The 230686-nt window shown below is 30.8% G+C and carries 191 protein-coding genes, 7 tRNA genes and 3 pseudogenes (1 of these 201 cut by a window edge); 79 read left to right on the forward strand and 122 right to left on the reverse strand.

Annotation, left to right across the window (positions count from 1 at the left end; translation table 11 throughout):
- The first annotated feature begins 555 nt into the window (after positions 1-555).
- The 22 genes from rfbB to BLT88_RS04250 all read left to right on the forward strand — a co-directional run bounded on the left by rfbB (position 556) and on the right by BLT88_RS04250 (position 25979).
- Positions 556-1602: a dTDP-glucose 4,6-dehydratase gene (gene rfbB, locus BLT88_RS04145; RefSeq protein ID WP_091953183.1), complete on the forward strand. Its 1047-nt coding sequence runs from the start codon at positions 556-558 to the stop codon at positions 1600-1602.
- A gap of 3 nt (positions 1603-1605) precedes the next feature.
- Positions 1606-2484 (forward strand): glucose-1-phosphate thymidylyltransferase RfbA, encoded by an 879-nt coding sequence (rfbA, locus tag BLT88_RS04150; protein WP_091953185.1) that lies wholly within the window; start codon positions 1606-1608, stop codon positions 2482-2484.
- Between the two features lies 1 nt (position 2485).
- The gene (rfbC, locus tag BLT88_RS04155) at positions 2486-3058 is read left to right on the forward strand and encodes a dTDP-4-dehydrorhamnose 3,5-epimerase (protein WP_091953186.1); all 573 of its coding nucleotides are present in this window, start codon (positions 2486-2488) and stop codon (positions 3056-3058) included.
- Entirely contained in the window at positions 3051-3923 is an 873-nt protein-coding gene (rfbD, locus tag BLT88_RS04160) for a dTDP-4-dehydrorhamnose reductase (RefSeq protein ID WP_091953188.1), read from the forward strand. Before rfbC ends, rfbD begins: the two co-directional genes overlap by 8 nt.
- Positions 3924-3949: 26 nt before the next feature.
- Positions 3950-4942, forward strand: a complete 993-nt coding sequence (locus BLT88_RS04165; RefSeq protein ID WP_091953190.1) for an FAD-binding oxidoreductase — start codon at positions 3950-3952, stop codon at positions 4940-4942.
- 10 nt (positions 4943-4952) lie between these two features.
- Positions 4953-5726, forward strand: coding sequence for a glucose-1-phosphate cytidylyltransferase (gene rfbF / locus BLT88_RS04170; protein ID WP_091953191.1), 774 nt, complete (start codon positions 4953-4955; stop codon positions 5724-5726).
- Entirely contained in the window at positions 5717-6790 is a 1074-nt protein-coding gene (gene rfbG / locus BLT88_RS04175) for a CDP-glucose 4,6-dehydratase (RefSeq protein WP_091955647.1), read from the forward strand. Before rfbF ends, rfbG begins: the two co-directional genes overlap by 10 nt.
- On the forward strand, positions 6790-8115 hold the full coding sequence (gene rfbH / locus BLT88_RS04180) for a lipopolysaccharide biosynthesis protein RfbH (RefSeq protein WP_091953193.1): 1326 nt from the start codon (positions 6790-6792) through the stop codon (positions 8113-8115). Before rfbG ends, rfbH begins: the two co-directional genes overlap by 1 nt.
- Positions 8116-8118: 3 nt before the next feature.
- Positions 8119-8661, forward strand: a complete 543-nt coding sequence (locus tag BLT88_RS04185; protein ID WP_172824248.1) for a dTDP-4-dehydrorhamnose 3,5-epimerase family protein — start codon at positions 8119-8121, stop codon at positions 8659-8661.
- Between the two features lies 1 nt (position 8662).
- Positions 8663-9553 carry an NAD(P)-dependent oxidoreductase gene (locus tag BLT88_RS04190; RefSeq protein ID WP_091953197.1) on the forward strand — a complete coding sequence of 297 codons (891 nt, stop codon included), beginning with the start codon at positions 8663-8665 and terminating at the stop codon, positions 9551-9553.
- Positions 9554-9602: 49 nt separating this feature from the next.
- Complete coding sequence (locus BLT88_RS04195) at positions 9603-10145, forward strand: DapH/DapD/GlmU-related protein (RefSeq protein WP_172824250.1); 543 nt, start codon at positions 9603-9605, stop codon at positions 10143-10145.
- Complete coding sequence (locus tag BLT88_RS04200; protein ID WP_091953200.1) at positions 10130-11443, forward strand: lipopolysaccharide biosynthesis protein; 1314 nt, start codon at positions 10130-10132, stop codon at positions 11441-11443. The genes BLT88_RS04195 and BLT88_RS04200 overlap by 16 nt, the downstream gene beginning before the upstream one ends.
- Complete coding sequence (locus tag BLT88_RS04205; RefSeq protein WP_091953201.1) at positions 11436-12362, forward strand: glycosyltransferase family A protein; 927 nt, start codon at positions 11436-11438, stop codon at positions 12360-12362. The genes BLT88_RS04200 and BLT88_RS04205 overlap by 8 nt, the downstream gene beginning before the upstream one ends.
- A 7-nt stretch (positions 12363-12369) precedes the next feature.
- The gene (locus BLT88_RS04210) at positions 12370-13587 is read left to right on the forward strand and encodes a hypothetical protein (protein ID WP_091953203.1); all 1218 of its coding nucleotides are present in this window, start codon (positions 12370-12372) and stop codon (positions 13585-13587) included.
- Positions 13580-14581, forward strand: a complete 1002-nt coding sequence (locus BLT88_RS04215) for a glycosyltransferase family 1 protein (RefSeq protein WP_091953204.1) — start codon at positions 13580-13582, stop codon at positions 14579-14581. Before BLT88_RS04210 ends, BLT88_RS04215 begins: the two co-directional genes overlap by 8 nt.
- A 203-nt stretch (positions 14582-14784) precedes the next feature.
- Entirely contained in the window at positions 14785-15849 is a 1065-nt protein-coding gene (locus BLT88_RS04220; protein ID WP_091953206.1) for a glycosyltransferase, read from the forward strand.
- Positions 15850-15935: 86 nt separating this feature from the next.
- Complete coding sequence (locus tag BLT88_RS04225) at positions 15936-17834, forward strand: alginate lyase family protein (RefSeq protein WP_172824252.1); 1899 nt, start codon at positions 15936-15938, stop codon at positions 17832-17834.
- A 162-nt stretch (positions 17835-17996) separates the two neighbouring features.
- Entirely contained in the window at positions 17997-19358 is a 1362-nt protein-coding gene (locus BLT88_RS04230) for a nucleotide sugar dehydrogenase (RefSeq protein WP_091953209.1), read from the forward strand.
- Between the two features lie 17 nt (positions 19359-19375).
- Positions 19376-20557 (forward strand): glycosyltransferase family 4 protein, encoded by a 1182-nt coding sequence (locus tag BLT88_RS04235; RefSeq protein WP_091953211.1) that lies wholly within the window; start codon positions 19376-19378, stop codon positions 20555-20557.
- A gap of 570 nt (positions 20558-21127) precedes the next feature.
- The gene (locus BLT88_RS04240) at positions 21128-22534 is read left to right on the forward strand and encodes an undecaprenyl-phosphate glucose phosphotransferase (RefSeq protein ID WP_091953212.1); all 1407 of its coding nucleotides are present in this window, start codon (positions 21128-21130) and stop codon (positions 22532-22534) included.
- Between the two features lie 271 nt (positions 22535-22805).
- Positions 22806-23579, forward strand: coding sequence for a polysaccharide biosynthesis/export family protein (locus BLT88_RS04245; protein WP_091953214.1), 774 nt, complete (start codon positions 22806-22808; stop codon positions 23577-23579).
- Positions 23580-23591: 12 nt separating this feature from the next.
- Positions 23592-25979 carry a polysaccharide biosynthesis tyrosine autokinase gene (locus tag BLT88_RS04250; protein WP_091953215.1) on the forward strand — a complete coding sequence of 796 codons (2388 nt, stop codon included), beginning with the start codon at positions 23592-23594 and terminating at the stop codon, positions 25977-25979.
- Positions 25980-26218: 239 nt separating this feature from the next.
- On the opposite strand, the gene BLT88_RS04255 is transcribed toward BLT88_RS04250, so the two are convergent.
- Positions 26219-27274, reverse strand: a complete 1056-nt coding sequence (locus tag BLT88_RS04255) for a nucleotidyltransferase family protein (protein ID WP_091953217.1) — start codon at positions 27272-27274, stop codon at positions 26219-26221.
- Positions 27271-28014, reverse strand: a complete 744-nt coding sequence (locus BLT88_RS04260; RefSeq protein ID WP_091953218.1) for a tyrosine-protein phosphatase — start codon at positions 28012-28014, stop codon at positions 27271-27273. Before BLT88_RS04260 ends, BLT88_RS04255 begins: the two co-directional genes overlap by 4 nt.
- A gap of 312 nt (positions 28015-28326) precedes the next feature.
- Between BLT88_RS04260 and BLT88_RS04265 the strand changes: the two genes are divergently transcribed.
- Positions 28327-29178 (forward strand): N-acetylglucosamine kinase, encoded by an 852-nt coding sequence (locus BLT88_RS04265; protein WP_091953220.1) that lies wholly within the window; start codon positions 28327-28329, stop codon positions 29176-29178.
- A gap of 201 nt (positions 29179-29379) precedes the next feature.
- Here the strand turns inward: BLT88_RS04265 and murF are convergent, their stop codons facing one another.
- Both murF and gldJ read right to left on the reverse strand, forming a co-directional pair.
- Positions 29380-30639, reverse strand: coding sequence for a UDP-N-acetylmuramoyl-tripeptide--D-alanyl-D-alanine ligase (gene murF, locus BLT88_RS04270; RefSeq protein WP_091953222.1), 1260 nt, complete (start codon positions 30637-30639; stop codon positions 29380-29382).
- Between the two features lie 65 nt (positions 30640-30704).
- Entirely contained in the window at positions 30705-32387 is a 1683-nt protein-coding gene (gene gldJ / locus BLT88_RS04275) for a gliding motility lipoprotein GldJ (protein WP_091953223.1), read from the reverse strand.
- Positions 32388-32586: 199 nt separating this feature from the next.
- Here gldJ and porU point away from each other — a divergent pair, with 199 nt between their 5' ends.
- From porU to BLT88_RS04310, 7 genes are all read left to right on the forward strand, one after another.
- The gene (porU, locus tag BLT88_RS04280; RefSeq protein ID WP_091953225.1) at positions 32587-35982 is read left to right on the forward strand and encodes a type IX secretion system sortase PorU; all 3396 of its coding nucleotides are present in this window, start codon (positions 32587-32589) and stop codon (positions 35980-35982) included.
- Positions 35983-36029: 47 nt separating this feature from the next.
- Positions 36030-37184, forward strand: coding sequence for a type IX secretion system outer membrane channel protein PorV (gene porV / locus BLT88_RS04285; RefSeq protein WP_036784981.1), 1155 nt, complete (start codon positions 36030-36032; stop codon positions 37182-37184).
- Positions 37185-37258: 74 nt separating this feature from the next.
- Positions 37259-37741 (forward strand): cytidine deaminase, encoded by a 483-nt coding sequence (cdd, locus tag BLT88_RS04290; protein WP_036784984.1) that lies wholly within the window; start codon positions 37259-37261, stop codon positions 37739-37741.
- Between the two features lie 59 nt (positions 37742-37800).
- A complete protein-coding gene (locus tag BLT88_RS04295; protein ID WP_036784987.1) occupies positions 37801-38187 on the forward strand; it encodes a group III truncated hemoglobin in 387 nt (128 codons plus the stop codon).
- 98 nt (positions 38188-38285) lie between these two features.
- Entirely contained in the window at positions 38286-39350 is a 1065-nt protein-coding gene (locus BLT88_RS04300; protein WP_091953226.1) for a 3-oxoacyl-ACP synthase III family protein, read from the forward strand.
- A 172-nt stretch (positions 39351-39522) separates the two neighbouring features.
- Positions 39523-41058 carry a glutamine-hydrolyzing GMP synthase gene (guaA, locus tag BLT88_RS04305; protein ID WP_091953228.1) on the forward strand — a complete coding sequence of 512 codons (1536 nt, stop codon included), beginning with the start codon at positions 39523-39525 and terminating at the stop codon, positions 41056-41058.
- A gap of 5 nt (positions 41059-41063) precedes the next feature.
- Positions 41064-42668: a LysM peptidoglycan-binding domain-containing protein gene (locus BLT88_RS04310; RefSeq protein WP_231960073.1), complete on the forward strand. Its 1605-nt coding sequence runs from the start codon at positions 41064-41066 to the stop codon at positions 42666-42668.
- Positions 42669-42774: 106 nt separating this feature from the next.
- Here BLT88_RS04310 and BLT88_RS04315 read toward each other — a convergent pair whose 3' ends face one another.
- The 66 genes and pseudogenes from BLT88_RS04315 to BLT88_RS04635 form a co-directional block, all read right to left on the reverse strand.
- On the reverse strand, positions 42775-43290 hold the full coding sequence (locus tag BLT88_RS04315) for a hypothetical protein (protein ID WP_036784995.1): 516 nt from the start codon (positions 43288-43290) through the stop codon (positions 42775-42777).
- Positions 43291-43389: 99 nt separating this feature from the next.
- Complete coding sequence (gene ccsA, locus BLT88_RS04320; protein ID WP_091953231.1) at positions 43390-46596, reverse strand: cytochrome c biogenesis protein CcsA; 3207 nt, start codon at positions 46594-46596, stop codon at positions 43390-43392.
- A 103-nt stretch (positions 46597-46699) separates the two neighbouring features.
- Positions 46700-48136, reverse strand: coding sequence for an amidohydrolase (locus BLT88_RS04325; protein ID WP_091953232.1), 1437 nt, complete (start codon positions 48134-48136; stop codon positions 46700-46702).
- A 206-nt stretch (positions 48137-48342) separates the two neighbouring features.
- Positions 48343-49881: a phospholipase D family protein gene (locus BLT88_RS04335; RefSeq protein WP_091953235.1), complete on the reverse strand. Its 1539-nt coding sequence runs from the start codon at positions 49879-49881 to the stop codon at positions 48343-48345.
- A gap of 99 nt (positions 49882-49980) precedes the next feature.
- Entirely contained in the window at positions 49981-52047 is a 2067-nt protein-coding gene (scpA, locus tag BLT88_RS04340; RefSeq protein WP_091953237.1) for a methylmalonyl-CoA mutase, read from the reverse strand.
- Positions 52040-53395 (reverse strand): methylmalonyl-CoA mutase subunit beta, encoded by a 1356-nt coding sequence (locus BLT88_RS04345; RefSeq protein WP_091953238.1) that lies wholly within the window; start codon positions 53393-53395, stop codon positions 52040-52042. Before BLT88_RS04345 ends, scpA begins: the two co-directional genes overlap by 8 nt.
- The gene (locus BLT88_RS04350; protein ID WP_036785011.1) at positions 53395-53715 is read right to left on the reverse strand and encodes a septum formation initiator family protein; all 321 of its coding nucleotides are present in this window, start codon (positions 53713-53715) and stop codon (positions 53395-53397) included. The genes BLT88_RS04345 and BLT88_RS04350 overlap by 1 nt, the downstream gene beginning before the upstream one ends.
- Entirely contained in the window at positions 53716-54321 is a 606-nt protein-coding gene (gene udk / locus BLT88_RS04355; RefSeq protein WP_036785012.1) for a uridine kinase, read from the reverse strand.
- A gap of 51 nt (positions 54322-54372) precedes the next feature.
- The gene (locus BLT88_RS04360) at positions 54373-55683 is read right to left on the reverse strand and encodes an AarF/ABC1/UbiB kinase family protein (protein ID WP_091953240.1); all 1311 of its coding nucleotides are present in this window, start codon (positions 55681-55683) and stop codon (positions 54373-54375) included.
- Between the two features lie 6 nt (positions 55684-55689).
- A complete protein-coding gene (locus BLT88_RS04365) occupies positions 55690-56349 on the reverse strand; it encodes a TetR family transcriptional regulator C-terminal domain-containing protein (protein WP_091953241.1) in 660 nt (219 codons plus the stop codon).
- Between the two features lie 119 nt (positions 56350-56468).
- Positions 56469-56759 (reverse strand): hypothetical protein, encoded by a 291-nt coding sequence (locus BLT88_RS04370; RefSeq protein WP_036785019.1) that lies wholly within the window; start codon positions 56757-56759, stop codon positions 56469-56471.
- Between the two features lie 28 nt (positions 56760-56787).
- A complete protein-coding gene (locus BLT88_RS04375; protein ID WP_091953243.1) occupies positions 56788-57633 on the reverse strand; it encodes a hypothetical protein in 846 nt (281 codons plus the stop codon).
- 73 nt (positions 57634-57706) lie between these two features.
- The gene (locus tag BLT88_RS04380; RefSeq protein WP_091953244.1) at positions 57707-57964 is read right to left on the reverse strand and encodes a hypothetical protein; all 258 of its coding nucleotides are present in this window, start codon (positions 57962-57964) and stop codon (positions 57707-57709) included.
- 84 nt (positions 57965-58048) lie between these two features.
- Positions 58049-58852 carry a bacterial transcriptional activator domain-containing protein gene (locus BLT88_RS04385; protein ID WP_091953246.1) on the reverse strand — a complete coding sequence of 268 codons (804 nt, stop codon included), beginning with the start codon at positions 58850-58852 and terminating at the stop codon, positions 58049-58051.
- A gap of 7 nt (positions 58853-58859) precedes the next feature.
- A complete protein-coding gene (locus tag BLT88_RS04390) occupies positions 58860-59372 on the reverse strand; it encodes a hypothetical protein (protein ID WP_091953247.1) in 513 nt (170 codons plus the stop codon).
- 11 nt (positions 59373-59383) lie between these two features.
- The gene (locus BLT88_RS04395; protein ID WP_091953249.1) at positions 59384-60385 is read right to left on the reverse strand and encodes an NAD(P)H-dependent glycerol-3-phosphate dehydrogenase; all 1002 of its coding nucleotides are present in this window, start codon (positions 60383-60385) and stop codon (positions 59384-59386) included.
- Between the two features lie 18 nt (positions 60386-60403).
- Positions 60404-63649 (reverse strand): HAD-IB family hydrolase, encoded by a 3246-nt coding sequence (locus BLT88_RS04400; RefSeq protein WP_091955648.1) that lies wholly within the window; start codon positions 63647-63649, stop codon positions 60404-60406.
- Positions 63650-63654: 5 nt separating this feature from the next.
- A complete protein-coding gene (locus tag BLT88_RS04405) occupies positions 63655-64815 on the reverse strand; it encodes an alpha/beta fold hydrolase (protein WP_036785032.1) in 1161 nt (386 codons plus the stop codon).
- Between the two features lie 5 nt (positions 64816-64820).
- Positions 64821-65756, reverse strand: coding sequence for an alpha/beta hydrolase (locus BLT88_RS04410; RefSeq protein ID WP_091953250.1), 936 nt, complete (start codon positions 65754-65756; stop codon positions 64821-64823).
- Positions 65757-65759: 3 nt separating this feature from the next.
- On the reverse strand, positions 65760-67592 hold the full coding sequence (locus tag BLT88_RS04415; RefSeq protein ID WP_091953252.1) for a wax ester/triacylglycerol synthase family O-acyltransferase: 1833 nt from the start codon (positions 67590-67592) through the stop codon (positions 65760-65762).
- Positions 67593-67782: 190 nt separating this feature from the next.
- Positions 67783-67856: transfer RNA gene (locus BLT88_RS04420), tRNA-Thr, on the reverse strand.
- Positions 67857-68077: 221 nt separating this feature from the next.
- A complete protein-coding gene (locus BLT88_RS04425) occupies positions 68078-69379 on the reverse strand; it encodes a deoxyribodipyrimidine photo-lyase (RefSeq protein ID WP_091953253.1) in 1302 nt (433 codons plus the stop codon).
- A gap of 90 nt (positions 69380-69469) precedes the next feature.
- A complete protein-coding gene (locus BLT88_RS04430) occupies positions 69470-69934 on the reverse strand; it encodes an SRPBCC family protein (RefSeq protein ID WP_091953255.1) in 465 nt (154 codons plus the stop codon).
- A gap of 1 nt (position 69935) precedes the next feature.
- Positions 69936-70397, reverse strand: a complete 462-nt coding sequence (locus BLT88_RS04435) for a TspO/MBR family protein (RefSeq protein ID WP_091953256.1) — start codon at positions 70395-70397, stop codon at positions 69936-69938.
- The gene (locus BLT88_RS14125) at positions 70394-70567 is read right to left on the reverse strand and encodes a Lacal_2735 family protein (RefSeq protein ID WP_036785043.1); all 174 of its coding nucleotides are present in this window, start codon (positions 70565-70567) and stop codon (positions 70394-70396) included. The genes BLT88_RS04435 and BLT88_RS14125 overlap by 4 nt, the downstream gene beginning before the upstream one ends.
- A gap of 5 nt (positions 70568-70572) precedes the next feature.
- On the reverse strand, positions 70573-71046 hold the full coding sequence (locus tag BLT88_RS04440) for a glutathione peroxidase (RefSeq protein ID WP_091953258.1): 474 nt from the start codon (positions 71044-71046) through the stop codon (positions 70573-70575).
- Positions 71047-71061: 15 nt separating this feature from the next.
- Positions 71062-71745 carry an SDR family NAD(P)-dependent oxidoreductase gene (locus tag BLT88_RS04445; protein ID WP_091953259.1) on the reverse strand — a complete coding sequence of 228 codons (684 nt, stop codon included), beginning with the start codon at positions 71743-71745 and terminating at the stop codon, positions 71062-71064.
- Positions 71746-71750: 5 nt separating this feature from the next.
- Positions 71751-71966 (reverse strand): hypothetical protein, encoded by a 216-nt coding sequence (locus BLT88_RS04450; RefSeq protein ID WP_036785050.1) that lies wholly within the window; start codon positions 71964-71966, stop codon positions 71751-71753.
- A gap of 78 nt (positions 71967-72044) precedes the next feature.
- A complete protein-coding gene (locus BLT88_RS04455) occupies positions 72045-72269 on the reverse strand; it encodes a hypothetical protein (RefSeq protein ID WP_036785052.1) in 225 nt (74 codons plus the stop codon).
- A gap of 3 nt (positions 72270-72272) precedes the next feature.
- A complete protein-coding gene (folE, locus tag BLT88_RS04460) occupies positions 72273-72971 on the reverse strand; it encodes a GTP cyclohydrolase I FolE (RefSeq protein WP_091953261.1) in 699 nt (232 codons plus the stop codon).
- A gap of 58 nt (positions 72972-73029) precedes the next feature.
- Complete coding sequence (locus BLT88_RS04465) at positions 73030-73296, reverse strand: TIGR03643 family protein (RefSeq protein ID WP_091953263.1); 267 nt, start codon at positions 73294-73296, stop codon at positions 73030-73032.
- Positions 73297-73304: 8 nt separating this feature from the next.
- Positions 73305-73748, reverse strand: coding sequence for a hypothetical protein (locus tag BLT88_RS04470; RefSeq protein ID WP_091953264.1), 444 nt, complete (start codon positions 73746-73748; stop codon positions 73305-73307).
- Positions 73749-73837: 89 nt separating this feature from the next.
- Positions 73838-75328, reverse strand: coding sequence for a cryptochrome/deoxyribodipyrimidine photo-lyase family protein (locus tag BLT88_RS04475; RefSeq protein ID WP_091953266.1), 1491 nt, complete (start codon positions 75326-75328; stop codon positions 73838-73840).
- Positions 75318-76850: a cryptochrome/photolyase family protein gene (locus tag BLT88_RS04480; RefSeq protein ID WP_091953267.1), complete on the reverse strand. Its 1533-nt coding sequence runs from the start codon at positions 76848-76850 to the stop codon at positions 75318-75320. Before BLT88_RS04480 ends, BLT88_RS04475 begins: the two co-directional genes overlap by 11 nt.
- A gap of 1 nt (position 76851) precedes the next feature.
- On the reverse strand, positions 76852-78162 hold the full coding sequence (locus tag BLT88_RS04485) for a DASH family cryptochrome (RefSeq protein ID WP_091953269.1): 1311 nt from the start codon (positions 78160-78162) through the stop codon (positions 76852-76854).
- Complete coding sequence (locus BLT88_RS04490) at positions 78144-78272, reverse strand: DUF2256 domain-containing protein (RefSeq protein ID WP_091953271.1); 129 nt, start codon at positions 78270-78272, stop codon at positions 78144-78146. Before BLT88_RS04490 ends, BLT88_RS04485 begins: the two co-directional genes overlap by 19 nt.
- Before the next feature lie 7 nt (positions 78273-78279).
- Complete coding sequence (locus tag BLT88_RS04495; RefSeq protein ID WP_091953272.1) at positions 78280-79701, reverse strand: SDR family oxidoreductase; 1422 nt, start codon at positions 79699-79701, stop codon at positions 78280-78282.
- Positions 79702-80325: a flavin reductase family protein gene (locus BLT88_RS04500; protein WP_091953274.1), complete on the reverse strand. Its 624-nt coding sequence runs from the start codon at positions 80323-80325 to the stop codon at positions 79702-79704.
- Between the two features lie 661 nt (positions 80326-80986).
- Positions 80987-81973 (reverse strand): T9SS type A sorting domain-containing protein, encoded by a 987-nt coding sequence (locus BLT88_RS04505; protein WP_091953276.1) that lies wholly within the window; start codon positions 81971-81973, stop codon positions 80987-80989.
- 18 nt (positions 81974-81991) lie between these two features.
- Positions 81992-83449 (reverse strand): glycoside hydrolase family 30 beta sandwich domain-containing protein, encoded by a 1458-nt coding sequence (locus BLT88_RS04510; protein ID WP_091953277.1) that lies wholly within the window; start codon positions 83447-83449, stop codon positions 81992-81994.
- A 16-nt stretch (positions 83450-83465) separates the two neighbouring features.
- Positions 83466-84908 carry a glycoside hydrolase family 30 beta sandwich domain-containing protein gene (locus BLT88_RS04515; RefSeq protein ID WP_197675652.1) on the reverse strand — a complete coding sequence of 481 codons (1443 nt, stop codon included), beginning with the start codon at positions 84906-84908 and terminating at the stop codon, positions 83466-83468.
- A 15-nt stretch (positions 84909-84923) separates the two neighbouring features.
- Entirely contained in the window at positions 84924-86651 is a 1728-nt protein-coding gene (locus BLT88_RS04520; protein WP_091953279.1) for a SusE domain-containing protein, read from the reverse strand.
- Positions 86652-86662: 11 nt separating this feature from the next.
- Complete coding sequence (locus tag BLT88_RS04525) at positions 86663-88141, reverse strand: RagB/SusD family nutrient uptake outer membrane protein (RefSeq protein WP_091953281.1); 1479 nt, start codon at positions 88139-88141, stop codon at positions 86663-86665.
- A 20-nt stretch (positions 88142-88161) separates the two neighbouring features.
- Positions 88162-91128, reverse strand: coding sequence for a TonB-dependent receptor (locus BLT88_RS04530; RefSeq protein WP_091953282.1), 2967 nt, complete (start codon positions 91126-91128; stop codon positions 88162-88164).
- Positions 91129-91376: 248 nt separating this feature from the next.
- Positions 91377-93011, reverse strand: a complete 1635-nt coding sequence (locus BLT88_RS04535) for a DUF6377 domain-containing protein (protein ID WP_091953284.1) — start codon at positions 93009-93011, stop codon at positions 91377-91379.
- 257 nt (positions 93012-93268) lie between these two features.
- Positions 93269-94291: a UDP-glucose--hexose-1-phosphate uridylyltransferase gene (locus BLT88_RS04540; RefSeq protein WP_091953292.1), complete on the reverse strand. Its 1023-nt coding sequence runs from the start codon at positions 94289-94291 to the stop codon at positions 93269-93271.
- A gap of 24 nt (positions 94292-94315) precedes the next feature.
- A complete protein-coding gene (gene galK, locus BLT88_RS04545) occupies positions 94316-95464 on the reverse strand; it encodes a galactokinase (RefSeq protein ID WP_091953293.1) in 1149 nt (382 codons plus the stop codon).
- 16 nt (positions 95465-95480) lie between these two features.
- The gene (locus BLT88_RS04550) at positions 95481-96371 is read right to left on the reverse strand and encodes an aldose 1-epimerase (protein ID WP_091953295.1); all 891 of its coding nucleotides are present in this window, start codon (positions 96369-96371) and stop codon (positions 95481-95483) included.
- Between the two features lies 1 nt (position 96372).
- The gene (gene galE, locus BLT88_RS04555) at positions 96373-97404 is read right to left on the reverse strand and encodes a UDP-glucose 4-epimerase GalE (protein ID WP_091953296.1); all 1032 of its coding nucleotides are present in this window, start codon (positions 97402-97404) and stop codon (positions 96373-96375) included.
- Position 97405: 1 nt separating this feature from the next.
- Entirely contained in the window at positions 97406-99052 is a 1647-nt protein-coding gene (locus tag BLT88_RS04560; RefSeq protein WP_091953298.1) for a solute:sodium symporter family transporter, read from the reverse strand.
- A gap of 18 nt (positions 99053-99070) precedes the next feature.
- Positions 99071-100726, reverse strand: coding sequence for a glycosyl hydrolase 53 family protein (locus tag BLT88_RS04565; protein WP_091953299.1), 1656 nt, complete (start codon positions 100724-100726; stop codon positions 99071-99073).
- Positions 100727-100729: 3 nt separating this feature from the next.
- On the reverse strand, positions 100730-103078 hold the full coding sequence (locus BLT88_RS04570) for a glycoside hydrolase family 2 TIM barrel-domain containing protein (protein WP_091953301.1): 2349 nt from the start codon (positions 103076-103078) through the stop codon (positions 100730-100732).
- Complete coding sequence (locus BLT88_RS04575; RefSeq protein WP_091953303.1) at positions 103079-105601, reverse strand: hypothetical protein; 2523 nt, start codon at positions 105599-105601, stop codon at positions 103079-103081. It abuts the gene before it with no gap.
- A gap of 52 nt (positions 105602-105653) precedes the next feature.
- Positions 105654-105824, reverse strand: coding sequence for a hypothetical protein (locus BLT88_RS14220; RefSeq protein WP_172824254.1), 171 nt, complete (start codon positions 105822-105824; stop codon positions 105654-105656).
- 13 nt (positions 105825-105837) lie between these two features.
- Positions 105838-107796, reverse strand: coding sequence for a T9SS type A sorting domain-containing protein (locus tag BLT88_RS04580; protein WP_091953304.1), 1959 nt, complete (start codon positions 107794-107796; stop codon positions 105838-105840).
- Position 107797: 1 nt separating this feature from the next.
- The gene (locus BLT88_RS04585) at positions 107798-108457 is read right to left on the reverse strand and encodes a T9SS type A sorting domain-containing protein (RefSeq protein WP_091953306.1); all 660 of its coding nucleotides are present in this window, start codon (positions 108455-108457) and stop codon (positions 107798-107800) included.
- A 104-nt stretch (positions 108458-108561) separates the two neighbouring features.
- Complete coding sequence (locus BLT88_RS04590; protein ID WP_091953307.1) at positions 108562-109293, reverse strand: GDSL-type esterase/lipase family protein; 732 nt, start codon at positions 109291-109293, stop codon at positions 108562-108564.
- Between the two features lie 8 nt (positions 109294-109301).
- Complete coding sequence (locus tag BLT88_RS04595) at positions 109302-110438, reverse strand: SusE domain-containing protein (protein WP_091953309.1); 1137 nt, start codon at positions 110436-110438, stop codon at positions 109302-109304.
- 17 nt (positions 110439-110455) lie between these two features.
- A complete protein-coding gene (locus BLT88_RS04600) occupies positions 110456-111565 on the reverse strand; it encodes a RagB/SusD family nutrient uptake outer membrane protein (RefSeq protein ID WP_172824256.1) in 1110 nt (369 codons plus the stop codon).
- A 1241-nt stretch (positions 111566-112806) separates the two neighbouring features.
- Positions 112807-116556, reverse strand: a complete 3750-nt coding sequence (locus BLT88_RS04605) for a T9SS type A sorting domain-containing protein (RefSeq protein ID WP_091953312.1) — start codon at positions 116554-116556, stop codon at positions 112807-112809.
- 18 nt (positions 116557-116574) lie between these two features.
- A complete protein-coding gene (locus BLT88_RS04610) occupies positions 116575-117663 on the reverse strand; it encodes a hypothetical protein (protein ID WP_091953313.1) in 1089 nt (362 codons plus the stop codon).
- Between the two features lie 407 nt (positions 117664-118070).
- On the reverse strand, positions 118071-122066 hold the full coding sequence (locus BLT88_RS04615) for a two-component regulator propeller domain-containing protein (RefSeq protein WP_091953315.1): 3996 nt from the start codon (positions 122064-122066) through the stop codon (positions 118071-118073).
- A 388-nt stretch (positions 122067-122454) separates the two neighbouring features.
- Complete coding sequence (locus BLT88_RS14465; protein WP_091953316.1) at positions 122455-122706, reverse strand: GIY-YIG nuclease family protein; 252 nt, start codon at positions 122704-122706, stop codon at positions 122455-122457.
- A gap of 79 nt (positions 122707-122785) precedes the next feature.
- Positions 122786-122962 (reverse strand): annotated as a pseudogene (locus BLT88_RS14470) (GIY-YIG nuclease family protein); the annotation flags it as partial.
- A gap of 155 nt (positions 122963-123117) precedes the next feature.
- A complete protein-coding gene (locus BLT88_RS14475; protein ID WP_197675653.1) occupies positions 123118-123363 on the reverse strand; it encodes a GIY-YIG nuclease family protein in 246 nt (81 codons plus the stop codon).
- A gap of 263 nt (positions 123364-123626) precedes the next feature.
- Positions 123627-123821, reverse strand: a complete 195-nt coding sequence (locus tag BLT88_RS04635; RefSeq protein ID WP_091953321.1) for a hypothetical protein — start codon at positions 123819-123821, stop codon at positions 123627-123629.
- A gap of 222 nt (positions 123822-124043) precedes the next feature.
- Between BLT88_RS04635 and BLT88_RS04640 the strand changes: the two genes are divergently transcribed.
- From BLT88_RS04640 to BLT88_RS04655, 4 genes are read left to right on the forward strand one after another with little or no spacing between them, the layout of a single operon-like run.
- Positions 124044-124799 carry a hypothetical protein gene (locus tag BLT88_RS04640; protein WP_091953323.1) on the forward strand — a complete coding sequence of 252 codons (756 nt, stop codon included), beginning with the start codon at positions 124044-124046 and terminating at the stop codon, positions 124797-124799.
- 2 nt (positions 124800-124801) lie between these two features.
- Entirely contained in the window at positions 124802-125224 is a 423-nt protein-coding gene (locus BLT88_RS04645) for a DUF5675 family protein (RefSeq protein ID WP_091953324.1), read from the forward strand.
- Positions 125202-125447 (forward strand): hypothetical protein, encoded by a 246-nt coding sequence (locus tag BLT88_RS04650; protein WP_091953331.1) that lies wholly within the window; start codon positions 125202-125204, stop codon positions 125445-125447. Before BLT88_RS04645 ends, BLT88_RS04650 begins: the two co-directional genes overlap by 23 nt.
- 1 nt (position 125448) lies before the next feature.
- Positions 125449-125646 (forward strand): hypothetical protein, encoded by a 198-nt coding sequence (locus BLT88_RS04655; RefSeq protein WP_091953333.1) that lies wholly within the window; start codon positions 125449-125451, stop codon positions 125644-125646.
- 962 nt (positions 125647-126608) lie between these two features.
- Here the strand turns inward: BLT88_RS04655 and BLT88_RS04660 are convergent.
- From BLT88_RS04660 to BLT88_RS04670, 3 genes are all read right to left on the reverse strand, one after another.
- Entirely contained in the window at positions 126609-127409 is an 801-nt protein-coding gene (locus BLT88_RS04660; protein ID WP_157691127.1) for an ImmA/IrrE family metallo-endopeptidase, read from the reverse strand.
- A complete protein-coding gene (locus BLT88_RS04665) occupies positions 127393-127791 on the reverse strand; it encodes a hypothetical protein (protein ID WP_091953336.1) in 399 nt (132 codons plus the stop codon). The genes BLT88_RS04660 and BLT88_RS04665 overlap by 17 nt, the downstream gene beginning before the upstream one ends.
- Before the next feature lie 119 nt (positions 127792-127910).
- On the reverse strand, positions 127911-128381 hold the full coding sequence (locus BLT88_RS04670) for a hypothetical protein (protein ID WP_091953337.1): 471 nt from the start codon (positions 128379-128381) through the stop codon (positions 127911-127913).
- A gap of 184 nt (positions 128382-128565) precedes the next feature.
- Here BLT88_RS04670 and BLT88_RS14225 point away from each other — a divergent pair, with 184 nt between their 5' ends.
- From BLT88_RS14225 to BLT88_RS04690, 5 genes are read left to right on the forward strand one after another with little or no spacing between them, the layout of a single operon-like run.
- Complete coding sequence (locus BLT88_RS14225) at positions 128566-128739, forward strand: hypothetical protein (RefSeq protein ID WP_172824258.1); 174 nt, start codon at positions 128566-128568, stop codon at positions 128737-128739.
- Positions 128740-128742: 3 nt separating this feature from the next.
- Positions 128743-129168 carry a lecithin retinol acyltransferase family protein gene (locus BLT88_RS04675; protein WP_091953339.1) on the forward strand — a complete coding sequence of 142 codons (426 nt, stop codon included), beginning with the start codon at positions 128743-128745 and terminating at the stop codon, positions 129166-129168.
- Positions 129155-129640 (forward strand): Pycsar system effector family protein, encoded by a 486-nt coding sequence (locus BLT88_RS04680; protein ID WP_091953340.1) that lies wholly within the window; start codon positions 129155-129157, stop codon positions 129638-129640. Before BLT88_RS04675 ends, BLT88_RS04680 begins: the two co-directional genes overlap by 14 nt.
- A 10-nt stretch (positions 129641-129650) precedes the next feature.
- Entirely contained in the window at positions 129651-130637 is a 987-nt protein-coding gene (locus tag BLT88_RS04685) for an adenylate/guanylate cyclase domain-containing protein (RefSeq protein WP_091953341.1), read from the forward strand.
- Positions 130637-131296 carry a hypothetical protein gene (locus BLT88_RS04690; protein WP_091953342.1) on the forward strand — a complete coding sequence of 220 codons (660 nt, stop codon included), beginning with the start codon at positions 130637-130639 and terminating at the stop codon, positions 131294-131296. The genes BLT88_RS04685 and BLT88_RS04690 overlap by 1 nt, the downstream gene beginning before the upstream one ends.
- Positions 131297-131323: 27 nt before the next feature.
- Here BLT88_RS04690 and BLT88_RS04695 read toward each other — a convergent pair whose 3' ends face one another.
- The 18 genes and pseudogenes from BLT88_RS04695 to BLT88_RS04780 form a co-directional block, all read right to left on the reverse strand.
- Entirely contained in the window at positions 131324-132703 is a 1380-nt protein-coding gene (locus tag BLT88_RS04695; RefSeq protein WP_091953344.1) for an RNA-binding domain-containing protein, read from the reverse strand.
- Positions 132704-132785: 82 nt separating this feature from the next.
- Positions 132786-133448, reverse strand: coding sequence for an ATPase (locus BLT88_RS04700; RefSeq protein WP_091953345.1), 663 nt, complete (start codon positions 133446-133448; stop codon positions 132786-132788).
- Between the two features lie 98 nt (positions 133449-133546).
- A complete protein-coding gene (locus BLT88_RS04705; RefSeq protein WP_091953347.1) occupies positions 133547-134233 on the reverse strand; it encodes a hypothetical protein in 687 nt (228 codons plus the stop codon).
- Between the two features lie 40 nt (positions 134234-134273).
- Entirely contained in the window at positions 134274-134552 is a 279-nt protein-coding gene (locus BLT88_RS04710; protein ID WP_091953348.1) for a helix-turn-helix domain-containing protein, read from the reverse strand.
- 255 nt (positions 134553-134807) lie between these two features.
- Entirely contained in the window at positions 134808-134969 is a 162-nt protein-coding gene (locus BLT88_RS14480; protein ID WP_091955651.1) for an RteC domain-containing protein, read from the reverse strand.
- A 6-nt stretch (positions 134970-134975) separates the two neighbouring features.
- On the reverse strand, positions 134976-135155 hold the full coding sequence (locus BLT88_RS04720) for a hypothetical protein (RefSeq protein ID WP_091953350.1): 180 nt from the start codon (positions 135153-135155) through the stop codon (positions 134976-134978).
- A gap of 24 nt (positions 135156-135179) precedes the next feature.
- Complete coding sequence (locus tag BLT88_RS04725; RefSeq protein ID WP_091953351.1) at positions 135180-137108, reverse strand: T9SS type A sorting domain-containing protein; 1929 nt, start codon at positions 137106-137108, stop codon at positions 135180-135182.
- A gap of 4 nt (positions 137109-137112) precedes the next feature.
- A complete protein-coding gene (locus tag BLT88_RS04730) occupies positions 137113-138150 on the reverse strand; it encodes a T9SS type A sorting domain-containing protein (protein ID WP_091953353.1) in 1038 nt (345 codons plus the stop codon).
- A gap of 79 nt (positions 138151-138229) precedes the next feature.
- Positions 138230-139450 carry a glycosyl hydrolase 53 family protein gene (locus BLT88_RS04735; protein WP_091953354.1) on the reverse strand — a complete coding sequence of 407 codons (1221 nt, stop codon included), beginning with the start codon at positions 139448-139450 and terminating at the stop codon, positions 138230-138232.
- Between the two features lie 3 nt (positions 139451-139453).
- Positions 139454-140200, reverse strand: a complete 747-nt coding sequence (locus tag BLT88_RS04740) for a GDSL-type esterase/lipase family protein (protein ID WP_091953356.1) — start codon at positions 140198-140200, stop codon at positions 139454-139456.
- A 26-nt stretch (positions 140201-140226) separates the two neighbouring features.
- The gene (locus BLT88_RS04745; protein ID WP_091953357.1) at positions 140227-141060 is read right to left on the reverse strand and encodes a SusE domain-containing protein; all 834 of its coding nucleotides are present in this window, start codon (positions 141058-141060) and stop codon (positions 140227-140229) included.
- Between the two features lie 29 nt (positions 141061-141089).
- On the reverse strand, positions 141090-142652 hold the full coding sequence (locus BLT88_RS04750) for a RagB/SusD family nutrient uptake outer membrane protein (protein ID WP_091953359.1): 1563 nt from the start codon (positions 142650-142652) through the stop codon (positions 141090-141092).
- Between the two features lie 19 nt (positions 142653-142671).
- On the reverse strand, positions 142672-145629 hold the full coding sequence (locus BLT88_RS04755) for a TonB-dependent receptor (protein ID WP_091953360.1): 2958 nt from the start codon (positions 145627-145629) through the stop codon (positions 142672-142674).
- Positions 145630-145838: 209 nt separating this feature from the next.
- Positions 145839-149834 carry a two-component regulator propeller domain-containing protein gene (locus BLT88_RS04760; RefSeq protein ID WP_091953362.1) on the reverse strand — a complete coding sequence of 1332 codons (3996 nt, stop codon included), beginning with the start codon at positions 149832-149834 and terminating at the stop codon, positions 145839-145841.
- Positions 149835-150222: 388 nt separating this feature from the next.
- A complete protein-coding gene (locus BLT88_RS14485) occupies positions 150223-150474 on the reverse strand; it encodes a GIY-YIG nuclease family protein (protein WP_091953316.1) in 252 nt (83 codons plus the stop codon).
- Between the two features lie 79 nt (positions 150475-150553).
- Positions 150554-150730 (reverse strand): annotated as a pseudogene (locus BLT88_RS14490) (GIY-YIG nuclease family protein); the annotation flags it as partial.
- Positions 150731-150885: 155 nt separating this feature from the next.
- Positions 150886-151131: a GIY-YIG nuclease family protein gene (locus BLT88_RS14495; protein WP_197675653.1), complete on the reverse strand. Its 246-nt coding sequence runs from the start codon at positions 151129-151131 to the stop codon at positions 150886-150888.
- A gap of 47 nt (positions 151132-151178) precedes the next feature.
- Positions 151179-151253, reverse strand: a tRNA-Pro gene (locus BLT88_RS04780).
- 191 nt (positions 151254-151444) lie between these two features.
- Between BLT88_RS04780 and trxB the strand changes: the two genes are divergently transcribed.
- Positions 151445-152392, forward strand: a complete 948-nt coding sequence (gene trxB / locus BLT88_RS04785; protein ID WP_091953363.1) for a thioredoxin-disulfide reductase — start codon at positions 151445-151447, stop codon at positions 152390-152392.
- 82 nt (positions 152393-152474) lie between these two features.
- Here the strand turns inward: trxB and BLT88_RS04790 are convergent, their stop codons facing one another.
- The 6 genes from BLT88_RS04790 to BLT88_RS04815 all read right to left on the reverse strand — a co-directional run bounded on the left by BLT88_RS04790 (position 152475) and on the right by BLT88_RS04815 (position 160107).
- Positions 152475-152921, reverse strand: coding sequence for a KTSC domain-containing protein (locus BLT88_RS04790; protein WP_036785079.1), 447 nt, complete (start codon positions 152919-152921; stop codon positions 152475-152477).
- 177 nt (positions 152922-153098) lie between these two features.
- Positions 153099-154067 (reverse strand): M28 family peptidase, encoded by a 969-nt coding sequence (locus BLT88_RS04795; protein ID WP_091953370.1) that lies wholly within the window; start codon positions 154065-154067, stop codon positions 153099-153101.
- Positions 154068-154200: 133 nt separating this feature from the next.
- Complete coding sequence (locus BLT88_RS04800) at positions 154201-156009, reverse strand: acyl-CoA dehydrogenase family protein (RefSeq protein ID WP_036785081.1); 1809 nt, start codon at positions 156007-156009, stop codon at positions 154201-154203.
- An 18-nt stretch (positions 156010-156027) separates the two neighbouring features.
- Positions 156028-157218, reverse strand: coding sequence for an acetyl-CoA C-acyltransferase (locus tag BLT88_RS04805; RefSeq protein WP_091953372.1), 1191 nt, complete (start codon positions 157216-157218; stop codon positions 156028-156030).
- A gap of 4 nt (positions 157219-157222) precedes the next feature.
- Complete coding sequence (locus tag BLT88_RS04810; protein ID WP_091953373.1) at positions 157223-159628, reverse strand: 3-hydroxyacyl-CoA dehydrogenase/enoyl-CoA hydratase family protein; 2406 nt, start codon at positions 159626-159628, stop codon at positions 157223-157225.
- Between the two features lie 23 nt (positions 159629-159651).
- Positions 159652-160107: a MarR family winged helix-turn-helix transcriptional regulator gene (locus BLT88_RS04815; RefSeq protein ID WP_091953375.1), complete on the reverse strand. Its 456-nt coding sequence runs from the start codon at positions 160105-160107 to the stop codon at positions 159652-159654.
- A 170-nt stretch (positions 160108-160277) separates the two neighbouring features.
- Here BLT88_RS04815 and BLT88_RS04820 point away from each other — a divergent pair, with 170 nt between their 5' ends.
- The 4 genes and pseudogenes from BLT88_RS04820 (at position 160278) to BLT88_RS04835 (ending at position 164642) form a co-directional block, all read left to right on the forward strand.
- Complete coding sequence (locus tag BLT88_RS04820; RefSeq protein ID WP_091953376.1) at positions 160278-161207, forward strand: ABC transporter ATP-binding protein; 930 nt, start codon at positions 160278-160280, stop codon at positions 161205-161207.
- 3 nt (positions 161208-161210) lie between these two features.
- Entirely contained in the window at positions 161211-162536 is a 1326-nt protein-coding gene (locus BLT88_RS04825) for an ABC transporter permease (RefSeq protein ID WP_091953378.1), read from the forward strand.
- On the forward strand, positions 162537-163412 hold the full coding sequence (locus BLT88_RS04830) for a mechanosensitive ion channel family protein (RefSeq protein WP_091953379.1): 876 nt from the start codon (positions 162537-162539) through the stop codon (positions 163410-163412).
- Positions 163413-163489: 77 nt separating this feature from the next.
- Positions 163490-164642 (forward strand): annotated as a pseudogene (locus tag BLT88_RS04835) (sigma-54-dependent transcriptional regulator).
- Between the two features lie 67 nt (positions 164643-164709).
- On the opposite strand, the gene katG reads toward BLT88_RS04835, so the two are convergent.
- A complete protein-coding gene (gene katG / locus BLT88_RS04840; protein ID WP_091953381.1) occupies positions 164710-166908 on the reverse strand; it encodes a catalase/peroxidase HPI in 2199 nt (732 codons plus the stop codon).
- Positions 166909-167195: 287 nt separating this feature from the next.
- Between katG and BLT88_RS04845 the strand changes: the two genes are divergently transcribed.
- The 3 genes from BLT88_RS04845 to BLT88_RS04855 all read left to right on the forward strand — a co-directional run bounded on the left by BLT88_RS04845 (position 167196) and on the right by BLT88_RS04855 (position 168496).
- Entirely contained in the window at positions 167196-167837 is a 642-nt protein-coding gene (locus tag BLT88_RS04845; RefSeq protein ID WP_091953382.1) for a peroxiredoxin, read from the forward strand.
- 90 nt (positions 167838-167927) lie between these two features.
- Complete coding sequence (locus BLT88_RS04850; RefSeq protein ID WP_036785105.1) at positions 167928-168236, forward strand: co-chaperone YbbN; 309 nt, start codon at positions 167928-167930, stop codon at positions 168234-168236.
- 2 nt (positions 168237-168238) lie between these two features.
- Positions 168239-168496 carry a hypothetical protein gene (locus BLT88_RS04855; RefSeq protein ID WP_091953384.1) on the forward strand — a complete coding sequence of 86 codons (258 nt, stop codon included), beginning with the start codon at positions 168239-168241 and terminating at the stop codon, positions 168494-168496.
- Positions 168497-168615: 119 nt separating this feature from the next.
- Here BLT88_RS04855 and BLT88_RS04860 read toward each other — a convergent pair whose 3' ends face one another.
- Both BLT88_RS04860 and BLT88_RS14230 read right to left on the reverse strand, forming a co-directional pair.
- Entirely contained in the window at positions 168616-169116 is a 501-nt protein-coding gene (locus BLT88_RS04860) for a cupin domain-containing protein (protein WP_091953385.1), read from the reverse strand.
- Positions 169113-169271 (reverse strand): hypothetical protein, encoded by a 159-nt coding sequence (locus tag BLT88_RS14230; RefSeq protein WP_172824260.1) that lies wholly within the window; start codon positions 169269-169271, stop codon positions 169113-169115. The genes BLT88_RS04860 and BLT88_RS14230 overlap by 4 nt, the downstream gene beginning before the upstream one ends.
- 164 nt (positions 169272-169435) lie before the next feature.
- Between BLT88_RS14230 and BLT88_RS04865 the strand changes: the two genes are divergently transcribed.
- Genes BLT88_RS04865 through BLT88_RS04880 form a run of 4 tightly spaced genes read left to right on the forward strand, consistent with a single transcriptional unit; the run spans position 169436 to position 174590 of the window.
- Complete coding sequence (locus BLT88_RS04865; RefSeq protein WP_091955653.1) at positions 169436-170290, forward strand: PPK2 family polyphosphate kinase; 855 nt, start codon at positions 169436-169438, stop codon at positions 170288-170290.
- Positions 170287-171114: a 3'-5' exonuclease gene (locus BLT88_RS04870; protein WP_091953387.1), complete on the forward strand. Its 828-nt coding sequence runs from the start codon at positions 170287-170289 to the stop codon at positions 171112-171114. Before BLT88_RS04865 ends, BLT88_RS04870 begins: the two co-directional genes overlap by 4 nt.
- A 51-nt stretch (positions 171115-171165) precedes the next feature.
- The gene (locus tag BLT88_RS04875; protein WP_036785115.1) at positions 171166-171651 is read left to right on the forward strand and encodes a hypothetical protein; all 486 of its coding nucleotides are present in this window, start codon (positions 171166-171168) and stop codon (positions 171649-171651) included.
- A 20-nt stretch (positions 171652-171671) separates the two neighbouring features.
- The gene (locus tag BLT88_RS04880) at positions 171672-174590 is read left to right on the forward strand and encodes a glycoside hydrolase family 3 N-terminal domain-containing protein (protein ID WP_091953389.1); all 2919 of its coding nucleotides are present in this window, start codon (positions 171672-171674) and stop codon (positions 174588-174590) included.
- 119 nt (positions 174591-174709) lie between these two features.
- On the opposite strand, the gene BLT88_RS04885 is transcribed toward BLT88_RS04880, so the two are convergent.
- From BLT88_RS04885 to BLT88_RS04910, 6 genes are all read right to left on the reverse strand, one after another.
- On the reverse strand, positions 174710-175762 hold the full coding sequence (locus tag BLT88_RS04885; protein ID WP_091955654.1) for a lysophospholipid acyltransferase family protein: 1053 nt from the start codon (positions 175760-175762) through the stop codon (positions 174710-174712).
- A gap of 5 nt (positions 175763-175767) precedes the next feature.
- Positions 175768-176688 carry a bile acid:sodium symporter family protein gene (locus BLT88_RS04890; protein WP_091953390.1) on the reverse strand — a complete coding sequence of 307 codons (921 nt, stop codon included), beginning with the start codon at positions 176686-176688 and terminating at the stop codon, positions 175768-175770.
- Between the two features lie 75 nt (positions 176689-176763).
- Positions 176764-177405 (reverse strand): DUF4159 domain-containing protein, encoded by a 642-nt coding sequence (locus BLT88_RS04895; RefSeq protein WP_091953392.1) that lies wholly within the window; start codon positions 177403-177405, stop codon positions 176764-176766.
- A 45-nt stretch (positions 177406-177450) separates the two neighbouring features.
- Positions 177451-178158 carry a 16S rRNA (uracil(1498)-N(3))-methyltransferase gene (locus BLT88_RS04900; RefSeq protein WP_091953393.1) on the reverse strand — a complete coding sequence of 236 codons (708 nt, stop codon included), beginning with the start codon at positions 178156-178158 and terminating at the stop codon, positions 177451-177453.
- A gap of 51 nt (positions 178159-178209) precedes the next feature.
- On the reverse strand, positions 178210-179331 hold the full coding sequence (locus tag BLT88_RS04905; RefSeq protein ID WP_091953395.1) for a GTP cyclohydrolase: 1122 nt from the start codon (positions 179329-179331) through the stop codon (positions 178210-178212).
- Positions 179332-179349: 18 nt separating this feature from the next.
- On the reverse strand, positions 179350-180498 hold the full coding sequence (locus BLT88_RS04910; RefSeq protein WP_091955656.1) for a transporter: 1149 nt from the start codon (positions 180496-180498) through the stop codon (positions 179350-179352).
- A 172-nt stretch (positions 180499-180670) separates the two neighbouring features.
- Here BLT88_RS04910 and BLT88_RS04915 point away from each other — a divergent pair, with 172 nt between their 5' ends.
- The gene (locus tag BLT88_RS04915; RefSeq protein WP_231960074.1) at positions 180671-180916 is read left to right on the forward strand and encodes a DUF4834 family protein; all 246 of its coding nucleotides are present in this window, start codon (positions 180671-180673) and stop codon (positions 180914-180916) included.
- A gap of 84 nt (positions 180917-181000) precedes the next feature.
- On the forward strand, positions 181001-183442 hold the full coding sequence (locus tag BLT88_RS04920) for a YfhO family protein (protein WP_091953397.1): 2442 nt from the start codon (positions 181001-181003) through the stop codon (positions 183440-183442).
- Here the strand turns inward: BLT88_RS04920 and BLT88_RS04925 are convergent.
- On the reverse strand, positions 183434-184924 hold the full coding sequence (locus BLT88_RS04925; protein ID WP_157691129.1) for a helix-turn-helix domain-containing protein: 1491 nt from the start codon (positions 184922-184924) through the stop codon (positions 183434-183436). The two genes, BLT88_RS04920 and BLT88_RS04925, sit on opposite strands and share 9 nt — an antisense overlap.
- A gap of 610 nt (positions 184925-185534) precedes the next feature.
- On the opposite strand from BLT88_RS04925, the gene BLT88_RS04930 reads away from it, so the two are divergent.
- From BLT88_RS04930 to BLT88_RS04940, 3 genes are read left to right on the forward strand one after another with little or no spacing between them, the layout of a single operon-like run.
- A complete protein-coding gene (locus BLT88_RS04930; protein WP_091953400.1) occupies positions 185535-186725 on the forward strand; it encodes a glycosyltransferase family 4 protein in 1191 nt (396 codons plus the stop codon).
- Complete coding sequence (locus BLT88_RS04935) at positions 186722-187981, forward strand: glycosyltransferase family 4 protein (protein WP_091953402.1); 1260 nt, start codon at positions 186722-186724, stop codon at positions 187979-187981. Before BLT88_RS04930 ends, BLT88_RS04935 begins: the two co-directional genes overlap by 4 nt.
- A gap of 7 nt (positions 187982-187988) precedes the next feature.
- Positions 187989-189482, forward strand: a complete 1494-nt coding sequence (locus tag BLT88_RS04940) for a lipopolysaccharide biosynthesis protein (RefSeq protein WP_091953404.1) — start codon at positions 187989-187991, stop codon at positions 189480-189482.
- On the opposite strand, the gene BLT88_RS14325 is transcribed toward BLT88_RS04940, so the two are convergent.
- The 10 genes from BLT88_RS14325 to BLT88_RS04990 form a co-directional block, all read right to left on the reverse strand.
- Complete coding sequence (locus BLT88_RS14325; protein ID WP_036785134.1) at positions 189477-189782, reverse strand: DUF6122 family protein; 306 nt, start codon at positions 189780-189782, stop codon at positions 189477-189479. The two genes, BLT88_RS04940 and BLT88_RS14325, sit on opposite strands and share 6 nt — an antisense overlap.
- Before the next feature lie 123 nt (positions 189783-189905).
- Positions 189906-190487: a Crp/Fnr family transcriptional regulator gene (locus BLT88_RS04950; protein WP_091953405.1), complete on the reverse strand. Its 582-nt coding sequence runs from the start codon at positions 190485-190487 to the stop codon at positions 189906-189908.
- 34 nt (positions 190488-190521) lie between these two features.
- The gene (locus tag BLT88_RS04955; protein ID WP_036785135.1) at positions 190522-191118 is read right to left on the reverse strand and encodes a WbqC family protein; all 597 of its coding nucleotides are present in this window, start codon (positions 191116-191118) and stop codon (positions 190522-190524) included.
- A 5-nt stretch (positions 191119-191123) separates the two neighbouring features.
- Positions 191124-192827 carry a signal peptidase I gene (gene lepB, locus BLT88_RS04960; protein WP_091953407.1) on the reverse strand — a complete coding sequence of 568 codons (1704 nt, stop codon included), beginning with the start codon at positions 192825-192827 and terminating at the stop codon, positions 191124-191126.
- Between the two features lie 80 nt (positions 192828-192907).
- Positions 192908-193609 carry a 4-hydroxy-tetrahydrodipicolinate reductase gene (gene dapB / locus BLT88_RS04965; RefSeq protein WP_091953408.1) on the reverse strand — a complete coding sequence of 234 codons (702 nt, stop codon included), beginning with the start codon at positions 193607-193609 and terminating at the stop codon, positions 192908-192910.
- A gap of 1 nt (position 193610) precedes the next feature.
- Complete coding sequence (locus BLT88_RS04970) at positions 193611-194192, reverse strand: DUF5683 domain-containing protein (RefSeq protein WP_091953410.1); 582 nt, start codon at positions 194190-194192, stop codon at positions 193611-193613.
- Positions 194193-195077 (reverse strand): ParB/RepB/Spo0J family partition protein, encoded by an 885-nt coding sequence (locus BLT88_RS04975; RefSeq protein WP_091953412.1) that lies wholly within the window; start codon positions 195075-195077, stop codon positions 194193-194195.
- Positions 195078-195842, reverse strand: a complete 765-nt coding sequence (locus tag BLT88_RS04980; protein ID WP_091953414.1) for a ParA family protein — start codon at positions 195840-195842, stop codon at positions 195078-195080.
- A 186-nt stretch (positions 195843-196028) separates the two neighbouring features.
- Positions 196029-197495 (reverse strand): aminoacyl-histidine dipeptidase, encoded by a 1467-nt coding sequence (locus BLT88_RS04985; RefSeq protein WP_091953415.1) that lies wholly within the window; start codon positions 197493-197495, stop codon positions 196029-196031.
- A gap of 98 nt (positions 197496-197593) precedes the next feature.
- Complete coding sequence (locus BLT88_RS04990) at positions 197594-198226, reverse strand: NAD(P)H-dependent oxidoreductase (RefSeq protein WP_091953417.1); 633 nt, start codon at positions 198224-198226, stop codon at positions 197594-197596.
- Between the two features lie 110 nt (positions 198227-198336).
- On the opposite strand from BLT88_RS04990, the gene BLT88_RS04995 reads away from it, so the two are divergent.
- Positions 198337-199611, forward strand: a complete 1275-nt coding sequence (locus BLT88_RS04995) for a DUF2851 family protein (RefSeq protein ID WP_091953418.1) — start codon at positions 198337-198339, stop codon at positions 199609-199611.
- A 67-nt stretch (positions 199612-199678) separates the two neighbouring features.
- Here the strand turns inward: BLT88_RS04995 and BLT88_RS05000 are convergent, their stop codons facing one another.
- From BLT88_RS05000 to uvrA, 5 genes are all read right to left on the reverse strand, one after another.
- Positions 199679-202105 (reverse strand): zinc-dependent metalloprotease, encoded by a 2427-nt coding sequence (locus BLT88_RS05000; RefSeq protein ID WP_091953420.1) that lies wholly within the window; start codon positions 202103-202105, stop codon positions 199679-199681.
- A gap of 126 nt (positions 202106-202231) precedes the next feature.
- Positions 202232-204685 (reverse strand): thiamine pyrophosphate-dependent enzyme, encoded by a 2454-nt coding sequence (locus BLT88_RS05005; RefSeq protein WP_091955657.1) that lies wholly within the window; start codon positions 204683-204685, stop codon positions 202232-202234.
- 384 nt (positions 204686-205069) lie between these two features.
- A complete protein-coding gene (locus BLT88_RS05010; RefSeq protein WP_231960076.1) occupies positions 205070-207835 on the reverse strand; it encodes an aminopeptidase in 2766 nt (921 codons plus the stop codon).
- Positions 207836-208074: 239 nt separating this feature from the next.
- Positions 208075-208782 (reverse strand): TIGR00730 family Rossman fold protein, encoded by a 708-nt coding sequence (locus BLT88_RS05015; protein ID WP_036785162.1) that lies wholly within the window; start codon positions 208780-208782, stop codon positions 208075-208077.
- 50 nt (positions 208783-208832) lie between these two features.
- Positions 208833-211655 (reverse strand): excinuclease ABC subunit UvrA, encoded by a 2823-nt coding sequence (gene uvrA / locus BLT88_RS05020; RefSeq protein WP_091955659.1) that lies wholly within the window; start codon positions 211653-211655, stop codon positions 208833-208835.
- Between the two features lie 111 nt (positions 211656-211766).
- On the opposite strand from uvrA, the gene BLT88_RS05025 reads away from it, so the two are divergent.
- From BLT88_RS05025 to rpoC, 22 genes are all read left to right on the forward strand, one after another.
- Positions 211767-211994 (forward strand): PspC family transcriptional regulator, encoded by a 228-nt coding sequence (locus BLT88_RS05025; RefSeq protein WP_036785163.1) that lies wholly within the window; start codon positions 211767-211769, stop codon positions 211992-211994.
- A 3-nt stretch (positions 211995-211997) separates the two neighbouring features.
- Entirely contained in the window at positions 211998-212996 is a 999-nt protein-coding gene (locus BLT88_RS05030) for a TrkA family potassium uptake protein (protein ID WP_091953423.1), read from the forward strand.
- A gap of 501 nt (positions 212997-213497) precedes the next feature.
- On the forward strand, positions 213498-215090 hold the full coding sequence (locus tag BLT88_RS05035; protein WP_091953425.1) for a sodium:alanine symporter family protein: 1593 nt from the start codon (positions 213498-213500) through the stop codon (positions 215088-215090).
- Positions 215091-215097: 7 nt separating this feature from the next.
- Positions 215098-215991 (forward strand): helix-hairpin-helix domain-containing protein, encoded by an 894-nt coding sequence (locus BLT88_RS05040; protein WP_091953426.1) that lies wholly within the window; start codon positions 215098-215100, stop codon positions 215989-215991.
- 20 nt (positions 215992-216011) lie between these two features.
- On the forward strand, positions 216012-217178 hold the full coding sequence (locus tag BLT88_RS05045; protein WP_091953428.1) for an acyl-CoA dehydrogenase family protein: 1167 nt from the start codon (positions 216012-216014) through the stop codon (positions 217176-217178).
- Between the two features lie 336 nt (positions 217179-217514).
- Positions 217515-217712: a 30S ribosomal protein S21 gene (gene rpsU, locus BLT88_RS05050; protein WP_036785174.1), complete on the forward strand. Its 198-nt coding sequence runs from the start codon at positions 217515-217517 to the stop codon at positions 217710-217712.
- A 103-nt stretch (positions 217713-217815) separates the two neighbouring features.
- Positions 217816-218703, forward strand: a complete 888-nt coding sequence (locus BLT88_RS05055; RefSeq protein WP_091953430.1) for a tyrosine-type recombinase/integrase — start codon at positions 217816-217818, stop codon at positions 218701-218703.
- Between the two features lie 3 nt (positions 218704-218706).
- Positions 218707-219015, forward strand: coding sequence for a ribosome-associated translation inhibitor RaiA (gene raiA, locus BLT88_RS05060; RefSeq protein WP_036785180.1), 309 nt, complete (start codon positions 218707-218709; stop codon positions 219013-219015).
- 106 nt (positions 219016-219121) lie between these two features.
- Positions 219122-219195: transfer RNA gene (locus BLT88_RS05065), tRNA-Thr, on the forward strand.
- Between the two features lie 42 nt (positions 219196-219237).
- Positions 219238-219319, forward strand: a tRNA-Tyr gene (locus BLT88_RS05070).
- Between the two features lie 14 nt (positions 219320-219333).
- Positions 219334-219406, forward strand: a tRNA-Gly gene (locus tag BLT88_RS05075).
- 18 nt (positions 219407-219424) lie between these two features.
- Positions 219425-219497 (forward strand) — tRNA-Thr (locus BLT88_RS05080).
- A gap of 60 nt (positions 219498-219557) precedes the next feature.
- Positions 219558-220745 carry an elongation factor Tu gene (gene tuf / locus BLT88_RS05085; RefSeq protein WP_091953431.1) on the forward strand — a complete coding sequence of 396 codons (1188 nt, stop codon included), beginning with the start codon at positions 219558-219560 and terminating at the stop codon, positions 220743-220745.
- 78 nt (positions 220746-220823) lie between these two features.
- Positions 220824-220895 (forward strand) — tRNA-Trp (locus tag BLT88_RS05090).
- 20 nt (positions 220896-220915) lie between these two features.
- Complete coding sequence (gene secE, locus BLT88_RS05095; protein WP_036788111.1) at positions 220916-221113, forward strand: preprotein translocase subunit SecE; 198 nt, start codon at positions 220916-220918, stop codon at positions 221111-221113.
- A 2-nt stretch (positions 221114-221115) separates the two neighbouring features.
- Positions 221116-221667 carry a transcription termination/antitermination protein NusG gene (gene nusG, locus BLT88_RS05100; RefSeq protein ID WP_036785183.1) on the forward strand — a complete coding sequence of 184 codons (552 nt, stop codon included), beginning with the start codon at positions 221116-221118 and terminating at the stop codon, positions 221665-221667.
- Positions 221668-221744: 77 nt separating this feature from the next.
- Positions 221745-222182, forward strand: a complete 438-nt coding sequence (gene rplK / locus BLT88_RS05105) for a 50S ribosomal protein L11 (RefSeq protein WP_036785185.1) — start codon at positions 221745-221747, stop codon at positions 222180-222182.
- Positions 222183-222202: 20 nt separating this feature from the next.
- A complete protein-coding gene (gene rplA / locus BLT88_RS05110; protein ID WP_036785187.1) occupies positions 222203-222892 on the forward strand; it encodes a 50S ribosomal protein L1 in 690 nt (229 codons plus the stop codon).
- Positions 222893-222911: 19 nt separating this feature from the next.
- Entirely contained in the window at positions 222912-223430 is a 519-nt protein-coding gene (gene rplJ, locus BLT88_RS05115) for a 50S ribosomal protein L10 (protein WP_036785190.1), read from the forward strand.
- A 49-nt stretch (positions 223431-223479) separates the two neighbouring features.
- Positions 223480-223851 (forward strand): 50S ribosomal protein L7/L12, encoded by a 372-nt coding sequence (rplL, locus tag BLT88_RS05120; protein ID WP_091953433.1) that lies wholly within the window; start codon positions 223480-223482, stop codon positions 223849-223851.
- 147 nt (positions 223852-223998) lie between these two features.
- A complete protein-coding gene (rpoB, locus tag BLT88_RS05125; RefSeq protein ID WP_091953434.1) occupies positions 223999-227808 on the forward strand; it encodes a DNA-directed RNA polymerase subunit beta in 3810 nt (1269 codons plus the stop codon).
- 103 nt (positions 227809-227911) lie between these two features.
- On the forward strand, positions 227912-230686 hold the 5' portion of the coding sequence (rpoC, locus tag BLT88_RS05130; RefSeq protein ID WP_091953436.1) for a DNA-directed RNA polymerase subunit beta'. Its footprint extends 1500 nt past the window's final position; only the first 2775 of its 4275 coding nucleotides appear in the window; its start codon is at positions 227912-227914; its stop codon lies beyond the right edge, outside the window.

Below are 230686 nucleotides of genomic sequence, written 5' to 3' on the forward strand. Positions count from 1 at the left end.
GGCAATTTGAATTAAAAGAAGTAATTTTTTTTATTTTTAAACATTTTGAATGCTTTTTGTTTTAATGATGTTAGTAAAAAAAACTGCTGGTTACCAAAATTCAAGATCAAATCATTCGGTGTTTTGATCTAGTAAACCGCTTTCGTTTGTTTGATAAGAGATTAGATGTTACTCTATTAAAATTGGTAGTGAAAGAAATTTTGGTACAGTAATATGGTTTCTGGAAAAGCTTTGGCTTGAAATCATAGATTTACTAAATCGTAAATTATATAGATTTTAGTAAAATTAAGATGTTTAAAATTTTAGATTAATATTTTAATAATAAATTTTTTCATTTTTCATAATTCTCGTAGGTAAAGCATGAATTTTTTACTCTATGTCCAAAAGTTAGTAATAATTTAGTAGGTTTGCATTTTAAATTTTATAGTCATTTAGCACGATTTTACTAGCGTTAGTAAGAAATGAAAAGTAAAGAAATTTTAGATTTTTTTTAATATATTTCATTACTTAAAATTAACAGAATATTTATATTTTAAAAGGTAAAATAAATTAAATATGAAAAATATACTAATAACAGGCGGAGCAGGATTTATTGGTTCACACGTAGTAAGATTATTTGTAAATAAATATCCCGACTACCATATTTATAATTTAGACGCTTTGACCTATGCGGGAAATTTAGAAAATTTAATAGATATTGAGTCTAAGGAGAACTATACATTCTTGCATGGTGATATTACAGACGAAGTCTATATAAATACTGTTTTCACTAAATATCAATTTGATTCGGTCGTTCACTTGGCAGCCGAATCGCATGTAGATCGCTCCATAACAGATCCTTTGGCATTTGCAAAAACCAATATTTTAGGGACGATGATTTTATTAAATGCCTTTAAAGTACTTTGGAAGGATAATTGGGAAGGTAAACGTTTTTATCATGTAAGTACAGATGAAGTATATGGATCTCTGGGAACTACAGGCTTATTTGAAGAAACTACTTCTTATGACCCTAATTCTCCTTATTCGGCATCAAAAGCAAGTTCAGATCATTTTGTAAGAGCTTACGGAGAAACTTACGGCCTGCCTTATGTAATTTCTAATTGCTCAAATAATTATGGGCAACAGCAATTTCCGGAAAAGTTGATTCCTTTATTTATAAATAATATTTTAAATGATAAGGCTTTACCGGTATACGGTGATGGAAATTACACCAGAGACTGGTTGTATGTAGTTGATCATGCCATTGCAATTGATTTGGTTTATCATAAAGGGTTGAATACTGAAACTTATAATATTGGTGGTTTTAACGAATGGAAAAATATTGATTTAGTAAAATTATTATGTCAACAGATGGATCAAAAGTTAGGGCGCGCAGCAGGTACAAGTGAAAAATTAATTACGTATGTGAAAGACCGACCAGGTCATGATTTGCGCTATGCCATTGACGCCTCAAAAATAAATAAAGAATTAGGCTGGAGTCCAACGGTAACTTTTGAAGAGGGATTGTCAGAAACAATCGATTGGTATTTAAGCCATGAAGATTGGTTAAACAATGTAACTTCTGGGAATTATCAAAATTATTATAAAGCACAATATAAATAAAATATGAAAGGAATTGTATTAGCAGGTGGTTCGGGTACACGATTGTATCCAATTACAAAAGGAACCTCTAAGCAATTATTGCCTATTTATGACAAGCCAATGATTTATTACCCACTTTCGGTTTTGATGTTGGCGGGAATCAAAGATATTTTAATTATCTCAACACCTACAGATTTGCCTAATTTTGAGCGCCTATTGGGTGACGGAAAAGAATTGGGTATTACCTTGCATTATAAGGTACAACCCTCGCCAGACGGTTTGGCACAAGCTTTTATTATTGGCGAAGAATTTATAGGAAACGATGCTGTATGTTTAGTTTTAGGGGATAATATTTTTTATGGTCATGGCTTTACAGATTTGTTGGCGAAAGCAGTAAAGAATTTGCGTAAAAAAGAAAAAGCAACGGTATTTGGGTATTATGTAAATGATCCAGAGCGCTACGGTGTGGTCGATTTTGATAAGGCAGGGAAAGCATTATCCATAGAAGAAAAACCAACAAGACCAAAAAGTAATTATGCGGTGATTGGTCTTTATTTTTATCCGAATAATGTGGTACAGATTGCTAAGAATATAAATCCAAGTGATCGTGGCGAGCTAGAAATTACATCGGTCAATCAAGAATATTTAGAACAAGGAAACTTAAAAGTAGAAGTTATGGGGCGGGGTTATGCTTGGTTAGATACAGGTACTCATGAATCCTTATTAGAAGCATCCAATTACATACAAACCATTGAGAACCGTCAAGGTTTGAAGGTTGCATGTCTGGAGGAAATTGCCTGTGAAATGGGCTATATCTCAAAAGAGGAATTATTGAGTCTGGCAGAACCTTTAAAGAAGAATGGGTATGGGCAATATTTAATAGAACGCGCAAAAGAACTGTAACATGAATTTTAAACGATTATCCATACCAGATGTTATTTTATGTGAGCCAAATGTGTTTGGTGACGAACGTGGTTATTTTGCTGAAACTTTTCGACAAGATAAATTAAATAAATTTTTAGAGTTTACGATTAATTTTTGTCAGGATAATGAATCTAAATCGTCTTATGGTGTATTAAGAGGTCTTCATTATCAACTGCCACCCTTTGCACAAACTAAATTAGTTCGTGTTATAAAAGGGAAAGTGTTAGATGTGGCTGTTGACATTCGTAAAGGTTCTCCTACTTTTGGAAAGCATGTTGCGGTTGAATTGACAGAAGAAAATAAAAGGCAATTACTTGTTCCTAGAGGATTTGCACATGGTTTTGTAGTGCTAAGTGAGGAAGCCATTTTTGCGTATAAAGTTGATAATTATTATAGTCCTGAATGTGATCGAGGATTGGCATTTAACGATGCAGTAATTGGAATTGATTGGCAGCTTGCCATTGAACAGCTAAAATTATCTGATAAGGACACAAAGCAACCTTTGTTAAAAGATGCCGATTGTTTTAATTTTGAAATAAATTTATATGAATAAAAGGAATATTTTAGTAACTGGTGGCAATGGTCAATTAGGTTCTGAATTGAAAGAATTGGCTCCAGCATATTCAAATTATCATTTTATTTTCACGGATGTTGAAAATTTAGATATTTGTGACCACAAAGCGGTAGCCACTTTTATTGATAAAAATAACATTCACACAATTATAAATTGTGCAGCGTATACGGCTGTTGATAAAGCTGAGGAGCAATTTGAATTGGCTGATAAAATCAACCATTTGGCGGTAGCCAATTTTTCGCAAATTGCTAGAGATAAAAACATACAACTCATTCATATTTCTACGGATTATGTGTTTGATGGTACAAACCATAAACCATATACTGAAAAAGATAGTCCAAATCCGCAAAGTGTATATGGACAAACAAAATTAGATGGTGAATTGGCAATGCAACAGATAAATCCTGAGAATTCAATTATTATAAGAACTTCATGGGTCTATTCTAAATTTGGTAACAATTTTGTAAAAACCATGTTACGATTGGGTAAAGAGCGCGATCAGTTGAGTGTGGTAGCTGACCAAATAGGTACACCAACCAATGCTGCTGATTTAGCGAAGGCTATATTAACTATTTTACCTAAAATTAAAAATGAAGATATTGAAATCTTTCATTATTCAAATGAAGGGGTTTGTAGCTGGTACGATTTTGCAAAAGCTATTTTTGAAATCAGTGAATTACCTATTGAAGTGAATCCAATCGGCACTTCACAATATCCAACACTAGCTAAACGACCATTTTTTTCAGTGTTGTGCAAAAATAAGACGAAGGAAAAGTATAATATAAATATACCATATTGGAGGGATTCATTAAAAATCTGTTTACAAAAAATGAAAATCTGCTAAAAATATCAGAATTTAAAGATTTATAGATGTTCGAAATAAGTTTAAAAAACAATAAAACATTTACCTGCGCTTCAAATACTACCATATTTGAAGCGGCCAAAACAGCCGGAATTTTTTTAGAGCACAGTTGTCTTACAGCAAGATGTAGAAGTTGTGTTGTTAAAATTGCAGAGGGTACTACAAAAAATAAACTAGACGATCTGGTGTTATCTGATGATGAAAAGCGAAAAAATTTTGTGCTTTCTTGTAATGCGATGCCAACTACAGACTTAATGCTAGACGTGGAAGATTTGGGTAATGTTACCTTGTATGACAAGAAAATTGTACCCGCTAAAATTCAATCGATTCAAAAACTCACGCATGATGTGATCAAAGTCAGTTTACGATTACCACCGAATGCTAATTTTAAATACAATTCGGGACAATATGTCAATCTAATCAAAGGAAACCTCAAAAGAAGTTATTCAGTAGCCAATGCCTTTAAAGAAAAAACAAGTTTGGAGTTCTTTATCAAAAAATATGAAAAGGGATTGATGAGTCAATATTGGTTTGAGGAAGCCAAGGAGAATGATTTGTTAAGAATGGAAGGTCCTTTAGGGTCTTTTTTTCTAAGAGAATCTAATTATGAAAACATCGTTTTCTTAGCAACAGGCACAGGTATTGCGCCTATCAAAGCAATCCTTGAGAACATTCGAGAGTCTACTTCTGACTTTAAACATAAAAAGTTTTTTGTTTTTGTTGGAGCTCGATATAAAGAGGATTTATTCTGGGAGCCAAATCTTGAAAATAAAAATATAGAAATTAAATATATTCCTGTACTTTCGCGTCAAAAAGAAGATTGGTCAGTAGAGAAAGGATATGTACAAGATGCAGTTTTAAAACAAAAGATCAATTTAGAGAATACACAAGTTTATGCTTGTGGTTCTAATGAAATGATTCAATCAGCAAAAAAAGTATTTATGCAAAACTCTTTGAAAGAAAATAATTTCTTTTCAGATGCCTTTGTAGAAACAAATTAAAAAAAGAAATATGAAAGCAGTAATTTTAGCAGGTGGTTTAGGAACGCGATTAAGTGAAGAAACTGTATCAAAACCAAAACCGATGGTCGAAGTAGGAGGAAAACCAATTTTATGGCATATTATGAAAACCTATTCTCATTATGGGATTAATGATTTTATAATATGTTGCGGCTATAAAGGATATGTTATCAAGGAATATTTTGCGAATTATTTTAAACACCAGTCAGACATTACGTTTAAAATGATTGATAATAAGATGATTGTGCATGAAAAAAGAGCAGAACCTTGGACCGTTACTTTAATTGACACTGGTGATAATTCTATGACGGGTGGAAGATTAAAACGAGTTGCAACCTATTTGAAAGATGAAGAAGCATTTTGTTTTACGTATGGCGATGGTGTTGCTGATATCGATATTAAAGCATTATTAGCTTTTCATAAATCTCATGGAAAAGAGGCTACATTGTCAGCTGCTTTTCCTCCAGGTAGATTTGGAGCTTTAGATATACGTGAAGGTCAAGTTATGAAGTTTCAAGAAAAACCGAGAGGAGATGGGGCTTTAATCAATGCTGGTTTTTTTGTATTATCGCCCAAAGTACTAGATAGAATAGAAAACGACGGTACGGTTTGGGAGCAAGAACCCTTAAAAGCATTGGCTGCAGATAAGCAGTTAATGGCATTTAAACACGAAGGGTTTTGGCAGCCTATGGATACGTTAAGAGACAAAACGCATTTGCAAAAATTATGGGATACTAATAAAGCACCTTGGAAAGTATGGAAGTAACAAAAGGAAAAGTAAACAAAAAATTTTGGAAATCTAAAAAAGTATTCTTATCCGGTCATACTGGATTTAAAGGTTCTTGGGTTTCTTTATGGTTGCAATCTATGGGAGCAATTGTTAAAGGGTATTCATTAGAACCAAATACAAAACCAAATCTTTTCACAGAAGCAAATGTTGAAGAAAACATGAACTCTGAATTTGGTGATATTAGAAATTTGAATCAAATTTCTAAATCGATGCTTGACTTTAATCCAGATATTTTAATTCATATGGCTGCACAACCTTTGGTGCGTCTTTCATATCAAGAACCTGTAGATACCTATACAACAAATGTTATAGGTACTGTTAACGTGCTGGAAGCTGCTAGAAGTTGTCCTAATTTGAAAGCTATAGTTTCTGTAACTACAGATAAATGTTATGAAAATAATGAATGGGATTGGGGTTATAGAGAAAATGAACCCATGGGAGGGCACGATCCTTATAGCAGTAGTAAAGGGTGTGCAGAGTTAGTAACTTCAGCATATAGACGCTCTTTTTTTAATTCGGAAGACACTGCTTCTTTAGCATCTGCAAGAGCGGGTAACGTAATAGGAGGTGGAGACTGGGCCGATGATAGACTAATTCCAGATATTTTAAAAGCATTTGAAAAATCGGAGTCTGTCGTTATTAGAAATCCAATATCTACTCGACCTTGGCAACATGTATTAGAGCCTCTTTCGGGATATTTAGTATTAGCTCAAGAGTTATTTGAAAACGGAAAGGAATATGCTGAAGGGTGGAATTTTGGACCCAAAGATGAAGATTGCCAACCCGTAAACTGGATTTTAGATAAAATGGTGTCTAATTGGGGTGAAGGAGCAAGTTGGGAGTTAGATAAAAATAACAATCCTCATGAAGCAGGTTTTTTAAAATTAGATTGCTCAAAAGCGGCTAATAGATTAAAATGGCAACCAAAGTGGAGTTTACAACAAACTCTAAAACTAATCATAGAATGGCATCAAGTTTATGTAAATAAAGGCGATGTAAAAGAACAATGTTTAACAGAAATTAAAAAATATTCAAATTAATGGAATCTCAAGATAAATTAAACTCACTAAGAGAAGAAATAGCAAGTTTAGTCACTAAATATGCTGCAGAACAATATAAACCTACCACATTTGTTAAAGGGGTGACTTTGATTCCACCTTCTGGAAAATTATTAGGGGAAGAAGAATTACAAAATATGGTTTCAGCTTCTTTAGATGGCTGGTTAACTACAGGAAGATTTAATACTGAGTTTGAACAAAAATTAGCCGCATTTTTAGGTGTAAAATACTGTTTATCTGTAAATTCTGGTTCATCCGCAAATTTAGTAGCTTTTAGCACACTAACTTCACCAAAATTAGGAGATAGAGCTATAAAAAAAGGAGATGAAGTAATTGGAGTTGCAGCAGGTTTTCCAACTACGGTGAATCCAATTATTCAATTTGGTGCAGTACCTGTATTTGTAGACGTAGATATTAAAACACATAATATCAACGTAGATTTAATTGAGGCTGCAATTACGCCTAAAACAAAAGCAATTATGTTAGCGCATGCCTTAGGGAATCCTTTTAATGTGGGCAGAGTAAAAGAAATTTGTGATAAGCATAATCTATGGTTAATTGAAGATACCTGTGATGCTTTAGGAGCTGAGTACAACGGTCAAAAATGTGGAACTTTTGGAGATATTGGTACCTTAAGTTTTTACCCAGCACACCATATGACGATGGGAGAAGGAGGTGCTGTTTTTATGAATGATCCACAATTAAAAGTGATTGCAGAATCTTTTAGAGATTGGGGAAGAGATTGTTATTGTCCACCAGGCTGTGATAATACTTGTGGTTGCAGATTTGAGCAAAAACACGGGGATTTACCTTTTGGATATGACCATAAATATGTGTATTCACATTCTGGGTATAATTTAAAAATAACGGACATGCAGGCCGCTTGTGGGTTAGCGCAGTTAGGGAAATTAGAATTTTTCATCGAAAAGAGAAGAAGTAATTACACCTATTTAAGAAATAAATTAGAATCATTAACTGATTTTATCCATTTACCAGTACCTACTCCTAATAGTAATCCTTCTTGGTTTGGCTTCCCAATTACATTAAAAGATGATTGCGGTGTCTCAAGGGTAGATGTTACGAAGTTTTTAGATTCACATAAAATTGGGTCTCGATTGCTTTTTGCAGGAAACTTATTAAAACAGCCTTATTTTAAAGATGTTGAATATAGAGTGGTGGGAGATTTAACGCATACAGAAAAAACAATGAATGACACATTTTGGATTGGGGTACAGCCAGCATTAGATGAAGTTCATTTTGACTTTGTAGCTGATAAAATGGAAGAGTTATTTGGGTTAAATTTTTAATTGATGACTTTAGAAACTACTATTTTAGAAGGTGTTTTTATTATTAACAACTTCAATGCTTCTGACGAAAGAGGACTTTTTGTTAAGACCTTTAACAAAGAAACTTTTGAGAATAATAATATACCATTTTCTATTAGAGAATCTTATTTTTCTTTAAGTAAAAAAAACGTGATCAGAGGGATGCATTTTCAAATGCCCCCTCATGATCATGAAAAATTAGTTTATGTACCCATAGGGGCAATATTGGATGTTGTACTTGATTTAAGAAAAGAGTCTGAAACTTATATGAAACATTTTAGTGTAGAATTAACTGATAACAATTACAAGTCAATTTTTATACCTAAAGGTTGTGCTCATGGTTTTAAGGCTTTGGAGGATAACACTATAACAGTTTATAATGTAGCCACAGAATACAATGCCAATGCTGATATGGGTATTAAATATGATTCCTTTGGTTATAATTGGCAATTAGAAGCACCAATATTATCAAATCGAGATATTGATTTTTTAACCTTTAAAGAGTATATGATTAATAATCCTTTTTAGAATGTGTAAAAGAATTTTAATAACAGGAAGTACAGGATTTGTTGGTAAACACTTAATTCCAAAATTAATTGAAAATGAATATGAAATTTTAGAAATTACAAGAAGTATATCTAAATCAGATGATTTTTTTGGAAATAAAACACAAAAAATTGAGGTTAATGATGCTAATTTTAATCAAAAGATTAAATTTTTTAAACCAGAAATTGTAATTCATTTAGCATCCTATTTAACTTCTTCGGATGAATGGACAGATGTTGAAAAACTTGTTGATACTAACATTCTTTTTTTGTCAAAAATATTAGATGCTGTAAAAACAAATGAGTTAAAATTATTTGTAAATACCGGAACATTTGCTGAATATTTTAAAGGCGATGGTGAATTACTTCCCGCTTATTTTTATGCTGCAACTAAAACGGCTTCGAGAGCTATAGTTGACTATTATGCAAATGCTTATAATTTTAAACAGACAACAGTAGTACCCTATACAATTTATGGAGGTGTTGATACTCAAAAAAAAATAATAGATTTAATTTTTGATTCTACCAATTCTAAAGAGCCTTTGCAACTATCACCAGGAGAACAAGTGTTAGATTTTATTCACATAGATGATGTAGTTAATTTTTACTTAAGCTTAATAGATAACATAAACATATTGCCTAATACAAGTGAGTTTAAATTGGGTACAGGTATAGGAACCAACTTAAAAGAATTGGCAAAAATAGTAGAAGAAGTTTCTGGTGAAAAAACAAATATTAATTGGGGAGGCAAGCCTTATAGAAAATCGGATGTTATGTATGCTGTAGCGGACCAACGACAAAATAAAAATATTTTAGGTTGGTTTAATAAAATAAATATTGAGCAAGGAGTTAAAATTAAAATTAATGATAAGTAAATTACTGATTTTTTTCAAAAAGGGTTATACTTTTTTAACAAGAAGGATAATGATTTTTTTTTATTCGTTTCAATTTAAAAAAATTGGCAAAAATTCAGTTATACATAAACAACTAATTTTAAATTTTAAAGAGGGAATATCAATTGGAGACAGAGTAGTTTTGATGCCTAATAGTAGAATTGAATTGATTACAAAATATGCTAATGAAAAATATCAACCACAATTAATTATAAATGATTTTTCACAAATTCATCAAAATTGTCATATTACATGTGCAGAAGAAATCAAAATTGGTAAAAATGTAATTATTGTAGCTAATGTTACAATAACAGATATTATACATCCTCATGAGGATATATCTATCCCAATAAACAAAGCAAAAATAAAAACATTTCCTGTAGAAATTGGTGACGAAACATATGTCTACAATAATGCTGTTATTCTCCCAGGAGTTAAAATAGGTAAACACTGTATTATTGGAGCAAATAGTGTTGTAAATTCTAATATTCCTGATTATTCAATTGCGGTTGGAAATCCAGCAAAAGTAATTAAACAATATAATTTTAAAACAAAAAAATGGGAAAGGGTTTAATCTCTAGGAAAATTTCTTTTGGATTTATTGCGGGAATTACAAGTATAGGAATCGATGGTATTGCTGGGTTAATAGTTTTACCAATGTTAATTAAATTTCTAAGTGAAGAAATTGCTGGTATTTGGTTATTTTTTATATCCTTTACAGTTTTAATACGCCTTGGGCAAGCTGGTTTAGCACCTGTCGTAACTCGTATATCAGCAAAATTAAAATCTACGTACCCTTCATTAGAGGTTAATAATAGTATTTGGGCTACTGTAAAATGGAGCTATAGTATTGCTACTTTATTAGTTATTTTAATTTGTTCTGTAATTTATGTGTTTTATATTTATTTTGTTTTAAAAGAGCAAAACTTTATATTTCAAGGTACTTTATGTTGGTTGCTTTTGTCTGTAAGTTTTATGTTACGAATTTATTTTATTAAATATTTTCATCTAATAAATGGCTTTGGCGAGGTAGGTTGGGATAAGTTTATACAAATTTTTATAGCTCTAATTAATTTAATAGGTTTTTACTTTGTATTAAAATTAGATTTTGGTTTTTGGTCTTTAGGAGCTGTTTATTTATTATCAGGTATAATTTTTTCTTTCTTTGCTAAAACTACGTTTAATAGGCTTAATAAAGGGTACATAATTACTAAAAGCTCGTATACTACAGTTAAAGAGGTCATGAGTATGTTTAGTGAAAGTGGAAAAATTCTTATGTTAAACATTACTTCTTTTATAGTTTTACAATCTAATTTCTTTGTGATAGAACGTTTAATTGGTTTAGAAGTTATACCCTATTATGCTGGACTTCAAAGAGTAACTACACTTATTTTAGCAGTTTCAGGAATGGTTACCACAATGATGTATCCTTTTATTTCACAAAAATTTGCTCAAAATGATGTAAATGGAATGCTACAACTTGTAAAACGAAATGTAGTAATATCCTTAAGTGTTGCAACTTTATTGAGTGTTGTAGTTTTTATAGCTGCCCCAATACTATTTCCTTTATGGCTAGGAGAGGGCTCTTATTTAGGAGCCAATATTTTTGGACCCATGCTTATCTTGGTGGTTTTATATGTTAACCACAATGCATTTGCTAATTCCATTATTGCTACAGGAGCAAATACGTTTATAATACCAGCAATTATAAACGCCTGCTTAACTTTGCCATTATCCATATTTGGAGGGATACAATATGGTTTGCAAGGAATAGTAGTTGCTAATTTAATAGCGTTAGTTTTGCCTTCATTTTATGTTGTAGTATGGTCTATTAAATACCTTAAAGCACTAAAATTAAATTATAATGATTAAAACTTTAAATGACAATAAGCTATTTTCAATAGGTTTACCTGTAGTTAAAGACGTTTTTTTAACAGAAGCTATTAAGTCTTGTTTAAAACAAACGTACACTAATTTTGAAATAGTTTTAGTTAATAATGCAAAAACAGCTGATTTTAAGGATAAAATAAGAGATATTTATAATTCTTTTAACGATGATAGAATTAAATATCATGAAAATGAAGTGCAATTAGCCATGATAGATAATTGGAATTTGACGTTGAAACTATCTAGTGGCGATCTTTTTTCTATTTTATGTGATGACGATTTATGGGAATCAAATTATATAGAGGAGATGGTAAAATTATCTCAACAAAATTTAAATTGTAATTTATTTCATTGTAGAGTTAAAATTATTTATGAAGGTAGTGATAGAGCTATTTTATCATCTTTATGTTCTGAGTTTGAAAATTCATTTGATTTTATTTATCATCGTATAATGGGCTATAGAAAAATGTATTTATCAGACTTTACAGTAAGGGTGAATGCTCTAAATAAAATAGGGGGATTTTTTGCAATGCCTGATGGTTGGGGTAGTGATGATTTAACATGGTTTAAACTAAGTCTTGAAGGAGGTGTGGCGTATACATCAAAAATTTTATTTATTTATCGTAATCATAAAAACAATATTAGTAATACTGTAAATATCAAAAATAAATGGAATAGTATTCCCAAATATGCAGATTTCATTAAAAAATATATTGTTGGCAAAGATTTAAATAAAAAGGATGAAATACTACAAAAATTGATATTGGATGAGCTACCAAATTATAAAAAACGTGGTTTTGCTTCTTTGTATCATAAAAAAATTATGAGTTACAAATATTTGCCATCTAGCTTAAAAAAAATTATTTCAAAAATTTCTAGATTAATAATTTTTACAATAAAATAGTATTTAAATGAAAGTTAAAGTAAAATCAATTAAATTTTTTTTTCTCACGTTTGTAATATTAGTATTTACACATTTCTTTTCTTTTAAAGGAATTAATATTCAAGTTTACAAAGGATTAGAAATTATTTTGTTGTTATTATTTTTATGGATAACAATTACTGGCAGTAGGTATAATATAAAAATGCATTTTAAAAATTATGTGTACCTTTTTATACTATTACCACTTATTAGTATAATACCTGCTTACATATCTCATAATCAAGATATTTCTTTATCCATTTACATGTGGCGATTTGAATTAATATGGTTGTTATATTTTGTTTTGCATAGAATTAATATCTCAGCTACTGATGTTATTAGGTCGATTATAGTGCTGGCAGTCTTATATGTGACAATTTCTATCATTCAACAACTAACTTATCCATCTTATTGGTTTTACACTAGAGGAGACTCTGTATTAACAGGTAAAGAAATTGAAATTAGATTAGGGTTTTATAGGTACATGATTAGCGGTATTGATATCTTAATTATTGCTTTTTTTATAATATTTCAAAAGTTTATTTTAAAAATTAATCTTCTAAATAAAACAGCTATTTTATGTTATTTTTTTCTGATTGGGATTTATATATTTATGACAAGACAAGTACTATTTGGTGTGATCATAAATATTCTTTTAGCATTTTTACTTATAAAATCATTTAATAAAAAAATAGCATTATTCATAGGAATAATAATTGTAACACTTATAGTTTCTATGAATGTTGAGAGTTTATTTGGGGAGTTGATAACCTCTGCACAAGACGATACTACGAATGATAACTATGTAAGATTTCAATCTTATAATTTCTTCTTATATGATTATTGGGATGGTTACGGTACTATATTATTTGGTAATGGTCCAGAACATCAAAGTTCAACCTATGGCAAGGAAATTCAGAAATATAAGGATTTTAATGGGTTCTATAGAAATGATATCGGTATAATAGGTGCTATTAATAAAAATGGCGTAATCTATGGGATAACATTTCTTCATCTTCTTTTCTGTATTTATTTTAGACATAGAAGAAGTTTAGAGATTTATCAAAAACAGTTCTTATTGTATACGACAGTTTTATGTATCATGATTTTTCCATTTAGTCAAACTTTTGCAACAGTGGTGTTTGTAGTTTTTTTATATTTAATAGATCAAAGTATTCACACAAAAAAAATAAAAAAAATTGTTTAAAGTATTTATTTTTCCAAATAGCGTAAGAAAAAACCAAAGTAATAATCCTTATTTACAAGAGTTTGCTTTTGTATTAGATAAGCAAGTTAATGTTACAAATTATTATAAGTTTAATGTTAATAATGATATTGTATCCTTATTTATAAATCTATTTACTGATTATCATATTATAAATTGGCCAGAAAATATACCCAACCACAGGTTTGGATTGGTCCAGTATTACTTATTTAAATTGGTTTTTAATATTCGATTATTTTTAGGTAAAAAAAACATTTTTATTTTACACAATAAAACAGCTCATAATATTAAAACTAAAAAATCTTTTGAAGCTTTAGCATTCTGCATTAAAAAAGCACATTTAATATTTACTCATAGTCTTGAGGGTGTAGATTTTGTAAAGAAAAACTTTAATAGAACCGATGTAAAATATTTCCCTCATCCAACGTATTCTAATTTAGATTATAAAGCTCAAGACATAAAATATGATATTATCATTTGGGGTACAATACATCTGTACAAAAATGTTGATGGTTTTATTAAATATTTTAATAATGAAGAATTTTTTAAAAGATATAGATTACTTGTTTGTGGTTATTGTCAAAATAAAGAATTAGAAAATTCTATTTTTAGTGAAGTAATTAAAAATGAAAATATAACTTTCATAAATAAAAGATTATGTGATGAAGATATTGTAAATAATATTAATCAATCAAGGTTTATTTTATTTACGTATACTGAGGATTCAGTTTTAAGTTCCGGTTCTTTAATATTTAGTTTGCCTTCTGAGAAACAGATAATAGGACCTAATGTAGGGAGTTTTAAAGAACTGTCTAATAATAAAATAGTATCATGTTATAATTCTTTTGAAGATATTCCTAAGCTTATAGATAAATTAAAAAGTAATAACAAAAGTAATAATTTAGTTAGTAATTACGTCTCAAAATATACATGGTCTAATTTTGGTTCATTTGTAATAGAAAGTTTTATCAAATGATTTTAGGTAAATTAATTTATAAGTGTCAATTTTAATATGTTTTTGAATGGAAATTTAATAGTTTTTTTTTGTGTAAAAAAAAATAATAAAATTGACAATTTTACATCACTTGTGATTTCAAATAATATTTACCAGGCCTTATAATTTGTATAAACAAAAACATAAAGTTAATTAAGAACTGGTTTCTTTTAACAATTTAAATAATGAAAAAAGTAATACTTGTATCAAATAAGCTATACAAATATAGAGCTCAAGTCTATTCTGAATTTATAAACTTATTCAAGGAACAAGATATTGATTTTAAGGTTGTTGTTTCTACCGCATGCAAAGAAGATAATTTTGGTCTGCTAGAAGATAAGATTACTTTTGTAGGGTCAAGCTTTTATAAGCTACATAAATACCTAAAGTACGAAAAACCTGATGTCATTATTAATTTTTTGCACCCCACCAATAGGTCAATATGGTTTTTGTATTTTTATACTTGGGTTCATAAAACCCCAAACATCTATTGGAATCATGGAATTAACCTACAAGATCCTAATAATAAGTTAAAATTATTTATTTATAGTTTTTTTCACAAAGCGTCAAGTGCAATTCTACTGTATACTAAAAACGAATTAAAGTATATAAAAAAGAAGCATCATTCAAAGACATTTTATGCAAACAATACAATTAATTTTAAAATGATTCCTGATGTGCAAGAAAGTGTTTCAACTATTAAAAGTCAATACCATTTAAATTTCGAAAAGTATGCACTGTTTGTTGGTAGGGTTCAAGAAAGAAAAAAAATAGAGGTCCTTATTGAAATTTTTAAAAGTGGTGAATTTGAACAATATGGTTTAATTATTGTTGGGCCAGGATTTTCTGAAGAAAATTCAACACAAATTAGCAGTTCAAAAAATATTTCATATTTAGGGGCAATATATGATGATTTGGAAGTTAATAAAATCTTTAAAGCCTCAGATGTTTTTTGTATACCAGGAACAAATGGATTAGGTATCAATCAAGCAATGTTTTGGGGATTACCTTGCTTAGCTTTGAATGTTCGTCATAGTCCTGAAATTATTTACCTTGAAAATGAAAAGAATGGCTTTATTTGTAACACTAATGAAGACTTGAAAGATAAACTGCTATTAATCTTACAAAATAAAAAGCTTTACAGTGAATTTTCTCAAAGTGCTAAAGAAATAATAAAGGAAAAGGCAGATATCTCAATAATGTTTAGAGGTTTTCTAGAAGCTGTGAATTTTGTAATGGAGTTGAAATAGAATTTAGTATAACAAAAATTTTAATTAATAAATTTTTAAACAAATTGCTAAGTATGTTAAAATGGTATTTTTTTAGATTAAAGACGATGTCTCTTCTGGAGATACCATATAGATTTAAACAAATTCTTCAAAAGAAATTTGAATCATTCTTTGTTGTTGGTGAAACTTTAGGTACTATACTAATACCTAAGACAAAAAAGATATTAAAAATAGGTGAAATAGATACTCCTATCTTTGACGATGAATTTTCCGTGTTTGGAAAAAAAATAAATTTTTTTGATTCACAAATTGATTGGCATAAAGACGTTTTCTCTGGTGAGAAGTATGCTTTGACTTTTTCAAAAAACATTAATATTAGAAAAAGTGCAAATCTTTCTGCAAAAAATGTATGGGAAATAAATAGACTACAGTTTTTAATTCATATTGCTATAAATTATAATAAAACAAAGGATGAAAAATTTTTAGATAAATTTATTGAATTGAATGAATCTTGGATTGAAGCAAATCCTTATTTGTTGGGTGTTAATTGGTATAGTAATATAGAAGTAAATATCAGATTAATAAATTGGTTCTTTTGTTGGGAATTATTAGATGCTGAAGAATTAATGAATAAATCTAAAATTTTTAAGGAATTTGTAAATACTAAATGGTTACCTGTTATTTATCAACATTGTAAATACTCATTTAATAATCCATCTAAGTATTCTTCTGCTAATAATCATTTAGTCTCAGAGTATTCAGGATTATATTTAGCTACTTCAGTTTGGGGATTTAAAGAGTCAGAGTTTTGGAGAAGCTATGCTAAGGATGGCTTGGAAAAGGAGATACTAAAACAGCACTCTAACGGAGTAAATAAAGAAGAGGCTGCCGAATATATACAATTTATAACTGATTTCTTTTTGCTTCCCTTTATAATTGGCGAAAAATGCAATGATTCGTTTTCAAAAGAATTTCAAAAGGCATTAAAACAAATATTAGATTACATCCTGGTATTTACGGATGTTAATCTAAATTTTCCAAAATATGGTGATGAAGACGACGGGTATGTTCTTAATTTCTCGGAAATAGGTCACTTTAATAACTTCAAATCTTTATTGGTTTCTGCTTCAATCATTTTTAATGATGAATCATATTTGTCTGCAAAGTCTGAATATGACATAAAAAATAAATTACTTTTTTCTGATGATGGTTATTTATTATTTGAAAAATTAATGGATAGAGAAAAGAAAGAATTAGTAACAAAATTTTATCCAAAAGAAGGACATTTTATTTTTAGAAAGTTAATAAAAGATAAAGAGATATATGCTCATTTAGATATAGCCCCTTTAGGCTATTTATCAATAGCAGCTCATGGCCATTCTGATATTTTATCATTTTTAATTCATGTAAATGGTAATCCTTTTTTTATTGATTCTGGAACTTATAGTTATCACACTGAAAAAAAATGGAGAAAATACTTTGTGAGTTCTCAAGCACATAACACGATTACTATAGATGATGAAAATCAAGCATTTCATGCTAGTGATACCCTGTGGCTAAATCATTATAAACCTAAAGTTATTTCTTGTGTTCAGCAAAGAAATATCGAACGTGTTGTAGGAACATATAATCAAAAGTCAAACGTACAGCACATCCGATCATTTGAATTTAATAAAAAAATAAATGAATTTTTAATTGAGGATAATATCATTATTAGAGACAACAAGGAGCACAAAATTTTTATGCCATTTCATTTACATCCAACGATTCAAATAACAAAGAGCACTATAACCAATTATACTTTATCGCACGCCTCAGGTGCTGCTGTTAGTTTACATTTGGATGACCAATTGAAATGGAATTTGGTTAGAGGTAGTGCGGAACCTTTTTTAGGCTGGTATTCTGAATCTTTCATGAAAAAAGAACCTACTTCGGTGGTTTTTGGAGAAATGATAGTAAAAGAAAGTTTAAAAATAGTGACAAGAATAAAAGTTACAGAATATTAAATGATTGGCATTATTATTGGAATAAAGTATAATTCAAAAAATAAAGAAAGGTTTGTGTTATTTGTGGGAGTTATTATGTTATTCTTAATACAATGTGATACTTTTGAAAATATATTTAGTCAAGTCGTTTTTAGCAATGAATTAAAATATTAAAAAAAAATTATGAATATAAGTATTTTTGGTCTCGGTTATGTAGGCTGTGTAAGTTTGGGCTGTTTAGCAAATAATGGTCATCATGTTATAGGAGTTGATGTTAGTCAAAATAAAGTAGATTTAATTAACAAGGGTAAACCTACAATTATTGAGAAAGATATTGATACAATTATTGCAGAACAGCATAAGCTAGGAAGTATTTCTGCAACAACAGATGCAATGGACGCCGTCATTAAAACAGAAATTAGTATAATAGCTGTAGGAACACCGTCTTCACCACAAGGTCATTTAAATTTAAAATATATTTTTAAAGTTGCCGAAAATATAGGGAAAGCAATACAAAACAAAGATGAGTTTCATATCGCTGCAATTAGGTCTACTGTTTTGCCAGGAACTTGTGATAAAGTAGCTGAGATTATTGAAAAAGCATCAGGAAAAAAGAGAAATGTAGGTTTTGCCATCGTTGATAATCCAGAGTTTTTAAGAGAAGGTAGCGCTGTTCAAGATTATTACAATCCTCCTTTAACGTTAATTGGTTCAGATAATATAGATGCAGCTAACAAAGTAGCTGACTTGTATCGAAAACTACCTGGTGAAATTGTTATAACAGATCTAAGGGTTGCTGAAATAATGAAATATGTAAATAATACTTATCATGCCTTAAAAATTTCATTTGCAAATGAAGTTGGAAATGTATGCTCAGAGTTGGGAATAGATTCTCACAAAGTGATGGAAATATTTTGTAAAGACAAACAATTAAATATCTCAAATTATTATTTTAAACCAGGTTTTGCCTATGGAGGTTCATGTTTACCAAAAGATTTAGGTGGTTTTAAAACATTGGCTCATGATTTGTATGTGAAAACACCCGTAATTGATGGGATTGGCATTACAAATGAAAATCAAATAGAGCGTGCAACAGATTTAATTTTAAAATACCCTAATAAAAAACTAGGTTTTTTAGGTTTAAGTTTTAAGGCAGGAACCGATGATTTACGTAATAGCCCAGCTGTTCGTGTTATTGAATTGTTACTTGGTAAAGGTGCCGATATTAAGATTTATGATAAAAACATTAATACCACTATGTTAACAGGAACCAATAAAGATTATATTGATGCAAGAATTCCTCATTTATCAAACCTTTTAGTGAAAGATGTAGACCATTTAATCGAAACTTGTGATGTGTTAATTGTAAATACGAATGAAGATGAATTTAAGTCTAAATTAGTTTTAATTGAAGATAAAATAATCATTGATTTTGTGAGGTTGGATGATAGGTTATTAGATTATGAAAACTATGTGGGGATTAATTGGTCAACTAAAAAGAATAATAATGACACCTATTTTTCGAGTGAAGATACGGTATTGTAAAAACTAAAAATTTACTTATGACAAAGATTAAAGGAAAACATGTGCTTTTTATCGTAGAGAATTTACCCGTTCCTTTTGATAGAAGAGTGTGGCAAGAAGCTACAACATTGAAGGAGAATGGGATGGAAGTTTCGATTATTTGCCCTCAAATGAAAGGATATACAGAGCCTTACCAAGTACTAGAAGGTATTGAAATTTATAGACATCCGCTGCCTTTTGAGGCAAGAGGCGCGCTAGGTTACTTAGTAGAATATGGAGTTGCTATCTATTGGGAAAAAAAACTGGCCAGAAAAATATTCATAAAGAAACCCTTTCATGTGATACACGGTTGTAACCCACCTGATTTAATATATCTTACAGCAAAGAAGTATAAACGAAAAGGGGTTAAATATGTCTTTGATCATCACGATATTAATCCTGAATTGTATATCGCAAAATATGACAAAAAAGATTTTTTTTATAAGTTAATGTGCTTTTTTGAGAAAAGAACTTTTCAGAATGCAGATGCAAGTATAGCAACAAACGAATCGTATAAAAATATAGCCATTACTAGAGGAGGCATGAATCCTAATTTGGTTCAGGTTGTTCGCAGTGGTCCAAAATTAGATAGATTACAGCTCCAGGAACCTATTTTAAAATATAAAAAAGGAAAGAAGTATTTATTAGGGTATTTGGGTGTTATCGGTGAGCAAGAGGGAATTGATTTATTATTGGAAAGTATGTTGCAAATTGTTAAAATAAGACAAGATGTGCAATTGGCTATTGTAGGAGGTGGTTCAGATTTAGAATTATTAAAAAAACTTTCTAAAGAAAAAGGTTTAGAAACGTATGTAGATTTTTATGGCAGAGTGTCTGATCAAATGCTTTTAGATGTTTTAAATACAGCGGATGTTTGTGTGAATCCAGACAAACCTACAGAAATGAACAATTTAAGTACAATGAATAAAATTATGGAGTATATGGCATTAAAAAAACCCATAGTACAGTATGATTTAAAAGAAGGTAGATTTTCTGCTAATGAGGCATCTCTATATGCAAAAGATACAACAGATTTTGCGAATAAAATCATGCAACTTTTGAATGATGCTGAAAAAAGAACTGAAATGGGAACATTTGGCTATAATCGAGTATTAAATGAGCTTTCCTGGGAGTTTGAATCCGAGAAATTGATTTCCTTTTATGATAATTTATTAAAATAAAGTTCTCTTCAATAAGACAGTATTTAAATTAGATGGAAAATTGGCTATTTCAAAAGTAAGAGATTTTTTATCAATTATTAGGGTAAATATAATGGGGGAATAATAGCATCTAAGACCATTGAAGTATATAAGTCAGCAAATAAAAAAGATTTTTTTTAATGGTGATATTCTAATCATAAGTTATATTTAACGAATCAAACCGTAATAATTATTCCAACTATATTTCTTTTACACAATTTTAGAGGGGCTAAAAAAAATATTTCTAATTCAAAATTTCCAAATGAATTCAAGATTAACTGTTTATTAAGAAAAAGTACACAGGTAATTATTACATCAAAATATTTATTTTGTGAAATTAAGTCTAATTGAATTCTGGTTATTTTTTATTTAAGTATTCTATTTGTTTGGAATCAATTTAAAAAATAAATACTTTTTGTTAAGTTTGTGTCGAGTTAATAAGAAAAAATGAATAGATTTGAAAAAATTTATATTAAATTCAAAGATGAAAATAAATTATTTTTTATAAGAAGTAATAAATTTTATTATAATTCATAAGCGAGCTATTTTAATATGTCAAAAAATAAATCACGAAAAGGAAAATCTAAATTTACGCCGTTTCTATTCTCTGCAATAGATGTATTTCTTTTAATTACTTCTTTTTTCTTAGCAAATCAATTAGTTTTTGATGGCATTTCTCCAAATATTATTTTTTATAGCAGCAGTGCGTTAGTATTTAGTGTTATTTGGATAATCATGAGTTTGAAATTTAATTTATATGAGATACCAAGAATTATATATACATACAAGGTGCTATCCGAAAACATATATGCACTTTTTAACTTCAGTTTACTAATTGGAGGGATCCTCTTTTTTAGCGCCAGCACGATGCTTTCACCGTTATTTATGGCCTATGTGCTGTTGTTTTTTTTATTAGGGCTATTATTTTGGCGATTTCTTGCTATGTACATCATAAAAACATATAGAAAACAAGGGAATAATTACAGGAGTATATTATTGGTAGGGCTAAATAAAAATATAGCAACGCTTATTGATGAAATTTATTTAAAACCTAAATATGGTTATAAAATTGCAGGATTATTTACAGATGCTAATGTTAAAAATAACCTTAAGGAGATTTATAAAGGTGGGCTATCTGAAATTACAGCTTTTTTGGAAAATAATTATGTGGATGAAATCATCATATCACTTCCACATCATGCCGGTAAATTAATCAATGATTTATTTCGATATGCAGATAATAACATGATTAGAGTGCGTGTGATTCCTGAGTTTTCAGAGTATTTATCACAAACATTTTCTATTGACTATGTGCAGAACATTCCGATCCTAAAATTAAGAAGTGAGCCTTTAAATAGTATTACGAATCGGACTTTGAAAAGATGTTTTGACATCCTTTTCTCACTCATAACAACATTATTTATATTTACTTGGTTATTTCCAATCATCGCAATAATTATTAAACTAACAAGCAATGGACCTGTCTTTTTTGTGCAAAAAAGAACCGGTAAGGATGGTATCGCTTTTAATTGTTTTAAATTTAGAAGTATGTCTGTGAATAGTAATTCAGACAATCTCCAGGCAACAAAGAATGATGCCAGAGTTACGGATTTCGGTGCCTTTATGAGAAAAACAAGTATTGATGAACTTCCACAGATTATAAATGTACTATTAAATCAAATGTCATTAGTAGGGCCCAGACCACATATGTTAAAGCATACGGATGAATATCGAGTATTGGTAGATAAATTTATGGTACGACATTTCGCAAAACCGGGTGTTACCGGTTGGGCGCAAATCAATGGGTTTAGAGGAGAAACCAAATTGTTAAAAGATATGGAGAACAGGGCGGCTGCGGATATCTGGTATATTGAAAATTGGAGTTTCTTTTTGGATATTAAAATCGTACTATCGACCGCTTGGTCTATGTTTTTTAAGAAAGATGAAAATGCGTTCTAGAATTGTATTTATGTTATATTGTTTTAAAAGGTATTTAGAAATAAATTAGGTAAAATAGATAATACAAATAAAAAAATTCATTGCAAAATAATTCTTTACATTATTAAATTTCTTTCCAAACATGAAACATAAAGAGTTTAAAAATATTGAAAACTGGGGTAACATAAAAAAAACACAATCTTTAATATATGGGTTACATTTCTAGTTTAAAATCCTCCATTTTTGCTAGGTAACCTTTATTTTTTTAATTAATTTCGCATAAATTAAATCCATGTCCAAATTCAAACTTATATTCCTTCCTTTTACGTTGTTATTTTTTCTTAGTTCATGTGTTTCTAACAAAGACTTAATATATCTCCAATTTGATGAAATTGATCAATCAAAGGTAAATAATGATTACCAGTTAACATTTAAACCAGATGATCTATTGCAAATTATAATCTCATCAAAAGATTTGAAGGCCTCTATTCCTTTCAACTTGCCTGTATTTGCAAGTTCAGCAAGCTCAGGGAGTGCTCAAGGAGTGCCGAAGTTACAATCGTATTTGATTGATGGCAATGGCATGGTTGAATTTCCGGTTTTAGGGAGACTAAAACTAGGAGGACTTACGAGAATTGAAGCTATTGAGTTAATTAAATATAAATTGTATCCTAAGTACTTGAAAGATCCGATTGTCAATATACTAATAACAAACTTTAAAGTAACAGTTATTGGGGATGTTAAACAACCAAAAGTATTTCAAATCGATAATGAAAGAGTAACAATTTTTGATGCCATAGGAATGGCAGGAGATCTAAATATTTCTGGATTAAGAGAGAATGTTACCCTTGTGCGAGAGGAGTTGGGAAAAAAAACTAAATATAGTTTTGATTTAAGATCAAATAAGATAATGACATCACCAGTCTATTATTTGCAACAAAATGATGTGATTTATATACAACAGAATAATGCAAAAATTCAAGATGCTGCATATACAAGAAATACCGGTTTATTTATTTCTCTGGCATCGGTATTAATTTCCCTAATTACTATAATAACGAGATAATAAAGTTGTAATATGAATAATTATATTGAAGAAAACGATCAGATCGATATTAAATACGAGATACAAAAATATGTTTCTCATTGGCGTTTATTTGTCGTTGGCGGTTTAATTTCTATTACAGGGGCTTTTATCTTTATAAGATATACTACACCTACTTATAAAGTTGATGCTACAATTATGATAGAGGATAACAAGCAAGCTGGTATTTCTACAGAATTGGCTGCATTTGAAGATCTGGGAATCATTGGTGGAGGTTCATCAAACAATCCAGAAAATGAAATTGAAATTATCAAGTCAAGAAAGATTTTAGGTAGAGCTATAGATTCTTTAAATTTGGATGTTTCCTATTTCAGAGACGGAAGGATTCGAAATGTTGAATTATATGATAAAACCACTCCTATTATTTTTGATTGGATTTATAAAAATACTTTGCTAATAAATAGGGACACCTCAGTTGTGGTTTCGATATCAGAAAATAATAAATTTAGCCTTCAAGATATAAAAGGTGAGTTTAAAACGGAACATAGCTTTGGGGAGGAGGTTCAAACAAAGCTAGGTGCGTTTAGAATACGTATAAATCCAAATTTTGAAATTGGATTAGATAATAAAACTCAAATCGAAATTCTTACTAGTCTAATCCCAAGAAATAGATTGATTGATTATTATTTGAAGGTTCTAAATATTACTGCAATTGATGATATGTCACCTGTGCTTAAATTAAGTCTAAAAACTAATGTTAGAGAGAAGGGCCAAGATTTAATCAATGAATTGATTAAACAATATAATATAGATGGTATTAAGGATGAAGGCTTAGTCTCGCAAAAGACTTTGAGTTTTATTGATCAGCGATTAGTATCCATTGGTGAAAATTTGAAATTGGTTCAAGATGACGTTAAAAATTATAAGGTAGAAAACAGTATATCTGGTCTATCGCGAGAGGCTGAATTAACTTTAGAAGGGCTCTCTGAAACTAATCAGGAGTTGATTAAAATACGAACTGAATTGGAGGTGGCCAAATGGGTGAAAGAATCTTTAAAGAGTTTTTCAGGTAAAGAGGAGATATTGCCACAAAATTTGGGTTTTTCAGATATTGGGATATCAAATTCAATACTAAACTTTAATGAACTTGTACTGCAAAAAAACAGTTTAGCTGAAGATGCTGGGGTAATGAATCCGCTGATAGTTCAGTATAGTCTTCAGATTAAAGCTCTAAAGTTAAATTTAATACAAAGTATATCGAACCTTATTGTTTCTTTAGAAATGAAATTAAATCGAGTAAAAAATGAGGCTTCAAAAATAAATACTAAAATAGAGGCGATACCATATTTAGAAAGAGAGTTTATTGATATCGCCAGAGAACAAGAAATTATTTCTGGTTTGTATTCATATTTGTTGAAAAAAAGAGAGGAAACTTCAATTTCTTTGGCAGTAACAGTTCCAAATGCAAAAATAATTGATGAAGCTTACGGCTCTTTAATTCCTGTTGCACCAAATAAGAAATTGATTTTGGTTGGTTTTTTCATTGTAGGACTGCTAGTTCCTTTTGGATTTATTTATATAAGAAATTTGTTAGATACAAAAATTCATTCAAGAAAAGACATTGAGGAGTTAACGACTATCCCTTTCTTAGGAGATGTCCCTCATTCTGATTCGGATAGTAAGGTGGTAATTAATAATGACTCAAGAACGGGAATCGCAGAGGCATTTAGATTAATTCGCACCAATTTAAACTTTATGTTACCAAATAAAGTTGATACTGCGGGTAAAGCGATTTTTGTTACCTCTACAACCAGTGGAGAAGGAAAATCTTTTGTTTCTATTAATTTAGCGGCTGCGCTTTCTTTATCAAATAAAAAAGTACTATTATTAGGGATGGATTTAAGAGCACCAAAAGTTACAAAATATTTGGGACTAGCAGAAAGAAAAGGGGTTACAAACTATATTACAAATAGTGCACTGAATTTAAACGATCTTAAATTTTCAATTCCAGAAATTCCAGGCTTAGATATTATTTCCTCGGGTGTAATACCTCCAAATCCTGCTGAATTACTCTTAAACCCAAAGATTGCGGCATTATTTAACGAAGTTAAAAAGGACTATGATTACATCATCGTAGATACGGCTCCGGTGAATTTGGTAACAGATACTTTATTAGTGTCTAAATATGCAGATATGACCTTATATGTTTCAAGAGCTAATTATTTAGACAAAAGGATGTTAAATGTTGCACAGACTTTATATACAGAGAAAAAACTAGCAAATATGGCGATTGTTTTAAACGATACAGGTACTACGAAAGGCTATGGCTATGGCTATGGCTATGGCTATGGCTATGGCTATGGCTACGGAAATGGATATTTAGATGAGGTTAAAAAACCATGGTACAAACGAATTCTCTAGGAGTATAGGAAAATAAAGAAAAGGAAGCAATTTGCTTCCTTTTTTTTGTAAAACCAGTCATAAAATCTTTGAAAATAAGAACTCTTTAGGTAAACAAAGTTGGTTGCAGTTTATAGGATAATGATCACTACATTAGGATAGATGGCATTTCTAAGAGCACTATTATTAGGATAACTTCTTTTCAGGTTCGTTTACGCTAGTTCATTTTTTATTATTATGTAATTCAATAAAATTTTAATTTAAACTCTCTTATTAATTTTGTCAAAATAATAAGACCTAAACTCTTTTTTGTATAGTAGTTTTACCAACTTCTTAGCTTTCTTTTTAAAATCAGTGATGAAATCACAATACATTTTATTTAATTTAAATAAAATTGGGTTTTTAGTAAAAAGAAAGATTAACGTTATCTGATAACTAACGATAAGGTTTTTTTCATAAACCAAACTATCAGCATCAAAAAGTATTTTTGAGGAACCTATATATGTGCTAAATAGGTCAAAATGATATTTGTGTGATTTTATTGCATTTAAAGTGTTTTCTTTCAGTGATAGTTTTAATAAATCATAACTATTTCTGAGCGTTAAAGATTTATAACAACTTCCTTGATCACTAAATTGTTTGTTTATACAATTATGTACGATTTGGTTTTTTATGGAAGGAATGCTAAAGTTGTCAAATTTTCTTGATCCATCTGAAAAAAGTTTATAATTATAAGTTTTAGAGTATTTATTTAAAATAACTTTATCATGAATTTCTATAGCAGCAATACTGCCTTTTTTTACCATTTTTGGATAATGTCTTGATTCAAAAATAATATGCTTTTCTTTCATAGCTGTATTATAACCGTACTCTCTTAGTAGCTTCACTGTTTTTACAAGATGTTTGTCGTCTACCAAGAAGTCAATATCACCAATCATCCTTTCACCAATATTTCCATACAGATTTTCTATTAAGAAACTAGTTCCTTTGAGGAAAATTGGGATAATATTATTTTCCAACAAAAGAATATTAATTTCTTTGGCTTGTACTATGATTTCTAAATTCCTGTCATGATTTAGATGATAAATAGATTCCATATGTTGCACTAAATCTTTAGGAAGTAGATGAAGAAATGCTACCTCTTTAAGATTACAATATAAAGCAGGAAATACAAGATGTGCAGTTGAAACCTTTACAACGGATTCCCAATCGACATCTTCATTTTTCAAAATCGTTAAAACCTTGCTTCTATTTTTTTCTTCATGAGAAAGCGTAAGGCATTTTCCAATAAAACAGAGGGTTTCTAAATAATTCATGATTTCAAAAATTTGGTATTATTCAAGAGCAGGGATTCTAAATTTTTTAAATTCTTGGTAGTCCCAATTTTTTGCAGTAAATGCAAATGATTTTGATGATGTGCATCAGTGCCTACAAAATCGTACATATGTTCTTTTAAAAGTTTGTCGGCAGTTTTTTGCACATGTTTTCCATAGTGTTCGGTTAAAGACAATAAATTTAATTGAAACAAGCAACCTGCTGTTTTTAATTTATAATACTCTTTAAAATTATGGTGGTAAAAATTGTAACGCTCAGGATGTGCTAAGACAGGTCTGTTCCCTTTTAATTGAATTTCAAATAATAGTTCATAGAGATTGATAGGAGCATTAAAATAAGACATTTCTACAAGAACATAGTTGTCTTTTAAAGTGAGCAGTTTATCCTTTTCTAAAATTGCAGAAAATTGCTCATCCAGCATGTATTCAGCAGCGGCATCAATCGTAATATCCGTCATGTTTCTTTCTTGCAATGCCGCTCTAACTTCTTTTAAGGCACGTTCAATTATTTCTGGGGTATTAGGGTATACATCGCCTAAAACATGCGGGGTGGTTATGATATTTTTAATTCCATACGAAGCCATTTTCTGAATCAATGCAATGGAAGTTTCCAAATCTTTGGCACCATCGTCAATTCCGGGGAGTAGATGCGAGTGCATATCTACAAATCCTTTTGGAAAAAATTCATGTAAAGGAATTTCCTTTTTCTTGAAAAAAAACATGTTATTAGATTTACAACAAATTTACAATTTTCATTACTAACTTGTATATCTTGTTCAGCTTGTTTTAAAATGTTTTTAATGGGTAATTAGACAACTTCCGGTTTTTTATTCAACTCGTGCTGGGATCGCATGCGTGAGAATGTTTTATTGAAACAAAATGCATACATTTTAATCTAAAATTGCCTTTGAATTGAAAGAATTGAATCAAAATTCTTCAAAAGAGGCTTAAATAGTTGAAGCGAAAACGATTGAAGTTTTGATAGCTATTGTATACTAATTTTAGTTGTAATATATTTGATTAAAATTGATATTATGATTTTAATTGCAGACGGGGGATCAACAAAAGCGGATTGGATTGCTATAAATGACGATAAGCAGGAAGAATTTAGAGTAAGAACCTTGGGGTTAAATCCTGCCATTGTTCCGGAAGAAGAATTGCACAATAGAATTATCAACATGTTTCAGTTGATAAAGGTGAAAGATGATGTGGAAGAAATTCATTTTTATGGCGCAGGTTGTGGAACGCCAAAACCAATTGAAATTTTAAAAAAGATCTTGGCTTCTATTTTTGTTAATGCAAAAATATTGATTTCTGAAGACATGTTAGCTGCTGTGTATGCCACAGCTGGTAAAAAGCCAGCCATTGTATGTATTTTAGGAACAGGTTCTAATAGTTGTTATTTTGATGGGAAACACATAAAGATGTTAGTGCCTTCTTTAGGCTATATTTTAATGGATGAAGCGAGTGGTAATTACTTTGGAAAAAGGTTGCTCATCGATTATTTTTACAACCAAATGCCTTTAGAGATTGCACAAAAATTTAAAAAGGAGTTTAATTTAGATCCAGATTACATTAAGAAAAACTTGTATAGAGTTCCAAACCCGAATATGTATTTAGCGTCTTTTGCAAAATTTATGTTTGATTTTAAAGACAATGCCTACATTAAAGGAATTATTACTCACGGATTTCAAGAGTTTTTTAAATATAGAGTGTTACCTTTCAATAAAACAGCCGATACACCAATCTATTTTATAGGGTCGATAGCGCATTATTTTAGAGATATTCTTGAAGAAATTGCAGAAAATAACAATCTAAAAGTGACCGATGTGGTGCAAAGACCCATTGATAAATTGTTAGAATATCATAAAAATAACATTCATTAAGGTATTTTAGTGTTGTTTTAAGTACCGAAGAACCGTTTCTGTTAGATCATCATATGCAGGCGCTAGACCTAAAATTAATTTGGATATAAAATAGCAAATAAGTTGTAACGAGCGGTAAAATTAGATATTGTCTAAGAAGGCTTCGTTGCCGTCAAACCGTCAATATAATGCCAATCTAATGCAATATTAATGCTGTGGATATCAATCAATAAAATCCAAAATTCTTTCTAAACGCATTCCTCGAGAGCCTTTAATTAAAATGGATTGCTGTGTGAGTCTATTTTTTTTGAGATACGCTTCCAGTTGTTCATAGGTTCTAAATTGATGCTTTTCAGTTGTAGTTTGATAAAAATATTCACCTACAAAAAAAGTGTGATCAAATTTAAAAGAAGTAGCTAAATCAACAATCGCTTGATGTTCAAGTAAACTTTCAGCACCCAGCTCAAACATATCTCCCAAAATAACAACGCTATCCGCTGACTGTATTGCAGCAAAATTTTCTAAAGCCACCTGCATGCTAGAGGGGTTGGCATTATAGGCATCTAAAATAATTTCATTCTTCTTTGTGGTTATGATTTGGGAACGGTTATTTTTAGGAACATAACTTTCTATAGCTTCTTTCATCGCTGCTTCAGAAACGTTAAAATAGGCGCCAATGGTAATGGCAGCAGCAAGGTTTGCATAATTATAGTTGCCAATTAAATTACTTTGTATGCTTTGACCTTTGTAAGAAAGTTTTACATATGGATTTAAGGATAAGAATTGTAGGTCAGCAGTTTTAAAATGGATGGTTTGCAATCCTTTGGTTTTTTCTAGCTGAAGCGCATCATCAGGATTTACAAAAGCAATTTTGTGGTGTTCTTTTAAGTAAGTATACAGTTCGCACTTTCCTTTAATCACACCTGTGAATCCTCCAAAACCTTCTAAATGTGCTTTTCCGAAATTGGTGATGTAACCAAAATCAGGTTCACAAATAGTGCATAGAAATGCTATTTCTTTTTGATGATTCGCACCCATTTCTACAATGCCCAATTCAGTTTTATCGGTCATAGAAAGTAGGGTTAATGGCACTCCAATATGGTTGTTTAAATTCCCTTTTGTAGCTTGTGTATTGTGTTTTTTACTCAGAACCACATAAAGTAATTCTTTCGTGGTAGTTTTGCCATTGCTACCAGTTAAACCAATGATAGGGATATTTAATTGTCTCCGATGATAATTTGCGAGCGCTTGTAAGGTCTTTAAAACATTGTCAACTAAAATAATAGCCTCTTTTGTTTGGTATGCTTCTTCATCAACAATAGCAAAAGCTGCACCTAGTTCTAGTGCTTGTTCCGCGAAACTATTTCCATTAAAATTTTCACCTTTTAAAGCGAAAAAAAGGGTGTTTTTTCGAATGTTTCTGGTGTCTGTATCTACAAGAAAATGTTGACGATACAATTGATAAAGATTGGCTATTTTCATTTTTTAAATATAAAAAGCCTCATTATATCTGACAATAATGAGGCTTCAATTGTAACAAATATATTTTATCTACTAGGGTTCCTGGCTTTTCTTTTGCCAGAGGTCATCGGACCTACCTTGTCAGATACACATCTAAAACCAATATAATTTGTGGCCATGTATTCTGGTAAATATCTTCTTTGCGCTGGGTCTAACCAATATTCTCTATCAGACCAAGAGCCACCTTTATAAACTCTCGTATTATTGCTAATTAAAGTAGAACGTTTTTTTGCATCGGTTGTTAAAACTTCTTCCCCGGTAACAGAATTTCTTATTCTTTGGGGACTTTTAGGCGAGTTGTACATACTTGGTCTTGACATAAATTGGTCTTCATCATCCTCGTAAAAACGAGAAGAGTTTAAATCTCCATCGCCAAGATCAGCATTGTTCGCTACTTTAAAGTTTCGTCTTAAAGAAGCATCCTTTTTTGTAATCGGAATGTATTTAATGGTTCCTGGTAATTGTCTAGGAATAATTTGTCCATTCGGTAACGTATCATATTCTACGATGGCGCCTGCATCATTTGCAGCAATGACGATATTACCATCGGCGTCAATCATTTTTTTAGTAAATAAATTCCCTCTGTAATAATTAAAGTCATTCGCTTCATTATCAATCAAAGGTCTGTACACATCTGATACCCATTCTGCTACATTCCCGGACATATCATACAACCCAAAACCATTTGGCGGATACGATTTTATTTTATTAGGGATATCGGCACCATCAGAACTCCAACCGGATAAACCGCTATATTGCCCTTCACCTTGTTTAAAGTTTCCTAATTGATCTCCTTTAGTTCTTTTGTTTTTAGATCGAGAATATTTCTCATTCCAAGCATATTTTTTTCGTCCTCTAATATTGTTGTATTCTCTGTTTTCTATGTTCGCTTTTGCTGCAAATTCCCATTCAGCCTCTGTAGGTAATCTAAAACGCTGCGCTAAAATACCATCAGCTTGCGTAATTTTTCTTCCTTGAAAAGCATCTCTACTTAATTTTGGATCTCCTCTTTTTCGCACAGTTCTTCCTACCCCTCTTTTATAAACGGTGGTGTCTCCGTCAAATAATTGAGAATCATCGGTTAAAAAAACATCTGTATCAAAAAAGTTGTTGATCGTGTCTGTTTCAAAAATATTTTTGATATGACCTTTATCAATTAATGTTTTTAGGTTGACGGCATTGGTGCGCCACTTGCAATATTCATTTGCTTGCAACCAACTAATACCCACCACAGGGTAATCTGAATACGCTGGATTACGGAAATAGTTTTCTGATAAAATATCAGTATTTCCTAAACTTTTTCGCCACGCCAAAGTGTCTGGTAAAATAGCACTGTATATATGCTTGTAATTTTCTTCTGAAGGTGGAAAAACATTCTTCATATATTGTACATATAAAAAATATTCTGAATTTGTAACCTCTGCTTCATCCATAAAAAAGGAACGAACATGCAGTTTTTTAGGGGTGGTGTTCCAATCAAACATAACGTCATCTTGTACTTGCCCCATGGTAAAAGAACCTCCTTCTACAGCAACCATACCTAGCGGTGGTTTTTGACCAGCATCCGATTTTCCTTTGATAAAGTTACCATATCTCGCATCGTTAAATGGCAAACCTGTAAGTCTCGATTTGGTATTATCAGAACTTTTACAATTAAAGAAGAATAGTGTTGTTAAAACAGCGAATGTTATTTTAAATATGTTTTTCATTTCCTAATTTAAAAATTGATAGGGTTTTATTATAGTGATGCAATTTACAATAATTATAATTTCTTACAAGGAAATTATAAAAATTAACGCATCCTTTTTTACACTCATTCTTATTAACGGATGCTTTTATACTTTAGTATAATTTATCTTTCTTTACAGTAAAATATCTAATAATTATTTGCGTTATTTGAATACTTATATGAAAAAACAGTTAGTACTTCTTTTTTGCGGATTTTTAATACAAGTTAACCTTGCTCAGGTCAACAATTCTGTGCTATCTTCAGGTGATTGGTTTAAATTTTCCATAGACACGACTGGTGTTTTTAAAATTGATAAAAATTTATTGCAGCAAATTGGGGTTTCTACCAATGGCTTAAATCCGAAGAAACTACATATTTACGGAAATGGTGGCCAACTTTTACCGGAGGCAAATAGCGATTTTAGATTTGATGATTTACAAGAAAATGCCATTTATGTAGCAGGAGAAGAGGATGGTACTTTTGATAACAAGGATTACATTCTTTTTTATGCAACAGGTCCGCATGACTGGGAGGTAAATACAACGAGTAATTCCATAAAACACAGGCAGAATATTTATACGGACAAGGGATATTATTTTATAACAGTAAATAATACGGATGGAAAAAGAATTACTCAAAAAAATCCAAATACAAATACCCCAGCTGCCCCAATAACAATTTTTGATGATTATATTTTTCATGAAAAAGAGGAGAAAAATATTATAGCCGTGGGCACACAATGGTTTTTTGAAGAAGATTTTAATATACAAAATACACAAAGTTTTAAAATTCCTTTTCCGAATGCAGTGGCAAATGAGAACTTAAATGTAAGAGTTAGAGGGGTGTCTAATTCCGTCGTTTCATCTTCGATGGTAGTGAAAGTGAACGGACAAGATTTGCTAACCCTTGATTATGCAGGAATAAATTTAAGCTCTTTAACAAAAGCATATGCAGTAGAAAGAAACGCTAATATTTCAAATAGTGCTGAAAATATAGAGATTGAGATTACTTTTAATAATAATGGAAATCCATCCGCAAGTGCATTTTTAGATTACATAGAAATTGTTGGGAAAAAACAATTGACGTTTAGTGATTTTCAGTTTTCATTTAGAAGTTTTGCACAAGCAACTGCAACAGGAACAGTAGAGTATCAAATAAGTAATGGGAGCGCTGCTTTTCAGGTTTGGGATGTTACGAACCCTATTGCTCCGCAAATCATTACCAATCAGAGTGCGGCAAACAATTTTACCTTTAAAGACAATGCAGGTGTTCTAAAAGAATATATAGTTTTAGATGATTCTGATTTTTACAAACCAGAAATCATAGAAAATGCTAAAGTTAAAAATCAGAATTTACATGCTTTAAAGGACATTAATTATATTCTAATAACAAATTCGGAACTTTCTGCGCAAGCACAAAGGTTGGCAGATTATCATCAGGTGAATTCGAATATTACCACTAAAGTAGTTTTGATTGATGAAATTTATAATGAATTTTCTTCGGGTTCAAAAGATATTACAGGAATTCGAGATTTTCTAAAAAAAGTATATACTAGAAATTCATCAGAAGAAACAAAACTAAAATATGTCTGCTTTTTTGGGGATGCGTCTTATGATTATAAAGACAGAATTCAAGGAAATAATAATATTGTTCCAGTAAAACTATCCACCAGTAGTTTCAACTTAGCATCATCATGGGTAACGGATGACTTTTTTGTAATGCTAGAAGACAATGAAGGGTCCATGTCCACCGCCCATACAATTGATGTTGCCTCCAGTCGAATACCGGTTTCTACAGTTTCTGAAGCAACTCTCGTAGTTGATAAAATTTTAAGGTATTACGACAAAAAATCCATTGGAGATTGGCGCAACACCATAACCTTATTGGCAGATGATATAGATAAAGCAGGAGAAGAAGTTATTGAGCAAGGAGTAGAGTCTATTGCGGATGAAATAAAAAATAATAAGAAGATTTTTAATGTTAATAAAATTTATTTGGATGCTTTTGTACAGGAAAATTCTTCGGGTGGAGAACGATATCCAGAAGTTAACAAAGCAATTACCAATGCCATTGAAAAAGGAACTTTATTATTTGATTACTTTGGTCATGGAGGGGAAGATGGTTTTGCAGCAGAAAGAATATTAACCGTTCCCCAAGTTAAGGGTTTTAATAATCCCAATTCATTGCCGCTTTTAATTACGGTTACCTGCGATTTCTCTAGATTCGACAACCCTAATAGAATTACAGCTGGCGAACTCACTTTAAAAAATGCAACAGGTGGTGCAGCAAGTATGATTACAACGACTAGAGAGGTTTATATTTCAACTGGTCAGCGTTTCAATGAACAATTAATTCGAAAGTTGCTAGCCTTTAATGATGAGAATTTAACAATTTCAGAAGCTTTAATGGCGACTAAAAACCAGTTTTCTAGTAACCAAAAATTCTTTATTTTTTCTTTTGGAGATGCTGCTATGAAATTAGCAATTCCGAAACCAAATATTCGCATCACAAAGATGAATGATGTAGCCGTAACACAGTCGTTAGATACGATAAAAGCCTTGTCTAAAGTAAAGTTTGAAGGCGTGGTAACCGATGAATCAGATGCAGTTTTAACCAATTTTAATGGCACACTTTCTACCACCGTTTTTGATAAGTTAATTGACAAAACAACGCTAGACAATGATGGCTTTGGTATTAAAATGCCTTTCGATACACAAGATAGTAAGTTGTTTAGAGGGAAGTCTACCGTAGAAAACGGCGTTTTTAGTTTCGATTTTATTGTGCCGAAAGATATTAAAGTTGCGTATGGACCAGGAAAATTAAGTTTTTATGCAGAAAATGGCGAAATAGACAAAGCTGGCTACAATTTTGATGTGGTTGTTGGTGGAATAGATGAAAACGCTCCAGAGGATACTGTTGGACCTGAAATACAGTTATTTATGAACGATGAATCGTTTATAGATGGAGGTAACACCAATGCATCTCCGAATTTAATTGCTGTTTTGTCTGATGCTAGCGGAATTAATACCTCTATAACTGCCGTAGATCATGATATAGTGGGCGTTCTAGATGGAGATACTTCAAATCCAATTATTTTAAATGATTTTTATCAAACTGAATTAAACGATTTTTCTAGTGGAAAAGTTACCTATACGCTCAGAGATTTAGAGGTGGGCCGGCACACATTGAAATTAAAAGTATGGGATACTTACAATAACTCCTCAGAAAGCACGTTAAATTTTGTGGTTGTGAGTGACGCCATTTTAAATTTAGAAAATGTGTTAAATTATCCAAATCCTTTCGTAAATTATACAGAGTTTTGGTTCAATCATAACAAGCCAAATGAACCTTTAGAGGTTCAGGTTCAGATTTTTACAGTTTCTGGTAAATTGGTAAAAACTATCAATCAAAATGTTCAAACTACAGGTAATTTATCAAGAAGTATTACCTGGAATGGTTTAGACGATTTTGGTAATAAAATAGGAAAAGGAGTATACGTTTATAAAGTAAGAGTAAAATCAACAGCCAGCAATCTAGTGTCAGAGAAGTATGAAAAATTAGTAATACTGCAATAAAAATTAGATATTTGCTGAACTAACTAAACTAACGAGAAAAACAGAAAATGAGGAAATTAGGATTTTGTATGGCACTTTGTGCTTTAGTAAGTTTAAAAATAAACGCTCAAACCGATACACAACAAACGGGAGGAATTACAACTGCAACTCCGTTTTTGTTAATTGTACCTGATGCTAGAGCAGGTGGAATGGGAGATATGGGAGTTGCCACAACGGCAGATGCTTTTTCTTTATTTCATAATCCAGCAAAAATAGTTTTTAGTGATAGACAAATAAAAACAGGACTTACCTATTCGCCTTGGTTACGTAATTTAACTGATGATATTTTTATAGGAAGTGGTTCCTACATTAATCGATTTAGTGAAAATTCAGCTTGGGGTGCCGATTTTAAATATTTTTCTTTAGGTCAAATAGATTTAACAGACAATCAAGGAAATCCTAACGGAACGATAAATCCGAATGAACTCGTTGCAACAGGCTCTTATGCTTTAAAATTAAGTGAAACCTTTTCTATGGGAGTTTCTTTAAAATATATACGTTCTAATTTAGCATTTAATGGAACTGCCGGAAATACCTTGCAGCCGATCAATTCTTTTGCGGTAGATGTTTCTGGATATTATCAGTCTTTTGAGCAAAATTATGGCAATTTTAACGGACGTTATAGAATAGGGTTTAACATTTCTAATATTGGTCCAAAAGTTTCTTATGTTCCTGGTCAGGAAGATTTTATACCAACAAATTTAAAGTTTGGTGGTGGTTTTGATTTTATCTTGGACGATTACAATATCATTTCAACTACTGTTGAATTTACAAAATTATTAGTACCTACGCCACCAATTAGAGATGGCGATGGGAATGTTATTGACGGAAAAGAGGATGAAGATATAGGATGGATTCAAGGGATGTTTAGTTCTTTTGGTGACGCACCAGGTGGATTTAGTGAAGAGTTAAAAGAATTTACCTATGCTTTAGGAGCAGAGTATTTATACAACAATGCATTTGCTTTAAGAGCAGGATATTTTCATGAGAGTGAGGACAAAGGAAATAGACAATATTTTACGCTAGGAGGCGGATTTAAAACCAACGCTCTAAATATAGATTTATCTTATTTAATTAATTCTTCTGATGTGAATAATCCATTAGAAAATTCATTACGTTTTTCTTTATCTTTTGATTTAGGAGAAATCTATGATAATTATTAATAGTGATAAATTTTTATTAAATTTACAAGATACAAAGCAGTCAAAAAAGACTGCTTTTTTTGACGCTATTATTTATGAGAAAAATTGAAATATCGACATCAGTAACTGTTTACACTGATGTATCAGAACTTTCTTCAGAAGATAAAATGTTAATGGACAAAGCTGTAGAAGCCCGAAAAAAGGCCTACGCACCGTATTCTAAATTTAAGGTTGGTGCAGCATTGCTATTAGAAAATAACCAAATTGTTTTAGGAAATAACCAAGAAAATGCGGCGTATCCATCAGGTATGTGCGCAGAACGCGTAGCTATTTGGAAAGCAGGTTCAGAGTTTCCGGGTGTAAAAATTTTAAAATTAGTTATTTCTGCAAGTTCGTCAATCACAAAAGTTGAGAGGCCTGTAGGCCCTTGTGGTGCTTGCCGACAATCTTTATCAGAATATGAAATTAAACAAAAACAACCTTTTGAAGTTTTGTTTATGGGCGAAGTAGGTGAGATTGTAAAAACAGCATCATTACTGTCATTATTGCCTTTTTCTTTTGATAGTTCTTATTTGTAAAAGAGTATTTTCTAATTAAATGTTAACTGTTGCCTTGACTAAAGAATCTCTTTTAAAATATGAAATCAGACATCACTTCAAGAAAAGACATTCAACATATTATTAAAAAATTTTATGATTGCTTATTGGTTGATGAAAAAATGATCCCTTTTTTTAAAGATATTATTGCTGAAAAGCATTTAGAGCAACATTTAGAGAGTATCACAGATTTTTGGAACGACATTATTTTTGATACAAATACATATCAAAACAATGTCATGCAAAAACACCTTGATAAAAATGCTTTTGTGAATTTTAAAAAAGAACATTTCACCATTTGGATATCGTATTTTTTTGAAACAATTGAGACCTTTTATTTAGGTGATAATTCTGAGAGAATGAAGTCTAGGGCGCAATCTATCGCGACAGTGATGCAATTAAAATTGCATTTATATGAGGGAAAATAAATGTTATTTCTGAGGTTAGATTTCGTTTTTTCATTGGATGTAATCTTCTTTTCATAATTAAACGGCGTAATTTTATACAAATTGATAATTAGATAAAAATGAACTCATCAAGAATTACGGGTACAGGAACTTTTATTCCATCTTTAAAAAAAGAGAATGCAGATTTTCTAGAAGATGAATTTTTAAATAATGACGGTTCTACGTTTTCATCTGATAATGATCTTATTATCGAAAAATTTAAAGCAATTACAGGTATTACAGAAAGGCGATATGCAAAAGATGAATACACCACTTCAGATTTGGCTTTTTTTGCCGCCCAAAAAGCAATAGAAGATGCGAACCTGCATAAAGAGGAATTAGATTATATTATTGTAGCACATAATTTTGGTGATGTAAAGCAAGGCACCATTCAAGGAGATATGTTGCCAAGTATAGCAACAAGGGTAAAATATAAATTGGAAATTGAGAATCCGAATTGTGTTGCCTATGATATTTTATTTGGTTGTCCTGGTTGGATAGAAGGTGTTATTCAAGCACAAGCTTTTATCAAAGCCGGCATCGCAAAAAAGTGTTTGGTTATCGGAGCAGAAACTTTATCAAGAGTTATTGATAAGTATGATCGTGATTCAATGATATATAGTGATGGAGCAGGAGCATGTATCGTAGAAAAAACGGAAGAATCTGATTCTGGAATTTTAAGTCATGCAACACAAACTTTTGCGAAAGACGAAGCCTACTTTTTACATTATGGAGGGTCTTATAAGCAAGAGGAAGACCAAAATGTGCGGTATATAAAAATGTTTGGACGTAAGATTTATGAATTTGCAATTACCAATGTTCCGGCTGCAATGAAAGCTGCTTTAGAAAAAAGTGGTCTTGAAATTGATGATGTAAAGAAAATATTGATTCATCAAGCCAATGAAAAAATGGATGAAGCTATCATCAAACGATTTTATAGATTGTACAAAAAACCAGTTCCAAAAGGAGTAATGCCTATGAGCATTCATAAATTAGGAAACAGTTCTGTGGCTACTGTGCCAACTTTATTAGACTTAGTTTTGAAAGGGAAAATTGAAAATCAGCAGCTAAACAAGGGAGATGTAATTATGTTAGCTTCTGTTGGTGCGGGTATGAACATCAATGCAATTGTTTATAAGGTTTAAGGTTGATTTATTTGTAAATTTAATGATGTTTTTAGGTGTCTCTGTATCCGGAATTTAGAAACACCAGAAATTGTTTGTCCCAAAAAGCTATATCATTTTGAGGAATTCTAATTTATCTTAAAAAATATCAATTTCAGTATTTAAAATTTAATCTGAAATAGTATTTTTGCGCATGCAACAACACAACGTACTTATATTAGATTTTGGATCGCAATACACGCAATTAATTGCAAGAAGAGTCAGAGAGTTAAACATTTATTGTGAAATTCACCCGTATAATCATCCACCAAAAGAATTAGAAAATTTTAAAGCAATCATCTTATCAGGAAGTCCAAATTCTGTAAGAGGAGAAACTGTTTTACATCCAGATTTATCAGAAATCAGAGGTAAAAAACCTTTGTTAGCGGTTTGTTATGGAGCGCAATATTTAGCACATTTTTCTGGTGGAAAAGTAGCGCCTTCCAACACAAGAGAATACGGAAGAGCAAATTTATCCTTTATAAAAGAGGAGGAAACTTTCTTTCAAAATATTTCTGAAGGAAGCCAAGTTTGGATGAGTCATTCAGACACAATTAAAGACTTACCTACAAATGGTGTTCTATTAGCAAGTACAAAAGATGTAGAAAATGCTGCTTTTAAAATTGAAGGGGAACAAACATTCGCTATTCAATTTCATCCAGAAGTATATCATTCTAAAGACGGAAAGCAATTATTAGAAAATTTTTTAGTAAAAATTGCAGAGGTGGCACAAACTTGGACACCAGACTCTTTTGTAGAAAGTACAGTGGCAGCAATTAAAGAAAAAGTGGGCAATGATAAAGTAGTTTTAGGGCTTTCAGGAGGAGTAGACTCATCTGTAGCAGCTGTTTTATTGAACAAAGCAATTGGTAAAAATCTATATTGTATTTTTGTAAATAATGGATTACTGCGTAAAAATGAATTCGAAACCGTATTAGCAAGATACGAAGGTATGGGCTTAAACGTTAAAGGTGTAGATGCATCGGCACGTTTTTTGCAAGCCCTAAAAGGTGTTGTAGATCCTGAGAAAAAAAGAAAAGCAATTGGAAACGCTTTTATTGAAGTTTTTGATGATGAGGCACATAAAATTACGGGTGTAAATTGGCTAGCACAAGGAACTATTTATCCAGATGTAATTGAATCTGTTTCCGTAAACGGCGGTCCATCTGCAACCATAAAAAGTCATCATAATGTGGGAGGTTTACCAGATTATATGAAGTTGAAAATTGTGGAGCCTTTGAGAATGATTTTCAAAGACGAAGTAAGAAGAGTAGGTGCTTCTATGGGAATCGACCCTGAATTATTAGGACGCCATCCTTTTCCTGGTCCAGGATTGGGTATCAGGATTTTAGGAGATATTACTGCAGAAAAAGTTCGTATTTTGCAAGAGGTAGATGCCATTTTTGTAAATGGATTAAAAGAAGATGGTTTGTATGATAAAGTATGGCAAGCCGGCGCTATGTTATTACCGGTAAATTCTGTTGGAGTTATGGGTGATGAAAGAACGTATGAAAAAGTAGTCGCTTTAAGGGCGGTGGAAAGCACAGATGGAATGACTGCAGATTGGGTAGATTTACCCTATACGTTTTTGCAAAAAACATCAAACAAAATAATAAATCAAGTAAAAGGTGTAAATAGAGTTGTGTATGATATTAGCTCGAAACCACCTGCAACAATAGAATGGGAATAAGATATATGAAGCATTTAAAATTTTTTATTTTTCTGTGTATTTTAACGTTCACAGTTTCTTGTGGTCAACAAAAAAAATATATTCAGTACAAGGTTAAAAAAGGGGAAACGATTAGTGTTATTGCTGCTAATTTGAGCATGAAAAAGAAAGATTTATTGCGTTTAAATCCAGATGTTGTAAGTGAACCTAGAACAAATTCTTTTATTGTTGTTCCAGAAAAAAAGCTAAATAACTACAAAAACAAAATAAAAGAGCGTCCAAAAGATATTTCTGATGCTGAATTGACGGAAGATGAAATTATAGATGAAAAAGTGAAACTTTTAGAGGAGCTAAAAGAAAAGTTTGTTGTTTATGAAGTAAAAAAAGGAGATACTTTTTACAGTTTTAAGAAGAAATTTAATGTTACTAGAGGAGAATTATTAATCTTAAATCCTGAACTAGTAGAAGGTTTAAAAGTAGGTCAAATTTTAAAAATTAAAGAAATTCCGGTAGGTGTAGTTTCAGATGAAATTTTTTATAATGATTATCTGCAACCAGAAACCACTTTAAAAATAGCATTGTTATTGCCTTTTAGAACAGATAAATATAATAATGATACCATTGCTGCGCAACAGATATTTAGTAAAAACGCAACTTTAGTAAACATTGCAACCGATTTTTTTATGGGTGCAGAAATAGCTGTAGATTCTCTAAGAACAAAGGGTATAGATATAGAATTAAATGTTTTTGACACAGGAGCCAGAAGAGCAGATGGTATAAGACGTATTATTTCAGAGAAAGACTTGGGTAGTAATCATGCGATAATTGGTCCATTATATTCAGAGGAAGTACAAATGGTAGCTAACAATGTGAGCGTACCTGTTATTTTTCCAGTATACTCTAGTAGTCAATCAAACTTTTCTTCCGCTAATATTATAAAAACTTCACCAGAGAAAAGTGTCTTTAGAGAAGAGTTGGAGAGATATATCAAAGAGAAGTTTGGTTCGGGGAATATTATTATTGTGAGTGATACTAAATTTAAAAATATACAAACTAGTAGACTTTTAAAATCTTCATTAGAATTTGAGGATTCCATTTATAATGTGAATATCTTAACTCCGGACAAAGGATATATAGAAAAGTCTAGATTCCTAGAAGTCTTAAAACCAAATACAAAAAACTGGGTTATTTTAGCAACTGACAACAATGTAATTGTCGCAGATGCGATTAATAGTTTAATAAGTTTGCCAGAAGAAACTACTGCTAGAGTTCTTACTTTTGACAAAGCAGCAGTTTATGACAAGATTGATAATAGAAAATTAGCTCAGGTTGGTTTTACGTATGTAAGTGAGGAGTTTATTGATGAAAATTCTTTGTACTCAAGCGTTTTTAGAGAACAATATTTAAAAAAGAATAAAGCATTACCTTCTTTTTATGCAACCAAAGGATTTGATGTGACCTATGACATTATAGTGAGATTAGCATCTGGAAACGATTTAAAAACAACTTTTAAGCAAGGAGTATCTTCGAGAATAGAAACAAAATTTGATTACAGAGCGAGTAATACAGAAAATCGAGGTTTGTTTATTGTACAGTATAATGAAGATTTAACGTTAACCAAGTTGAAATAAGGTTTGGTTCGGCTACTAAAGTTATTGCGCTTAAATTTCTAAATGAATACTAATAAAAAATCCGCTTTTAGCGGATTTTTTATTAGTATTAGAAAATGATGAAAGGTTAGATTTTTTTCATCTGTTGTTTCATCATTTGCATTTGTTCTTTTAACATGCCATGTTTGTCTAGTTTTTTAGCTTCTGCCATTAAATTAGTGGCTTCACGCTTACGTCTTTTCGTCATCGCGATTCCTGCTAATTGCAATTTTGCCATGGCCAAATCATGATTCATTGATAAACCTAATTTTACGGCTTTCCGTAAAAATTTTTCTGCTTGTGTTATGTTTGTTTGACTTAACATTATCCCTTGTAAATAGTTGTAATACCCTTGTTGCTTGGTGATCAAAGCAGTTTCTGGATTTTTGATGTAGCTTAACCATTTTTGAGTTCCTGGGAAATTTTGTTTACGCAATTGTAAAAACGCTAGTAAAATGAATTCATTTTTAAAATAAAATAAAACAAAAATTCCAGCTAATAATAAGATAGAAATTCCATTCAAAATATTTCCTTGGCTAAATTGGTAAACGGACCAAATTGTTATGAAACCAGCTAAAATTAATTTTATATTTTTATTAAACATGTGTAATTTTTCTTTTTTTGTTATCTCGAGCGAAATCGAGAAGTTGTTTGTTTTCTATTGAAAAGCAAAAATACATTTTTCTCTTAAAAATGTAATGATTTACTTCTTGTAATATTTTTTGTACTTAAACCAAGAGAATGTTCCTAGAATCGCTACAAACCCAATAGAATAATATACAGAGGTAGGAGTGATTACTTGATCTCCACTTGCATAAGAATGCAATCCAGATAAGTAAAAATTCACTCCAAAATAGGTCATCATAATAGAGAAATAAGCAATGATGGTCCATAAATTAAAAGTATATCTTCCTCTTAAACCAGGGATTAAGCGCATGTGTAAAACAAAAGCATAAATCATAATAGAAATTAAGGCCCAGGTTTCTTTAGGATCCCATCCCCAATAACGTCCCCAGCTTTCATTGGCCCACATACCACCTAAAAAGTTTCCGATAGTTAACATAATTAAACCAACAGTAATAGCCATTTCATTAATAATGGTAATTTCTTTGATGTTCATGTCCATTTTCTTTTTGTTACTCTCTTTTGTAAATAAGATTAAAAAGAGCGAGAAAATTCCTAAAATCATTCCTAAAGTTAAAGGGCCATAACTTGCCACAATTATAGAAACATGCACTAATAACCACCATGAATTTAATACCGGTTGCAAGTTGGCAATTTCTGGGTCTAACCAATTCTGACTTGCGAAAAATAAGATAATAGCAGTTACAAATGTTGTTGCCGTGATGGTTAATGCAGATTTTCTTCCTAAGAAAAAACCAAAAAGCATGGTAGTCCAAGCCACATAAATGATGGATTCGTAAGCATTGCTCCAAGGTGCGTTTCCACTAATGTACCATCTGCTAATTAACCCAGCAGTGTGCAATAGAAATAAGCCAATAACCAAGACAATTAAAAGTTTAACAGCACGATTAATCCATTTCTTGGTAACAAATATTTGTGCAATTACAAAACCTATTAAGAGTAAACTGGCCAAGCCATAATAGCGAACTAATTTGGTAAATACATTGTATTTATTGTAGACAATTTCTAATTCAATTTTTTTATCTGAAGGATATACGGCAGCTCCGTATTTCTTCTGGTATTTTTTAATGCCATCTAAAATGTCATTTGCTTTGGAGTAATCATTTGTCTTTTTAGCAGTCTGCAATAATTGTACGTACAGCGGTAAAGATTTTTGCACAAAAACGGTATCTGCAGGCATAAAACCTTTTGTTGAAGTGGTTTCTGGTTGAGAAACCCATGTATTGTTTTCATCATTAGGAATTGGATAAATTTTTAAAATGCCACCTCCAATTGCATTGTATAATAATCCTAGACGTCTGTCAATTTTTATAAGGTCTTTTTCAAAATTATTTTTAATATTATTTTTTTGAGCTTCAGCAACCAGTTCTCTAATTTTATACTCACCTCTATCGGTGAAAAAATCAGATAGTCGCGCATATTTAGTACTATCAGCAATACCTAACTGCTTTCTAATTTTTGTGTTTTTTTTCTCTAAATAGATTGCAGGTACTTCATACCAAAGTCTTGAGTTTTCAATAATTGATAGCAAAACCTGACTAGGTTCCATGCCATGTAAAGTTTCTGTCTGACTAACTTTTCTTACTAATTCTGAAGCAAAAGTGTGTGCAGGTTTCATACGACCTCCTGCATCTTGTATAACAAGTTTATTAAAGCTTTCTGCGTGCGCTAAAGAAACCAAATTTGCTTTTAAAATAGAATCTATTTGTTGGTCGCTGATTTTTTTAGAAGTATGACTTGTAGGTAGTTTACTTGCTTGAGATTGTTCAGTTTCGTGTTTATGATCTGGATCATCATGATCATGATCATGATCTGTAGTTTGTGAAAAACTAATACCAGACAGAAATAACGCAACTACAACAGACATGGTTAATTTCTTTTTTCGGATCTTTTTTAGCGTATTTTTTAAATCATCAAAACGCGTATTTTTTGCAAAGAGAATACAGATTAAACCAATGTAGAGAAAAGAATACCCTAAATATGTAATAAAAGTTCCCCAAAAATCATGGTTAACAGATAAATGAGTTTGTTCTTTTTCACCAGACAAATCATAACTAGATTGAAAGAGTTTATACCCTTTATGATCTAAAATATGATTCATAAAAATGCGATAATCAAAACTTTCATCTGGCTCAATTACAGTAACTTCACTTGCATAAGATGCTGCACTTTCTGAACCGGGATATTTTTCTAACTGAAAGTCATTTAACTTAACGCTAAATGGAGTTTCTTTAATTTTAGCTCCGTACCACATTCTGAAATTTAAAGTATCAACCGTAAATTCTTTAAAATTATCATTGTTAAATTTTCCTCCTGAAAGTTCGATTCTTTTGGTCTGGTCATTGCTTGAAATATCCAAAACTAAGACATCTAATTTTTTGTCATCTTTTGGTCCACTTATAGTTTTCATAGTTCCTTTTGTAGGATATTGAGGAACAACAAAAGGCAATCCAGTAACATTATAAAGAGAACGCAATTTAAAATCTTGAATACTATCTTTTATTAATTTTCCAGTTTGTCTGGTTGCCATCACTTGAAAATCACCATCGGATTTCGTTACAATTTTTAAAGAATCATTTCTTTTAAAAATATTTATAGAGGCATTATTATCTGGTGCTTCATATCCGACTAAAATATTGTGAATGTTCTGAACAGTCCCTGCTTTTATATAATGTTCATGTCTATTTCCGCTTGAGGATTCAACTAAAAATAAATGTTCAACACCATTTTCATCTTGCACTAATTTTTTCTCCGCCCAAGGAATATATTTTACCAAATCAATGCTATATTCTTTTTCTCTAAAGTCATCTGAAAAAGACCAAGAATTAGAGCCCCAAGCGGATAATAAAATGGGCTTATGAATTTTTTTTTGTTCTTTATTATTATCAACAATTACATTGACAAAGGTAGTTTCTGATAAAAATTGATTGGTAGTTTCTCCTTCATTAATTAGCATAATGCCTTCGTAACCTATATATCTGGTTACAGCGGCACCAATAATGATGAATAAAAAAGAGAGATGAAACATTAAAACGGCCCATTTCTCTTTGTTATACAATCTATATCTAAAAATATTTCCAAAAAAGTTAATGATAAAAAACACCATAATAGCTTCAAACCACCAAGCATTGTAAACTAGCGCTTTAGACGTTTGTGTTCCAAAATCATTTTCTATAAAAGTGGCAATCCCCATTGCTGTGGCAAAAAGAATAAATAATATTGCCGTTAAACGTGTAGAATAGAGGAAATTAAAAATGTTTTTCATCCGAATTAATTGCTTTTAAAAGTCTTGCAAATTTAAGGATAAATCATTAATTATAAGATTGTTTTAAATGTTAAAAGTTGAGATTTCTCTCAACTTTTAATAATTATTTTTTATTTGGAATTGGAGGTGGTCCATCAGGTACAATTGCCTTATAAACCGCATCCCCTTTTCTTTTTTTGTATTCATCTTTTACTTTCGTAACCAACTTAGGGTTTTCAAATAAATCGAGCATGGTCATAGACATTGCTTTAGAAGCATAAATCATTCCTTTATGGCCAATACTCATTCCGCCGCAAGCCACAACAGCCCAGGAATGCCATGGAGTATCTTTAGGTGCAGTAGTTACACCAAGATTAATATTAGCAACATTCCAACTTACATCTCCTACATCTGTTGAACCACCGCCTGGGTGCTCTCTCGTTTCTTCTAAGGGGTTTATCTTACTATCCATTCCAAGTTGCTCTTTTCCAGTAACTTCTTGAATTTTTTTACCAAAAGAAATTTCATCATTGGTATAAGTAATCGGACCTAAGAGTTCTAAATTATTTTGCATAATTTCTCCTCCAGATCTATTTACAAGAACTTCATATATTCCAGAAATCAAAGATACTTTATACTCTACATTCGCTAAAATTGCTGCTCCTTCAGCCATTTCAACTGCTCGTTTGTATACAGGCATCATTCCAGAACGCTTTGTGTCTCTCACTCGCATCCATAATCTGGAATAGTCTGGAACTACATTTACAACTTGCCCTCCGTCTTGAATATGATAATGCATTCTTACCGTGGGTCTAACATGCTCTCTATAATAATTGATCCCTGCCGTATATAATTCTAAAGCATCAGAAGCACTTCTACCGTTCCAAGGATCTGCAGATGCATGAGCAGCTTGACCAAAAAACTCTATCTTAAAGTCTACTAAAGCTAACGAACTTTGCACATCTGCTTGAATAGATGCAGAAGGGTGCCAACTGATATTTACATCAACATCATCCCATAAACCGGCCTTAACCATCCAAATCTTACCAAAGAATTTTTCTTCTGATGGAGTTCCGAAAAATTTAATTGTTCCTTTAATTTTACCTTGTTCAATGAGTTCTTTTATTGCAATGGCAGCTCCTAAACTTCCAGAACCAAATAAATTATGACCACAGCCATGTCCATTTCCCTTTTCAATTAAAGGGTCTTTGGTAGGTTTTGCTTTTTGAGATATTCCTGGTAAGGCATCAAACTCTCCTAAAACACTAATTACGGGACTTCCGCTTCCGTAAGTTGCTACAAAAGCAGTAGGCATTCCTGCAACACCTTTTTCTACACTAAATCCATTTTTTTCAGCGTAGTCAGAAAGAATTTTTGATGATTGTGTTTCTTCAAAAGCAGTTTCAGCTAATTCCCAAATTGAATCGCTAATTTCGATAAGGTTCTGTTTATGTTTTTCTATAGACTTGATCAATTGTTTTTTATTTTTTGACAACTTTTGACCTTGCACAAATGGAATTGTAAAGGATAGAAGTAAAAAAAAGATGATATATTTTCTCATAATTAAATTGGTTTCTTCAAATATACAAAAACTTGACTTAGAGATAACGATACCAATATGGAGTGTAGAAAAAAAAATTTACGAAAATTTTAGTGTTGGTCTGAACATAAAAAAAACACAAATTGTTCTAATCCAAAAGCAAAGCTTTTATCTTATATGCATTTGAAACTTCATTTTTTAAAATGAAGATCTATTATAAAATGAAATTAGAGTATTTTTTTAGGAATCACTTTTCTTGTCCAAGTTTTAAACCGTTTGTATTTTCCTACTTTAGAATCAGGATTAAACGTTGCGGTGGTTTCCCATGAATTTTCTGGTTTAAATTCTTCTTCCATACCTTTTAAAACTCCTTTTGTAACTTTTTCAGAATCAACAATAACAATACATTCTGTATTTAAATTAGCACTTCTTGGATCTAAATTAAAAGTACCAATTACGGTGGTTTTACCATCAATAACCATTGATTTTGCATGCAAACCGAAAATCGGTTTGTGTTTTAGTTTTACTTGTAATTCTCCAGTCATTATTCGAGTTCGCTCTGCTGCATCTGGTCTAAACTCAAAAATTCGAACCCCAGTATCTAGTAATTTTTGTCTATCCGATTGATAGCTACTAAAAGCCTCTACATTATCTGTGGATGCCAAACTATTGGTTAAAATTCTAATTTTAACTCCACGATCTGTTGCATCCTTAAATAGATTTTGACTTAATTCTGTGGTGATTAAATAAGGGGTTTGAATTTCTATGGATGATTTTGCGTTTTTCACTAAATTAAGCAGCGCTGATGTAGAATTTCCGCCACCTGTAAAGCTTTCTGTTTGATTATTTTTACCTGGTATATCAGAAATGAATTCTACATTATCCAACCAAACAAGACCACCAGAATTTTTAATATTAGAAAATGCTTTCGGTAAATTTTTTATTCGGTCTCTTATTTGCGGCCAAAAATTCTCTGGGTTGCAAGCATATTCATGAAGATTTTTAAAAGGATTTTCTAAAGTGCTATTTTTTAGCTTGTCTTTAATAACTATTCCTGCATCTGCACTCAATGGACTATTCCAAAATGCATTGAAAGATTTTTTCACTTCACCAGATTCTTTTCCAATCAAAAGAATATCTCTGTCTCGAAAATTGTATTCATGGTCATAATCAAAGTATTCATCTGCAATGTTTCTTCCACCAGTAATAACAACTTTGTCATCAACAATAAAGGTTTTATTGTGCATTCGTTGATTAGCAGACTTAAAATCAGTTGTGAATTTCCCTAATTTTTGAAATATGTTTTTCCCTAAATTAACTCCAGGATTGTAAATTTTTACTGAAATATTTTTATGAGAACTGAACAGTAAGATATCTTCTGCGTCCGCGTCTACCATAATATCATCGACAATAATTCTTATTTTTACTCCACGATCAGCAGCTTTTACCAAATAATCACAGGCAATAAGACCTACATTATCGGTAGAAAAAATAAAGTATTGAATGTCAATCGTTTTTTCTGCATATTCAGTTAACCAAGCTCTTGCTACCATAGAGCCACTGCCATCTTCCAAAACATAAACACCCGTTTTGTTTTTCATTAGGTCAGATACATCTTCTAACTCTTTAGTGAGAGTGGTGGTCTCATTTCGGTGAATACTAGAACAGAAATCTGTTTCTAATAAAGGTGGTTTTTTTTCAGAACAAGATATAAATACCAAAAATGCAAGGATATAGATTTCTTTAATTTTAAAAATAGTATTCATTGTAAGTGTTTATTTAAAGATTATGTTCCTTATCTATTCTTGAATCTGGCTAAAATTCAAGCTATTTTATGCTTTGTATTGGTAAAAATGTAATTTTTTTTATTCTTCAGCAATACTATCAATTAAAATAGTGATTAAATCAATAGCAGCTTGCGCGATTTTCGTTCCTGGACCAAAAACACCAACTGCTCCGGCATCAAATAAAAATTGGTAATCTTGAGCAGGAATTACCCCGCCAACAATCACCATAATATCTTCACGTCCATGTTTTTTGAGTTCTGCAAGAACTTGAGGAACTAATGTTTTATGACCTGCTGCTAAAGAAGAAATGCCTAAAATATGCACATCATTCTCAACGGCTTGTTTGGTTGCTTCTTTTGGCGTTTGAAACAAAGGGCCAATATCCACATCAAAACCTAAATCGGCATAACCCGTTGCAACAACTTTGGCACCTCTATCATGTCCATCTTGACCTAATTTGGCGATCATAATTCTAGGACGTCTTCCTTCTAAATCAGCAAATTGATCTGCTAATTTAGAGGCCTTTTTAAAGAGTTTATCGTCTTTTATTTCTTTACTATACACACCAGATATGGTTTTTGTAACTGCTTTATGTCTGCCGAAAACAACTTCTAAAGCGTCAGATATTTCGCCTAAAGTAGCTCTTTTTTTTGCTGCTATTACCGCTAAACCTAATAAATTTTCTTCACCTGATTTTGCAGCATTGGTTAAATTTACTAAACATTTTTCAACTTCATTGCTATTTCTGTCTGCTTTTAACTTGTTTAACCTTTCAATTTGAGATTTACGAACTGCTTCATTATCCACTTCTAATATATGTAAAGGATCTTCTGTTTTAAGTTGATATTTGTTGACACCGACAATTACGTCATTACCACTATCAATTCTTGCTTGTTTTTTTGCTGCAGCTTCCTCAATACGTAATTTAGGAATTCCTTTTTCAATGGCTTTGGTCATGCCTCCTAGACTTTCAACCTCTTTGATTAAGTTCCATGCTTTGTCTACAATTTCTGCAGTCAGTTGTTCAACATGATAACTTCCGGCCCAAGGATCAACTGTTTTTGTAATATGTGTTTCTTGTTGCAGGAATATTTGTGTGTTTCTGGCAATCCTTGCCGAAAAGTCGGTGGGTAAAGCGATGGCTTCATCCAAGGCATTTGTGTGTAAACTTTGCGTACCACCAAAAACGGCAGCCATAGCTTCTATGGTTGTTCTAGCGACATTATTAAAAGGATCTTGTTCTGTTAACGACCAACCACTAGTCTGACAGTGTGTTCTCAAAGCTAACGATTTCTGATTCTTTGGATTGAACTGTTTTACTATTTTTGCCCACAACATTCTTGCTGCTCTTAGTTTTGCGATTTCTGTAAAATGATCCATACCAATTGCCCAAAAGAAAGATAATCTTGGAGCAAAAGAATCAATATCCATGCCTGCTTCAATTCCTTTTTTGATATATTCTAATCCATCAGCTAAGGTATATGCTAATTCTATTTCAGCAGTGGCGCCAGCTTCCTGCATATGATAACCAGAGATAGAGATGGAGTTGTATTTTGGCATATTATTGCTGGTATACTTAAAAATATCAGCAATAATTTTCATAGATGGAGAAGGTGGGTATATGTATGTGTTTCTAACCATAAACTCCTTTAAAATATCATTTTGAATGGTTCCAGAAAGTTGTTCAGGTGCAACTCCTTGCTCTTCTGCGGCAACAATATAAAAAGCTAAAATGGGCAAAACTGCACCATTCATGGTCATAGAAACTGACATTTTATCCAGAGGAATTTGATCGAATAAAACCTTCATATCTTCCACAGAATCTATGGCAACTCCGGCTTTACCAACATCTCCTTGCACGCGTTCATGATCAGAATCATAACCTCTATGTGTTGCCAAATCAAAGGCAACAGACAGTCCTTTTTGACCTGCTTCTAAATTTCTTCTATAAAAAGCATTGCTTTCCTCGGCAGTAGAAAATCCAGCATACTGCCTAATTGTCCATGGTCTTCTTACATACATCGTGGAGTAAGGGCCCCTTAAGTTTGGTGCAATTCCTGCAACAAAATCTTCATGTTTGAAATTTTGTAGGGGTTCTGATATAGAACTTTTTAGTTTGATATGTTCAACCGGTTTTCTAGGCATTTTCTTGGGATAACCTTTCTTTTTCTTGATTTTCAGAAAGACGTTTTCTGTTAATTGGTATCAGTAATGTTTTTATATTTCGTTGTTTTACAAAGGGGTATAATTCTAAATCAGATTTCATTTGATCATTTTTATTCTGCAGTAGGTTTGTACCCAATAAAACAATATTTTTATTTTTAAAATTATCTTCTTCTTTTAAAGCACTTTCGTTTATTTTCTTTTGAATGATTCCGGCTTTTAATTGATGTAAAAACCCACCTGCTTTTTCTATTTGTTTAAAAAGAGTTAGTGCATTTTCTGCTAATTGTTGTGTAATCGCTTCGATATAATAAGCGCCATCAGCAAATTTTTGTGCTTCTTGTAAATAACTTTCCTGTTGTAAAATCAGAAGTTGATTCCTCGCAATTCGTTCGCCAAATTCATTTGATTTATGATAAATAGCATCATACGAAACATTAGAAATTGTATTTGACCCGCCTAAAATTCCGCTCATAGATTCAGAGGTAGTACGTAACATATTTACGTTATAATCATACAATGTCTTGTTGCGCAAACTTGGTTGTGAAAAAATATGAGTTTCATTATTTTTTATATCATATTCATTTAAGAGTGTTTCCCATAAAATTCTAAAAGCTCTTAATTTTGCAATTTCAAAAAAATAGTTACTTCCCGCAGAAAATGTAAAATGAACTTTAGGACCAATATCCTTACCAAAATAATTTAAATATTCATTGGCATGCGCAAGTGTGTATGCTAGTTGTTGGGTAATTGTTGCTCCTGCATTTTGATATAAATCACCAGAAACTGATATACAATTTTCGGCAGAATGAACAATGGTTTCTAGCTTTTTATAATCACCTTTTAAACTGACAAACCAATTACCGCTTTCAGCTAAATTACCAATGATATCCGTTTGGAAAAAACAGTTTTCTGAATTGCAAAAATTAGAGAGCTCTATTTGAAAATCAGCATCTAAAAAAGTAAATTGAAAATAAGTTGTTGTCGAATTTAAATTGACATTATTTAAAACTTTGTGATAATCAAACTTTTTTGAAGCTTTAAATTGAATCGCATTTGCGCCTCGCTTCAAAGCATCCAAAGCTAAAGAGTTTGCTATTTTTTCGTTATCAATAAAAATAGTTTGACAAATATTGAAACCTTTTTCTGGTAAGTTTATTTGTGTGTTTGTTCTGTCTTCTTTGGTATAAAAAGGTTTTACAATAATACCTTCATCAGTTTTCCACAGTAGGGTTTTATTATAATCTTCGCCTTTTAAGTCTACTTGAATTTTTTGTTTCCATGCAGCAGCAGATATTGGTTCAAACTCATCAAATAGAAAAGTACTCATTATTTTTTTATAGTGTCAAATTCAATAATATAGATATCTTCGTTTTCTTTTTTCATTAAATATTTTTCTCTAGCAAAACGCTCTAATTCCAAAGAATCTTCTAGCTTTTTTATAGTCTCTTTGTCTTTTGAGATTTTACCCTCGTAAAATGAAATCGTACTTTCTAAGTCTTTAATTTCTTTGTCAAATTTTCGGTGAATAAAATAGGAGTTTTCATCAAAAAAAAGCATCCAGATAATAAACGGTATTAAAATAACTACAAAAATATTTGTAAGAATTTTAAAGATAGGACTTTTTTTTAAGCGTTGAAAAAAACTCATTTATAGACGTTCATTGATTACACTTCTTACCACATCAATAGCAACAGTATTGTATCGGTCATTCGGGATTATGATGTCAGCAAAGTTTTTTGTAGGCTCAATAAATTGTTGATGCATAGGTTTTAAGGTGGTTTGGTAACGATTTAAAACTTCATCAATATCTCTGCCTCTTTCTGTAATATCCCTGCGGACTCTTCGTATTAAACGTTCATCGGTTTCTGCATGTACAAAGATTTTTATATCAAACAAACGCCTTAATTCTTCGCTATTAAAAATTAGAATGCCTTCAACAATTACTACTTTTCTAGGATGTGTTTTTACAGAATCCTCGGTTCTATTGTGTGTTACAAAAGAATAAACAGGTTGTTCTACAGTTTCTCCTTTTTTTAAAGCTTTCAAGTGTTTGATTAATAACTCAAAATCGATAGCTCTTGGATGATCAAAATTTATTTTTGTTCTCTCTTCATAAGAGAGATTAAGCGTTTCTTTGTAATAAGAATCTTGCGAAATCACGCACACTTCGTCAGTTGGTAACTGTTTTATAATTTGATTTACAACGGTTGTTTTTCCGCTGCCAGTTCCTCCTGCAATTCCAATAATTAGCATATAAGTTTGATTGTTTTTTTTGATAATTATACTACTAAAATAATAAAGATTTTACAAAGTAGTAAAATTATTAATTTTTATGTCTTGCGCTTTTAAATCGAACATTAAATTATACAAACCAAAAAATGTTCTATTCATATAAATAAAATGTTTGGAACCCCTGCTTGCGTTGTAAGATCTTAATTCTGTATTTTTAGAATAACGTTCACCAAATTCTGATATTTTTCCAAAAAATGCTGCATCAGAAAAATCAAAGATTTCTTTGTGAAAGGGCTGTGTGAAAATTGAAAGCATTTCATGAAACATGGCGCTGAAAAATTCAAACTCTTCCTTGCTATCCTCTTTACTCAATATTTCTAGTTCAAACATTTTTTCCTCAAAAAGAACTTTATCAGAAAGTGTTTCTTTTTTTGCCAATACAAAATAAGGATTGTAAAACTCTAAAGGAATGGTTTTCATGCAACCAAAATCTAGTGCAATTAATTTACCTTCTTCAGAAACTAAGAAATTTCCAGGATGAGGATCTGCATGCACTTTTTTTAAGTTATGAATTTGAAACATATAAAAATCCCATAATGCTTGACCTATTTTATTTGAGGCTTCCTGATTTGTTGAAGTATTTGTATATTCTGATAAATGAACACCTTGCATCCAATCCATAGTAATAATTTGTTTGGATGACAATTCTGGATAATAATTAGGGAAATCAAGATTTGGAATATGTTTACAAGCATTCACAATTTCCTGACTTTGCTGTACTTCTAAAATATAATCTGTTTCTTCTAATAATTTATCTTGAACTTCAAGGAAATAGGCGTCGGAAGTTTTTCCTTTCATATTAAACATTCTAATAACAAAAGGTTTTAGCAAAGCTAAATCAGATTTTATGCTATCTGAAACTCCGGGGTATTGAATTTTAACAGCCAGTTTTTTACCCTCTCTTTCTGCTTTATGCACTTGACCAATGCTTGCAGCATTATAAGCTTTAACATTAAATTTATCATAAATTTCAGATGGAAATTTTCCAAAACTCTTTTTAAACGTTTTTAGAACTAAAGCCTCAGATAGTGGAGGTACAGAAAATTGGGCTAAAGAAAATTTTTCTACGTAGGCTCTGGGTAAAATACTTTTTTCCATACTCAACATCTGAGCAACTTTTAAAGGACTCCCTTTTAAATCTTTTAGGCTGTCGTAGATGTCTTCGGCGTTAGACTCATTTAATTTTTTTCTCGCAGTTTCTTCAGAATTGGTGATTTTGTCACCGTAATATTTCAAATAATTTACACCAACTTTTGCACCTGTCTTTACTAATTTTGATGCACGCTGAATTTTCGTAATCGGAATTTTACTGGCTTTTTTCATACTTATTTAGTACTTTTTTTGAATTTTTTCTTTGTAAACAAACTTACCCAAGTCAAAGGCGTTTTTTAAAAATTTGTTTTCTATAAGTTCGAAGCTCGTATTGATTGATTTTTCTATTAAAATATCTGTTTTTTCAAAAGAATCTGAGGTGTCTTCTAACCAGAATTGTATGGTTAAATATAATTGAATCCAAGCGGATTCGTTGATGAGTTTTTTTTGTGCTTTTTCTAAACCTTCTATGGGTAAAATACTTTCAGACAAATCTAAATTATCGATATAAGCAATAAAACTTTTCTTTAGACTAGAAAGAGTATTGAAAGATTTAAGTTGATTTTTACATCCTTTTAAGGCAATTAGTATGTATTCTCTGTTTAAGTTTAAATTTTCGAAAAAAGTAAAATAAAAACTAATAAGTTTGTTCTTTTTGTCAAAAGAAACAAATTCTTCGCTCTCACTTAATACTTCTAAAGAATTTTTGAAAAGTTCTTTGAAAATTGCCTTTTCAACTTTTTTTAAAGATTTAAAATGTAAATAAAAATTACTTTCTTCTAAATTTACTATTTGACAAAAATCTTCTATATCTTCTGGTTTTGTTTGGTTTTCTATAACAAAATCCATGTATAATGTTAGGATGTCAATTTTAGAAATGTTGTGCTCTTTTGTCATGTTTAGATTTATACAACAAAAATACAAAAGGTTTTATGTTTAAAATAGAAACGAAGTATATAAAAACAAAAAACCAAGTTAAAATTTAACTTGGTTTTTAGAATTGTGGAGTCTGATGTTTATGCAAATATTTGCGTAAATCTTTTTTTACCTTTTACAAAATGATTTTTGTAAGTTTCTAGGGCGTCAAAAACCAAATTTTGTTGATTTTCTAGTAGCTTAACACTTCCTTTTAAGGCTTTGCTAGTAACGTTTTGCCATTGACTTGCAATAGTAATGGTTTCTGTAACTAATTCTTCTGTTGTGTTTAAAGCGTAATCATTTGCAGTTTTGACAGATGTTTTTGCAGTTTCGACAACATTATTTACTTTTTCTGTAAAGTTTACTTTTTTTATTTTTTTAGTGCTCATAATATTTTCTTTTAATAATTTTTAATGATTATAACTCTCCTTTTAAAGCTAATTCTGCTTGCGCTTTCCAAGCAGCTAAATCATAAATTTTTGCATTGATTCCTGAATCATTTAATAAGTTAGTTAAGTCTTTTACTGTTAATTTTGAAATTTGAACATAGGCTGTAATATTTAAATCATTCAAACTTTTCTCTAATACAGGACCGATTCCTTTAATAACTTTTAAATCGTTAATAATATCTGTCTTTTCAACTACTATTTTTTCTTCGGCTACCTCTTTTTTAACTACTGCTTTCTTTTTTGGAGTTGTTTTTTTTGTTGGCGTCTTTTTGCTAGTACTTTTTTTTGTTTTTGCTCCCGTTACATCTTCAACTTTGTCTTTAACATCATCAATGATGTCCTCTGTATAGTCTTCAATTTTATCCTTTACATTTTCAATAGTATCGGAAATATTCTTTTTTAATTTAGCAGACATCTTTTCTGCTTTCTGAACTAATTTATTATTAGAAACTTCTTTCTCAATTTTATCTTTCATTACTTCAGCTTTCTCAACTAAAGGATGTTCAGTAACTTTTTTCTTAGCTTTTTCAACCATTTTCGGATCGTATCCAACCAAAGTTTTCAAACGTCCTGTGCTATTTTCTAATTGCCCTTTAATAGATTCAGCAGTTTCAACAACCAAATTAATTTGCTGTTTTGTTAATGGTTCTGCTTTCTTTATTAATTTAGCAGTTAATTTCTGCCATTTTTCACCAGTTTTTACTGTAGTTTCAATAGCGTTAAAAGAAGCGTCAATTAAATCATTATTTATTTTTTTAACGATTGCTTTTGCTTTCCCTAGTGTGTTTTCTTTTTTTGACTTTTTAGTTGCCATAATATTGATGTTTAATTTTTATTAATATTTATACTGCAAATATAATTTGTGCGAGTTACAAATGAGTTGCAGGTTAGTTTTTGCTTAAAAAATCTAAAGTTTTATTAAGGTTTGCCCAAATCATTTCTTTTCTTTTTTCAAGATTATTAAAAAAACGGTCTTGTTGTTTAGCAGCGAAGTTAAAACTGCTTTTTAATCTTTTAGAAGTTATTTCTTGTAAATTTTCTGCTGTATCAAGTGCTTTTAAAAACACTTTTTCGGTAGCTTTTAAAGCAAGTTGATTCATCTTTAGTGTATCCTCTGTATGATTAATTTTAGAAATTGTTTTCATCCTTTTTTATCTTCTATTAATTTTAATACAAATATAAAAATGTGCAGTTGCAGATGAGTTGCAGTTAATGTAACTAATTAGTATTTAGTTTATTAGTTCTATTTCTTTTAACAGTTGTTTAGTTTCGGGAAGAGGAGCGATTCCGTATTCTTCTTCTAGAATCACTTCGCATTTCATATATGTTTTTATGGCTTGAGGTCTGTTGCCTTTGGCTATATATGCGCGCATTTGTATTCTGTAGGCATCCTCCCAAGTTGCATCGATGGCTAATGCATTTTGCGCTAAACGGATGCTTTCTAGAGGGTTTTCTTTAAGAATAATTTCTGCTAATGTAATATACGTTCCTAAAACCAAAAGTTGCATTTTTTCCCTTTCTCCAGAGGTCCAGTCTTCATAAATTCTATTCGGTAAATAAGAACCTTTATATAAGTTTAATGCTGCTTTATAGGCTTGTTTTGAAATAGTGGTGTCTACTGTTAGTGCTTCATTACCTATAATAATATACTTTTCTAAAGCTTCAACATCGATCCAGACTTTTTCCAGATCAATCTGATAACTAACTCCTTGTCGTATAATATAGATAGCTTCCATTCTAGAAGCTCTTTCTGGTTCTAAAACTTTATTAATTCCATGCAGTGCTACTTTAAAATCACGGTCATTCCATTCTTCCCATAAACCATCAATGATTTTTTCTTTATGAAGGGCATTCCGTTGGCGATTAGAAATTAAATACTGTAATAATTGAATGGTTTTATCTCTTCCCCATTCTTTAGAGTCTATTTTTTCGTGATTTCTCCAAACACAAAAATTACCTAATGTTTCAATGCGAATTTGAGCATTTGCTTGAAAATTTTGTAAGGCTAATAGTTTTGGAAGAAATTCTGACATCGCGTTACTATTTTTTCTTTATAGTATCAAATTTTGTTGAAAGCTTTTGAATTTCTGCAGATAAAGCGGCTATTTGGCTTTGTATTTTGTTGAAATCAGATCTAGAAGCGTTTCTCCATTGATCAATATGTACTTTTTCTGAAATTTCTTCACCGATGGTAATTATTTTATCTTGAATTTCATCTTGCAGATGTGTAAACTGTTTTTTAGGATCTTTTAAAGTATTTCTAATTACTTTCGGTCCAACATCCTTAATAGTTTTCCACATAGAGAGACTTTTATGAATGATACTTTCTTGCTCTTCAGAGCTTTCATGTTTAGTAGCTTCTTCAGTTAGTTCGCCTAATTTTTGTTGCATAAAAGAAAGGGCATCATTAAAATCAGAAAAGCGTTGTTCCTCACCATCTTGAACATGTGAAATTTTTCCACGCCATTGTACTTCAGATTCACCATTTTCTTCAAAAATTCGTTGTTGAAAACGCACCAAAAAAGAAGCTGTTTGTTCTTGTTTTTTTGTCATTTTTTTTAATTTTATCCAGGTTCTTTTTCTGAGCCTATTTCATATTTCAGTAAGCCTCTAAAAGCTTCATTTACAGTATTTCCTTCATATAGGACTTTGTATATTTCTTTAGATATGGGCATATCAACATTGTATTCTTTAGCCAGTTCCATTATAATTTTGGCTGTTTTAACGCCTTCTGCAACTTCACTCATTTCATTAATAATTTCCTCTAGGTTCTTGCCTCTTCCTAATTGAAATCCAACATGATGGTTTCTGCTTTTTGCACTAGAACAAGTCGCCACTAAATCTCCCATGCCAGCTAAACCAGCAAAGGTTCTTTCTTTGCCTCCCATAGCAGTTCCCAATCTTGTTAATTCTGATAACCCCCTTGTAATAATTGCAGCACGTGTATTATCCCCGGCATTTGCCCCATCTCCCATTCCTGAGGCAATCGCAATAATATTCTTTAAGGCTCCACCTAGTTCGCACCCAATAACATCAGAATTTGTATAAACACGAAATAAACCAGAACTAAAAACAGATTGTAATCTTGAGGCAATTGTATTATCAACCATAGCAATTACGGCGGCGGCGGCATTTCCGAAATGTATTTCTCTTGCCAGATTTGGGCCGGTTAAGACGCCTGCAGGATGACCAGGCATTAACTCTTGAATGATTTCGGTCATCCTCATTTTTGTACTAATTTCTAATCCTTTTGCTAAGTTTATAATTGGAATCCAGGGTCGAATGTGAGGTTTTGCTTCTTCTAGTACTTTTCTAAAACTTTGTGCTGGAACCCCCATAACAATCACATCAGCTTCCTCCACAGTTTCTTTTATCGAATTTGATGCTTTTAAAGAGGTTGTTAGTTTAGCATTTGGTAAATACTTTTCGTTTGTATGATATTCGTTGATTTCTTCCACAGTTTTTGAGTTTCTAGCCCAAATAATAGTTGAGCTGTTTTTTGCGGTTAAAGAAGCAACAGTAGTTCCCCAAGAACCACCGCCTAATAATCCAACTTTTAGTTTCATAAAATCTTATTTTGGTAGTTAATTTTCCAATTCTTTTAAATACAAATCTCTTACATCGTTTACGTATATATCTATATGTTTTGGTTTCCATTCAGAAGTGTCAACAGGATCAAGAACAACCACTTCAATATGAGTTGGTTTAAACATTTTGGTTCCTTTTGGCATCGCCATAAATGCATTTTTTATTACAATGGGCACAATTGGAACTCCTGCATTCATGGCTAAATGAAATGCTCCTTTTTTAAATTTACCTAATTTTTTACTTCCGCTTCTAGTACCTTCGGGGGCAATAGCTATAGATGTTCCGGTTTTTAGAGCTTCTACGGCAGGTTTCATTGCGGCAATTGCCTTTTTTTTATCAGAACGATCAATAAAAATTGCACCCATAGCTTTAAAAACAGGTCCCAAAGGGGTATACTCTAATTCTTTTTTAGCAACACCTGCAATGTCTTTTCTCAATATTTTTAATAGGATGAAAAAATCGGCTGAACTTTGATGATTAAAGCAGAAAACTGCCGGTCTATGGTCTTCTAAATTATGTTGTCCGCGTATTACAATATCTAAACCAGCTAACTTAGTCCCTAGATCACCAATACTTGCTATCGTTGTATTTGCGCCTTCTCGTCTAGACATGGAAAGCGATCCTGAAACCAAGCCTTTTAAGGCAGATGGATAAATACTCGCTGCTGCTAATCCAGTTCTTAATCCGTTCACAAAAGGGATTCTTTTGTTTTCTTTAAAACGAAGAATTTTCCAATCGTTTTCAAATGCTAATTGCGATAATTTATGATCAGGATTCGTTGCTATTGGTTTTCCAACAATTTCTAAAAGGGGATAATCATCGATACTATCTGTGTAGAAAAAACTTTTTGACAAATCAATATTATTTGTTTTTGCAAATGTTCTTCCAGCTCTGGCTTTTCCTTCAGACCAGCACATTTCTGAAATTACTCCGGTAAATTTCCCTTTTTTGACTTCCATTTTTGTGCAAAAAATATCTTTAATACCCAATTCATTCGCCACAGGAGTTACTTGATAGCTCGTGGCGGCAGAAATAATAACAACTTGATGCCCTTTTTCTAGGTGTGAAGCAATTAAAGTTTTTGCTTCTGGATAAATTGTATTTGCTAAATGATCGTGATAAACTTCTTCACCTAAATCAATAAATTGTTTCTCTTTGATACCTTTTACGCCTAAAGCAGAAATTTTTGTGAGTGTTTCAAAGTCTCTATTTCCTGCGGCATACACCAAAATTGTTGCAAATTGCGAAAGCAATTCTTTTGCAGTAGATTTTCCGCTTAGCAAGCGTGATTTTAAAAATTGTTTAGCAGAAAAATCATTGATCAAAGTTCTGTCTAAATCAAAGAAAGCAGCTATGTGTTTTCCTTCTTCATCTTCAATAATCCTTTCTGGAACACTAGCTAAATCTGCTCCGGGAACAACTTTTCTTTCTTCAGTTTCTGTATTGATAGACTTCTTTGTGTTTACAATTTCTATTTTTTGTAAAAAATGTAAGCGATCTGTAAGATTCTCTAATAGATTCATCCAAATATCTAATTCTTTGAAATTTATTTTTTTATTAAAGGGCGTAAGTTTGCTATTTTTTGCGAGTCTTAATGCGCTTATCAAAAAAGGTTTAGAGATACTTTCTAATCTACTAATTCTATTTTCCCAATGTAATTCTTTCCCTTTAAAAAGACATAATTCGATAAATTCAGTATCAGAAAATTCATCATCTAAATCCCAAGTATTCAATGTATGGCATACGACTTTGTTGGCTTCTAGATAAATAAGCAATAACCCTTTAGAAACAAACATTTCTTGCTTTGCTAATAAATTTTCTATATCTCCATTTGGATCGCTAAGGATTGCTCTCCAGTTTTGATCAAATAAAGTTAATTCAGCCTCAATTTCACTGCTAAATTTTGGTTTGTTTGTATAGAAAAATTCAAACTTGAAAAGGTTTCGAAGACGCATTATTTCTTTCCAAAAAGAGATAACTCTATCAGTCGTTTTTTCGTCCTTTATTTTAACCAAAGCCATTTCTATAAATGCTCTGTGATATAAATGGGCAGCAGCCATATTTGCATAATAGGTTGCTGGTAAAAATTCAGTCGAAGATAAACTATATTGTGTTTTATAACCGGCCTTATTTTTCTGAATAATACCAGAACTTTGTAATAAATTTAGTGCTTTTTGGACGGAGGCACCTATGCTTTTTCCACGTTCAATTAACACATCTTTCTTTCGTTGTTCAAGATAATTCATCAATCTAATAACATTGAATTCTATTTCTTGTTTTGTAAGCGAAAAATTGTTTAACAGTACATTACATACTAGAGAAACTGTCGTTACTGGAGTGATCATATTTGCTTTATGAATCAACTCAAAAGCAAAACGTGGCAACGTATTTTTATCTGAATAACTGTCTTCTTCAATATCTGGAATTATGGCATTGTGATGAGCATCGGCATCAACAGGTTCACCAAATCTAATTGCTGCTTTTCCGTATTCATTGCCTAGCTTTCTGAAATAGTTGATAAAGGTGCCAATATCTTCGGAGTTTTTTGTTTTTCCTTTCCCTTCTTCCGTCATTTCTTTTACATCGGGAATCAGATCGTATACAATAGAAACTGGCACATACTTTATATTTCTTGTACTTGCTTGCTCACCTTCCATGATGTATTTTAAAATCCCCATTTGTGGATACACTATTTTACCAGTTCTAGAGCGCGTCCCTTCTATATTCCAGGTTAAGTGATCGCCGTTTTCAATCATACAAGAAATATAATGTCTTAAAGCTGCTTTGTAGATTGGGTTGTCTTTAAAACTTCTTCTGATAAAAATTAAACCCGAATTTTTCCCGAGTTGTTTAAAACCAGGAACGGCTAAATTAATGCCGCCAAAAGTATATGGAATAGGCATTCCAAAACGAGCTAAGGTGGTTATTAAAACAACGGTGTCTAAATATGTCTTATGTGTTAAAATAAATGCAACAGAGTTTTGTCGCATTAATTTCATGAGTTTTTTTATTTCTTTAGGATCAATATCTATCTTATTATTATATGCTTTGGATAGCATAAATTGGAATCCTTTTACAGAAAGCATTTTTGCTATTGGGTGTTGTTGTGAAAACAACTCAGCAATACAATCTGATGCTTCTTTTTGAACTTCAGAAAACTCTAACTTTTGCTCTTCAGCAATTTGTTTAAGTTTTTCTTGAAATTTAGAATGATTGATAATGTTTTGTATACTATGCTCCATAATCATCAATTAACAAAGAGGTTTTTAAATTTTGATAATCCTTTTTGTTCCCAAAATTCTGGAAAAAATAAAGATTCTATTTTTGGTAAAAATCCTTTAGGTTTTTTTCCAGTAATGGTAGCATTTAGTGCGTTGGCAACAGTCAATAAAACAGAAGCATTTGCTCCCATTCCACAATGACTTCCAAAGACCTCTATATTATTAATATCATGTCTTAGTGTTTCTGCTTCCATACAATGTTTCCATGGCAATAATCCGTCCGTTTTAGTGTAAATACAAGTGATAGGAACCTCAGGAATTAATTCGAGTTCTTTTAAAAATTTGGCATTCCTTTCTTTCAGATGTCTGCCTCGTAAAAATTCTAAAATTTTTACGAGGGGTGTTTTCATGTTTTTAACACCCCAAACAGGGGAGCCAATTGTAACTAGTTGCTCCACTTTTTCTGGGTATCTATTCGCTATTATTTTTGCAAAAATACCACCACCACTCCAGCCAACTAGACTAACTTTTTCTTGGTGTCGCTCATAAATATCATCTAATTTTTCAATCAGTTTTGGTAAAGATTTTGAATTGATTGTATTGACACCTAAATCCCATTTATATGTTATAAATCCTACTGATTTTAAATAATTTCTTACAAATGTTGTAGATAAATCATTTCCTAGATAAGGAGGCATTAATAATACAGGTTTGTTTTTACTTTCTTTATGTTTCGGTATTATTGGGTAAATACCAAATATTGTAACCCATTCTATAATACATCTTCCTTCTAGAACCATATTGAAAAGGGGAGGAGCATCTATCCTCCGATTGATAACTTCTACAAAATCCACAAACTTTTTTAGTACTTTTTGTGATACTTCATTCGTTCCATTTTCCAAAGGAACAATATCATCAATCCTTTTAAGAACGATCTCTAAGGTTACATAATCTCTATCTGGCCCAAAATCTTCACAAACAGAAATGCAATCGTATAGTAAAGTATTAACCTCTTTTACATTTAGCTCTTTGTCGTCGATAAGTCCAATAATCATTTTTTCAAAAGGATGATTTTCAAACTTTTGAATGACTACTTTTTTTGCTTCTAACAAATCCATACCTTTTGTTAGCACAACTTTGAGAGCTAATTCAGTAAAAGTTTTATATAACGTCTTATTTTTTTCCATTTATCTTAAGCTTGAATCGTTTGTTGCAGCCAGTTTAAAAGATCTTTTTCAACTTCTATTTTATTAAGTTCATTTAGCATTTCGTGCCTGCCTCCTTTATATAATTTTAAAGTCAGATCTTGGATAGCTGCCCTTCTATATTTAGCAGCAACTTTTGATACTCCTTTTCCCATTTCTCCGACAGGATCTTGATCACCAGAAAAAATAAAAATAGATAAATTTTTTGGGGTATTAACAAAAGTTGTCGCGCTGTTAACTTTCTTACTTCCTTTTAAAATATCTAAAAAGATACTCAAAGAAAAATCCTCAATCCTTAAAGGATCTTCTTGAAACAGATCAACTTGTTTTTCATCCCGACTAATCCAATCTACTTTTGTTCTGTTAGGTTTAAATTTTTTATTGAATTGTGTGAAAAATAAATTTTTAAGCAATTCATTACTTCTATGTTTTCCGTTTATTTTTCCTAAAAATTTTGCGCTTAAAAGCCCAAAATTGCCCAGTCTTTTCATAAAGCTAGCAGTTCCTGATAAAATTAAAGCCTCTAAATCATTACCGTATTTTGCAGCATATTCTCTGCTTAGTAAGGAGCCCATGCTATGTCCAAACAAAATTATTTTTTTATTTGGATGTTCTTTTTTGATGATTTCTGTAAGTTGGCGCATGTCATTTAATGCATCAGAAAAATAATCATCACCATCATAAAAACCTAAAAAGTCATCATTTTTTGCTGATTTACCATGAGCTCTATGATCATTAGCATAGACTTCATAACCTGCATCTTGAAATGTTTTTGCTATGGGTTGGTATCTGCCTGCATGTTCGCCAACTCCATGTGAAATTTGTATAATTCCTTTTAAAGCAATGTCTTTGTTGGAAGGCCACTTGTAATAAAAAATGGTCACATCGTCAATAGTTTTATATGTGTTTGTCGTAAAACTCATCAATTAATTTTCTAAAAATTTAGACAGTAATTGTGTTAACTTTTCTGTGTTCTTTTTAGTTCCAGATAGTTTTATTCTTTCTTGAATTAAAACTTCTTCTAATAATAACTTCTTTTTATAAAGATTAAATAAAGTAGTATCCTCTATTTCTATTTTTACTAAAGGTTTCACTGTTTTTTTCTTTCTTATGGCAACAGCATCTTTTAGGACTTCAAGTTGATAATTAGCTTCGTTTTTATTTAAATCTAGCTGAAAATCATATTGGCCGATGGCTTGTTCTCTTAATTTTTCATGCTCATTTAAAAATTTTTTAAAAGCCGAAAAGAAAGCCATACTTTTTTTCTTTTCAATCTTTGTAGTGGTTTTTTGTTTTCCTTTTGTTAAAATGATTTTTTCTAATTCATTTGCAGATTCTCTGATATATCTAGAAAACTTATCCGCGTCTGGCATTGTTTTAGCATCAGAAGTCGTTGTAATAGAAACGATACCATTGTAACTAAATGCGGCAATAATCAATCCAAACCCATCTAAAACCGGAGTTAATCCAAAAATACCAACAATTTTATGACCTTTTAAATACAAAGGGTTTTGTGGTCCAGGAACATTCGTAATGGTAACATTAAAGGGTGGTCTGTGAAATTCTTTAATATTGTATCTCGTGTACAAACCTGCAGCTAAATTTGCTAATCCAAAAGGAACTGCATCTGCCATTTTAGAAAGGGCTTTTGCACCAACAGCTTTATGTCTAGATTTACCCATGTTAGTTTGCTCCTGAATATATTCTAAACGTTTAATAGGATCTTTAATGTGCGTAGCAATTTTAACTAACATATTAGAAATCTGATTGTCCATTTTTTGTTTATCTCCTTTTACACGAATAGAAATTGGGACATTTGCAACCAAAGGTTGAACTGGTAATTTTTCTTTTTCTTCTAAATATTTTCTGATTCCACCTGCACAAATAGCTAAAATTAAATCGTTAACACTAACGTCCATGATTTTACGCAGCGTATTTATTCTATCAAAAGCTAAAATTGCAGTTCCCCAAGTTCTTCTTGGAGATACAGATTCATTAAAAATGGTTTTAGGAGTAGAAAAAGAATTTTTATGAATTGACTTTTTACTATTCAATTGACTCTTCATTTTTCCTTTGAGTAAAGAAAATGCAGTTTCACCAATTAATTTAGGAACTTTTAAAGGATTTTTAAAAAAGCCGTAAGAACTTTTTAGTAATAAACTAATTCCGTCAGGCAGAGGTTCTGGCTCATATGGTCTTGTTGGAGCAGGTTTTTTGTTTTTATCTTCCTTGTTTTTATCAAATAAAATTCCCATAATTCCAACGCCAGAGCTTCCATCAATCATCACGTGATGAATTTTAGAGACAATAGCAATAGAACCTTTAGGGACTTGTGAAACTTCATCTAAGCCTTCAATAAAACTAATTGACCATAAGGGCCTTCTTAAGTCTAAGGGGCTGCTAAAAATAGCGGAAGTCATTTCTCTTAATGTCTTCCAGTTTGATGGGTCAGGAAGTTTTAATCTATTGATATGTAAATCAATATCAAAATTTGGGTCATCTACCCAATAAGGGTAGTCTAAATTTAATGGAACATTTAAAAGCCTCTTTCTGAACTTTGGAATTAAATGAAGCTTGGAAGCCACTATTTCTTTAAAATCATTAAACTCAATAGATCCTTCTACTATTGTTAAAGTTGCAACATGCATTGGGCTTGATGGAGATTCTGCATATAAAAATGTTGCATCTTGCCCAGATACTTGCTGAATAGAAACGTCTAGAGCATCTTGTAAAAGATCTTTTATTATCTTTTTGGCCATGTATTTTTAAAATTTATGTATTCGAAGTGACAAGAAAATTTGATTAAAAAATTTTTGGTTTAAAATTTTCTACACCCTGCAAGATAAAGAAATTTAGTTAGATTTTCTAATCTGAAAGTAGTAGAATTTTAGGGATGTTTATTTAAAAAGAAAGTCTCAAAAAATATTTTTTTGAGACTTTTAAAATTTGAGCCGATGGAGGGACTCGAACCCACGACCTGCTGATTACAAATCAGCTGCTCTAGCCAGCTGAGCTACATCGGCGTTTAAATTTGAGAGGGCAAATAAAGAGCAAAAATTGATATATTACAAGATAAAATTGATTTTTTTTTGATAAAAAAAAGGCTTAACAATTGAAGGTGCAAATTGAAATAATATTTTGCTTATAATATATTTTATCTGACTACTGTTTTCATACAAAGAACATATTAATTATTAATTAAAAACACACTGGTACATCTTATTAATATATTCAAATGACAAAACTATTGCAACGCTTCTTTATAGGTTTTTAGACAACGTTCTCTTGCAAATTTATGTTCGACTATTGGGGTAGGGTAGGTGAGTTCTTGGAAATCAGGAGCCCATTTTTTAATATATTCTAAATTTTTATCAAACTTTTGTATTTGTGTTGTAGGGTTAAATATTCTAAAATAAGGAGCTGCGTCAACACCGCAACCTGCAACCCATTGCCAGTTTCCAATATTACTAGATTGTTCATAGTCATGTAATTTTTCGGCGAAATAAGCTTCACCCCATCTCCAATCGATGAGTAAATGTTTGCAAAGGAAACTACCTACTAACATTCTAACTCTATTGTGCATAAAGCCAGTTTTATTAAGTTCCCTCATGCCTGCATCAACCAAAGGATAACCAGTTTCTCCTTTACACCAAGCATCAAAATTCTTTTCATTATTTATCCATAAAATCCTATCATATTTAGGCTTAAAACTATCTTTATTAGTCTGCGGAAAATGCCATAAGATTTGCATGAAAAATTCACGCCAAATTAATTCTTTTAAAAAAGTGATGTTGTTGCTTTTCGATCCCTTATCAACCATTTTACGCACACTTACAGTTCCAAAGCGCAAATGAGTTCCTAATCTTGATGTACTGTTTTTTGCAGGGTAGTTTCTTGTTTCTTCGTACGCATCAATAAGTTTGGTTGAAACTTTAAATGATTCAACTTTTATAGCAGATTCTGTAAAACCAACTTCTTCTAACGTTAAAAACGGATGATTTTTATTTTGGATAAAATTTTCTAAATTTTCTTCCGACGGGAAAAACTGAATCCCTTTAAAATGAAAAGCTTCTAGCCATTTTTTCGAATAGGGAGTATATACTTTATAAGGTGTTCCGTCTTTTTTTACAATTTCATTCCTTTCAAAAATTACTTGATCTTTATACGTTTTAAATTGTATGTTTTCAGATGCTAGAAAATCTTTTATTTCTAAATCTCTTTTATTGGCATAAGGTTCATAATCATGATTGGTGAAAACGGTGTCAATGTTATATTTTTCTAATAAAGAATTATAAACTTCTATGGGTTTTCCGTGATATATAGCTAACGAACTGCCTATTGCTGTAAGTTGATTGTTGATGTGTTCTAATTGTTGATGAATAAACGAAACACGAGCATCATCTTTTGGAAGTTTATTGAGAATTTCTTCATCAAAAATAAAAAGAGGTAAGACTTTTTTATCCGATTTTAAAGCATGTAGTAACCCACAATTATCATCTAAACGTAAGTCTCTTCTAAACCAAAAAATATGTATTGATAATTTCATAAATGTAAAAAAGGTGTAAAATTTTAAATGTAAGAATTAATGAAAAATAATAGTTTTTAACTCTTAATACATTTTAATCCGTTTCAGTCTTTATTTGTATTCACCAAAAAGTTCAATCAATTTTGTTTGTCTGTAAGCAAAAATTTCTTCTAATTTTGGTTTTACCAATATGGGATGTAACATTTGTCCTAAAATTCCTAAAGGCACTTTGTAGTCAATTATATCTTCCATTTCTACACCGCCATCGATTTCATTAATAAAATGCTTATGATGCCATAGTGCATATGGTCCATACATTTGTTCATCTACAAAATACTTCTTATTTTCTACGTGTGTAATTTCAGAAACCCATTTTGTTTTAATCCCCAAAAGAGGTGTTACTATATATTGAATAATTTGTCCTGTATATAAAGGTTTGTTTATCTTAGAAATAATGTTAAAACTCATATAATCTGGGGTGATTATTTTTAAGTTTTTTGGATTTGATAAAAAATTCCAAGCTTCGTCTAAAGAAATTGGTAGTTTTTGTTTTTTATGAAGTGTGTAGATTTTCATCTTAATTATGAATTAGAATATAAAGGTTTAATGAAGTTGCAATGCACAGCCAAATCATATAGGGTAGCAATAAAAATTTATAGTAGCTGGTATTCTTACTCAATTTAAAGAAATAATAAAATATCAGTGATGTTAACAACACAATTGTTATCAAACCAAATAATACGAGTCGCTGATTAAAGAAAGTGTAGTTCCAACTAACGTTTAAAATAAACTGCACGAGAAATACGAATATCAATTTTGAGCGGTAATCTTTTGTAAAAAGTTTTCCTAGATAAAGGGAAAAACAGATCATTATAGAGGTCCATGCAACTCCAAAAACCCAACCTGGAGGTGTCCAGCTAGCTTGATTTAAGTTCGTGTACCAATCTGTCATTGGGCCGTTATTCATTAACCAGCTGCCAATGGCTAACCCTCCAAAATTAAGTATTAAAAAGAGAAAGGTTAATTTAACTTGTTTCATTTTTTTGATTGAATTTGTTCTATCTTTTTTAGAACATTGTCTGCTTCTAAATACTTTTTGTCGCTATCCGTTCTATTAATGGATTGTAATTTATACGCTTCTTCCATTATCTTTTTGTAAGATTCTTGTAATTTTTCTAATTCACTTTTCTTTTTAAATAAACCAAACATAAAATTTATGAATTTAAGTGTTTTGTAATTTTTGAATTTAAAGGCTTTGTGATTGAAAAATAATAATCAATCAGTTGTCCATCTGGAGAAACTAAATATTTTTGAAAGTTCCATTTTACAGAAGAACTTTTTTTAGAATTCAATTTTTTTGATGTTAGCCATTGATATAAAGGATGTTGGTTGGTGCCCTTTACCTCAATTTTTTCAGTAATTAAAAAAGAAACTCCGTAATTGACTTCACAGAATTCTTTTATTTCTGATGACGATCCTGGTTCTTGACTTCCAAACTGATTGCAAGGAACTCCTATAACAACTAAATTGTCTTTATAGGTATTTTGTAATTCCTCTAAACCTTTGTATTGAGGGGTAAAACCACATTTAGAGGCTACATTTACAAAAAGGATAAATTTTCCTTCAAAATCTGATAAAAGTATAGGTTTATTCTGGAGACTTTTCATCTCTATATCATAAAAATTCATTTTGATGAGGTTTAATTAAATTTTAAAACTAACAATTCCGCAGTCTAATTCAAAAATCTGACCTGAAATCGAACTTGCTTTTTCAGAGATTAAAAAAGCAGCTAAGTCAGCAACTTCTTTTGGATCTAAATATTTTTTTAAAGGGTGACGTTCTGTAATGTTTTCTATCATTCGTTCATTACGCAATAGTTTAGAGGCTAATTCTGTATCCGTCACAGTTGGTGCAATTGCATTTACACGAATTAAAGGAGCCAATTCTGCGCCTAAAGACTTTGTTAAACCTTCTACTGCTGATTTCGCAGCAGCTACACTTGCATGAAAAGGCATTCCTAGTTTTGCAGCAACCGTGCTAAATAGTAAAATAGAAGGCTTACTTCCATTCTTCAATAAGGGTAAATAATATTGTATAGCCTTTACTGCACCAATGACATTAATTTCAAAATCGTTTCTAAAATCTTCTAATTTTAGGCGTGAAATTGGTTTTAAATTTATACTTCCAGGGCAATAGATTAGAGAATCTATAGCCTCAATTTCCGGCAGATCATCCGAAAGGATATCACAAGAAAAGTGAGTAAGGTTAGTATGGGAAAGCAAAGGAGCTGATCTACTTATATTTATTACTAAATTTTCATCAACTAAAGATTTGATAATTGCATTTCCAATTCCTTTGCTTCCTCCGATAACTAAAATTTTTTTCATACTTTTTAACGTCTTCCTTTCAAGCGCTTTTCAATTTTTTGTTTAACAGCTGTTAAGCGCTTCATTTGATCCATTATCTCTGGATCTTTCTCTAATTTGTATACTTCATTAAGCTCTAGTATTAAAGCTTTTACCTCTCTTGAGGCCAATATTCTATCGCTTGTAGTTTTAAATGAAAATTTTCTATTCTCAAATTCTAAAGCTCTTTCTAATACATCCATTACTTGTTTCTCTGTTTTATTCTATATTTTTTCGAATATAAATATAAAAGTTAGAAAAGCAAGAAAAATCTGAACTTATTATGCAGTTAACGGTTTACCTTTTAAACGTTTTTCAATTCTTTGCTTAATTGTGGTTAAACGTTTCATAATATCCATAATCTTTGAATCTTTATTTTCTTTATATATTTCATTTAGACTTAAGATTAAAGATTTAGCTTCTCTAGCGGCCATGATGCGATCACTAGTTGTTGGAAATCTCATTTTCCTTGTTTCAAATTCTAATGCTTTGTGTATTAAATCCATAAATTAATAATTTAAAGTGTTTTGCAATTCTACTATTTTTGATTGATTTTCAAATTTACCTCCAAAATAGGAAGTTGTCGTAGAAGATGAATCGTCCTCTACGCCTCTTGAAGAGACGCATAGATGCTTGGCATCTATAATTACCGCCACGTCATCTGTTTTTAAAATAGTTTTTAATTCTGTTGCAATTTGATTTGTTAATCTTTCTTGTACTTGGGGCCTTTTCGCATAATATTGTACGATTCTATTTATTTTTGATAAACCAATAACTTTTCCTGAAGAAATGTAAGCAACATGAGCTTTACCTATTATAGGTACAAAATGATGTTCACAATTAGAATAGAAAGTAATATTCTTTTCAACTAACATTTGATTGTATTGATATTTATTATCAAACAATGCAACTTTTGGTTTGTTAGCTGGATTTAAACCAGAAAATATTTCATCAATATACATCTTGGCAACCCTTTTAGGAGTTCCTTTTAAAGAATCATCGGTTAAATCCAAACCCATCACATCCATTATTTCTTCAAATAATAGAGCTATTCTTTCTTTTTTCTCATGATCAGAGAGCTTAAAAGCATCAGCTTTCATTGGAGTATGTAAACCTGTAAATAAATGAGCATCTCCCACTTCTTCAAATGAGTATCCATTTAATTTTTCTGATATTTCTGTCTGTTTTAATCCTACTTGTGTAATCATTTTTTGTCTTTTTTATTTGCTGTGTTTAAGCACTCAAACCTTAAACCAAAGCACGTTGTTATCTTTTCGCTATTGAGTTATTTGATATTGATCTTTGTCTTGTACATTTAAATCTTCCCTCTGCAAATGTTCTTAATTTTTCATGTTTTGTGTTTCTGCCTTGAACTCTTTTTCTCCACATTTTGAAACTTTTAAGTTTCATTTCTTTGCGCATTAAATTAATAACTTCTTGCTCTTTCAATCCAAATTGGAATTCGATTGCTTCAAAAGTAGTTCTATCTTCCCAAGCCATTTCAATAATCCGATCAGTTGTTGTGCTATCCATATTTGTTATTAAAAAGTTGAATTAGTAGAACTATAGAATTCATAGTTTGAAGTATTTTCTATCTTCATTTCTATTATTTTATCAATAAACTTTTTGTTTTCTTTCAATAATTTGTTATTTTTAAAACGAACAAAATTTCCACAAGCATGTATGCTTAGACCAGCAGTTTTGTAAGTATGCAATTGGTAAAAAGGAATTGCCCAGCTAAAGTTTTTCAATCCTTTAGTTATATGAATTATAATTCCTTTTTCACGTATCTCTATGTTACCATAGTTTATGTCAGAAACAGCATTCATATACTTTGTAAAACCTGGACTGACCTCCTCTATGATCATTCTTTTTGAGCCTACGCCTCCCATTTTTATGGCTTGTAAGAAAGAATAAGATTTGCCAAGTAAATCATTAAAAATCTCTTTTGCTTCTTGATTTCGATATGTTGTATTGTAAATCATAACTACATCAAATATATTAATGTTTAACCATATTTAGATATGCTTAAACAAAAATTAACATAATATTATAATTTACTAAAGGGAGGTTGTTAATTGTTTTTAAGCAAACTATTTCTGTTAGAAAGGGTGTGTTTTTTTAGAATTCGTAAACTTTCTTTTTTCACATTAGCATTTTTTTTCATGTTCCAAAGTGTATCACTTGCCTTTTTTCTCGCAATCTTAATATCTACAATTGGTTTTGGGTAATCGATGCCAAGTTCTAAATTGTTAAATTGTTCGTCTAAGGGGGTCATTAAGTATGGCTCATGTAAAAAAGGAATTGATAAATGTGCCAGTTCAGGGACCCATTTTTTTATGAAACTGCCATCTTCGTCATGTTCTAAACTATTTTTTACAGGATTGTATATTCGAAGAATGTTTATACCAGTTTCACCCGCATTCATTTGTAATTGAGGAAAGTGAATTCCGGGTTCAAAATCTAAAAATAATTTAGATAAATGTTGAGAGGAGGCTTGCCAAGGTTGCCATAAAATATGCGTAAAAAAAGAAACTAACATGGCCCGCATTCTGAAATTTAAATAACCGGTTTCTTGCAAACAACGCATGCATGCATCAATTAAAGGAAATCCAGTTTTTCCTTCTTCCCAAGCCTTTTGATATTTTACAGAAATACTTTTCTTTAATTTTTGATATCCTTTATTGATACTAGCATTCTCCATGGTATGTTCCATTTCGAATTTCTGTATAAAATGTGCCTGCCAGCGCAATCTTGAGATAAAAGCTCCTAGATGTCTTTTATTAGCTTCTGTTTTGTGTTTTAGAGCCTCTTGAAATATTTGTCGAATAGAAACATTTCCCCAAGCAATATATGGCGATAATCTACTGCAACTTTCTCTTGCCAAACTCGGTTTTGAAATATTATACATATATTTTTCATGGCGTTTCTGAAAAAAAGTATCGGCATATCTCCAAGCTGTTTTTGTGCCCCCTTTTTGAAAATATTTATGTTTTGGCGTTTCTAAATTTACAATATGAAAATATTTTTCTAGTTTAGTAATTTCTTCAATAGAGATAAAATTCTTTGAATTAAATTGGTTAGTAATTAGAGAGTCATACATGTAATCATCCCACTTGTCAAACCAATCTTCTCTATTTAATAAACCTCTTAAAATTCCATTATTATTGTTTTCCACCCAATTTATGGAGTTGTTTCTACAGTATCTGGTAAACTCTTTATCTCTATTATAGGTTGTTAATAAACCAGTTTCTTGATGAGAAAAAACAGTATTTATAAAATAGCTATCAAATAATTGATTGAAGGCACTCACAACTTCTGTTTGAACGCAAAGAATTTTGGTATTGTACTTTTTTAGGTCAGCATTTAAATTTACCAAAGACTCTTTTATAAAGTTCCAGTGACGTGTGTCGTAATGTGGGTCTTCGATTAAAGAATTTTCAAAAACATACAAGAAAAGTACACGTTTGTTTGCTTTTAAAGCATTTTGAATTGCTTCATTATCTTGCAAACGTAAATCACGTTTAAACCAAACAATATGTATTTCTTCTTTATTAATATTCATCTAAATTTTCTATAATATGATTTGCTTTCTCTTTTATCCTCGCTCGGTCTTCGGAAGACATTTTGTTTAATAGACTATACATCATTTTCATTCTAAAATTAGAGGATAGTTTCTCTTGTTTTTCGTCCAGAAAATTCCAATAAAGTGTGTTAAAAGGACACGCATCGTCTTCGAATTTCTTTGCTTTTTTATATACACAACTTTCACAATAATTACTCATTTTACTAATGTAACTTCCACTTGAAACATAGGGCTTCGTTGCAATTTTTCCACCATCTGCAAACTGACTCATTCCGCGTGTATTTGGCAGTTGAACCCATTCAATGGCATCTACATAAATACCTAAATACCAAGCATCGATTTCATCTGGATGTATTTGAGTTAATAAGGCAAAATTTCCGGTAATCATTAATCGTTGAATATGATGTGCATACCCATTTTCTAAAGAATTATTGATTGCATTTTTAAGACAGTTCATTTTTGTTTTTCCCGTCCAAAAGAATTTGGGTAATTTATTTTTATTATCTAGAAAGTTTTCTTTCTTGTATTCAGGCATTAACATCCAATACATCCCTCTCATATATTCTCTCCAACCTAGAATTTGTCTTATAAAACCCTCAACTTGTGAAATGTCAATAGCATCTTGTTGCTTTCTGTATGTTTCAAGAACGGTATCAATTATTTCTTTAGGAGAAATTATTTTCGTGTTCATGGCGAAAGAAATTCGACTATGAAAAAGGTAGATTTTATCTGTATGCATGGCATCTTGATAATCACCAAAGTGTACCAATAAATGTTCACAAAAATAATTTAATTGCTGAATTGCTTGTTTTCTAGAAATAGGATATTCAAAATATTTAGAATTGATCTTTCCAATCGTTTCTATTTTTGCTTTTTTTATATCAGAAAGAATATCTTCAACGTTTGTGTCAAAGTTAATTTCTTGCGGAATTAGAGTATCTCCTTTCCACTTTTTTCTATTGCTGGCATCGTAATTCCATTTACCTCCTTCAGGTTGTTTGTCAATCATTAGGATTTGATGTTTTTTACGCATATTGCGATAAAAATTCTCCATTAAAAACTGTTTTTTACCTTTAAAAAAAGTTTCTAAATCCTCTCTTTCTGTATAAAAATGTTCACTTGAAAAGACCCTAGAATCAATAGGTAAATTTTTACAAAAAATTTTTATTTGCTGATCAAGCCGATATTCATCCGGAGATAAATATTCAAATTTTTCAATGTTATTTTCTTCAATTAAAATAGTAAGATTTTCAACTAAACTTTGTGTGTTTTTTTTATCATTTATATTAAAATAGATAACAGCATGATTTGCTATTTTTAGTTCTTTGGCAAAGTTTCTCATGGCTGCGAAAAAGCCAGTAACTTTTTGAATATGATGGGTTACGTAGTCTGTTTCTTGTCGCATTTCAAATATGCAATAGATAACATTACTATCAGTCTCTCGGAACCAAGAGTGCTGGCTGTTTAGCTGATCTCCTAAAATTAAGCGTAATTTTTTCATTCTAAAATAAAGTTTTTTCTAACCATAATTTTCTAAATTTATGATTGCTATCATAACGTTCTGCTTGCAGTTGTGTATTAAATTTACGGTCTCTAGGATCATTTCCAACTCCTGCAACATACATCCAATTTCCATAATTGCTGTGAACGTCATAGTCTAATAAAACAGATTCAAAATATGCTGCTCCAATTCTCCAATCTAATAAAAGTTCTTTTGCAAAATAGGAAGCTACATTCTGTCTTCCTCTATTACTCATCCAGCCAGTTTCTTTAAGTTCAATCATATTGGCATTCACAAAATCATCTTTAGTTTCACCATTAATCCATTTTTGGATGTTTTTTTTATCAGCCTTCCATTCATAATCTCTATCTAAAATACCACCAATTTTAAAGATTTTAGCATCATATTTTAAGGAAATATATTTGAAATAGTCTCTCCAAATTAATTCAAAAATAACCCAATAGGTAGATTGATTTTTACCAAATTCCTCTTCATAATTTTTTACATTCCAATAGATTGTTTTGGCAGAAATACTACCATTAGCCAACCAAGGTGAAAACTTTGTAGAGTAATCATTACCCACCATTCCATTTCTAGTTTTCTTGTAATAACTAACTTTTTTGCTTTCAAAAAAATAATAATTCATCCTTTCTAATGCAGCAGTTTCTCCACCTTTAAATGGGAATGCAGTTTTGTTGGTAATATCAAAATCATCGAAGCCTAATTTTTGTAAAGTTGGAATTTCTGTGTGATTCTGAACTAAATTGTCTTCTGATAACTTTAATACACTAACTTCTTCTGAAATGGTAACATATTTTTCTAATTTTTTTCTAAAGGCCGTAAAAATATTAGGTATGTTATGAAAATCATTAGAAACTGTTTCAGGGTGATATAAAAACTGATTATAATTTTCTGTAAAATCAATATTTTCATTTAAAGATTTTTTGATAAAATAGTTTGTTTCGACCTCTTCTCTCGTCCATTCTTTTTGCGTATAAATTTTATCTACGGATAAATCATCACATAATTCGGGAATTTTATTTTCTGGAGCGTCAAAATAGGTAAGAAGTGTAATATTTAAATTTGCGAGATTTTGTTTTAAATTAGTAATGGTTTCAATTAAAAACTGCGCTCTAAATTTTTCAGTTTTCTTGAATCCAAAATTGTCTTTTTCAAAATATTTAGGATCAAAAAAATACACAGCAATTGTATGTTGATTTTCATCAATTGCTTTTTTAAGAGAAATATTATCATTAACTCTTAAATTATTACGAAACCAAACTAAGGCTTTTTTTATCTGTTGCTGCTGCATTTTTTACTACAATATTTTACGTTTTCCCAGTTCTTTTCCCATTTTTTGCGCCATGTAAACGGCCTATCACAAATAGGACATATTTTGGTTGGTAGGTTTTGTTTTTTCAAAAGTTTATCATTTTACAATTTTATTTATCATTCCGTTAAAAATAAACCAGTGAAAAGGTACAACCGCATACCAATACAATCTACCAGCTAATCCAACAGGTCTAAACGTTGCAGTTTGATTTAAAACACCATTTTCAATTTTAAATTCTAACCAAGCTTCACCAGGTAAAATCATTTCTGCGTAGAGTAGGAGTTTACCTTTTTCTTTATCTGAATAAATAACTCTCCAAAAATCTAATGCATCGCCTGCATTTAATTCTGTAGGATGTCTTCTTCCTCTTCGCAAACCGGCACCTCCAAAAAATTGATCTATAAACCCTCTAATTTTCCATAAAATAGTTCCATAATACCAGCCTGTTTCTCCACCAATTGCCCAAATTTTATCTAAGGTTTTTGTTTTGTCTTTTATGTTTCTCTTTTTAAAATCTTTAAAACATCCATACTTTGGAACATTTATAAATTCATTCACATAATTTTTTAATTTTCCACTACTTACATAGGAATCTTTCCAACTAGAAATGATACTATTTTGTTCAATCTTTTTAAAGGCTAATTGCACTGCTTCTTTATAAGTAATAGGGTTAACACCTAAAATTTGATTGATGTTGCTCTTATTACCAATAACTTCTACACCCATAGAATTTACTAAAGAACTTGCCAATTTATAAGATGTTGAGGTAACAAAATATAACCAATAAGAAGACAGTTTTGGGGTCATTACAGGTACTGTTAAAATCCATCTTTTAAGTTTTCTTACCTCTGCAAATTGTAAGAGCATTGTTTTGTAAGTCAATACTTTTGGGCCAAAAATATCATAAGAGGTATTGTACAATTCTTGCTTATTTAAAGAGTTGTGTAAAAATGATAAAACATCTCTTACAGATAAAGGTTGTGTTTTTGTATTTAGCCATTTGGGCGCAATCATAGCAGGTAGTTTTTCTACCAAATCTCTAATAATTTCAAAAGAAGAACTCCCTGAACCAACAATAATACCTGCTTTAAAAGTGGTTAAAGCGTAATTAGTTGAACTTAATGTATGTTCAACATTTTTGCGAGATAATAGATGTTTGGATAGTTTTGTATCGTTTGTAATACCGCTTAAATAAATAACTTGTTTTAGATTGGTAGTTTCTGCAAAACGTTTAAAGTTGAAAGCACATTTTTCTTCTAAAATATGAAATTCTTTGGCGGAATTAGACATAGAATGTATCAAGTAATAAGCAATATCTATATCTTTTGGAATACCTTCTAAAGAAGTTGCATTTAAAAAGTCTGCTTCAATTAATTCAATATTTTTTTGTTCTTTAAAGTAATTTTCAGCTCTTTTTTTATCTCTTACAGGACATATAATTTTATGACCATCATTTAATAACAAAGGTATTAAACGCTTGCCAATGTAACCAGTAGCTCCTGTAACTAGAATTTTCATTTATTTTATAGGTTTAGGTCTTTGATATGAAAGTTGCTTCTTAAATTTAGGAATAGCATACGTATCTAAACCATTGATTGTGGCCACATTTCCTTTTGATAAATTGATGAGACCATCTTCTTGTAATAGCTCATTTTTAACATATAGTTCCTGAATTTGAGCAACAATTAACATGACATCGTTAGACGGTACATAAACTTCTTCAACAAATTTCATGGCCATTTGTACTGGTGCATTTTTTACAAAAGGTGCTTTAAAATCTCCTTTAAATTCTGGTTCTAAAATGGTCATATCAAATTCAGATATATCATCAGGATATTTAGCCGAGGTATGGTGAGCATCTTCAATGACATCTTCCCAAATATGATTAATTGTAAAATAACCAGTTTCTTTTAAGTTTCTATGTGTGTTTCTTGGAACAGTAGTGGGTCTTAAAATAAAACCTAGTGTTGGCGGATTTGATCCTAAATGAGTCACAGAACTAAAAACAGCAACATTTGTTTTTCCTTCAGAAGATATAGAACCTAGCAGATTTGCTGATTTAAAACCTGAACAACTATTTATTAAGTTTATTCTATAAATTTTGTTTAGGCTATTAATGTCTTGTTTATTAAAAAATTGCATTTAGAAGTATTATCTGTTCTTAACAAAGATACAATTTGTTTAATATAGTGTTTGTTTTGTTAAACAAAAATTAAGTTAAAGTTTGATTCTAGAGATTTTTTTTATAAGAATTTATAGTCTCTAATTTTTTATCCAAAAGAATTATAGATGTCAGATTTAAATATTTTTTTAGTAGTAGTATTTCCTTATATGGTAAATCAAATAAAGCGAGAAGAGTTGAACAATTTGTTCAACTCTCACTGTTTAATAGATGATTTCCGGTTAAAAACTTTTTACAGGATAAGAGGATATAATCGATGATTATACTTTGTATGGATTTAATATCATTTAATTACCTAAGTCAGTCAAACAAGAGTTTTTTCGGTAGTTTCCAATTCTATTTGTGCCTTCATTTCTATTACATAAGCACCAGACTTAGAACCTGTAATAATTTTAAATCTTATGATACAGAATCATTGGGACTAAACCTTGCTTAGTATCTGCATGGTTTGTAGTTATAGCAGAAACACTGTTACCTCCAGAAATTATAGAGGTCATCACTTCATTTTGACGATTAAAATAAATTTGACACGTCCCTTTGAAATAATCTACCCTTTTAGAGCGCTTACAATCAATAAAAGTAAGCTAAAACAAAAACCACTTGCCATTGTTTTTAAATATTTTAATTAATAATTATTTTTTTTGATGATTCATTGCCATCACTTTTAAGTCGAACTAAATAAATTCCTTGATTAAGAGAGTTTACGTTTATAAGATATTCATTGTTTTGAGCACTGTTAAAACTAGTTTTTATAATTTGTCTTCCAGAAATATCAAAAACTTCTACTGTTAATTTAGTGAAAATTTCTTGAGTAGTTATTTTAATTCCTTGTCGTTTTGCATAAAAAACTTTAATATTTTCAATCAAAGTATTTTTTGAATTTAGGGTATAATTACAGCCATTAAATACATTGTAAATATTTTGTTCAGAACTTAATATTGTTTGAATTCTATTATTATTTGCAACAGTTCCACAATTGCTATCAGGAGTTTCTTCGTTACCCCAACCTTGACCATTTAAAAATTTATATTCAAAAGTAATTGGGTAATCGGCGGGTGTTGGTAACCTCAATGTTGTACTATAAATGTTTTCATTTACGTCGGATAGATTAAAGTTATCTGGGCTCCAACCATTAAATTCTCCAGCCATATAAATACCATCTGCGGAAATGCTGGATTCATTGGACATGTCAACATTAAGAGTTACTGAAAATCCAGTACCTTCTGGATTACAACCGTTAAAGGGAACAGTTTCTAGTATTACATCATTTCCAGAATCATTTATGTAAATAAAACGATTTCCATTTGAAGGTGCACAAGGGTAACTTGCCTGTTCTTCTGTACCCCAAGCATTTCCATTTAAAAATTTATATTCCTGCCAACCAGGATTTAATTGAACAACTGTTGAATATATGTTGGTATTGCTCTCTTGTGTCAATTCGTTAGCGTCTGTGGACCATCCATTAAGCGAGCCTGCCAGATGAACACCGTTTTCACTTATAGTTTCGTTGGACATATCAACTCTTATAGTAACGTTTACTTGTGAAAATATAGGAGTATTAAAAAATAATACTATTAATAATAATTTGATTGTGTAATTTTTTTTCATGAATTTAAATTTAAATAATTAATATATTAGTGTTTGAATTGCATGTGAAGCAATTGATAATGATACTTCACGATTATTTACAATTAATTTATAGTTGATTTCGCTGTCAGTTTTGTTCATTACAACAGTTGTTATTTTACCATCTAAGTTTTGAAAACTGGTGGATTCTAAGGTACTTCTTGTACAAGTAGTACTAATTCTTTTGGCGTTAGGTTTTATAAATTTGGAAAAGTGACCTATGTAATAATAAGATGGTGTATAAATAAGTTCCTTAGTTCTTAAATCAGCATGAATAGGAGCAAAGCATAAATTGTTTACGTGATTTGGCCCTCCAGTTTGATCTAACAGAATATTCCAATCTGTCCAACCAACAGTACCACTGTTAAAATCGTTAATCATTGAGCTTCCATAACGCTCTGCGTTAGACCATCTGTTATAATGATTTTCATCAAATGACTCTTGACACCCTTCAGTAAATAATAAATTCTTATCTGGATAAGATTCTTTTATATTTTTCAGATTGTCATATTTAGGTTCTCCGCCAGTCCATGTTTCATACCAATGAAATCCAATTCCCCAAGCATATTTTGAGGCCTCTGGGTCATCAAAAATGGTGTTGGCTCTATGTGATATCAAATCTCTATTATGATCCCAAACCACAATATTTTTATCTTGGAAACCTACTTTTTCGAAAGTTGGACCTAAATAGTTTTTTAGAAAATCTTTTTCTTCTTCTGCCGTGTATATGCATGATTCCCAACGTTGTTTTGCCATCGGTTCATTTTGTATCGTAACTCCCCAAATAGGAATTCCTTCTTTTTCGTATTCTTGAATGAATTTCACAAAATAGTCTGCCCAAGGTTGGTAGTATTCTTTTAAAAGTTTACCACCTTGTAACATATTTTTATTTGATTTCATAAAGGCGGGCGGACTCCATGGGCTAGCGTAAAAAATCAAATCTTCACCAATAATTTTTTGTGCTTTTTTAATCATTGGAATGCGATGTCTTAAATCTCTACGAATAGAAAAACTTTTTAATTTAGGGTCATTATCATCTACATAAGTATGACTCCCTGAACTAAAGTCACAACTGTGAATACTCGTTCTTATAATATTATAATTATTGCCAGTATTTCCATAATAGGCAGTCAATAATTCTTCTTGTTTGTTTTTAGGGAGTTTTGCAAAAACTTCTGCAGAGGCGTCTGTAATAGCACCACCAATTCCTAAAAAAGATTGAAATTGTTTCTTTGGATTTACTAAAATTGCAATTTCAGTTTCTAAAGGCTGTTTCATATCTGTAAACACCTTTTTATCTGTTAGAGAAATCTTTAAATTAGTGTTTTCTGTTGTGGTGTATATTGTTAAATTTTTTGCTTTAAATTCTTCTTTTTCAGGTTTTAATTCTTCTTTCTTTTTGCCAAAACAAGACGTAAGAAATACAATACACACAATATAAATTGTTGTTTTTTTCATAAAAGATATTTTTAATTTACCAGACTAATGTTGCCACTGAGCCTGCTGATAGGGTCATGGAAATTGGTTCTTGAGTGACATTAATATTAAAGGATTTTTGAATATCTGTGTTATTTAAAACAATAACTACAATTTTATCTTCAGGAGTTAAAAAAGCGACATTAGGTAACTCTAGAGATGTGTTACTTTTAATTCTTATTGATCCTTGAGGTACGTATTTTGATGCATGTGCAATTATATAAAATGCTGAGTTTTTTGTTACATTATTTCCATCAATAGTTAATGCCCCTAAACATTCTGTACAACCACCATTTGTAAATGGTTTATTTTCTGGGTCGGCTGCAAGATTCCATTCTAAAATGGTTTTACTCCAATTTCTTGATGCACCGATTATTAGTTCGCGAACATGCCAACGAATATCCGCAGGGAAATCTCCAGGCGCTTGAACCCATTGTTCTGTAAAATAAACATCTTTATCAGGATGGGCATTTTTAACAAAACTCATATTGTCTATTGTACCAGCATATAAATGAAAAGCAGAACCAGACACATATTGTTTTATGTTATTATCATTTAAAATTGAAATAGGGTAATTAGGATTGTCTAAATTATGGTCAAAAAGAATAATTTTAGTGGTTATTCCTTCTGTAATAAATAATGGACCTAAATGATTGCTAATAAAATCTTTTTGTTCATTGGCTTCCATTAACATACTAGGATTATTATATGGGTTTTCTGGTTCATTTTGAACGGTTATAGCCTCAATAGCTATGCCTTCATTTTGCATTGCCTCTATATATTTAACAAAATAAGTAGCATAAGAAGTATAATATTGATTTTGTAATTTACCACCAATTGAACTTCCGTTTGTTTTCATCCAACTTGGTGCGGACCAAGGAGTGGCTAAAATTTTTATACTAGGATTGATTGCTACAATATCTTTTAAAACAGGTATTAGATTGGAGTTATCCGCAGATATTGAAAAGTTTGTTTGATTTGTATCCGTTTGCCCTGGAGGTAAATCGTTGTATGAAAAAACGTTTGAATCTAAGTCTGATGCACCAATACTTATTCTTAAATAACTTACACCGATTCCGTTTTCTACAGAAAATAACTCCTGTAATAATTCATTTTTTGCTGATGAAGACATAGCGTTGATATGCATTGCACTTCCCCCGGTTAGTGTAAAACCAAAGCCATCCATTGATTGATATGTTTCATTTTCTGAAACATTTATGGTAAAATCAGTATTATTTCTAATAGGAAAAATATTGCTTTCTTGCTTAGTAAGTAAATTTAATTTATCTGGTGTTGTCAAATAAAAACTCGCAGAAACTTGCTCAATTTCTGGGGGAGGATAGGTTTTAAGTGTTGCGTCTTCACAAGACGCTAAGGTCACGACAACCATGAATAATGTAAATAGTTTTATCATTATTTCGGTTTTTTTTATAATTTTCATTTTTTATAACTTTAATTATTGTTTTTCAAATAGATAGGTGCCACTATTGAAATTATTTTCTAATTCTATTGTTACCTCATAAGAGCCATCTTCAGTAATATTAATGATATTTGAACCACCTCCATTAATTAGATTTCCACTTAAACTATTTGGTGTATCAGAACCAAAATCTAAATCCCAAGGGCTAATGAATTTCATATCATAGTTGGATATTAAATTCGTTGTAATTTTATAAGTATTTGGGTGCACGTAAGTCATAACTAATTCATCACGAGTATCCCAATCGTTCCAATGAAATAGTTTTAAATTATAATATGTCCAAGTTAGTTTAGCAGCATTAAAATCAAAATATAATTTGAGTGATCTATCACTATTTAAGGTAAAAGATGCATTTGAGTTTTCTAAAAGAAGTACATCGTCAGAAACTTTATCACCATTTGGTGTATTTGAATTTGCTAAACTTGATGCAATGGAATAACTTTCTCCTGAGCCATCTGCTAAAGAATTTAGAGTATAGGAAGTAGAGGCTTGCATTGGTATAAATTCATCTAATTGAAAGGAATCACCATCTTTTGAGAACTCTTTAATCATACTTCCATTTTCAAATAGGAATAAAGAATTTGGAGCTGTAATTGGATTGATTATGGTGTTATCTCTTTCAAAAGTGTAGAAATATCCATTTGAGTTGAGATTTAATGTAACTATAAATTTACCTGTTTCATTAGAAGGGATATCCTCAAAGCTCACACCTTGTGAAGCTGCATCATTTTCAAGAATAACTGTATTTTCAGAACCTACAATTCTTTTTATTAAGTAAGCCCAATCACCATTTGCTCTAAATACAAAACCGCCAGTATTTACCAAATTAACTGAGTTTTGCCAAATACCTTGGCCTATATAATTTAATGATTCATCACCACCCCAACCTCCTGAGATTGGGTTACCGACCATACCAAAATAATCAATCTTTAGTAATTCATAAGTGTTATTATCGAGATTAATTTTAATTCTATAAGTGCCATCTAATTCTGCAGTAATTGGATTACCAGCTTTTTCTATTGCAGCATTTTTCCCACCATATTGTAAGCTGGGTACAGAATTTTCACTATAAAATTCAAAGGTTCCACCAGCTTTTAAACTCGTGTAAACTTCGTGTATATTGGATAAATTACCATTAGCATCAGTTAATCTTTTAAGTTTTATTGCATCTTCTAAATTCCCGTTATCTTCAGTTGCGCTCCCAGATAAGAAAAGTTGATTTGGTATAATTTCATTTTCAAATCTTTTAATTTTTATGATACTAGATACTCGAGTTGACTTACTTAAACTATTTGCCTTTACACTCCATATTATTTCTGATTCTTGATTGGCAGGATAGCCTGCATAAGATAATATTTCGTCAATTTTTTGATATGAAATTATTGCAGTAAGGTCTTTACCGTTACTTGCAGAACTAAATTCATATAAAGGTTTACTGAAATTAGTATCACTTGTTTCATGAATAGAAACCTGATATGAAACCCCAAATCCAACCGAAGATTCTGCTGCTAACCAGCTAAAAGTAATAGTTTCATTTGGCGTTATTTGGTCTAGTACAAAGCTTTGGTTATTTTCTGGAAGTTCAATAACTGGAGTACTTAATTCCCATAAACCTTCAGGTTCTAAATTACTTTCTTGCTCACATGAAATTATAAAAAAGGAAGTTACTAGAAGTAAGATTATATTTTTACTGAATTGTTTCATTTTTAAATCTTTTATAGTGGGTTTTGAACTAATGCAGGATTTCTATCCATCTCTTGCTGAGGTATTGGAAGTAATTTTTTTGCTTCGGTTATATTATAATTTATGGGGTTACCTGTTCTTAAATCAATTTCTACTAAATTATTCATGGTAGTCATTAATTGTTTGTTTCTAATTAAATCATCCCATCTATGTCCTTCTAAGAATAGTTCTAATCTTCTTTCTTTTAAAATTATATTCCTTAAAATATCTTTTGATGATTGTTGTGCTTGAGTTAAGTTTGGCAGTGCAACTCTGTTTCTAATTCGATTGACTTCAATTACAGCTTGACTCAGTTGATTAGATTCATTTAATGCTTCAGCTTTTATCAATATAATATCTCCAAGGCGAAGTAAATATTGACGGTCTGCACTTGCAAAACCATTGGCATTTTTCCATTTATAAGAAAACGGAATTGAAGTTCCTGAAATATTCCCCCAATATTCATCAACCCAATTCACGCTTTCAAATAATATTGAGGCATTTTTTCGAATATCATCTCCTTCATCATTAAAGGTATTAACAATATCAACAGAGGGAGTTACAAATTTTCGCCAAGAATCTCCAGAAATTGAAGGTGGTAATAATAATTGAGGTCCGTAATTGCCTTCATTTCCACCTAAGTATTGTATTTCTATTATAGATTCAGCATTATTGTAATTATTACTATCAAATAATTTTGGATATTCAATTAACTGGTAATTGGCTTCGCTATTTTCTAGTGCATCAATAAAGTTTAAAACCTTAGTGTAATTTGGAGCAGGTCTTTGTATTTCTACTTTAGCACCTAATGCATTTGCAGCACCTGAAGTTGCACGCGCTTTGTTAATACTTGCATCGTTGCCATAGGTGTCTGGTAAAAGCGTAACTGCTATTTCTAAATCTTCTATTATTTGAGTATAAACTTCATCAATAGATGCTCTAGCAATATTAACATCTTCGGCATTTGTAGATACTATTGTTTTAGTGATTAGTGGCACACCACCCCAAAGTTTTACCAGTGTAAAATAATGGTAGGCCCTAAGAAATAAAGCCTCCCCTTTAATTTGTTTTTTTCTTTCTTCGGTAAGTGTAGCGTCAGAAATTAAATCTACTCTTTCTATTACTAAGTTAGCTTTTGATATTGCATTATATATGTTAGACCAGTGTGTAAATAATCTTGAATGCGTGGGTGTTATTCCTAATAAATCTATCTGAAAAATTTCTGGATTATCACCACCTGCATAATTATTATCAGACCTTACGTCTTGGAATAAGATATTATCCCAAACATAATATTCAGAAGACTGAAAAGATTCGTAAGCACCTACTAATGCAGCTTCTATTTGATTTTTTGTTTCATAAGCATTTCCGCTTGTTTCCTCAGAAATTGGACTTAAATCTAAATAGTCTTCACAAGATGAAAAAAAGAATATTTGAAATAATATGAGTATAGTTAATTTATATATTTTCATAATTCAGAAATTTTTAAAACTTAAAATTTAAAACTTGCACCTAAAAGAATATTTCTTGTTTGTGGATAGGTGCCAAAATCAATACCTCTAACAGTATTGCTACCTCCAAAAGCATTTACTTCAGGATCCAATCCAGAATAATTTGTAAAAGTGAATAGATTTTCACCAGTAGCATAAATTCTAATTGAGTTGATATTTAATTTCTTAATAATAGATTTAGGTAAATCATAACCAAGAGTAATTGCTTTTACTCTCATATAAGAAGCATCTTCTATAAATCTTGTTGATATTCTAGAATTATCTGTATTACCAAAACTTGCTCTAGGAATATTTGTGATGTCTCCTGGTTGCCTCCATCTATTTAAAACTGAAGTCGATTGATTTTTAGGATCTGACATACCTTCTAGCTCAATTCTTGTAGCATTTAGCATATCATTTCCTTGTGAACCTTCTAATAAAATTGATAGATTTATACCTTTATATGAAATTGAATTAGAGAACCCATAGATAAAATCTGGATTGGCTTCACCAATAATTGTTCTATCTTCTGAAGTAGGAGTAAAAGTTGAATTTCCATTTTTATCAACATAATATGCATTACCAGTTTGTGGATCTACACCGCCAAAAATATAACCATATAAGACTCCTAAAGATTCTCCCTCTCTAACCAAACTAGCTTCTCCTCTTCCGCCAGCAATCCCTCCTTGAAATAATTCTTGACCCACTAAATTAATTACTTTGTTCTTGTTCCAAGAAATATTGAAGTTTGTTTTCCATTTCAGATTTTCTTTATCAATATTTACGGTATTAATACTAAATTCTAAACCTTTATTTTGAAGTTCACCAATATTTTGAATAGCATTATTAAATCCCGATGATGTTGGTAAAGGAGCATTTAATAGTAGGTCTTTAGTATTTTTAATGTAAGCATCTACTGTTAGGTTAATTGTATTCGCTAACATTGAAATGTCTATTCCAATATTGGTTTGAGCAGATTCTTCCCATTTTAATTTAAGGTTTTCTATGGATGCAGGGAATGTTCCTGGTTGCGCAGTGCCACCAATAGGATAGTTAGCTCCACTACCAACTCTGCCTAAATAAGCATAATTCGTAATTTGATCATTACCCACTAAACCCCATCCAGCTCTTATTTTAAGATCATTTATAAATGAAATGTTTTCCATGAATTTTTCATTAGAAATTCTCCATCCTGCAGAAAATGAAGGAAAATACCCCCACCTGTTTTGAGGTCCAAAAATACTAGAACCATCTATTCTTAAGTTTAGAGTTAATAAATATTTATCATTAAAACCATAATTTACTCTTGAGATAAAAGAAGCATTTGCTTTTTCAGATTTTGTTGCAGAAGCATTAAATATTTCTGAACCACCATTTGGAGTGGTAACACTTTCAGTAGCAAAATTTCTTGTTTCTATTGAATTATTTTCCCATAAGAATTTTTGAGTAACAGCACCTATTAAGCCTTCTATTTTATGTTTAGAAAAATCTTTTTTGTAGCTTAAGGTATTTTCTATGATGTAAAACTTATTGCTATTTGTATTGTTTATTGATTGTCCTTTTATTGCTCTACCATAACCCGTTCTAACAGGATCTAGAAAGGAATCATAAATACCGTTGAAATTATCTACCCCTAAATTCACTTTATATGTGAAGTTCTTTAAAAACTGTGCTTGTAAATATAAATTTCCTAAAAAACGTTGACTATTATATTCTCTTTGTAAACCATCTGTTGAAGCTAAAGGGTTTTCCCAATTTTGAAAAGGATTACTGGTATAAGAACCATCATCGTTAAAAATATCAATAATACTAGGTGTAGTTAAGGCGCCTAATAAAACCCCTCCAGTATTTACATTATTATTTTCATTTACATCCACATCTCTGTATGAGGTATAAGCAATTCTTGAACCTACTTTTAACCAATCATAAATTTCTTGATCTAAATTAATTTTAAAATTAAATCTTTCTAACTCAGCACTTCTAACAGCTCCTATTTGAGCGGTATAACCTGTAGATATGTAGTAGTTTGTTTTTTTGCTTTTACCAGAAACAGACAATTGATAATTCTGAGATAAACCATTTTGAAAAATCTTGTTTTGCCAATCTGTAATGGCAGTAAAATTTTCCCAATTGGTATTTAATCCCATTTCTGTCATTAAATCTCTATATTGCTCACCATTCAAAACCGGTAGGGTTTTCCATACTTGAGAAAATCCTGTGTAGGCGTCAAAAGTTACCAAAGGTTTAGATGTCTTTCCTTTTTTAGTAGTAATTAATACAACTCCATTTGCACCCTGTGCTCCATAAATAGCAGTGGAAGATGCATCTTTTAAAATAGTTATTGCGTCTATATCTTGTGGGTTGATAGACCTTGTACCCGTTGTTGGCACACCATCAACAACATATAAAGGTTCACTACCTGCGTTTATGGAGTTAGTTCCTCTGATTCTTACACTAAAACCTTGAGAAGGCTTACCAGAACTTGATAAAACCTTTACTCCTTTGGCTTGGCCTTGTAAAAGAGCACCCAATTGACTATTTCCTCTAGACTCTAAAGTTTCTGCCTTAACTGTTGATACACTACCAGTAATATCTTTTTTTACCTGTGCACCATACCCAACAACAACTATTTCATCGAGCTGTTCAGCATCTTCTTCAAGTATAACCTCTACAAACGTTCTTCCATTTACATTTATCTCTTTAGTTTTCATCCCTAAATAACTAAATATTAAAACAGCATTGTTTGGTATGCTTTTTTTAAATTTGAAGACACCGTCAAAATCTGTGGTTACCCCATTTATTGAACCTTTGAGAACTACAGATACTCCAAAGAGTAATTCATTTGACTTATCTGTAACTTTCCCTTGAAGCGTTGTTTGTGAATATGCAAAAGTTGAAATGACTATAATTACTAATGAAAGTATTAATTTTCTAATCTTCAAACTTTCATTTACATTAAATGTATTCATGATTAATTTTATAATTATCATATAGTTTATGCTTATTTAACTTTATTCTAGAGTATTTTAACTTTCGAGTAAAATTAAATAAGTAGGTGAGTTTAAAAAGAAATTAAATAATAAAAAGTAGTGTTTTGTAGTTTATTTTTTATTTAAATAAATGTAATTGAAGTAGTTATATATTATTGTTGATTTAATAAAGTAGTAAGTTTATAAATCTTAGTAGTGTTTAAATAAATAAAATAAAACTATTTATTCTAAGATATTTTTTTTACTTCATCTTCAAAATTATCTCTAGTATGTAAAGAATTGTTTTTTAGTTTTACTCTGTAGTTGTAAATGGTACTTACGGAATATCTTAAGATAGTTGCAATTTGATCGCTATTATTTATGCCTAATCTAATTAGAGCGTAAATTCTTAATTCAGTATTTAAAAGTTCCCCTTTTTTTAATGTTACCTGTTTGTCTTTTTTTAATAGTGTATTAAATTGTTCAATAAAATTTGGATAAATATGCAAGAAGGATTCATCAAAGTTTTTATGAAATATTTTAATTTCAGTATCGATAACTTGTTTGGACTCTGTTATTTTTAATAATTCATCTATTCTGTCTAGTTTGATATGTTTTTTTACCAACTTCCTATACAAATCTAACTTATTAATATAGTCTGAATATAAGTTTAAAAAAGTACCAACATATTTTTCCTTAACTAAATCAGCTTTTAAAAGCTTTTGATACAAGTCTTTTAATTCATTATTTGAATTATTTAGTTGGCTATTTAAGTTTTTTAGTTCTGCATTATTATTTTTCAATTGTTTTCTGGCAATAGATAGGTTTTTATTTTGTTTGTAGATAAATATTAAAGTAAAAAACAAGAAAGCAGCTAGAGCACTTATAAAATATAGTGAATTGGTAAGTTTATTTTTCTGATGATCACTTTGCTTTTCATAAGCTTCAGTAATTAGAGTTAATATTTTTGATAAATTAATGAATCTTAATTTCGAATTAAAAAACTTAGCATCATCTAAAGAAAAATTAATATACTTATGTGCTTTGTATATTTTATTCTCTTTATAGAATATCATTGCAAGCTTTGATAAGGAAGCGTTATCTTTTACTGAAGCTTCAATATCAGAAATGGCAGAGAGTATTAAATATTTTTTTTCTTGAGTTGTATTTTTAGCCAATTCATATAATAAAGACCTTTCAAAAGTAATTAATGAAAATAATCGAGTTCCACTTTTTTTACCCTTAATGCGTATTTCGTTTACCTTTAAAGCTTCATCCAATTGTCTATTATCTCTTAACTCTTTTTCTTTTAGTCTTAAAATTTCATCAGAACTTTTTGGAAGTATGTTAGATAGAGAATCTTGATATTTATTATACAATTGATAATAAATATCTTTATTCTTTTGAATAGAGGAATAATAACTAAGTTCAGAATAACCTTCTTTTAAAGAAAAGAAATAACTCGAAAGTAATTCAGAAGGGATTTTTTTTCTTTGAATTTCATTCAAAATATCTAAAGATTCTTTATATCTCCCAGATTCCATTAGAATTTTTGCAATTAAAATTTTCGATTCAGAAATAAATAAGGGGTTATTTATTTTACTTGCTAATTTTTGGTTTTCTAAAGAATAATATAAGGCAGCATCAAAGCTATAATACTCAAGTTCGTAAATAAGTTTTTTTGTAATAAGAAATCTTGTTTCATCCTTTAGAAGCGAGTCAGCCAATATTGTTTTGTAATTGTCAATTGTTTTTTCTTTACCATTGTCAAAAATCAAACGATTGTTCATCTTAGATTCTAACGTTATTAATAACGAATCTATATGATTAGAAGCATACGAATAATTTGCTAAAAGAGTAAATACCAGAAAAAACTTAAACATAAATGTATTACTGATTAATGGTCACAAAATAATATTAAATTATTAATTATGGCTATTTAATTTTAACTAAAATTAATTCGAATTGATACATAAAATGCTTGTTTTCAAAGCTCTTTTTGAGATGAATCTTGTTTTTGTATTATTTTTTTATTCTGATATTAATTTTAATTACATCATTTTCAGTACCTGTACATATTAAAAGCTAGTGTAATAATTTTGCTGTATTTGAAGCGTTAAAGTCTTATTGAAACTCATGACTAAATTAAATCTCTTAATCTTTTAGCCGCTATTTCTGCGGTAATATCTCTTTGAGGCGATCCAAACATTTCATAACCTACCATAAATTTCTTAACAGTTGCAGATCGTAATAAAGGTGGATAAAAACTCATATGAAAATGCCAGTGTTCATTTTCTGCTCCATTTGTTGGAGCTTGATGAATGCCACTTGAATAAGGAAAGGAAACATTGAATAATTTATCATAAGCTTTTGTAATTACAGAAATTATTTCAGCATAGTTTTTGACTTCTACATAAGAAAGTTCAATGATATTTTTTTTCGCTTTTTTAGGCACAATCATAACTTCAAAAGGCCAAACGGCCCAAAAAGGAGTTAAGGCTACAAAATTATTATTTTCATAAATAACTCTTTCTTTTGCTTTTAATTCTTGTAATACATAATTACCTAAAAGGCTTCGTTTCTTTTTACTATAATATAATTTTTGATGCATATCTTTTTTATAGACTTCGTTTGGTAAGCTAGACTGACTCCAAATTTGTCCATGAGGATGCGGATTGCTGCATCCCATTACAGCCCCTTTATTTTCAAAAATTTGCACATAGTTGATCATTTCATTTTTACCTAATTCTGCATATTCTTTTTGCCAAGCATTTACCACTTTTGTAATCTCTTCAACTTCCATTTCAGCTAAACTTTTAGAATGGTCTGGACTAAAACAGATTACCTTACAAATACCGGTTTCACTTTTGGCAATTAATAAACCGTCATTTACTTCGAATGCAGGTGAGTCTTTTTGAAGAGCAGCAAAATCGTTGGTAAATATAAAAACATCTTTATAGTCGGGATTTATTTCACCATTAATTCTGGTATTGGTTGGGCACAAATAGCAATTTTCGTCATAAGAGGGTCTTTTTTCTGCTGAAATTTCTTCATTCTGACCTTGCCAAGGACGTTTTGCTCTGTGTGGAGAAACCAAAACCCATTCTCCAGTTAAAATATTATATCTTTTATGAGAATAATCTTGCAAATTTGTATTTTCCATTGGTGTTATTTTCTTTCTGATTACTTAATTTACGATATGTGTTCCCTGCGATAGTGCTACAAAATAGACAGAACATTCGTTATCAAATGTGTTCTTAAAAGCCTTTGAAGTTGCCTCTGCAAAATTCTTTGCTTCATTTTTAGAAATTAAGTTAATAGTGCATCCACCAAAACCTCCTCCCATCATTCTAGCTCCTAAAACATAGTTGTTTTTTTTAGCTTGTGAAACTAAAAAATCTAACTCCTCACAGCTTACTTTATATTGGTTAGATAATCCGTCATGCGATTGATACATTAAATGGCCTAATAATTCTAAATCATTGTTTTCAATAGCTTTTGCTGCTTTTCTAGTTCTAGCAATCTCTTGTATTACATATAATGCTTTTTGAAAATTAGTAGGAGTAACTTGATCAAGTATTTTTTCTAAATCTGCTTCTGTAGCATCTCTTAAAGACTTAACCTCTAACAATTCAGAAATATTTTCGCAAGCAGAGCGTCTATCATTATATGCACTATCAGACAAGCTATGCTTTACATTTGTGTTTATTAGCATTAATTGATGGTCCTTAAAATCAATTTTATAAGGCTTAGATGTTGTTGTTCTGCAATCTAAATGTAAGGCATGGTCTTTAATGCCAAACATACTTGCATATTGATCCATAATACCACATTTAACACCTACATAATTATGTTCTGCCTTTTGTGATATTAAAATCATTTCGTGTTTGGTTAAGCCCAAATTAAAAAGTTCGTTTAAACCAAAAACAACAGAATTTTCTAGTGCTGCTGATGAAGACATGCCTGCACCTCCAGGAATATCTCCTTTAAAAGCAATATTAAAATTACCAATAACTTTATTTTTATTTTGTATTTCTGCCACCACCCCAAAAACATAATTTTCCCAGTTTCCTTCTTTAGAGGGTTTTAGATTTTCTAAATCAAACGTTATTTTACTTTCTTTGTCAATAGCGTAGGCAACACATTCATTTGTGTCACTTTTTTGTATGGCTGCAGCAATACCTTTATTAACGGCTGCCGGAAAAACAAAGCCTTCATTATAATCTGTATGTTCTCCAATAATATTGATTCTTCCAGGTGAAAAAATCAATATAGGATCGGCTTTAAAAGTTGTTAAAAACGCTTCTTTAACTTGTTTAATTAATAGAGTATTCATTTTGTAAGCGGCTTTATTATGAATTCAATTTCACATTCCATGTTGTAGAATGTTTTTGATTTGGAGCTAACTGTTGCAATCCAATGTTGTTGTTAAAGCTGTTAGAAACGCCTGTCATTGGTTCAATTGCAATAAGTGGCAAATCTTTTGGAGTGTATAATTGTAAATAGTTTTCTGATTGATTGGATGAAATTTCTATATGATGGTCTGGTGTTAAAAAATTAATAGTATTAGCATTTAAGATGAAACAATCGTCTAATTGTTGGTCTTTAATTTTAAAGTATTTTTCGGTTTTATGCGCAATTACTTTTTCTGTAATTAAGTTTTCGTTGAATTTAATTTTTTGATTGCTTTCAAACTCTAAAGTGCTCCTAGATAGTTTGTCACAAAAAAAATAAGGATGCCAACCCAAAGTAAAAGGGAAGGTTTTGTGATCTATATTTTTAATCATTACAGATAGCCTAATCTCATTTTCAAATAGTGTATAAGTTAATTGAAGATTAAACTTGTAAGGAAATCCTAAATTTTCATTAGTTTCTTCATAGTTAATTATAACTGAGGCACAGTTTACATTTTTTGTTTCTTTTACAACGTTAAATTTTTTATTGTAAACTAAACCATGCAAAGTATTATTGCTATTTTCATTGCAATTTAATTGATATTCTTTATTTTGATAGCTATATTTTCCCTCTGCCATTCTGCCTACAAAAGGAAACAAAATTGAAGAAGCATACGAGGTACTATAATCAAACTCTGGAATTTCTTTGATTAAAGTAATGGTCTTAATTTTTAAATCTTTAAGTCTTCCACCTTCATTTAAACTAATTTTTGCGGAAGTAGTATTGCTTTTATTTTGCAGTATAATAATAGGTAACCCTTCTTCTGTGGTGCTTTGAATTGTAAACATATTATAAGGTTTGGTGTCTAGCTTTTTGTTCCCATAACCAAGAAGAAGTAATCATTTCTTCAAGACTTTTATTTGCTTTCCATAATAATTTCTGTTCGGCTAATTTAGCGTTTGCATATAATGAAGGTACATCACCATTTCTTCTTCCCACAATTTCGTAGTTTAATTTTTTATTTGAAACTTTCTCAAAAGTTTTAATAATTTCTAAAACAGAATATCCATTTCCTGTTCCCAAGTTAAAAGTTTCAAAGTTTTTTTCTTGTTTTTGTTGTAACTGTCTTTTTAGTGCTTTAACATGAGCTTTTGCTAAATCTACAACATGAATATAATCTCTTATAGGAGTGCCATCTGGAGTAGGGTAGTCGTTGCCGTAAACGGATAGCTTTTCTCTCAGCCCAATAGCAGTTTGTGTAATATAAGGCATTAAGTTATTAGGAATACCAGTTGGTAACTCGCCAATTAATCCTGATTCATGAGCTCCTATAGGGTTAAAATAACGTAAAGAAATCATATTGGATTCAGCATTTACTTTAGATAAATCTTCTAAAATTTCTTCTGCTATTTTTTTGGTGTTTCCATAAGGAGAAAACGGTCTTTCAGTTTGGTTTTCTTCTGTAATTGGAAGTTTTTTTGGATTGCCATAAACCGTTGCAGACGAAGAGAATATAAAATTGATATTTCCTAATTCTAATTGAGAAATTAAAATATTGATGAGGCTTACTAAATTATTTTGATAATATAAAAGAGGTTGAGCAACAGATTCTCCTACGGCTTTATATGCGGCAAAATGAATGGTAGCCTCGATATCTTTATTATATTTTAAAACATTTTTAACATGATGAATGTCTTTTAAGTCACATTCACAAAAAGTAGGCTTTACACCCGTTATTTTTTTAATATTATTTAAGGTTTGTGCATTTGAATTTGATAAATCATCAATAATAATTACCTCAAAATTATTTTGAATTAACGCTACAACTGTGTGAGAACCAATGTAACCACAACCTCCAGTAACCAATACTTTCTTTTTCATATTATGCAAAATATATATAGATGAATACCACAATTAAACTTATACCTATTCCAGTAATATGAACATATTTCCAAGGAGCAATATTTACTTGTTGCGTGTACTTTTGGCGGAATGCAATTTTTCTAGGTTTCAACTTACCTATAACTAACATAATTAAAATATTTAGTACAAATAATATTGCCATGATGTCTAAAAAGTGCGGATAGGCTTGTGATTTGATTAAAGCCAATTCAGAGGATTCAGTTATTCCTTGTAGGTTAGCATCTGTTAAAGCAGCATTTATAAAATAAGGTTGTAGTAAAAATTGGCTAATAATATACAATGCACAACCGGATACCAAACCAATTTTAGCAGCTATTGCAGGTACTTTTTTAGTAGTGAATCCAACCACAATTATCGTTAATATTGGAATGCTATAGATACCGTTTATTTCTTGTAAATAATCAAATAGACTCCCGGCATTTGCAATTAAAGGAGCTATACACATTGCCGCAATGGCTAGCAGAACTCCAAAGGTTTTTCCATATTTAACTACAGTTTTTTCATCTGCATTTGTATTTATATGTTGTTTGTAAACGTCAATTCCAAATAAGGTTACAGAGCTGTTTAAAACACTATTAAATGAACTTAATATGGCACCAAATAAAACGGCGGCAAAAAATCCAACCCACTCTTTTGGTAATACTTTTTTAACCAACATTGGGTAGGCGCTATCAGCTGTTTCTAGATTGCCTTCAAAAATATGATAGGCAATTAAGCCTGGGAGTACCACTATTATTGGTCCTAAAATTTTAATAAATGAGGCTAATAATAATCCTTTTTGCCCTTCTTTTAAATTTTTTGCTCCTAAAGCTCTTTGAATAATTTGCTGATTTGTGCCCCAATAGAATAATTGCACCAACATCATCCCTGTAAAAATGGTATAAAACGGAACCGGATCTGTTTTACCACCAATAGAGTTGAATTTTTCTGGATTTTGAGTTGTTAGTATATGTAATCCATCAAAGAAATCGCCATCACCAATGAGCAATAATCCAAAAAAAGGAATGAGAACACCACCAATTAATAAACCAATGGCATTTATTGAATCTGAAACGGCAACCGCTTTTAAACCTCCAAAAACAGCATAAATAGATCCAATTATACCTATTCCCCACACACAAATCCATATAGATTGAGTATGTGTAACCCCTAATAAAGAGGGTACATCAAACATGCCACTAATTGCTAATGAACCAGAATACAAGATAACAGGTAAAAGTACAACTACATAACCTGTTAAAAATAATATTGAGGTTAGTGTTTTTGTAGTAACATCAAATCTTTTTTCTAAAAAACCAGGAACAGTGGTAAGACCGCTTTTTAAATATTTCGGGAGCAGATAAATGGCTGTAACTACCATGGCTATGGCAGCTAATGTTTCCCATACCATAACAGATAAACCACTGGTGTAGGCAGCTCCATTTAAACCTACAATTTGCTCTGTAGATAAATTGGTAAGCAATAATGAACCTGCAATAACGCCTGCGGTTAAACTTCTCCCTCCTAAAAAATAACCATCAGATGAGGTTTCAGCTGTTTTTCTTGTTGCTAAATAAGAAATTACAGCAACTAAGATTGTGAATGCTAGGAATGTGAATATTTGCATGTTATGGGATGTTGAAGGTTATTGTTTAATTATCTTTTTTACAACATTATGGTTAATGTTTAAGAAATAAATACCCGTTGCTAGTTTAGATAAATCCAATTCTAACTTATGTTGATTCCCTTTTTTATCAATTAACAAATTTCCATTTGTATTGTACAATTTCAAACTATTTATTGGGGTTTCTGTTGAGTTCACTGTAATTAGATTACGTGTAGGATTTGGAAAAATATATAAAGCATCAGTTGAAAGATTAACTGTATCCGCACTTAGGGCTGACTTATCTATAAATGCATCCATGGCAACTGAGGGGCTGCCATCAGCATCCCAAGCTCCTTTGGAGTAATTCACAAATGGGCTTCTTGCAATGGGTTCCCAATAAAAAACTCCTAAACCTTCTGCTTGTTTAGTTTTTTCTATCATATAAGTAATATATTGATAGGTTATGTCTGGTCTACTATTAGAAAAACCAATTTCTACCAGCATTACATCTTTGTTATAACGCGATTTTAAATCAATCATGTTATTAAAAGTGGCATCCACATAAGTTTTCCAATTGTTTTCATCAGGATATAAAGACATGCCTATAATATCAAACTGATTCTGTTGAAATCCATTACTGATTAAACTATCGATACTCCATCTAAAGAACGAGTTATCATATCCATTAGAAATGTGTAAAATTGTTTTAATGCTGCTATTAAATGTTTTTACAGCATTGGCACCGGCATTTAAAAATTTAGCATAATTAGCAAAACCTCCGGTAGATGCTTTTCCAGTGGTCCATAACATACCATCATTGGTTTCGTTTCCTATCTGAATCCATTTAGGGGTAATGCCTTTGGCATCTAAAGCGTTTAGAATAGCCGTTGTATGGTTAGCAACTGCTGTTTCTAATTGCGATAAAGAATAATTAGTCCAGGCTTCAGGTTTGGTTTGTTGACCTGGATCTGCCCACCAATCACTATAATGTATAGAAATTAAAATATCTTGATTGTTAGCATGCGCCTTTTCTGCTTTAACTACCATATCATCGATATCACACCAGCCATTGGCATTGGAGTTTTCTGGATTTACCCAAACTCTCAGACGCACAGCATCTATATCATATTCTTTTAATAAGGGCAATAATTCTTTTGTATTGCCATCATTATCTTTCCAAGTATAACCTTGGTCTTCCATTTCTGTCATCCAACTTATATCTGCCCCTTTTGCTATTGTTTTGGCGCTAAAATTGTAATCATTTGAGTTTTCTAATTCTGTTTTTGGAGAGTTCCAATAACCAGCCCACGCATTTTCTACCCAACCGCCGCTCTGATATAAAATGGCTTTTACTTGATAATAATGACCTGCAGGTAAATCTTCTGAAGGTTTATGAACACTTCCCACAAAGAATGCCGCAGATTTTTCTACATTAGTGCCTGCTTGTTGATTATTTAATGTAACTCCATTAATATAACTAACATATTGGTTGTTACTGTCTAAAATTTCTAAACCTATAAAAATGTTATTCCCAGTGGATCCTGCTTCACTGGTATATTTAAAATTAACAATTAAATCTGAGCCTAATAAGGGACTTACCTGAAGCGGATTTTCATTGAACCCAGTAATTTCTATAGATTGAGACACTAAAATGTTTGAGAAACACAACAGAAAGATTACAATAATTTTTTTCATTTTTTATTGAATTGAAATTATATCATTAAAATTTGTTTTACTTGTCGATGCAGTAATTTTTAGATTTTTAGATTTTTTTGATACTTTTAAAAGTATGCTTGCTGTACCAGCCTCTAATTTTACAGGATTTTCACCTATTAATTCTGCATTACCCTCTAAAGTAAATTTTACACTATCTAAAGAATTTGTTATAATAGTTTCATTTTCGTCCATAATATTGGCGTACAGTAAAACTACATCATTATTTTTTTTATCAATTTCATAACTGCTTTTATCAATTTTTAATTCAATTTTCTTTGCTTTCTTTGGACTTTTTACAGTATGGTTTACAACTATTTTATTATTGATAAATCCTTTTGCTTCTAAATTTCCCTTCTGATATTTTGACAGATTAAAAGTAAATGGAGGATGGTTTATTTTATCTGAAATTCTATTATTATCAGGTTTTTGTTTCCCTAAGGATTTTCCATTTAAGAAAAGTTCAACCTCTTCGCAATTGCTAAAAATACGAATATCTAAAGGGCTATCTTCTTTCCATTGGTTGGCAATATAAATCATTGGTTTGCCATTGGGATTGTCTGCATCTCTTTGGCTTTTGTAAAAATAATACATTGGTTTGGGAATACGAAATAAATCCATAATTCCTGAGGCCTCTAAATCATTGGCATAACCTCTGTTGTAGTCGAACATTGCCCAGTAACCGTCAGAAAACGCAGGTGTTTTTAAATTATCATTGTGGGCTTCTTGTATGTTAGTAGCCTGTTGCAGTAAAGCTTTTTCTCCTGCCGAGCGCAACTGTCTACTAGATCTTTCTTGTTGTAACAAATCACCCCACGAATCCTGATGTAAACCAGCATTCATAGCGTAATATTCCCAATCTCCATATTCAGAAACATTGTAAGGCTTTTTTAAGTTTTTATCATAGTGTTTTAGGCGATGTTGTCTTGCTTGTAAGTAAATATCATAGCCATAAGATTGCCAGCCTGCAGTAAAGTTTTGATTTCCAGGATATTCTTCTTTAGCAATTATAGTTAAGGAATCTATAAAGGTTTCTGGCATCCAAGATTCGTTTAAAGAAACTTCCCAAGCCATCACAGATGCATGATTTCGGTCTCTACGAATTAAATCTTTAGCGGTTTGAAAAATATGTTTTTGAAATGCTTTATTTTCACTAAAGTACTGCCAGCCTAAAATGGCGTTGATATTAATTAAACCCAACTCATCACAGGCATTCATAAATGATTTGCTTTGCGGATAATGCGATAGTCTTACATAATCAAATCCAGCATCTTTAATCTTTTTGGCATCTCTGTAGTTGGCATTGTCAGAAAGGGCGTAACCAATATAAGGGTATTCTTGATGACGATTTACGCCTCGTAAAAATGTTTTCTTACCATTTAAGTAAAAGTCTTGACCTTTAAATTCCATTGTTTTGATACCGATTGTCGTTTTCTCAGTATCCACAACTGTATTATTTGCAGTAACTACTGTTTTTAAAACATATAAATTTGGAAAATCGGGACACCATAATTTAGGGTTTTCAACAGGTAATTCTAAGACTATTTCTTTATCAAAATTTGCCGCTAAATTAATCTTTTTGCTCCTTATATTTTTTACGATACTATCATTAGAAATTAAAGAATGTGAGATGTAGATAGTTTTTGATGTGCTATTTTCATTTCTAAGATGCGTTTTAATTTGTATAGTGGCTTTTTCTTTTGAAACGTTATTATACTGTACAAAAATGCCACCACTTGCAGTTTTATTTTCTAGAATTGGATCTGTAATATAGAGTTTATTTTTAGTAATCAACCAGACATTTCTATAGATACCTCCATACGTATTGAAATCTAATTTTTCCAGAGGTTTAGGTCCTGTTATTGGGTTGTCTTTATTGTTTAGTTTTATAGCAATAGTGTTTTCTTTATAAAAATTAGCAACGTCAGAAAAATCAACCACAAAAGGCAAATAGCCCCCATGATGTGTGATAAGTTTTTTGTTGTTTACCCAAACTTCTGCAATATTCATTGCGCCCTCAAAATGCAAAAATAATTTTTTCCCCTTTTTAGAGTGTGGTAGTAAAAATTCTTTTTTGTACCAACTGATACCTTGCCATTGATTATTTACAATTTTAGGCTCAATTTGTGGAGTATGTGGTAGACTTATTTTTTGCCAAGCTGTAAATGCTTCTTCATTTATAAAGGTATGATCGGAGACATCTTCATTCTCTACTTTTGTAAAATACCAATCTGAATTAAATTTTTCTTTACTTGAGCTAAAATTGGTGTTTTTTGCACATCCAATGATACTTGAAATAAGTACTATAAAAATTGTGGGGTGAATTATTTTCATTTATTGTAAAACTATTTTATTGATAAATACTTGTTGTGGTTTTTTATAACTTTCTTTTTTTATTCCAGGACCAATTGAAATTTGAATGGCTTCAATATCTTTAACATCAAATTTTGAATCTGCTAAGGAGTTTAAAAAATAGGATTGGAAAGAAGGAAATGGTTTTGGTAATACTACTTGCGAAACCTTTTCTAGTTCATGAAATGGGATGATAATATCTTTCTTATTGGAAGTTAATTCAATAACTTTCCCAAAAACCTGTCCGTTTTTTAATTGCAGGCCAACTTGAACTTTCTGCCTTTTTTTAGCTCCCGTAAAAGCGGTTAAAACTATGGAAGTAGTCTTTACCAAACTATTTTGCGAACGCTTTGCAATGTCATTCAATAAAATTTTAAAAGATAAGTCTGGTAGTTTCTTTATTAAGCTATCAGTATAAATACTTAGATAGTCTTTTGAAGCTACTTTATGCAATTTTTTTTCAATCTTATGTTGCATTGCATACCATTGTCTTGGCCATAGAAAATTTTTGGAATTGTCTTTAATAGCGTCATATAAAACAACATTAGGTTCATTTTCTACAATTTTTGTGCTGTAGGTTTGGGTACTTACAAAGTCCCAATTTGCAGGATGTTCAGATATCTTTTCTGGAAATGTAATTTGTCTTTTATCTGTATGTACAACAATGTAGTAATTAAAAAGTTCTTTGTGTATTTTAGTAATAGGAATTATCACTTCATAAGTGAAATTATCTTTTTGAATCATTTCAAAATTATCTGTCTTTTGATATCCAGAAGGTAAAACAACTTCAACTGTATTTATTTTATTAGGGCTTACAATTTGAGCTTTAATGTTAAGATTTTCTCCTTTTTCAATTTCATGTAAAGGATGATGAACTACATAAGTTTGTTCAATTTTTTGAGTTATTGTTGCAAATTCACTTAATTTAATATTCCCTAATTTTTGATTGATTTTAAAATCAGAGGTTAATTTATCAGCAGAAATTATATAGGTTCCGGGTGCTATTGCAACAGTTTTATTTTTAGCTTGATTATAATATGAATTCCCATTATTAATGCCTTGTACAAAAAAACGATTTCCTAAACTTTTCAAATCAATTGAAATATTATTTACGTGATTTTGCAAAACAGCAACTGTTTTTTTTAGGCTTGCTTTTTCAAAAGGATCTTTTACCCAAAGTACATCTGGTAAAATTTCAAGACGCCAAATGCCTTCTTCAATCTTATCTAAAAAATAAGCCCCATTTCCTAAGTAATTTATAATTTTTGAATTGCCTACACCTGCAATATGTTTCAATTTATTTATTTTCTTTGGATTAGCCGTTGTTGTATTCGTGTAGAAAAATTTAGTTTCTGAATTATAAAGAGCAACATCATTTTCATAATTTAATGTTGTGTTAGAAAAACTGTTATTTTCAGGAAAACGATCAAAACTCTTTCCATTCGGTATTTCGCGAAAAACCTCCCCAGCAATTTTTAAAGAAATTGCTTTGGAAGGTGTGTACGCTAAATTCAAATAATGGGTTTGATATTCTGTGTTGGCATATGCCAAGTCTATAGCATCGTAAGCAAATTGAGTGGCAAATTGAAATTTTGCCTCTCTAAAACTTCTAGCCATTGCAGGAAAAATTACGGATGAATTTGTGTCTCCCGAATCAAATTCATAAATAATTCTAGTTTTATTTTGAAATGCTTTTTTCTCTTGAAAAGGAATTTGATATTGGTCTACATTTGGTAAAAAATTATTTTTCAATTGGCTATTATGTACCAAACCTGTTGGATACCATTGAAATGTGCAGCCTTGTATAGGAGCTTTTAAATAATCATCTACAAACTCAGATCTTTCAGATACATTATAAAAAATGGGATTTTTAAACCCAGCGTTTCGTATTATTTTTATCATTTTATTAATGTAGGCGGTGGCCACTTTTCCTTTATTATGAATGGGTTCGTTATTAATTTCAAGTGCAATAATGTCTGGATCATGCTTATAGGCAATTTTTGTATAAGGATTTATATGATTTAATAATTGTGTAAAATAGCGTTCTTGTTTTTTTAATACTTCAACATCAGCATAGGTTTGCCATTTTTTTAATTTGGCACTAAAACCAGCTACATTAAAATCTTTTTCAGGATAGCCGTTGCCACCAACTTTAAAAGGAGTTATTAGGGTTTTAATTCCTCTTTCTTTTAATTTGGCTAGTGTGTAATCTAATGCATCTAGTTGAGGTGTTTTTATTAAATTCCCTAAGCTATCTGTAATTTCCATGTCCCAAATATGCACTCGATAAGCATCTAAACCCAATCGAGTAATGTGATATATATCTTTATCAATGGCTTGCTTATGATTTTTGTCTAAATAGTTTATCGCCCTAAAACCGTGTGCAAAAGGCAAGGTATAATTTACGCCAAACAAACGAATTTCTTCATTATTCTTAAGGTATCTAAAAACCCCTTTTTCATCTACATAAGTACTTGCCTGACCAATTGTTATAAAATGAGACAAGAGATATAAAAATGTAAAAAGGGGGTACTTTACCATGCTATAATTTTAATATTTAAAAACCTGATCCTGGATCTGAAGGTACAGAATTGGCTTGTGCCTTTTGTGGATTTAAAATAAGATAGGTGCCTAAAGCCGTTAATGCGGCATATTTACCGTAATTTCCTATTTTTTTGATGGCTTTTTTACGTGTAATTTTTTCGTTAGGTTGCTTACTTTGTTTCATCAGAGTTGTTGTTTTATTTTAAAATTATTTTTTTATTTAAATTTCCTTCTTTGGTTTGTATTTGAACTAAATACACTCCTTTTGATAATTGAGGTAGCCTAATATCATTCATTTTTATATCTGCAGAGAAAGAAGCAGTAAAAACTGCTTTACCCAATGTATTAAACAACTTTAAACTCGCCTTACCACTTGGAAGTCCTACAACTCTTAAATTTGTATCATTTGTTGGATAAACAGCAACATGCTGCAAAATGATGTTTTCTGTTTGTAGTGCGTTGCTGGAAGTAACTATATAAAATCTTCCAATTCCATTTGCAGCTTCATTTAAAGTAATTTTCACCTCATTATTTGTGAATAGTGTAAAGGTATTTTTTACTTTATCTTCTAAGTACACCTTGGTGTCAGATGATAAATTTAAAGCACTTAAAGAAAAAGTAAGTTCTTGGTTTGCTTTTGCTTCTAAACCAATAGGTATTGCAACAGACTCCATTTCAGAAAGTGGTAGAGCTTGTTTTCCAAAAGAAATCCCTTGATTATCATCAACCAAGTGAGAATAGATTCTTAAATCAGATGATACGCCATCAAACAAACCTATATCTAAACCTGGATCTAGACTTTTAGTAGCCTCATCATAAAAATGTATTGCCGTGCTTTTTGTAGTTGCATTATTAGAAACAGATAAATTGATACTTGGTAAGTTAGTTTTGTAAAAGGTAACACCTGTTTGATGACTTTGCATTGCTTTTGTAATAGCCACTGTTGTAGATGCTAATTTTGAATTCACAAAAAATGCTTGTCCTGGTTGTATGTAACCAGTTGTTAGTGCTTCATAAGCACTTGTTGACGCGTTAAAGATATAAATAGCCTGATTTGCATCAGCTAATTTATCTGTACCACTAGTACCATTTTCAGTAATAAAAGCAGCAACATCCATATAAGAAGGATAAGAATTCCCAATTAGATTCCAATTATTTACTCCTTGGTTAATTGCTGGACTTACAGAACTTGGCATAGTACCTGTAAAACTAAAATTACCAGAGCTAACTCCTGGATTTGTATCTTTTATTAAAGCATAACCAACTCCAGTTCCAAAATTTTGTGCTGTAGCTCCTCCTTGAAAATATCTCCAATGGCCACCTTCACCTGCAATATTTGGAGAAGTTAAACTTGTGTTATCATACCAAGAAATTCCTCTATTTGTAGTAAAATCTGAACCTGATGCAATATCGTTATTTGTAATCCAAGTATCATCATATTGTTCGCCATTAACAGGACTTGAGACCAAATGCCAATTTGTATCTGAAACATTAACAATATAAGTAATGTTTCCTGTTGATGTTCCAGTTACTTTTAGAGAACCACCAGCATTTAAGGTTAAAGAACCTGCACCATTAACAGTTAAATTATTTGTATTGGCGCCAGTTGTTGACGAAATCACTGCATTTTGACTTGCAGGGATTGTTACATTTGTAGTTGCATTTGGCACATCAACATCCCAATTAGAAGTTGTAGACCAATTTGAATCTGTGGTTCCAGTAAAATTTGCAAAATTTGTTAACTGTATCCAATCTCCAGGAAATTGAGCATTTAAGTAATTAAAACTACTATCACTTAACGTAATTTTAATTCTATACACAGTTTGTACTCCATCAGAACCATTTGGTAAATTATAAAAAGGAATTGTACTTGTAGGAATTACTAGGGAAAATGAACCTGCTACACTAGTTCCTGCTGGGGCAGGATTTAAATCTGCACTTGCAACAGTAGAAATACTTGTCCAATTTTGTTGCTGATTTTCTATAGCACAATAGATATAACCAGATGCTCCAATTGTATATTCATAATCTACTTGAATGGTATTACCAATTAAGCCTTTGGTTAACGTTGCTGATGTAAAAGAAATGGATTGTGCATTTGTAATCGATACAAAAACTATAGCAAATAGTAATATTATTTTTTTCTTAATCATCATCTTATTGCTTTATAAATTTTATGTTTTTTGAAGCATTTTCTGATTGAATTTTTAAAATATAAACACCAGTTTTTAAGTTTGAAACATCAATTTTACTATCAATTAAATTTGATGTAAATACTTCTTTACCTAACAAATTTGTGATTTTTATATTAGAAATATTCAAGCTGTTTTCACTTTTTATAAACAGATTATTTTGGGCAGGGTTTGGATATATTTTTACATTATTCAAAAAATCATCATTTACACTTGCAGTAGAAGCTGTTAAATTAATTTGTGTTGCAGGATATTGACCTGCTAACCAAGTACTTTGATCTGGGGTTTGTTTTAACTCAATATTAATTTTATAATTTAAGTTTCCTGTTAAGTCTGCTGTTGGAGTTGTTCCTTCAGGAATTGCTAAATCAAAAGAGCCTGTTACATCTGTTCCTGCAACAGCATTTGCCAATTCTACACCCACAACTTCTGCTGTCCAAGTCCAATCATCTAACAAATTAATAGCACAATAAATGTAACCATCTGCTGCTATTGTATATTTATAATCTACTTTAACTGTACTACCAATTTCTGCAGTTGTTAATTCTGCCGATGTAAATTCAATGGATTGTGCATTGATAAAAGTTGATACTAATAATGCGATAAAAAGTAATTTTGTTTTCATAATTTATGGTTTTTATTAATTTGTGTTTACGTTTTTTTATAAAAAGAGAGTTTCCTAAAAGGTTTCCCTCTTTTTGTTTACTAATTCAAATAAAGTGCTGTTTATTAAATACTATTCTTAATCATTTCTGACCAGATTTCATACCCTTTTTCATTTAAATGAACACCATCAGTAGAAAAATCCATATTCATTTTCCCATTCAGCAATACAAAACGTTGATGAAGATTTATGAATGTAAATGGTTTTTCAAATGATGAATTTTCTAATGCAGCATTCAAATCTTTAATTTTAGGAATTAAATTGTCTGTAGTTGTTGGTAAAACAGTTTGAACAAAAATTTGGGTATTTGGACTTTTTGTGTTGATTTCAGCCACAATTTTTAAAATATTTTCGTGGATTTTTTCAACAGCATCAGGATTATGAAACAAATCATTTATCCCTATTAAAAGAAATACTTTTTCTGGTTTATAAAAAGTTATCTCATTTAATCTAGCTAAAATACCTTCTGTTGTATCACCAGCGATTCCTCTGTTTTTTGCTTTGGAATTATCAACTTTTGATGCCCAGTCTTCACCTTGTTCTGTAATACTATTTCCAATAAATACAATATCACCTGTTTCTAAAGGATTTGCTTTGAATTCTGCAATTCTTTTTGGGTAATGTGTTTTTGTCCAATTAGTATGATTAGAAATTACAATATCATCTAATGGATATAAATTATCAGGTATTACAACTTCTTCTACTTCAATGATGTTTTCTTCATTGTTTTGACTGCAAGAATTTAAAGACAATATCAGCAAAAAGATAAAAGAAGGTTTTAGTATATAGTTTTTCATTTCTGTTTTTAATTTAGTGTGATTGTTTTATCAACAGCGTTTATAGTTAGTGTGTAAGTTCCAGCAGTTCCTAAAAAATTAAAGTTAGAATCGCCACCACCATCATCTTCAAAATTAGAATCGATTGTAAAACCTTGATCTATGTAATAAGCGAAGTTATTATCAGTATCGTACGTTCCAAAGGTTTGGAAAAATCTAAAGATTTCATTAGATAGTGTAATTGATGCAGACCAAATGTCTGGCGTGTTTTCAACAAATTCAACTGTATCTGAACTAAAAGCCCAGCCTCCAGGAACAGCTCCCCCAACTGCCCAAAGAGAGCTAGATTCTTTTAGATCAATGATTTTATTTTTATTGTCTATAGTAATTGTATAAATACCAGGTGTTCCATTAAAATTAAAGTTATCACCAGCAGGTACATTTTCTAATCTTGCATCTATGGCATACCCACGATCTTCATAGTAAGTGTAATCTTGACCAGAATTCCAATCTCCAATAGTGGTAAAAAATCTAAAATGTGCATTGCCTAAGCGCACCTTTACCTTTAACACATTTGCTTCACAAGGCATTTCAAATCCCGGAAAATTCCAACCCATATCAGTGATGCCTTCACCTAATACATAAAGGGCATCACAAGAGCCTGTATCTGTTATTTCTATCCAAGTAAAATTGATGGTCTCAAAATCTGATAAAGTTTCTAAGGCATCTGCAGTGCCAACAGTTGCTTTTACACGTATAAACATTTGCCCGGTATTATTTGGTAGTCCAGCGCTATCTGTAGTGCTAGGATCTCCATCTAAATCCAATTGATTGGCGTAGTCTAAAAGATTTGAAATTAATATTGGGTAGTTATTTTGGTTGGTAGTGCCAATAACATCAAATGATGTAAAACTAGCATCTAAAGCACCATGAATTTCATAAGTAACATTGGTGGCTGTACCAAAGTCTGCAGCATCCCATATAATACGGTCTGCAATATTATCTTTTGTTTCATTAGAAATAAGATAATTAGCGGCAAAAACACTTTTAATTTCAATACCATCAATATCAGCTTGAGCAACAAATATGGGTGAGTTTTCCTCTTCACAAGAAAACATAGAAATGATAAGAATAAATGCAAATGATTGTAATAATATTTTTTTCATTGTAGTATAATTTGTTTTTAATAACCTGAATTTTGTTTAAGATTAGGGTTTGAGGCTAAACTTGCACTTGGTATTGGAAAAACACTTCTAGTTGTTGCTAGTGGAATTCCTGAAACGGAGTTGCCTTTCCAAGACCAATTATAACTACCTCCGGTATATTTATTAAACCTAATAAGGTCTTGTCTTCTATGTCCTTCCCAATGGAGTTCTACCAAACGTTCATTTAAAATTAAGTCTAAATCTAAGTCTGTTGCTGTAATGGTGTTGTTGTTATTTGCTCTAAGTCTTAGTCTGTTTATAAAATCAACTGCAATATCTAGAGAGCCGCCGCCACCTCTTAAATAGGCTTCTGCATACATTAGGTACACGTCTGCCAATCTAAACATTGGAAAATCTGTGTCAACAATTTCATTGGCACTACCATTTGTGCCTAAACTTGTTTTATTAGACCATTTGCCAAGTATATAGCCAGTACCGTTATTGCCAATACTTGTAATTTCTATGGGTCTATTTTCACTAATGCTTGTGTTTCTATTGTCTACACTGTAAACGGTGCTTTCTAATACTTCAGAAAATTGACGTGATATGCGCAGTGCACCACCCCAACATCCATTAATTACTATTAAAGGATCATTAGAAGCCCCTAAAGAAGCACCACCTCTAATTCTTATGGTAGAACCGGAACCTGGCGCGCCACCCGTATTTATGGTTAAACCTGCAACTTTACCATTTAGTAAGTTTTCTGCGGTGGTAATATTACCCTTGTTAAAATCTTTTGCGGTTAATGCAGTTACTGCACCTGTAGCATCTTTTACAGTGGTAGACCCATAGCCAATAATTACAATTTCGTCTAGTTTTTGTGCATCTTCATTAAGGGTTATATTTAGCCGAGAAGTTGTTGCTAATATTTCTTTGATTTTGTACCCTAAATAAGAAAATACTAATGTTTTGTTTTTAGCTACTGTTATTTGATAAGTGCCATCAAACGCTGAGATATTTCCTGTTGATGATCCTTTAACTAAAATACTTACTCCCGGAAGCGGTTCATTTGTTTTTGCATCTGTAATTACTCCTTTTACCAAAATTTTTTGTGAATAACCAAACAGTGAAACACAAAAAAGAACCATTATTACGAGTTGCTTTTTAAAGGTTTGTAATTTATTGGATGTAAAAATCCTCATAATGTTTTTGAATTTGTGTAAATTGATATGATCAAGAAGCTGATATAGCACTGCTCATTTTGGCTTGCAAATTCGTAGTTATCACAAAATAACAAAGGGGTCAAAATCGTTAAATAGGGGTAAGAATCTCGCAAAATGTTACAGAATAGCTAATGTTTGAGATAATTTGCTGTAGTATTAATTTTTTAATGAGATTTCTAATAAACTTTTGGTGTTGTAATGCCTCAATAAAAAATAAATAGTTTTTTTACTTTATGTAATTGTGGTACATATTTTATTGGTAAAAGGGTAGCATTATATATAGGTATAAAGTAATGTACTGAAGATAAAATAAAGTTACTTTATGCAAGGGTTTAAGCATTTACCTAATTATTGTTTTAGTAGCTTATTTGGCGCTCATCTTTATAAAAACACTTTTATCTTTGAAGTTAGTGTTCATGTTTGTGCAAGTCTACGTGATAAAAAGTAGGCATAACTTGGGAAATTATATCCTAAAAATACTTTTTTACAGTTTTTAATAGCTCTCAATTTATATTAAAATCCTTTAGATTGTTAGGTTAAATTATGGTTTAATATGGCCATACTTTCTAAAATTTATGTATCTTTCTTTTGAAAGCAATCTGCAGCAAAAAACCTTTCTTTTTATAGGTTTTGTAAAAATACTACAACTTTTATAAATTTATACTAGTATATTTAGTAGAATATACTATTACTTTTAGTAAAATATACTAGTATATTTACAAAATAGATACTGACGCGTGTTGCAAAACATACTATAATTTGTTTAAATAGATACTGAAGTTTGTAGTAACTTCTTCTGTACCTCCCATAGCACCAAAACAAGGTTAAACGCAAATTGTTAACAACTATAATGTTTTAGCCCTTTTAGATACAATTTGTAGTTTAAAACGATGCTGTTTTTACCAGGCAATTTGGTAAAAAGTATACTTATATGTAACGGCTGTATTGTGCAAAGCGCTTTGGAGTGTAGTTTGATGTATATATACTTTTATAAAGGGCATGGTTAAGTTTTGTATTGGTTTAATAATGTAAACATTATTTTATAGGATAATGCCTTGGTTTTTAAAAAGTAATTACAATAGCATATAAAAAAAAGCGAAGTTTTTTAAGACTTCGCTTTTTTATGGATATCACAAATTGTAAAGAGGTTTAGAATAATTTTACATTTATTCTATAATTAACTTTTTATTTGTTGTTTTACCATTACTATTTACTTGTAAAATATAAACACCAGTTTTAAGCTGTAAACCTTCACCAATTTTTATGGTACGTGCACCTATTTGGTTAGAAAGCTGTTCTTTGTAAATACTTTTGCCAAGAACATCAAACAGTTCTAGTGTTACCAAACTACTCTCTTTAGTTGATATACGTATATTAAAAACACCACTTTTACTTGGGTTTGGATATACATGAATATCATTGTCTAACGCCATCTTATCTGTGTTAAGTGCTGTTCTTGATTGATTAGTATTAGTATTCAAAGTTACAGTTCCATCATAAACCTCAGTACCTAAAGGCGTAGTGTCCTTTGGGTTATTGGTTACAATAACTTGTATCTTAGATGGCTCATTTTCAAATTGGTGTAATCTAAGAATAACCATTCTACCTGCTTTTAAATGATGGAAAAATTCTTGTTTCTCTCTCATAACACCATCAAAACCTGGTATTATTTTACTGCCATCTATTCCATTTACTGCTATATGATAATCATGAGCTGTAACACCTGATGCTTTGTAAGCAGTTCCTATGTGATTAAGATCAAACATTTTATTGATGTCATAAACAGTTTTAATATTCCATCTGGTTTTATAGCCGTGTACTCCTTTTTGCGCAATCCAAGGCAAACGGACTTGCCAAGGCTCATAAAGTGAGCTATCGTTATTATTTAAATCCTCTATTTTAGGATCATCTTCTGTATTAAAAGCATGTATTTTATCAGTATTGACAAAAAATGGTATTTCAGGAGATTGTGGGACATTATCTAGGTGGCGAATCCAATTTTTAGGAAACCATTTTTCTAAATTAGGGTCCTTTTTACTATCGAAATGATAGAATAAAAAATGGTTTTTATTCAAATTAGCTCCAAATTCATCTTTAATTGTCCAATCAAAACGGGCATCAAAATTATTTTGTGGTGAAAATCGTTTATGCTCACCAACTTCAACTCCATCAACCTTGAATCTTGGTCCTGTTTTGGTATTTATAGAAGTTGTGAGATCATGAGCACCGTATGTATATGTACTCAAAATATCTTGAATTGCTAAAATTTTATAATCGTCTTTTGTAGTTGAACCCATATGGTCTCCTTTTATTGATTTTAGTACTTCAAATTGATTATCATTTAAAGGATAATAATTTACAACACCTAAATTCTGGCCAGCAGTACTAATTATTTGATCTACTTTACTGTTAGTATTTCTAACTTTAATTTTTACAATAATTTTACTGGTTTCATTAAATTCTGCTTTTACATAATAAGTCCCATACGGTTGTTGCTCAAAAAGACAATGTTTACCAGTGCTTATTTGTTCTGCATTATTAAATTCTAAATTATCGGCTTTATACCATTTTATATAAGAATCTCCGCCAACATTCTTTAGTTCATTATCTGTTATTCGTTTACTCAATCTACGTTCAGATAAATACCAATCTGGTTCATAATGTGTAAAACTATGTGGGTCAGCATCTAAAACGGACAAGGTTACACTCTCTTGTTCACTCAACGCATATGTTCTAACTACATTATGGTCTTCATATCCATAATTTAATCCATAATCATCTTTCAGTTGATCGCTCTGGCTGCTTAAAAACCAACGATTTCCATTTCCTTTTTGTTCTGATAGTCTTACTTTTCCTTTAAATATTCCAACATTATTTGCTTTGAAAATTTCTGTAGGATTATGGCTAAAATCCTTAGAATTGTTTTCGTTCGGTGCAAAAATAAAACGCAAGTCTACATCTATTAATTCTTTACCTGCAATAATAACAGGTGTTCCTTTAGTTTTATTACGGGTATATTGCAATGTTATTTCATGATAGCCGCCTCCGCTAAATTTATCAATAATAAAATCGTTATTTTCATAATATACTTGTTTTCTTTTAGTAGTTATAAATCCATTATTATCTTCGTGGGTATATACCAATTCAAACTTTCCAGGAACATCATTAATATGAGGTAGATTATTTACTGAATAAATAACATTCGTCTGATGCCTTGCAACAAAAGAGGGACCATTTATTATGCCATAAAAATTTATTTTTGGATCTTTTCTATGATCTTCGGTTAATTGATTATAAACAACACCATGTTTTTTACCTTCGAGAGGTGATAAAACAGCAATTTTTATTGTCTCATTGTAATCATTGTTTGGATGAATCAATTCTAATTCTGAAGAATTATGAAATACAGGTTTATTATTAGCACTTGGACTATAAACAATTGGTCTTTTATGATTAAACATATTTTGCTCTGTCCTGTAATCAAAAGTTTCATTATCTATAGATTCAGTACTGTTTTTATGGATATATAAATTTTTATCCATAATTTCAGTTAGCTCGAAATCATAATACTCGTTAGGATCAATAAACTCACCTATTTTATTTATACTTTGTTGTAAGCTGTAATTGATATCACCAGGATGATTAGGTTCAAGTTTTTTCCACTCATCACCAGTTACATAGGTAAAATTAGTATTGCTAGGTATATTTTCACCAGAGATTTTTGATTGAGCAAAGTTTTTATAAATTAATTCATCTGGATCTAAACCGGCTACTCCTTTTTTACCTTCTTCATAAGCCTTTAAAATCTCTACATTTAAACCTTCCTTTTGGTTGTTTCTTTGTTTGGGTAAAACCGCAAGGTCTCCAGAAAATTTATTTTTATTGGGAAAACCTTCTGCTAAATCAAAATCGCTTTTTAATTTATAAGCAGATAAAGGTTCATTGTTACTAGGAGAATTGTTGTAAAGATGATCTCTTCGTGAATTTGCAATCCAAGATATGGTGTATTCTCCTTGGTTTTCTGAAAATGTAGGGTATTTATGATTGCCATTGGCCCAACTTTCTGGATAGCTTCTCATTTTTACACCATGTACATTACTGTCGTAGAAAAGAAATGGCTTATGAGCACCTTGTTTTACAGCATTTGACATAAAGAGACTTTCACCTGCATAACGTTGTATGGCAAGATCTGTAAGACCTTCTAATCTATCAAAGCCAACATTAGATTTAAAGACAACTGAATCTCCTTCAAAAACAACAATATCATCATTTGGGTAATAGGTGTGTTCTGGAGTTGTATTACCTCTATATACTTCAATTGAATATAATGGTTCGGTACCTTCAAAATCTTCTTTAGTTAATTCTTTTACTCCCGGTATTTTTATACCTATAATGTCATCTAATGTAGCACCATCACTGAATGTAAGTTTTATAGTTACATCCATATCGGTTTTAATTTCTCCCATTATGTGCCAATCTCCTTGACCGTCATATGAAAATTTAGTATCTCTATTTTTTACTGCTTTTTTAAAGAATTTTAAATCGTTACTATTAACAGTTCTGAAGTACAAATCCTCGCACCGAGAAAATAGATCATGAGTACACCACCAGACATCTTTTTTTAAGTATGTGTAGCCCGTATTGTTATAATTTCCGTTTGGATTTCCAGTAGCTTTAAATCCATACATAAAAGAAGAATCAGGTGCAGCGTGATTATCTTCATATTCTAGACTATCAAAGACATCTACTTGTATAGTTCCTGTACCTGTTTTGTTAATTCCAAATTGGCTGTTTTTATTAAATTTTAAGCCTTTCTTAATATTTAATTCCTGGGTTGTTGTTTTTTGTTGCCCTAAGCAGAAATTGCAGACACAACAACAAAATAAATAGGCTATTATTTTAATATTTTTCATCATATTATGTTTTAATAGTTATTATTTATTTGCTTGTTCTAACTTTTCTAAACGTTTAGAGAGCTTTTCAATTAATTTATTTTGAGCTTCGATTTGCTTTTCTTGTGCAATGGTATGCAGGGTTAATTCTTCTATAGTTTTTACAACGCGCTTGGTCATGTCTTTTACGGTGAAGCCATTTTCTTCTACTTCTTTAGCAGAAGGCATGGTGTGTAAATGCCCATTTTCTTTTATGTTTTTTTCTACATTAGCAAGACTTGGTAATTTGTAATCATTATAAAAAACATAATCTGGCCATTCTGTTAATTCAGCAAGAGCAAAATCGGTACTTACAATACCCTCTTCTACCCAAAGCAAGTAGTCTCTGTAGTTATCTTTTGTTGTAGAACCAAAACCTTCTTCGGTACCATTTTCTTCAGATATATAAACACGTCCATCAAAATGTGCTAGTGCGCCTTCAATTTTTTTATCGGTCCCTACTGTAAGGCTAGCAACATCTATACTACCTTTTAATTTCATATTTCCTTTTGTGTTTAATGCGGCAACTGGCGTTTTATGATAGACACCCCAAACCCAGCCCCTATTGCTATGGTCGGTCATATTCGTTTTAATAGCATAACTAGTAACAGGGCCATAGGAGTAATAATCGCCTGTTCCCATATGTATTTTGTATGCAGAACTATTCCAAAATTTAAGACCTATACCATTTCCTGGTTTCAAACTTATATCTTTATTTGATTTAATTCCACCATAAACTTCTAATCTTCCATCCCAATTAAGTTCCATTCTCCGATTACCATAATTAGTATGGTCTGTATTATCAGCAAATCTAAAATCTAGTTTATTTCCATTTTTTACAAAAAGCCAAGCAGAGTTTGCATCTTGAACCCTTAAAGCTGATTTGTTATTGCTGTTGTCGTCATTTATAATCCAAGTGTCTTTTTTGGTACCATCCCTGTCACCATAAGATTGTGCATATAATATACTCTGTGTTAAAAACAGTAAAATGACCCATAAAGAAGTGTTTTTTAGTTTTAGTAATAATTCAATTATAGAATTTTTGTTTTTTGCATTTTGGGGGAATCTCAAATTGTTTTGTTTTAAATTCATGTTTACAATGTTTTATAATTAGAACACAAATAAATGTTAAATTCATGTTAACCAAGGGTGTGATATTCGTTTAATAAGGTAGTTAAAATCGTATATTTTAATAATTGTATAATATTTTTATGGATTTTTTTGTATTTTAATATTAAACTGGTTAGGTAATTTGTAACTTAATATCAAAGTAGCTTTTAATTTGTGTTTATAATAAATACATGGAGGTTGGTAAAAATATCTATTTTAATTTTTAAAGTTTTTTAATGTAAACTGTATGAATAGGTTTTATTCTTTTTACCTCAAAAAAATATACTCTCTAGTTTATATAATTTATAAAGCGGCGTTTCTTATTGGTATAAACTAGGTAAGGGAATTGCCTTGCAATTGTATAGTTTATTATGATAGGCCCTTAAAAATTATTTTTTTAGATAGTAAGAAGGATTTTGTTTGAACTTGTTTTTAAAGAGCTTACTAAAATATCTTCTGTCTGAGTACCCCACTTTATAACAAGTATCTGCTATAGAATAGCCCATTTCTTCTATGAGCTGTTTGGCTATAGATAACCTATAGTCTCTAATAAATTCTGTATACGTAAGCCCAGTTAAAGATTTAATTTTTTTGTACATCGCAGAATGACTCATATGAAGTTGTTTTGCTATAATAGGGGCTTTTACATTGTTGGTTTCTAAGTTTTTTTCTAAAATTAGATATAAGCGCTCTAAAAAGATTTGATCTTTTGAGTTTACTGTAACTTCTTTTGGGTTTAATAAATTGTTTGAAACAAATTTTTCTTTTAAGAGTTTTCTGCCTTTTAAAAGGTTTTTAATTCTGCTTTTTAAGAGATCTTCATTGTAAGGTTTTGTAATGTATGCATCTGCGCCAGTTTCAATGCCTTCTTTTTTGGCTTCAGATGTGGTTTTTGCTGTTAATATTATTATAGGTATGTGGCTTGTGGTAGTGTTAGATTTTATAATTTTTGTGAGTTCTATACCATCCATTTCGGGCATCATTACATCAGTTATAATAAGATTAGGAAAAGAGGTGTTTGCCAATTTTAGCCCTTCTACGCCGTTGTAGGCTTGTTTTATAACATAATCTTCTTCCTCTAAAATTTCTTTTAAAGATTCTTGAATTTCAATATTATCTTCAACAATTAAAATAGTTTCCTGCTTATTTTTCCTTTCTAAAATTTTCTTTTGCAATAAATTTTCTGATTGCTCTTCTTCAGGATTTTCGTCATTTATACTCAAATTAAAATGCTTATTTCCTTTTAATAATCTTACTTCAAAAGAACTTCCTTTTTTAAATTGACTTGTTACAATTATTTTTCCTTTATGTAATTCTATAATGTCTTTAACTATAGACAAGCCTAAACCAAAACCTTTGTTATTTTGTGTATGAGTATATTTTACTTGATAAAATCGGTTGAATATTTTTTCTTTATCATTTGCAGATAAACCAATACCTGTATCGTTTACATATATTGTAATTTCATTTAATGATGTTTCAATCTTAAGATCAATTGATCCACCATCATCTGTAAATTTAAAAGCGTTTGAAAGCAAGTTAAAAATAACTTTTTCGAGTTGGTTTTTATCAAACCATAAAGGAATTTTTTTCTCGTTACTTTTAAAACGATATTTTATATCTCTGTCTGAAGCGATATCTTCAAAAGATAAAAAAATTTCTCTTGTAAATGAAACAAAATCAGATGTTGTTACATTTAAAACAACATCATTCGTTTCTAGTTTTCTAACATCTAATAACTCATTTACTAGTCTTAATAATAAATTGCTATTTCTTCTAATGGTATGCGAAGCCTTTATTTGTCTTTTATCTTTTTCTTTATTAGGATTGGTATCAAACAATCGGTTAATAGAACTTAAGATTAAAGTAACAGGTGTTCTAATTTCGTGAGAAATATTGGTAAAGAATTGCTGCTTTGCATTGTATAATTCTGTGTCTTTTTCGAGTTTAATTTTTTCTAATTCAAGGCTTGCTTTTAATTTACCCCATGCAATAAGATATCTTCTAAACAAATAGATGGCTATTGTAAAAAGGATAGCGTAAATGGCATATGCCAAATTGGTTTGCCAGTAAGGCTTTAGAATGTTTATTTGTAAACTAGTAAAGTTATTGCCCCAGTTGCCACTTAATGCTCTACTTTTTACTTTTAGTGTGTAATTACCGGGAGCTAAATTTGTAAAGGTAGCAGTTCTATCGGTTCCAATATTTCTCCAATCTTCATCAAAGTTTTCCATTTTTATGGAATATTCATAGTTTTCTGAGGTTGGGAATTTTAGGGCTGCAAATTCAAAGGTAATTACGTTATGAAAATAGTCTAAAGTAATCTCTTTCGTTAGGGTTATGTCTTTTTTTAGTATTTCATTGACACCAACACCTACTTCTTTGTTAAAAATTTTAAAACTTTTTATTATAACTTTGGGTTGTGAACTGGTATTGTTTACCAACTTAGGGTCAAATTTTGTAACACCATGTATGCCTCCAAAATAGAGAAAACCTGCTTTGTCTTTATAACCAGAGTTGATATGAAAATCTCCTTTTAGATTTGTAAAAGTTTTAAAGGTATTGTTCTCATAATCATATTTTATGATTCCTTTTTTACTTCCAAACCAAATATTAAAATCATCGTCTTCTATAATTGATGTAATGGTTTTGTACTTTATGTTTTTAAAATTTTCAAAACGTTGTATCTTATTTGTTTTTAAGTTCATTCTATTGATACCAGCACCAGATGTGCCTATCCATAAATACCCTTTTGTATCTTTTAGCAGTGAAAAAATATTATTACTGCTTATAGATGTAGTGTCTGTTTCTTTGTAATTAAAGTGTATAACTTTATTTTTATAGATATCAAAAAGCTCCAAACCACCGCCATAAGAAGCTAACCAGATGTTGTTTTTATCTTTTAAAATAGAGATTATATTTTTGTTAATACCTGTATTTTGCCTTGAAAAGGTGTTTGCTTTTCTATCAAAATAATTTAAACCACCACCCCAAGTGGCAATCCATAAATTATTTTTTTCGTCTTCTACAATATCTCTGACATCATTAAAACTAATTGATTGGTTGTTGGAAAATGTATTCTTGTATGATGTAATATCTTTTGTTTTATCATTAAACCTTATTAACCCATTGCCAAAGGTGCCTAACCAAATATTATTATCTTTAGACTGGAATATTTTTTGAATGTATTTGGCACCAAGAGTTTTATTGGTGTAGTATTTTACTTTTTTATTTTTCTTATTGTAAATGTTTAAACCGTTGCCATCTAACCCCAAATAAATATTTCTATCATTTTGAAAAATTGATAAAACAGGACTTGGATTTTTACCAATTATATCACTAGAAATGATTCCTGTTTTATTTTTTTTATCTAAAACACTAACTCCGTTCCAAGCAGTTCCTATCCACATATTAGAAGCTTCATCTTCTGCAATAACATAAATGGCATTGCCAGATAAAGAGCCGTAAAGCTGTGCATTATTGGTATAATTGCGTATAATAGGTTCTTTACTATTAGGGTATTGAATTTCTAATAAACCATAACCATCTGTGCCTATCCATAAATTATCTTTACTGTCTTTCTTAAGAGAACGTGTAATTTTAGTTTTGTCTTTTAAGAGTTGATGATGACTCAAAAAATTAGATATTTTTTGCATTTTTAAATCCACAACAAGCAATCCATTACCAGAGGTGCCCAATAAAATTTCATCTGAATTTAGCTTTGTAATTGCATTAATAGGACTTGTAATTTGGTTTTTATTTTGAGATATACTTGTGAATTTTTTAGTTTTTGAATCAAATAAAAACAAGCCATTAGCAAAAGTACCAAGCCATAAGTTGTTGTTTTTGTCTTGGTATATGCTGGTTATGTTTAAAGAATTTTGCTCTTTAAAAGGGAAATTGTAAAATATGTTCTTATCATGATCAAATAAACTCAACCCCTTTTCTGTACCAATCCAAAAAAGTCCGTCTTCCCTTTCTGTTAAAATATTTATTCTGTTAGAAATGATAGAAAATTCTTTTTCTTGTGAGTTTTTGTAAGATATAAATTTATCATTTATGCGATCATATAAATTTAAACCACCCCCGGAAGTAGTTAACCAGATTCTATTTTTACAATCTAGATAAAGACTAGAAATATTATTAGACTCTATGTTACTATTTTGTTTATTGTAAATTTTTACGTTATAGCCATCGTATCTGTTCAAGCCATTTTGAGTACCAATCCAAACAAAACCTTTTTCTTCTTTTATAATTCCTGTTATCCTAGAACTTGATAATCCTTGAGATTGATCTATTTTTAGGAAAGTGGGTTGGGTTTGACAGTAATATTCAAAATGAATTACAGCTAATAATATGCAAAGCGTAAATTTCTTTACTGTCAAAATAAATAGAGGTTAAATGAATACTAAAAATTAAATGTACAATGTTTAGAAAGTATTAAAGGTAGACAAATTCATTTTTATGGTGTGTTAAAATGAGATTATATACTAAAAAGCACCATGTTTTATGATAAAAATACTGCATATACGCCTAATTTCTTCTACTGTAATTGCTGTAACAATTCTTTTTTAGTGAAATAAAAATTTATTTAATTCGGCGATCTTTTTTTGGTTTGCTATTTGTAGCATAATGTAATTAGTCTTTAAAATTCCATGGGGTTTGCAGGATTTTTAAAACTAAAAAACCTTGATAAGAATATCAAGGTTTTATGCAAATTGTATGTTTAAAATAGACGGGGTGGCAGGATTCGAGCCTGCGACTTTCACGCTTTTAGCGTGACGCGATTTCGTTCAAAAATCTTTTAGCACCTATTTTTTTTATTTTCCTTTCAAGCATTAATGCTTCAGATTTTGAATTTATTTCTATTTTATAAATGATGTTCCAATCCTTTGCTTTAGCAGTAAACCCTTTGTGATTGTAGACATGTTCTTTCACTCTGTCTTGTGCATTTTTGCTTGAGTATCCGACATAATACTTTTGTAATTGCTTAGAAAAAAGAATATAAACAGTGCATATTATTATAAAATAAGAAAAGCCAAAATCTTAGGATTTCAGCTTTTTTGTCGGGTTGGCAGGATTCGAACCTGCGACCTTCACGCTTTTAGCGTGACGCGATTTCGTTCAAAAATCTTTTAGCACCTATTTTTTTTATTTTCCTTTCGAGCATTAATGCTTCAGATTTTGAATTCATTTCTATTTTATAAATGATGTTCCAATCCTTTGCTCTAGCAGTAAACCCTTTGTGATTGTAGAGATGTTCTTTCAGTCTGTCTTGTGCATTTTTGCTTGAGTATCAAACATAATACTTTTGTAATTGCTTAGAAAAAAGAATATAAACAGTGAACATTATTATAAAATAAGAAAAGCCAAAATCTTAGGATTTCAGCTTTTTTGTCGGGGTGGCAGGATTCGAATCCTGCGATCTTCACGCTTTTAGCGTGACGCGATTTCGTTCAAAAATCTTTTAGCACCTATTTTTTTTATTTTCCTTTCGAGCATTAATGCTTCAGATTTTGAATTCATTTCTATTTTATAAATGATGTTCCAATCCTTTGCTTTAGCAGTAAACCCTTTGTGATTGTAGAGATGTTCTTTCAGTCTGTCTTGTGCATTTTTGCTTGAGTATCCGACATAATACTTTTGTAATTGCTTAGAAAAAAGAATATAAACAGTGAACATTATTATAAAATAAGAAAAGCTAAAATCTTAGGATTTCAGCTTTTTTGTCGGGGTGGCAGGATTATAACTACCACTCTAATATCTTTAATTATCAATTAGTTACAAGTTGTTTCCTTTTTGAGGTAACCGAATAGGTAACTTTAATGATAAGAACTTTCGTTTTGAATTGCTTTGTACAAAAGTGGTGCAAATATAGAAACCTTATATATACAAAGCAACATAAATTTACGCAAATTTTATGATTTATGAAAGGAGTTTTATAACTAATTAATATACAGATTAATGATGTCAATTTCTATTCCAGAATATTCTGAAAATTCATTAATAGTAATAAATTGATGTGGCTTTTTATCCAAGTATTCTTTGATATCATTCAGTAACTTACGTCCATACCTTTCACTACGCCCTGTGATGCGCTGAATGTCTTTTGGATAAATACAAGCTCTCTTGTGATTCATTATACTTTATCTATGCTTTATCAATACTTAAAACAGACTTAATACTTTTATGATGATGTTGATAATGCGTTGTTAAAATGTTGACAACACGAAAGTGTTATCAATATTTTAATGACATTTTTGGTGTTATCGGAACGAACACCCAAAAACGGAATTTGATTTTTTTATTACAGCCATAAAGTTACGTGATTTGAAATATTAATCATAAAAAAAGTAAAAATTATGGCAAAACAAACAGGAATTATTAAACTAAAAGGAACTATCGGAGGTATTTCTTTTTACAAAACAAGTGATGGACACCTCGCTCGCGAAAAAGGAGGTGTAGACAAAAGTAGAATTCAAAATGATCCTGCGTTTCAAAGAACACGTGAAAACGGCTCTGAATTTGGAAGAGCTGGAAAAGGAGGTAAAGTATTACGAAATGCAATTCGTGTGCTTTTGCAAAATGCAAAAGACAAAAGAGTGGTTTCTCGTTTGACAAAAATTTTAGTAGCTGTTACTAAAACCGATATTGTTAATGAAAGAGGTGCTAGAACTTTACAAGATGGTAATTTAAACCTTTTAGAGGCGTTTGAATTTAATTTGAATGGAAAATTAGGTGCAACTTTATTCGCTCCATTTACAAAAGCATTTGATAGAGTTTCTGGAGATGCAACTTTAAATTTAGCTGCTTTTTCTCCAACTGTTAGAATTGCAGCTCCTGCAGGAACAACGCATTTTAAAATTGTAATGGGTGCTTCAGAATTAGATTTTGTAAATGAAACTTCAACTTTTGAAAATGACGAAACTGCAATTTTACCTTATACTGTTGCAAATACAGCTGTAATTGCTTTGACAGCTTCAATAACTCCAAATTCTACCTTACCTGTAGTACAAGTGTTAGGAGTTGAATTTTACCAGGAGGTAAATGGACAAATGTATTCTTTGAAAAATGGCACTTACAATGCATTGTCTGTTACCATTATTGACAAACCTTAAAAATGGAGTTAATTCTTCATAGAAGTTATTTTGAAGAGGGTACCAATGGTACTCTCTTTACTTCAAATAAATTTCTTTGCCATACTATTGAATTGCCCTGGATAAATAATACTCGAAATATTTCCTGCATACCAGAAGGAAAATATAAAATTATTCCTCGCTTTTCTAAAAAGTTTAAACATCATTTGATATTAAAAAATGTAGCCAACAGAAGCTTTATTTTATTTCATCCTGCAAATGATGCAAAAAGAGATTTAGAGGGTTGTATTGCTCCAGTAACTTATTTAAGTGGTGTTGGAAAAGGGATTCACTCAAGGGATGCAATGCAAAAATTACTGTCTTTGGTTTATCAAGCTAAAGACCGAAAGGAAAAAATAATATTAATCGTTAAATCACAGAATTATGAAAATTATAGAACGTTATAAAAAACCTACTCCAAAATTTTTTAGAGTATTAAGAAATATTGGCATTGCATTAGCTACAGCAGGTGGAGCAATTATTGCAGCTCCTATTGCTAAACCAGCAACTATTGTAACCATTGCTACTTATATGACAGTTGCAGGAACTGTGGCAACTGCAGTAAGTCAAGCTGTAGTTTCTGATAATAAGGAAAAGGAAGGATCTGTAACAACTCAAAAAAATAAGTAATATGAGTTTTCAAGCCTCACATCCTAATTTAAGTGTTGGTGTTTTGGGCGGAACATTTTTATCAGCAATTACTCATATTGGTTCAGAAGATATTATTACAACGATTGTATTAGCTACTTTGGGAGCAATCGTTAGTTTTATTGCTTCAATTATGATGAAACACTTCGTAAAAACCATTAAAAAACAACGCAAAAAATAATATCAAAAATTAGTATCAGAAAAGGACATTTATATTTTAAGTGTCCTTTTTTATTTGCTCTACATTATTTTTTACTTAACGAAATGAGACAAACAAAGAATTTTGATAAAGAAACTAAATGAATTTAGCAGAATTTTTGTGCAGATGAATGAGATAAGGAAAAAATGTCAACGAATATTATCGTTTTTAAAGATTGAGAAACAGAGGTGGGTTTGAGCGTGGAGTTTCTCAATCTTTAAAAATGTTAGCCCAATGGCGATTGAATGGAAATTATTAAAGACGAAGTACGTAGTGCGCTGGCAGAAGCGAGAATAAGTGTGTATTTTTTTATTTGTTCTGTACTATTTTTCTGATTGTTTTTGTAAAAAGTGAATGCCTCGAAAAATGTGTTTATTGTATCTAAATTTCTATGGATACTAAATTGTTTTTAAACTTGGATTAGCATTTGCTTTTGTGAAAACAATATTATCCAATTCCCCTACAAATAAAAAAATATATTCTTATTGGCTTTTTCTTGATTTTATAGGTGCTTTACAATTTCTTTTATAAACTGAAATTTCAATAATTTTATCAATGTTAATTTCAAACTACCAACAAGCACTTATATAAACAATGCATAAAAAAGAATTGTTATTTAAATATCTAAACTTCATTATTACTATCCTATGTGAGCGTTGGATGAGCGGCTATTTTACATAATGGCGTTATAGACCCTGGAGTTTTTAAGGAAGAGGGCTATAACTGCGCATTATGTAAAGATAGCTTTGGGGAGTTTTGTGTTTTATGAAATAATAAAAACACGTTGATTTTTAGAGTTGTGAATGAGTTTGCGAATGAAACAAGCTCTAAAATGCAACTACCTATAGAGTTTTAAAACGCTAAACTTGCATTGGCGCGCGGAACAAACCAAAAGACAGCCGTTTTTTGCTTTTGCAACAAACTGGATTTTGGTTTGTGGGGAATTAATCTTCCCAAATAATGCTAATAATAGTTTTATATTGCTTTGTGGGTATACAATATTCCATAAAATCTGAATCTTCTTGATTTTCATAAAGTTTAAACCAAGTTGAACGTTCTATTTCTTGGGCTTTTTCCTCTCCTTTATATATAAAATCATAATCAGCATCTATATATTCTTTTGCAACCGAATCTTCAGGTGGAGAAAGTTTAGTAACATCTTTTAACCATCCTTTTAAATCAGGAGATTTACGCCAATATCTAACTATTCCGTCAGAAATAAAAACAACTAATAATGGAAAAATATCTAAAGTTATTAATCTATAAACTACAGATGTTAAACTAGTCTGAAATCTATTTGATATTTCCTTAATTATTGATGGGCTAAAAGGTTTATGTTCAATGAATTTCCGAAAAACATTTTCTGGCATTAATAATTCTGAAGCAAAATCATTTGCTTCGTATTCTTGCAGACCTCTTTTTGCTTGATCCTCTACTTTAAACCAATTTAACGTTTTAGAATTATCTGTATGAATTTCTAATTTATCGTGTAAAAAATAGTGTCCTAATTCGTGAGCTATGACATAGCGAATTCTTTCTGCATATGGTATTTGTGAGTTAACTTTAATTATAGTTTTTGTTTTACCTCTTATTATTTTACCATCAGCATTATTTAAAGGTTCAGATATGAAAATTATACCAAAACCACTAACTAAATCTATATTTGATAGTTCAGTTATTTCATCAAAACCAATTTCATTTAAGATTTCTTTGGCTTTATTTTTCCCCTTACTGTTCGTTTTCAAGTAACTCAATTATTTCAATTAAATTTTGATCTTTAATTATCTCTTTTATCTCATCAGGACTTAACTTATCTAGTTTATTGTATTGAACTACTAATTGATTTTCTCGAATAAGATTATTTAAATAAGCAATTGGTTTTTCTAAACCTTTATTGATAGCTTCTTGGAATGATTCTGTTGCTTTAAGTAAAAGGTTATCATATTTTTCTTTATTAATAGTTGAGCGTAGTTTGAACTTTAATTGTTTAATCATTTTATTCTGACGCTTACGATTATCTACCAAATTAACACCGTAATCAGATAAATTTTGACGAATATCATTGATGTTACTGTAAAGATAGTTTTCAGTAATACCTTTATCTATTATATTTTTAAGCTTATCCATTTTTCTTTTAGCTTGATAGTTTTTCTAGAAAGTTTCTTAATAGTGTTATTTATCTCTATAGTATTTGTACCACATAATTCAGCTATCTCTTTAGGTTTATAATATCCAGATAGCCAACATTAAAATACTTCTATTTCTAATTTATTTGCTCCTTGCTCTCTTAAAGATTTAAGTGCATCTTTTGATATATCTTCAAAATCTATATCTGGAGGTTCATCTTTTGTAACAATTTCGTCTATTTCAATAAAATCATTTAGTTCAATTAAATAAGTTTCTTGTTCCGTATAATCTGAATCGGCTTTGTTATTCTTTTTAAGTTTTTGTTTCCTAAAAAAATTATACAAATCACTTCTTAATGAACCAAAAATAAACTTATCAAAAGAGGTTTTTTCTTTATCCCAATTTCTAATACCATTAGTAGCTTTAACTAAAACATTATAACAAAAATCAACATAATCAAACCCGTTCCGTTCCTTCTCTGATTTATCATAGAATCGGTTACGAACATAGTTTTCCATTCTATCTAAAAGTTCATTTAAATCGATAGAATCAAGATGCTCAAGAATTTCTTTTTTACTTGCTTCAGCCATATTTCAATAGAGTATGCTCATTATAATTAAAAAATATCCAAATGAATGGAAAAAAAACAAAACCTATGAGCATAGACAATTGTAAAGGAGTTAGATACTGCTCATATCCATTAATTACGGCAAAATATAAAAAATTGTGAGCATAAACTTATAAATACATAAATAATAATCTTAAAAATAAAGAATGGCTAAAAACGCACCAATAGGAGATAACGCAAGAAAAGGAGCTGTCAAAGGACGCACACAAGTATTAAATCCAAAAATAAAACTCTATGTAAAGAGAGATACTGAAACAGGCAGATTTATGGATGTAAAAACTACAGGGGGAAAATTTAAAGGAGTTCGAAAAGAAAATTAAGTTATGGAAAATTATAATAAATTATTAAATAGTTTAAAACCAATAGATGTCATTGTAGCTAAAAAAAGAGTGGGTTTAGGAAGAATTCTAAATCACTACATCGTCTATTTAGGTAATGGGATATTTGTTGGAAATTTAAAAGGAAGTGTAAAACAAGTAACACATAATGAACTTTATGATTTGCTTAAAGTTTACGAACCGGTTGAAATTAGAAAATTTACTGGAACACAATTAGATGCAAGAGAAGCCATATTTAGAGTTAAGCAAAAGTTAGGACAACCTTACAGCTTTTTAGGCTTCAATTGTGAACATTTTGCTAATTGGGTGCAATATGGTAAAGAAACAAGTAATCAAGTTACTAATGGTTTTTTAATACTGGCTGGTTTATTCACTTTAAAACTAATTACTAGTGGAGATGGAAAAAGATAGATTGAAATATACTATAAATAGATTTGATCATTATTTTGATAGTGTTAATAATAAATCAGCTGTTTATATTGCCATTAATACTTTCATAACTGGTGGTATTATTGTATTACTGACGCAGACCAATATTGTTAAGGAATTAATTGTTTTAGGGCAAGTTATTGTTTGGATATTATTACTTACGGGTATTGTAAATCTAATCGTATTATCTATTGCAAGTATTCCATTTTTTTCAACTAAACCAAAATCTATCTATTATTTTGGAGCAATATCTAAAATGACACAATCTGAATTCAATAAAACTTCTAAAAATTATAATGAAAAGGAAGAATTAAAAGATTTAAGGTCACAAACTTTTGTCCTTTCACAAGGTTTGACAAAAAAATTCACAAAACTAAAATTAGCAGGCATATTATTGGTTACACAATTCTTTATGCTTCTATTAATTTTTATAACAATATTAACCAATCTATAAAATTAAAATTATGAGTATTTTTAATCCGTATTTGGATGTTATCAAAAAAGCAGTAGATAAAGATCCGAGAAACAATTACATTAAACTTTTTTCAAAACAACCAGAGTCAGATTTTGACACAAGTTACATTAATGAATTACGAAATGAGTTACCTGGTTTAGAAAATCTAAATGAATCTTCTCGTTTAGTCAAGGGACTCAATGCACCAACAGTTGAGAATTTACCAAGATTAGGAAATCATCCTGATTTTGCAAATTTACAATACACTAATAACACTGAAAAGCATTGGATTATTTCAGCTTTTGTTGATGTAAAAAAGAGCACACAACTTTACAATAATTTTGCTTTAGTTACTGTAGCTTTAATTACTGAAAGTATTATTAAAGCGTCTATTCTTGCTGTAAATTTATGTGGTGGTTATGTGCATCGAATTCAGGGTGATGGATTGATGGTTTATTTTGGCGGAAAAAATATTGAGAAAAAACAAGCTACAAAAGACTCTTTAAAAGCTTTTGCTATGATTTCTTATTTTGTGAAAAATGATTTAAAAGACTATTTTGATTCGCAAGGGATTAAAGAAATATACACAAGAGCAGGGATTGATTTAGGACACGACAACCAAGTACTTTGGATGTACTCTGGGTTAGGGGATTCAGGAGAAGTCACTACTTGTAGTTTGCATACAAGTCTTGCACCTAAAATGCAAGCTAATGCAACCTCAAACGGAATCGTTACCGGGCAAAATATTATAAATCAAATTTCTTCTTCTGACAAGTATTTTAAAGTAAAGTCTAAACCTATTTGGGATTATGAAGATGGGCGATTTTATAATCAATATGATTTTAATTGGGAAAGATATCTAGTAGATAATGATTTCGCAAAACAAAACATAGATGGTGATTTAATTTTAAACATTGGTAATACAGTAGCACCAATATTAAATCCAATTTACTTAAGCCCAATTGCAGAAATAAATAAACCTTATTATCATTTTTAATGAATTCTGCACTTAAAAAAGACATACATAATTTTTTGAATACCTATTATAATTTCAAAATTACTGAAAATGAAAAGTGTGTTATTTTAAGTGGTATTATTACTGTTTTTGATATTAATAATGTGCCTTGGGGAAATTATGGTATCGATGTATTTGTACCAACTAATAATTATCCTCACGTTACACCTATAGTTGTTGAAACAACTAAAAATATTGATAGAAGTTGGGATTTTCACATATCGGATGAAGGTTTATGCTGTCTTGCAATACCTCACAAATTAATTTTAGCAAAAAGAAGTGGTATCAATTTAATTAATTTTTATAAGAAAATTATTTATCCATTTTTTGCAAATCATCAGTATAAATTAAAAACTGGTAAATATGCAAACGGAGAATTTGCGCACCACGAAAAAGGTATTCTGCAATTTTATAAAGAAGAATTAGAAACAGACAATCTTTTATATATTGAAAAAATTATTGAAATTGGAATAGGAAAAGTTAAAATTGGAAATAATGATTTATGTCCAATTTGTAGTAATAAGAAATTTAAAAGATGTTGTAAAATTAAAGTTTTAAAAATAGAGAGGTACGGTTTGGAACAACTTAAAGAAGATTTAGATATTGTTAAAAATGAAATTCTAAAATATAATAACCTTTAACTTTTATTACCCACTCTTTCTACCCACTTATGGAAGTATGTAGCTTATTTTCCAATGACCACCTTTTGCGCTTCCTACTCTTTCAATAAGCCCACGATCTTTTAAAGCATTTAGATTATTATCAATGGCAGTAGCACTTAACTCCACTATTTCTTCTAATTCTCTTTTAGAAACTTTATTGTTTTTATGAATTGCTTTGATAATATTAATTCTATTATCTGTTAGGTTATCTACCCACTTATCTACCCACTTATTAAAGTCGAAAGGTCTTCTAAATGTTACCGTAAATATTCCTTCAGTATTAAATTCAGGTGGAGTTAAACTATTTTCTAACATTAAATCTCTCATTCTACTAATACCAGAACCTACTTGTTCTACCATTCTTATTCTTTCAAAAAGACCAAATATCAAAGGATTTCTACTTAAGCTTCTTTTTCCAAATTCATTTTTAGGAATTCCACTCACTAAACCTCCAGGATTAGAAATTTCAATTCTATCATTAAAAACTTCCACAGAAATACAAGCTCCTTTATCATAATAATCTCTATGTGCTAAAGCATTAATAATAGCTTCTTTAAAAACTGTTTCGGGAATTTCCCAAATTTCTTTTCGAGGTTGTGAACCATTTCCTTCAATATCGTAACGCACATTTAGTTTTGTTCTTAACCAAGTCATTGTTTGAAGAAATTGCTGATATAAAGTACCAGGCATTATTTTATCATCAGTAATATATCTTTTATCAATACCATCAAAAACAATACACCTAATTACTGCTTTTTCAAAAAAATGTTCTGGATTTTCTGCAAAGAATAAAGTAGCGCCATTTTTAAGAAAATCTTCTTTGGTTACTAATTTTAAATTATTGAATACTTGTTCGTTAGAAACTGTAGTACCTAAACCTGCTAATTCTCTAAATTGATTGATATTAGTATCAGGAATATCTTTAGTAATATCAATTGTTTTACAAGGCGCTTCATCGTAATAAATCTTATCAGCTTGCTGAAAGAAATCTCTCATTTCTTCTACCGTAGTTAATTTTTGAGAATTAGGACCTTGACGAACATAAATTGCTCCCGAAAGGACATATGGTTTATTTACACCTGAAGGAACTTCAATTATTACAATTTCTTTTTTATCAATAGTTATCGTGTAAATATTGCAATGTAATGTTGGTGTGATTTCATTTATTGAATTCTGCAAAGCGGAACGTTTTGCATTGTTAAAAATAACTCCTTGAATATTATTAGTATCATCAACACCAAGAATAACAGTACCACCAGATGCATTTGCAAAGGCACAAATTTCTTCTGTAACCTCTTTTATTTTATTTGGAATTCTTATTTTAAATTCAAGATTAAAGCCTTCTCCTGAATTTATAAGTGATGTTATTTCGTTGATAGTTAACATAAATTAGTTGCTCATTGAGATTAACAAATCTATTAAAATTGTTTTGCTTTTCATCTTTGTATTGCAACTTATCGTTTAAAAACTATTTTCGTTTATCTGAACTTTCTTTATCAAAAGCAATTAAATTAAAGAATTCACGCATTCTTGAACGTACTCGAATCCCATATCTACTCTCTAATTCTTGTGCATTTAAGTTTGTAGTTGTATGTGTTCTAATTTTACGTTTTAAGTATAAATCATAGCGAGATAATAGTATTTCACCCATTACATTGCAATCTTTACCAAAATGTCTTCCTGTGGTTTCTACACCTAAATCATCAAAACAGTAAAAACCATTATTGCCATAATCTTCAATAATTTTAAAACCGCTTTTATTAAAACTGAAAGTGATATTTCTTGCTGGTATTAGACTATGTTGATTTTGATGAGGTACAATAAACGGTAATAACTGCATTAGACTTGTTTTACCACAACCTACTGGACCTGACAATAAAATACCTTTGTTAGGATCTATTTTTAATTTTTTGCAAGCTTCAAAATCACGAATAAAATAAAGACATAATTTATATAAAACAGATTCATCTTCTGAATATATTTTGAAATTCTTACCAAACAATAATTTTCCTTTTGCTTCTAAATAGATTAACATTTTTGGAAAATCATATATTATTTGATTTCCCTTTTGTGAGCCTAATTGAAATTGGACGCTTCCTTCTTGAATTATGTGAGGTGTTTTAATATTCATTTTTTTTTAGATTTCTGCCTTCGAAGGAATAACAGATTAACTTTAGATTATACATTTTGTATTTTGACACATAGATACTCGGTACCACAAACCTATTCTCATAAAGGTTCATTATAGTTTTTGTTTTTACTGATTTTGAGGTTGTCCATATTTTGGCTAACTGATTTTTGGTTTTCTTTGTTTTTTATTTCTTCTGCTTTTATTATCCAATTTTTAGCTGTTGCTTGCCAATTGACAATTTTTGTTTTTCCGCCCACTTTCCAACCAATACCTTGGTAATGGTTGAAGAATTTTTGAGCTTCAATTGTTGTCCATTTTTCTTTTTCAAAAAAAACAATGACTTCATTTTCATTTTTAGGCTGGTCAAGTTTATTAATGTTTTTATTGTTTTCTATAGTTTGTATATGTTTATTTATAGATACCAGTGCTTGTCCACTGCTTGTCTCGATATTGGTACTGTTGTGTACCAAAGCTTGTCCAGTACTTGTCTCGAATTTGAACATCTTAATTTTACTACCTTTATACGGATTATGTGATGGATAATAAATTATGTATTTCCAATGACTTAATTCTTTAATGCACTTATGGTATGTTGATTTAGAACCAATTTTTGAGAAACGCATAACCTCTTCACGATTGATATAAAATTCTTCTAAAAATCGATTGTTATTCCAGATTTGAAATAGTGCTACATACAAACTGATATGTGTTGGATTTAAACGATTGTCTTTAGAGAATTGAATAAACACACCTTTTAAGTGTTTTATATAGTTTACGTTTTGCATAAAATATTTTGACTTGAAAAATGAGATACTGAAACAAGCGTCAAAATTTATTATGAACACGGTTTTCTTCCATTACTTTTAAAATTTCTTCATAATCGTAATAAATAACACCACCAACTTTAGTATAAGGTAGTGTACCATTGATTCTTAAATTTTGTAAAGTTCCTGGAGAAATACTTAATAAATCTCTAACTTCTGGAGATTTGAGCCATTTTTTAGGAGCAAAGCCAGATTGATGATTTATCATTGCTTTGATGTCCTCTAATAATTCTTCTTTGAATTCTCTTAAATCTTCTGTAGTAATAATTGATGTTGGCATTTGTAAACGATTTTTAAAAGAAGAAGCTACTGAATGTCCCCCAACATTATTAGTAACTTCTTCTTATTGATTTGACTTTCGTTGGCAAACTTCAGAAGAATTTTTGAATTGATTTCGGTAGTTGTACGTAACTACGAAAAGTTTTTATTTGACTTTTTTTACTACTATTATCTTGTTTTTTGGTGCATTTTAGTAAGAAATGATACTTTACTATCCTGAAAATATTGTTTTCGTAGTTACGAAGAGGTTACGTGTTTAGATACCATCATCATACTCTAATTTTGTTTGAAAATCTTCTGCTAATTTTTTGAGAAACTTGGTTCTTTCTGTGCTTCTATTTTTAATATCTGAATATATTTTGTAGTAATTGGAAACCTCAATATTAAAGAGTGATGAAAAAATATTTACTAATTCAATTTGTAATTAAAAACCAGTACCTGGATCTTCTGGACTTTGTGCTTGTGCCTTTTGAGGATTTAAAATTAAATAGGTGCCAAGAGCTGTTAAAGCGGCGTATTTCCCATAATTTCCTATTTTTTTAATTGCTTCTTTTCTGTTTATATCTGTAGATGAATTAACAGTATTGATTTTATTTTTTTCCATGATGTTTAGTTTTTAAAATGTTGATTATTCTAAAATTATTTTTTTGTTCAAATTCCTATTTTCTGATGCTATTTGAACAATGTAAACACCTTTTGATAATTTTGGTAATGAAATATTGTCACTACCAATAGATATAAAAGTAGTATTAAAGACTTGTTTTCCTAATAGATTAAATAGTTTTAAAGATGTACTTTTTCTTGGCAAACCAATAACCTTTAAGTTTGCATTGTTGGATGCAAATACAGAAACACTTTCTAAAAAAGAGTTATCTATGCTTAACACACTATTAGAGAGATGGATGTAATATTTTCCTGTTCCGTAAACATGTTCATCTAAAGTAACTTTTACATCACTATCTGTTAAAGAAGCAAACGTATTTGCGTCTCTATCTTCTAAAGATACTTGAATTCCACTGGGTAAATTTAATGCCTCTATAGAAAAAGTAATTTCTTTTCCAGCTTCAGCTTGTAATCCTATTGGAATGATTTGAGATTTCATTTCTGAAATAGCCAATGCTTGTCTTCCTAAAGCAATACCTTCATTATTTTCTACTAAATGTGTATAGATGTTTAAATCTGATACAACACCATTAAACATACCAATATCAAAACCTGGGTCTAAGCCATTTGTTTTATCATTGAAATAATTAATCTGTGTTTTTTTAGTACTTGAACCGTTAGAAACGGATAAGTTTAAAGTAGTTGTACTTGTTTTGTAAAAAGGAATACTTGTTTGATGACTTTGCATTGCAGTTGTAATCGCAACTGTTCCTGAGCTTACTTTAGAATTTACAAAAAATGCTTGACCTGGTTGAAGGTAACCACTTGTATGCATCTCGTACAAACTATTTGTTGCATTCCATACATAAACTGATTGAAAAGTATCAGATAATTGATCAGTTCCAGACATTCCATTTGAAGCTATAAAAGCGGTAATATCCATGTAAGAAGGATAAGAGTTTCCAATCAGATTCCAATTATTATCATCTTGTGTAATTGCTGAGTTTACTGTTGTTGGCATTGTGCCTGTAAATCCATAGTTAAAACCAGATGCAGACGCATCTTTTTTGAATCCATAACCAATTCCAGTTCCAAACGTTTCTGTTGTTCCGCCTTGATAATAACTCCAATGTCCTGTTGTTGCATCTGGAACTGCGTTATCATAAGTTGAAATTCCTTTGTTTGATGCGGACACTGAACCTGATGCTATTTCATTGTTAGTTACCCAAGTATTATCATATTGTGCTCCAACAAATGGACTAGCTACAAAATGCCAATTCGTATCAGCAACATTTACATTGTAGGTCATATTTCCTGTTGATGTTCCTGCTACTTGTAAAGAACCGCCAGAATTTACAGCTAAAGAACCCGAAGCATTTACTGTTAAGTCATTAGTATTTGCCCCAGTTGAAGATGATATTACAGCTGTTTTACCTGCTGGAATTGTTACGTTTGTAGTTGCATTTGGTACATCAACATCCCAATTACTAGCAGTTGCCCAATCTGAATTTGTAGTTTCTGTAAAATTTGCAAAGTTTGTTAGTTGTATCCAATCTCCAGGAAATTTACCATCTAGGTAATTAAAACTACTATCACTTAACGTAATTTTAATTCTATACACAGTTTGTACTCCATCAGAACCATTTGGTAAATTATAAAAAGGAACTGTACTCGTAGGAATAACTAAAGAAAATGAACCTGTTACACTAGTTCCTGCAGGTGCAGGATTTAATTCTGCACTTGCAACGGTAGAAATAGCTGTCCAATTTTGCTGTTGGTTTTCAATAGAGCAATAAATATAACCAGCAGACCCTACTGTATATTCATAATCTACTTGAATAGTATTTCCAACTAATCCTTTGGTTAAGGTAGCAGAAGTAAAAGAAATGGATTGTGCATTCGCAATTGTTATAAAAACAATAGCGAAAAGTAGTATTATTTTTCGTTGAATCATCTTTTTATTGTTTTATGAATTTAATGTTTTTGGATTTATTTTCTGATTGAATTGTAAGTATATAAATCCCAGAATTTAAATTTGAAACATCTATAGATTTATTATCAGATAAAATTTTAGCTTGCAGGGTTTTACCCAATATGTTTGATATTTTAATTGTAGAAATATTCAAGTTGTTTAAATTTTGAATATTTAAACTTTCCAAAACTGGATTTGGATACACTTTAATTTTATTTAATTCTTCAGTAAAAGAAGTTGTATTTAAAGTCCCTGATGCTACTAAAACTGTTTCTTGTTTAGGATAATCGTCAGCAATTACTGTCCAACCTACTTTTTCTTTCATTTCTACTGATAATTCGTATGTAAAATCAGTAGTTAAATCTGCCGTTAATGTTGTACTTGCAGGAATTGTAAACGAAATTGACCCTGTTATATCTGTACCTGGTCCATTAACAACACCAGTATCTCCGCCAACAATAAATGAATTATAATCTCCAGAAGCATCATAAAGATTTAAACCAATGTAAATATAGCTGTCTGCTTCTGTACTTGTATAGGTATAATTTACGGTAATATTGCTATCAACTTCTGCGGTTGGTATTGCAGATGTAATTGTAATTGAAGCTGTATTTGTATTTGTTGATGCCACCAAATCAATTTCTGTTGTAGGATATGCACCTGCCAACCAAGTAACACCATCTTCAGTCTTCATTTCAATGACTATTTTATAATTAAAAGCACCTGTTAAATCTGCTGTTAATTCTGTATTCGCAGGAATTACAAGATCAAAAGAACCAGTAATATCTGTACCCGCAGAAGAAGATGCTAAAAAACCATCAGTAATTTTTGCAGACCATGTTATATCATCATATTTATTAATTGCAGTATAAATTTGTACAGCAACAGCACTTGTATATTTATAATTTACGGTAACTGTACTCCCAACTTCTGCAGATGTTAATTCTGCCGAAGTAAATTCAATGGATTGTGCGCTCAAAAAACTTGAGATACATAATGCGAAAAAAAGTAATTGTTTTTTCATAATTTAAGGTTTTATAATTATTAGATTTAATTTTAAATATTATTATTGAGTTTATTTCTTGTTAGTTAATTAGTAGAATTTAATTTTGAATTATTTCATTCATCCAATTGATACCATCGTGCAAATTGTAATCAAAATCCCAAAAAGCTTTATTTTCCCATGAAGAACCTGCACCATATTGGTCTGGAAAAATTAATGTGTTAGAACCAACCCATTCGCCACCCCAATATATGACGCCAATACCTCCAGCATCATAAAGTTCTTGTGCCAAATCTTTTAAATATTCTTTTTGAGTATTTGTGGTTGGCGGATTGTCATAACCCGCTGGAATATTATCAAGTCCCAGAATATTAACATGATCATCATTACCACCTTCTCTAAAAAGTTGTGCGGTTTCCATAATTAGAAATTCTTTTTTGTAAGTGTTTTTTACAAAAGAAACAACTTCTGTCCAGTTTGTAAAACTTCCTAATGAATGCCAATTGTGATAATGTGAAAGTGCTAAAATGTCAAAATCTAAACCATTTCGAATATGAATTTTCATCCATGTTTTTAAATAAGAAGCTTCAAAAATATGGCATGCTATTTTTATATTTAATCCATATTTGGCATTTAAATCTCTTACTGCTTTAGTGCCTGCATTTAAAAGTTTTACTGTTCTAACAACACTATAATCTGGTAAATCAGCTTCGGTCATATTTGGTTCTAAAAAACGTTGATTTGTTTCATTACCAATTGCAACAATCGCTGGTGTTAAATCTGCTAAAATGTATGCTTCTAATACATTAGTTGTATGTTTATAAACTGAATCTTTTAATTTTTCGATGTCATTCGCTATCGGTTGCCATTTTAATGGGGCAACATAATTGTTTAATTTTTGGTTATCCTCTAATGCCATTGACTGATATCCAAAGGTTAACAAGGTTTTTAGCCCTGCGTTTTTTGCTCTTTGTAATTCAAGTTTTACTTTTTCTGGCGAACCAAAATCTACATCTGCATAACCCGCTGTATAACTGCTTTTATATGGTGGATTATCGATTCTTAAACGCGCAATATTTGCTCCATGATCTGCAATACTTTGGAATGCGTCTTTTGGAACTCCATTTTCTTTAAAAACGACTCCTCCGTAAGTTTCTTGATGTGTTACATATGCCATATAACTACCTTTATAAAACACATCACCAGAGGTTGGTTCTGGAAACTCAACTGGTGTAGGAATATCACTTTCAACGGTACAACTATATTGGAAAAATAAGCTTAAAACAATAATGATTTGTACGATGTTAATTTTTTGAAACATTTTTTAATGTATTAAATTGATTATTTTTTTGACCCAAACTTTATAGCCTTCCTCATTCAAATGAACACCATCTGTAGATAATTCCATTTTTATCAAATCATCTTTTGTAGCAAATTCTTGATGTAAGTTTATGATTTCATAAGGCTCTTTGTCTTCAGAATTTTTAAGTAATAAATTCGTTTTTTTTATTTTTTCTTTAAGTGACTCCGTATTTGTAGGTAAAATAGTTTGCACAAATATTTTTGTTGCTGATGAATTATCATGAATTTGATTTACTATTTTTAAGATGTTTGTAAAAACCATCTCTGAAGTCATATAATCTCTAAACAAATCGTTAATCCCAATCAGAAGAAATACTTTTTCAGGTTTTACATAATTGATTTCTCCCAAACGAGCTAAAACACCATCTGTAGTATCGCCTGAAATTCCTCTGTTTTTGGTTTTAGCATTGTTTACTTTTAATCCCCAGTCACCACCTTGTTCTGTGATACTATTTCCTAAAAAAATAATATCATTTATCTTTAAAGGATTTGCTTTAAACTCTTGGATTCTTTCTGGATAATGCGTTTTTGTCCAATCTGAGTGCGTTGCAATAACTAATGTGCTATCAGGATACATAAGATCTGGTATCACAGTATCTAAAACTTCTTCTTCTACTGTAACATTTTTAGCTTCTTCATTATTTTTACAAGCATATAATGATAGTATCAATAAAAAAATAGCAGCTATTTTTAATAAGATTTTATTCACAAGAGAGTTGATTTTAAATAATTTACTTATTGAGGTGTCACTGAATATTTACCTGTAACAAAATTGATAACGACTTTATAAATACCTGTTATTGGTGGTGTAACGATACCATTACCTATCCAATCAGGCGCCATATTTGGCACGAAAGATCCACCCTCAGTTGGTTGATTAGCAACTAAACCTAAATAAGCAGGATCTCCCCAACCTGTATTACTACTTAAAAAAGCAATATTTTTTCCTCCAGCCAACTCTCTAATTATAGAAAATGTATTTCCGTTTTTTGTCATTTGTTGGTCAACCGGAATTGGATATCCCCAATTTGAAGGCACTGCATTTCCTTGAAGGTACAATTGATTTGGTAACGGAAGATCATAAAAAAGATCTAAAAAAGGCGTTACTGTAATTGTTTCTACTTTCGAATACGAAGGCAAACTTCCGTAGTTTAATGATGATTTTAATCGTACTTTTAACTGTCCAGAAACATCAGTTGCTAAATCCATACTTAACGCAATTGCATTTAATTTAGCATGCGTTAATGATAATTCAGTATTCTCTGTAATTTCGGTTTCAGGGTTTGAAAAATCACCATCTATGTCATCTATTTCTAACGTATAAGATATAGGCGTTGCAATACCATAATTTGGTTTATTCCAATTAAATGTTATCGCAATTTCAGCTTTATTGGGCTTTGTTAATACAATATCTGTAACACTTGGGTTTATTAATAACTGACCATCAGTTGGTGCTATTGCAGTTAAATCATCATTATTATCTGTACATGAAATTAAAGTGACAATAACAATTATAAAAGATATCGTAATTTTTAACCTACTTTTCATATTATTTATTTTTGTTTTCATTTTGATATTTTTTATTTTTTCTATTCGTTTTAGAAACCATCAATTTGCTTTAAATTTGGGTTAGCCAACAAATCCGAAGTAGGAATAGGAAATAAATTAAACTTATCATCCACGGCTCTTCCAGATTCAGAATTCCCTTTCCAAGCCCATAAATAATCTGCTGTAGTTAATTTATTATATCGAACCAAATCTGTTCTTCTATGTGTTTCCCAGTATAATTCTCTGGCTCTTTCATCTAAAATAAAATCTAACGTAAGGTCTGCATTGGTGATATTTCCGTTAGTGCTTGAAGGATCATTATCATAAGCTCTTCCTCTAATTTTGTTGATATAACTTAATGCTGTTGCGTTATCACCACCAGAACCGCCTCTTAAAACAGCTTCTGCATAGGTTAGGTAAATTTCAGCCAAACGAAATACTGGAAAATCAATATCAGAAAGGTTTCCAAAATTATTATTTTGTTCAACTGGTGTTCCATCCCGTTTTACATTTCTATATTTGTATCCAGAATAACCGTCTGTACTTGTTGTAATCGAATTCACTTCCAAACTTTGACCAGTTGTATAAAATTGAGCACGTTTGTCAATAGAAGTATCTGGCGTTGGAAATAATGCTGGTACTTGTTGCGTGAATCTAAAGGCTTGCCAGCTACCAGACATTCCGTTAATAGATGCCGGAACTCCAGCTGGCCCCAAAGCTAGAAAGTTGGTAGAATACCAAGTTTGGTTTGTATTGTCATAATTAATCGTGAAAATAAATTCATTGGTATTTAAATCATTATCACCTAACATTAACCATTCATATTTTGCTTCTAAAGAATATCCTTCGTCTATTATTTTAGAAGCATAAGTAATCGCTTCTGTATTGTATTCTTTTCCTGTGTAAATTTTTCCATTCAAATACATTCTAGATAATAATGCCCAAGCAGTAGCTTTGTCTGGTCTTCCTCTTTCATTTGTTCTAGCATTTGCTAATAAAGGCTCGATTTCTGTTAATTCTTTTTCAATAAAATCAAATAAATCTGCTCGTTGAATTTGATTTGGCGAAGTTGTACCTAACGTTTCTTCTGTTGGAAAAGGCGGATTACCATAAGCATCCATTAAAATCCAAAAACAATAGGCTCTTAAAAATCTGGCTTCGGCTTTAAATTGATTTATTTCTTCTGCTTCAACTCCAGAAAAACCTCTTTTATTTAAACTTTCTTCCGAAGACTCAATTATGAAATTATTACATAGCGTAATCATATTAATAGCAGAATTGTACACATTTGTAATTGCTGGGGAATCTGCGCTCCAAGCCAGTTCGTGGTAAATACCATCACCACCGTCATTCCAAGTACTTACCGCCATATCTGTCGTATATTCTTGCATACTCCAATAAAATCTTAAAAAAGTACTATAAGCGAGATTAGAATATACAGATGCTAGACTTTGTTTGTAACCTTCTACATCACTGTATTGTCTGTCTGCTGTTAATACGTTTAGCGGTGTTTTATCTAAATCTTCTGTACAAGAATTAAAAGTTATCGAAATTGTTAAAAGAAATATTGCTAATAAAAATCTACTCTTACTTATTTTTTTGATGTTTTCCATTTTATTTCGTTTCATATTCTTAAAAATTTAAGTTTACTCCAAGTGCATAAATTCTTGGAATTGGGTATGCATTTTCATAACCACCACTTGCCTCAGGGTCGATCCCATCATAATTTGTAATTACAAATACATTTTGCACAGAAAAATTTAAGTCTAAGCCTAATTTCGAATTCAGCAATGTTTTTCCAAAATTGTACCCAATGTTTAGATTATCCATTTTCAGGAAAGACGCGTTTTGCAAATAGAAATCACTAAACCTTTGCGCATCGTCATTAAACTTAAATCGCGTATCATAATATAGCTGATTTAAATTTTGTGATACTTGAAAACCTGTAATTGCAACTGTGCTATTGTAGGGTTGAAAATATAGATAATGGTCTAAATTGGCATGAAATGAAGTGCTAAAACTCCACTTTTTGTATTGAAGATTTGTACTAAAACCAAGTAAATATTTTGGCAATGTAGACTTGTTGGTAATATACCTATCCTCTGCGTTGATATTTCCATCTTCATTAACATCTAGCATTTGACCTTCTATAGGCATTCCGTTTCCATCATACACTTGATGGTATAAATAGAATGTATTTCTTGGGAAACCAACCGTGTTTACCAAAGTTGCATCGCTAAATAAACCTACACCGTCATCATTACCATTTGTTAACTTGGTTATTTTATTTTCATTAAAAGTTGCATTAAAATTTAAATTCCAAGTTAAATTCTCTGTTTGAACAGGTATTGCATTCAAATTAAATTCCACACCTCTGTTTTGCATTGTTCCAATATTCAAAAGCAATTGATTGTTAAAATTAACTCCCAAAGGAATCGTTGTTAAGTTTATTAAATCTTTGGTATCTTTTTGATACACATCTATACTTCCAGAAATTCTATTGTCTATAAAACCGAAGTCTAAACCAATATTGAATGATGCTGTTTGCTCCCATTTTAAATCAGGATTAAAAGCTTGAGGTGATATTGTAGTGTATGTAGTATCTCCAAAAGTGTATTGATTATTTAAAGAACCAGTATTATAACCTTGTTGAAAATAATAGTTGTATTCTGGATTTTTCTCTACATCAAAATCTTGCTGACCAGTAACCCCATAACTTGCTCTTAATTTTAAGTTTGATACAACGCTATTATCTTCCAAAAAACTTTCTTCGCTTATACGCCATCCCAAGGCAACAGATGGAAAGATTCCCCATCGATTATTTTCTGCAAAACGAGAAGATCCATCGCGACGTATAGAAGCAGTTAATAAATATTTGCTATCATAATTATAATTTAAACGACCATAAAAAGAGATGATAGCGTTACTTGGTTTGTCAAACGGAAATGGTGGATCGCTATTAGGAAATTGAGCGCCAGTATCTGCACGGAATGTAGGATAAAAATAATTCGTTCTTAAAAAATTATTGTAAGAATATCCTCCAGTAAAATCAATTTTACTTTTTATAGATTCCAATTCTTTGCTATAAAAAAGATATGATTCAAATAATACATTTTGAATTTCTCTTGCTGGACTTGCATAGTAGATATACCCACCAGAGTTGTCATTTGGAAAATAGGTAGACTCTACTGCATCTCTAAAAGTTGCTTTAGAAATATCATAACCGGCATTTACATTTACATGTAAATCTGGAAAAAAATGAAATTTATAATCTAACTGCAGATTTCCAATACTTCTTAAATTTTGATTTCTTTTGTTATTCTGTTCCAACATACTAACAGGATTGGTTAAACCTAATGCAGGATTACTTGCAAATTGTATGTATTGAAAGTAGCCACCATATGTTTGGTCTTCTACATGAACTGGTTGAGTAGGGTCAAAAGCTGTTGCTGTCCAAATAGCATTTTCATTAGCAATACGTTCATCTTCAAACGAACCTTTTAAATTTAAATTCACTTTTAAATGATTATCAAAAAACTTTGGACTTAAATTTAATAATGCTGTAGTTCTTTTGTAATTGCCCGTTTTTAAATTTCCATCTTGATTCAAAAAACCTACGGATACACGATAAGGTAGTGACTTTATTGCTCCACTCATACTAATATTATGCTCTTGAGTAAATGCAGGTTGAAAGATTTCGTCTTGCCAATCTGTATTTGCATTACCAACTGGTGTAATGCTAGTACCCAATCCTTGTATAACAGTTCTATATTGATCAGCAGTTAAAACATCTGCATTTCTCAAAATTGTTGAAACTCGAGTACTTGAAGACACACTCATTTTAAAACCAGTTAAACTTCCTTTTTTAGTTGTGATAATTACAACTCCATTAGAAGCTCTTGATCCGTAAATAGCAGAAGCTGATGCATCTTTTAAAACCGAAAAACTTTCGATATCATTGGGGTTTAATTGACTTAAAACTCCTGGTCCGCCATTCGCTCCTTCAACAGGCAATCCGTCTATAATAAACAATGGATCGTTGGTAGCACTTAAAGAAGATCCACCTCGAATTAAAATTGAGCTTCCCGCTCCTGGTTTACCACTTGACGGTGTTATCTGAACACCAGGTAATTTATTTGCAATTAAATCTTCTACATTTGTAACAGGTACATTCTGAAAATCTTTAGCACTTATAGAAGCTACAGAACCCGTTAAATCTTTCTTTTTAGAAGAACCATAACCAATAAGTACAATTTCATCTAAACTTTCTGCAGATTCTTCTAGTATTACATTTAGAGTGGTTGCAGTAACTTTTACTTCTTTTGTTGTATATCCTAAATAAGAAAATACCAAAACAGCTTCTTTTTCTGATTTAATCGAATAAGTTCCATCAAATTCTGAAGTTACCCCTATTTTTGTTCCTTTAATAAGAATACTTACTCCAGGAAGAGGCTCTTTTGTTTTATTATCTATAATTTGTCCTTTAACATTAATGTTTTGGGCATTTATTACCATAGAGAAAAAAAATAAGAAAACACATAGTATTTTTTTAAACGTTTCTACTTTCTTTGGACGATAAAAAATCATCATAATTATTAATATTTTTTAATTGATTACTAAAAGCTATCTTTTGGCCTAGATGTTAATATGATGCAATTACGTTCTAAAAACAAAAGTTAAAAGGGGTCAAATTCATTCAATGCGTATAAAAAACTGATAATTTGTAATAAAATAGTATAGATTTAGGATAATTTAGGTGAGTTCTCATTTTTGAATAGAAAAAAACTTATTTAATATTGTTAAGATTTCAAAAAGAAAGAAGGTGTTTTCTTAAACTTGTTTTTAAAAAGTTTACTAAAATATTTCCGATCAGAATAACCAACTTTATAACACGCATCTGTAACCGAATAACCTAACTCTTCTATCAATTGTTTGGCTACAGAAAGTTTATAATCTCTAATAAATTCTACAAAAGTGAGTCCAGTTAACGACTTTATCTTTTTATACATAGAAGAATGACTCATATTTAAACGTTCAGAAATTACTTGTGCTTTTAAGTTATTGGTTTGTAAGTTTTCTTCTAAAACTTTATATAAATTTACTAAAAAAATCTGATCTTTAGAATTTACTACAATTTCTTTAGGATTTACTACATCATTATTTACAAATTTTTGTTTTAAAAGCTTTCTACTTTTTAAAAGATTTTTAATTCTATTTTTTAAGAAATCTTCATCATAAGGTTTTGTAATATATTCATCTGCACCCGTTTCAAAACCTTCCAGCTTGTCTTTAGTTGCTGTTTTAGCAGTTAATATTATAATAGGAATATGATTTGTAGCAGTATTTAATTTTATTTTTTTAGATAGTTCTATTCCATCCATTTCAGGCATCATAACATCACTAATAATGAGATTTGGAAAAGAAGTAGCTGCTAATCTTAAGCCTTGAATACCATTAAATGCCTGAATTATATGGTAATTTTCTTCCTCTAAAATTTCTTTTAAAGATTCTTGAATTTCAATATTATCTTCAACAATTAAAATAGTTTCCTGCTTATTTTTCCTTTCTAAAATTTTCTTTTGCAATAAATTTTCTGATTGCTCTTCTTCAGGATTTTCGTCATTTATACTCAAATTAAAATGCTTATTTCCTTTTAATAATCTTACTTCAAAAGAACTTCCTTTTTTAAATTGACTTGTTACAATTATTTTTCCTTTATGTAATTCTATAATGTCTTTAACTATAGACAAGCCTAAACCAAAACCTTTGTTATTTTGTGTATGAGTATATTTTACTTGATAAAATCGGTTGAATATTTTTTCTTTATCATTTGCAGATAAACCAATACCTGTATCGTTTACATATATTGTAATTTCATTTAATGATGTTTCAATCTTAAGATCAATTGATCCACCATCATCTGTAAATTTAAAAGCGTTTGAAAGCAAGTTAAAAATAACTTTTTCGAGTTGGTTTTTATCAAACCATAAAGGAATTTTTTTCTCGTTACTTTTAAAACGATATTTTATATCTCTGTCTGAAGCGATATCTTCAAAAGATAAAAAAATTTCTCTTGTAAATGAAACAAAATCAGATGTTGTTACATTTAAAACAACATCATTCGTTTCTAGTTTTCTAACATCTAATAACTCATTTACTAGTCTTAATAATAAATTGCTATTTCTTCTAATGGTATGCGAAGCCTTTATTTGTCTTTTATCTTTTTCTTTATTAGGATTGGTATCAAACAATCGGTTAATAGAACTTAAGATTAAAGTAACAGGTGTTCTAATTTCGTGAGAAATATTGGTAAAGAATTGCTGCTTTGCATTGTATAATTCTGTGTCTTTTTCGAGTTTAATTTTTTCTAATTCAAGGCTTGCTTTTAATTTACCCCATGCAATAAGATATCTTCTAAACAAATAGATGGCTATTGTAAAAAGGATAGCGTAAATGGCATATGCCAAATTGGTTTGCCAGTAAGGCTTTAGAATGTTTATTTGTAAACTAGTAAAGTTATTGCCCCAGTTGCCACTTAATGCTCTACTTTTTACTTTTAGTGTGTAATTACCGGGAGCTAAATTTGTAAAGGTAGCAGTTCTATCGGTTCCAATATTTCTCCAATCTTCATCAAAGTTTTCCATTTTTATGGAATATTCATAGTTTTCTGAGGTTGGGAATTTTAGGGCTGCAAATTCAAAGGTAATTACGTTATGAAAATAGTCTAAAGTAATCTCTTTCGTTAGGGTTATGTCTTTTTTTAGTATTTCATTGACACCAACACCTACTTCTTTGTTAAAAATTTTAAAACTTTTTATTATAACTTTGGGTTGTGAACTGGTATTGTTTACCAACTTAGGGTCAAATTTTGTAACACCATGTATGCCTCCAAAATAGAGAAAACCTGCTTTGTCTTTATAACCAGAGTTGATATGAAAATCTCCTTTTAGATTTGTAAAAGTTTTAAAGGTATTGTTCTCATAATCATATTTTATGATTCCTTTTTTACTTCCAAACCAAATATTAAAATCATCGTCTTCTATAATTGATGTAATGGTTTTGTACTTTATGTTTTTAAAATTTTCAAAACGTTGTATCTTATTTGTTTTTAAGTTCATTCTATTGATACCAGCACCAGATGTGCCTATCCATAAATACCCTTTTGTATCTTTTAGCAGTGAAAAAATATTATTACTGCTTATAGATGTAGTGTCTGTTTCTTTGTAATTAAAGTGTATAACTTTATTTTTATAGATATCAAAAAGCTCCAAACCACCGCCATAAGAAGCTAACCAGATGTTGTTTTTATCTTTTAAAATAGAGATTATATTTTTGTTAATACCTGTATTTTGCCTTGAAAAGGTGTTTGCTTTTCTATCAAAATAATTTAAACCACCACCCCAAGTGGCAATCCATAAATTATTTTTTTCGTCTTCTACAATATCTCTGACATCATTAAAACTAATTGATTGGTTGTTGGAAAATGTATTCTTGTATGATGTAATATCTTTTGTTTTATCATTAAACCTTATTAACCCATTGCCAAAGGTGCCTAACCAAATATTATTATCTTTAGACTGGAATATTTTTTGAATGTATTTGGCACCAAGAGTTTTATTGGTGTAGTATTTTACTTTTTTATTTTTCTTATTGTAAATGTTTAAACCGTTGCCATCTAACCCCAAATAAATATTTCTATCATTTTGAAAAATTGATAAAACAGGACTTGGATTTTTACCAATTATATCACTAGAAATGATTCCTGTTTTATTTTTTTTATCTAAAACACTAACTCCGTTCCAAGCAGTTCCTATCCACATATTAGAAGCTTCATCTTCTGCAATAACATAAATGGCATTGCCAGATAAAGAGCCGTAAAGCTGTGCATTATTGGTATAATTGCGTATAATAGGTTCTTTACTATTAGGGTATTGAATTTCTAATAAACCATAACCATCTGTGCCTATCCATAAATTATCTTTACTGTCTTTCTTAAGAGAACGTGTAATTTTAGTTTTGTCTTTTAAGAGTTGATGATGACTCAAAAAATTAGATATTTTTTGCATTTTTAAATCCACAACAAGCAATCCATTACCAGAGGTGCCCAATAAAATTTCATCTGAATTTAGCTTTGTAATTGCATTAATAGGACTTGTAATTTGGTTTTTATTTTGAGATATACTTGTGAATTTTTTAGTTTTTGAATCAAATAAAAACAAGCCATTAGCAAAAGTACCAAGCCATAAGTTGTTGTTTTTGTCTTGGTATATGCTGGTTATGTTTAAAGAATTTTGCTCTTTAAAAGGGAAATTGTAAAATATGTTCTTATCATGATCAAATAAACTCAACCCCTTTTCTGTACCAATCCAAAAAAGTCCGTCTTCCCTTTCTGTTAAAATATTTATTCTGTTAGAAATGATAGAAAATTCTTTTTCTTGTGAGTTTTTGTAAGATATAAATTTATCATTTATGCGATCATATAAATTTAAACCACCCCCGGAAGTAGTTAACCAGATTCTATTTTTACAATCTAGATAAAGACTAGAAATATTATTAGACTCTATGTTACTATTTTGTTTATTGTAAATTTTTACGTTATAGCCATCGTATCTGTTCAAGCCATTTTGAGTACCAATCCAAACAAAACCTTTTTCTTCTTTTATAATTCCTGTTATCCTAGAACTTGATAATCCTTGAGATTGATCTATTTTTAGGAAAGTGGGTTGGGTTTGACAGTAATATTCAAAATGAATTACAGCTAATAATATGCAAAGCGTAAATTTCTTTACTGTCAAAATAAATAGAGGTTAAATGAATACTAAAAATTAAATGTACAATGTTTAGAAAGTATTAAAGGTAGACAAATTCATTTTTATGGTGTGTTAAAATGAGATTATATACTAAAAAGCACCATGTTTTATGATAAAAATACTGCATATACGCCTAATTTCTTCTACTGTAATTGCTGTAACAATTCTTTTTTAGTGAAATAAAAATTTATTTAATTCGGCGATCTTTTTTTGGTTTGCTATTTGTAGCATAATGTAATTAGTCTTTAAAATTCCATGGGGTTTGCAGGATTTTTAAAACTAAAAAACCTTGATAAGAATATCAAGGTTTTATGCAAATTGTATGTTTAAAATAGACGGGGTGGCAGGATTCGAGCCTGCGACTTTCACGCTTTTAGCGTGACGCGATTTCGTTCAAAAATCTTTTAGCACCTATTTTTTTTATTTTCCTTTCAAGCATTAATGCTTCAGATTTTGAATTTATTTCTATTTTATAAATGATGTTCCAATCCTTTGCTTTAGCAGTAAACCCTTTGTGATTGTAGACATGTTCTTTCACTCTGTCTTGTGCATTTTTGCTTGAGTATCCGACATAATACTTTTGTAATTGCTTAGAAAAAAGAATATAAACAGTGCATATTATTATAAAATAAGAAAAGCCAAAATCTTAGGATTTCAGCTTTTTTGTCGGGTTGGCAGGATTCGAACCTGCGACCTTCACGCTTTTAGCGTGACGCGATTTCGTTCAAAAATCTTTTAGCACCTATTTTTTTTATTTTCCTTTCGAGCATTAATGCTTCAGATTTTGAATTCATTTCTATTTTATAAATGATGTTCCAATCCTTTGCTCTAGCAGTAAACCCTTTGTGATTGTAGAGATGTTCTTTCAGTCTGTCTTGTGCATTTTTGCTTGAGTATCAAACATAATACTTTTGTAATTGCTTAGAAAAAAGAATATAAACAGTGAACATTATTATAAAATAAGAAAAGCCAAAATCTTAGGATTTCAGCTTTTTTGTCGGGGTGGCAGGATTCGAATCCTGCGATCTTCACGCTTTTAGCGTGACGCGATTTCGTTCAAAAATCTTTTAGCACCTATTTTTTTTATTTTCCTTTCGAGCATTAATGCTTCAGATTTTGAATTCATTTCTATTTTATAAATGATGTTCCAATCCTTTGCTTTAGCAGTAAACCCTTTGTGATTGTAGAGATGTTCTTTCAGTCTGTCTTGTGCATTTTTGCTTGAGTATCCGACATAATACTTTTGTAATTGCTTAGAAAAAAGAATATAAACAGTGAACATTATTATAAAATAAGAAAAGCTAAAATCTTAGGATTTCAGCTTTTTTGTCGGGGTGGCAGGATTCGAACCTGCGACCTCCTCGTCCCAAACGAGGCGCGATGACCGGGCTACGCTACACCCCGAAAATGATTACTCATTTAAGGGGGCAAAGATACATCCTTTTTAAAGAAAAACAATTAATTTAATAAATAATATTGAGAGCAATTTTTGCATTAAATCTAATTATCTTCTCATTATTAAAACTTATAAACATTCGTGAATAGAAGTATTAAAAAACTATATTTTTACGCTTCAAAAATTATTACAAATAAATATGTCAGATACAATAGAAAAAATTAAATGTTTAATTATAGGTTCTGGTCCGGCAGGATATACTGCGGCAATTTATGCAGCAAGAGCAGATATGAAACCAATCATGTATACTGGAATGCAAATGGGAGGTCAATTAACGACTACTACAGAGGTTGATAATTTTCCAGGATATGCGGATGGAACAGATGGAACAGCAATGATGGACGATTTAAAGAAACAAGCAGAGCGATTTGGTACAGATGTTCGTTTCGGAATGGTAACTAGTGTAGATATGAGTGCTGAAATTGGCGGAATTCATAAAGTTATTGTGGATGAAACGAAACATATAGAGGCAGAAACAATTATCATTTGTACTGGAGCAACTGCAAAATATTTAGGTTTAGAGAGCGAACAGCGTTTAATTGGTGGTGGTGTTTCTGCATGTGCTACTTGTGATGGTTTTTTCTACAAAGGTCAGGATGTAGTTGTTGTTGGTGCAGGAGATACTGCTGCAGAAGAGGCTACATACTTAGCAAATATTTGTAAAAAAGTTACTATTTTAGTTCGTAAGGATTTTATGAGAGCTTCGAAAGCAATGCAACATAGAGTAAATAAAACTGAAAATATAGAAGTCTTGTACAATACAGAAATTGATGAAGTTCTTGGAACAAATGTTGTAGAGGGGGTAAGAGCAATCAATAACAAAACGAGGGAAACACACGATATTTCTGTTACTGGTGTTTTTATAGCTATTGGACATACACCAAACTCAAACTTATTTAAGGGCGTTTTAGATATGGATGAAACAGGCTATTTAATTACCAAAGGAAAAACTACAAAGACAAATTTACCAGGAGTATTTGCTGCTGGAGACATTCAAGATAAAGAATACAGGCAAGCTGTAACTGCAGCAGGAACAGGTTGTATGGCAGCTTTAGATGCAGAACGTTATTTAGGAGCTTTAGAATAAGATTTTTACTGATATCATAAAAAAAGAGATTACCCTTTGGTAATCTCTTTTTTTATGTCATTTATTTTTTAAAGAAAAGTATTTATGCGACTACAGAAGCCTTCATTGATTTTCTATATATAAAAGAATTAAAAATATTTCTTTTACCAAAATTATTCATAGATTTTGCATTGACAAACTTCCCGAAAAGTATTTTACTCACCCCAAAGTATTCATATTTATTACCGTCTGTAAAAGTAACTTCTAACAGCATACTTTTATGATGCCAGTCAGCAACCTGAAATTGGGTAATTGTAGTTTTATATGCATCTAAATTAGCTTCTTTTGTTTCTGGAGCGATGCTTACTAAAAAATGATAACCATCAATAATTTGAGTACTCACAACCTCTGCTTCCTCTTTTTTAATTTCGTCTTGAAATTTATCTGGATGCCATTCTTTCACTAATTTTCTGTAAGAAGATTTTAATTCCTTTAAATCAATTGCACCTTCTATTTTAAATAGTTTTTTATATTCTTTTATGCGCTTCATTTCTGTGTTTTCCAATTTTGTGCAAAATTAGTCTTATTTATTTGATTAAATATGAATGCGTCAAAATTTAATTAAAGTATTTGTTATTTTGGTTATCAGTGTCTTACAGATAATAAGGAAGCGGAGCTATCTAAGTAACTTTAAAAGAAAGAGTGCAGATGAACCGTCTCTTTATTCTTAGTCCAATAAAAACTCATCAAAGTTTTTGATAGCCTGAATAATTATTTTTACAGTTTCAATATAAAATTCAGGATTAATAGTCTCATAATTGTCTGTATGCCTATGATAATCTTTATGACTTTCTACGCCAAAATAAATAAATGGAATATTCTCTTTATGAAAAACTTTGTGATCTGATGAAAAAGTCCAATCAGTTTGATCTCTATTAAACGGGTCATCATGACCAAATAATAATGTGACTTCATCTGATTTTATTCTTTCTAAAGGTTTTCTTAAATTAGGATGATGGTGCAATCCGCAAGCAAATAATATTGGATCATAATCACTATGCGCAATCATATCTAAATTTATATTCAAAACAATATTTTCTTTGTCCTCATAATTTTTTAAAAAATATTCAGCCCCTAAAGAACCAAATTCTTTTGCATCGAAAGCAGCAAAAATTAAATCATGGTTAGTAGGATTTTTTTTAAAATATTCAGCAATAGTGAACAAAGCGGCCACGCCAGAAGCATTGTCATCGGCTCCATTGTATATATTACCATTTTTTATGCCTAAATGGTCGAAATGAGCCGTAATAATTATGGATTTATTGATTTTTCCTTTTAATGTTCCAACAATATTTCTACCTGTTAATGTGGTGTCAGGAACATTTGAAAAATTCTCTTTTGGTTTTTTTATCGGGAAAATTTCTTGTCTTTTTTCACCTTTAAACGAATATGAAAATTCTTGAAAATAGCGTCGGTTTTTTCCAGTTTGTAAACCAATTTTAGTAAAATTCCTGTTAATTATTTTTTGAGCTTTAATGTTACCAAGAGTGGAAAAAGCTCTTCCTTCTAAGGAGTCATGGGAGATGATTTGAACAGTTTTTAACAGATTTTCACTATCGATGTCAATAGGTTCAGATGAAGTACATCCACCAGCAAAAATCAAGAATGAGGCAATAAAGTAGAAAAATGATTTCATAACTTCCTTTTTTAAATAAACTAAATAAGGGAATGATATATGTAAATATACAAAAAAAAGGGACCATTTATTAAAATGATCCCTTTGAATAAAAAACTAAATTCTAAAACTTTGATTCTTTTTTTAAATATGCTTAAAAGCAATATTTGTTTTCAGCTTTTAATTTTTCTGCAATTTGATTACGTAAACCGATTACATTCGGATAATTGGCATATTTCGTAAAACGTTTTAATCCCATTAGCAACATACGTTGTTCATCACCTTCAGCAAAAGAAATAATGCCTTCTTTACCATTTTTAGCAACAATTTCTACAGCATTGTATAGATATAACTTCGCCATGGCAATTTGTCCGTCTTGTTTATTTTCTCCAAAACGTTTTGCATTTTTCTCAGCACGGAGTATTGTAGATTCTGCCATATAAACTTCGTTTAGAATATTGGCAGCAGCCATTAACAATTGTTGGTGTTGATCTAAATCTGGGCCAAATTTTTGAATTGCAGAACCAGCGACCATTAGGAAAACTTTTTTCAATTTAGCAACCATTTCTTTTTCTTCTGCAAACAATTCTGAATAATCTGGCGTATCAAAAGAAGGTATTCCCATCAATTCATCGGCTACAGCAGTCGCTGGACCTAATAAATCCACATGACCTTTCATTGCTTTTTTTATTAACATACCTACAGAAAGCATTCTATTAATCTCATTAGTTCCTTCGTAAATACGCGCAATTCTGGCATCTCTCCAAGCGGCTTCCATTGGTGTTTCTTCAGAGAACCCCATTCCTCCGAATATTTGAATTCCTTCATCTGCGCAGGCTTGCACATCTTCAGAAACAGTAACCTTTAAGATAGAACATTCAATAGCATATTCTTCAACTCCTTTTAATTCAGAATCTTGATGTGAATTTCCGGCGGCCATTCTCATTTCAATTCTATCTTCAATATTTTTTGCAGCTCTATAACTTGCAGATTCACCCGCGTATGTATTGGTGGCCATTTCTGCTAATTTTGCTTTAATAGCTCCAAAATCTGCAATAGGAGTTTTAAATTGTCTACGCTCGGTTGCATATTGTAAAGCAGTATCTGTAACTCTTCTTTGAGAGTCGATGCAGGCTGCTGCTAATTTAATACGTCCAACGTTCAATGCATTTACAGCAATTTTAAAACCACCGCCTCTTTTAGACAGCATGTTTTCTGCAGGAACAACAGTGTCATTAAAAAACACCTGTCTTGTAGAGGAAGCACGAATTCCTAATTTATGCTCTTCTTCACCCAAGGTAATTCCATTTGAGTTTGCAGCATCATATTCAACGATAAACCCAGTAATGTTTTTGTCATTTTCAATACGAGCAAAAACGATCATCAAATTACAGAAACCTGCATTTGAAATCCACATTTTTTGTCCGTTAATTTTGTAAGAGGTTCCATCATCAGAAAGTTCAGCAACTGTTTTTCCTGAATTTGCATCAGACCCTGCACCTGGTTCAGTTAAACAATAAGCGCCCATCCATTCACCAGAAGCTAATTTTGGTACATATTTTTGTTTTTGCTCTTCCGTACCATATAAAGTAATTGGCATGGTGCCAATTCCTGTATGCGCACCAAAGGCTGTGCTCAAAGAACCATTTCCACTAGAAATATATTCACAGGTAATCATCGTTGATACAAAACCCATTCCCATTCCTCCATATTCTTCCGGAACAGCAACACCTAAAAAACCAAGTTCACCGGCTTTTTTCATTACTTCTTCTGTCAATGCATAATCTTTCGCTTCAAAACGATCTCTATGCGCAACAATTTCGCGATCAGTGAATTCTTTCACTGCATCTTTCATCATAATTTGCTCTTCTGAAAAATCTTCAGGAGTAAATATATCTTCACAGTTTGTTTCTTTTACAAGGAATTGACCTCCTCTTAAAATTTCTTTATTTGTTGTTTCCATTTTATATTATTTTAGGAGTTAGTTTAAAAATTCAAATATACCAGCAGCACCTTGTCCTGTTCCAACGCACATGGTAACCATTCCGTATTTTCCTTGCATATTTCGCTTACGCATTTCATCGAATAATTGAACGGACAATTTCGCACCTGTACAACCTAGAGGATGACCGAGTGCAATGGCACCACCATTTACATTAATAATGTCTGCATCTAATCCTAATTCACGAATTACCGCTAAAGATTGCGAAGCAAATGCTTCATTTAATTCTATTAAGCTTATATCTTCTTGTTTTAAGCCTGCTTGTTTTAATGCTTTAGGAATTGCAGCTACAGGTCCTATCCCCATAATTCGTGGAGGTACACCAGCAGCAGCGTAACTTACCATTCTTGCGATTGGCTTTATATTTAATTCCTTTACCATGTCTTCGCTCATGACCATTACAAAAGCTGCACCATCACTTGTTTGTGATGAATTACCAGCAGTAACACTTCCATTGGTTGCAAAAACAGGACGCAAACGCTCCAGGCCAGCAAGGTTAGATCCTTTTCTTGGTCCTTCATCTTTGGTTACAGTATATTTTCTTGTCGCTTTTTTACCTTTTTCATTCACATACGTCTCTTCAACTTCAATAGGAACTATTTGGTCTTGAAAACGATTTTCTTCTTGTGCTTTTAATGCTTTTAAATGAGAATTTAATGCAAACTCATCCTGATCTTTACGAGAGATATTATATTGGTCAGCAACGGCTTCAGCAGTGTTTCCCATTCCCCAGTAGTAATCTGCATGCCCAGCAGCTACTGTATCGTAGTTTAATTCTGGTTTAAAACCTGTCATTGGCACAGAACTCATACTTTCAGCACCACCTGCAATGATACATTCGGCCATACCAGATTGAATTTTTGCAACGGCCATACCAATAGTTTCCAATCCTGAAGAACAAAAACGATTTACGGTTACACCTGGTACTTCTTCAATTTTTAATCCCATTAGAGATATTAAACGAGCCATATTTAAACCCTGAGAGCCCTCTGGCATGGCATTACCGACGATTACATCATCAATTCTTTTTTTATCGAATTCTGGTAAATTCTCCATTAAATATTCAATGGTTTCAGCAGCCAACTCATCAGCTCTTTTAAACCTGAATGCGCCTCTTTTAGATTTTGTTACGGCTGTTCTATATCCTTGTACTATATATGCTGTTTTCATCTTTTTAGTTTCTTAATGGTTTACCAGTTTTTAACATGTGTTGAATACGCTCTAATGTTTTGCGCTCTGTACATAAACTCAAGAACGCCTCACGTTCCAGGTCTAATAAATACTGTTCAGAAACTTTAGTTGGTTCTGATAAATCTCCACCAGCCATTACATAGGCTAATTTATTTGCAATTTTTTGATCATGTTCTGAGATAAATCTACTTGCCTGCATAGAATCTGTAGCGACCATAAACGCGCCTAATGCTTGTTTACCCAAAACTAAAATATCTTTACGAGCGGCTGGCTGTGTGTAACCAGCTTCTGCCATTAAAACGGCATGCTTTTTAGCTTCTGCAATTTGTCGATCCTTGTTAACAACCACAACGTCTTTTCCTTTTTGTAATAAACCTAAATCGAAAGCTTCATAAGCAGAAGTTGCTACTTTTGCAGTACCAATCGTTAAGAAATTTTCTTGTAAAACGTTTAATTGAACATCTCCTTTACGGAATGTATCTGAAGCACGCAGAGCCATTTCTTTAGAGCCACCACCACCAGGAATTACACCAACTCCAAATTCTACTAATCCCATATAGGTTTCTGCTGCTGCAACTACTTTATCAGCATGTAATGATATTTCACATCCACCACCTAAAGCCATTCCATGAGGAGCAGATATTGTAGGAATTGCAGAATAACGCATGCGCATCATGGTATCTTGAAAATATTTGATAGCCATATTTAATTCATCATATTCTTGCTCGGCAGCCATCATAAAAATCATACCAATATTAGCACCTACGGAGAAATTGGCTCCTTGATTACCAATAATCAAACCTTGATATTTATTTTCTGCTAGATCAATTGCTTTATTTATGGCAGCTAAAACATCACCACCAATAGTATTCATTTTAGATTGGAATTCTAAGTTTAAAATTCCATCTCCTATATCTTCAATTACAGCACCTGAATTTTTCCAAACTTCGTTTGATTTTCTGATATTATCTAGAATGATAAATGAATCTTGTCCTGGTTTTTTAATTTGTGTTTTTGCAGGAATATCATAATAATGCGTTGAGCCTTCTTTTACAGAATAGAAAGAAGTTTGACCATTTGCTAACATTTCTGTTACCCAAGCTGCAGGTTCTTTGCCTTCAGCTTTCATAATTTCGATACCTTTTTCAACACCAACTGCATCCCAAATTTGGAAAGGTCCATGTTCCCAACCAAAACCAGCTCTTAAACCATCATCTATTCTATATAATTCATCAGATATTTCTGGAATTCTATTTTGAACGTACGCAAACATTGCTGCAAAGCTTTTTCTGTAAAACTCACCAGCTTTATCTTTTCCAGCAACTAAAACTTTAAATCGATCAACAACATTGTCAATCGTTTTTGTAAGTTCTAAAGTGGCGAATTTTGCTGATTTTTTTTGTCTGTATTCTAAAGTGTTTAAATCTAATGATAATATATTTCTTTTACCATTCCCATCTTTGGTCATTTTGTAAAAGCCTTGTTTGGTTTTGCTTCCTAACATTTTGTTTTCCATCATATGATTTACAAAATCAGGAATTACAAACTGGTCTCTCATTTCATCCTCAGGACAGTTGTCTTTTACACCATTTGCAGTGTGAACAAGTGTATCTAAACCAACTACATCAATTGTTCTAAAAGTAGCAGATTTTGGACGACCGATAACGGGCCCTGTTAATTTATCTACTTCTTCAATCGTTAAATTCATCTCTTTTACAACATGAAATAAACTCATAATGCCAAAAATTCCAATTCTATTTCCTATGAATGCAGGCGTATCTTTGGCTAAAACCGAGGTTTTACCTAAAAATTTATCACCGTACATCATTAAGAAGTCGGTAACTTCTGGTTTACAATTTGGACCAGGAACAACTTCAAACAGTTTTAGATATCTTGGTGGATTGAAAAAGTGAGTTACCGCAAAATGCTTTTGGAAATCTTCACTTCTTCCTTCGTTCATAAACTTAATAGGAATACCAGAAGTATTAGATGTAATTAAAGTTCCTGGCGTTCTGTATTTCTCCAATTTTTCAAAAACGATTTTTTTAATATCTAATCGTTCAACAACAACTTCCATAATCCAGTCTACATCAGCAACTTTTGCAATATCATCTTCTAAATTACCAGTAGTAATTCTGCTTGCAAATTTCTGATGATAAATAGGGGAAGGCTTCGATTTTAAAGAAGTAGTTAAAGCATCATTTACTAAACGATTACGAACTATTTTGTCTTCTAACGTAAGTCCTTTTGCTTTTTCTTTGTCATTTAATTCTCTTGGAACAATGTCCAACAAAAGAACTTCAACTCCAATATTAGCAAAGTGACACGCAATACCAGAACCCATAATACCAGATCCTACAATTGCTACTTTTTTAATTCTTCTTGTCATTTGATTATTGTTTATTATACTTCTTATTTTTCTTGATTACTTGATTTATAAATATTTTTATCTGCAATTAACTTATTAATTGTGGAAGTTACTTTAAAGAAACTCTCGAGTTCTTGCTCTGTAACATACTCTCTAACCACATTATTAAATTGGTAAACATGGTTTTTAGAAAACTTTCGCATTTCTAAGCCATAATCAGTTAACTTAATAATTACACTTCGACCATCATCTGGATTTTTTTCTCTATAAATAGCCCCTTTATCTTCCATCGACTTTAAAACTCTAGAGAGACTTGTTGGTTCCATTCCCATGAGTGGTCCAAGAGCCGTAGAAGGTGTGCTATTTTGTTTGTCAATAGTGAGCAAAACAAAGGCAGAAGACATTGTGCTGCCGTAGTTCGCAGCTTGCTCATTATACATTTTTGCAACTGCTTGCCACGTGGCTCTTAATTGATGATCTATAGATTTATTTTTATCCATGAGGTCAAAGATATAAAAATTTACTATGCATGCATAGTAAATTTAAAAAAAGTTATGCATGCATAGTAAATTTAACATTTTTTAGTCGTGTAACCTCTAGCAATTATTCTCCACTAGTACGTTTAAAATAACTAAATTTGTGTTTACACGGATAAAAAAACCAATTGTTAATGAAGAATTTATTAGAAATTAAAAATGTTATAAAAAATTATGGAGATTTTAGAGCGTTAAATGATGTCTCTATTCATATTCCAGAAGGAAGTGTATACGGATTATTAGGGCCAAACGGAGCTGGTAAAACCTCGTTAATAAGAATTATAAACCAGATAACAATGCCAGATTCAGGATCTGTTATGTTAGATGGTGAGTTTTTGGCACCAAAGCATACAGCAGATATTGGCTACTTGCCAGAAGAACGTGGTTTGTATAAATCTATGAAAGTTGGCGAACAAGCTTTGTATTTAGCTCAGTTAAAAGGATTAAGTAAGTCCGAAGCAAGAAAACGCTTAAAATATTGGTTTGACAAATTTGATATTTCTGCTTGGTGGGGGAAAAAAATTGAAGAGCTCTCGAAAGGAATGGCCCAAAAAGTACAGTTTATAGTGACTGTATTACATGAGCCAAAATTGTTGATTTTTGATGAACCTTTTTCGGGGTTTGATCCGATAAATGCGCAGTTAATTGCTCAAGAAATTTTACAATTACGAGATAAAGGTGCAACCATTATTTTTTCTACGCATAGAATGGAATCTGTTGAGGAAATGTGTGATGAAATTGCATTGATCGATAAATCGAATAAAATTTTAGATGGAAAATTAAATGATATCAAACGTCAATTTAAGACCCATACTTTTCAGGTAGGGTTAAATACTTTAAACCCTAAAGAGGTGAAGGCTTCCTTAAAACAAAATTTTGATGTCTTACCTGCAGATTTTAAATTATTAGGAAATGAGTTAACATTAAATGTGAAATTAGGAAATAATAATTCTGCAAACGAATTATTATCATTTTTAACAAGTAGAGGTGAAGTGCAGCATTTCGTTGAGTTGATTCCAAATGCAAATGATATTTTTATTCAAGCAATAAATAAAAACAATTAGAAAATGAGTAAATTAAAATTAATTATACAGAGAGAGTTTATAGCTAAGGTTCGTAATAAATCGTTTTTGGTTATGACCTTTTTAAGTCCTATACTAATGGTTGGTATGGGTGCCTTGGTTTTTTTTCTAATGAAAAAAAATGATGAAAAAGTTAAAGAAATCGTATATGTTGATAATTCAGGCTTGTTTTCAAAAGATGATTTTAAAGATTCAGAAACAATTCGTTATCAAGATTATACTGCTTTAGGGATTGCTGAGACTAAGAAAAAAGTTGAAGAAGGAGATTATTATGGAGCTTTAATTATACCAAAACAAGATAGTCTAGAAATTTTAGCAAACGCTATAGAATTTTATTCAAAAGATTCACCTGGTATGTCTGTTATGAATTCTTTGGAAACAAAAATTGAGCGTAAATTAAGAAACGAAAAGCTTAATAATTTTGGAATTGATCTTGAAAAAATTAATGCATCAAAAATTCAGTCAGAGATCAAAATGTTGAATTTTTCAGGAGAGGAATCATCTAAATTAATAAACGGACTAAAGATTGGGGTCGGTTTAATAGCGGGTTACTTATTAATGATGTTTGTAATGATATATGGAACTTCTGTAATGAGAAGTGTAATTGAAGAAAAAACAAGTAGAATTATAGAGATTATAGTTTCATCTGTAAAACCTTTTCAGTTAATGTTGGGTAAAATTATTGGAAATGCTTCTGCAGGTTTATTACAATTTTTAATTTGGGGGATTCTGATATTCATAATTTCAACAGTGGCATTCTCTATTTTCGGAATTGATATGGTAGAAATGCAAACTGCAAAATTACCAGCAGAACAATTAGAAGCTGCAAAACAAGCAGCAGGTATGGATAAAATGCAATTGATAATTCAAGAAATTTTAAGATTACCAATTTTAAAAATGTTCATTTTATTTATCTTTTATTTTTTAGGAGGTTATATGTTATACAGTTCCTTGTTTGCTGCAGTTGGGGCTGCAGTTGATAATGAAACAGATACACAACAATTTATGTTGCCAATTATGTTGCCATTAATTCTTGGAGTTTATGTCGGTTTTGCAACTGTAATTAATGATCCTCACGGATCCATAGCAGTGCTGTTTTCACATATTCCATTGACTTCACCAATTGTAATGTTAATGAGAGTTCCTTTCGGAGTTTCTTGGTATGAATTGGCAATATCAATGACTTTATTAGTTATAACATTTGTGTTCATGGTTTGGTTGGCTGCTAAAATTTACAGAGTAGGAATTTTAATGTATGGTAAGAAACCTACCTATAAAGATTTATATAAATGGCTAAAATACAAAGGATAAATGCAAGGTAAATTAGAGAAAGTTACAGACACTATCGTCCAGGAAGCTAATTCAATTTTAGATTATACTTTTACATTTAGTAAAGAAATAAGTATATCTCTTAAAGGATTATTATTTGTTGCAGTAGCTCTTATAATTACAGCTTTTGTGTTAAAACAGATAAGAAGATTTATTACTAGAAAGATGCCAGAAAATGATAAAGTTAAATTCGTAAGTGTTTTTAGCTATATTCGATGGGTTGTGTTTTTAGCTATTTTTTTAATTGCTATGGATGCTTCTGGTGTTAATGTAACTGCTCTTTTTGCAGCTTCAGCAGTGCTTTTAATAGGCGTTGGTTTGGCTTTGCAAACCTTGTTTCAAGACATTATTTCAGGTGTTTTTATTTTGGTAGATCAATCTGTACATGTTGGTGATATCATTGAATTAGAGGGAAAAGTTGGTAGAGTTTTAGATATAAGATTAAGAACTACCAGAGCTGTAACCATAGATAATAAGGTTTTAGTGATTCCGAATCATCTATATTTAACCAATATTTTATTTAATTGGACAGAAAACGGAACAGAAACAAGAGAGTCCTTAACTGTTGGTGTTTCTTATGGAAGTGATGTAGAGTTAGTCAAACAAATTTTGTTAGATGTAGCAAAAAGTCAACATAAGATTTTAAAAACTCCAGAAGCTAAAGTATTATTCACTGATTTTGCTGATAGTTCTCTAAATTTTCAACTCATTTTTTCTCTAAATGATAGTTTTGAAACAAGATTTATACAAAGCGATTTACGTTTTGAAATAGATAAAAAGTTTCGAGAAAATGGTATTACTATTCCTTTTCCTCAAAGAGATGTGCATATTTTTGGAAGCAAAAAACAATCATATTAATAAAAATAGTTTTAGTAAAAAGAACAAAATTTAATACTGTTTTCAAAAAAAATTTAAAACCTTGAAACCAAAAATATATGAGTAAAATATTAATTATTGAGGACGAAGCTGCGATTAGAAGAGTTTTAACAAAAATTATTTCGGAAGAAAATGAAGCTTATCATGTAGAAGGAGCAGAAGATGGGTTGTTAGGAATCGAAATGATTAAAAATAACGATTATGATTTGGTTTTGTGTGATATTAAAATGCCAAAAATGGATGGTGTTGAAGTGTTAGAAAAAGCAAAGAAAATTAAACCAGAAATTCCATTTGTTATGATTTCTGGTCATGGAGATATAGATACGGCTGTAAATACGATGCGTTTAGGAGCTTTTGATTATATCTCAAAACCGCCAGATTTAAATAGACTTTTAAATACGGTTAGAAAAGAAAGTTTTAATTGTTGAGAATAAGCGATTAAAGAAAAAGGTTAGCAAAAATTATGAAATGATAGGAGATAGTGCTGCTATTTCTCATATTAAAGAAATTATAGAAAAGGTTGCAGCTACAGATGCAAGAGTTTTAATTACAGGTCCTAACGGCACAGGTAAAGAGTTGGTAGCGCACTGGTTGCATGAAAAATCAGACCGTTCGAAAGCACCAATGATTGAAGTAAACTGTGCGGCAATTCCTTCAGAATTAATTGAAAGTGAACTTTTTGGACACGTAAAAGGTTCTTTTACAGGTGCAAATAAGGATAGAGCAGGTAAGTTTGAAGCTGCGAATAGGGGAACTATTTTCTTAGATGAAATTGGGGATATGAGTTTGTCTGCTCAAGCAAAAGTATTGCGTGCCTTGCAAGAAAGTAGAATCTCTAGAGTTGGTTCTGATAAAGATATAAAAATAGATGTTAGGGTAGTTGCAGCCACTAATAAAAATCTAAAAGAAGAAATTGGAGCAGGTAGATTTCGAGAAGATTTGTATCACAGATTAGCGGTCATTTTAATTAAAGTTCCTGCGTTAAATGAAAGAAGAGAGGATGTCCCATTACTGGTGGATTTCTTTTCAAAGAAAATTTCTGAAGCACAAGGAACTCCAATAAAGAAGTTTTCGTTAAAAGCAATCAATCTTTTAAAAGAATATGATTGGACAGGAAATATTCGTGAATTAAGAAATGTGGTTGAACGTTTAATAATTTTAGGGGAAAAAGAGGTTTCTGCAAATGACATTCAACTTTTTGCTAGTAAGTAAAATGTTGTTTTAAAGCCTAAAAAAAAGCCTACTAATTATAGTAGGCTTTTTTATTGAATGTATTTTATTATTGTAAATCAAAACGATCAAGATTCATCACTTTAGTCCAAGCAGTAGTAAAATCATTTACAAATTTTTCTTTGTTGTCATTTTGTGCATAAACTTCAGAAACTGCTCTTAATTCTGTATTTGAGCCAAAAATTAAATCTGCTCGAGTTCCTGCAAACTTCATGGCTCCAGTTTTACGATCTCGTCCAATAAATTCTTTATCTTCTGACGCAGTTGCATTCCATGTTACAGAAAAATCAAGAATATTTGTAAAGAAATCATTTGTTAAACTTCCAACATTATCAGTAAGAACGCCAAGTTTAGAACCATCATAATTTGCTCCTAAAACACGCAATCCTCCAACAAGTGCTGTCATTTCTGGAATACTTAGAGTTAGTAAGTTAGCGCGATCTACTAATAAGCCTTCGGCAGCCACATCCAATTTAGAGTTCATATAGTTTCTAAATCCATCTGCCAAAGGTTCTAAGTATCCAAACGATTCTAAATCTGTTTGCTCTTGTGTAGCATCACCTCTACCTTGAGAAAATGGAACAGTCATATTATGTCCAGCTTTTCTTACAGCTTCTTCAACTGCTGCGGTTCCTGCTAATACAATTAAATCTGCCATAGAAATAGTTTCCTTAAATTCACTTTGAATTTTTTCTAATACAGTTAAAACTTTATTTAATTCAGATGGGTTATTTACCTCCCAGCTTCTTTGTGGCTCTAGACGAATACGAGCACCATTTGCTCCGCCACGCATATCTGAACCTCTAAATGTAGAAGCCGAAGCCCAAGCCGTTTTAACCAATTCTGATATTGATAAACCTGATGCTAAAATCATTTTTTTAAGGGAAGAAATATCAGAGTTTGATAAATTATAACTAACTGCGGGAATTGGGTCTTGCCATAATAATTCCTCTTTCGGAACTTCAGGACCTAAATAACGGCTTATTGGTCCCATATCACGATGCGTTAATTTGTACCAAGCTCGAGCAAAAGCATCTTCAAAAGCTTTATGATCTTTATGAAAACGCTTAGATATTTCTAAATAAGTTGGATCCATTTTTAATGCTATATCTGCAGTCGACATCATTAAAGCTTGTTCGCTATTTGCGTCTCCGGCTTTTGGTGCCATTCTAGCTTTTGATGCTTTAGTTGGAGTCCATTGATGAGCTCCAGCTGGACTTTTAGTTAATTCCCAATCATAATTTAATAAAACATCAAAATATTCATCATCCCAACGTGTTGGACTTGGTGTCCAAGCACCTTCTAAACCACTAGTAATTGTATCATCTAAAACACCAGAACCGAAACTGTTTTTCCACCCAGTGCTCATTTCTTCAATTGACGCTCCATGAGGTTCAGTTCCAACATACTTATTTGGGTCAGCAGCGCCATGAGCTTTACCAAATGTATGTCCACCAGCAACTAAAGCCACAGTTTCCTCATCATTCATTGCCATACGACCAAACGTAATTTTTATATCATGTGCAGATTTTAAGGGATTTGGTTCTCCATTTGGACCTTCCGGGTTTACGTAGATTAATCCCATATGAACAGCTCCTAAATGACCTTCTAAGTCACCATCACTTGTGTCATATCGCTCATCATTACCTAACCATTGATTTTCAGAACCCCAATAAATATCTTCTTCTGGTTCCCAAACATCTGCCCGTCCACCAGCAAAACCAAATGTTTTGAATCCCATTGATTCTAGTGCACAATTTCCGGCAAGAATCATCAAATCTGCCCAAGAAATTTTATTTCCATATTTCTTTTTTATTGGCCATAATAATAAACGTGCTTTATCTAAATTACCATTATCTGGCCAACTGTTTAATGGTGCAAATCGTTGTGTTCCAGATCCTGCTCCTCCGCGCCCATCTCCAACGCGATAAGTTCCTGCACTATGCCAAGCCATACGAATCATAAATGGACCGTAATGTCCATAATCTGCTGGCCACCAATCTTGAGAATCTGTCATTAAATTAATAATATCTTGCTTTAGTTCATTGTAATTGACACTGTTAAAAGCTTTCGAATAATCAAAATCTTCACCCAATGGGTTAGATTTTGCTCCATTTTGGCGCAGAATATTTAATTTTAACTCATTTGGCCACCAATCTCTGTTAGAAGTTCCCCCTCCAGCTGTTTTTTTTTGTGTACCACTTTGAAATGGACATTTACTTATGTCTCCATTCTTATTATGCTCCATTTTTCTAGTTTTAAAATTAGTATAACCCAAATTTACGATAAAAATATTGATGATTTTTATCTATATTTTTTATTTGATCATAACTTAAATTTATCAAAAACATGCATAAATGCTTGATAATATATGTTTTGTGATTTTTGTAGGATGATGAGGATTGTAATTAAATTATCTACATAAGAAAATCTTATTTTAAAATAAGTAAAAAAATTTATCTCAGTTTTTTATTAGTTTAAACTAGAATATATTTGCGGCTTAAAATTATTAATCAATAATAAATAACAGAAAAAATGGCAACTTTAGTTGGAAAAAAATTCCCAGATTTAAATGTAGACGCAATGAATGATATGGGAGATACATTTAAATTAAATGTTTTAAAAGAAGCAAAAAATAAAGGAAAAAAAGTATTATTGTTTTGGTATCCAAAGGATTTTACATTTGTATGTCCTACAGAATTACACGCATTTGAAGCAGCTTTAGCTGAGTTTGAAGAAAGAAATACAATTGTAATTGGTGCATCTTGTGATACTCCAGAAGTTCATTTTGCTTGGTTAAGTACTTCTAAAGACAATGGAGGAATTGAAGGTGTTTCTTATTCTTTGTTAGCAGATAGCAATAGAAACTTATCTTCAATTTTAGGAATCTTAGATATTACGAATGAGACATTTGATGAAGCCTCACAAACTATTCAGGTAGAAGGAGATAATGTAACTTATAGAGCAACTTATTTAATTGATGAAGAAGGAACTGTTTTTCATGAAGGAATCAATCATATGCCAGTAGGCAGAAATGTAAATGAGTTTTTACGTTTAATTGATGCTTATGCACATGTGCAATCTCATGGAGAAGTATGTCCTGCAAACTGGGAAGAAGGTAAAGATGCAATGTCTCCTAATGCAAAAGGAACAGCAGCATATTTAGCTTCTCATTAAATAATTAGTTATTATTAGAAAGCATAACAATCTTAAATTAGAAAATAGATTAGTTCGTTTTACTTATAATATCACAAAATTAAAAAAAAAATGGTACAAGAATTAAGTCAAGATAATTTAGCAGAAATAGTTTCTGATAATCAAAAGGTAGTCGTACAATTTTCTGCATCATGGTGCGGAAACTGCCGTATAATGAAGCCAAAATTTAAAAAATTATCTTCAGAAAATGAAGACGTTGCTTTTGTGATCGTCGATGCAGAAAAATTTCCTGAAAGTAGAAAATTAGCAGATGTTAGTAATTTGCCAACTTTTGCAACTTTTGTTGATGGTAAATTTTTAAATCAAACACAAACGAACAAGTTTGATGTTTTAAAAGATTTAGTAAACCAAGTTATTTAATTATGAAATTACCTGTAATAAAACACTTAACCAGTTTTATTGAAGAAAACGACCAAGATTACGTTTTAGAAACAATAGAAACCTTAGAAGCTTTAACTGAAGTTCCGTCTTTAAAGGATGAAGAATTAGATGTTATTGGAGAATTGATTTCTAATATGTATGGTGCTTTAGAAGTTCATAAAATGATTAAAGAAGGTACTCAGAAAAAAGAAGCATTAAATACTTTTATGAAACGTGTATTGGGTTCTATTGATCAATAGTTCTGATTTTTAATATAAAAATTAAATCCTGAGTGAAAACTCGGGATTTTTTTCAATTAATTGTAATTCAGAAGTTTCTTATTCATAAAATTTAATAAAATAAAACACTATTTTTTATTTTAATCATGGGTTAATTGCTTTATAATTTTCTTATGTTTTGGAAATTTTTTTGAAAGTTCTTTGCAACTGGGAAGTACAAAATCTCTGAAGTCAAAACCCGGCGAAACTGTGCATCCGGTGAAAGAAAAAGAATTTTTTTCTAAAACTTCAGCAGCAAAATAATACCTAGCAGGCACTGTGAATTGTAAGACTTCACCATTTAGAAAATCATTTCCAATCAATACAGCAGCATATGCTCCGTTTGGTGAAATCATGTGTAATCTTAAAGTCGTTCCGGTATAAAAATGCCAAATTTCATCTTGATTTATCTTATGAAAAGCAGAGAATTTATCAGAGGTTAGTAAAAAATAAATACTCGTACAATAATTTCTGTTTCCATCAAATTCATTTCCTAGATGTTTTGATTGAATTTCACCGTTACTTCTATAAGTCTCCTTAAAGTAGCCACCTTCGGGATGCTCGATTAAATTAAAATGACTAATAATTTTTGCAACTTTCATTCCGTATTTTTATTTTCGTTTACTTTTTTAATAATCGCTTTTAAACGCTCTTTTGTAAGTTGTTTTTCTAGCTTTACTTTGTTGATTTTTTGATTCATCAACTTTGTATGTTTAGCTTTGTTAACCGTATTTTTTGCTTTCCCTTTTTTAGGCATTTAGATAGAATTATGAAACGAATTTAAGGAATTTTATTTCTAAAAACTGGGTTAAGTGTTTATAAAATTTGTGAAAAAATTATCATTTTAATCGATAAAAGCCATCTCAAAACTAATAGAAAACCCATGTTTTTTTTTATCTTTAAAGAATAATTAGAATGAACATGGATTTAGAAAAATATGAAGTCACAAGTGCCATAAATATAAAAGATTTTTCTACAAAGGAAGTAATAGAAGATTCGAAAAAGGAACTTAAAAAAGTAAGAAAAAAAATAAGTACGTTGCAAGATAGGATGTATGCAGAAGGAAAATATAGCATACTTATTTGCCTACAAGGAATGGATACATCTGGAAAAGATAGCTTGATTAGAGAGGTTTTTAAAGATGTAAATGCACGTGGAGTGGAAGTTCATAGCTTCAAAGTTCCAACAGAATTAGAATTAAAACATGATTTCTTATGGCGTCACTATTTAGCACTTCCTTCAAAAGGCAAAATAGGAGTTTTTAACAGAACCCATTATGAAAATGTGTTGGTTACAAGAGTCCATCCTGAATATATTTTTGGCGAAAACATCCCAGGCGTAAGAAGTTTAAGCGATTTGAATGATGAATTTTATCATGATAGAATGGATAGAATTAACAATTTTGAAAATCATCTTGCTAAAAGTGGAACAATTATTTTAAAGTTCTTTTTAAATTTATCTAAAGATGAACAAAAAAATAGATTATTAAGAAGGTTAAATTTGCCAGAAAAGAATTGGAAGTTCTCGACAGGAGATTTAAAAGAACGCAAACTATGGGATAAATATCAGTATTGTTATGAAGATTTATTAAACAGAACCTCCAAACAAAATGCTCCTTGGTTTGTAATTCCGGCAGATGATAAACCAACAGCAAGATTACTTTTAGCTGAAATTTTATTAAAAAATTTAAAAAAATATAACTTTAAAGAACCAACTTTACCGTTAAAAATTGTTGATCAAATAGATGATTTTAAAGCACAATTAAATAATAAATGAATTTAGACTTAAAAAAACCAATTGTATTTTTCGATTTAGAAACTACGGGTATTAATATTGCAAACGACAAAATTGTAGAAATTTCAATTTTAAAAGTTTTTCCAAATGGAAATAAAGAAAGTAAAACATGGTTGGTAAATCCAGAAATGGAAATTCCACAAGGTTCTATAGATGTGCACGGAATTACAAATGAAAAAGTAGCGACAGAACCTACTTTTAAAGAGTTAGCCTCCAAAGTAAATGAAATGATTGCAGGCTGTGATTTAGCAGGATTTAATTCAAACAGATTTGATATTCCTTTATTAGCAGAAGAATTAATGCGCGCAGGAATTGATTTTGATATGAAGAATAGAAAAGCAATTGATGTGCAAGTTATTTTTCATAAAAAAGAACAGCGAACTTTAAGCGCGGGATATCAATTTTATTGCGAAAAAGAATTAGAAGGTGCTCATGGAGCAGAGGCAGATACAAATGCTACTTATGAAATTTTGCTGGCTCAATTAACTAAATACAAGGATATAGGAAACACAGTTGATGCGTTAAGTGAATATTCAACGCATGGGAAAAGAGCGGATTTTGCAGGTTTTATTTTGATGAATGAAGAAGACCAAGAAATTTTTTCTTTTGGAAAATATAAAGGAAGAACAGTTGTTGAGGTGCTAAAAGAAAATCCTGGTTATAATAATTGGATTCAGAATGCAGATTTCCCTTTATACACCAAAAAAGTGTTGAGGGGAATTAAAGAAAGAATGTCTGCTCCAAAGAATAAAATGTCTGATGCAGAAAAATTAGAGGCCTTGCAACAAAAGTTTAATTTGAGGTAATATTTAATCACAGATTAGGGCCTTTACGCATATCAATTAATTTAGAATAAAATGTTTATAAAATATAAGAATTTACCAAGCAATTCTCGTGTTTGGATTTATCAGTCAGCCAGAGAGTTCACGAATAAAGAGGTTGACTTTATAGCTTTAAAATCAGAAGATTTTATTAATCAATGGACACGTCATGGAGATGATTTAAAAGGTTCATTTACCATAAAATACAGACAGTTTTTAATTTTAGCCGTAGATGAAAGTTTTAACAATATTTCTGGTTGCTCTATTGATAGTTCAGTTCGTTTTATACAAGAATTAGAGAAAGAATTACAATTAGATTTAATGAATAAAATGAATGTTACCTTCAAAAATAATGATACAATTAATTTAGTGAATTTGGCTGCTTTTCAGAAATTTGCAAAAGACGGAAAAATAGGTCAAGAAACCATTGTTTTCAATAATATGGTAAATACCAAGGAAGATTTTGAAAACAATTGGGAAGTTCCAGCAAAAAAAAGCTGGCATAAACGCTTTTTAATATAAATATTGAGTTAAAACAGAGTATGAAAAAAAGAGTACTGTTATTGTTTTTAATTGCATTTGTTTGCACATTACAATCACAAAGAATAGATCCTTTAAGAACTAGAGATTTTGAAGCTCAGGAAATTTGGGTAGACAGTATTATGAATAATATGTCAATTGATGAAAAAATTGGCCAGATGTTTATGGTGCAAGCTTATTCTAATTTAGATGAAGAGCATGCAATCTTTATTTCTGAATTGATTACGAAACATCATGTTGGTAATTTGATTTTTATGCAGGGAACTCCAGAAAAACAGGCTGTTTTAAATAATAGATATCAAGCGCTTTCTAAAGTTCCTTTAATGATTGGTTTTGATGGAGAATGGGGTTTAGATATGCGTTTAAAAAACACCTACAAGTTTCCTTGGAACATGACTTTGGGTGCAATCAAAAATGATTCTTTAGTAAAGGAATTTGGAGAACATTTAGGGAAACATTGTAAAAGGTTAGGAATTCATATCAATTTTGCACCGGTTGTAGATGTAAATGTAAATCCAGAAAATCCGATTATTGGCAATCGCTCTTTTGGAGAGAGTAAAGAGAATGTTACGCAAAAAGCAATTGCTTTTACCCATGGAATGCAAAAGTATGGAGTGATGGCAAATGCAAAACATTTTCCTGGTCATGGTGATACAGCAGCAGATTCTCATCACACATTACCACTTTTAAATTTTGACAAAGCACGTTTAGATTCTATTGAATTGTACCCTTACAGTAAAGTTTTTGACGCTGGTATTGGCAGTGTAATGACAGCACATTTAAATATACCAAGTTTAGAACCGAATGGAACATTACCTACATCACTTTCAAAAAATGTAGTTACAAATCTATTGCAACAAGAGTTGGGTTTTAATGGGCTGATTATTACTGATGGTTTAAATATGAAAGGGGCTACAAATTATGCGACATCAGCAGAAATTAATTTATCAGCAATTCAAGCAGGTAATGATTTGCTTTTAATTCCGCAAAATGTGCCTGCGAGTATAAGAATTATAAAACAAGCTCTTGCGCTTAAAACGCTATCAGAAGAGAGAATCAATAAATCTGTTCGTAAGATCTTGAAAGCAAAATATTGGATGGGTTTAAATAATTATAAACCTATAGAAATTTCAGGCTTGCAGGAAGATTTAAACACTATTGAAGATGAATTGCTTCATAGAAAATTGTTGAAAAATGCAATTACTTTGATAAAAGATTCAGATCAAAATATTCCTCTAGGAAACTTAGAATATAAGAAGATTGCTTATGTGAAATTAGGGGATGATTCTGGAGATCATTTCGTAAATATGTTAAAAAATTACACGAAAGTGGAAGTGATAAGTGATAACAATTTAGATGGATTATTAACAAAATTGAAATCCTATAATCAAGTAATTATTGGTTTTCATAAATCAAACAAGCATCCTTGGAAGAGCTATAGATTTAAAAATAAAGAATTAGTTTGGTTACAAGAAATTGCAAGAAACAAAAAAGTTATTCTAGATGTATTTGCAAGTCCTTACAGTCTGTTACAAGTAAAAACATTTGTCAATATAGAAGCTATAATCGTATCGTATCAAAACAGTAAATTAGCACAAGAACTTTCTGCACAAATGATTTTTGGAGCTTTTAAAGCTCAAGGAAAATTACCTGTTTCTATAGGTGAAGAATTTAAAGTAGGTCATGGTTTACAATCTTATAGTTTAAGTAGATTGGAATATACAATTCCAGAAGAAGCTCAAGTATCCTCAAAAAAATTAGCCTTAATAGATAAATTAGCTGATACTATTTTAGAAGAAAAAATGGCTCCAGGTTTTCAGGTTTTAGTTGCAAGAAAAGGTAAAGTTATTTTTCAAAAAAGTTACGGATATCATACTGCAAATGAAGTTAGAAAAGTTAGAAATTCGGATATGTATGATCTTGCATCTCTTACTAAAATTTTAGCTTCTTTACCATTGATAATGAAAGCTGAAGAAGAACAAAAAATAAGGCTATCTGCCAGTCTACAAGATATTTTACCAAGTTTTAAAAACAGCAACAAAGGGGCAGTTTCGGTAAAGGAAATCCTTTCTCATTATGGAAGATTAAAGGCTTGGATTCCTTTTTACAAAGGTGCTCAAGACAGTTTTTCAGGTAAAAATTCATCTAAATTTTATAGAAAAAAAAGAAACTCAAAGTTTAATATAGAGGTTGCTGAAAATTTATATATCAGTAAATTTTATAAAGATAGTATTTATAAGTATATAAGAGAAGCAGATCAGAGAGAGAAAAACGGCTATAAATATAGTGATTTAGGGTATTATTTATTCAAGGAAGCGCTAGAAAACACTTACCATAAACCATTAAATAAATTAGTTAATCAAAAATTTTACAATTCTTTGGGAGCAAATAGAATGACCTATTTACCTCTTGCTAAGTTTAATAAATCGGAGATTGTACCTTCAGAAAAGGACGATTATTTTCGAAATCAATTACTACATGGTCATGTGCATGATATGGGGGCGGCAATGTTAGGCGGAGTAGGGGGGCATGCGGGTTTGTTTGCTAATGCAAATGATGTCGCAAAAATTATGCAAATGTACTTGCAGAAAGGGTTTTATGGTGGAAGGCGATATTTAAAACCAGAAACTATAGGTAAATTTAATACACGTTATTTTTCGGAGAAAAAAGTACGCAGAGGTTTAGGTTTTGATAAACCTCAATTAAACCCGAAAGTAAAAGCAACTTGTGGTTGTGTCTCTGATGAAAGTTTTGGTCATTCGGGATTTACAGGTACTTATACTTGGGCAGATCCTAAAAGCGAAATTGTTTATGTTTTTCTATCGAACAGGGTATATCCTCACATGAACAATACAGGTTTAATTAAAACGAACATGCGTACTAAAATTCAACAAGTCATTCAAGATGCGATAATAGATTAGAAGCTGCTTCCTATTTATTAGCAGCTCTTTTTAGATCGTCTTTTTTTTTTGTCAAAACTATGATTGGCGTATTTTTAGAATTAAATTGCTGCATAAGATTCTTTAAGAGCCATTTTTATTTAAGTGTTTTCTGTATTTGTTTCTGAAAATTTTGAGTAAACAAAGACTATGACTATGGAAGTGAATAAGTAACAAGTAGCAATTTTCCAATCAAAAAATAGATATATAATCCAAGTTTGTAAAACATAAAAAAAAGGAAAAGCAAACAAGCTAAATGTGAATCTAAAAGTATCTATAAACTCAATTTCATCAATTTTTTTAGAAGCTTTTCTCCAAATAAAAAAAGGGATTAAACTATTTAAAATAATGATATAATACAAAGGTTGTAAGAAGTTTACATGTTTCTTTTTTTGTTTTGGATAATTTCCAGATTCAATAATTTTATTAATTGAATCAACATTTGTAAAATCAACATTTAAGCTGTTTAACTTGGCCAAAATTGAGCAGTATTTTTCATCATCAGGAATATGAACACTTAATTTTTTTAGTTGCTTGCTAACCTCATCTTTTAAATTATTGATGGAAGAAGTCATTTCATTTGATTTATAAAATGTTTTAACTGCAATAGGTTTGCCAAAAACAATAGCTACCTTTGAGGGATAAAAAGAAGTATTTTGATAGGTAAGTCCAACTGGAATTACGCTTATTTTTAAATCAGGATATTTATCTAAAGCACCAAAAACAATCCTTGTAAATCCTTTACTTAAATTTCTAATAGTTCTTTTTCTATTATGACTTGCTTCAGGATAAATCAGTAAAGTTTCTCCTCTTTTAAAAATCTCAAAACAGTTTTCAAAAACTTCTTTATTTTTTGCCATTTGACTCGATCCATCTCTAATTCTGTAAATGGGTATTAAGTTTAAACTTTCCAAAAACTTCTTAATAAAGGGCTTTTTAAAAGCCGCAGCTCTGACTAAATAATGACTTTCTCTTCGACAATTTGTAGTTACGATTAAAGGATCTATTAATCCATTAGGATGATTTGCGCAAAACAAAATAGCTCCTTTTTTAGGAATATTTTTTTCACCAGAAACCAATATTCTTTTGCTGTAAAAGAACAAACCTATTTTTACTAAAAATCTAAATAAGTTGTACCAAGTTTTTTGTATCATCTTAATTATATATTCTTTTTTCTTCCCCAAAAAGTAGCCAACGCCATTCCTGAAAACACATCCCAAATTCCCCAAAAAGCAGCTAGTAAAGCCATTCCTCCTAAACCATCGAAAAATCCGAAAATTAAAAGCAATCCTAAACCTCCATTCTGAATGCCTGTTTCCATAGAAATTGTTTTACAATCCTGTTGTTTTAATCCAAAACTTTTGGCTGTATAAAAACCAAGAATAAAAGCAAAAATATTATGAAAGATAACCAAGAACATCACATGGTGAATGTAGCTTACAAACACATCTAAGTTTTGAGAAAAAGCTACAAAAATAAGCACAATGAAAACAGTCATAGAAAGAGGTTTTAATATTTTTTCTATTTTAATTGCTATTTCTGAATGGTAATGTTTAATAACCATTCCTAGAATTAATGGAATTCCTAAAATCAAAGAAACTAGTTTGAGTAGGTCTACCCAATTTAATTCAACTGTTTTTAAAATTTCATTTGTAGGCTCGTACATACTGCCCCAAAATTGTAAATTAAAAGGAGTCATAAAAATACAAATCAATGTTGCGAAAGCTGTTAAACTAACAGAGAGGGCGGCATTACCTCCCGCCATTTTACTAAAAAAATTTGATACATTTCCTCCGGGACAAGCCGCAATCATCATCATTCCTAATGCAAAACTTGGATGAGGTTCTATAATTAAAATTGCAAAAAAAGTGACTGCTGGTAATAAAATAAATTGTGATAGCACGCCTACAAAAACTATTTTCGGATTTTTAAAAAGACGACTAAAATCATCAATTCGAATACCTAAAGCAACACCAAACATAATGACTGCAATTGCAATATTTAATATCCATAAACCCTCTGAATCGAAGTTTATTTTAATGTCATCAATATTAATTGTTGTATCCGTTAGTAAAAACATATTTTTATTTTCTATAGGCACCAAGTTGCATGTTTTTTTGAGAGACTTTAAGGGTAAGTTATTTAAAGATATTCTCTAATTTAAAAAAGCATATGAAATAATATTTACACCCATTTTCAATGCTTTTTCGCGTAATTCTTTTGGGTTATTGTGTATTATTTCATCTTCCCAACCATCACTTAAATCTGTTTCGTAATCGTAAAAAACAACTAATCTTCCTTCATAAAACAACCCAAAACCTTGTGCAGGCTTTTTATCATGTTCATGTATTTTTGGCATTCCTTCAGGGAATTTAAAAGTCTGATTATAAATTGCGTGATTACTAGGAATCTCTTTAAAATCTAACTTAGGGAATACTTTTTTGAGCTCTCTCCGTATAAATTTGTCTAAACCATAATTGTCAGAAATGTGCAAAAATCCTCCAGAAATTAAATAGTTTTTTAAATTAATTGCTTCTTCATCAGAAAAGAAAACATTTCCATGACCAGTCATAAATATTAGTGGAAAATTATAAAGATCTTCACTGCCAATAGTTACAGATTGTGGATTTTTAGAAATAGTAGTTTTAATAGTTTTATTTGTAAACTCCACTAAATTAGGAATTGCTGTAGGGTTAGCATACCAATCTCCGCCACCATTATATTTTAAGACAGCAACATCTTGTGCATAGGTCGATAAAGAGATTAAAAGAATAAGTAGTGTTATAAACTGCTTCATAGATTATTCAATAAATGAATTTAAAGCAAGATACTAAAAATGATGTTACTGATTTATAAAAGATACATTTTGTACAGCAACCAAAGCAGCCGTCTCAGTGCGTAATCTACTTTCCCCTAAAGAAATAGGAATCATGTTTTTTGTTAAACATTTTTTTATTTCTTCGGATGAAAAATCACCTTCAGGACCAATTAAAATAGTGATTTTTTCTACCGGATTTAAAACAGTATTCAGTAATTTTTTATGGTCATCTTCACAATGCGCAATGCATACTTTTCCATCAAAATCTTGAAGGATAAACTCATTAAACTTTATCGGAGGATTTAATTTTGGAATTGTAAATTTTAGTGATTGTTTCATAGCAGATTGAATAATCTTCTTGTAACGCTCAATTTTTATAATCCTTCTTTCTGAATTATGACAAATAATCGGCGTAATTTCATCAATACCAATTTCTGTTGCTTTTTCTAAAAACCATTCCATTCGGTCATTTAATTTCGTAGGAGCGATTGCTATGTGAACATAGTAATTCCACGGTTTTGGTCTCTCTTTTGAAGAAACAATTTCTGCAATACATTTCTTATCACTCGCAAAACTAATTTTAGCATCAAATAGAAAACCTTTTCCGTTTGTGATTTTTAAGACATCATTTTCTTTTTTGCGTAAAACACGCACAATATGTTTACTTTCAATTTTATCAAAAGTAACTTGAGTAGTTTTAGAAGAAATTTCAGAATTATAAAATAGTTGCATTTTTTTTATTTTTCAGATTTTCAAATTTATTATTATCAACTCACAATTGAATTACAGAATCCTCTTTTTATAGGTTCGCCGTCGTTTATGTGTTATTGGAGCAAATTTTTCCCATAATTTATTGATAGCTTCATTGTCTTCTAATTCAGGAGTTCTTATACAATTATTGATTCCCAATGGCCCAAATGTTTTTGTGTATTGATCAAAAATTATGGCGTGTACACCTTTATTTTGATAATCTGGATGCACTCCAATTAAATAAAAAGTAACATCTTTTGAATATTTTCTTGCTTTTAATAAATGAAATAAACCAAAAGGAAATAACTTGCCTTTTGCCTTTTGCAGAGCTTCAGAAAATGAAGGCATAACAATAGCGAAAGCCACCAGCTTATTCTGCTCATTGACCACAAATTTTATATATTCTGGATTTATAAAAGAAATATATTTCTTTTTAAAAAAAGCAATCTGACTTTCAGAAATGGGCACAAAAGTTGATAATTTAGAGTAAGCTGCACTAAAAACTTCAAACATTTCATCTACATAGGGCATAATCTCTTTTGTTTTTGTAAAGTCTAATGCCGTAAGTTTAAACCGTGTTTTGATAATGTTACTTATTCTATTAAAATAAGCACTATCTACGTTTTTGAACTTGAATTTATTCTCTAAATATTCTTTTTCTTTTACAAAACCTAATTGTTCTAAGTGGTCTTTATAATAAGGATGATTATACCAAGTAATCATCGTTCCCAAATGATCAAAACCTTCAGTTAAAACTCCAGTTTTGTCAAGATTATTAAAACCTACTGGCCCTTCAATATACTCAAGATTATTTTTAACCCCAATTTTTTTGACTCTATTTATTAGTGCTTTTGTAACTTCTATATCATCTATGGTATCAAACCATCCAAAACGCATTTTTTTAATTTGTTGCTTTTCAACTTCAAACCAATTAATAATCGCAACAATTCTACCAACAATTTTCTTATTTCTGATGGCTACAAAAAATTGAGCTTCGGCATTTTCAAACACAGGGTTTTTTTCTGAGTCAAAATTATCAACTTCGTCTTTTATAATTGGAGGTACCCAGTATTTGTTATCTTTATACAGTGAAAAAGGAAAAATGACAAACTCTTTCATTTCCTTTTTTGTAGTAATTTTTTTAAGTGTAATCATGAAACAAAAGTAGTATTTCTAGTGGTCATCTTTTTTTACTTCTTTTTCTAATTCTTTAATTTCTCTTTCAAGCTTTTCAATTTCGGTTTCTTCTTTCCTCTTTTTCTTGCCAAATAGTCCAAATAAACCTCTTTTTTTGTTTTTAGTGATTTTTTTTGTTCTAGTTCTGCTAGGCCTTTTTCTTATTGTTTTTGTATTTTTCTTCCTTTCAAGAAAGCTAAAAATCCTTCTAAAAAAACTTTTTTGATTATTATATTTTGTTTTCGGAGTACCTTTTAGAGTTAAATTAGATTCTTGTAAATCAACAAATGAATCTTTATGTTTATTTATTCTGTAAGAAATACCTAAACTACCATATGTCCCCTCAGCTTTACCTTCAAAAAGTATTCTTACAGAAGTATTTATTTGAAAATCTCTATTAATCAAATAGGCTAAACCAGCAGCTAGATTTGTGTTGTTTTGATATTTTTGTAATACTGTTTGGTTTTCAAAAAAGCCAGACCATTTGTCACTAAAATTTTGTGTAGCCGTAATTATATATGAAAATTCGGAGAAATCAGTCCCAATTTTGTCGTAGTATAAATTAGTAATAATATTAAAATCATTACTCAAATTATTTTGTAATAAGATTCCTATTTTAGGCGACATATTTCCTGTTTTATATATGTCGTTTACCATATCTGTATTTACTCCTGCATAAATTGCTACAGAGGGAATTAACCTATTTCGATCAAAGGCATGTCTTTTTTTCCAGCTTCTAACTTCTTTACTTTTATCTTTATACTCTTTTTGAAAAACTAAATATTTTGCACCTATAGTAATTTTTTGAAATCCTGTTGAAAAATAAGAAGAAGTAAAAATGTTTTTAAATGCAATTTTATCTCTTTGATAACTCACCTGAGCATTTAGTTCTAATTTTTCGGATAAGAGACTAGTTCTAAAAAGCATATCAAATCCAAAAGATTGTGGAATAGAAAAAGTAGGCTCTATAGATGTATTTCTTAAAAATAAATTACCTTCAAATTGATAAATGCCTCTTCCAACACTATAAGGACTCTCAGAGAAACCAGGTTTGTTAGAATTTATAACATCCGTATATTGACTGTAAGCAGACGAATAACCAAGTAGAAAGAATAAACAAGAAAGTTTCAGTAGATGGTTTTTCATTAGCCCAAAAAAGCGTTTAAATTTAAAATTGATTTGTGAAACAAACATAGAACAAAATTGCTGTTCTTAAAAGCATTGAGTACTTTTTTACTTTTGTTAAAATTTTATAGTTTGTTAACGCTGCAATTGTTGTCAAATTGTTATTTTTGATTGATTTTTAAAATTATTGAAATTGAAAACATTATTTATTATTCTTCTAGTTTATTTAGGCTTTAAGTATTTAATACGGTTGTTTGGTCCTTTTTTAGTAAAAAAAGCAGCAGAGACTATAAAGAAAAAGACCGAGCAACAATATAATAGTCAGCAGCCTAAAAGTACTGTTAAGGAAGGCGAAACAACTATAGATAAAGCACCAAAAAGCAACCAACAAGGTAAAAATTCTGTTGGAGAATATGTGGATTTTGAAGAAATAGATTAATCTTTAAGCGGTGTTTACTGTAAATTCTAGGTACTTTTTTAATTGAATGCAATCAAATTTAATTTTTAAATCTAACTTCGTAAAGTGAAATCAAAAAAACTTCTACCTTATATTATTGCAATTGCAATTTTTATTTTTGCCTCTTTAATTTATTTTTATCCTGTTTTAAAAGGACAAAAAATAGCCCAATCAGATATTACTCAGTTTCGAGGAATGGTTAAGGAAATTAACAATTTTAGAGCTGATAAAAATACAGAACCTTATTGGACAGGAGCTTCTTTTTCAGGGATGCCAGCCTATCAAATAAGTGCATATTATCCCAATGATTTCGTTAGATTAATAGACAGAACTTTACGTTTTTTACCAAGACCAGCAGATTATACTTTTCTTTATTTTTTAAGTTTTTTCGTATTGATGTTGGCTTTGAAAATTGAATGGAGATTGGCAATTTTAGGGGCACTTTCCTTTGGTTTTTCTACCTATTTAATAATCATATTTGGGGCAGGACACAATGCAAAAGCGCATGCAATTGCATATATGCCATTAGTCCTAGCCGGAGTTTTATGGGTTTTTCAAAAACGGTATATTCTTGGCTTTTTAGTTACAGGTTTTGGGCTGGCTTTAGAAATTTATACAAATCATCCTCAGATGACTTACTATCTTGGGTTTTGTTTATTAATTTTAGGAGTTGTTGAATTTATAAACGCTATCAAAGAAAAGTTACTTCCAGTTTTTATAAAACAAAGTGTTGTAATTATTGCTGCAGTTTTATTAGGAATTGGAGCAAATTCTTCACGCTTAATGGCAATGAAAGAATATGGGGATTATAGTACAAGAGGAAAATCCGAACTAACCATAACTCCTGATGGTAGTGAAAAAGAAGCTGCTGTTGGATTAGATAGAGCCTACATTACGGAGTATAGTTATGCCAAATTAGAAACTTTTAATTTATTTATTCCAAGATTTATGGGTGGAGGAACTGTTGAGAAACTAGAAAACAGTTCAGAGTTATATAAAGTTATTGAAACAAAACTAGGAAAAAAAGGAGCAGATTATTTTACCGATCAAGCGCTTACATATTGGGGGGATCAAACAATTGTTGAGGCTCCTGCTTATATTGGTGCTGTTATTTTCTTTCTTTTTTTCTTAGGTTTATTTTTGGTGAAAGGAAGGTTAAAACAATGGTTATTAGCCGCAACAGTATTTTCTGTTTTATTAAGTTGGGGTAGAAATTTTGAAGGATTAACTAATTTTTTTATAGACTACGTGCCTTTGTATAATAAGTTTAGAGCGGTTTCTTCAATACAAGTTATTGCAGAATTGTGTGTGCCAATTTTAGGTGTTCTCGCTTTAAAAGAATTTTTCTCCTTAAAAATTTCATCCGAAGAAAAAATTAAAGCACTAAAAAAATCACTTTACGCTTTTGGAGGATTAATTATCATTGGTTTTTTATTAGCACATAGTTTTTCAACTTTTGAAGGAATTAGAGATACTACGTACTTAAATATTGAAAAAGAATATAATATTATTGGGGTTTTAGATGCCGTAATTGCGGATAGAAAAGCGATGTTATTATTTGATGTTTTACGTTCTTTATTTTTAATGCTGTTAACCGCTGGTGTTTTATGGATGTTTCTAAAAAGTAAATTAAAACAAGGAATTGCTATTTTAATAATTGCTGTTTTTGTTTTGTTTGATTTAGTTTCTGTCGACAAAAAATATGTAAATAAAGATGATTTTAAATCATCAAGAAAAATAGAAAAACCTTTTATTGCTTCAAATGCTGATAAATTAATATTGCAAGATAAAACTCATTTTAGAGTAGGTAACTTTTCAGTAAACCCAATGAATGACGGAAGCACCTCTTATTTTCATCAATCTATTGGGGGCTATCATGCGGCAAAAATGATGCGTTATCAAGAATTGTTTGAATATCAAATTGCAAAAAATAATATGCAGGTATTAAACATGTTAAATACGAAGTATTTTATTGTAGATAATGATAAAGGTGAGAAACAAGCACAACAAAATCTGGATGCAAACGGAAATGCATGGTTTGTAAAAAATGTGAAGGTTGTAAATTCTGCTAATAGTGAACTACAAATTTTAGATTCTTTAAATACTAAAATGAGTGCTGTTATAGATAAAAGTAAACTATTAGACAATGTTAATTTTAATTTTGAAAAAGATTCAACTGCGACGATTAAATTGATAAATTATGATGTTACAGAATTAACCTACCGAACCAAAACTGAAAAAGAGCAGTTTGTGGTTTTTTCTGAAATTTATTATAAGGATGGCTGGAACGCCTATATTGATGGAAAATTGACAAACCATTTTAGAGTAAATTATGTTTTACGTGGAATGAAAATTCCTGCTGGAGAACATGAGATAGAATATAAATTCGAGCCAAAAGTAATACAACAAGGAGGCATGATTTCGTTATTTTCCTATATCTCTATAATTTTAGTTTTTGTAGTTTGGTTTTTTTACGGAAAAAAAAACAAGGGGGGTGAATTAATCTAGGTTAAGACCTTTTATAAACTCAGATGGCGTATTTCCTTTATACTTTTTAAAAGCTCTTGCAAATGCCGAGGCATTCGTATAACCAATTTCTGCGGCAAGGGACTTAATTGTATAGTTTCTATATTTACGATTTGTAGTCAATTTTTTAATAATATATTCTATTCTTAATTCAGTAATATATCGTTTAAAAGATTGATTAAATTCTTTATTAATGATGTAGGATAAATAAGAAGTATTAGTATTTAAATTTTTGGCCAGAACGTTTATACTGAAATCCGGGTCTAAAAAATCTGTGGTTTTTTTAAGTTCATTTATCCCTTTTAAAAGGGTGCTCTCTAATTTTTGATTAATGTTATATTCTTTTTTTTGAACGTATAGTTTACTTTGAAGTTCAGTTTTAACATCTATTAATGTTTGTGATATTTTTATATTTCTTTTAAATAATAAATAGACTATTAATATGACCAATAAAATAACTAAAAATGTAATTATTGATAGGTTTTTTGTCTTGGTTTTTTGCTTTTTTAGAATTAATTTATTTAACTCTTGGGCATTCTGATAGTCATATAAATAACAAGAGTTATTAGCCTCGTTTTTGTTTTTATTTAAAACTTTTAATTCTGCTATGGTTATTTCAGAATATTTATAGGCACTATCTATTTCTTTGTTGTTATAATATTGGTTTGCTAAAATATCATGGATAGAAATCGCTCTTTTTTTAATTTTTGGTTTTTTTGTGTAATTTTTTAAAAACTGTTTACTATAATAAAGTGTAGAGTCGTTATTTTTAAGTTGATAAAAACAAATTGCTTTTAATGAATTGATAGTTTGCGTTGTTTTAAATAGAGCACTATTTGCAGTATATTTTTGAATTAAATTTAAAGCATCTTTAAACCTTTTTTTAGAAATTAAAACTTCAACTTCTCTTAATTGATATAAGGTTTCTGAATCTTTATGTGGTGGATTAAATTTTTTAACGACTTCAAAAGCTCTTTTAAAATAGACGCTTGCAGAATCTAAATCACTACTTGTTTCGTGTTTACTAGACTTTAAATAAGATTCTCCAATGGTATTTAATATTGATGAAAGATTTAGTTTTAAATAGTAATCTCTCTCATTTAAATCTGAATAAATACTTATGTGCTTCGGAAGTATTTCTTTTAATATCTGCCTGGCTTCTTCGTAAAGACCTAAAATTGATTTAATAATTGCTAAATTATATTCGGTTGAAAGCAAATTAGTTGTATAATAATAGTCTTTTTTCGCTAAGCTTTTAACAATCTTCTCTCTTTCTACTAAAACTTCAAAAGCATCTTGAAATTTGTTCTGGTTTTTATAAATCCAAAAAAGTCTATTTAAAGCTGTAATTTTATTTTTTTTGAAACAAAGTTCATTCCTATTATTTGAATTTTCTAAAACATATAATGTTTTCTCCTTTGCTAATTTTAACTTACTCTTTTGATAAAGAGCTTTCGCTTCCATGTTAAAAGCACTGTAAAAATTACATAAGTTTTTAGATTTTTTTAATTTTTTTGAATAATAAATTAAACTATCACTATTAGTATCCGTAAACTCTACAATTTTTTTTAGGTAGAAGCTGTCTTTCTCCGAGTTCTGTGCGGAAATAAGACCGGTAAATAAAAAAACTACAAGTTTTAAAAAAACCTTCTTTTTTATCATGAAAAATTTAAATATTAAATACTGTATATACAATGATAGGGAACTTCACTTGAAATCGAAAAGAAATGAGTGCTTATATTCAATATTCGTTTTTTTTTAACCCTTTAAAAAGTGTGCTTTTTATAAAAAGCCCCATATTATCTTAGCTGTTAACCTCAAATAACAATATATTTGTTTGAATTAGGGATCATTGCTTGAAGCATAGAAGAAGAGATATTAGTTTGTCTCTTCTTTTTTGCGTTTTAATTTTGTGGATATATCTTTATTTCTCTTCGATTTCCTTAAATTTACTTTTTATTTAAATCAGATTCTTGCAAATAAATAGTTCAAATACAGTCTTTAGAAAAAAACAATTACTACTTCAAAATAGTTTTAAAAGTTCCCCTTTTTTTTTAATACAGAAAGAAGAAATATGAGAATTGGAATGATTTTAGACGCTCCTTTTCCTCCAGATCCAAGAGTCGAAAATGAAGCAGTTTCATTAATAAAAGCTGGTCATCAAGTTTTTCTTTTTTGTTTAAAATACAGTAATGAAAAAACTTCAGAAGTAATCAATGAAATTCAGGTTAGAAGATACAATTCTAATAAATTAGAATACAAACTTTCGGCGCTGGCATATACAGTTCCTTGTTATACTTCGTTGATGTCTTGGAAAATTGAGCAATTTATAAAAGACACTAAGGTTGAATCCTTGCATATTCATGACATTAGAATTGCACAAGCAGTTTTTAATGTCAATAAAAAATACAATTTACCCATTATTTTAGATCTACACGATAATATGCCTGAAGTAATGAAATTGTATCCTCATCTTCAAAAATTTCCTGGTAAATACATTATTTCGCCTAAAAAGTGGAAACAGAAAGAAGAAGAATTTATTTTAAAAGCGAATAAAGTAATTGCAGTTTCACCAGAATTTTTGGAAACTCTAATCGCTAGATTACCTGTAAAAAAAGATAAATTTGTTTTAGTGCCAAATACTATTCGAAAAGCTTTTTTTGAAGATTATAAAGTGGATTTAAATATTACTAAAAGATATAAAAATAAGTTTGTTATTTTGTATTTGGGAGATACGAACATAAGAAGAGGCTTGGAGACGGCGATAAGTTCTGTAGAAAAATTAAAGTATAAGATACCGAATTTAAAATTGGTAATTGTTGGAAAGAACACAACCGATACAATTTTGAAGCAACAAGTCAAAGATTTAGAAATAGCCGAGTTTGTTGATTTTGAAGGCTGGAAAAACGTTAGTTTATTTCAGTCTTACATTCTTTCTAGTGCCATTTGTATTTCTCCTTTACACAGAAATTTACAACATGATGTAGCTTATGCGAACAAAATTTTTCAGTACATGAGCTTTGCAAAACCATTATTAGTTAGTGATGCCATTGCACAAAAACGATTGGTCGAAAAAACGAAATCAGGCTTAGTGCATCAAGAAAAAAATGCAGAAGATTTTACGGATAAAGTTTTGAAATTATTTGACGATGAAACTTTAAGAAATGAGTTGGGAGAAAATGGAAAATTTTTTATTGAAAATGAATTTTCTTGGGAGCAAACATCAAAAAAACTCATACATTTATATGATAATCTTTTAAATTGAAAGTATTAATAATTACATATTATTGGCCTCCTGCAGGTGGTTCTGGCGTTCAGCGTTGGTTAAAGTTTGTAAAGTATTTACAAAAATTTGATATTGAACCAATTATATACACAGTTGATAATGCAAATTATCCAAAAGAAGATATTTCTTTAATTCATGAAATTCCAAAAAATATAAAAGTTCTGAAACAACCAATTTTGGAGCCAACGGATTTGTTGTTTTGGAAGAAAAAAGAGACTCAAAAAAAGGATGTGTCTAATGCTGTAAAGAATGGTTTTTTATCATTTGTTAGAGGTAACTTCTTTATTCCAGATCCTAAAGTATTCTGGGTAAATTCTTCGGTTAAATATTTACACGAATTTTTGAAATCAAATAAAATTGATGTTGTAATTTCTACAGGTCCGCCTCATAGCATGCATTTAATTGCAAAAAAAATACATCAAAAAAATAAAATAAAATGGATTGCAGATTTTAGAGACCCTTGGAGTGATTTGTATTATAACAAAGATTTTAATCAATTACCATTTGCAAAAAACAAAAATATAAAGCTAGAAACTTCTGTTTTAGAAAATGCGGATTGTATTTTAACCGTGAGTAATTCTTTAAAAAAACAGTTTTCTAAAAAAGCAAAAAGGGTGGAAGTGATTACGAATGGTTTTGATGATGAAGTTTTAACTGAAAATTTAATAGCATTAAACACTAAATTTACAATTTCTTATATTGGTTTGTTACCAAAACAGAGCAATCCTAAAATACTATTTAAAGTATTGGAAATTTTATGTTTAGAAAATTCAGACTTTAAAAAGGATTTACAAATTAATTTTATTGGTGATATTACTGATGCTGTTAAAATTGAAATAGGGATTCATAATTTATCGAAGAATACGCAATTTATTGGGTATGTTTCTCATCAAAAGGCAATTGAATATCAAAAAACATCACAAGTTTTGTTATTGTTAATTCCTAATATTGAGAATTCTAAAGGAATTTTAACGGGTAAATTATTTGAATATCTGACGGCGAAAAGACCTATTTTAGCAATTGGTCCAGAAAATGGAGATTTATCCGAAATATTAAAAAGCACAAATGCAGGGGTTATTGTAGATTTTAATAATGAAGTAAAATTAAAATTAGAAATTAGTAAATTGTATCATCAATACAAACAAGGAAAGTTAAAAGTGAATTCTAAAAATATTGAACAATTTCATAGAAAAGTATTGACTAAAAAATTATCAGAAATTATAAAAAAAATATAAATAAATAATGGGAATTGTTTTAAAACAATCTTTTAAAAATACAATAATTATATATTTAGCTTTTTTAATTGGAGGTGTAAATACAATTATATTTTATCCTGAGTTTTTAGGATCAAAATTTTATGGTTTAGTTGTTTATTTATTATCTACTTCAAATATCATTATGCCTTTTTTAGCTTTTGGAGTCCATTTTACAATGGTAAAGTTTTTTTCATCTTATGAAACAAAAGAACAAAAAGATAGGTTTTTATCATCATTAATATTCTTACCACTACTAATAGCATTACCTCTTGGTTTTCTTTGGGATTATTTCCACCAATTAATAATGAACAGAGTTACAGAAGGAAATAAAAATATAGAAAGTTATACTTTTTCTATATATATCATTAGTGTGTGTTGCGCATATTTTGAGTTTTTCTATTCTTGGACAAAAGTGCAACTAAATACTGTTTTTGGCAATGTTTTAAAAGAACTTTGGAATAGAGTGGTAGTGATGATTTTATTACTTTTTGTCTTTTTAGAATGGATAACAAAAATTGAATTTATTTATTATTTAACTTACGCTTACATTCTAAGAACAATTGTAATGATGTTTTATGCATTTAAAGTGTATATGCCTAAATTTCATTTGAAGTTACCAGATAATTTTTCTGAGATTATTAAATATTCTGCTTACATAATTTTAGCTGGAAGTGCAGGTGCTATTTTATTAGATATAGATAAAAATATGATACCTAATAAAGATACTATAGAAAAAGTAGCATATTACACAGTTGCTGTTTTTATGGGTTCTTTTATTGAGGCTCCAAGCAGAGCAATGACACAAATTTTACAACCTTTAACCTCTAAATCTTTAAATGATTCTGATATTGGTGAAGTAGAAAATTTATACAAAAAAAGTTCTATTAATTTATTTTTAGTTGGAGGATTGTTTTTTTTACTAGTAAATTGTGGAGTACATGAATTATTTAAATTAATGCCAGAAAAAGGATACGCAGGTGGGGAGTTAGTTGTGTTAATGATTTCTATAGCAAAATTATACACTATGTTTTTAGGCAATAATGGTGCAATAATTGGGAATTCAAAATTTTATAGAATTACTTTACCCTTGGGTATTGGTATGGCATTGTCTGTTTATTTTATGAATAAACTTTTTTACTTTAAATTAGATTTCGGGACTGATGGTCTAGCATTGGCGACTTTAATAACCATTTTGTTTTTTAATACTGTAAAATTGTTTTTTGTAAAAAGTAAGTTCTTAATTACTCCTTTTACAGATAAGTCTTGGAAGATGTTTGTTATAATTTTAGTTCTATTTTGTTCTTTTTATTTTTGGAATTTTTCCGTACCAAAAGTAGAAATTTTTAATAGAGATATTTCTCCCATATTTAATCTCATTTTGAAAAGTATTTTAATTACAGTTTTGTATTTGTTTATTGTGATTAAGTTTTCTATCTCTAATCAAATTAATAGTATTGTAAGAAGATATATTAAATTATAGATAACAATCTATAAAATCTGTCAGCATATGAAATAGTAATGCCAACGCAATAACTCTTGTTTTCTTAAAAAAAAGTCCAGTAAAATATATTCCACAAGCAAAATAGGTATGTAATGGATGAAAATTAATGCTGCATCTGTTTTCTTGAAAAATAGGATTTGCTATTAAGTGATCTAAATCTACGAGCATAGATGACAAGAAAATTAAATAAATTATTTTCCAGTTTTGTTTAAAAAATAAAAAAGATATGAGCAGTGGTACTAAGAAATGAAGCGAATAATGGACTATGAATTTTGACATAAAAAAAAGGTTTATCGCAAAATAAACCTTTTTTTTTATGATAAAAGAAATGGGGGAGAATCTTTTTACTAATCAAAATTAATGATTAAAAGACAAAATAACGTTTACATATGTTAAGCGATTTTATATAGAATAAATACTTTTTCTAATTCTACTTAGTTGAACGGCTGTAATGTTTAGGTAAGAAGCTATGTTATATTGGGTGATAATTTCTTCAATATTTGGTATTTCTCTTTTAAGTTTTAAATATCTCTCTGTAGCGTTTAACACTGAAAGATCATAAATTTTAGACTCCATTTTTAGAAAAATAAATTCCAAGACTTCACTATGCAGGCCAGCTATAGCGATATCTTTTCTTGCAAGCTCTTTAAAGCTTTTATAATTAAATTTATAAAACACACAATCAGTTAAGCAGTCATACGAAAGTTCACTTGGTTTGTTAGAGATTAAGGATGCTAAAGGGCCTGTTGTTCTATATGGAGTGAATATACTTCTTATATGTTCTTTACCTTTGTCATCAACAAAATAAGACTTTACTATACCAGATTTTATAATATAACTATCAGTTGCAATTTTCCCAGCTTTTGCTATAGTATCTTTTTTCTCATAGCTTACAATATTTATTAGTTTAGAAAATGCTTCAAAACTACTCTCTGGAATTGGAGTGAAATTAGGATTTGAAAAGAAGTTTTTTAAAAATTCCATAATCTATTATTTTTATATGTTTTAATAATTTTTATCATAAATAACTACAGGTATTAGGTCCTTCCATAAATAATAGGTCTAAAATAGAGAGATTGGGAATAAATCCATGTTTCTCATCAAACATTTGAATGTAATTATGTTTCATGTTTTTCAAATGATTTTTTTTTTCTGCAAGATATCTAAAATCTCTTTCGGTCTCTTCAACTCTGTATTCTTCACTTTTAGAAAAACTAGTCTCTAGTTGCAAAGCGTCATCAATAAATAGAAAGGTGTCAATATTTACATCTTGAAGATATTTATATTTTTTTTCAAATATAGGAGCAATGTCATCTTCAAAAAACTCAAAAAAAGGAGAGCTTCGATACGCTATTTTTAAAGACTTAAAATGATGGTCTTGCCAAGGAAAATCGTTTTCAATTAAAGTGTCTTTTGTTTTTTTTCTTCCGTCTTTAATTTGATGTTTTACTGGAATACTTAATAATTGTTTTCCATTAGAATTATGAATGTAACAGCGGTTTCTGTAGCTTTGTTTTTGAAAATTATCATCCATTTCGAAAACAATATTTTCAGATTTTATAACTTCTGAATATTGAGAAATAGGAGAGAAGTACGTAGGAATAAACAAAGACATGCTACTTATTTTTTAGACGTTTTTTTCTTTCCTTTATAAAAACTATAACCAATATAAAGTGCAATTAAAGCAAAAACAAAATATCGATAAGAAATAGGTTCTCCATCTCCACCAACGGTAGTAAACATTCTATTCCATCTTATAGATTTTAATTTAGCAGTAAAACTTGGCGCATTAGCGTCCCAACTAAACCAAATCATAACTGGTTTTCCTAAAACATGATCAAAAGGTACATAACCCCAGTAGCGCGCATCTAAAGAATTGTGTCGATTATCTCCAATCAAATAAAAATAATCTTGTTTAAACGTATAAGAATCTGTTTTTTCTCCGTTGATAAAAATATCCTCACCATTAATAACTAAATCATTGGATTCATAATTTTTGATAATTTGTTTGTAAAAAGGAATTGATTCTGAGTCTAGTTTTACAGTTGCTCCCTTTTTAGGAATGTAAATGGGCCCAAAATTATCTTGACTCCAGCCTAATTTTTTTACATGAGGAAAAATAGCATTGTCAGGAGAATGGTTTATCTTTTTTACAGAAACAGTAAGAGGGTATTTTTCGAGTCTAATAACTTCTTCTTCAGTTAAATTAATGTTTATTTTATGATCAACATTAATCATTTTTAACCTTTGAGCAAATTGCGGATTTACACCTCCAGCTACTTCAGTGTATAAAGAGTCTTCGCCAATTTTTGATAAGTTTCCATTCTTTTTAATAGCTTCCTGAACTTTATCATTATTCCAATATTCTGATAAAATTTTATAAACTCCTGTTTTTTCTTTGTTCAATAAAAATTTAGGATAGGTGCTTTGACTGATAGGCTGTTTGCACTCAAACGTGTAATAAAACTGTAGTTTAGCTCTGTAAGGTAATTCGTTCTTTTTACCATTGATGAAGAAATAACCATTTCTCATTTCTAGAGAATCACCGGCAATACCCACTGAGCGTTTTACATAGTTCGTTTTTTTATCAACTGGTTTGTATGTGAATTTACCAGAAGTATCTCCCCACATTGTTGCCAAAGAATCTGCAGGCCAATTAAAACAAACAATATCATTATTTTTAATTTTTTGTAAACCAGGTAAACGGGTATAAGGCAATTGTGGTTTCTTAAGATAGGATGCTGTGCCTGTAAAAGGTAAAGAATCATGAACCATGGGTGCAGCAATTACAGTTGATGGAACTCGAGCACCATAATGAAACTTACTTACAAAAAGATAATCACCAACTAATAAAGATTTTTCTAAAGAGGATGTTGGTATCGTAAACGGCTGCATAAAATAGGTGTGTACCAATGTGGCAGCAATAATTGCAAAGGCAATAGAGCTAACCCATTCACCCAATTCAGAGCGTGGTTTTATACTTCTTTCAGCATTGTATTCGGCATCTGTGTTATAATTAATGTAAAAAATATACAAGCCTAAAGTTGCAATTACTAAAAATGACTCTAATTTTTTGTAGAAGCCAAAAGTTCTAATAGTTTCTATCCAAATAACTGGAAACATTAACAAATTTACAACAGGAACAAATAGTAAAATAACCCACCATTTTGGACGATTGATAATTTGCATTAAAACAATTCCATTATAAACAGGAACAGCGGCTTCCCAAGCCTTTCTGCCTGCTTTCACATAGAGTTTCCAAGTTCCTAAAAAATGAATTACTTGAACAACTAAAAAAAAGATAAACCATTGTGTAAATGTCATAATGTTATTTTTAAATTCCTTCGGAAAGGATGAAATTCTAATGTTTTATAAGGCGCAAAATAGCTAAAATGTTACAGTTTTTAACGGATGTTTAACACATCTTTCATCGAAAAGACTCCGGTTTTGTTAGAAATCCATTCAGCTGCAATAACAGCGCCTAGAGCAAACCCTTTTCTACTATGGGCTGTGTGTTTAATTTCGATAGTATCAACTTCAGAATTATACCATACAGTGTGTGTTCCCGGAACTTTCGGGGTTCTCTTAGCTACAATTGCAATGTTTTCTTCGGATGTCTTTTCTCCTAATTCCCAATTATTTTTAGAAGTATTTTGTATAATTCCCTCAGCCAAAGTAATTGCCGTACCACTTGGAGCGTCTAATTTTTTGGTATGATGAATTTCTTCCATAGAAATACTATAGCCTTCTATGGTTTTCATCATTTTTGCTAGTTGTTTGTTTAGTTCAAAAAATATGTTCACACCTAAACTATAGTTAGAAGCATAAATAAATGCACCATTTTTTTCTTTACACAATGTAATTGCCTCATCATATTTTTCTAACCATCCTGTAGTACCAGAAATGACAGGTACATTGTGGTTTAAACAGTTTGTAATATTATTAAAAGCTGAAGTAGGGATGCTAAAATCGATAGCAACATCAGCTAAAGTAATATCAATTTTATCATCAACATCCTTTCTAATTACTATTTCATGACCTCTTGAGACTGCTATTTTTTCAATCTCTTTACCCATTCTTCCATAACCTAAAAGTGCAATTTTCATTTTAAAAATTATATTTAATTGTTAATCCAACTGTTGGTGTTTCTATATTGATTGGATCCATTATAAGTGCAGGTTTAAATGATAAATTATCATCTGTATTAAATTGAATCAAATGCGCATTTACACTAGCTTCAACAATTTGTAGTACATATAAAATAACCCCAGTTAATAAAGACATATCTCTATTTTCTCTAAGTTGTTTTTGAGCAGTCTCTAAAGTTTCCAGAGATACTGGGGTAGAGCCATCATCCAAAGTAAACTCATCTTGTAAACCATTTTTTCTTAATTTATAGGCCCTTCTATAGCGTTTGTATTCGCTATTATTTAATTGATAATAATACGTGGGTATCGCTAAAGCACCCCAAACAATAGGAGCTTTCCAATATTTTCTATTATAAATTTGTCCCATACCTGGAAAAATTGCAGAATAAAAAGCTGCTTTCGAAGGAGATAAAGGATTATAAATTCCTTGTGATGTTTTAAGTTTATTCTTGATTTTTACGTTAGTAGAATCTTTTTGCGCAAAAAGACTCGCAGAAAACAATGCGACAAAAAGAATACATATGATTTTTTTAAAAAACACTTATTTTAGTAAGTTTTTTATGCGGTTGAAATCTTCTTCTGAATGAAAAGGAATTGAAATTTTTCCTTTACCATTATTACTCACAATAATGTCTATTTTATGGCCAAAATATGCACTAATATCTTTCACACTATTTTTTATATAATTGGGAGTTGGCTTCTTCTTTGGTTTTGTAGTTTTAACAGATTTTAAGGATTTTACTAAATCTTCTGTTTGTCTTACAGATAATTTTTCTCGTAAAATTTTTTCATAAATAGCCAATTGATCTTCCGTATTTTCAACATTAATCATTGCTCTTCCATGCCCCATAGAAATAAAACCGTCTCTCATTCCTGTTTGTAAAATAGGGTCTAATTTTAATAACCTTAAGTAGTTTGCTACAGTAGAACGTTTTTTACCAACTCTTGTACTTAATTCTTCTTGTGTTAATTGAATCTCATCAATTAAACGTTGATAAGAAAGTGCTACTTCAATTGGATCTAAATTTTTACGCTGAATGTTTTCAACCAAAGCCATTTCTAGCATTTCCTGGTCGTTGGCAAGCCTTATATATGCCGGAATTGTTTTACTGCCGATTTGTTTTGATGCCCTATATCTTCGTTCTCCAGAGACCAGTTGAAATTTGTTTCCTGCTAATTTTCTTACTGTAATTGGTTGAATTACACCTAATTCTTTAATGGAATTTGCTAATTCAAGCAACGCTTCTTCATCAAAATAAGTTCTTGGTTGAAAAGGATTTACATCTATTAAATCAAGTTCAATTTCTATAATACTACCTACAACTTTTTCTGCATTTTTATCTGATGCAGAATTCATATTTGGTGTTTCTTGTAGTAAGGCAGATAAACCTCTTCCTAAAGCTTGTTTCTTGGTTGCTTTTGCCATTTAAGAATGCTTTTTTATTAATTCCTGTGCTAAATTTAGATAGTTTACTGCTCCTTTACTAGTTGCATCATAAGCAATTATGCTTTCTCCATAACTTGGTGCTTCACCTAAACGCGTGTTTCTTCTAATAATTGTATCAAAAACCATGCTAGAAAAATGTTTTCTAACTTCATCTACAACTTGATTAGATAAGCGTAAACGGGAATCAAACATCGTTAAAAGTAATCCCTCAATATCTAAATCAGGATTATGAATGTTCTGTATACTTTTTATTGTGTTTAATAATTTACCCAAACCTTCTAATGCAAAATATTCACATTGAATAGGAATGATTACAGAGTCTGCAGCGACAAAAGAATTTAATGTTATTAAACCTAACGATGGAGCACAATCTATTATAATGTAATCATAATCATTTTTAATTTCAGCCAACGATTTTTTCAACATGTATTCCCGTTCTAGCTTGTCTACCAATTCAATTTCTATGGCTACTAAATCTATATGTGCAGGAATAATATCTAAATTAGGAGAAGTTGTGTTTACAATAGCTTCTTTTGCAGAAATTGTATGCTCTAAAACTTGATAAGTACCAAATTCTACAGAATCCACATCAATACCTAATCCAGAAGATGCATTTGCTTGAGGATCGGCATCAATTAACAGTACTTTTTTTTCTAAAACACCTAAAGAAGCAGCTAAATTTATACTAGTCGTAGTTTTACCTACACCACCTTTTTGATTTGCTATAGCAATTATTTTTCCCATTTAAGAATGTATATTTCTAAATAGTAAAATTACAATTTATTCTCTGTTATGAAAGTTAAAGATGTTAACAAAAAGATAATTGTTTAAAATGATGATATATAGTTTTTTAGTTTGTGTTTGTTGTTTTTTTTAAACAATTTTAATTGATAAAACTATCCTCTTTTTTTGAGATCTCTTAGTGGTGGTTTAAGATGTTTTTTCAGGTATGTTTTTAAGAATTTCTATTAGAAATTTCCAAAACTTTTGAGTTGATGAAATTTGAGCTCTTTCATCTGGAGAATGCGCTCCTTTGATATTTGGACCAAAAGAGACCATATCCATATTAGGATAGTTCTGTCCTAAAATCCCGCATTCTAAGCCTGCATGGCAAGCTGCAACATTTGGATTTTCATTAAACAGGTCTTTATAAATAGTAGTAACTGTTTTTAATATTTCTGAATTTATGTTAGGCAACCAACCAGGATAAGTGCCAGAAAAATCAACATCAAAACCTGCCAATTCAAAACAAGCTCTTAAAGAATTTGATAAGTCCCATTTATTTGTTTCTGACGAAGAGCGCGTTAAACAGCCAATTTTAATAGCACCATCTTTTACTATTATTCGTGCAATATTATTCGACGTTTCTACTAAGCCAACAACATCAGGGCTCATTCTGTATACACCATTTAAACCTGCATAAACTGCTTTCGTAAAACCTTCTTGAACACCTAATTCCATTACTTTTTTAGTTAATGTAATTTCTTGTATATCAATTAATAAGTTTTTTTCTAGTGTTGAAAACTCCTCTTTTATATTGTTAATAAGTTGCTCAGTTTCAAACAAAAAAGGTTCTTTAGAGATTGTGTCTACAACCACAGTTGCAAAACTTTCTCTAGGAATTGCATTTCGTAAACTCCCGCCATTAATTTCAGAAATACGTAAACCAAAATTTGAAAAACCATCAAATAAAATACGATTCATAATTTTGTTGGCATTTCCTAAACCTTTAATTATGTCCATTCCTGAATGGCCTCCATTTAAACCCTTTACAGTAATAGAAAAAGCTGTTGTATTTTCTGGAATATCCTCTTCTGCATACCTTCTGGTTGCAGTAACGTCAACTCCACCAGCACAACCTATTCCAATTTCATCATCTTCTTCAGTATCTAAATTTAACAAGATCTCTCCTTTTAAAACGCCCCCTTCAAGACCCATTGCTCCAGTCATTCCAGTTTCTTCATCAATTGTAAATAGAGCTTCTATGGTTGGGTGAGAAATTTCTGATGATGATAAAACTGCCATAATTGCAGCAACTCCTAGACCGTTATCTGCACCTAAAGTGGTGCCTTTTGCTTTTATCCAGTCACCATCAACAAACATCTTAATTCCCTCTTTGTCAAAATCGAAAACAGTATCTGAGTTTTTTTGATGCACCATGTCTATATGACCTTGCATTACCACTGTTTTCCTTTTTTCCATTCCTGAAGTTGCAGGCTTTTTAATGATGACATTCCCTACTATATCAACAAACGTTTCAAGATTTAAGTTGTTACCAAAATCGACCATAAATTGGATGACTCTTTCTTCTTTTTTTGAAGGACGAGGGACAGCGTTTAAATCTGCAAAATGATTCCAAACTGACTTTGGCTCTTGGTTTCTTATATCTTGATTCATGATGAAATATCTTAAAAATTTGTCTTCAAAAGTACAGTTTTTATAGACCAAAAAAAAACCTTCTTACAAAAGAAGGCTTTTTAAATTTTAATGAAGGATTAATTGATTTCTATAACAACATCAGTAACGTTTTTACGTACTTTTTTCAAGTCTTTCATATAATCATCTTGAGCTCTAAAACCAACAGGTAAAACTAAAGTAGACGTTAAATTATGTTTATCTAATTTTAGAATTTCATTATATTTTTCAGGAAGAAAACCTTCCATAGGGCAAGAGTCTATTTTTTCTAAAGCACAAACTGTTAGTAAATTTCCTAAAGCAATATAAGCTTGATTTTTATTCCAAAGAAATAATTCTTCTTGCGTCTTTTTCTCAATTTCTGCAGTTAAAAACTCTTGAAAAGGATTGATAACTGTATCTGGAGAATTTCTTATTTCCTTAACTAAATTAAAATACTTTTTAACTTCTTCAGAAGTATATTTTTCAGGAATACAAATTACTAAAAGATGAGAAGCATCTACAACTTGAGATTGGTTCCAAGAATGTGCAACCAATTCTTTTTGTATCGTCTTATTATCAATAATAACTAATTTTAAAGGCTGCAAACCATAGGAGGTTGCTGTCAAATTAAAAGCGTCTTTTAAGGTATTTATTTGTTTTTTTGTAAGTGATTTCTTATCATCAAATTTTTTAACGGCATAACGCCATTTTAAACTTTCTATTGCATTCATTTTCTTATTTTAGATTGCAAAAATAGTTTAATAATTAAAACTATTTTCTCTCATTCCATTAGTAAAATTTATAAGGGAATAAATTTTTTTGTAAATTGAAGCAAAAAAAAATGAAAGAGGAATTTTTGTACTATATCTGGCAGTATAAACTATTTTCTAAAAAAGATTTATGTACAACAGAAAATCAACAAATAACTATTGTAATGTCAGGAATTCAGAACAAAAACGCTGGACCTGATTTTTTAAATTCTCAATTAAAGATTGATAATCAGCTTTGGGCTGGTAATGTTGAAATGCATGTAAAATCTTCAGATTGGTATTTACATAAACATGAAGAAGATGTTAATTTTGATGGAGTAATTTTACATGTTGTATGGGAGCATGATGCTGTTGTTTTTATGAGAGACAATAAACCTTTACCAACTTTAGAGTTAAAGAGTTTCGTTGGCAACAATTTATTGTTAAACTATAAAAGCCTTATTTGTCGCCAACAGAGTTGGATTTTATGTGAAAATCAAATTGAAAATGTAGATAAATTTTTAATTGATAATTGGTTAGAGCGTTTGTATTTTGAGCGCTTAGAGCAAAAATCAATTTTTATTAAAGAATTATTGCAGCAAACAAATGATGATTTTGAAGCAGTTTTATTTCAATTAATTGCTAAAAATTTTGGATTAAAAGTTAATGGAGATTCTTTTTTACAATTGGCGAAATCTATTGATTTTTCTATACTTAGAAAAGTTAGTTTTGATGAACAAAAATTAACTGCTCTGTTTTTTGGGCAAGCAGGTTTTTTAGAAAAAGAAGTAGAAGATAGTTATCATCAGGAATTAAAAGCAGAGTATGAATATTTAAAGTATAAATACAATCTTCAACCACTTTTTAATAAGCAGTTTCAGTTTTTTAGAATGCGTCCTCATAATTTTCCAACTATTAGAATTGCACAATTAGCATCATTGTTTTTTACGCATCAAAATTTATTCTCTAAATTGATGAGCATTACCCAGAAAGAGGAGCTTTATAAGCTGTTTTCTTTTTCAATTCAGGAGTTTTGGAAAACTCATTTCACTTTTGAAAGTGTATCCAAAAAATCACAAAAAAAACTATCTAAATCATTTGTAGATCTGATTTTAATAAACACGATTATCCCGTTAAAATTTGTTTATTCACAGAGTAGAGGAGAAGTCGTTGAAGAATCAATTATACAATTGATACAACAAGGTTCATCAGAAAAAAATAGTATTATCTCTAAATTTTCAGAGCTTAAAGTGAAATCAAAAAATGCTTTAGAAAGTCAGGCTCTCATAGAACTTAAAAACAACTATTGCACAAAGAAACGTTGTTTACAATGTGCAATAGGAAGTAGTTTGTTGAAGAAAAAATAGGTTCAAATTTCTATTCTATTGATTATTAATTAGCTAAGAAATATTTATGTTGAAATGACAACAAATATTATTTTGGATTTAAAATATTTTTAATTTCAGCCAAACAATCTCTATAGTGATATTTTGTAATTCTATTAACTCGTCTGTTCTGTGCAATTGTTAGTTGAAAATATAAAACCTGAAACTCACCTCTAATTATAGAGCTAATGTCAGAATTTTTTCCTTCTTTTGAATTCAATAACATAGCCATTCTAGCAATCAATGATTTTTGTAAATTACGTCTAAAAACAGCTACATTTTTGATGTAATTTGCTTCTGAGAAAATACCTGTTCTTAAATCTCGAACCATTTCTAAGGCACCGTAAGTATCAGGGTGTATAATTTCAGTATCAATCATTCTTTCTAATCTGGACGAACTTAAAAGAGAATACAATTGTCTGTTTTGCAAACGAAGCATTCTAGCGGAATAACCGCTTTCATCAATATTGGATAATATCGTTTTGTCAAGTAACCAATTTTGTGTTTTAAAAGCATTTTCTTGCAGCCAAACCATAGATTTTTTTTGCTTTTCTTTAGTTACAGAATTGTAAATTGCACCATTCTGAGCAGGTTTTTTATTATATTCATAAACACCTCCAATATTTCCTGCTACATGACCTACATATTTGCTCCAAACACTTAAAAGTTCTCCATATAGCTCTGATAAGTCTTCATAATTATTTGTTTGGTTTGAAGTCCAGTTTTCTAAATTTTTAGCAACAATTTTTAGGTTTTTTATTCCATAAGTAGATGCTTGCACTTGATTATTTCCGATACCTTCAGTTTGAGAAGAAGGATCAAAGCGTTGATTACCAAATCTGTATATTGGATTATTTGCTTTGCTATCAATCCATTTATCAAGAGTTTTAATTTCTTGTTCTGAAGATTTTATATTCGGAATTTTTCGATACCCCCAATTAATAGAGTAGTGGTCATAAGGGCCTAATTGACGAATGAACCTGATATTTTCATCGCCCGGTTGTGCAATATAATTGAATCTTGCGTAATCCATGATAGATGCTGCAATTCCGAATTCCTGGGTAAATTTTCCAGAGCGTAAAGAATCTATGGGATACGCATAACTTGCAGCCATGTTGTGCGGTAAACCTAAGGCATGTCCAACTTCGTGAGAAATTACCATTCGCATCATTTCTCCAATTTTTTCTGCAGGTGTTTCTAGCGTTCTTGCGGAAGGATTTGCAGCTCCAGTTTCTAATAAATATCTGTTTCTGTATGAACGTAAATGATTGTGATACCAAATAATATCGCTCTCAATTATTTCGCCTGTTCTTGGGTCAGATACACTTGGTCCTGTTGCATTTCTTGTCGTACTGGCTACATATCTTATTGATGAATAGCGAATATCTTCCATGCTAAATTCTGGATCTTCCTCTATTGTAGGAGGGTATTTTGCCATAATCGCATTTTTAAAACCAGCTGTTTCAAAAACCTTTTGCCAATCATCTACACCTTGTTTGATATATTTTTTTAACTTATCTGGAGTTGCAGGATCTAAATAATATACAATCGGTTTTTTAGGTTCAACCAATTCTCCGCGATTGTATGCATTGATATCTTTAGGCTCCAATCGCCATCGTTTTATATATCTTTTGCTATCTGCTTTTAAAGCTTCAGAACTATAATCTACGTTTTCAATAGAAAAATAACCAACTCTCTTGTCGTAAACTCTTCCCATCATTTTATTTTTTGGTAATAAAATCATAGATTGATTTATACGTAAAGTAATTGTATTTGTTTTGACATTACTGGGCGGTGCATCTGCATCAAATGTAAAATCTTGAACTACTTCTATATTCTTTGGATAACTTTTTATAGTATTTATAAAACTCCTAGAAGCATCTAGTCTTTTTACTTTGTATCGTTTTCTGTAACTAGCAGGGAGTGCTGTAATTGCTTTTACATCCGTAGAAAATAATTTTGTGACATCCACTAAAATTGCGGTAGAATCTATATTTTGAGTTTTAACATCAAATGCATAAATTATAGGTTCTAAATTGTTGGCAATGACCGATTTGTATATTGGTAATGAATCATTTGCAACGGCATTGTATGATTTTACTTTTAAAAGCACTTTGTTTTTAAATTGTTCCCAAACGATAACTTGAGTATTAATTTTTGATCCTGCATTCACATATCCGCCTCCTAATCCCGAAGGAAGTTCTTTGATTCTTGTAACTAATAACATTTCTTTTCCTAAAAATGATTTAGGAATTTCATAGATAAATTTATTTGAGGTTTCGTGAACTTTAAAAAGTCCTTCATCACTTTTTGTTTTGGACGTTACAAAATCTGAATATTTTGGAACTTTATTTTTTTTGGGAACTGGTGCTGTTTGTTCTATTTTTTTATCTTTTGATTTTTTTCTTTGTGCTTCAATTTGATTTGGTAACATGAAAGCTAAAATCAATAAAAAGTGCAGTATGATTTTTTTCATTTGTCGGAATTTGTTTTCAACTTCTAAAATAAGAAAAAGGAATCCTATTAAGCTTATGGATTGTGTTAAAAAATAAAAGCTCAAACGATTTGTTTGAGCTTTTTGAATTTTAATAAAAAAGATCTTTTAATACAAACTCTTGAATTTATAAGGGTTTTCTTCGTGCATAATATCATAAATCTTTTCAAAAACATCTTCAGCAGATGGTTTCGAGAAATAATCGCCATCTGTTCCGTAAGCCGTTCTATGCTCTTTGGCTGTTAATGTTGCAGGTTTGCTATCTAAATATTGATAACCATTTTGGTTTTCTAAAATTTCTTGCAAGATATAAGCAGAAGCTCCTCCGGGAACGTCCTCATCAATTACTAATAATTTATTCGTTTTAGCAACACTTTTTACACAATCGTGTGCTAAATCAAAAGGCAATAAACTTTGCGCATCAATAACTTCGATATCAATACCAACCTGATTTAAATCTATGGCAGCTTCTAACACAATTCTTAAGGTAGATCCATAAGAAACTATTGTCATATCAGTTCCTTCTTTTACCGTTTCTACAACTCCAATAGCAGTTTTAAAATCTCCTAAATTTAATGGTAATTCTTCTTTTAAACGATAACCATTTAAACACTCTATGACCAAAGCAGGGTCATCACCTTCGAGCAAAGCATTATAAAATCCAGCAGCTTTTGTCATATTTCTAGGAACTAAAATATGAATACCTCTTAAGTTATGTATTATGCCACCCATAGGCGAACCTGCATGCCAAATTCCTTCTAATCTATGTCCTCTGGTTCTAATTATTAAGGGTGCTTTTTGTCTGCCGAAAGTTCTATAACGTAATGTGGCTAAATCATCACTCATAATTTGAAGAGCATACAACAAGTAATCTAAATACTGAATTTCGGCAATAGGTCTTAAGCCTCTCATAGCTAGCCCTATTCCTTGGCCAATAATTGTAGCTTCTCTAATGCCAGTGTCAGAAATTCTGATTTCTCCATACTTTTCCTGAAGCCCTTCTAAGCCTTGATTTACGTCACCAATAAAACCTGCGTCTTCACCAAAAATTACAACATCATCATGTTTTCGCAGAATAGCATCAAAATTATCTCTCATAATAATTCTTGCATCTACCAGGTTTTTTTCTGGGGAATATATTGGTTTTTTTTCTTCAATATTCGAGGTACCTAATTCAGTTTCACTTGTTAAATGGGTAGAGTATTTTTGATGCGCATTTTCAAAAGAGGATTTTATGAAATTTTGTAATACAATTTTTTCTGCAAAATGTTCATCTTTTAAATAGCGCAAACATTTTCTTAAAGTTGATAAAATATCTTTTCTTGTAGGTTCTAAAACCGTTAGTAAGTCATTTTTATATTTGTTTATAAAAGCACTATTTTTACTCTTATTGGCAGTATTTTCTATTATTTCGGCAGCATCAGAAAGTTCTGCTTTTATCTCACTTTGATATGCATTCCAAGCATTTCTTTTTGCACTTGTAACCTCCTTTTTTGCTTCTTTTTCAATGATAATTAATTCTTCTTCGGAATCTACAAAGCGTAAAATTTCACCAGTTTCTGTTTCCAATTCAAATTCTAAAATCCATTTTCGCATTTTTGTAATACAATCATGCTCCATTTCCCATTCTAATCTCTCCTTACTTTTATAGCGTTCATGAGACCCAGATGTAGAATGACCTTGTGGCTGAGTTAATTCTTTTACATGAATTAGAACTGGAACATGTTCTTCTCTTGCAATTTTTCCTGCTTTTTGGTAGGTGTCAACTAATTGAACGTAGTCCCATCCGTTAAGAACAAAGATCTCGAAACCATCTTTATCATGTTCTCTCTGAAAACCTTTTAATATTTCAGAAATACTTTCTTTTGTTGTTTGGTATTTAGCGTGCACAGAGATTCCATATTCATCATCCCAAACACTCATTACCATCGGGACCTGCAAAACTCCTGCAGCATTTATACTTTCAAAGAATAAGCCTTCACTCGTACTTGCGTTTCCTATGGTGCCCCAAGCAACTTCATTTCCGTGAATAGAAAAATTATTTTTATGTTGTATGCTTTTTTCGTTTCTATAAATTTTTGAAGCTTGTGCTAAACCTAATAATCGAGGCATTTGCCCGGCAGTAGGAGAAATGTCTGAGCTAGAGTTATATTGTTTCGTTAAGTCCTTCCAACTTCCATTTTCATGCAAACTATGGGTAGTAAAATGGCCTCCCATTTGTCTTCCAGCAGACATAGGATCTGCTTTAATATCTGGATGTGCATACAAGCCTGCGAAAAATTGTTGGGCAGTTAACTTACCAATAGCCATCATAAAAGTTTGATCTCTATAGTAGCCAGATCGAAAATCGCCAAGTTTAAAAGCTTTTGCCATCGCTAACTGCGGAACTTCTTTTCCATCGCCAAAAATTCCGAATTTTGCTTTACCAGTTAACACTTCTCTTCTACCTAATAAACTACACTCTCTGCTAATTTTAGCAATTCTGTAATCATTTAAAACTTCTGTTTTAAAATCCTCAAAAGAAAGTTTTTGTTTATTTTGTATTTGTGTTTCTTGCAGCATTTTCATCGATTTTTAACTTCGTGCAAAGGTAGTTTTTTTTAGTTGATATTTAATAAATTAATAATATTTTACGAATATGGTAAATAAGTTGTATTTTCAACAGATATTTATGAGTATAATTTAATAAAAAAGAGATATTGTTTTCACAACATCTATTTTTGATTAAACTTTACTTTTTTTTGATAAATAGATTAGATTGCTCTAATGGAATTTTATGGTTGTCATTTCTCTGTTTTGTCTTATGAAATTTCGAACTTTGAGAAAATAATTTAATTCTCTAAAAATTTTCAATGGGTATTTTATAATAAATTAGTTGGTAGGTGAATCATTTAAGATGTAAGAGTAGGAGTTAGAAAAATGGGTAAAGGCATTTTTTTTTGAAGATTACAAAAGTCCTCTTCTAAAGAAATTGTAAATAGAATTTATATCTGCAGTTAACGTAAATCTAATTTTTTGAGGATATCTTTTTTGAGAAATTTCCCATCCGTTATTTGAGTATAAAGGAAAATATACTTCCAATATGTTGTGAACAAAATTAAAGCGAATTCCGTTATTGTATCCAAAATAAAGAGGATTATTTTTATTTTTTAAAAAAGCAACATCATTGTAAAGTTCAATCCATCGCCATAAACCAAAACTAGAATTGAAAGCAAACATATATTGATTTGCGAATCTTGTAGGTAATACAGATTTGAATCCACCTTCAGCAATAATATATTGCTGACTGAAGAAACCAGAGTCTTCTGATCGTCCAAAATAATTGAGCTGAAATAAATAATCATTAGCTCTGTCCAATCCAAAACTAAAATAATTTCCTGCTGTTTTATTACTTAAAAAAGCACCTGCAAAAAATCGAAAATCTAATTGTGTGTCTGAGGTAGATAGAGACCTAAACCTTAAATCAACTGCAGCTTTAGAAAATTTCTCAGCCACTTCTACACTAAAATTATACCTGAATTCTTTTATAATATCGGGATTTATGTAATTATAACTAAGGCTAAAAACACCATAATTATCTTGATCTGTTCTAACGTCTGTGGCAGCTATTTCTTTATTAATATGAACTAACTTGGCACTTATAGATTGTGTAGTTGCATCTCTTAAAGATTTTCTTTTAAAAATAATATTCGCAAAAGGGACAAGAGATGAATAAGATAAGTTTGGGGCATAATCTAAGGTTTGTCCAAATACCCCATACATGATTTTGTAGATTTTAGTTTCTTCTATATATTGGTTAAATAAAACAGAAAATTCACCAATTACAGAATTACTTTTGGTGGCGTAAGAAGGTGCAAATTTAAACTCAAGATTTCTTTTTATTAAAGGTTTATTGTGAAGTTTAGTGCCTAATATAAGGCCATTATAAAAGTTGTAACTAATTTCTGGTTGATAAAATAGTTGACTATAATACGGGTCTTGTATATCTTTTATAAAAGTAAATTTCAAAGGTTTATTAAAAATTTTATTTTCTAAACTTTCCCAATTGTCGAGTGTATTTAACTCAGGATAAATATTTTCATAATTTAAAGAAATCCTGTTAAAATCTTCTTTAGGTATCTTAACAGTTTTAGAATTTTTAATATTTGTAAACCATTTTTTATATTTAATTTCTTTGTCTTTTAGAGCATATAATAAAACAGGAGTAGTTATGTTTCTTTTATTTTTTATGGTTATTTCTATGCTGTCTTCGCTTACTATTATATGATCAATAGTGTGATCAATTTTTTTATTCGTTTTAATATAATCATTAAAAAACCAATCAATTTTTTTATTTGTTTTTGAAGATATTATTTTTCGAAAATCTGAACTAGAAATTATTTTTGTTTGATTTTTTTGATAAAACTCTTTAATGCTGCTGTTTAAAATACTATCACCTAAAAAACCTTTTAAATATCTAAAACCTAATCCAGCTTTGTACTTATTCGCTATCTTCCTATTAAAATTGGATAAAGAGTCTGCTGATGTTACCAATGCTTGATCTAAAAACCTTCTTGATATAAACTGATAAACTAAAGGATATTTATCATTAAAATCTTGTTTTGAAATATGAAAACTTTTTAGAAACCATCTGTTGGATAAATTACCCAATAATTTTGTGTTAGGGTAAAATTCTTGAATATATTCTAGCATTAAATAGTTTTGTAAACCATCTAAAAACCAATAATCTTTTCTCTTGTTTAAAAGTAATGTGTTTTCTATATATTTTTTAGTTAACGCTTTAAACATGGTGACGTCCCATTTAAAAGTATCCGAAAATGGACGTAAAAAATTTGGCAATTGACTTAAGCCATAAACAGGATCTTTACTTTGTGTAATTTTATCTACATAAATTTCTTTATGAGGATATTTTCCTAAATATTTTTCAATAAAACGTAATTCTCTATTTAATATGTCTGTAGTTGTGTTATAGTCAATATCATCATTAGAAACATCTGTATATACTGTAGTTTTGGAAGTTTTGAAAGTTTTTAACTGCTTGGATTTATTAATTCCTAATATGATGTCAGTTTTATTTTTTCCGACTAAATAGTAATTTTTAAAATTATTTTTTTCCGATTTATATTGATATAAATTACTTTCTAAAACATATTCTTTTGGAATGTTAATTTCCATCGTAAAATCTGTTCCATTTTCATATAAATCATCAATGTTTAAATTACTCATTAATTGCCAACCATTTTTGTAAACAGCAGGAGTTATATACCAGAAACGCAAATGATAACCTTCTTTGGTTTTTCCATAATTTGTGAATTTTGCATTTGGTATTTTTACAAGATAAGTAATAGATATTTTTACTTTTCCATTAGGTTTTAGAGGTTTTATAAGAGGAATTTTTAAGATGTCTGCTTTATCTTTAATTTCTATAAAATCATTATTTCCGTAGTTTACAGTAAGGTTCTTTATAGTAGTTTTTCCTAAATTTTTTTCAGCAGAAAAATATAAGTTCTTCTTAAAGTCTTTAATAAAACGTTTTGATAAAGGTGTTTTTCTATCTCTAAAACTATTGGCCCAATTATGAAGATAAATATTCGTTAAAGTAGAGTCGGATATATTAAAGAAAACAATTTCTTGTTGTATCATTAATTCATCTTTATCTGAATCTAAAGTTGCTTTTATAGCAATAGAATTTTGTTGTGCAAAGCAAAACACAGTTATGAAAAAACAAAAAACAAATATGTTTACAGAATTTTTCAAATTTCAATTGATAATAAGAGTTAGGGTATAAGTAATAAGTTCCTTTTTTAAAACTTATTCGTATTTGTTTTCATTTACCGTTTACTCAGAATTTTAATTTAAGGGGTTTCAATTCGATTTTTTAATTTTAGTTTGTTCAATTTTTTTCTTTTGAACAAACTAAAAAAGAGAAATAAATTTCTTGAAAAAATAGATTAGAAGTTTGGTTTTAATAAATATTTTGAATAGAATTTATTTAAATGAGCTACAGCTTCTTCTGCAGTATCTACAATTCTAAATAATTTTAAATCTTCTTCGCTAATATTTCCTTGAGCTATTAATGTTTTTTTTATCCATTCTAATAAACCACTCCAAAATTCTGTGCCTACTAAAACAATTGGAAACCTACCAATTTTTTTAGTTTGAATCAAAGTAATTGCTTCAAAAAGTTCGTCTAAAGTACCAAAACCTCCAGGCATTACAATAAAACCTTGTGAGTATTTTACAAACATAACTTTACGAACAAAGAAATAATCAAATTCTAAGTTTTTATCCCGATCAATCCAAGGGTTATCATGTTGTTCAAAGGGTAATTCAATATTTAATCCAACGGAAACACCTTTACCTCTATGAGCTCCTTTGTTTCCTGCCTCCATAATTCCTGGTCCACCTCCAGTAATTACACCATAGCCATTTTGAGTAAGTTGAAAAGCAATTTCTTCTGCCAGTTTATAATATTCATGATCTTCTTGAGTTCTTGCTGATCCAAAAACAGAAACGCAAGGCCCAATTTTACTTAATTTTTCATAACCATCTACAAATTCAGCCATAACTTTAAAGATACCCCAAGCGTCTTTTGTTTTTATTTCGTTCCAAGTTTTGTGTTGTAGTTTTTCTTTTATTTTTCTTTCGTCATTTGTCATAATCAGTATGTTTTTAAATTCAGTTTCTTTGCTGTAAAAAAAGCAGTTAGCTAAAATAGTTCTTTTTTAAGAAATTGAGCGGTATAACTTTTTTTATGTTTTGCAACTTGTTCCGGAGTTCCTGTGCATAGAATTGTACCACCATTTTTACCTCCTTCTAAACCAACGTCTATAATAAAATCTGCTAATTTTATAACATCTAAATTGTGTTCAATGATTAAGATAGTATTTCCTTTGTTCGCGAGCTTGTTTAATACTTCCATTAATACTCTAATGTCTTCAAAATGCAGACCAGTCGTAGGTTCATCTAGAATATAGAACGTATTTCCAGTATCTCTTTTAGATAATTCTGAGGCTAGTTTTATTCTTTGGGCTTCACCTCCAGATAGGGTTGTAGATTGTTGACCTAGGGTAATATATCCTAGTCCAACATCTTTAATAGTCTTTACTTTCCTGTGGATTTTAGGTATGTTTTCAAAAAAGTCTGTGGCTTCTTCAATAGTCATATTTAATACATCAGAAATAGATTTTCCTTTATAACGAATCTCTAAAGTTTCTCTGTTAAAGCGTTTTCCTTGACAGGTTTCGCACTCTACTTGAACGTCTGGTAGAAAGTTCATTTCTATAACTCTAACGCCTCCTCCTTGGCAAGTTTCGCATCTTCCGCCTTTTACATTAAAAGAGAACCTTCCTGGTTTATAACCGCGAATTGCAGCTTCAGGAGTTTTTGCAAATAAACTTCTAACTTCACTAAAAGTTCCCGTATAGGTAGCAGGGTTTGATCTTGGAGTTCTACCTATTGGAGATTGATCGATGTCAATAACTTTATCCACATGTTCCAATCCTTCAATCTTCTTATAAGGCATTGGTTTTTTTACGCCTCTATAAATGTGGGCGTTTAAAATAGGGTATAAGGTTTCATTTATTAAAGTAGATTTTCCACTTCCAGAAACACCTGTAACACAAATCATTTTTCCTAAAGGAAATTCTACGGAAACATTTTTTAAATTGTTTCCAGTTGCTCCTCTTAGCTTGATAGATTTTCCATTTCCTTCTCTACGTTTTTGAGGAACAGCAATCACTTTTCTTCCAGTTAAATAATCTGCAGTTAGTGTGTTTTGTTTTTTTAAATCTTCAAAAGTTCCTTCGCTTACGATTTCTCCTCCATGTCTCCCGGCTCCAGGACCAATATCAAAAACAAAGTCTGCGTGTTCAATCATGTCCTTATCATGCTCTACAACCAAAACAGAATTACCAATATCACGCAGTTTCAACAAAGAATCGATTAATTTTTGATTATCACGTTGGTGCAGACCAATACTTGGTTCATCTAAAATATAAAGCACTCCGACCAATTGCGATCCAATTTGAGTTGCTAAACGTATTCTTTGAGCTTCTCCACCAGAAAGGGATTTTGAAGTTCTATCTAATGTTAAGTAATCTAAACCAACATCTAATAAAAATTGAATTCTGGTTTTTATTTCTTTTATAATCTCTGATGCAATTGCAAGTTGTTTTTTAGATAAATCGTTGTTTATAGTTGCAAACCAAGAAGCCAATTCTTTTACATCCATTTGTGCTAAATCACTAATGTTTTTATTTGTAATTTTAAAATGAAGTGCTTCTTTTTTTAACCTTTTTCCTTGACAAGTAGAACAAGAAACCTCATCCATAAAGCCTTTTGCCCAGCGTTTAATAGAAGTGCTTTCTGCACTTTTATATTGAGAGGTAATGAAGGCAATAATCCCTTCAAAATCGATTTTGTAGTTTCTAGTAACTCCAACGGTTTTAGATTCAATTTCAAAAGATTCATTTCCACCATTTAAAATAACATCCAATGCTTCTTTTGGAATGTCTTTTATGGCATCTGATAGCTTAAATTTATAACGTTCAGAAATGTTTTGAAGTTGTTTAAAAATCCAACTACTTTTTTGTTCTCCTAAAGGAATAATTCCACCATTTTGTATGGAAACAGCAGTATCAGGAATCACTTTCTTAAGGTTAATTTCATTTGTAATTCCTAAACCATTACAAGTGTTGCATGCCCCTTTTGGAGAGTTGAAAGAAAATGTGTTTGGTTCAGGATTTGGATACGCAATTCCTGTTGTTGGGCACATTAACTCTCTACTAAAATAACGTGGTTTATTGTCATCAATATCAATAACCATCATTATGTTATTCCCCGAATAAAGGGCTGTTTTAATAGTTTCTTCTAAGCGTTTTTCTGAAGATTTATTAATTAAAATTCTATCAATGACAACTTCAATATCATGCGTTTTATATCGGTCTAAACGCATTCCTTTTTCTATTTCTTTGATTTCTCCATCTACTCGAACTCGTAAAAATCCTTGTTTAGAAATCTGCTCAAAAAGTTCACGATAATGCCCTTTTCTAGATTTAATTAAAGGCGCTAAAACAGCAATTTTTTTATTATCAAAATCTTTTAAAATAAGTTTTCTAATTTGTTCATCAGAATAACTCACCATCTTTTGTCCACTATTGTAGGAGTAAGCATCTGAAGCCCTCGCAAATAGCAATCTTAAAAAGTCATAAATTTCTGTGATAGTACCAACCGTTGATCGCGGACTTTTGTTAGTTGTTTTTTGTTCTATTGAAATTACTGGAGAAAGACCATCAATTTTGTCAACATCGGGTCTTTCTAATCCTCCTAAAAACTGACGTGCATAAGCAGAAAAAGTCTCAATATAGCGTCTTTGTCCTTCCGCATATATCGTGTCAAAAGCTAAAGAAGATTTTCCGCTTCCACTTAAACCAGTAATGACTACTAGTTTTTCACGAGGGATTTTTACATCAATATTTTTAAGATTATGAACTCGCGCACCATAAACTTCTATGTATTCTTGGTTTTTCAAAAAAAAATGTTTTTGCAAAAACGCAAAGTTAATCATTAGTAATTACTTTTGATTGAAAAGTGTACAACAAATAAATAGTTTATAGTATCTTGCAACTAAAAGATTTTATACATGAATTTTATACATGCTGTGCGTCATTTTTTTGAAAGACATGGTTTTGGAGTTTTCTCAAGATTTGCGGATAAACTAGGTATGCGTGCAAAAAATGTTCGCATATTTTTCATTTATATCTCTTTTGTTACGGTTGGTCTGTCTTTTGGCTTGTATTTAACTTTGGCTTTTTTATTTCGCTTAAAAGATATGATTTATACAAAAAGAAGTTCGGTTTTTGATTTGTAGTTTATGAAGGTATTAGATTCCAAAATACATAAAATACTAGTTTTGGTTGCGTCAATTATGACAATTGGAACAATGGGTTATATGTTGCTTTCTAATTACTCATTTATAGATGCAATATATATGACAGTGATTACTGTGACAACTGTTGGTTTTGGCGAGTTAAAACCATTTTCTCCAGAGGAGAAAGTCTTTACAATTTTTTTGATTTTAACAAGTATTACAGTTTTTGGTTACGCGGTTTCTACGTTCTCGGAATATTTAGTGAGTGGGAGATTTTTTAAACAATTTAAACACAGAAAAGTGGAAAAACAAATTAAAAGTTTAAGGGGACACACCATCGTTTGTGGTTTTGGAAGAAATGGAAAACAAGCAATTTTGAAGTTAAATAACTATAACAAGAAATTGGTGGTTGTAGAAAGAGATAGAGAAATGATATCTGAGTTAGATAATGAAGGTGTTTTATATATTCAGGGAGATGCAACTTTAGATGAAACTTTATTAAAAGCAGGTATCAACACTGCTGCGAACTTAATTACAGCTTTGCCCTCTGATGCTGATAATTTATTCGTTGTTCTCACAGCAAATCAATTAAATAAGAACTGTAAAATAATTAGCAGAGCTTCTAATGAATCTTCATATAGCAAATTAAAAATTGAGGGCGCAAGTAATGTAATTATGCCAGATAAATTAGGTGGTGATCATATGGCATCTTTAGTGGTGACCCCAGATGTTATAGAGTTTGTAGATCGGCTGACGATTGAGGGTGAAACTACTGCTAATTTAGAGGAAATAGCGGTAGATGATTTACCGAAAAAGTATTTGAATAAAACGATCTTAGATTTGGATTTAAGAAAGGAAACAGGCTGCACAGTAATTGGAATAAGGAATCCGGATAAAGATTATATCATTAATCCAGAAGCAGAAACAGAACTAATATCAGGTTCGAGTTTAATTGTTTTAGGGAGGCCAGAACAGATTATTAAACTAAGAGAATTTTTTTAATAATTGTTCATTGGATACTTCACGAGTATTCCTGCATTAGAGTAATCTACTCTAAAAAAGAATAAAGCATTGTTCTTTGGTTACAAGAAATCAGAATAGTTGATGATCAATTTAGAATTTCTATAGATGTTTTAGTCTATGGATTGTTTACCTTCAATGGATAAAAAGAAAAAAGATATTTTTTATATTTCATGTAATGAAAAGTTAAGGTTTTTTTGAAATTATATAATAAGTTACAGAAGGCTTTCATTTATAACAAAAACTTGATTAAATCAATTTCAGTGCTTTATTTAAAAGAAATTGAAATGGTACTTGTGGAAAATGGGTTTGATTTATTCAAAACGAATAAAGAGTAATAATTTTATCCAAAGTCATTTAAAGAAGTTTTAGAAAAATTCAAAGAAACCTTGTTATAAAATACTTTTAACGCTCAAAAGTTGTTGAAAGAGCATTTTTTTAAGATATTGCGCCTAAATAAATAAAAACTAATCAAAATATATTATGAATAAAAAACTTCTTTCGTTGTTATTTCTAGCAACACCTTTTTTAACATTCGCACAAGAAAAGGGATTAGATCAAAAGATTGATGAAGCCTTTGGAAATGCAACAGGATGGTTTGTAGATATTATTTTTTATCAAATTCCCTTTACGGATACAGTGAGTATATATTGGGTTTTGTTCCCTTTAATTTTAGGAGCTACTTATTTTACATTTTATTTTAATTTTATCAATTTTAAAGGTTTTATAACTTCCATTAATATTGTTAGAGGGAAACATGATGATTTAGAAGGAAGAGAAGATCATAACGTAGAAATAGAAAAATCTAAATTTACAGATGAAGAAGATAATCCAGATACCATAAGAATTGAAGGTCATGTGGGTGAGGTTTCTCACTTTCAAGCATTAACGGCAGCATTATCTGCCACTGTAGGTTTAGGTAATATTGCGGGTGTTGCAATTGCCGTGTCCATTGGTGGTGCAGGTGCTACTTTTTGGATGATTATTGCTGGTTTTTTGGGTATGGCTTCAAAGTTCGTAGAATGTACTTTAGGTGTAAAATATAGAGATATTGATTCTGATGGAACTGTTTACGGTGGTCCAATGTACTATTTAACAAAAGGGTTGAAAAATAAAACACTAGGAAAAATATTAGCGGCTTTATTTGCAATCTTCGTAATTGGTGGTTCTTTTGGAGGTGGAAACATGTTTCAAGTAAATCAAACCTTTCAATTAGTTGAGAATATCACAACTCCGGCTGGAGGTGTATCATTTTTGCATGGTAAAGGATGGTTATTCGGTTTAATAATGGCTGTTCTAGTGGGTATTGTTATTATTGGAGGAATAAAAAAAATAGCAAAAGTAACTGACAAAATTGTTCCTTTTATGGTGGCAATTTATGTAGCAGCCTCACTTTTTGTGATTTTCGCAAATTATGATATGATAGGGGATGCTTTCTCTCAAATATTTAATGGTGCGTTTAGTCCGGAAGGAATTGCTGGTGGTGCGGTTGGAGTTTTAGTTCAAGGATTTAGAAGAGCAGCTTTTTCAAATGAAGCTGGTATTGGTTCTGCATCGATAGCGCATTCAGCTGTAAAAACAAAATATGCGGCGAGTGAAGGTATGGTTGCTTTATTAGAGCCTTTTATAGATACGGTTGTAGTCTGCACAATGACAGCGTTGGTATTGATTATTACAGGTAATGTGAATGCTGAAAACGCTTCATTAAATGATGCGCAAGCAATTTTGTTAACTTCTGGTGCATTTGAATCTGCAATATCTTGGTTTCCTTACGTGTTAACAGTTGCCGTGGTCTTATTCGCTTTTAGTTCTATGATTTCTTGGTCTTATTATGGTTTTCAAGGTTGGGTGTACCTATTTGGTAGATCTAAAAAAATGGAATATACATACAAAGTAATTTTCTGTATATTCGTGGTAATTGGTGCCGCAGCAAGTTTAGGTTCTGTTATTGGATTCTCAGATGCAATGGTTTTTGCAATGATGGTTCCAAACATGATAGGTCTAATTATTCTTGCTCCAAAAGTAAAAGTAGAATTAGTAAGGTATATGGATGCTATAAAAGCGAGCAAAGCATAAATTTTTTATGAAGATATTTAAATCCCATTTCTGGTATAACAAAAACCAAAGAAATGGGATTTTTCTTCTGATATTGTTAATATTGCTGCTTCAACTGTTTATTTATGTGGATGCTTTTTCTTCAGATGAAATTACGGATGTAAATCAACCAGAATTACTAGCTTTTCAAATTCAAATAGATAGTTTAAAAGCTATTGAAATTGAAAAGAGAAAACCTAAAATTTATCCTTTTAATCCGAATTATATAACAGATTATAAAGGAGCTAAATTGGGAATGTCTTTGCAACAGATTGATAGATTGCTGGCGTTTAGAAAAACAAATAAATTTATCAACTCAGAAAAAGAATTTCAACAAGTAACTAAAGTCTCTGATTCTTTATTAAATAAAATTTCACCATATTTCAAATTTCCTAATTGGGTTTTAAAAGGAGGACGTCAAAGCTCGAACGGCAGTTTCATTTCAGACGAAGTAAAAAATTCTGATATAAAGAAAGTTTTATCAACTATAGATATAAACAAAGCAACAGCCGAAGATTTTAAAACTATTAGCGGAATTGGATCGGTGTTTTCAGAGCGAATTATTAAGTATCGTTCTAAATTACAAGGATTTTCTTTTGAAAGTCAAATTGATGAAGTTTGGGGTTTAGATAAAGAGGTTGCGGCGAAAGTCGTGTCAATTTTCAAAATTATAGAAAAGCCAATTATCAAAAAAGTAAATGTAAATGCAGTCACTTTCAAGGAATTGCTGAGAAATCCCTACGTAGATTTCGAGTTATGTAAAAAAATATTTAGTTATAGAGATGAAGTTGCAGAGCTTCAAGACATTTCAGAATTAAAAAATATCAAAGATTTTCCTTTGGATAAGTATGATAGAATAGTCTTATATTTGATCGCTAAATAAACAACTCAAACATTGACTAAATGAACAGTATGTATTTTACTGAAGAACACGAAGCTTTTCGTGTAAGCTTTAAAGATTTTCTACAAAAAGAAGTGGTTCCTCATATAGATAAATGGGAAAAAAATGGTTCTATAGAGCGTTTCATTTGGAAGAAATTTGGTGAAATGGGTTATTTTGGTTTGTCAACTCCTGAGGAGTATGGAGGAATGGATCTAGATCTTTTTTATACCGTAATCTTTTTAGAAGAATTACAGAAAATAAATTCTGGTGGATTTGCCGCAGCAATTTGGGCACACGAATATTTGGCTATGACCCACCTTAATAAAGAGGGTGACGATTTTATTAAAAAAAAGTATCTAGTACCTAGTGTTGAAGGAGATATGATTGGTTGTTTGTGTATCACCGAGCCTTTTGGTGGTTCTGATGTTGCGGGCATGCGTTCTTCGGCAATCAAGCAAGGGGATAAATATATATTAAACGGATCAAAAACGTTTATTACAAATGGTGTGTATTCAGATTATTTAATTGTTGCAGCGAAAACAGATCCTTCAGATAAATACAAAGGAATTAGCATTTTTGTTGTGGATAGAAATACGAAGGGTATCTCTGCTACCAAGTTAAATAAATTAGGTTGGCATGCATCCGACACTGGAGAAATTGCTTTTGATAATGTAGAGATTCCTGTAGAAAATTTAATGGGAGAAGAAGGGAAAGGTTTTCCTTATATAATGCAGCACTTTGCTTTAGAGCGTTTAATAATGGGTGTAAATGCACATGCAAGAGCAGAATTTGCTGTCGATTATGCTATAAGGTACATGCAAGAAAGAATCGCTTTTGGTAAATCCTTAGACAAATTTCAGGTTTTAAGACACAAAATTGCAGAAATGGCAAGTAAAGTCGATATGTGTAGAGAGTATAATTATTCAATTGCAAAACGTTTAAATAACGGGCAATATGTTGTAAAAGAGGCAAGTATGTCGAAGTTGCTATCTACAAAAATGGCGGATGAAGTAATCTATGATGCCCTTCAATTACTAGGAGGTTATGGGTATATGGAAGATTATCCAATGGCACGTTTATTAAGAGATAGTAGGTTAGGACCAATAGGAGGAGGAACCTCAGAAATCTTAAAAGAGATTATTGCGAAAATGATTATTGATAAGAAAGAATATAAGCCAGTTACATAGATTTCGAAGTTTTTTTTTAAAAAAATAATTTTTTGAATCGGTGAAAAGATAATTACTGAGAAGCAAGTAGAACTATCTAGCTTTGGTTTTTTTAAATATTTTTTCAAGTAGATTTTTTAAGGCCTCAATACACATTGCCCTTTTTTTGGTAAAAATAAAAAAAAAAGTATCTCATTGCAATCGTTATTACGAATGACTACTTATAAAATAATTGACGTTTACTAATTGTCAATTCATAATTTGTAATTACATTTGCAGTCCAAAAAATAAAATAATAGTTTTTTTATAAAAAAACTATATAAAATATAAAGATACGATGAAGGGAGGTGCCAACATATGTTAATTATACCAATAAAAGAAGGAGAGAATATCGATAGAGCTTTAAAACGCTATAAGAGAAAATTCGATAGAACCAAGACAATGAAGAACTTGCGTAACAGAAAAAATTTTACGAAGCCATCTGTAGCGAATAGAGCTCAAAGAATTAAAGCCTCTTACGTTCAACGTTTAAGAACGCAAGAAGAAGTAGGTTAGAAGTAACTTATTTTAAATAAAACAAATCTCGTATTGATTTTTTAATACGAGATTTTTTTTGTGCTATTTTTTGTAGCTTTACTATCAATTTAAAAACTTAAAATTGATAGATTCATTTTTAGATTACGTATTGCTAGAAAAAAAGTATTCTAAACATACTGTAACTGCTTACAAAAATGATTTAATTTCTTTTAGAGATTTTTTAGTTTCAGAATATCATCAAGAAGAATTATTAGCAGTCCATTACAACCAAGTAAGGAGTTGGATTGTTTTCTTGGTTGATGATAAAATATCAAATAGAACTATTAATAGAAAGGTAAGCTCTTTAAAATCATTTTATAGATTTCTACAGAAAACGAAACAGCTAGAAGTTAATCCGTTAGCTAAGCACAGAGCTTTAAAAGTTGCGAAAAAAGTACAAGTTCCTTTTTCTTCAAAGGAAATCAATTTAGTAATAAATGCCATTGATGAAGAACATGATTTTACAGCGGTAAGAAATAAATTAATTGTAGAGTTATTTTATTCCACAGGAATAAGAAGGGCAGAACTAATCCATATAAAAGAAAAAGATATTAACTTTTCTGACGGGGTTATTAAAGTTTTAGGAAAAAGAAACAAGGAACGTTTTGTGCCTCTTTTGCAATCCGTTATAGAAACACTAAGAAAATATTTAGAATTAAAAAAAGATATTTCTAAGGAATTAGAATTTCTTTTTATTACCGAGAAAGGAAATAAAATTTATGAAACTCTTGTCTACAGAGTTATAAATTCATACTTTAGTAAAGTGTCTTCTAAAGTAAAAAAAAGCCCTCATATTCTTAGGCACTCTTTTGCTACTCATTTATTAAACGAAGGTGCAGATTTAAATTCGGTTAAAGAATTGCTAGGGCATTCCTCTTTAGCTTCAACTCAAGTCTACACTCATAATAGTTTAGACGAAATAAAAAAAGTTTATAACCAAGCTCACCCTAGGGGCAATAAAAAAGAATGATTTATGAAAGTATTCACACAATCAGTTAACTTTAATGCAGACAGTGAATTAATTAAGTTTGTGCAAAAGAAGGTAGAATCGTTGGTAAAATTCCATGATAAGATAGTAGATGCAGAAGTTTTTTTAAAAGTTCAAAATAAAAGTGATAAAGAAAATAAGATAACAGAAGTGAAAATAAATATTCCAGGGAACGAATTAATAGTAAAAAGAGAAACAAAAACCTTTGAAGAAGGCGTCAATGCTGCTGTTGATAATTTGAAAAGACAATTAAAACGGTCTAAAGAAAAACATAGAGATTCTTTGATTTCTTAAAACAGAAAAAAAAAGAAAAAATAATTACAAAAAGTTTTAGAATATAAAAAAACTTTATACATTTGCAATCCGTTAGAAATAGCGGGTTGTTTTTTTACAACAAAAAGCCGATGTAGCTCAGCTGGCTAGAGCAGCTGATTTGTAATCAGCAGGTCGTGGGTTCGAGTCCCTCCATCGGCTCATAGTAGTAAAAATAAAGTTCATTAAAATAGTAAATTTAAAGGGGAGATACTCAAGCGGCCAACGAGGACGGACTGTAACTCCGTTGACTACGTCTTCGCAGGTTCGAATCCTGCTCTCCCCACAAATTTGCATATTGCGAAAGTAGCTCAGTTGGTAGAGCGTCAGCCTTCCAAGCTGAATGTCGCCGGTTCGAACCCGGTCTTTCGCTCTAATTAAATCCAACAAAGCCGGTGTAGCTCAGTTGGTAGAGCGCATCCTTGGTAGGGATGAGGTCATGGGTTCAAATCCCATCATTGGCTCATTTAATACGTATTATTAGGTACTAAATATAATTAAACTAAGAATTAAAATTAATAATCATGGCAAAAGCAAATTTTGACCGTTCGAAGCCACACTTAAACATTGGTACAATCGGACACGTAGATCACGGTAAGACTACATTAACTGCGGCTATCACTAAGGTATTAGCTGATGCAGGATTCTCTGAGGCTAGATCTTTTGATCAGATTGATAATGCTCCAGAAGAAAAAGAAAGAGGTATTACAATCAACACATCTCATGTAGAGTATCAAACAGCAAATCGTCACTATGCACACGTTGACTGTCCAGGTCACGCGGATTATGTGAAGAATATGGTTACTGGTGCTGCTCAAATGGACGGTGCAATATTAGTTGTTGCTGCTACAGATGGTCCAATGCCACAAACTCGTGAGCACATCTTATTAGGACGTCAGGTTGGTATTCCTCGTATGGTTGTATTCATGAATAAAGTGGATATGGTTGATGATGAAGAGTTAATCGAATTGGTAGATATGGAAGTAAGAGAATTACTTTCTTTTTACGAGTACGATGGTGACAACGGTCCTGTAATCGCTGGATCTGCATTAGGTGCATTGAATGGTGAGCAAAAATGGGTTGATTCTGTATTGGAGTTAATGGAAGCTGTTGATGCTTGGATCGAAGAGCCTTTAAGAGAAATTGATAAAGATTTCTTAATGCCGGTTGAAGATGTATTCTCTATTACTGGTCGTGGAACTGTTGCTACAGGTCGTATCGAAACTGGTATTGCGAACACAGGTGATGTTGTAGATATCATCGGTATGGGAGCTGAGAAGATGACTTCTACTATTACTGGTATTGAAATGTTCCGTCAAATCTTGGATAGAGGTGAGGCAGGAGATAATGCAGGTATTTTGTTAAGAGGTATTGCAAAAGAAGATATTAAAAGAGGTATGGTAATCTGTAAGCCAGGTTCTGTAACGCCACATGCTAAGTTTAAAGCGGAGGTTTATGTTCTTAAGAAAGAAGAAGGTGGACGTCATACTCCATTCCATAACAACTATCGTCCACAGTTCTATGTAAGAACAACCGATGTAACAGGTACTATTAATTTACCTTCAGGTGTTGAAATGGTAATGCCAGGAGATAACTTAACAATTACTGTAGATTTAATCCAAGCAATTGCATTAAATGTTGGTTTACGTTTTGCGATTCGTGAAGGTGGTAGAACAGTTGGAGCTGGTCAGGTAACTGAATTATTAGACTAATATATTTGTTAGTTTATTAATCAATAAATAATAAGGGTGTTCCGTTTTTAACGGGACGCCTTTATCAATGAATAAGAAACGGGCGTAGTTCAGCGGTAGAGCACTGGTCTCCAAAACCAGCTGTCGGGAGTTCGAATCTCTCCGCCCGTGCAATAAAACATAAAAGTAAAATGAAGTTTATACAATATATCAAAGATTCTTTTGACGAATTAAATAATCACATGACGTGGATATCTAAAGAGGATGCTCAAAAAACAACGGTAACTGTAGCTGTTTTTACAATTGTATTCGCATTAGCAGTCGCGGGTATAGATTATGTTTTTCAAACCGGATTAGATAACTTTTTTGGAATGTTTAAATCTAATTAATTATGGCAGCTGATTCAGTAATGAAATGGTATGTTGTAAGAGCCATTGGGGGACAAGAAAATAAAGTAAAAGCATACATAGAAACAGAAATATCCAGAGTCGGTTTATCAGACTATGTAAGCCAAGTAATTGTACCAACTGAAAAGGTTGTTCAGATTCGAAACGGAAAAAAAGTTAACAGAGAAAGAGTTTACTTTCCAGGTTATATTATGGTTGAAGCGAATCTTTCAGGAGAAGTTCCGCACGTAATAAAAGGTATTACTGGAGTTATTGGTTTCTTGGGAGAAACGAAAGGTGGTGAACCTGTTCCAATGAGAAAATCTGAGGTAAATAGAATGTTAGGTAAAGTTGATGAGCTTTCTGTTCAAGATGAAAATATTGCAATTCCTTTTAATATTGGAGAAACAGTAAAAGTTGTGGATGGTCCTTTTAATGGATTTGATGGAACTATAGAGAAAGTAAATGAAGAAAAGCGTAAACTTGAAGTAATGGTAAAAATCTTCGGAAGAAAAACACCGTTAGAATTAAGTTATATGCAAGTAGAAAAGATATAATTGTTACACAAGTATATATATTTATTCCGATTTGTTTTTAGCTTCCAAATTAAAGCAAATCATTAAACATTTTTAAAATGGCAAAAGAAGTTAGTAAAGTAGTTAAGTTACAAGTAAGGGGAGGCGCAGCGAATCCATCGCCGCCGGTTGGACCCGCTTTAGGAGCTGCTGGTGTTAACATAATGGAGTTTTGTAAACAGTTTAATGCAAGAACGCAAGACAAACAAGGTAAAGTATTACCTGTTGTTATTACTGTTTTCAAAGATAAATCATTTGATTTTCTTGTAAAGACTCCACCTGCAGCAGTTCAGTTACTAGAAGCGGCCAAAATTAAAAAGGGTTCAGGAGAACCAAACAGAAAGAAAGTAGCATCGGTTACTTGGGATCAAATTAGAGTAATTGCAGAAGACAAAATGGTAGATTTAAATGCCTTTGAAGCTTCTTCAGCAATGCGTATGATTGCAGGTACAGCACGTTCTATGGGATTAACAGTAAAAGGTGATGCACCAGCATAAGCTTTATAAAAAGTAGTAAAATGGCAAAATTAACAAAAAAGCAAAAAGAAGCTTACGCAAAGGTGGATAGCTCTAAATCTTATGATTTAGCAGCAGCTTCAGCGCTAGTCAAAGACATTACGAATGTAAAGTTTGATGCATCAGTAGATTTAGCGATACGATTAGGAGTAGATCCTCGTAAAGCAAATCAAATGGTTCGTGGAGTTGTAACATTACCTCATGGAACTGGTAAAGATGTAAAAGTATTAGCATTGGTAACTCCAGATAAGGAAGCAGAGGCTACAGCAGCAGGTGCAGATTATGTTGGATTAGATGAATACCTTCAAAAGATTAAAGGGGGATGGACAGATGTGGACGTTATCATTACGATGCCAAGTGTAATGGGTAAATTAGGCCCTTTAGGAAGAGTTTTAGGCCCAAGAGGTTTAATGCCAAATCCTAAGACAGGTACAGTAACGATGGATGTAGCAAAAGCTGTTCAAGATGTTAAAGCTGGTAAAATAGACTTTAAGGTTGATAAAACTGGTATTGTACATGCAGCAATTGGAAAAGTATCTTTTGATGCTAAGAAAATTGAGGAAAATGCAAACGAGTTAATACAAACAATTATTAAATTGAAACCAACAACAGCAAAAGGAACGTATGTAAAAAGCGTTTTTATGTCTAGTACTATGAGTCCTAGTATCGCGGTTGAGGTGAAAGCTGTTTAATACGTTAAAACTTATAATCATGACGAGAGAAGAGAAATCACAAGTAATACAGGATTTAACAGCAGTATTAGCAGACACAAATACGTTATATCTAGCAGATATATCGGGGTTAGATGCACAAGCAACCTCTAATTTACGTAGAGCTTGTTTTAAGGCAAATGTTCAATTATCAGTCGTTAAAAATACATTACTTGCAAAAGCAATGGAAGCTTCAGATAAGGAATTTGGGGATTTACCATCAGTATTAAAAGGTAATACATCAATGATGATTTCTGAAGCAGCAAATGCTCCAGCAAAATTAATCAAAGAATTCAGAAAGAAAACTAAAGATAGACCTATTTTAAAGGGTGCATTTGCAGAAGAATCTGTTTACATTGGTGATGATCAATTAGACGCTTTAGTAGATATTAAATCTAGAGAAGAATTAATTGGAGACATCATTGGATTATTACAATCACCAGCTAAAAATGTTATTTCAGCATTACAATCAGGTGGTCAAACACTTTCAGGTCTTATTAAAACATTATCTGAAAAATAATTACGCGCACAAATAAACTATAATAAACAAAATTTTTAAAACAATTAAAATGGCAGATTTAAAAGATTTCGCAGAGCAATTAGTTAACTTATCAGTAAAAGAGGTTAATGAATTAGCTACTATCTTAAAAGATGAGTATGGTATTGAGCCAGCAGCAGCAGCAGTAGCAGTAGCAGGCCCAGCAGCAGCAGGTGAAGAAGCAGAAGAGCAAACTGAATTTGATGTTATCTTAACAGCAGCAGGTGGTTCTAAGTTAGCAGTAGTAAAATTAGTTAAGGAATTAACTGGTTTAGGTTTGAAAGAAGCTAAAGGTATCGTAGATAGTGCTCCTGCAGCAGTAAAAGAAGGTGTAACTAAAGATGAGGCTGAAGGTCTTAAGAAATCTTTAGAAGAAGCTGGAGCTGAGGTAGAGCTTAAGTAAGCTTATACTCCCGATTTCGAGATTTTCGAAACGGGAAAACAAATTTAGGTTTAGGTACTAAAAACAATGGTTTTTAGGCCTAAACCATTTTGTGTATATATTCGTTTTTTATTTTAATTTAGATTTTAATCAAAAAAATACTCTCTTTTGGCAACGAAAAACACAACTGAAAGAATCAATTTCGCTACTTCTCAAATGATTAAAGAATATCCAGATTTCTTGGATATTCAGGTAAAATCTTTCCAAGATTTTTTCCAACTTCAAACTAAGGCAGAAGAAAGAGGTGAAGAAGGTTTGTACAAAACCTTCATGGATAACTTTCCAATTACAGATACAAGAAACCAATTTGTATTAGAATTTTTAGACTACTTTGTAGATCCACCAAGATATTCAATCCAAGAATGTATTGAAAGAGGACTTACACACAGTGTGCCTTTAAAAGCGCGTCTAAAATTGTATTGTACAGACCCGGAACATGAAGATTTCGAAACTATTGTTCAGGATGTGTACCTCGGTACAATTCCGTACATGACAAATTCTGGTACCTTTGTAATTAATGGTGCAGAGCGTGTGGTAGTTTCTCAATTACACAGGTCTCCTGGTGTATTCTTTGGGCAATCTTTCCATGCGAACGGTACAAAATTATATTCAGCAAGGGTAATACCTTTTAAAGGATCTTGGATAGAATTTGCTACCGATATCAATCAAGTAATGTATGCTTATATTGATAGAAAGAAAAAATTACCAGTAACAACATTATTCAGAGCCATAGGTTTTGAAAGAGATAAAGATATTTTAGAGATTTTTGACCTTGCAGAGGAAATCAAAGTTTCTAAAGCTGGATTAAAAAAAGTATTAGGTCGCAAATTAGCTGCTAGAGTTTTAAAAACTTGGCATGAAGATTTTGTAGATGAAGATACTGGAGAAGTTGTGTCTATCGAAAGAAATGAAATCATTTTTGATCGTGATACAATTTTAGAAAAAGAACATATTGATGAAATAATAGAAGCTGGTGCTAAAACCGTTTTACTTCATAAAGAAGACAACGATATGGCAGACTACGCTATTATTCACAATACATTACAAAAAGATCCTACAAATTCAGAAAAAGAAGCAGTAGAGCATATTTATAGACAATTACGTAACGCAGAACCGCCAGATGAGGAGACTGCAAGAGGTATTATAGATAAATTATTCTTTTCTGAACAACGATATAATTTAGGTGAAGTTGGTCGTTTTAGAATGAACACGAAACTTCAGTTAAATGAGCCAATAGATCAAAAGGTTTTAACGAAATTAGATATTATTACGATTATAAAGTATCTAATTGAATTGATCAACTCTAAAGCAGAAGTTGATGATATTGATCACTTATCTAACAGACGTGTAAGAACTGTTGGAGAGCAGTTAGCAGGTCAATTTGGAGTTGGTTTAGCTCGTATGGCTAGAACTATTCGTGAGCGTATGAACGTGCGTGATAACGAGGTGTTTACACCTATCGATTTGATTAATGCAAAAACATTATCCTCAGTAATTAACTCATTCTTTGGTACGAACCAGTTATCTCAATTTATGGACCAAACAAATCCATTGGCAGAGATTACGCACAAGCGTAGATTGTCTGCACTTGGACCTGGAGGTTTATCAAGAGAACGAGCAGGTTTTGAGGTGCGTGATGTTCATTATACACACTATGGTCGTTTATGTCCAATTGAAACTCCTGAGGGACCGAATATTGGTTTAATTTCTTCACTTGCTGTTTTTGCAAAAGTGAATAATTTAGGATTCATTGAAACTCCATATAGAAAAGTTGAGAATGGATCAGTAAAAGGAGAAGAGCCAATCTATTTAAGTGCTGAAGAAGAAGAAGGTATGAAAATTGCCCAATCAAATTTAGATTTAAAAGAAGATGGAACGATCGTTTTAGATCGAGTTATTGCTCGTGAAGAAGGAGATTTTCCGGTTGTAAATCCAGGTGATATAAATTATATGGATGTTGCTCCAAATCAGATTGCATCTATTTCTGCATCGTTAATTCCGTTCTTGGAGCATGATGATGCAAACCGTGCACTGATGGGGTCTAACATGATGCGTCAAGCAGTTCCGTTATTGCGTCCTCAAGCACCAATTGTTGGTACAGGACTAGAGCGCAGAGTTGCTAAAGATTCACGTATTTTAATTAATGCTGAAAGAGCAGGAGTTGTTGAATATGTTGATGCAAACAGAATTACGATTAAGTATGATAGAACAGATGAAGAAAGACTAGTAAGTTTTGACTCTGACGAAGTTTCTTACAACTTAATTAAATTCAGGAAAACGAATCAAGGAACTTCGATTAACCTAAAGCCTATTGTAGAAAAAGGTGATAGAGTTTCAGAAGGTGAAGTTCTTTGTGAAGGTTATGCTACACAAAAAGGGGAATTAGCTTTAGGAGTAAATATGAAAGTAGCCTTTATGCCTTGGAAAGGGTATAATTTTGAGGATGCAATTGTAATTTCTGAAAAAGTTGTTCGTGAAGATATATTTACATCTATACATATTGATGAGTATTCTTTGGATGTTAGAGATACAAAATTAGGAACTGAAGAGTTAACTAATGATATTCCTAACGTTTCTGAAGAAGCTACAAAAGATTTGGATGAAAATGGAATGATTAGAATTGGAGCAGAAGTAAATCCTGGCGATATCTTAATAGGTAAGATTACACCAAAAGGAGAATCTGATCCAACTCCAGAAGAAAAATTATTACGTGCTATTTTTGGTGATAAAGCAGGGGATGTAAAAGATGCCTCATTAAAAGCTTCACCATCATTAAGAGGTGTAGTAATTGATAAAAAATTATTTAAAAGAGCTGTAAAAGATAAAAATAAGAGATTAAGAGATAAAGAAGCTGTTGCTACTTTAGAATCTTCTTTTGTTTCTAAATTTGAAAGTTTAAAAGACGAGTTAATTGAAAAATTATTCACTTTAATTAGTGGAAAAACATCACAAGGAGTTTACAACGATTTAGGAGAAGAAGTTTTACCAAAAGGTAAAAAATACACTCTTAAAATGTTAAATTCTGTAGATGATTATCTTCATTTAACAGGCTCTTGGACAACAGATAAAGAATTAAATGCTTTAGTAGGTGAGTTAGTTCACAACTACAAAATTAAAGTAAATGATTTACAAGGTTCTTTACGTCGTCAAAAGTTTACAATCTCTGTGGGTGACGAATTGCCAGCAGGTATTTTAAAGCTTGCTAAGATTTATATCGCTAAAAAACGTAAGTTAAAAGTAGGTGATAAGATGGCAGGGCGTCATGGTAATAAGGGTATTATTGCTCGTATTGTTAGAGCAGAAGATATGCCTTTCTTAGAAGACGGAACTCCAGTAGATATCGTTTTAAATCCGTTAGGTGTGCCTTCTCGTATGAATATTGGTCAGATTTATGAAACTGTTCTTGGTTGGGCAGGTCAAAAATTAGGAACTAAATATGCAACACCAATTTTTGATGGAGCATCTTTAGATCAAATCAATGAGATTACGGATGAGGCAGATGTTCCAAGATTTGGACATACTTATTTATATGATGGAGGAACTGGAAAACGTTTCGATCAACCGGCAACAGTTGGTATCATTTATATGATTAAGTTAGGACACATGATTGAGGATAAAATGCATGCACGTTCTATTGGACCTTATTCATTAATAACTCAACAGCCATTAGGTGGTAAAGCACAATTTGGAGGTCAGCGTTTCGGAGAGATGGAAGTTTGGGCACTTGAAGCATATGGTGCATCAAGTATCTTAAGAGAAATTTTAACTGTAAAATCTGATGATGTTATGGGTAGAGCTAAAACGTATGAAGCAATCGTAAAAGGTGAAACAATGCCAGAACCAGGTTTACCTGAATCTTTCAATGTTTTAATGCATGAACTGAAAGGTTTAGGCTTAGACGTTAGATTAGAAGAATAACAAAGATTGATGTTAGAAGTAGGTTTTGAATCTGCTTCTAACAATCATTTATTTATAAGTCTCATTGAGGCCATTTTTACAATTTTAATTCGAATCCATCAACATGGCAAGAAAACAAGAGAAGTACACTGTAAAAAAGTTTAATAAAATCTCAATTGGTTTATCATCACCAGAAGCTATTTTAGAAATTTCTAAAGGTGAAGTTTTAAAACCAGAAACAATAAATTATCGTACGCATAAACCAGAAAGAGATGGTTTATTTTGCGAGCGTATTTTTGGTCCTGTAAAGGATTATGAATGTGCTTGTGGAAAGTACAAAAGAATACGTTACAAAGGTATCGTTTGTGATAGATGTGGTGTAGAAGTTACTGAAAAGAAAGTACGTAGAGATAGAGTTGGTCACATTAATTTAGTGGTACCGGTAGCTCATATTTGGTACTTTAGATCATTACCTAACAAAATGGGATACCTTTTAGGTTTGCCATCTAAAAAGTTAGATATGATTATTTACTACGAGAGATACGTAGTTATTCAGCCAGGTATTGCAAAAAATATCGAAGGAGAGCCATTACAAAAAATGGATTTCTTAACGGAAGAGGAATATTTAGATATCGCTGACGAGTTACCTCAAGAAAACCAATATTTAGACGATACCGACCCTAACAAGTTTATCGCTAAAATGGGAGCAGAGTGTTTAATTGATTTATTAGCACGTATCGATTTAGATGGGTTGTCTTTTGAGTTAAGACACAAAGCAAACACAGAAACTTCTAAACAACGTAAAACAGAAGCACTAAAACGTTTAAATGTTGTAGAAGCATTTAGAGATTCTCAAAAAAATAGAGAAAATAAGCCAGAATGGATGATTATGAAGGCTGTACCTGTAATTCCACCCGAATTACGTCCTTTAGTTCCATTAGATGGAGGTCGTTTTGCAACTTCAGATTTAAATGATTTATATAGAAGAGTTATTATTAGAAACAATCGTTTAAAAAGATTAGTTGAAATAAAAGCTCCAGAAGTTATTTTACGTAATGAAAAACGTATGTTACAAGAATCTGTGGATTCATTATTTGATAACACACGAAAATCATCAGCAGTAAAAACAGAATCTAATAGACCTTTAAAATCACTTTCAGATTCATTAAAAGGTAAACAAGGTCGTTTCCGTCAGAATCTATTAGGAAAACGTGTTGATTATTCTGCTCGTTCTGTAATTGTTGTAGGACCAGAATTAAGACTTTCTGAATGTGGTATCCCAAAAGATATGGCAGCTGAACTTTACAAGCCTTTTGTAATTAGAAAATTAATTGAAAGAGGAATTGTAAAAACAGTAAAATCTGCAAAGAAAATAATAGATAGAAAGGAACCAGTTGTTTGGGATATCTTAGAAAATGTAATTAAAGGACATCCAGTTTTATTAAATAGGGCTCCGACATTACACAGACTAGGTATACAAGCTTTTCAACCAAAATTAATCGAAGGAAAAGCTATACAGCTGCATCCGCTTGCATGTTCTGCATTTAATGCGGATTTTGATGGGGATCAAATGGCTGTTCACTTACCACTAGGACCAGAGGCTATTTTAGAGGCACAAATATTAATGTTAGCCTCTCACAATATCTTAAACCCTGCAAATGGTGCACCAGTTACTGTACCTTCTCAGGATATGGTACTTGGTTTGTATTATATGACCAAAGAAAGAATTTCTACTCCAGAAGTTAAAATTAAAGGAGAAGGTTTAACTTTCTATTCACCAGAAGAAGTTATGATTGCTTTTAACGAAGAAATGGTAGACTTAAATGCTGGTATTAAAGTAAGAACTTATGATGTTGACGAAAATGGTGAACAAGTTAGAAAAATTATAAAAACTACAGTTGGTAGAGTTTTATTTAATGAAAAAGTTCCTGCGGCAGCTGGTTATATTAATGAGGTTTTAACTAAGAAAAATTTGCGTGGTATTATTGGTGGTATTTTAAAAGCTACAGATATTCCTACCACAGGTGAGTTCTTAGATGAAATAAAGAACATGGGATATAAATTCGCTTTTCAAGGTGGTTTATCATTCTCATTAGGGGATATTATTATTCCGAAAGAAAAACAATCTATGATTGACACTGCTAATAAAGAAGTAGAGATGATTGTAGGGAATTATAATATGGGTATGCTAACGCAGAAAGAGCGTTATAATCAGGTAATTGATGTTTGGGGTTCTACCAACAATAGATTAACTGAATTATCCATGAAAAATTTACGTGAAGATCAACAAGGTTTCAACTCAGTATACATGATGCTTGATTCTGGTGCAAGGGGTTCTAAAGAACAAATTCGTCAGTTAACAGGTATGCGTGGTTTAATGGCAAAACCTAAAAAATCTACAGCTGGTGGTGGAGAAATTATTGAGAATCCAATTCTTTCTAACTTTAAGGAAGGATTATCAATTCTTGAATACTTTATTTCTACACACGGTGCACGTAAAGGTTTAGCAGATACAGCTTTAAAGACGGCAGATGCCGGTTATTTAACACGTAGATTGGTGGATGTTTCTCAAGATGTTATCATTAATGAAGAGGATTGTGGAACATTAAGAGGCTTAGAAGTTAGTCCATTAAAGAAAAATGATGAAATTGTAGAATCTTTATCAGATAGGATTGAAGGACGTATATCATTACAAGATGTATTCGTGCCAGGTTCTGAAGAATTATTAATAGGAGCAGGAGAATCTATTTCTATTGCAATTGCTGATAAAATCCAAGCAACAGGTATTGATAAGGTACTAGTAAGATCTGCTTTAACCTGTGAATCTACGAAAGGTATTTGTGCAAAATGTTATGGTCAGAGTTTATCGACTCGTAATAAAGTACAAATTGGTGAGGCA

It is taken from the genome of Polaribacter sp. Hel1_33_78 (genome assembly GCF_900106075.1).
Lineage (GTDB): Bacteria > Bacteroidota > Bacteroidia > Flavobacteriales > Flavobacteriaceae > Polaribacter.

Coding starts and splice junctions, on each gene's coding strand:
- rplJ (WP_036785190.1), top strand. CDS start 222,912: ATGACGAGAGAAGAGAAATCACAAGTAATACAGGATTTAACAGCAGTA.
- BLT88_RS04955 (WP_036785135.1), bottom strand. CDS start 191,118: ATGTCTTTGTTTATTCCTACGTACTTCTCTCCTATTTCTCAATATTCA.
- BLT88_RS04205 (WP_091953201.1), top strand. CDS start 11,436: ATGATTAAAACTTTAAATGACAATAAGCTATTTTCAATAGGTTTACCT.
- raiA (WP_036785180.1), top strand. CDS start 218,707: ATGAAAGTATTCACACAATCAGTTAACTTTAATGCAGACAGTGAATTA.
- BLT88_RS04550 (WP_091953295.1), bottom strand. CDS start 96,371: ATGTTTACAATTCAAAGCACCACAGAAGAAGGGTTACCTATTATTATA.
- BLT88_RS04470 (WP_091953264.1), bottom strand. CDS start 73,748: ATGATTTACAATACAACATATCGAAATCAAGAAGCAAAAGAGATTTTT.
- BLT88_RS04895 (WP_091953392.1), bottom strand. CDS start 177,405: ATGAAGCAGTTTATAACACTACTTATTCTTTTAATCTCTTTATCGACC.
- BLT88_RS04410 (WP_091953250.1), bottom strand. CDS start 65,756: ATGAGTTTTACGACAAACACATATAAAACTATTGACGATGTGACCATT.
- BLT88_RS04540 (WP_091953292.1), bottom strand. CDS start 94,291: ATGGAAAATACAAATTTGCAAGATTATTCTCATAAAAGATATAATATT.
- BLT88_RS04590 (WP_091953307.1), bottom strand. CDS start 109,293: ATGAAAAACTATATACTAAAACCTTCTTTTATCTTTTTGCTGATATTG.
- BLT88_RS04655 (WP_091953333.1), top strand. CDS start 125,449: ATGAGTTTTCAAGCCTCACATCCTAATTTAAGTGTTGGTGTTTTGGGC.
- BLT88_RS04350 (WP_036785011.1), bottom strand. CDS start 53,715: ATGAGTTTTTTTCAACGCTTAAAAAAAAGTCCTATCTTTAAAATTCTT.
- BLT88_RS04430 (WP_091953255.1), bottom strand. CDS start 69,934: ATGAAAATCTACACACTTCATAAAAAACAAAAACTACCAATTTCTTTA.
- BLT88_RS04600 (WP_172824256.1), bottom strand. CDS start 111,565: ATGGTTCTTTTTTGTGTTTCACTGTTTGGTTATTCACAAAAAATTTTG.
- BLT88_RS04815 (WP_091953375.1), bottom strand. CDS start 160,107: ATGGATAAAAATAAATCTATAGATCATCAATTAAGAGCCACGTGGCAA.
- rfbB (WP_091953183.1), top strand. CDS start 556: ATGAAAAATATACTAATAACAGGCGGAGCAGGATTTATTGGTTCACAC.
- BLT88_RS04560 (WP_091953298.1), bottom strand. CDS start 99,052: ATGCAAATATTCACATTCCTAGCATTCACAATCTTAGTTGCTGTAATT.
- lepB (WP_091953407.1), bottom strand. CDS start 192,827: ATGACATTTACACAATGGTTTATCTTTTTTTTAGTTGTTCAAGTAATT.
- BLT88_RS04475 (WP_091953266.1), bottom strand. CDS start 75,328: ATGAATATTAATAAAGAAGAAATACATATTGTTTGGTTTAAACGTGAT.
- BLT88_RS04810 (WP_091953373.1), bottom strand. CDS start 159,628: ATGACAAGAAGAATTAAAAAAGTAGCAATTGTAGGATCTGGTATTATG.
- BLT88_RS04880 (WP_091953389.1), top strand. CDS start 171,672: ATGAAAAAAAGAGTACTGTTATTGTTTTTAATTGCATTTGTTTGCACA.
- guaA (WP_091953228.1), top strand. CDS start 39,523: ATGCAACAACACAACGTACTTATATTAGATTTTGGATCGCAATACACG.
- cdd (WP_036784984.1), top strand. CDS start 37,259: ATGAGAAAAATTGAAATATCGACATCAGTAACTGTTTACACTGATGTA.
- rfbF (WP_091953191.1), top strand. CDS start 4,953: ATGAAAGCAGTAATTTTAGCAGGTGGTTTAGGAACGCGATTAAGTGAA.
- BLT88_RS04565 (WP_091953299.1), bottom strand. CDS start 100,726: ATGAAAAAAATTATTGTAATCTTTCTGTTGTGTTTCTCAAACATTTTA.
- BLT88_RS14220 (WP_172824254.1), bottom strand. CDS start 105,824: ATGAAACAAAGTAAGCAACCTAACGAAAAAATTACACGTAAAAAAGCC.
- BLT88_RS04640 (WP_091953323.1), top strand. CDS start 124,044: ATGGCAAAACAAACAGGAATTATTAAACTAAAAGGAACTATCGGAGGT.
- BLT88_RS04510 (WP_091953277.1), bottom strand. CDS start 83,449: ATGAAAAAAACAACAATTTATATTGTGTGTATTGTATTTCTTACGTCT.
- trxB (WP_091953363.1), top strand. CDS start 151,445: ATGTCAGATACAATAGAAAAAATTAAATGTTTAATTATAGGTTCTGGT.
- BLT88_RS04450 (WP_036785050.1), bottom strand. CDS start 71,966: ATGGATGTATTAGAAAGAGCTTTAGAATTTGAGAATAGAAAATTTTCA.
- BLT88_RS04825 (WP_091953378.1), top strand. CDS start 161,211: ATGAGTAAATTAAAATTAATTATACAGAGAGAGTTTATAGCTAAGGTT.
- BLT88_RS04870 (WP_091953387.1), top strand. CDS start 170,287: ATGAATTTAGACTTAAAAAAACCAATTGTATTTTTCGATTTAGAAACT.
- BLT88_RS14230 (WP_172824260.1), bottom strand. CDS start 169,271: ATGCCTAAAAAAGGGAAAGCAAAAAATACGGTTAACAAAGCTAAACAT.
- BLT88_RS04235 (WP_091953211.1), top strand. CDS start 19,376: ATGACAAAGATTAAAGGAAAACATGTGCTTTTTATCGTAGAGAATTTA.
- BLT88_RS04995 (WP_091953418.1), top strand. CDS start 198,337: ATGAAAGAGGAATTTTTGTACTATATCTGGCAGTATAAACTATTTTCT.
- BLT88_RS04595 (WP_091953309.1), bottom strand. CDS start 110,438: ATGAAAAAAATATTATTACAATCATTTGCATTTATTCTTATCATTTCT.
- rplL (WP_091953433.1), top strand. CDS start 223,480: ATGGCAGATTTAAAAGATTTCGCAGAGCAATTAGTTAACTTATCAGTA.
- BLT88_RS04845 (WP_091953382.1), top strand. CDS start 167,196: ATGGCAACTTTAGTTGGAAAAAAATTCCCAGATTTAAATGTAGACGCA.
- rfbD (WP_091953188.1), top strand. CDS start 3,051: ATGAATAAAAGGAATATTTTAGTAACTGGTGGCAATGGTCAATTAGGT.
- BLT88_RS04295 (WP_036784987.1), top strand. CDS start 37,801: ATGAAATCAGACATCACTTCAAGAAAAGACATTCAACATATTATTAAA.
- BLT88_RS04645 (WP_091953324.1), top strand. CDS start 124,802: ATGGAGTTAATTCTTCATAGAAGTTATTTTGAAGAGGGTACCAATGGT.
- BLT88_RS04665 (WP_091953336.1), bottom strand. CDS start 127,791: ATGGATAAGCTTAAAAATATAATAGATAAAGGTATTACTGAAAACTAT.
- BLT88_RS04220 (WP_091953206.1), top strand. CDS start 14,785: ATGAAAAAAGTAATACTTGTATCAAATAAGCTATACAAATATAGAGCT.
- BLT88_RS04830 (WP_091953379.1), top strand. CDS start 162,537: ATGCAAGGTAAATTAGAGAAAGTTACAGACACTATCGTCCAGGAAGCT.
- BLT88_RS05030 (WP_091953423.1), top strand. CDS start 211,998: ATGAAGGTATTAGATTCCAAAATACATAAAATACTAGTTTTGGTTGCG.
- BLT88_RS04380 (WP_091953244.1), bottom strand. CDS start 57,964: ATGAAAACAATTTCTAAAATTAATCATACAGAGGATACACTAAAGATG.
- BLT88_RS04260 (WP_091953218.1), bottom strand. CDS start 28,014: ATGTTTTTTTTCAAGAAAAAGGAAATTCCTTTACATGAATTTTTTCCA.
- rplA (WP_036785187.1), top strand. CDS start 222,203: ATGGCAAAATTAACAAAAAAGCAAAAAGAAGCTTACGCAAAGGTGGAT.
- BLT88_RS04345 (WP_091953238.1), bottom strand. CDS start 53,395: ATGAGTACTTTTCTATTTGATGAGTTTGAACCAATATCTGCTGCTGCA.
- BLT88_RS04225 (WP_172824252.1), top strand. CDS start 15,936: ATGTCTCTTCTGGAGATACCATATAGATTTAAACAAATTCTTCAAAAG.
- BLT88_RS04230 (WP_091953209.1), top strand. CDS start 17,997: ATGAATATAAGTATTTTTGGTCTCGGTTATGTAGGCTGTGTAAGTTTG.
- rpsU (WP_036785174.1), top strand. CDS start 217,515: ATGTTAATTATACCAATAAAAGAAGGAGAGAATATCGATAGAGCTTTA.
- BLT88_RS04730 (WP_091953353.1), bottom strand. CDS start 138,150: ATGAAAAAACAATTACTTTTTTTCGCATTATGTATCTCAAGTTTTTTG.
- BLT88_RS04605 (WP_091953312.1), bottom strand. CDS start 116,556: ATGATGAAAAATATTAAAATAATAGCCTATTTATTTTGTTGTTGTGTC.
- BLT88_RS04925 (WP_157691129.1), bottom strand. CDS start 184,924: ATGGAAGCGAAAGCTCTTTATCAAAAGAGTAAGTTAAAATTAGCAAAG.
- BLT88_RS04195 (WP_172824250.1), top strand. CDS start 9,603: ATGATTTTTTTTTATTCGTTTCAATTTAAAAAAATTGGCAAAAATTCA.
- BLT88_RS04300 (WP_091953226.1), top strand. CDS start 38,286: ATGAACTCATCAAGAATTACGGGTACAGGAACTTTTATTCCATCTTTA.
- BLT88_RS04485 (WP_091953269.1), bottom strand. CDS start 78,162: ATGCAGCAGCAACAGATAAAAAAAGCCTTAGTTTGGTTTCGTAATAAT.
- BLT88_RS04850 (WP_036785105.1), top strand. CDS start 167,928: ATGGTACAAGAATTAAGTCAAGATAATTTAGCAGAAATAGTTTCTGAT.
- BLT88_RS04425 (WP_091953253.1), bottom strand. CDS start 69,379: ATGAAATTATCAATACATATTTTTTGGTTTAGAAGAGACTTACGTTTA.
- BLT88_RS04585 (WP_091953306.1), bottom strand. CDS start 108,457: ATGAAAACAAAATTACTTTTTATCGCATTATTAGTATCAACTTTTATC.
- BLT88_RS04890 (WP_091953390.1), bottom strand. CDS start 176,688: ATGTTTTTACTAACGGATACAACAATTAATATTGATGACATTAAAATA.
- BLT88_RS05045 (WP_091953428.1), top strand. CDS start 216,012: ATGAACAGTATGTATTTTACTGAAGAACACGAAGCTTTTCGTGTAAGC.
- BLT88_RS04860 (WP_091953385.1), bottom strand. CDS start 169,116: ATGAAAGTTGCAAAAATTATTAGTCATTTTAATTTAATCGAGCATCCC.
- BLT88_RS04905 (WP_091953395.1), bottom strand. CDS start 179,331: ATGATTACACTTAAAAAAATTACTACAAAAAAGGAAATGAAAGAGTTT.
- rfbH (WP_091953193.1), top strand. CDS start 6,790: ATGGAATCTCAAGATAAATTAAACTCACTAAGAGAAGAAATAGCAAGT.
- BLT88_RS04755 (WP_091953360.1), bottom strand. CDS start 145,629: ATGATGATTTTTTATCGTCCAAAGAAAGTAGAAACGTTTAAAAAAATA.
- BLT88_RS04525 (WP_091953281.1), bottom strand. CDS start 88,141: ATGAAAATATATAAATTAACTATACTCATATTATTTCAAATATTCTTT.
- BLT88_RS05005 (WP_091955657.1), bottom strand. CDS start 204,685: ATGCTGCAAGAAACACAAATACAAAATAAACAAAAACTTTCTTTTGAG.
- BLT88_RS04855 (WP_091953384.1), top strand. CDS start 168,239: ATGAAATTACCTGTAATAAAACACTTAACCAGTTTTATTGAAGAAAAC.
- BLT88_RS04365 (WP_091953241.1), bottom strand. CDS start 56,349: ATGACAAAAGAGCACAACATTTCTAAAATTGACATCCTAACATTATAC.
- BLT88_RS04360 (WP_091953240.1), bottom strand. CDS start 55,683: ATGAAAAAAGCCAGTAAAATTCCGATTACGAAAATTCAGCGTGCATCA.
- BLT88_RS04650 (WP_091953331.1), top strand. CDS start 125,202: ATGAAAATTATAGAACGTTATAAAAAACCTACTCCAAAATTTTTTAGA.
- BLT88_RS04440 (WP_091953258.1), bottom strand. CDS start 71,046: ATGAATTTTTATGATATAGAGATGAAAAGTCTCCAGAATAAACCTATA.
- BLT88_RS04245 (WP_091953214.1), top strand. CDS start 22,806: ATGTCCAAATTCAAACTTATATTCCTTCCTTTTACGTTGTTATTTTTT.
- murF (WP_091953222.1), bottom strand. CDS start 30,639: ATGAAAATAGCCAATCTTTATCAATTGTATCGTCAACATTTTCTTGTA.
- BLT88_RS04670 (WP_091953337.1), bottom strand. CDS start 128,381: ATGGCTGAAGCAAGTAAAAAAGAAATTCTTGAGCATCTTGATTCTATC.
- udk (WP_036785012.1), bottom strand. CDS start 54,321: ATGCTAATTATTGGAATTGCAGGAGGAACTGGCAGCGGAAAAACAACC.
- BLT88_RS04865 (WP_091955653.1), top strand. CDS start 169,436: ATGGATTTAGAAAAATATGAAGTCACAAGTGCCATAAATATAAAAGAT.
- BLT88_RS05035 (WP_091953425.1), top strand. CDS start 213,498: ATGAATAAAAAACTTCTTTCGTTGTTATTTCTAGCAACACCTTTTTTA.
- BLT88_RS05040 (WP_091953426.1), top strand. CDS start 215,098: ATGAAGATATTTAAATCCCATTTCTGGTATAACAAAAACCAAAGAAAT.
- BLT88_RS05025 (WP_036785163.1), top strand. CDS start 211,767: ATGAATTTTATACATGCTGTGCGTCATTTTTTTGAAAGACATGGTTTT.
- BLT88_RS14125 (WP_036785043.1), bottom strand. CDS start 70,567: ATGTTTGGTTTATTTAAAAAGAAAAGTGAATTAGAAAAATTACAAGAA.
- BLT88_RS04390 (WP_091953247.1), bottom strand. CDS start 59,372: ATGACAAAAAAACAAGAACAAACAGCTTCTTTTTTGGTGCGTTTTCAA.
- BLT88_RS04725 (WP_091953351.1), bottom strand. CDS start 137,108: ATGATTCAACGAAAAATAATACTACTTTTCGCTATTGTTTTTATAACA.
- BLT88_RS04690 (WP_091953342.1), top strand. CDS start 130,637: ATGAATTCTGCACTTAAAAAAGACATACATAATTTTTTGAATACCTAT.
- BLT88_RS04975 (WP_091953412.1), bottom strand. CDS start 195,077: ATGGCAAAAGCAACCAAGAAACAAGCTTTAGGAAGAGGTTTATCTGCC.
- BLT88_RS04385 (WP_091953246.1), bottom strand. CDS start 58,852: ATGTCAGAATTTCTTCCAAAACTATTAGCCTTACAAAATTTTCAAGCA.
- BLT88_RS04685 (WP_091953341.1), top strand. CDS start 129,651: ATGAGTATTTTTAATCCGTATTTGGATGTTATCAAAAAAGCAGTAGAT.
- BLT88_RS04710 (WP_091953348.1), bottom strand. CDS start 134,552: ATGCCAACATCAATTATTACTACAGAAGATTTAAGAGAATTCAAAGAA.
- BLT88_RS04375 (WP_091953243.1), bottom strand. CDS start 57,633: ATGGCAACTAAAAAGTCAAAAAAAGAAAACACACTAGGGAAAGCAAAA.
- rfbG (WP_091955647.1), top strand. CDS start 5,717: ATGGAAGTAACAAAAGGAAAAGTAAACAAAAAATTTTGGAAATCTAAA.
- BLT88_RS04675 (WP_091953339.1), top strand. CDS start 128,743: ATGGAAAATTATAATAAATTATTAAATAGTTTAAAACCAATAGATGTC.
- BLT88_RS04500 (WP_091953274.1), bottom strand. CDS start 80,325: ATGCAATTTTTTAATAAACAAGACATTAATAGCCTAAACAAAATTTAT.
- BLT88_RS04435 (WP_091953256.1), bottom strand. CDS start 70,397: ATGAAACAAGTTAAATTAACCTTTCTCTTTTTAATACTTAATTTTGGA.
- BLT88_RS04750 (WP_091953359.1), bottom strand. CDS start 142,652: ATGGAAAACATCAAAAAAATAAGTAAGAGTAGATTTTTATTAGCAATA.
- porU (WP_091953225.1), top strand. CDS start 32,587: ATGAAAAAACAGTTAGTACTTCTTTTTTGCGGATTTTTAATACAAGTT.
- BLT88_RS04455 (WP_036785052.1), bottom strand. CDS start 72,269: ATGGATTTAATACACAAAGCATTAGAATTTGAAACAAGGAAAATGAGA.
- BLT88_RS04400 (WP_091955648.1), bottom strand. CDS start 63,649: ATGGAGCATAGTATACAAAACATTATCAATCATTCTAAATTTCAAGAA.
- BLT88_RS04745 (WP_091953357.1), bottom strand. CDS start 141,060: ATGAAAACAAAAATAAATAATATGAAAAGTAGGTTAAAAATTACGATA.
- gldJ (WP_091953223.1), bottom strand. CDS start 32,387: ATGAAAAACATATTTAAAATAACATTCGCTGTTTTAACAACACTATTC.
- BLT88_RS04200 (WP_091953200.1), top strand. CDS start 10,130: ATGGGAAAGGGTTTAATCTCTAGGAAAATTTCTTTTGGATTTATTGCG.
- BLT88_RS04405 (WP_036785032.1), bottom strand. CDS start 64,815: ATGGAAAAAAATAAGACGTTATATAAAACTTTTACTGAATTAGCTCTC.
- BLT88_RS04495 (WP_091953272.1), bottom strand. CDS start 79,701: ATGAAAATTCTAGTTACAGGAGCTACTGGTTACATTGGCAAGCGTTTA.
- BLT88_RS04530 (WP_091953282.1), bottom strand. CDS start 91,128: ATGAATACATTTAATGTAAATGAAAGTTTGAAGATTAGAAAATTAATA.
- BLT88_RS04480 (WP_091953267.1), bottom strand. CDS start 76,850: ATGAAAAAATTACGCTTAATTTTAGGAGATCAGCTAAACAGCCAGCAC.
- katG (WP_091953381.1), bottom strand. CDS start 166,908: ATGGAGCATAATAAGAATGGAGACATAAGTAAATGTCCATTTCAAAGT.
- BLT88_RS04900 (WP_091953393.1), bottom strand. CDS start 178,158: ATGCAACTATTTTATAATTCTGAAATTTCTTCTAAAACTACTCAAGTT.
- BLT88_RS04820 (WP_091953376.1), top strand. CDS start 160,278: ATGAAGAATTTATTAGAAATTAAAAATGTTATAAAAAATTATGGAGAT.
- BLT88_RS04445 (WP_091953259.1), bottom strand. CDS start 71,745: ATGAAAAAAATTTTAGTTATCGGAGGAAGCAAAGGAATTGGAAATGCA.
- BLT88_RS14475 (WP_197675653.1), bottom strand. CDS start 123,363: ATGTTCACTGTTTATATTCTTTTTTCTAAGCAATTACAAAAGTATTAT.
- rfbC (WP_091953186.1), top strand. CDS start 2,486: ATGAATTTTAAACGATTATCCATACCAGATGTTATTTTATGTGAGCCA.
- BLT88_RS04805 (WP_091953372.1), bottom strand. CDS start 157,218: ATGAAAACAGCATATATAGTACAAGGATATAGAACAGCCGTAACAAAA.
- BLT88_RS14325 (WP_036785134.1), bottom strand. CDS start 189,782: ATGTCAAAATTCATAGTCCATTATTCGCTTCATTTCTTAGTACCACTG.
- galK (WP_091953293.1), bottom strand. CDS start 95,464: ATGAATACTCTATTAATTAAACAAGTTAAAGAAGCGTTTTTAACAACT.
- BLT88_RS04370 (WP_036785019.1), bottom strand. CDS start 56,759: ATGAGCACTAAAAAAATAAAAAAAGTAAACTTTACAGAAAAAGTAAAT.
- BLT88_RS04255 (WP_091953217.1), bottom strand. CDS start 27,274: ATGAATTATTTAGAAACCCTCTGTTTTATTGGAAAATGCCTTACGCTT.
- BLT88_RS04570 (WP_091953301.1), bottom strand. CDS start 103,078: ATGAAAATAATTCACCCCACAATTTTTATAGTACTTATTTCAAGTATC.
- BLT88_RS04520 (WP_091953279.1), bottom strand. CDS start 86,651: ATGAAACAATTCAGTAAAAATATAATCTTACTTCTAGTAACTTCCTTT.
- BLT88_RS04240 (WP_091953212.1), top strand. CDS start 21,128: ATGTCAAAAAATAAATCACGAAAAGGAAAATCTAAATTTACGCCGTTT.
- BLT88_RS04800 (WP_036785081.1), bottom strand. CDS start 156,009: ATGGAAACAACAAATAAAGAAATTTTAAGAGGAGGTCAATTCCTTGTA.
- BLT88_RS04515 (WP_197675652.1), bottom strand. CDS start 84,908: ATGAAAATTATAAAAAAAACCGAAATAATGATAAAACTATTTACATTA.
- tuf (WP_091953431.1), top strand. CDS start 219,558: ATGGCAAAAGCAAATTTTGACCGTTCGAAGCCACACTTAAACATTGGT.
- BLT88_RS04950 (WP_091953405.1), bottom strand. CDS start 190,487: ATGGAATTTTTAAAAAACTTCTTTTCAAATCCTAATTTCACTCCAATT.
- ccsA (WP_091953231.1), bottom strand. CDS start 46,596: ATGAAAAACATTTTTAATTTCCTCTATTCTACACGTTTAACGGCAATA.
- BLT88_RS04315 (WP_036784995.1), bottom strand. CDS start 43,290: ATGTTTAATAAAAATATAAAATTAATTTTAGCTGGTTTCATAACAATT.
- BLT88_RS04980 (WP_091953414.1), bottom strand. CDS start 195,842: ATGGGAAAAATAATTGCTATAGCAAATCAAAAAGGTGGTGTAGGTAAA.
- BLT88_RS04735 (WP_091953354.1), bottom strand. CDS start 139,450: ATGTTTCAAAAAATTAACATCGTACAAATCATTATTGTTTTAAGCTTA.
- dapB (WP_091953408.1), bottom strand. CDS start 193,609: ATGAAAATTGCACTTTTAGGTTATGGAAGAATGGGTAAAGAGATTGAA.
- BLT88_RS04535 (WP_091953284.1), bottom strand. CDS start 93,011: ATGTTTAAGTTTTTTCTGGTATTTACTCTTTTAGCAAATTATTCGTAT.
- BLT88_RS04680 (WP_091953340.1), top strand. CDS start 129,155: ATGGAAAAAGATAGATTGAAATATACTATAAATAGATTTGATCATTAT.
- BLT88_RS04310 (WP_231960073.1), top strand. CDS start 41,064: ATGAAGCATTTAAAATTTTTTATTTTTCTGTGTATTTTAACGTTCACA.
- BLT88_RS04720 (WP_091953350.1), bottom strand. CDS start 135,155: ATGGAAAAAAATAAAATCAATACTGTTAATTCATCTACAGATATAAAC.
- BLT88_RS04695 (WP_091953344.1), bottom strand. CDS start 132,703: ATGTTAACTATCAACGAAATAACATCACTTATAAATTCAGGAGAAGGC.
- BLT88_RS04190 (WP_091953197.1), top strand. CDS start 8,663: ATGTGTAAAAGAATTTTAATAACAGGAAGTACAGGATTTGTTGGTAAA.
- BLT88_RS04790 (WP_036785079.1), bottom strand. CDS start 152,921: ATGAAGCGCATAAAAGAATATAAAAAACTATTTAAAATAGAAGGTGCA.
- BLT88_RS05015 (WP_036785162.1), bottom strand. CDS start 208,782: ATGACAAATGACGAAAGAAAAATAAAAGAAAAACTACAACACAAAACT.
- BLT88_RS04465 (WP_091953263.1), bottom strand. CDS start 73,296: ATGGATAGCACAACAACTGATCGGATTATTGAAATGGCTTGGGAAGAT.
- BLT88_RS04940 (WP_091953404.1), top strand. CDS start 187,989: ATGGGAATTGTTTTAAAACAATCTTTTAAAAATACAATAATTATATAT.
- BLT88_RS04930 (WP_091953400.1), top strand. CDS start 185,535: ATGAGAATTGGAATGATTTTAGACGCTCCTTTTCCTCCAGATCCAAGA.
- BLT88_RS04335 (WP_091953235.1), bottom strand. CDS start 49,881: ATGAATACTATTTTTAAAATTAAAGAAATCTATATCCTTGCATTTTTG.
- BLT88_RS04265 (WP_091953220.1), top strand. CDS start 28,327: ATGATTTTAATTGCAGACGGGGGATCAACAAAAGCGGATTGGATTGCT.
- secE (WP_036788111.1), top strand. CDS start 220,916: ATGAAGTTTATACAATATATCAAAGATTCTTTTGACGAATTAAATAAT.
- BLT88_RS04165 (WP_091953190.1), top strand. CDS start 3,950: ATGTTCGAAATAAGTTTAAAAAACAATAAAACATTTACCTGCGCTTCA.
- scpA (WP_091953237.1), bottom strand. CDS start 52,047: ATGCCTAGAAAACCGGTTGAACATATCAAACTAAAAAGTTCTATATCA.
- rfbA (WP_091953185.1), top strand. CDS start 1,606: ATGAAAGGAATTGTATTAGCAGGTGGTTCGGGTACACGATTGTATCCA.
- galE (WP_091953296.1), bottom strand. CDS start 97,404: ATGAAAAAGAAAGTATTGGTTACTGGAGGTTGTGGTTACATTGGTTCT.
- BLT88_RS04210 (WP_091953203.1), top strand. CDS start 12,370: ATGAAAGTTAAAGTAAAATCAATTAAATTTTTTTTTCTCACGTTTGTA.
- BLT88_RS04705 (WP_091953347.1), bottom strand. CDS start 134,233: ATGCAAAACGTAAACTATATAAAACACTTAAAAGGTGTGTTTATTCAA.
- BLT88_RS04580 (WP_091953304.1), bottom strand. CDS start 107,796: ATGATGATTAAGAAAAAAATAATATTACTATTTGCTATAGTTTTTGTA.
- BLT88_RS04395 (WP_091953249.1), bottom strand. CDS start 60,385: ATGAAACTAAAAGTTGGATTATTAGGCGGTGGTTCTTGGGGAACTACT.
- BLT88_RS04795 (WP_091953370.1), bottom strand. CDS start 154,067: ATGAAATCATTTTTCTACTTTATTGCCTCATTCTTGATTTTTGCTGGT.
- BLT88_RS14225 (WP_172824258.1), top strand. CDS start 128,566: ATGGCTAAAAACGCACCAATAGGAGATAACGCAAGAAAAGGAGCTGTC.
- BLT88_RS04250 (WP_091953215.1), top strand. CDS start 23,592: ATGAATAATTATATTGAAGAAAACGATCAGATCGATATTAAATACGAG.
- BLT88_RS04910 (WP_091955656.1), bottom strand. CDS start 180,498: ATGAAAAACCATCTACTGAAACTTTCTTGTTTATTCTTTCTACTTGGT.
- BLT88_RS04325 (WP_091953232.1), bottom strand. CDS start 48,136: ATGAGAAAATATATCATCTTTTTTTTACTTCTATCCTTTACAATTCCA.
- porV (WP_036784981.1), top strand. CDS start 36,030: ATGAGGAAATTAGGATTTTGTATGGCACTTTGTGCTTTAGTAAGTTTA.
- folE (WP_091953261.1), bottom strand. CDS start 72,971: ATGATTACACAAGTAGGATTAAAACAGACAGAAATATCAGAAAAATTA.
- BLT88_RS14495 (WP_197675653.1), bottom strand. CDS start 151,131: ATGTTCACTGTTTATATTCTTTTTTCTAAGCAATTACAAAAGTATTAT.
- nusG (WP_036785183.1), top strand. CDS start 221,116: ATGGCAGCTGATTCAGTAATGAAATGGTATGTTGTAAGAGCCATTGGG.
- BLT88_RS04875 (WP_036785115.1), top strand. CDS start 171,166: ATGTTTATAAAATATAAGAATTTACCAAGCAATTCTCGTGTTTGGATT.
- BLT88_RS04415 (WP_091953252.1), bottom strand. CDS start 67,592: ATGGCCAAAAAGATAATAAAAGATCTTTTACAAGATGCTCTAGACGTT.
- BLT88_RS04610 (WP_091953313.1), bottom strand. CDS start 117,663: ATGAATTTAAAACAAAACAATTTGAGATTCCCCCAAAATGCAAAAAAC.
- BLT88_RS04185 (WP_172824248.1), top strand. CDS start 8,119: ATGACTTTAGAAACTACTATTTTAGAAGGTGTTTTTATTATTAACAAC.
- rplK (WP_036785185.1), top strand. CDS start 221,745: ATGGCAAAAGAAGTTAGTAAAGTAGTTAAGTTACAAGTAAGGGGAGGC.
- BLT88_RS04505 (WP_091953276.1), bottom strand. CDS start 81,973: ATGAAAAAAAATTACACAATCAAATTATTATTAATAGTATTATTTTTT.
- BLT88_RS04700 (WP_091953345.1), bottom strand. CDS start 133,448: ATGAATATTAAAACACCTCACATAATTCAAGAAGGAAGCGTCCAATTT.
- BLT88_RS04885 (WP_091955654.1), bottom strand. CDS start 175,762: ATGATACAAAAAACTTGGTACAACTTATTTAGATTTTTAGTAAAAATA.
- BLT88_RS04635 (WP_091953321.1), bottom strand. CDS start 123,821: ATGAATCACAAGAGAGCTTGTATTTATCCAAAAGACATTCAGCGCATC.
- BLT88_RS05000 (WP_091953420.1), bottom strand. CDS start 202,105: ATGAAAAAAATCATACTGCACTTTTTATTGATTTTAGCTTTCATGTTA.
- BLT88_RS04985 (WP_091953415.1), bottom strand. CDS start 197,495: ATGAATCAAGATATAAGAAACCAAGAGCCAAAGTCAGTTTGGAATCAT.
- BLT88_RS04990 (WP_091953417.1), bottom strand. CDS start 198,226: ATGAATGCAATAGAAAGTTTAAAATGGCGTTATGCCGTTAAAAAATTT.